Origin of the sequence: Pseudomonas sp. H1h (genome assembly GCF_000633255.1) — a bacterium.
Classification (GTDB): Bacteria; Pseudomonadota; Gammaproteobacteria; order Pseudomonadales; family Pseudomonadaceae; genus Aquipseudomonas.
Genome location: NZ_AYMJ01000031.1, coordinates 172,426 through 403,111, shown reverse-complemented (window position 1 = coordinate 403,111; position 230,686 = coordinate 172,426). Strand labels below are relative to the sequence as shown.

At 60.2% G+C, this 230,686-nt stretch carries 216 protein-coding genes, 11 tRNA genes, 2 pseudogenes and 1 riboswitch (2 of these 230 running past the window's edge); of the genes and pseudogenes, 75 read left to right on the top strand and 154 right to left on the bottom strand.

Features of this window, described 5'->3' with window-relative positions; translation table 11 throughout:
* The 4 genes from U862_RS0125865 to U862_RS0125850 form a co-directional block, all read right to left on the bottom strand.
* Positions 1–147, bottom strand: partial view of a DUF4398 domain-containing protein gene (locus U862_RS0125865; protein ID WP_025113054.1) — the 5' portion only. It extends 210 nt beyond the left edge of the window; the window shows 147 of its 357 coding nt (coding positions 1–147); its start codon is at positions 145–147; its stop codon lies off the left edge, out of view.
* 9 nt (positions 148–156) lie between these two features.
* Positions 157–987, bottom strand: a complete 831-nt coding sequence (locus U862_RS0125860; protein ID WP_025113053.1) for an ABC transporter substrate-binding protein — start codon at positions 985–987, stop codon at positions 157–159.
* A gap of 81 nt (positions 988–1,068) precedes the next feature.
* A complete protein-coding gene (locus U862_RS0125855) occupies positions 1,069–1,998 on the bottom strand; it encodes an electron transfer flavoprotein subunit alpha/FixB family protein (RefSeq protein WP_025113052.1) in 930 nt (309 codons plus the stop codon).
* 2 nt (positions 1,999–2,000) lie between these two features.
* Positions 2,001–2,750 (bottom strand): electron transfer flavoprotein subunit beta/FixA family protein, encoded by a 750-nt coding sequence (locus tag U862_RS0125850; protein ID WP_003226982.1) that lies wholly within the window; start codon positions 2,748–2,750, stop codon positions 2,001–2,003.
* Positions 2,751–3,275: 525 nt separating this feature from the next.
* On the opposite strand from U862_RS0125850, the gene U862_RS0125845 reads away from it, so the two are divergent.
* Positions 3,276–4,940: an electron transfer flavoprotein-ubiquinone oxidoreductase gene (locus U862_RS0125845; RefSeq protein WP_025113051.1), complete on the top strand. Its 1,665-nt coding sequence runs from the start codon at positions 3,276–3,278 to the stop codon at positions 4,938–4,940.
* Between the two features lie 184 nt (positions 4,941–5,124).
* Here U862_RS0125845 and U862_RS0125840 read toward each other — a convergent pair whose 3' ends face one another.
* On the bottom strand, positions 5,125–6,015 hold the full coding sequence (locus U862_RS0125840) for an AraC family transcriptional regulator (RefSeq protein ID WP_025113050.1): 891 nt from the start codon (positions 6,013–6,015) through the stop codon (positions 5,125–5,127).
* A 190-nt stretch (positions 6,016–6,205) separates the two neighbouring features.
* Here U862_RS0125840 and U862_RS0125835 point away from each other — a divergent pair, with 190 nt between their 5' ends.
* On the top strand, positions 6,206–7,258 hold the full coding sequence (locus U862_RS0125835; protein WP_025113049.1) for an NAD(P)-dependent alcohol dehydrogenase: 1,053 nt from the start codon (positions 6,206–6,208) through the stop codon (positions 7,256–7,258).
* Positions 7,259–7,262: 4 nt separating this feature from the next.
* Here U862_RS0125835 and U862_RS0125830 read toward each other — a convergent pair whose 3' ends face one another.
* The 11 genes from U862_RS0125830 to U862_RS0125780 all read right to left on the bottom strand — a co-directional run bounded on the left by U862_RS0125830 (position 7,263) and on the right by U862_RS0125780 (position 16,534).
* Entirely contained in the window at positions 7,263–8,066 is an 804-nt protein-coding gene (locus U862_RS0125830; protein WP_025113048.1) for an IclR family transcriptional regulator, read from the bottom strand.
* 60 nt (positions 8,067–8,126) lie between these two features.
* Positions 8,127–9,437, bottom strand: coding sequence for an MFS transporter (locus tag U862_RS0125825; RefSeq protein WP_025113047.1), 1,311 nt, complete (start codon positions 9,435–9,437; stop codon positions 8,127–8,129).
* Positions 9,438–9,618: 181 nt separating this feature from the next.
* Positions 9,619–10,767 (bottom strand): galactonate dehydratase, encoded by a 1,149-nt coding sequence (gene dgoD / locus U862_RS0125820; protein ID WP_007903915.1) that lies wholly within the window; start codon positions 10,765–10,767, stop codon positions 9,619–9,621.
* A 46-nt stretch (positions 10,768–10,813) separates the two neighbouring features.
* Positions 10,814–11,434, bottom strand: a complete 621-nt coding sequence (locus U862_RS0125815) for a 2-dehydro-3-deoxy-6-phosphogalactonate aldolase (RefSeq protein ID WP_025113046.1) — start codon at positions 11,432–11,434, stop codon at positions 10,814–10,816.
* A gap of 19 nt (positions 11,435–11,453) precedes the next feature.
* Positions 11,454–12,443, bottom strand: a complete 990-nt coding sequence (locus U862_RS0125810) for a 2-dehydro-3-deoxygalactonokinase (RefSeq protein ID WP_025113045.1) — start codon at positions 12,441–12,443, stop codon at positions 11,454–11,456.
* Positions 12,444–12,520: 77 nt separating this feature from the next.
* On the bottom strand, positions 12,521–13,447 hold the full coding sequence (locus tag U862_RS0125805) for a hypothetical protein (RefSeq protein ID WP_025113044.1): 927 nt from the start codon (positions 13,445–13,447) through the stop codon (positions 12,521–12,523).
* Positions 13,448–13,477: 30 nt separating this feature from the next.
* On the bottom strand, positions 13,478–14,011 hold the full coding sequence (locus tag U862_RS0125800) for a hypothetical protein (protein ID WP_025113043.1): 534 nt from the start codon (positions 14,009–14,011) through the stop codon (positions 13,478–13,480).
* The gene (locus U862_RS0125795; RefSeq protein ID WP_025113042.1) at positions 14,008–14,736 is read right to left on the bottom strand and encodes an alpha/beta fold hydrolase; all 729 of its coding nucleotides are present in this window, start codon (positions 14,734–14,736) and stop codon (positions 14,008–14,010) included. Before U862_RS0125795 ends, U862_RS0125800 begins: the two co-directional genes overlap by 4 nt.
* A gap of 5 nt (positions 14,737–14,741) precedes the next feature.
* A complete protein-coding gene (locus U862_RS0125790; RefSeq protein ID WP_025113041.1) occupies positions 14,742–15,236 on the bottom strand; it encodes a PAAR domain-containing protein in 495 nt (164 codons plus the stop codon).
* A complete protein-coding gene (locus U862_RS0125785; protein WP_025113040.1) occupies positions 15,233–15,895 on the bottom strand; it encodes a hypothetical protein in 663 nt (220 codons plus the stop codon). The genes U862_RS0125790 and U862_RS0125785 overlap by 4 nt, the downstream gene beginning before the upstream one ends.
* Positions 15,896–16,054: 159 nt before the next feature.
* Positions 16,055–16,534 (bottom strand): GNAT family N-acetyltransferase, encoded by a 480-nt coding sequence (locus tag U862_RS0125780; RefSeq protein ID WP_025113039.1) that lies wholly within the window; start codon positions 16,532–16,534, stop codon positions 16,055–16,057.
* A gap of 207 nt (positions 16,535–16,741) precedes the next feature.
* Here U862_RS0125780 and U862_RS0125775 point away from each other — a divergent pair, with 207 nt between their 5' ends.
* The 4 genes from U862_RS0125775 (at position 16,742) to U862_RS0125760 (ending at position 19,417) form a co-directional block, all read left to right on the top strand.
* The gene (locus tag U862_RS0125775; RefSeq protein ID WP_025113038.1) at positions 16,742–17,395 is read left to right on the top strand and encodes an HD domain-containing protein; all 654 of its coding nucleotides are present in this window, start codon (positions 16,742–16,744) and stop codon (positions 17,393–17,395) included.
* Between the two features lie 111 nt (positions 17,396–17,506).
* Positions 17,507–18,703: an MFS transporter gene (locus U862_RS0125770; protein WP_025113037.1), complete on the top strand. Its 1,197-nt coding sequence runs from the start codon at positions 17,507–17,509 to the stop codon at positions 18,701–18,703.
* 82 nt (positions 18,704–18,785) lie between these two features.
* The gene (locus U862_RS0125765; RefSeq protein WP_025113036.1) at positions 18,786–19,115 is read left to right on the top strand and encodes a hypothetical protein; all 330 of its coding nucleotides are present in this window, start codon (positions 18,786–18,788) and stop codon (positions 19,113–19,115) included.
* Between the two features lie 44 nt (positions 19,116–19,159).
* Positions 19,160–19,417, top strand: coding sequence for a hypothetical protein (locus U862_RS0125760; protein ID WP_025113035.1), 258 nt, complete (start codon positions 19,160–19,162; stop codon positions 19,415–19,417).
* Positions 19,418–19,556: 139 nt separating this feature from the next.
* Here U862_RS0125760 and U862_RS0125755 read toward each other — a convergent pair whose 3' ends face one another.
* From U862_RS0125755 to U862_RS0125625, 27 genes are all read right to left on the bottom strand, one after another.
* Positions 19,557–20,486 (bottom strand): PfkB family carbohydrate kinase, encoded by a 930-nt coding sequence (locus U862_RS0125755; RefSeq protein WP_025113034.1) that lies wholly within the window; start codon positions 20,484–20,486, stop codon positions 19,557–19,559.
* The gene (locus tag U862_RS0125750; protein ID WP_025113033.1) at positions 20,479–21,945 is read right to left on the bottom strand and encodes a cytosine permease; all 1,467 of its coding nucleotides are present in this window, start codon (positions 21,943–21,945) and stop codon (positions 20,479–20,481) included. Before U862_RS0125750 ends, U862_RS0125755 begins: the two co-directional genes overlap by 8 nt.
* A 189-nt stretch (positions 21,946–22,134) precedes the next feature.
* The gene (locus U862_RS0125745; RefSeq protein ID WP_025113032.1) at positions 22,135–23,133 is read right to left on the bottom strand and encodes an ADP-ribosylglycohydrolase family protein; all 999 of its coding nucleotides are present in this window, start codon (positions 23,131–23,133) and stop codon (positions 22,135–22,137) included.
* Positions 23,130–23,843: a GntR family transcriptional regulator gene (locus tag U862_RS0125740; RefSeq protein ID WP_025113031.1), complete on the bottom strand. Its 714-nt coding sequence runs from the start codon at positions 23,841–23,843 to the stop codon at positions 23,130–23,132. The genes U862_RS0125745 and U862_RS0125740 overlap by 4 nt, the downstream gene beginning before the upstream one ends.
* Positions 23,844–24,030: 187 nt before the next feature.
* Entirely contained in the window at positions 24,031–24,999 is a 969-nt protein-coding gene (gene araH / locus U862_RS0125735) for an L-arabinose ABC transporter permease AraH (protein ID WP_025113030.1), read from the bottom strand.
* A gap of 12 nt (positions 25,000–25,011) precedes the next feature.
* The gene (gene araG, locus U862_RS0125730; protein ID WP_025113029.1) at positions 25,012–26,556 is read right to left on the bottom strand and encodes an L-arabinose ABC transporter ATP-binding protein AraG; all 1,545 of its coding nucleotides are present in this window, start codon (positions 26,554–26,556) and stop codon (positions 25,012–25,014) included.
* Between the two features lie 33 nt (positions 26,557–26,589).
* Positions 26,590–27,594 (bottom strand): substrate-binding domain-containing protein, encoded by a 1,005-nt coding sequence (locus tag U862_RS0125725; protein WP_025113028.1) that lies wholly within the window; start codon positions 27,592–27,594, stop codon positions 26,590–26,592.
* Positions 27,595–27,740: 146 nt separating this feature from the next.
* Positions 27,741–28,559 carry an SDR family oxidoreductase gene (locus U862_RS0125720; RefSeq protein WP_025113027.1) on the bottom strand — a complete coding sequence of 273 codons (819 nt, stop codon included), beginning with the start codon at positions 28,557–28,559 and terminating at the stop codon, positions 27,741–27,743.
* 270 nt (positions 28,560–28,829) lie between these two features.
* On the bottom strand, positions 28,830–29,705 hold the full coding sequence (locus U862_RS0125715; RefSeq protein ID WP_025113026.1) for an SMP-30/gluconolactonase/LRE family protein: 876 nt from the start codon (positions 29,703–29,705) through the stop codon (positions 28,830–28,832).
* Between the two features lie 128 nt (positions 29,706–29,833).
* Entirely contained in the window at positions 29,834–30,550 is a 717-nt protein-coding gene (locus tag U862_RS0125710; protein ID WP_025113025.1) for a FadR/GntR family transcriptional regulator, read from the bottom strand.
* A gap of 191 nt (positions 30,551–30,741) precedes the next feature.
* On the bottom strand, positions 30,742–31,302 hold the full coding sequence (locus U862_RS0125705) for a DUF1285 domain-containing protein (RefSeq protein ID WP_025113024.1): 561 nt from the start codon (positions 31,300–31,302) through the stop codon (positions 30,742–30,744).
* 15 nt (positions 31,303–31,317) lie between these two features.
* Entirely contained in the window at positions 31,318–31,923 is a 606-nt protein-coding gene (locus U862_RS0125700; protein ID WP_025113023.1) for a DUF4823 domain-containing protein, read from the bottom strand.
* 169 nt (positions 31,924–32,092) lie between these two features.
* Positions 32,093–33,061, bottom strand: a complete 969-nt coding sequence (locus U862_RS0125695; protein ID WP_025113022.1) for a GTP 3',8-cyclase MoaA — start codon at positions 33,059–33,061, stop codon at positions 32,093–32,095.
* Positions 33,062–33,198: 137 nt separating this feature from the next.
* A complete protein-coding gene (locus U862_RS0125690) occupies positions 33,199–33,837 on the bottom strand; it encodes a TetR/AcrR family transcriptional regulator (RefSeq protein WP_007950805.1) in 639 nt (212 codons plus the stop codon).
* 387 nt (positions 33,838–34,224) lie between these two features.
* Complete coding sequence (locus tag U862_RS0125685) at positions 34,225–35,013, bottom strand: TatD family hydrolase (RefSeq protein ID WP_025113021.1); 789 nt, start codon at positions 35,011–35,013, stop codon at positions 34,225–34,227.
* Positions 35,014–35,027: 14 nt separating this feature from the next.
* Positions 35,028–35,384: a PilZ domain-containing protein gene (locus tag U862_RS0125680; protein ID WP_025113020.1), complete on the bottom strand. Its 357-nt coding sequence runs from the start codon at positions 35,382–35,384 to the stop codon at positions 35,028–35,030.
* Between the two features lie 57 nt (positions 35,385–35,441).
* Positions 35,442–36,425, bottom strand: coding sequence for a DNA polymerase III subunit delta' (locus U862_RS0125675; RefSeq protein WP_025113019.1), 984 nt, complete (start codon positions 36,423–36,425; stop codon positions 35,442–35,444).
* Complete coding sequence (gene tmk / locus U862_RS0125670; protein ID WP_025113018.1) at positions 36,418–37,050, bottom strand: dTMP kinase; 633 nt, start codon at positions 37,048–37,050, stop codon at positions 36,418–36,420. Before tmk ends, U862_RS0125675 begins: the two co-directional genes overlap by 8 nt.
* 19 nt (positions 37,051–37,069) lie before the next feature.
* Positions 37,070–38,266 carry an endolytic transglycosylase MltG gene (gene mltG, locus U862_RS0125665; RefSeq protein ID WP_025113017.1) on the bottom strand — a complete coding sequence of 399 codons (1,197 nt, stop codon included), beginning with the start codon at positions 38,264–38,266 and terminating at the stop codon, positions 37,070–37,072.
* 3 nt (positions 38,267–38,269) lie between these two features.
* On the bottom strand, positions 38,270–39,085 hold the full coding sequence (gene pabC / locus U862_RS0125660) for an aminodeoxychorismate lyase (RefSeq protein WP_025113016.1): 816 nt from the start codon (positions 39,083–39,085) through the stop codon (positions 38,270–38,272).
* Entirely contained in the window at positions 39,085–40,329 is a 1,245-nt protein-coding gene (gene fabF / locus U862_RS0125655; RefSeq protein WP_025113015.1) for a beta-ketoacyl-ACP synthase II, read from the bottom strand. The genes pabC and fabF overlap by 1 nt, the downstream gene beginning before the upstream one ends.
* Positions 40,330–40,437: 108 nt before the next feature.
* Entirely contained in the window at positions 40,438–40,674 is a 237-nt protein-coding gene (gene acpP, locus U862_RS0125650) for an acyl carrier protein (RefSeq protein ID WP_003175607.1), read from the bottom strand.
* A 196-nt stretch (positions 40,675–40,870) separates the two neighbouring features.
* The gene (fabG, locus tag U862_RS0125645; protein ID WP_025113014.1) at positions 40,871–41,611 is read right to left on the bottom strand and encodes a 3-oxoacyl-ACP reductase FabG; all 741 of its coding nucleotides are present in this window, start codon (positions 41,609–41,611) and stop codon (positions 40,871–40,873) included.
* 16 nt (positions 41,612–41,627) lie between these two features.
* Entirely contained in the window at positions 41,628–42,566 is a 939-nt protein-coding gene (gene fabD / locus U862_RS0125640) for an ACP S-malonyltransferase (RefSeq protein WP_025113013.1), read from the bottom strand.
* Positions 42,567–42,689: 123 nt separating this feature from the next.
* On the bottom strand, positions 42,690–43,700 hold the full coding sequence (gene plsX, locus U862_RS0125635) for a phosphate acyltransferase PlsX (protein WP_081794923.1): 1,011 nt from the start codon (positions 43,698–43,700) through the stop codon (positions 42,690–42,692).
* Positions 43,701–43,704: 4 nt separating this feature from the next.
* Positions 43,705–43,887 carry a 50S ribosomal protein L32 gene (rpmF, locus tag U862_RS0125630; RefSeq protein WP_003179396.1) on the bottom strand — a complete coding sequence of 61 codons (183 nt, stop codon included), beginning with the start codon at positions 43,885–43,887 and terminating at the stop codon, positions 43,705–43,707.
* 13 nt (positions 43,888–43,900) lie between these two features.
* Entirely contained in the window at positions 43,901–44,428 is a 528-nt protein-coding gene (locus tag U862_RS0125625) for a YceD family protein (protein WP_003204262.1), read from the bottom strand.
* A gap of 105 nt (positions 44,429–44,533) precedes the next feature.
* On the opposite strand from U862_RS0125625, the gene U862_RS0125620 reads away from it, so the two are divergent.
* Complete coding sequence (locus tag U862_RS0125620; RefSeq protein WP_025113011.1) at positions 44,534–45,112, top strand: nucleoside triphosphate pyrophosphatase; 579 nt, start codon at positions 44,534–44,536, stop codon at positions 45,110–45,112.
* Positions 45,113–45,160: 48 nt separating this feature from the next.
* On the opposite strand, the gene sppA is transcribed toward U862_RS0125620, so the two are convergent.
* From sppA to rluC, 3 genes are read right to left on the bottom strand one after another with little or no spacing between them, the layout of a single operon-like run.
* Positions 45,161–46,150 (bottom strand): signal peptide peptidase SppA, encoded by a 990-nt coding sequence (gene sppA / locus U862_RS0125615; protein WP_025113010.1) that lies wholly within the window; start codon positions 46,148–46,150, stop codon positions 45,161–45,163.
* Between the two features lie 21 nt (positions 46,151–46,171).
* A complete protein-coding gene (locus U862_RS0125610) occupies positions 46,172–46,837 on the bottom strand; it encodes an HAD-IA family hydrolase (RefSeq protein WP_025113009.1) in 666 nt (221 codons plus the stop codon).
* Positions 46,824–47,786 carry a 23S rRNA pseudouridine(955/2504/2580) synthase RluC gene (rluC, locus tag U862_RS0125605; RefSeq protein ID WP_025113008.1) on the bottom strand — a complete coding sequence of 321 codons (963 nt, stop codon included), beginning with the start codon at positions 47,784–47,786 and terminating at the stop codon, positions 46,824–46,826. The genes U862_RS0125610 and rluC overlap by 14 nt, the downstream gene beginning before the upstream one ends.
* Positions 47,787–48,485: 699 nt before the next feature.
* Here rluC and rne point away from each other — a divergent pair.
* Complete coding sequence (gene rne / locus U862_RS0125595) at positions 48,486–51,707, top strand: ribonuclease E (protein ID WP_025113007.1); 3,222 nt, start codon at positions 48,486–48,488, stop codon at positions 51,705–51,707.
* 175 nt (positions 51,708–51,882) lie between these two features.
* On the opposite strand, the gene U862_RS0125590 is transcribed toward rne, so the two are convergent.
* The 12 genes from U862_RS0125590 to U862_RS0125535 all read right to left on the bottom strand — a co-directional run bounded on the left by U862_RS0125590 (position 51,883) and on the right by U862_RS0125535 (position 63,313).
* Positions 51,883–52,479, bottom strand: a complete 597-nt coding sequence (locus U862_RS0125590; RefSeq protein WP_025113006.1) for a nucleotidyltransferase family protein — start codon at positions 52,477–52,479, stop codon at positions 51,883–51,885.
* A complete protein-coding gene (locus U862_RS0125585; protein ID WP_025113005.1) occupies positions 52,476–53,456 on the bottom strand; it encodes an XdhC family protein in 981 nt (326 codons plus the stop codon). Before U862_RS0125585 ends, U862_RS0125590 begins: the two co-directional genes overlap by 4 nt.
* Positions 53,456–55,777, bottom strand: a complete 2,322-nt coding sequence (locus U862_RS0125580) for a xanthine dehydrogenase family protein molybdopterin-binding subunit (RefSeq protein WP_025113004.1) — start codon at positions 55,775–55,777, stop codon at positions 53,456–53,458. Before U862_RS0125580 ends, U862_RS0125585 begins: the two co-directional genes overlap by 1 nt.
* Positions 55,774–56,244, bottom strand: coding sequence for a (2Fe-2S)-binding protein (locus tag U862_RS0125575; RefSeq protein ID WP_025113003.1), 471 nt, complete (start codon positions 56,242–56,244; stop codon positions 55,774–55,776). The genes U862_RS0125580 and U862_RS0125575 overlap by 4 nt, the downstream gene beginning before the upstream one ends.
* Positions 56,245–56,458: 214 nt before the next feature.
* Positions 56,459–57,478: a UDP-N-acetylmuramate dehydrogenase gene (gene murB / locus U862_RS0125570; RefSeq protein WP_025113002.1), complete on the bottom strand. Its 1,020-nt coding sequence runs from the start codon at positions 57,476–57,478 to the stop codon at positions 56,459–56,461.
* Positions 57,475–57,939 carry a low molecular weight protein-tyrosine-phosphatase gene (locus U862_RS0125565; protein WP_025113001.1) on the bottom strand — a complete coding sequence of 155 codons (465 nt, stop codon included), beginning with the start codon at positions 57,937–57,939 and terminating at the stop codon, positions 57,475–57,477. Before U862_RS0125565 ends, murB begins: the two co-directional genes overlap by 4 nt.
* The gene (kdsB, locus tag U862_RS0125560; protein ID WP_025113000.1) at positions 57,939–58,703 is read right to left on the bottom strand and encodes a 3-deoxy-manno-octulosonate cytidylyltransferase; all 765 of its coding nucleotides are present in this window, start codon (positions 58,701–58,703) and stop codon (positions 57,939–57,941) included. Before kdsB ends, U862_RS0125565 begins: the two co-directional genes overlap by 1 nt.
* Positions 58,700–58,885, bottom strand: a complete 186-nt coding sequence (locus U862_RS0125555) for a Trm112 family protein (protein ID WP_003174668.1) — start codon at positions 58,883–58,885, stop codon at positions 58,700–58,702. The genes kdsB and U862_RS0125555 overlap by 4 nt, the downstream gene beginning before the upstream one ends.
* A 21-nt stretch (positions 58,886–58,906) precedes the next feature.
* On the bottom strand, positions 58,907–59,917 hold the full coding sequence (gene lpxK / locus U862_RS0125550; RefSeq protein WP_025112999.1) for a tetraacyldisaccharide 4'-kinase: 1,011 nt from the start codon (positions 59,915–59,917) through the stop codon (positions 58,907–58,909).
* Positions 59,917–60,345, bottom strand: coding sequence for a biopolymer transporter ExbD (locus U862_RS0125545; protein ID WP_025112998.1), 429 nt, complete (start codon positions 60,343–60,345; stop codon positions 59,917–59,919). The genes lpxK and U862_RS0125545 overlap by 1 nt, the downstream gene beginning before the upstream one ends.
* Positions 60,342–60,977 carry a MotA/TolQ/ExbB proton channel family protein gene (locus U862_RS0125540; protein WP_025112997.1) on the bottom strand — a complete coding sequence of 212 codons (636 nt, stop codon included), beginning with the start codon at positions 60,975–60,977 and terminating at the stop codon, positions 60,342–60,344. The genes U862_RS0125545 and U862_RS0125540 overlap by 4 nt, the downstream gene beginning before the upstream one ends.
* A gap of 101 nt (positions 60,978–61,078) precedes the next feature.
* Positions 61,079–63,313: a DNA internalization-related competence protein ComEC/Rec2 gene (locus U862_RS0125535; protein WP_025112996.1), complete on the bottom strand. Its 2,235-nt coding sequence runs from the start codon at positions 63,311–63,313 to the stop codon at positions 61,079–61,081.
* A 135-nt stretch (positions 63,314–63,448) separates the two neighbouring features.
* Here U862_RS0125535 and U862_RS0125530 point away from each other — a divergent pair, with 135 nt between their 5' ends.
* Positions 63,449–63,967: a DUF2062 domain-containing protein gene (locus U862_RS0125530; RefSeq protein ID WP_025112995.1), complete on the top strand. Its 519-nt coding sequence runs from the start codon at positions 63,449–63,451 to the stop codon at positions 63,965–63,967.
* A gap of 140 nt (positions 63,968–64,107) precedes the next feature.
* Here U862_RS0125530 and U862_RS0125525 read toward each other — a convergent pair whose 3' ends face one another.
* The 4 genes from U862_RS0125525 to U862_RS0125510 form a co-directional block, all read right to left on the bottom strand.
* The gene (locus U862_RS0125525) at positions 64,108–64,887 is read right to left on the bottom strand and encodes an ABC transporter permease (RefSeq protein WP_025112994.1); all 780 of its coding nucleotides are present in this window, start codon (positions 64,885–64,887) and stop codon (positions 64,108–64,110) included.
* Positions 64,884–65,816 (bottom strand): ABC transporter ATP-binding protein, encoded by a 933-nt coding sequence (locus U862_RS0125520; RefSeq protein ID WP_025112993.1) that lies wholly within the window; start codon positions 65,814–65,816, stop codon positions 64,884–64,886. Before U862_RS0125520 ends, U862_RS0125525 begins: the two co-directional genes overlap by 4 nt.
* A 133-nt stretch (positions 65,817–65,949) precedes the next feature.
* Positions 65,950–66,573 (bottom strand): glutathione S-transferase family protein, encoded by a 624-nt coding sequence (locus U862_RS0125515; protein WP_025112992.1) that lies wholly within the window; start codon positions 66,571–66,573, stop codon positions 65,950–65,952.
* 43 nt (positions 66,574–66,616) lie between these two features.
* Positions 66,617–67,276 carry a transglutaminase family protein gene (locus U862_RS0125510; protein WP_025112991.1) on the bottom strand — a complete coding sequence of 220 codons (660 nt, stop codon included), beginning with the start codon at positions 67,274–67,276 and terminating at the stop codon, positions 66,617–66,619.
* A 248-nt stretch (positions 67,277–67,524) separates the two neighbouring features.
* On the opposite strand from U862_RS0125510, the gene U862_RS0125505 reads away from it, so the two are divergent.
* Together U862_RS0125505 and U862_RS0125500 are read left to right on the top strand one after the other, a co-directional pair.
* Complete coding sequence (locus U862_RS0125505; RefSeq protein WP_025112990.1) at positions 67,525–69,972, top strand: acyl-CoA dehydrogenase; 2,448 nt, start codon at positions 67,525–67,527, stop codon at positions 69,970–69,972.
* Positions 69,973–70,046: 74 nt separating this feature from the next.
* The gene (locus U862_RS0125500; RefSeq protein WP_008087850.1) at positions 70,047–70,454 is read left to right on the top strand and encodes a PA2817 family protein; all 408 of its coding nucleotides are present in this window, start codon (positions 70,047–70,049) and stop codon (positions 70,452–70,454) included.
* 64 nt (positions 70,455–70,518) lie between these two features.
* Here U862_RS0125500 and U862_RS0125495 read toward each other — a convergent pair whose 3' ends face one another.
* Positions 70,519–71,517: a LysR family transcriptional regulator gene (locus tag U862_RS0125495; RefSeq protein ID WP_025112989.1), complete on the bottom strand. Its 999-nt coding sequence runs from the start codon at positions 71,515–71,517 to the stop codon at positions 70,519–70,521.
* A 90-nt stretch (positions 71,518–71,607) separates the two neighbouring features.
* Here U862_RS0125495 and U862_RS0125490 point away from each other — a divergent pair, with 90 nt between their 5' ends.
* From U862_RS0125490 to U862_RS0125475, 4 genes are all read left to right on the top strand, one after another.
* Complete coding sequence (locus U862_RS0125490) at positions 71,608–72,234, top strand: serine-tRNA(Ala) deacylase AlaX (RefSeq protein ID WP_025112988.1); 627 nt, start codon at positions 71,608–71,610, stop codon at positions 72,232–72,234.
* Positions 72,235–72,324: 90 nt separating this feature from the next.
* Positions 72,325–73,095: a 2OG-Fe(II) oxygenase gene (locus U862_RS0125485; protein ID WP_025112987.1), complete on the top strand. Its 771-nt coding sequence runs from the start codon at positions 72,325–72,327 to the stop codon at positions 73,093–73,095.
* Position 73,096: 1 nt separating this feature from the next.
* On the top strand, positions 73,097–73,735 hold the full coding sequence (locus U862_RS0125480) for a LysE family translocator (protein WP_025112986.1): 639 nt from the start codon (positions 73,097–73,099) through the stop codon (positions 73,733–73,735).
* Positions 73,736–73,935: 200 nt separating this feature from the next.
* Positions 73,936–75,675: a dipeptidase gene (locus tag U862_RS0125475; protein ID WP_025112985.1), complete on the top strand. Its 1,740-nt coding sequence runs from the start codon at positions 73,936–73,938 to the stop codon at positions 75,673–75,675.
* A 116-nt stretch (positions 75,676–75,791) separates the two neighbouring features.
* Here the strand turns inward: U862_RS0125475 and U862_RS0125470 are convergent, their stop codons facing one another.
* On the bottom strand, positions 75,792–76,541 hold the full coding sequence (locus tag U862_RS0125470) for a hypothetical protein (protein WP_025112984.1): 750 nt from the start codon (positions 76,539–76,541) through the stop codon (positions 75,792–75,794).
* Between the two features lie 92 nt (positions 76,542–76,633).
* On the opposite strand from U862_RS0125470, the gene U862_RS30830 reads away from it, so the two are divergent.
* Positions 76,634–76,807, top strand: a complete 174-nt coding sequence (locus tag U862_RS30830; RefSeq protein ID WP_157836085.1) for a hypothetical protein — start codon at positions 76,634–76,636, stop codon at positions 76,805–76,807.
* A gap of 18 nt (positions 76,808–76,825) precedes the next feature.
* Here U862_RS30830 and U862_RS0125465 read toward each other — a convergent pair.
* The 6 genes from U862_RS0125465 to U862_RS0125440 form a co-directional block, all read right to left on the bottom strand.
* Positions 76,826–76,901, bottom strand: a tRNA-Gly gene (locus U862_RS0125465).
* A gap of 3 nt (positions 76,902–76,904) precedes the next feature.
* Positions 76,905–76,980, bottom strand: a tRNA-Glu gene (locus U862_RS0125460).
* 148 nt (positions 76,981–77,128) lie between these two features.
* Positions 77,129–77,204: transfer RNA gene (locus U862_RS0125455), tRNA-Gly, on the bottom strand.
* A 3-nt stretch (positions 77,205–77,207) separates the two neighbouring features.
* Positions 77,208–77,283: transfer RNA gene (locus U862_RS0125450), tRNA-Glu, on the bottom strand.
* A gap of 104 nt (positions 77,284–77,387) precedes the next feature.
* A tRNA-Gly gene (locus U862_RS0125445) sits at positions 77,388–77,463 on the bottom strand.
* A 2-nt stretch (positions 77,464–77,465) separates the two neighbouring features.
* Positions 77,466–77,541, bottom strand: a tRNA-Glu gene (locus U862_RS0125440).
* 385 nt (positions 77,542–77,926) lie between these two features.
* Between U862_RS0125440 and U862_RS0125435 the strand changes: the two genes are divergently transcribed.
* Positions 77,927–78,685 carry a hypothetical protein gene (locus U862_RS0125435; protein WP_029977851.1) on the top strand — a complete coding sequence of 253 codons (759 nt, stop codon included), beginning with the start codon at positions 77,927–77,929 and terminating at the stop codon, positions 78,683–78,685.
* A 677-nt stretch (positions 78,686–79,362) separates the two neighbouring features.
* On the opposite strand, the gene U862_RS31560 is transcribed toward U862_RS0125435, so the two are convergent.
* From U862_RS31560 to U862_RS0125420, 4 genes and pseudogenes are all read right to left on the bottom strand, one after another.
* Positions 79,363–80,226: a methyl-accepting chemotaxis protein gene (locus tag U862_RS31560; RefSeq protein ID WP_371262589.1), complete on the bottom strand. Its 864-nt coding sequence runs from the start codon at positions 80,224–80,226 to the stop codon at positions 79,363–79,365.
* A pseudogene (locus U862_RS31555) lies at positions 80,224–80,448 on the bottom strand (HAMP domain-containing protein); the annotation flags it as partial. The gene U862_RS31560 and the pseudogene U862_RS31555, both read right to left, overlap by 3 nt.
* 990 nt (positions 80,449–81,438) lie before the next feature.
* Positions 81,439–82,809 carry a PLP-dependent aminotransferase family protein gene (locus U862_RS0125425; RefSeq protein WP_025112981.1) on the bottom strand — a complete coding sequence of 457 codons (1,371 nt, stop codon included), beginning with the start codon at positions 82,807–82,809 and terminating at the stop codon, positions 81,439–81,441.
* 192 nt (positions 82,810–83,001) lie between these two features.
* Positions 83,002–83,763, bottom strand: coding sequence for an SDR family oxidoreductase (locus U862_RS0125420; RefSeq protein WP_025112980.1), 762 nt, complete (start codon positions 83,761–83,763; stop codon positions 83,002–83,004).
* 238 nt (positions 83,764–84,001) lie between these two features.
* On the opposite strand from U862_RS0125420, the gene U862_RS0125415 reads away from it, so the two are divergent.
* A complete protein-coding gene (locus U862_RS0125415; RefSeq protein ID WP_025112979.1) occupies positions 84,002–85,006 on the top strand; it encodes an NADP-dependent oxidoreductase in 1,005 nt (334 codons plus the stop codon).
* Between the two features lie 126 nt (positions 85,007–85,132).
* On the opposite strand, the gene pyrF is transcribed toward U862_RS0125415, so the two are convergent.
* Entirely contained in the window at positions 85,133–85,831 is a 699-nt protein-coding gene (gene pyrF, locus U862_RS0125410) for an orotidine-5'-phosphate decarboxylase (protein WP_007968913.1), read from the bottom strand.
* A gap of 284 nt (positions 85,832–86,115) precedes the next feature.
* Here pyrF and U862_RS0125400 point away from each other — a divergent pair, with 284 nt between their 5' ends.
* The 3 genes from U862_RS0125400 to xopAW all read left to right on the top strand — a co-directional run bounded on the left by U862_RS0125400 (position 86,116) and on the right by xopAW (position 89,008).
* Complete coding sequence (locus U862_RS0125400; RefSeq protein ID WP_115675202.1) at positions 86,116–86,877, top strand: response regulator; 762 nt, start codon at positions 86,116–86,118, stop codon at positions 86,875–86,877.
* A complete protein-coding gene (locus U862_RS0125395; RefSeq protein ID WP_025112977.1) occupies positions 86,877–87,926 on the top strand; it encodes a HAMP domain-containing sensor histidine kinase in 1,050 nt (349 codons plus the stop codon). Before U862_RS0125400 ends, U862_RS0125395 begins: the two co-directional genes overlap by 1 nt.
* Before the next feature lie 230 nt (positions 87,927–88,156).
* Positions 88,157–89,008 (top strand): EF-hand domain-containing protein, encoded by an 852-nt coding sequence (gene xopAW, locus U862_RS0125390; RefSeq protein WP_025112976.1) that lies wholly within the window; start codon positions 88,157–88,159, stop codon positions 89,006–89,008.
* Positions 89,009–89,676: 668 nt separating this feature from the next.
* On the opposite strand, the gene U862_RS0125385 is transcribed toward xopAW, so the two are convergent.
* The 9 genes from U862_RS0125385 to U862_RS0125345 form a co-directional block, all read right to left on the bottom strand.
* Complete coding sequence (locus tag U862_RS0125385) at positions 89,677–90,717, bottom strand: AI-2E family transporter (protein ID WP_025112975.1); 1,041 nt, start codon at positions 90,715–90,717, stop codon at positions 89,677–89,679.
* 69 nt (positions 90,718–90,786) lie between these two features.
* On the bottom strand, positions 90,787–91,593 hold the full coding sequence (locus tag U862_RS0125380; RefSeq protein ID WP_025112974.1) for a DUF4892 domain-containing protein: 807 nt from the start codon (positions 91,591–91,593) through the stop codon (positions 90,787–90,789).
* Between the two features lie 115 nt (positions 91,594–91,708).
* On the bottom strand, positions 91,709–92,563 hold the full coding sequence (locus U862_RS0125375) for an alpha/beta hydrolase (protein WP_025112973.1): 855 nt from the start codon (positions 92,561–92,563) through the stop codon (positions 91,709–91,711).
* Positions 92,560–93,366 carry an alpha/beta fold hydrolase gene (locus U862_RS0125370; protein ID WP_025112972.1) on the bottom strand — a complete coding sequence of 269 codons (807 nt, stop codon included), beginning with the start codon at positions 93,364–93,366 and terminating at the stop codon, positions 92,560–92,562. The genes U862_RS0125375 and U862_RS0125370 overlap by 4 nt, the downstream gene beginning before the upstream one ends.
* 119 nt (positions 93,367–93,485) lie before the next feature.
* The gene (locus U862_RS0125365; protein WP_025112971.1) at positions 93,486–93,929 is read right to left on the bottom strand and encodes a hotdog fold thioesterase; all 444 of its coding nucleotides are present in this window, start codon (positions 93,927–93,929) and stop codon (positions 93,486–93,488) included.
* A gap of 31 nt (positions 93,930–93,960) precedes the next feature.
* Positions 93,961–95,616 carry an AMP-binding protein gene (locus U862_RS0125360; RefSeq protein WP_025112970.1) on the bottom strand — a complete coding sequence of 552 codons (1,656 nt, stop codon included), beginning with the start codon at positions 95,614–95,616 and terminating at the stop codon, positions 93,961–93,963.
* 202 nt (positions 95,617–95,818) lie between these two features.
* Entirely contained in the window at positions 95,819–96,271 is a 453-nt protein-coding gene (gene sixA, locus U862_RS0125355; protein ID WP_025112969.1) for a phosphohistidine phosphatase SixA, read from the bottom strand.
* The gene (locus tag U862_RS0125350) at positions 96,268–96,615 is read right to left on the bottom strand and encodes a DUF4389 domain-containing protein (protein WP_025112968.1); all 348 of its coding nucleotides are present in this window, start codon (positions 96,613–96,615) and stop codon (positions 96,268–96,270) included. The genes sixA and U862_RS0125350 overlap by 4 nt, the downstream gene beginning before the upstream one ends.
* Positions 96,616–96,633: 18 nt before the next feature.
* Complete coding sequence (locus U862_RS0125345; protein WP_007968955.1) at positions 96,634–97,659, bottom strand: NAD(P)H-dependent glycerol-3-phosphate dehydrogenase; 1,026 nt, start codon at positions 97,657–97,659, stop codon at positions 96,634–96,636.
* A gap of 196 nt (positions 97,660–97,855) precedes the next feature.
* On the opposite strand from U862_RS0125345, the gene U862_RS0125340 reads away from it, so the two are divergent.
* The 6 genes from U862_RS0125340 (at position 97,856) to U862_RS0125315 (ending at position 105,390) form a co-directional block, all read left to right on the top strand.
* Positions 97,856–99,979 carry a TonB-dependent siderophore receptor gene (locus U862_RS0125340; RefSeq protein WP_025112967.1) on the top strand — a complete coding sequence of 708 codons (2,124 nt, stop codon included), beginning with the start codon at positions 97,856–97,858 and terminating at the stop codon, positions 99,977–99,979.
* A 1-nt stretch (position 99,980) separates the two neighbouring features.
* Positions 99,981–100,913 carry an ABC transporter substrate-binding protein gene (locus U862_RS0125335; protein WP_025112966.1) on the top strand — a complete coding sequence of 311 codons (933 nt, stop codon included), beginning with the start codon at positions 99,981–99,983 and terminating at the stop codon, positions 100,911–100,913.
* Entirely contained in the window at positions 100,910–102,814 is a 1,905-nt protein-coding gene (locus tag U862_RS0125330) for an ATP-binding protein (protein ID WP_025112965.1), read from the top strand. The genes U862_RS0125335 and U862_RS0125330 overlap by 4 nt, the downstream gene beginning before the upstream one ends.
* Positions 102,815–103,061: 247 nt before the next feature.
* Positions 103,062–103,577, top strand: coding sequence for a 3-hydroxyacyl-[acyl-carrier-protein] dehydratase FabA (gene fabA, locus U862_RS0125325; RefSeq protein WP_003227150.1), 516 nt, complete (start codon positions 103,062–103,064; stop codon positions 103,575–103,577).
* Between the two features lie 11 nt (positions 103,578–103,588).
* Positions 103,589–104,809, top strand: a complete 1,221-nt coding sequence (fabB, locus tag U862_RS0125320; RefSeq protein ID WP_025112964.1) for a beta-ketoacyl-ACP synthase I — start codon at positions 103,589–103,591, stop codon at positions 104,807–104,809.
* Between the two features lie 392 nt (positions 104,810–105,201).
* The gene (locus U862_RS0125315; RefSeq protein WP_025112963.1) at positions 105,202–105,390 is read left to right on the top strand and encodes a hypothetical protein; all 189 of its coding nucleotides are present in this window, start codon (positions 105,202–105,204) and stop codon (positions 105,388–105,390) included.
* A gap of 70 nt (positions 105,391–105,460) precedes the next feature.
* On the opposite strand, the gene U862_RS0125310 is transcribed toward U862_RS0125315, so the two are convergent.
* From U862_RS0125310 to U862_RS0125280, 7 genes are all read right to left on the bottom strand, one after another.
* Positions 105,461–106,003 (bottom strand): DUF2058 domain-containing protein, encoded by a 543-nt coding sequence (locus U862_RS0125310; protein WP_025112962.1) that lies wholly within the window; start codon positions 106,001–106,003, stop codon positions 105,461–105,463.
* A 25-nt stretch (positions 106,004–106,028) separates the two neighbouring features.
* Positions 106,029–106,862, bottom strand: coding sequence for a nucleoside triphosphate pyrophosphohydrolase (gene mazG / locus U862_RS0125305; protein WP_025112961.1), 834 nt, complete (start codon positions 106,860–106,862; stop codon positions 106,029–106,031).
* Positions 106,863–106,996: 134 nt separating this feature from the next.
* The gene (gene relA, locus U862_RS0125300; RefSeq protein WP_025112960.1) at positions 106,997–109,240 is read right to left on the bottom strand and encodes a GTP diphosphokinase; all 2,244 of its coding nucleotides are present in this window, start codon (positions 109,238–109,240) and stop codon (positions 106,997–106,999) included.
* 101 nt (positions 109,241–109,341) lie between these two features.
* Complete coding sequence (gene rlmD / locus U862_RS0125295) at positions 109,342–110,718, bottom strand: 23S rRNA (uracil(1939)-C(5))-methyltransferase RlmD (protein WP_025112959.1); 1,377 nt, start codon at positions 110,716–110,718, stop codon at positions 109,342–109,344.
* A complete protein-coding gene (gene cysM, locus U862_RS0125290; protein WP_025112958.1) occupies positions 110,718–111,620 on the bottom strand; it encodes a cysteine synthase CysM in 903 nt (300 codons plus the stop codon). The genes rlmD and cysM overlap by 1 nt, the downstream gene beginning before the upstream one ends.
* A 468-nt stretch (positions 111,621–112,088) precedes the next feature.
* On the bottom strand, positions 112,089–113,513 hold the full coding sequence (locus tag U862_RS0125285) for a sensor histidine kinase (RefSeq protein ID WP_025112957.1): 1,425 nt from the start codon (positions 113,511–113,513) through the stop codon (positions 112,089–112,091).
* Positions 113,500–114,222: a response regulator transcription factor gene (locus U862_RS0125280; RefSeq protein WP_025112956.1), complete on the bottom strand. Its 723-nt coding sequence runs from the start codon at positions 114,220–114,222 to the stop codon at positions 113,500–113,502. Before U862_RS0125280 ends, U862_RS0125285 begins: the two co-directional genes overlap by 14 nt.
* Before the next feature lie 220 nt (positions 114,223–114,442).
* On the opposite strand from U862_RS0125280, the gene U862_RS0125275 reads away from it, so the two are divergent.
* The gene (locus U862_RS0125275; protein WP_025112955.1) at positions 114,443–117,196 is read left to right on the top strand and encodes a response regulator; all 2,754 of its coding nucleotides are present in this window, start codon (positions 114,443–114,445) and stop codon (positions 117,194–117,196) included.
* A gap of 84 nt (positions 117,197–117,280) precedes the next feature.
* Positions 117,281–118,270, top strand: a complete 990-nt coding sequence (locus tag U862_RS0125270; protein WP_025112954.1) for a 2-hydroxyacid dehydrogenase — start codon at positions 117,281–117,283, stop codon at positions 118,268–118,270.
* Between the two features lie 11 nt (positions 118,271–118,281).
* On the opposite strand, the gene U862_RS0125265 is transcribed toward U862_RS0125270, so the two are convergent.
* The gene (locus U862_RS0125265) at positions 118,282–118,740 is read right to left on the bottom strand and encodes a hypothetical protein (RefSeq protein ID WP_025112953.1); all 459 of its coding nucleotides are present in this window, start codon (positions 118,738–118,740) and stop codon (positions 118,282–118,284) included.
* 133 nt (positions 118,741–118,873) lie between these two features.
* Between U862_RS0125265 and U862_RS0125260 the strand changes: the two genes are divergently transcribed.
* Both U862_RS0125260 and U862_RS0125255 read left to right on the top strand, forming a co-directional pair.
* A complete protein-coding gene (locus U862_RS0125260) occupies positions 118,874–119,308 on the top strand; it encodes a hypothetical protein (protein ID WP_025112952.1) in 435 nt (144 codons plus the stop codon).
* Complete coding sequence (locus tag U862_RS0125255) at positions 119,308–119,712, top strand: META domain-containing protein (RefSeq protein ID WP_007968709.1); 405 nt, start codon at positions 119,308–119,310, stop codon at positions 119,710–119,712. The genes U862_RS0125260 and U862_RS0125255 overlap by 1 nt, the downstream gene beginning before the upstream one ends.
* A gap of 66 nt (positions 119,713–119,778) precedes the next feature.
* Here U862_RS0125255 and U862_RS0125250 read toward each other — a convergent pair whose 3' ends face one another.
* The gene (locus U862_RS0125250; RefSeq protein WP_025112951.1) at positions 119,779–120,246 is read right to left on the bottom strand and encodes a TlpA disulfide reductase family protein; all 468 of its coding nucleotides are present in this window, start codon (positions 120,244–120,246) and stop codon (positions 119,779–119,781) included.
* 114 nt (positions 120,247–120,360) lie between these two features.
* On the opposite strand from U862_RS0125250, the gene arsC reads away from it, so the two are divergent.
* The 3 genes from arsC to U862_RS0125235 are packed head-to-tail and all read left to right on the top strand — an operon-like array spanning position 120,361 to position 121,736.
* Entirely contained in the window at positions 120,361–120,714 is a 354-nt protein-coding gene (gene arsC, locus U862_RS0125245; RefSeq protein WP_025112950.1) for an arsenate reductase (glutaredoxin), read from the top strand.
* The gene (gene wrbA, locus U862_RS0125240; protein WP_025112949.1) at positions 120,711–121,307 is read left to right on the top strand and encodes an NAD(P)H:quinone oxidoreductase; all 597 of its coding nucleotides are present in this window, start codon (positions 120,711–120,713) and stop codon (positions 121,305–121,307) included. Before arsC ends, wrbA begins: the two co-directional genes overlap by 4 nt.
* A gap of 3 nt (positions 121,308–121,310) precedes the next feature.
* Entirely contained in the window at positions 121,311–121,736 is a 426-nt protein-coding gene (locus U862_RS0125235) for a DUF2069 domain-containing protein (protein WP_025112948.1), read from the top strand.
* Between the two features lie 90 nt (positions 121,737–121,826).
* On the opposite strand, the gene U862_RS0125230 is transcribed toward U862_RS0125235, so the two are convergent.
* Together U862_RS0125230 and ttcA are read right to left on the bottom strand one after the other, a co-directional pair.
* Positions 121,827–122,501 carry a DNA-3-methyladenine glycosylase I gene (locus U862_RS0125230; RefSeq protein WP_025112947.1) on the bottom strand — a complete coding sequence of 225 codons (675 nt, stop codon included), beginning with the start codon at positions 122,499–122,501 and terminating at the stop codon, positions 121,827–121,829.
* 134 nt (positions 122,502–122,635) lie between these two features.
* A complete protein-coding gene (ttcA, locus tag U862_RS0125225; RefSeq protein WP_025112946.1) occupies positions 122,636–123,460 on the bottom strand; it encodes a tRNA 2-thiocytidine(32) synthetase TtcA in 825 nt (274 codons plus the stop codon).
* A 324-nt stretch (positions 123,461–123,784) separates the two neighbouring features.
* On the opposite strand from ttcA, the gene U862_RS0125220 reads away from it, so the two are divergent.
* A complete protein-coding gene (locus U862_RS0125220; RefSeq protein ID WP_007917515.1) occupies positions 123,785–124,387 on the top strand; it encodes a Yip1 family protein in 603 nt (200 codons plus the stop codon).
* 148 nt (positions 124,388–124,535) lie between these two features.
* Positions 124,536–125,030: a SprT family zinc-dependent metalloprotease gene (locus tag U862_RS0125215; RefSeq protein WP_025112945.1), complete on the top strand. Its 495-nt coding sequence runs from the start codon at positions 124,536–124,538 to the stop codon at positions 125,028–125,030.
* Positions 125,031–125,137: 107 nt separating this feature from the next.
* Here the strand turns inward: U862_RS0125215 and U862_RS0125210 are convergent, their stop codons facing one another.
* Together U862_RS0125210 and U862_RS0125205 are read right to left on the bottom strand one after the other, a co-directional pair.
* Positions 125,138–126,319, bottom strand: a complete 1,182-nt coding sequence (locus U862_RS0125210; protein WP_025112944.1) for a CaiB/BaiF CoA-transferase family protein — start codon at positions 126,317–126,319, stop codon at positions 125,138–125,140.
* A gap of 144 nt (positions 126,320–126,463) precedes the next feature.
* Positions 126,464–127,798, bottom strand: a complete 1,335-nt coding sequence (locus tag U862_RS0125205; RefSeq protein WP_025112943.1) for a dicarboxylate/amino acid:cation symporter — start codon at positions 127,796–127,798, stop codon at positions 126,464–126,466.
* Between the two features lie 350 nt (positions 127,799–128,148).
* Here U862_RS0125205 and U862_RS0125200 point away from each other — a divergent pair, with 350 nt between their 5' ends.
* The gene (locus tag U862_RS0125200) at positions 128,149–129,147 is read left to right on the top strand and encodes an AraC family transcriptional regulator (protein ID WP_025112942.1); all 999 of its coding nucleotides are present in this window, start codon (positions 128,149–128,151) and stop codon (positions 129,145–129,147) included.
* 120 nt (positions 129,148–129,267) lie between these two features.
* Here U862_RS0125200 and U862_RS0125195 read toward each other — a convergent pair whose 3' ends face one another.
* From U862_RS0125195 to U862_RS0125185, 3 genes are all read right to left on the bottom strand, one after another.
* Complete coding sequence (locus U862_RS0125195) at positions 129,268–130,614, bottom strand: ATP-binding protein (RefSeq protein WP_025112941.1); 1,347 nt, start codon at positions 130,612–130,614, stop codon at positions 129,268–129,270.
* The gene (locus U862_RS0125190) at positions 130,611–131,288 is read right to left on the bottom strand and encodes a response regulator transcription factor (RefSeq protein ID WP_025112940.1); all 678 of its coding nucleotides are present in this window, start codon (positions 131,286–131,288) and stop codon (positions 130,611–130,613) included. Before U862_RS0125190 ends, U862_RS0125195 begins: the two co-directional genes overlap by 4 nt.
* Positions 131,289–131,456: 168 nt before the next feature.
* Positions 131,457–132,062, bottom strand: a complete 606-nt coding sequence (locus U862_RS0125185; RefSeq protein ID WP_025112939.1) for a membrane protein — start codon at positions 132,060–132,062, stop codon at positions 131,457–131,459.
* A gap of 143 nt (positions 132,063–132,205) precedes the next feature.
* On the opposite strand from U862_RS0125185, the gene U862_RS0125180 reads away from it, so the two are divergent.
* Together U862_RS0125180 and U862_RS0125175 are read left to right on the top strand one after the other, a co-directional pair.
* Positions 132,206–132,997 carry a dienelactone hydrolase family protein gene (locus U862_RS0125180; RefSeq protein WP_025112938.1) on the top strand — a complete coding sequence of 264 codons (792 nt, stop codon included), beginning with the start codon at positions 132,206–132,208 and terminating at the stop codon, positions 132,995–132,997.
* Positions 132,998–133,141: 144 nt separating this feature from the next.
* A complete protein-coding gene (locus tag U862_RS0125175; RefSeq protein WP_049828054.1) occupies positions 133,142–133,861 on the top strand; it encodes a 4'-phosphopantetheinyl transferase in 720 nt (239 codons plus the stop codon).
* A gap of 208 nt (positions 133,862–134,069) precedes the next feature.
* Here U862_RS0125175 and U862_RS0125170 read toward each other — a convergent pair whose 3' ends face one another.
* Positions 134,070–135,680: an ATP-binding protein gene (locus U862_RS0125170; RefSeq protein WP_025112936.1), complete on the bottom strand. Its 1,611-nt coding sequence runs from the start codon at positions 135,678–135,680 to the stop codon at positions 134,070–134,072.
* The gene (locus U862_RS0125165; RefSeq protein ID WP_025112935.1) at positions 135,677–136,399 is read right to left on the bottom strand and encodes a response regulator; all 723 of its coding nucleotides are present in this window, start codon (positions 136,397–136,399) and stop codon (positions 135,677–135,679) included. Before U862_RS0125165 ends, U862_RS0125170 begins: the two co-directional genes overlap by 4 nt.
* Before the next feature lie 850 nt (positions 136,400–137,249).
* On the opposite strand from U862_RS0125165, the gene U862_RS0125160 reads away from it, so the two are divergent.
* Complete coding sequence (locus U862_RS0125160; protein ID WP_029977849.1) at positions 137,250–140,144, top strand: ribonucleoside-diphosphate reductase subunit alpha; 2,895 nt, start codon at positions 137,250–137,252, stop codon at positions 140,142–140,144.
* A gap of 158 nt (positions 140,145–140,302) precedes the next feature.
* Here U862_RS0125160 and U862_RS31340 read toward each other — a convergent pair whose 3' ends face one another.
* From U862_RS31340 to U862_RS0125120, 7 genes are all read right to left on the bottom strand, one after another.
* Positions 140,303–144,823: a hypothetical protein gene (locus U862_RS31340; RefSeq protein WP_025112934.1), complete on the bottom strand. Its 4,521-nt coding sequence runs from the start codon at positions 144,821–144,823 to the stop codon at positions 140,303–140,305.
* Positions 144,824–145,424: 601 nt separating this feature from the next.
* Positions 145,425–146,759 carry a flagellar hook protein FlgE gene (flgE, locus tag U862_RS0125145; RefSeq protein ID WP_025112933.1) on the bottom strand — a complete coding sequence of 445 codons (1,335 nt, stop codon included), beginning with the start codon at positions 146,757–146,759 and terminating at the stop codon, positions 145,425–145,427.
* A gap of 30 nt (positions 146,760–146,789) precedes the next feature.
* Positions 146,790–147,518 (bottom strand): flagellar hook assembly protein FlgD, encoded by a 729-nt coding sequence (flgD, locus tag U862_RS0125140; protein WP_025112932.1) that lies wholly within the window; start codon positions 147,516–147,518, stop codon positions 146,790–146,792.
* 15 nt (positions 147,519–147,533) lie between these two features.
* Positions 147,534–147,977 (bottom strand): flagellar basal body rod protein FlgC, encoded by a 444-nt coding sequence (gene flgC, locus U862_RS0125135; protein ID WP_003227217.1) that lies wholly within the window; start codon positions 147,975–147,977, stop codon positions 147,534–147,536.
* A 3-nt stretch (positions 147,978–147,980) separates the two neighbouring features.
* Positions 147,981–148,388: a flagellar basal body rod protein FlgB gene (gene flgB / locus U862_RS0125130; RefSeq protein WP_025112931.1), complete on the bottom strand. Its 408-nt coding sequence runs from the start codon at positions 148,386–148,388 to the stop codon at positions 147,981–147,983.
* A 373-nt stretch (positions 148,389–148,761) separates the two neighbouring features.
* Positions 148,762–149,589, bottom strand: a complete 828-nt coding sequence (gene cheR, locus U862_RS0125125; RefSeq protein WP_025112930.1) for a protein-glutamate O-methyltransferase CheR — start codon at positions 149,587–149,589, stop codon at positions 148,762–148,764.
* A gap of 46 nt (positions 149,590–149,635) precedes the next feature.
* Positions 149,636–150,568 carry a chemotaxis protein CheV gene (locus U862_RS0125120; protein ID WP_025112929.1) on the bottom strand — a complete coding sequence of 311 codons (933 nt, stop codon included), beginning with the start codon at positions 150,566–150,568 and terminating at the stop codon, positions 149,636–149,638.
* An 82-nt stretch (positions 150,569–150,650) separates the two neighbouring features.
* Between U862_RS0125120 and flgA the strand changes: the two genes are divergently transcribed.
* From flgA to U862_RS0125100, 4 genes are all read left to right on the top strand, one after another.
* A complete protein-coding gene (gene flgA / locus U862_RS0125115) occupies positions 150,651–151,412 on the top strand; it encodes a flagellar basal body P-ring formation chaperone FlgA (protein ID WP_025112928.1) in 762 nt (253 codons plus the stop codon).
* A 159-nt stretch (positions 151,413–151,571) separates the two neighbouring features.
* Positions 151,572–151,901, top strand: a complete 330-nt coding sequence (flgM, locus tag U862_RS0125110) for a flagellar biosynthesis anti-sigma factor FlgM (RefSeq protein ID WP_025112927.1) — start codon at positions 151,572–151,574, stop codon at positions 151,899–151,901.
* A 48-nt stretch (positions 151,902–151,949) separates the two neighbouring features.
* Complete coding sequence (locus U862_RS0125105) at positions 151,950–152,417, top strand: flagella synthesis protein FlgN (protein WP_025112926.1); 468 nt, start codon at positions 151,950–151,952, stop codon at positions 152,415–152,417.
* A gap of 92 nt (positions 152,418–152,509) precedes the next feature.
* On the top strand, positions 152,510–153,256 hold the full coding sequence (locus tag U862_RS0125100) for a flagellar brake protein (protein WP_025112925.1): 747 nt from the start codon (positions 152,510–152,512) through the stop codon (positions 153,254–153,256).
* Positions 153,257–153,371: 115 nt separating this feature from the next.
* Here the strand turns inward: U862_RS0125100 and U862_RS0125095 are convergent, their stop codons facing one another.
* From U862_RS0125095 to U862_RS0125080, 4 genes are all read right to left on the bottom strand, one after another.
* Complete coding sequence (locus U862_RS0125095; RefSeq protein WP_025112924.1) at positions 153,372–154,760, bottom strand: MFS transporter; 1,389 nt, start codon at positions 154,758–154,760, stop codon at positions 153,372–153,374.
* 69 nt (positions 154,761–154,829) lie between these two features.
* Complete coding sequence (locus tag U862_RS0125090; protein ID WP_177327374.1) at positions 154,830–156,071, bottom strand: glutamine synthetase family protein; 1,242 nt, start codon at positions 156,069–156,071, stop codon at positions 154,830–154,832.
* 200 nt (positions 156,072–156,271) lie between these two features.
* A complete protein-coding gene (locus U862_RS0125085) occupies positions 156,272–156,964 on the bottom strand; it encodes a sensor histidine kinase KdpD (protein WP_025112922.1) in 693 nt (230 codons plus the stop codon).
* Positions 156,961–158,565: a tetratricopeptide repeat-containing response regulator gene (locus tag U862_RS0125080; RefSeq protein WP_025112921.1), complete on the bottom strand. Its 1,605-nt coding sequence runs from the start codon at positions 158,563–158,565 to the stop codon at positions 156,961–156,963. The genes U862_RS0125085 and U862_RS0125080 overlap by 4 nt, the downstream gene beginning before the upstream one ends.
* 234 nt (positions 158,566–158,799) lie before the next feature.
* Here U862_RS0125080 and U862_RS0125075 point away from each other — a divergent pair, with 234 nt between their 5' ends.
* On the top strand, positions 158,800–160,143 hold the full coding sequence (locus tag U862_RS0125075) for a lysozyme inhibitor LprI family protein (RefSeq protein WP_256214739.1): 1,344 nt from the start codon (positions 158,800–158,802) through the stop codon (positions 160,141–160,143).
* A gap of 83 nt (positions 160,144–160,226) precedes the next feature.
* Here the strand turns inward: U862_RS0125075 and U862_RS0125070 are convergent.
* Positions 160,227–160,303: transfer RNA gene (locus tag U862_RS0125070), tRNA-Arg, on the bottom strand.
* 294 nt (positions 160,304–160,597) lie between these two features.
* Between U862_RS0125070 and U862_RS0125065 the strand changes: the two genes are divergently transcribed.
* Positions 160,598–160,828 (top strand): hypothetical protein, encoded by a 231-nt coding sequence (locus U862_RS0125065; protein ID WP_025112919.1) that lies wholly within the window; start codon positions 160,598–160,600, stop codon positions 160,826–160,828.
* A 20-nt stretch (positions 160,829–160,848) separates the two neighbouring features.
* Positions 160,849–161,028 carry a PA3371 family protein gene (locus U862_RS0125060; protein WP_025112918.1) on the top strand — a complete coding sequence of 60 codons (180 nt, stop codon included), beginning with the start codon at positions 160,849–160,851 and terminating at the stop codon, positions 161,026–161,028.
* Here U862_RS0125060 and phnN read toward each other — a convergent pair.
* Positions 161,003–161,572, bottom strand: coding sequence for a phosphonate metabolism protein/1,5-bisphosphokinase (PRPP-forming) PhnN (gene phnN, locus U862_RS0125055; RefSeq protein ID WP_025112917.1), 570 nt, complete (start codon positions 161,570–161,572; stop codon positions 161,003–161,005). The genes U862_RS0125060 and phnN overlap by 26 nt on opposite strands.
* Before the next feature lie 389 nt (positions 161,573–161,961).
* On the opposite strand from phnN, the gene U862_RS0125050 reads away from it, so the two are divergent.
* On the top strand, positions 161,962–162,288 hold the full coding sequence (locus U862_RS0125050; RefSeq protein ID WP_003178899.1) for an Arc family DNA-binding protein: 327 nt from the start codon (positions 161,962–161,964) through the stop codon (positions 162,286–162,288).
* A gap of 183 nt (positions 162,289–162,471) precedes the next feature.
* On the opposite strand, the gene mgtE is transcribed toward U862_RS0125050, so the two are convergent.
* Positions 162,472–163,914, bottom strand: coding sequence for a magnesium transporter (gene mgtE / locus U862_RS0125045; protein ID WP_025112916.1), 1,443 nt, complete (start codon positions 163,912–163,914; stop codon positions 162,472–162,474).
* 321 nt (positions 163,915–164,235) lie between these two features.
* Between mgtE and U862_RS0125040 the strand changes: the two genes are divergently transcribed.
* Complete coding sequence (locus U862_RS0125040) at positions 164,236–164,754, top strand: hypothetical protein (RefSeq protein WP_025112915.1); 519 nt, start codon at positions 164,236–164,238, stop codon at positions 164,752–164,754.
* Positions 164,755–164,773: 19 nt separating this feature from the next.
* Here the strand turns inward: U862_RS0125040 and U862_RS0125035 are convergent.
* From U862_RS0125035 to ltaE, 8 genes are all read right to left on the bottom strand, one after another.
* Positions 164,774–164,850, bottom strand: a tRNA-Arg gene (locus U862_RS0125035).
* A 72-nt stretch (positions 164,851–164,922) separates the two neighbouring features.
* Positions 164,923–164,999, bottom strand: a tRNA-Arg gene (locus tag U862_RS0125030).
* A 71-nt stretch (positions 165,000–165,070) separates the two neighbouring features.
* Positions 165,071–165,147 (bottom strand) — tRNA-Arg (locus U862_RS0125025).
* Positions 165,148–165,254: 107 nt separating this feature from the next.
* Positions 165,255–165,345, bottom strand: a tRNA-Ser gene (locus tag U862_RS0125020).
* A 62-nt stretch (positions 165,346–165,407) separates the two neighbouring features.
* Positions 165,408–165,596 (bottom strand): carbon storage regulator CsrA, encoded by a 189-nt coding sequence (gene csrA, locus U862_RS0125015; RefSeq protein WP_002554426.1) that lies wholly within the window; start codon positions 165,594–165,596, stop codon positions 165,408–165,410.
* Positions 165,597–165,781: 185 nt separating this feature from the next.
* On the bottom strand, positions 165,782–167,023 hold the full coding sequence (locus tag U862_RS0125010; RefSeq protein ID WP_025112914.1) for an aspartate kinase: 1,242 nt from the start codon (positions 167,021–167,023) through the stop codon (positions 165,782–165,784).
* 90 nt (positions 167,024–167,113) lie between these two features.
* The gene (alaS, locus tag U862_RS0125005; RefSeq protein ID WP_025112913.1) at positions 167,114–169,732 is read right to left on the bottom strand and encodes an alanine--tRNA ligase; all 2,619 of its coding nucleotides are present in this window, start codon (positions 169,730–169,732) and stop codon (positions 167,114–167,116) included.
* 146 nt (positions 169,733–169,878) lie between these two features.
* Positions 169,879–170,883 carry a low-specificity L-threonine aldolase gene (gene ltaE, locus U862_RS0125000; protein WP_025112912.1) on the bottom strand — a complete coding sequence of 335 codons (1,005 nt, stop codon included), beginning with the start codon at positions 170,881–170,883 and terminating at the stop codon, positions 169,879–169,881.
* Positions 170,884–171,159: 276 nt separating this feature from the next.
* Positions 171,160–171,330, top strand: a riboswitch (FMN riboswitch).
* A 99-nt stretch (positions 171,331–171,429) separates the two neighbouring features.
* On the opposite strand from ltaE, the gene U862_RS0124995 reads away from it, so the two are divergent.
* Positions 171,430–171,939 carry a 6,7-dimethyl-8-ribityllumazine synthase gene (locus U862_RS0124995; RefSeq protein WP_025112911.1) on the top strand — a complete coding sequence of 170 codons (510 nt, stop codon included), beginning with the start codon at positions 171,430–171,432 and terminating at the stop codon, positions 171,937–171,939.
* Between the two features lie 151 nt (positions 171,940–172,090).
* Here the strand turns inward: U862_RS0124995 and astE are convergent, their stop codons facing one another.
* The 7 genes from astE to U862_RS0124960 form a co-directional block, all read right to left on the bottom strand.
* A complete protein-coding gene (astE, locus tag U862_RS0124990) occupies positions 172,091–173,101 on the bottom strand; it encodes a succinylglutamate desuccinylase (RefSeq protein ID WP_025112910.1) in 1,011 nt (336 codons plus the stop codon).
* A 12-nt stretch (positions 173,102–173,113) separates the two neighbouring features.
* The gene (locus tag U862_RS0124985) at positions 173,114–173,404 is read right to left on the bottom strand and encodes a hypothetical protein (protein ID WP_025112909.1); all 291 of its coding nucleotides are present in this window, start codon (positions 173,402–173,404) and stop codon (positions 173,114–173,116) included.
* Between the two features lie 62 nt (positions 173,405–173,466).
* Positions 173,467–174,813, bottom strand: a complete 1,347-nt coding sequence (gene astB, locus U862_RS0124980) for an N-succinylarginine dihydrolase (protein WP_025112908.1) — start codon at positions 174,811–174,813, stop codon at positions 173,467–173,469.
* Between the two features lie 139 nt (positions 174,814–174,952).
* The gene (astD, locus tag U862_RS0124975; protein ID WP_177327373.1) at positions 174,953–176,422 is read right to left on the bottom strand and encodes a succinylglutamate-semialdehyde dehydrogenase; all 1,470 of its coding nucleotides are present in this window, start codon (positions 176,420–176,422) and stop codon (positions 174,953–174,955) included.
* Positions 176,419–177,444, bottom strand: a complete 1,026-nt coding sequence (gene astA / locus U862_RS0124970) for an arginine N-succinyltransferase (RefSeq protein WP_025112906.1) — start codon at positions 177,442–177,444, stop codon at positions 176,419–176,421. Before astA ends, astD begins: the two co-directional genes overlap by 4 nt.
* 51 nt (positions 177,445–177,495) lie before the next feature.
* Positions 177,496–178,515, bottom strand: coding sequence for an arginine/ornithine succinyltransferase subunit alpha (gene aruF / locus U862_RS0124965; protein ID WP_025112905.1), 1,020 nt, complete (start codon positions 178,513–178,515; stop codon positions 177,496–177,498).
* Positions 178,516–178,741: 226 nt separating this feature from the next.
* Complete coding sequence (locus U862_RS0124960) at positions 178,742–179,962, bottom strand: aspartate aminotransferase family protein (protein WP_025112904.1); 1,221 nt, start codon at positions 179,960–179,962, stop codon at positions 178,742–178,744.
* 310 nt (positions 179,963–180,272) lie between these two features.
* On the opposite strand from U862_RS0124960, the gene U862_RS0124955 reads away from it, so the two are divergent.
* On the top strand, positions 180,273–185,300 hold the full coding sequence (locus U862_RS0124955; protein WP_025112903.1) for a dermonecrotic toxin domain-containing protein: 5,028 nt from the start codon (positions 180,273–180,275) through the stop codon (positions 185,298–185,300).
* 12 nt (positions 185,301–185,312) lie between these two features.
* Here the strand turns inward: U862_RS0124955 and argR are convergent, their stop codons facing one another.
* The 7 genes from argR to acs all read right to left on the bottom strand — a co-directional run bounded on the left by argR (position 185,313) and on the right by acs (position 193,405).
* Positions 185,313–186,305, bottom strand: coding sequence for a transcriptional regulator ArgR (gene argR, locus U862_RS0124950; RefSeq protein WP_025112902.1), 993 nt, complete (start codon positions 186,303–186,305; stop codon positions 185,313–185,315).
* 257 nt (positions 186,306–186,562) lie between these two features.
* Complete coding sequence (locus U862_RS0124945) at positions 186,563–187,327, bottom strand: ABC transporter ATP-binding protein (protein WP_003227281.1); 765 nt, start codon at positions 187,325–187,327, stop codon at positions 186,563–186,565.
* 31 nt (positions 187,328–187,358) lie between these two features.
* Positions 187,359–188,471: a M14 family metallopeptidase gene (locus tag U862_RS0124940; RefSeq protein WP_025112901.1), complete on the bottom strand. Its 1,113-nt coding sequence runs from the start codon at positions 188,469–188,471 to the stop codon at positions 187,359–187,361.
* 1 nt (position 188,472) lies between these two features.
* On the bottom strand, positions 188,473–189,171 hold the full coding sequence (locus tag U862_RS0124935; RefSeq protein WP_003227285.1) for an ABC transporter permease: 699 nt from the start codon (positions 189,169–189,171) through the stop codon (positions 188,473–188,475).
* Positions 189,168–189,857 (bottom strand): ABC transporter permease, encoded by a 690-nt coding sequence (locus U862_RS0124930; protein WP_003227287.1) that lies wholly within the window; start codon positions 189,855–189,857, stop codon positions 189,168–189,170. Before U862_RS0124930 ends, U862_RS0124935 begins: the two co-directional genes overlap by 4 nt.
* 91 nt (positions 189,858–189,948) lie before the next feature.
* Positions 189,949–190,722 carry an ABC transporter substrate-binding protein gene (locus tag U862_RS0124925; RefSeq protein WP_025112900.1) on the bottom strand — a complete coding sequence of 258 codons (774 nt, stop codon included), beginning with the start codon at positions 190,720–190,722 and terminating at the stop codon, positions 189,949–189,951.
* Positions 190,723–191,449: 727 nt separating this feature from the next.
* Positions 191,450–193,405, bottom strand: a complete 1,956-nt coding sequence (acs, locus tag U862_RS0124920; protein WP_025112899.1) for an acetate--CoA ligase — start codon at positions 193,403–193,405, stop codon at positions 191,450–191,452.
* 464 nt (positions 193,406–193,869) lie between these two features.
* On the opposite strand from acs, the gene U862_RS0124915 reads away from it, so the two are divergent.
* From U862_RS0124915 to U862_RS0124885, 7 genes are all read left to right on the top strand, one after another.
* Positions 193,870–194,130 carry a DUF2790 domain-containing protein gene (locus U862_RS0124915; RefSeq protein ID WP_025112898.1) on the top strand — a complete coding sequence of 87 codons (261 nt, stop codon included), beginning with the start codon at positions 193,870–193,872 and terminating at the stop codon, positions 194,128–194,130.
* 564 nt (positions 194,131–194,694) lie between these two features.
* Positions 194,695–195,945 (top strand): ribonucleotide-diphosphate reductase subunit beta, encoded by a 1,251-nt coding sequence (locus U862_RS0124910; protein WP_025112897.1) that lies wholly within the window; start codon positions 194,695–194,697, stop codon positions 195,943–195,945.
* A 339-nt stretch (positions 195,946–196,284) separates the two neighbouring features.
* The gene (locus U862_RS0124905) at positions 196,285–196,998 is read left to right on the top strand and encodes an HNH endonuclease (protein ID WP_025112896.1); all 714 of its coding nucleotides are present in this window, start codon (positions 196,285–196,287) and stop codon (positions 196,996–196,998) included.
* 177 nt (positions 196,999–197,175) lie between these two features.
* Positions 197,176–198,378: a colicin E3/pyocin S6 family cytotoxin gene (locus U862_RS0124900; protein WP_049828048.1), complete on the top strand. Its 1,203-nt coding sequence runs from the start codon at positions 197,176–197,178 to the stop codon at positions 198,376–198,378.
* The gene (locus U862_RS0124895; RefSeq protein ID WP_025112894.1) at positions 198,375–198,605 is read left to right on the top strand and encodes a hypothetical protein; all 231 of its coding nucleotides are present in this window, start codon (positions 198,375–198,377) and stop codon (positions 198,603–198,605) included. The genes U862_RS0124900 and U862_RS0124895 overlap by 4 nt, the downstream gene beginning before the upstream one ends.
* 61 nt (positions 198,606–198,666) lie before the next feature.
* Complete coding sequence (locus U862_RS0124890; protein ID WP_025112893.1) at positions 198,667–198,900, top strand: hypothetical protein; 234 nt, start codon at positions 198,667–198,669, stop codon at positions 198,898–198,900.
* Positions 198,901–199,079: 179 nt separating this feature from the next.
* Positions 199,080–200,063, top strand: a complete 984-nt coding sequence (locus tag U862_RS0124885; protein WP_025112892.1) for a hypothetical protein — start codon at positions 199,080–199,082, stop codon at positions 200,061–200,063.
* Positions 200,064–200,066: 3 nt separating this feature from the next.
* On the opposite strand, the gene U862_RS0124880 is transcribed toward U862_RS0124885, so the two are convergent.
* The 4 genes from U862_RS0124880 to U862_RS0124865 form a co-directional block, all read right to left on the bottom strand.
* Complete coding sequence (locus U862_RS0124880; RefSeq protein WP_025112891.1) at positions 200,067–201,203, bottom strand: hypothetical protein; 1,137 nt, start codon at positions 201,201–201,203, stop codon at positions 200,067–200,069.
* A 114-nt stretch (positions 201,204–201,317) separates the two neighbouring features.
* Positions 201,318–202,004: a hypothetical protein gene (locus U862_RS0124875; protein WP_025112890.1), complete on the bottom strand. Its 687-nt coding sequence runs from the start codon at positions 202,002–202,004 to the stop codon at positions 201,318–201,320.
* A gap of 33 nt (positions 202,005–202,037) precedes the next feature.
* Complete coding sequence (locus U862_RS0124870; protein ID WP_025112889.1) at positions 202,038–202,403, bottom strand: hypothetical protein; 366 nt, start codon at positions 202,401–202,403, stop codon at positions 202,038–202,040.
* A gap of 42 nt (positions 202,404–202,445) precedes the next feature.
* Positions 202,446–203,261: a sulfite exporter TauE/SafE family protein gene (locus tag U862_RS0124865; RefSeq protein ID WP_025112888.1), complete on the bottom strand. Its 816-nt coding sequence runs from the start codon at positions 203,259–203,261 to the stop codon at positions 202,446–202,448.
* A 112-nt stretch (positions 203,262–203,373) separates the two neighbouring features.
* Here U862_RS0124865 and U862_RS0124860 point away from each other — a divergent pair, with 112 nt between their 5' ends.
* Positions 203,374–204,141: a helix-turn-helix domain-containing protein gene (locus U862_RS0124860; RefSeq protein ID WP_025112887.1), complete on the top strand. Its 768-nt coding sequence runs from the start codon at positions 203,374–203,376 to the stop codon at positions 204,139–204,141.
* Between the two features lie 93 nt (positions 204,142–204,234).
* Complete coding sequence (locus tag U862_RS0124855) at positions 204,235–204,543, top strand: hypothetical protein (RefSeq protein ID WP_029977844.1); 309 nt, start codon at positions 204,235–204,237, stop codon at positions 204,541–204,543.
* Positions 204,544–204,552: 9 nt separating this feature from the next.
* Here U862_RS0124855 and U862_RS0124850 read toward each other — a convergent pair whose 3' ends face one another.
* Together U862_RS0124850 and U862_RS0124845 are read right to left on the bottom strand one after the other, a co-directional pair.
* On the bottom strand, positions 204,553–206,067 hold the full coding sequence (locus U862_RS0124850; protein ID WP_025112886.1) for an amidase family protein: 1,515 nt from the start codon (positions 206,065–206,067) through the stop codon (positions 204,553–204,555).
* A gap of 274 nt (positions 206,068–206,341) precedes the next feature.
* A complete protein-coding gene (locus tag U862_RS0124845) occupies positions 206,342–207,397 on the bottom strand; it encodes an MBL fold metallo-hydrolase (RefSeq protein ID WP_025112885.1) in 1,056 nt (351 codons plus the stop codon).
* Between the two features lie 216 nt (positions 207,398–207,613).
* Here U862_RS0124845 and U862_RS0124840 point away from each other — a divergent pair, with 216 nt between their 5' ends.
* The 5 genes and pseudogenes from U862_RS0124840 to U862_RS0124825 all read left to right on the top strand — a co-directional run bounded on the left by U862_RS0124840 (position 207,614) and on the right by U862_RS0124825 (position 211,650).
* Positions 207,614–208,222 carry a TetR/AcrR family transcriptional regulator gene (locus U862_RS0124840; protein ID WP_025112884.1) on the top strand — a complete coding sequence of 203 codons (609 nt, stop codon included), beginning with the start codon at positions 207,614–207,616 and terminating at the stop codon, positions 208,220–208,222.
* Between the two features lie 134 nt (positions 208,223–208,356).
* Complete coding sequence (locus tag U862_RS0124835) at positions 208,357–209,451, top strand: diguanylate cyclase (protein WP_371262586.1); 1,095 nt, start codon at positions 208,357–208,359, stop codon at positions 209,449–209,451.
* A gap of 184 nt (positions 209,452–209,635) precedes the next feature.
* Positions 209,636–210,409, top strand: a pseudogene (locus tag U862_RS31550) (PAS domain-containing protein); the annotation flags it as partial.
* An 87-nt stretch (positions 210,410–210,496) separates the two neighbouring features.
* The gene (locus U862_RS31545; RefSeq protein WP_371262588.1) at positions 210,497–210,955 is read left to right on the top strand and encodes a methyl-accepting chemotaxis protein; all 459 of its coding nucleotides are present in this window, start codon (positions 210,497–210,499) and stop codon (positions 210,953–210,955) included.
* A 161-nt stretch (positions 210,956–211,116) separates the two neighbouring features.
* A complete protein-coding gene (locus U862_RS0124825; protein ID WP_025112881.1) occupies positions 211,117–211,650 on the top strand; it encodes a DUF1003 domain-containing protein in 534 nt (177 codons plus the stop codon).
* On the opposite strand, the gene U862_RS0124820 is transcribed toward U862_RS0124825, so the two are convergent.
* On the bottom strand, positions 211,651–212,592 hold the full coding sequence (locus U862_RS0124820; protein WP_025112880.1) for a LysR family transcriptional regulator: 942 nt from the start codon (positions 212,590–212,592) through the stop codon (positions 211,651–211,653).
* A gap of 75 nt (positions 212,593–212,667) precedes the next feature.
* Here U862_RS0124820 and U862_RS0124815 point away from each other — a divergent pair, with 75 nt between their 5' ends.
* On the top strand, positions 212,668–213,369 hold the full coding sequence (locus tag U862_RS0124815) for a CTP synthase (protein WP_025112879.1): 702 nt from the start codon (positions 212,668–212,670) through the stop codon (positions 213,367–213,369).
* Positions 213,366–213,680, top strand: coding sequence for an antibiotic biosynthesis monooxygenase (locus U862_RS0124810; protein WP_025112878.1), 315 nt, complete (start codon positions 213,366–213,368; stop codon positions 213,678–213,680). The genes U862_RS0124815 and U862_RS0124810 overlap by 4 nt, the downstream gene beginning before the upstream one ends.
* 252 nt (positions 213,681–213,932) lie before the next feature.
* On the opposite strand, the gene U862_RS0124805 is transcribed toward U862_RS0124810, so the two are convergent.
* The gene (locus U862_RS0124805) at positions 213,933–214,259 is read right to left on the bottom strand and encodes a DUF2025 family protein (protein ID WP_025112877.1); all 327 of its coding nucleotides are present in this window, start codon (positions 214,257–214,259) and stop codon (positions 213,933–213,935) included.
* A gap of 222 nt (positions 214,260–214,481) precedes the next feature.
* Between U862_RS0124805 and U862_RS0124800 the strand changes: the two genes are divergently transcribed.
* The 3 genes from U862_RS0124800 to U862_RS0124790 all read left to right on the top strand — a co-directional run bounded on the left by U862_RS0124800 (position 214,482) and on the right by U862_RS0124790 (position 217,389).
* The gene (locus tag U862_RS0124800) at positions 214,482–215,609 is read left to right on the top strand and encodes a glycerophosphodiester phosphodiesterase (protein WP_025112876.1); all 1,128 of its coding nucleotides are present in this window, start codon (positions 214,482–214,484) and stop codon (positions 215,607–215,609) included.
* Positions 215,610–215,747: 138 nt separating this feature from the next.
* A complete protein-coding gene (locus tag U862_RS0124795) occupies positions 215,748–216,053 on the top strand; it encodes a PepSY domain-containing protein (RefSeq protein ID WP_025112875.1) in 306 nt (101 codons plus the stop codon).
* A 160-nt stretch (positions 216,054–216,213) separates the two neighbouring features.
* Positions 216,214–217,389, top strand: coding sequence for a GAF domain-containing sensor histidine kinase (locus U862_RS0124790; protein ID WP_025112874.1), 1,176 nt, complete (start codon positions 216,214–216,216; stop codon positions 217,387–217,389).
* Between the two features lie 50 nt (positions 217,390–217,439).
* On the opposite strand, the gene U862_RS0124785 is transcribed toward U862_RS0124790, so the two are convergent.
* Positions 217,440–217,889, bottom strand: a complete 450-nt coding sequence (locus U862_RS0124785; protein WP_025112873.1) for a hypothetical protein — start codon at positions 217,887–217,889, stop codon at positions 217,440–217,442.
* A 109-nt stretch (positions 217,890–217,998) separates the two neighbouring features.
* Positions 217,999–219,621: a methyl-accepting chemotaxis protein gene (locus U862_RS0124780; RefSeq protein WP_025112872.1), complete on the bottom strand. Its 1,623-nt coding sequence runs from the start codon at positions 219,619–219,621 to the stop codon at positions 217,999–218,001.
* 276 nt (positions 219,622–219,897) lie between these two features.
* Here U862_RS0124780 and U862_RS0124775 point away from each other — a divergent pair, with 276 nt between their 5' ends.
* A complete protein-coding gene (locus U862_RS0124775; protein WP_025112871.1) occupies positions 219,898–220,920 on the top strand; it encodes a transporter in 1,023 nt (340 codons plus the stop codon).
* Positions 220,921–221,167: 247 nt separating this feature from the next.
* Positions 221,168–222,781, top strand: coding sequence for an inorganic phosphate transporter (locus U862_RS0124770; RefSeq protein ID WP_025112870.1), 1,614 nt, complete (start codon positions 221,168–221,170; stop codon positions 222,779–222,781).
* A gap of 825 nt (positions 222,782–223,606) precedes the next feature.
* On the opposite strand, the gene U862_RS0124765 is transcribed toward U862_RS0124770, so the two are convergent.
* Positions 223,607–224,503 (bottom strand): LysR family transcriptional regulator, encoded by an 897-nt coding sequence (locus U862_RS0124765; RefSeq protein WP_025112869.1) that lies wholly within the window; start codon positions 224,501–224,503, stop codon positions 223,607–223,609.
* Positions 224,504–224,624: 121 nt separating this feature from the next.
* On the opposite strand from U862_RS0124765, the gene U862_RS0124760 reads away from it, so the two are divergent.
* Complete coding sequence (locus tag U862_RS0124760; RefSeq protein WP_025112868.1) at positions 224,625–225,383, top strand: SDR family NAD(P)-dependent oxidoreductase; 759 nt, start codon at positions 224,625–224,627, stop codon at positions 225,381–225,383.
* Positions 225,384–225,425: 42 nt separating this feature from the next.
* Here the strand turns inward: U862_RS0124760 and U862_RS0124755 are convergent, their stop codons facing one another.
* On the bottom strand, positions 225,426–225,863 hold the full coding sequence (locus U862_RS0124755; protein ID WP_025112867.1) for a multidrug/biocide efflux PACE transporter: 438 nt from the start codon (positions 225,861–225,863) through the stop codon (positions 225,426–225,428).
* An 89-nt stretch (positions 225,864–225,952) separates the two neighbouring features.
* Between U862_RS0124755 and U862_RS0124750 the strand changes: the two genes are divergently transcribed.
* Positions 225,953–226,807: a LysR family transcriptional regulator gene (locus U862_RS0124750; protein ID WP_025112866.1), complete on the top strand. Its 855-nt coding sequence runs from the start codon at positions 225,953–225,955 to the stop codon at positions 226,805–226,807.
* A 94-nt stretch (positions 226,808–226,901) separates the two neighbouring features.
* On the opposite strand, the gene U862_RS0124745 is transcribed toward U862_RS0124750, so the two are convergent.
* Complete coding sequence (locus tag U862_RS0124745) at positions 226,902–227,738, bottom strand: LysR family transcriptional regulator (protein ID WP_025112865.1); 837 nt, start codon at positions 227,736–227,738, stop codon at positions 226,902–226,904.
* A 111-nt stretch (positions 227,739–227,849) separates the two neighbouring features.
* Between U862_RS0124745 and U862_RS0124740 the strand changes: the two genes are divergently transcribed.
* Entirely contained in the window at positions 227,850–228,575 is a 726-nt protein-coding gene (locus tag U862_RS0124740; protein ID WP_025112864.1) for an SDR family oxidoreductase, read from the top strand.
* A 122-nt stretch (positions 228,576–228,697) separates the two neighbouring features.
* Here U862_RS0124740 and U862_RS0124735 read toward each other — a convergent pair whose 3' ends face one another.
* The 3 genes in view from U862_RS0124735 to U862_RS0124725 are tightly spaced (at most 40 nt apart) and all read right to left on the bottom strand, a layout consistent with a single transcriptional unit that may run on beyond the window.
* Positions 228,698–229,927, bottom strand: coding sequence for an RNA polymerase sigma factor (locus U862_RS0124735; RefSeq protein ID WP_025112863.1), 1,230 nt, complete (start codon positions 229,925–229,927; stop codon positions 228,698–228,700).
* Entirely contained in the window at positions 229,920–230,264 is a 345-nt protein-coding gene (locus U862_RS0124730; RefSeq protein ID WP_025112862.1) for a YciI family protein, read from the bottom strand. The genes U862_RS0124735 and U862_RS0124730 overlap by 8 nt, the downstream gene beginning before the upstream one ends.
* A 40-nt stretch (positions 230,265–230,304) precedes the next feature.
* A protein-coding gene (locus U862_RS0124725) for a nuclear transport factor 2 family protein (RefSeq protein ID WP_025112861.1) crosses the window boundary here: on the bottom strand, positions 230,305–230,686 show its 3' portion. The gene runs 44 nt beyond the window's last position; the window shows 382 of its 426 coding nt (coding positions 45–426); the start codon falls outside the window, past its right edge — the gene reads right to left on this strand; it ends in the stop codon at positions 230,305–230,307.

Below are 230,686 nucleotides of genomic sequence, written 5' to 3'. Positions count from 1 at the left end.
CGGCATTTCATCGGCGGTCGCACCCACGGCCTTGGCCTGGGCGATGGCCTGCTCGGTCAGACGCATTTGCTCATTGGGTGCCGGGTCGTTGGCGCAGCCGGCCAGGGCCAGAACGGCCATGGCCGCGAAAAGAGGTCGAATACTCACTAAGAATCCCTACTGTTTTGGGGCACTGACAGATGGCTGCGGCTGTTGTTGCTGCGCTTTCCAGCGCTCGATGTTGCGTTGCAGTGCGGCTTCGGTCAGTCCGGACGCGGGCAATTCTGTCATCTTTTTAGCGAGCTGTCCGCGCAACCACGGATCGTTGCAGGCGGAGTTGTGCGAAACCGCGAGGAACAGCCCCGGTCGGTCGATCGGTTGCTCGAAGGCGAGCAGATCATTGGCCATGCCCAACGCCTGCGCGGCAGCCATCCCCGAGTAACGCCCGGCGAGTACATATTCCACCTCACCCAAGAGCAATTTCTGAAAGGCCTGAGTGATGTTTGCCGTCCGCGTCAGGGTCAGATTCTGCTCGGCGAAAGTGCCAAACTCCTGGGTCATTCGAGACTTTTCCGACAACCCGCCGGTGTGCCCGTGCAAGTCTTTGGCTTCGCCGTAGGCCAGCGTCGAGCCTTTGCGCGTCCACACCAAATAGTCGTTTTCCAGCAATGGCGGATAGATGTAGTCGAGGTTTTCCAGCTCGTTGAACATCAGTGGCGTGTCGGCCAGCATGTCCATGCGCCCGCTGCGCACCTCATCGAGAGCCTGCGCGCGTTTGCCGGCGTAAAGCAGTTCGACCTTGATGCCGAGATCCTTGGCCACTTGCTGCAGCAGGTCGGCACTGGCGCCGATCAGCTGTTTGGGGTTATGCGGGTCTTGCCACAGGTACGGCGGCGCGTCCGGGCTACCGGTGACGACGAGTCGCTCGCATTTGCCGGCGGCCAAGGACAGTCCCGGCAACAGGGCCAGGCTCAACAACGAGCAATGCAACCGGCGGCGCAGATCCATGGCAAAACACTCCCCACTCAAATCCCAAACAAAAAAAAGCCCGACCATAAGGCCGGGCTCTTTATAAGTGAAGCCGCCGGATTAGACCAGCTTCTCCAGCTCAGGGACTGCTTCGAACAGATCCGCCACCAGGCCGTAATCGGCCACCTGGAAGATCGGCGCTTCTTCGTCCTTGTTGATCGCAACGATCACTTTGGAATCTTTCATGCCGGCCAGGTGCTGGATCGCGCCGGAGATACCGACGGCGATGTACAGCTGTGGTGCAACGATCTTGCCGGTCTGACCGACCTGCATGTCGTTCGGTACAAAACCGGCGTCGACCGCGGCGCGCGAAGCACCGACGGCCGCGCCCAGCTTGTCGGCCAGGGCGTACAGGTGTTTGAAGTTGTCGCCGTTCTGCATGCCGCGGCCGCCGGAAACGACGATCTTGGCAGCGGTCAGCTCAGGACGATCGGACTTGGCCAGCTCTTCGCTGACGAAGCTCGAGGTGCCGGCGTTGTGCGCAGCAGCAACGACTTCAACAGCAGCCGAACCACCTTCAGCGGCAACCGGATCGAAACCGGTGGCACGTACGGTGATCACTTTGATTGGAGCGGTCGACTGCACGGTAGCAATGGCGTTACCGGCGTAGATCGGGCGCTTGAAGGTGTCAGCGCTTTCTACCGAGATGATCTCGGAGATCTGGTCAACGTCCAGTGCAGCGGCTACACGCGGCAGGATGTTTTTGCCGTTGGAAGTGGCGGCAGCCAGGATGTGGCTGTAACCCTTGCCCAGCTCAGCAACCAGCGGAGCGACGTTTTCCGGCAACTGATGCGCGTAAGCGGCATTGTCAGCGTTCAGGACTTTGCTCACACCAGCGATTTTCGCAGCGGCCTCAGCCACGGCGCCAGCGCCTTGGCCGGCAACCAGCACGTGAATGTCGCCGCCGATTTTGGCAGCAGCAGCCACGGTGTTCAGTGTGGCCGGGGCCAGCACTTTGTTGTCGTGTTCAGCGATTACCAAGATAGTCATGATTAGATTACCTTCGCTTCGTTTTTCAGTTTCTCGACCAGTTCAGCCACCGACTTGACCTTGATGCCAGCGCTGCGTGCAGCCGGCGCTTCTACTTTCAGGGTTTTGTTGGTGGAGGCGGTGGAAACGCCCAAAGCGTCCGGAGTCAGCACTTCGAGAGGCTTCTTCTTGGCTTTCATGATGTTTGGCAGGGACGCGTAGCGCGGCTCGTTCAAACGCAGGTCGGTGGTGACGATGGCCGGCAGTTTCAGCGAAACGGTCTGCGCGCCGCCGTCGATTTCGCGGGTCACGGCAACGCTGTCGCCGGAGACTTCGACTTTCGAGGCGAAAGTGCCCTGACCGTAGCCGCTCAGTGCAGCGAGCATCTGGCCGGTCTGGTTGTTGTCGCTGTCGATGGCCTGTTTGCCCAGGATCACCAACTGAGGTTGTTCCTTGTCGACCACAGCCTTGAGCAGCTTGGCCACGGCCAGCGAAGTCAGGTCTTCCGCGGATTCGACGAGGATGGCGCGGTCGGCACCCAGAGCCAGTGCAGTACGCAGCTGTTCCTGAGCGGTGGACGGGCCGATGGAGACGACGACGATTTCAGTCGCAACACCTTTCTCTTTCAGGCGTACGGCTTCTTCCACTGCGATTTCGCAGAACGGGTTCATCGACATCTTGACGTTGGCGAGATCGACGCCGGAATTGTCCGCCTTGACGCGAACCTTGACGTTGTAATCCACAACGCGTTTGACAGCTACAAGAACCTTCATGGATTCCTCGTTACTCTCCGGTGAAAAGAAAGTCGCCTAGGCGAACCTGGCGGTTGATGCTCATCGGGCACAAGGGCACCTCTAAAAACGCCGGCTGGGGGCGATGACCGTTCGTCAGTGGTGACCAACAAGTCATTGCTCTGCACGGTGTGTAAACTGCGCGCCGGACCTGCGCTGCGCATCACCTTCAACTGCCTGTGCCCTGTCTTTAGAGGTGCTCTTGAAACCGCCAGTCTGCCTACGGCGAGCGCAAAACCGACCGTATCTTGACCGGAACGCCTATTCCGGTCAATACGGCAAAATGGTCGTTCATAAGCCTTGCTTCTTTGATTTCTCTGGGCTGGAGCCGATTCAAACAAACGTTTGTATTGGACGCTCAGAGTGGTGTAGATATAATGCGCCGCCTAGAGAGAAAGGTGGTTTGTCCATTATTACCCTTGACGTTAACGTAAAGGCAATAACGGATACGACACCAAACCTCCAAATTAGAAAAAAAACTGTTGAGCCTTGAGTAGGAGATAGCCTGTGGAACGCGAATACATGGAATTCGACGTGGTCATCGTCGGTGCCGGCCCCGCTGGCTTGTCCGCCGCCTGCCGTTTGAAGCAGAAGGCCGCCGAAGCCGGTAAGGAAATCAGCGTCTGCGTGGTCGAAAAAGGCTCCGAAGTCGGCGCACACATCCTTTCCGGTGCCGTGTTCGAACCACGTGCTCTGAACGAACTGTTCCCGGACTGGAAGGAACTCGGCGCCCCGCTGAACACTCCTGTCACCCGCGACGATATTTTCGTGCTGAAAAACGCCGAAAGCGCGCAGAAAATCCCTGACTTCTTTGTGCCCAAGACCATGCACAACGAAGGCAACTACATTATTTCCCTGGGCAACCTGTGCCGCTGGCTGGCGCAGCAGGCCGAGAACCTGGGCGTGGAAATCTACCCGGGCTTCGCTGCTCAGGAGGCCTTGATCGACGAAAACGGCATCGTGCGCGGGATCATCACCGGTGATCTGGGCGTCGACCGTGAAGGCAATCCGAAGGAAGGCCTGTACACCCCGGGCATGGAACTGCGTGGCAAGTACACGCTGTTCGCCGAAGGCTGCCGTGGCCACATCGGCAAGCAACTGATCAAGCGCTACAACCTCGACAGCGAGGCCGACGCCCAGCATTACGGCATCGGCCTGAAAGAAATCTGGGAAATCGACCCGGCCAAACACCAGCCTGGCCTGGTGGTGCACACCGCCGGCTGGCCGCTGGACATCATGGGCACCGAGAACACTGGCGGCTCGTTCCTCTATCACCTGGAAAACAACCAGGTGGTGGTTGGCCTGATCGTCGATCTGTCCTACAGCAACACCTACCTGTCGCCGTTCGACGAGTTCCAGCGCCTCAAGCACCACCCGGTGCTGGCTCAGTACCTGGAAGGCGGCAAGCGCGTCAGCTATGGCGCCCGCGCGATCTGCAAAGGTGGCCTGAACTCGCTGCCGAAGATGGTTTTCAAAGGTGGCGCGCTGATCGGTTGCGACCTCGGCACCCTGAACTTCGCCAAGATCAAGGGCAGCCACACCGCGATGAAGTCGGGCATGCTCGCCGCTGAATCGGTGGCCGACGCTCTGTTCGCCGAGAAGGATGGCACTGAAGAACTGACCACTTACGTCGACGCGTTCAAGAAGAGCTGGCTCTACGACGAACTGTTCGCCAGCCGCAATTTCGGCCCGGCGATCCACAAGTTCGGCGCCATTGTCGGCGGTGGTTTCAACTGGCTGGACCAGAACATCTTCGGCGGCAAACTGCCATTCACCCTGCACGACACCAAGCCGGACTACGCTTGCCTGAAGCTGGCGGCTGACTGCAAGAAGATCGACTATCCGAAGCCGGACGGCAAACTCAGCTTCGACAAACTGAGCTCGGTGTTCATCTCCGGTACCAACCACGAAGAAGAACAGCCGTGCCACCTGAAGCTGACCGACCCGAGCATCCCGATCAGCAAGAACCTGCCGCTGTACGACGAACCGGCGCAGCGCTACTGCCCGGCCGGTGTCTACGAAGTGATTACCAAGGAAGACGGCGAGAAGCGATTCCAGATCAACGCCCAGAACTGCGTGCACTGCAAGACCTGTGACATCAAGGACCCTTCGCAGAACATCACCTGGGTCACGCCGGAAGGCGCCGGTGGCCCGACTTACCCGAATATGTAAGTCGTATTGCTGAACAACAAGGCTCCCATATTGGGGGCCTTTTTGTTGCCCACGATTCAAGCCACACCAAAAATCCCTTGTGGGAGCGAGCCTGCTCGCGAATGCGATAGATCATCCAGAATAGATGTCGACTGATACACCGCATTCGCGAGCAGGCTCGCTCCCACGAGAACCTATTGCCAATTCAGGCCGCGCGTTCATCTCCGGGGCTACGCTCGAAGTAGCGTTTGTACTCGCGACTGAACTGCGACGTGCTCTGATACCCCACCCGATGCGCCACCTGCGCCACACCCAACCCCTCGGCGATCAGCAAGGTCTGCGCCTTGAGCAGGCGCAGGCGCTTCAGGTACTGCACCGGCGACAGCAACGTGCTGCGTTTGAAGTGCTCATGAAAGGTCGACACACTCATGTTCGCGCAACTGGCCAGGGTCTCGACGTTCAGCGGCTCGGTGTAATGCGCATGCAGATGACTGATCGACGCTGCAACGCGCGCGAACTGCCCCTGCTGCTCCACCAGCGCTCGCAACACATCGGCCTGCGGCCCGCGCAGCGCGGTGAACAACAATTCGCGCACCCGCGAAGGCCCGAGAATCTGACACTCCAGCGGATCGCGCAGGCAGCTCAGCAAGCGTTCGACACAGCCGCGCATGTCATCGTCGAGCACCACCGAAGTCATCGACTCCGGGGTCTGCGCCGGAATGTGTCGCCCCGGCGCCAGCCCCATGGCCAGCACCAGCTCACCGAGCAGCACCCGGTCGATCGCCACCGACACCCCCAGCAATGGTGCGTCCGGCAAGGCAAAGGTTTCGCACTCGAACGGCACCGGCAGCGCCTGAATCAGGTAGTGCCCGGCGCCATACTCCATGGTGCGCGGACCGAGGAACGCCAGTTTGCTGCCCTGGGCGATGATCATCAGGCTTGGCTCATAGATGTGCGGGCCACGCGCCACGTCGCAACTGGCGCGCAACACCTGCACGCCGGGCAGCCCGGTCTGGCTGTAACCGTCGCGGAGCGCCAGCGGTTCGATCAGCGAAACCAGCGTGGCATTGGCATCAAGATGGCGGGTCAACTGCATCGGAGGGGTCTTCAAAAAATTCACGGAAAAAGGCATGCAAGCATCATCGCAGATCCTTTTGCCAATGCGCTCGCCCAGACCCGCATGCCGGAGGATTAGGCATGAGACCCGGAGGAATCGTCATGGCCGGACCGGTGAACGGCGCCCAGAATGCGCCACCTCACCCGTCACTGCTTCTGCGAGGTTCATCATGTACACCGCTATCGGTTATGCCGCTCAATCGGCCACCACTCCCCTCGCCCCGATGAAATTCGAACGCCGCAGCCCTCGCGCTGACGACGTGGCGATCGAAATCCTGTACTGCGGCGTCTGCCACTCCGACATCCATCAGGCGCGCAACGAATGGGGTATCGCCGTCTATCCGCTGATGCCCGGCCACGAGATCGTCGGAAAAGTCACCGCCATCGGTGCGAACGTCACCCAACATAAAGTAGGCGATCTGGTCGGCGTTGGCTGCATGGTCGACTCCTGCCGCACCTGCGCCGCCTGCCAGCAAAACCTTGAGCAATACTGCCTCGAAGGCCCGACCATGACCTACGCCACCCCGGATCGGGTCGATGGCAGCAACACCATGGGCGGCTACTCGGACAGCATCGTCGTCAGCGAGCACTTCGTGGTGCGCATCCCGGAGAAACTCGACCTGGCCAGCGCCGCGCCGATCCTCTGCGCCGGCATCACCACCTACTCGCCGCTCAAGCACTACGGGGTCAAGGCCGGCGACAAGGTCGGGATTCTCGGCATGGGCGGCCTCGGCCACATGGGCATCAAGTTCGCCAAGGCGATGGGCGCAGAAGTCACGCTGTTCACCCGTTCGGCGAGCAAGGCCGAGGAAGGCCGTCGTCAGGGCGCCGATCATGTGATCGTCTCCACCGATGCCGAACAGATGGCCGCCGCCGCGGGCCGGTTCGACTTCCTGCTCGACACCATTCCGGTGCAGCACGACCTCAACCCGTACCTGCAAACCCTGCGCTTTGATGGCGTGCATATTCTGGTGGGACTGATCGAGCCGATCGACCCGCCGATGCATGCCGCCAACCTGGTGCTGGGCCGCCGCGTACTGGCCGGCTCGTTGATCGGAGGCATCGCCGAAACGCAGGAAGTGCTGGATTTCTGCGCCGAGCACAGCATCACCTGCGACATCGAAATGCTCGACATCCGCCAGATCAACGAGGCTTACGCGCGCATGATCGCCGGTGACGTGAAATACCGCTTCGTGATCGACATGGCGACGCTCAAGGTTTAAGGCTTCAGACCTTCAAGCCAAGCTCCGCCGACAGCCGGGCTGTGACCCCTTTGATCAGGGGGATCAGCTCGGCCATTTTTTCCAGCGGCATGTACGGCACGGTGCTGGCGATGCTGATCGCCGCCACAATGCGCTTGCTCGCATCGCGAATCGGCGCCGCCACGCAGCGGATCGACGGTTCGTTGTCTTCCAGATCGAAGGCGTAGCCACCGGCCACGTACTCGGTCATGCGCTGCTCAAGCTGTTTCCACGACTGTTGGGGATGCTGCGGCCAGAACTGACTTTTCCCACCCGCCGGCAGACTGATGTCGTACAGCCGCTGCCAATCCTGCGGCGCATCGTCGAGCATCAAGGCCTTGCCGATCCCGGTGCGCGCCAACGGCATCCGATGGCCGACCCGCGAGCGCATTTCCGGGCCATTGCGCCCCGGATTTTTCAGCAGGTACAAAACCTCGTCGCCTTCACGAATACCCAGATGCACGGTGTCACCGGTCAGCGCCGACAACTCGTCCAGATACGGCCCGGCCAGGCTCACCAGCGGTAACTCTTCGCGCGCCTGAAACCCCAGCTCAATCAACTTTGGCCCGAGCAGATAGCCGATTTGCGGCACCACGCGCAGGTAACGCTCATCCACCAGGCAACTGGCCAGACGATGGGTGGTGCTGCGCGTGGTGCCGATCAGCCGGGCGATCTCTTTCAGATCGCGCGCGCCACTGGCCACCGCCTGCACCACACCCAGTCCGCGAAGCAGCGTCTGGGTGCCGGTGGGTGCGGCGTCCTTGGTTTTTTCCGGGGCGTCTTCCTGCATATCCAGCCTTTACCGTTGAGCGAGGGAACGGGCGGCATTATGGTCGCCCGACGCGGACCACTACAACTCGATACGTTCGACCTTGCCCACCAACAGCACGTAGGACAACGCGCCGATCAAGGCCAGCACGGCGATATAGGTGATCGCCGGGGCAAACGAATCGCCGCTGGCGAGGAATCCGATGACGATCGGCGTGGCAATCGCCGACAGGTTGCCGATGAAGTTGAACACCCCGCCGGTCAGGCCCAGCAAGCGCGCTGGCGCCAGCGTCGAGACCAGCGACCAGGTGATCGACGCCAGCCCGTTGCCGAAAAACGCCAGCGCCAGGAAGGCGATCACCAGCGGCGTCGACTCAACGAAGTTGGCGCCGATGATCGAGGTGGAAATCAGCAACCCGCCGATAATCGGCAACTTGCGTGCAAAGCCCACGCTGCAGCCACGCCGAATCAGCAAGTCGGAGAAGAACCCCGAACACAGCACGCCAATGAACGCGGCAAGGAATGGCAGCGACGCCAGCAGGCCGGACTTGATGAAGTCCATGCCACGATATTTCACCAGGTAGGTCGGGAACCACGTGAGGAAGAACCACAGCGTCGAGTTCAGGCAGAACTGGCCGAGGTAGATGCCCCACAACTTGCGCCTGGTCAGGACGATACCCAGATCAGTCCAGCTGAATCTGGCTTTGACCTTGGCGGTGTCGGCCTGGATATCCACCAATCCGCCGCCCTCGCGGATCAGCTCGATTTCACCTTCGTTGGCGCCCTTGAAATCTCGCGGTTCGCGATACACCGCGTACCAGATCGCCGCCCAGACAATCCCGGCCGCACCGGTGGCAACAAACACCATGTGCCAGCCGAACTCATGTTGCAGCCACGCCAGCACCGGGGTCAGAAACGCCAGTCCGACAAATTGCCCGGAGGTGTAGAAACCAATCGCCGTCGCTCGTTCACGCTCGGGAAACCAGGTGGTGACCACACGGCTGTTGATCGGATAAGCCGGGGCTTCCAGCGCGCCGACCGCCATGCGCAACACGAACAGCGCAATGAAGCTCGCGGCAAAGCCGAGCATCACCGTGGCCAGCGACCACAGCAACAACGCAACGCTATAGAGGATGCGCGGTGGCACGCGATCGACCAGCCAGCCGCCGGGGATCTGCATCGCGGCGTAGGTCCAGCCGAACGCGGAGAAAATCAGCCCGACGTGAACCGGATCGATCCCCAGTTCACTGGTCAGCGCGGGGGCGGCAATCGACAGGTTGCTGCGGTCGAGGTAGTTGATGACCACGGTGATGAACAGCAACACCATGATGAAAAACCGCTTGCGGCTGGGCGTGACTAAAGACGCCTGCCCGGTGAGGGTGTGCGGTGGCATGGAGAGTGCCTCTTCTTATGATTATTTGAGGTCATTGACGCAAATCTCCCGTCCATGGAGATCAAAACTGTGGGAGCGAGCCTGCTCGCGAAGGCGTCGGATCAGTCACATTGATGTCGGATGTGACATAGCATTCGCGAGCAGACTCGCTCCCACAGGGGAATACAGGTGATTCAGGGACTCACCACTCGGCAAAGCTGCCATCGGCATGGCGCCAGATCGGGTTGCGCCAACGGTGACCGACGGCGGCCCGTTCGATCACGTATTCCTCATTGATCTCGATGCCCAGCCCCGGCCCGTTCGGAATCTTCACGAAGCCTTTGTCGTAATCGAACACCCGGGGGTCCTTCACGTAGTCGAGCAAGTCGTTGCTCTCGTTGTAATGAATGCCCAGGCTCTGCTCCTGGATAAACGCGTTGTAACAAACCGCGTCGAGTTGCAGGCACGCCGCCAGCGCAATCGGCCCCAGCGGGCAATGCAGCGCCAGTGCCACGTCGTAGGCTTCGGCCATGTTGGCGATCTTGCGGGTTTCGGTGATGCCGCCGGCGTGGGAAGCATCCGGCTGGATGATGTCGACGTAACCTTCGCTCAATACGCGCTTAAAGTCCCAACGCGAGAACAGCCGCTCACCGAGCGCAATCGGCGTGCTGGTCAGCGGCGCCAGTTCCTTCAGTGCCTCATAGTTTTCGCTGAGCACTGGCTCTTCGATGAACATCAGTTTGTACGGGTCGAGTTCCTTCATCAGCACCTTGGCCATCGGCTTGTGCACCCGACCATGGAAGTCCACGCCGATGCCGACGTTCGGCCCGACCGCGTCACGCACAGCGGCGACGTTGGCCAGTGCAAGGTCGACTTTCTCGAAAGAATCGAGGAACTGCAGCTCTTCAGTGCCGTTCATTTTCACCGCGGTAAAACCACGGCTCACCGCCTCTTTCGCCGCCCGCGCGGTGTCGGCCGGACGGTCGCCGCCGATCCACGAATACACGCGGATCTTGTCACGCACCTGACCGCCGAGCAGATCGCTGACCGACACGCCGAGGGCCTTGCCCTTGATGTCCCACAACGCCTGGTCGATACCGGCCAGCGCACTCATGTGAATCGCACCGCCACGGTAGAAGCCGCCGCGGTACAGGACGGTCCAGATGTCTTCGATGTTGCGTGGGTCTTTGCCGATCAGGTAGTCGGACAATTCCTCGACGGCAGCAGCGACGGTGTGGGCGCGACCTTCGACCACGGGTTCGCCCCAACCGGTCACGCCCTCGTCGGTTTCAACTTTGAGGAAGCACCAGCGCGGCGGCACGATGAAGGTGGTGAGTTTGGTGATTTTCATCTTTTTGTCTCTCTTATAGATGCAGCGCACGCGGCGCCAAAAAGTCTTAGCGAAGCGCTTTCCAGGCGGCCACGTAGGCCTTGGCGTTTTCCGCCACTTGCTGCGGCGTCATGCCCGGTTTGAACAGGCCGGAACCCAGCCCGAAACCTTTGACCCCGGCATCGATGAATGCCTGCATGTTGTCCGGCGTGATCCCGCCAACCGGTGCCAGCACCGTCCCCGAGGGCAACACCGCGAGCCAGGCCTTGACCACCGCCGGCCCCATCTGCTCGGCCGGGAACAGCTTGAGAATGTCCGCGCCCTCCTCCAGCGCCGCGAAGGCTTCGGTCGGCGTAGCGACACCGGGCGACAGGTACAGCCCAGCCGCTTTCGCCGCGCGCAGCACCTTGGCGTCGCTGTGCGGCATGACGATCACCTGGCCGCCAGCGGCTTTCACCTGCTCGACCTGTTCTGCGGTCAGCACCGTGCCGGCACCGATCAGGCAATCGGCGGGCAAGGTCTGACGCAAGATGCGGATACTTTCATACGGCGAAGGGGAATTGAGCGGTACTTCGATGACGCGAAATCCGGCCACATACAGGACTTCTCCGACAGCGGCAGCTTCCTGCGGATGCAGGCCACGCAGAATCGCGATCAGACCGTTTTGTGCCAGTGCTTGCTTGAGCATGTCAGGCCTCCAGTCAGGGTTAACGGGATGAGGAATCGAGCAGTCCGGCGGCGAGCGCCAATTGCCACAGGCCACGCTCGGTGGCTTGTTCGGCGAGGGTCACGCGGTCGAAACCGCAGGCGTCGAGCGCACGGCTGTAGCGGGCGCAGAGTTGCGCGTTGCCAATGAGGATGATCGAGGGAAGATCGGGATTGTTACGGCGACGGCGTTGCGCGTCAGCCAGTGCCGCCAGTTCATGGCCGATCATCAGCCCGGAAAGGTAATCCGCTTGCGCCGTCGGGGCCAGTTCGCCGGTCAGGCCCAGGGTGCGCGCACTGAACAGCGTGGAAAGCACACCCAGTTCGCCGTCCGCCGACAGCGCCACCTGCACGCCACGGTCAAACGCCAGACCATCGAACGTCGCCCCCTGTTGCTGGGTACGCCCGAGAATGCTGTGCTCACTGAGCACAGCGAACACTTCGCCGGTCATGAAGGTATCGAAATGCGTGATGCAGCCATCGACCACTTCCACCCACTTGGAATGGCTGCCCGGCAGGCCGATCAACAGATCACCGCCCGCCTCGGCCGGCAGGTTCTGCAACACGCCGAGGACCTGGGTTTCTTCACCGCGCATCACGTTCGGCAGACGCGAACGCTGGATCACGCCCGGCACGATATGCACCCGCGTGCCACGCAGACTGACCAGTGTCTGTAGGGAATTTCCGAGATTGGCAACATTCGCCGGTGTTTCGCAGTAAGCCGCTTCGCGCCAGCCTTGGGCGCTGCCGACCATGCCGCAGGCGATTACCGGGAGCTCCGGCTGCGCCTCGAGCCAGTCGCCACACGCGTCTTCGAAGGCCAGTTCAAAACCGTCGGCGCATTCACGACCGTTGATGACTCGCGGCGTCTTGGGCAACTGCATGATCCCGGACGACAGCGCACGCTGCTCCAGCACCACACCGCCCGCCGCGAGTTTGTAAGCACGTAATGAGGTCGTCCCCCAATCGAGCGCGATCAATTGCGCCTGCATCGCTTCACCTGTTTTGTTTTTGGCAGTGAGTGCGACGGACTATAGACCTCTCAGACTTAAAATCTCAATATGTAATTTTACATCCCATATTGTGGGACTGTATCGGCCCATTTTGTCCAGCGCTGAACGACATCCAGATTGTTGTTGATCAGGATCCTCACTGTTTCGTACTCGCTGAATCCCACCTCATGTGTACGGCCCTTGTCGTCAGTTACTCCGGGCTCCCGGCGTCCGTCAGCGCGAATAATGGTGTACGCCGCGAAGGGCGCCGGGTTTTCCTCTGAACCTGAAACAACCTTCAGTTTCGTGTTGTTCGGCGCAAACGAGGCCAGCATGCCGGCATAGGGCACGTCACTACAGAGTCCAAGGCTGTCGATCTGGTCATATCCCAGCGCCAGGTCATAACGCCAGCGCACGATGCACACTGAGGCAAAAGGCAGCAACGACTTTGGTTGGTCGGGCTGTTTGAGCGAAATACGCGCAGGTGCCACGCGCGGATGTTCTATTGCGGCAATGAACCGCAATGTGGGCATGTACATGACTTTCGAGTAATACGCCACGAACGGGAACGCGGTTATGACCACCTTGCACGGAATGTATTCCTGCGGTTTGAGGATCTGCACCAACTCAACCGGTCGGATGTGGTTACGTCCGTCATTGACGGCGTGATTCTCGACACTGATGTTCGCGAACATCTCATAGCGACGATCGCCCTCGATCAAGCGCATGCCGCTGACGATTCCCGAGGCTTCCAGGACGATTTTATGTTCGATGGAAAAATCCGGATCGCCATTCAACGAACAATGGATCCAAGTACCAATCTGCCCTCGTCGCCCATGATCCTCATACAGGTCAATGAGGTTTCGGTCTGAGGTGAAACGCAGGTCGTAAGAGGAAGATATCTCGTGATTGATCGAGACAAATTCAAGCCTCGCAGGGGGCACATCCAAGTGCATGCAGGAGGAACACAACGCAAACAAACAAATCAAAAGCAACCTTGCCATTACCACTCCAAAAGCCAACTGCTGGGCGCGTCATCGAAAACTGTCGTAGTCCGACAAGGCAGAAAAAACATCTGCAACGGGGATGAACAGTGATTTGGTGTAATACGCTTCATAACCCGTTGCCGTAACCACCACTTTGCACGGAATCATTTGTTTATCTTTCAACAAGCCTTTTATGGCGTCACGACTCAAGTAATGTGAGGTCCTTTTCTTTTCACCAACGTCCTTGAAAGCAATGCTCGCGGTGTATCCGAATCCGGCTGTATGCAAACGCTGCTTATTTTCCCTGACCAAACCCATTGCTGCTTTCGATATCGTATGTTCAATGGAAAAGTCAGTGTCATCACCCAGGGCGCAAATGAATACCTGGTCAAAGCTGTTCGCTTTCTTTTCCCGCCAGAAAATCTCCAGCAGTTCCACATCCGAATTGAAATTGACCTCAAAAAAAACGCTTTTCGAGCGCGGTGTGATCGATTCATAGCCCAAAGTCGCGGGCGTGATGTCATGAGACTTTGCGCAGGCAGCGCAAAATAAAGAAACAGCGATCAGCAGTACCCATCTCATGCACCTTCCCTCAAATAACCAGCAATTGAATTCGCCGACAAATCCAATGCCGACTGCCCGCACTCCAGGCGGGACTCATACAATCTCAACGCCGAGTAATGGTTGAATTTGACGATCCCCATGACATCGGGGCCCGGTTCAATATCCCACTTGCCCCCTACCCAAGCGACAACGTCAGTTCGATCCATCTCGTCAGGCTCGGCTCGAACGTTGATCCAGGTCTGCGCCTTGGGGGTTGGCTCCGACCAGTAAATATCGGAAATCAACGCCACCATCACACCTTCTCCCACAGGATCCAGAGTGACTAGCATTTTCACGATATAACCTTTATCGGTCAGAATCTGCGACAAATGTGCGCCGTTCCACCCGCCCAGACTATGACCAACGATGTAGACATGCGCAGACTTGTGAGGCAGCTTCGAGAATACAAACTCCTCCAGATCGGCATCCCCTTTTACATCGTTGTATCCCATGTAATAGGGTTGGAATTTTCCGCCATAGCTCGTACCCAAACGACTCTGCAAAGCTTCCATGGCCCGCAACGTGTAGTTGCTCGGCCCGTCTCCGTAGTAACTTTCCGAATCGCCAGCACCGCCAATGAAAAAGGCTACAACCTCTCTGGCAAGCGTCACGGGTTTGACCGTCTTATCCTCTTTTGTCGTCAACTCATGACTGGCGACCAGTCTCCCGATGCATCCTTGAACGGCTCCGGATTGAGCACCCATCGGTATTACTCCACGTACAGTTTGATAGTTTCTTTGAGGTGCGAACTGACGGTGTGGGTATGCCCCCCGGCATCAGTGACGCCTCGTTCCAGCGATCCATCCGCCCGCTCGATGACGTAGGCAATATAGGAGAGTGGTTCACCGCTGTTTTCATCAACAATCTGCATTCGATCATTGAAATGCACAGGCATCGGCAACAACCCGCTAAACGCCGCCCCACCGCCGCTCTGCCCAATAATCACCGTCCCCGAGCCACCGACCACGACATTGCCGTGGCCTCCGGTGCTATCGAGCGTGGCCGCGTTCAGGCCGTTGATGAATACCGTGCCGGAAACGGCGCCGGTGATCGGGCTACCACATGCCGATTTATCGGTCATTCGCGCAGCGGCGAGGCCGTCGAAGAAAACGTCGGAGGAGCCGGAAACAATCGGGTTGGAGCCATGGCCTGGCAGTGGGCAGGCGGTCGGGTCGGTGACGCGTGCAGCGGGTTTACCACTCAATTCAAAGCTCCTTGCTTCAGGGGTTCCGGGGACGGTTGGTGGAGATCGACGTCGGTCGCGGCGAAGCGCCAGCGGTTGTCGACGGGGTCGAACAGGGCGTGGCAATGCTCACGGCTGTCGGGGGATGCGGCGGTTTGCAAGTGTCGCCAGGCTTCGTCGGTGTGCCAGGCCAGTTCGGCCGGCGAGGCGTCGTCGAGTTCGTTGAGCCAGGCGTTGTAGTGCCGCAGGTGATTGCGCTCGTAGGTCGATTGCAGCAGATCGGCCATTTGCACGCCGAGGTCCAGATGATGCTCGGCAGTCCACTGGCCGATCTCGGAATAGACGTACCAGCCCATCGGCACCAGCGCGTCGTCCTTGAGCAACGAGTCGCCGGCCGGGGCGACGAAACCGCAGCAGATGTGCAACGTCAGCCAGCCCTGATGCGCGTCGATAAACGCATGCGGCTCAAACTGGCGCAACGGGATCACTCGGTAGTCATCAAGGTCGGCACTGCGTGCCATGAGTTCGGCATCGAGCCGCGACACAAACGCGCGAATGGCTTTGCCACCCGTGCGGTTGACGATGCACAGAATGTCTACCGGTTGACGCTGAGGGTTGTCAGAGCAGCCTGAGTTTTTCACCAGGCCATACAGACGCATTGACGCCCGCAGTCCGCTCATCGCCGGTCACTCATTGACGCAGCGAAGGCTCCACGGGCGTGGAGAAATTGTGCCAGAGGCATTGCAGATGTCGTCCGTGAGCGCGCAAAAATGGCGCGTAGAATGCCGGACTAGAGCGGTGACGGCAATCGATTCAACATTGGATTGCCATCATTTACCTCAGCCCTCGGCAAACTCGCGCAACACCTTGCCATCCATGCGATAGCGCACCCACTCTTCCTGCGGTTGCGCCCCCAGGGATTTGTAGAATTCGATGGCCGGGGTGTTCCAGTCCAGCACGCTCCATTCGAAGCGCCCGCAATCATTGTCGCAGGCGATTTTCGCCAGATGCCGAAGCAGGGTTTTGCCGGCACCGCCGCCGCGTTGTTCGGGGGTGATGTAGAGGTCTTCGAGGTACAGGCAGTTGCTGCCGAGCCACGTCGAATAGCTGAAGAAGAACACCGCAAAACCGATCGGCACAGCGTCGCGCAGGCAGATCAGGCCGTGCGCCGTGGCGCCTTCGCTGAACAGGCTGCGTTCGATGTCGGTGACGCTGGCGATGACTTCGTGGCGGGCCTTTTCGAAATCTGCCAGTTCGGTGATGAAGGCGAGGATTTGCGGAGCGTCGCTGGGGGTCGCCGGGCGGATTTCGATCGTCATGGACGGGCCTTGTCGGAAAAGGGAAAGCGCCATACTAAGGCCGGACGCGGCGCTCGTCACATGCCAATACACAACCTGTCTAGTACAGTGGCGAGGGGATTTATCCCCGATGGGGCGCGAAGCGGCCCTGACCAAGGGACTGCTGCGCAGTCCATTGGAGATAAATCGCCTCGCCACAGAAGCGCAACTCAACTTGAAAGGACACTTATGTCTGCCAGCGTTTTTGCCCCTCTGATCACCCTCGCCAGCGAACTGCTGCCCCACGCCCTCGAACCCTCCGACGACGGCGCCCACGACCTCGCTCACCTGCAACGGGTCTGGCACAACGTGCGCACCTTGCAGGCCGAGGAAGGTGGTGACGTTGAAGTGCTGCTCGCCGCGGTGTTGCTGCACGACTGCGTGGCTGTCGAGAAGAACTCGCCGCTGCGCTCGCAGGCTTCGCGTCTCGCCGCCGAGAAAGCCGCAAAGGTGCTGGCTGAACTGGATTGGCCCAAAAGCAAAATCGCCGCCGTCGTCCACGCCATCGAAGCCCACAGTTTCTCCGCCGACATCACCCCGCTCACCCTTGAGGCGAAGCTCGTCCAGGACGCTGACCGGCTCGATTCATTAGGCATGCTTGGCGTCGCCCGTACCTTCTACATCGCCGGGCGCATGGGCAGTGCGCTGTACGACCCGCTCGACCCCGAAGCCAAAGCACGCGACTACGACGACAAACGTTTTTGTCTCGATCATTTCCAGACCAAACTGCTGCACCTCGCCAAGGGTTTCCAGACCAGAGCCGGTCAGCGGCTGGCACAGATCCGTCATCAGCGTCTGCAGGGTTTCATGGAGCAGCTCAAGGAAGAAATCGGCATCGTCTGAGGCGGTTACTCCGGTGCGCAGTGATCCTGACTTCAGCAAGCTCGGACCTAACCCGCGCACCTGCCGTGATAGATAGAGGAGGCTCAATTCTCCCGGTCAAGGAACCGCGTCATGCCTCAAGCGACACCCCAGGTCTCGGGCCGACTGTTCGGCCTGTTCTGCCTCGCCAGTTATCTGTTGTCGCTGTCTTACGGCTCGACGTTTCTGCTGTCGTTGCTGATCGGCTCGCGCGGTGGCAACGAGCACGATGCCGGCAGCGTGATCAGTGCAGCGATGCTCAGTACATTCGTCGCGGTGCTGGTGTCCGGGCACTTGTCCGATCTGCTCGGAGCGGCGCGTTCGATTGCCTTGTTCGGCCTGTTGCTGGTAGCGGCGAGTCTGGGTTTTGCGCTGACGCCGGGGTTCGGTGATCTGCTGCTGTTTTTCGGTTTGCTGCTGGGGTTGGGCTGGGGTGTTTTCTATACGCTGGGGCCGATCATCGTCGCCAGTCTGGTGAGTCCAGCGCAGCGGGCGAAATACTTTGCCTTGCTGTCCGGCAGCATGATGACCGGCATCGGCAGCGGCCCGTTGCTCGGGCGAGCAGCCAGTGCGTTGGGGCTGCCGCTGACTTCGGCGTTTTATCTGGCCGCGCTGGCGAGCCTGATCGGCGTGCTGTTGTTCTGGCAACTCGGCGCAAAGCTGAAAAGCGCGCAGACCACAACGGCTGCAAAAATCACCTGGCAAGCGACCATTCAAGTGCTCGGATCGCGCGCCCTGTTTCCGATCATCATGGTCGGTTTGGGCGGCTGCGTGTTCGGCGGGCTGTCGAGCTTCCAGACCAGCTACGCCGCCGCCCACTCACTGGATTACTCGTTGTTCTTTGTTGGCTTCATGAGCGCGGCGATCGGCAGCCGAATGTTGATCGCAGGCTTTGTGGTCAAACGTGATCCGCTGTGGGCCTCGTGCCTGCTGTCGGGGCTGATGCCGGGTTCGATCATGCTGTTCGCATTCGGCGTGCACAGCGGCTTCAGCTACCTGCTGGCGGCGGTGCTGCTGGGTGTCGGTTATGGCCTGACGTATTCGGTGATCAATGGCCTCGCCGCCAACGAGGCACCCCACGGCACCACGTCCCAGGCCCTGCTGCTGTTCAGTCTGTCGTACTTCATTGGGGTGTTCGGTTTCCCGTTATTGGCCGGGAAAATCATCGTCGACCAAGGCATGTCGACGCTGTTGCTCACCGTGCTTGGCGTGGCGCTGACGAACTGGCTGATCACGGTTGGCCGTTTGCTCTGGCGGCGCCCCCCTTTCAACTCTGTACGGGCAAGCTAGACCGTTCGTCGTTCATCAGGCACCAATACAGTTCAAGGGCAGACCAACGACAGGTAAGGATTCCAATCACTGGAGATGCCCTATGATCCCGTCAAGGTTGACTGCCCTCGTTTTCACCGTCCTGCTCTGCCCCGCGGCCTTCGCCGCCACCGCAGCAGGCACCGGCCCGACCGATCCGGTCGAACGGCCCAAAGCCCCCGCCATTCAAAGTGCCCCCGGTATGAACACCGACGGTTCGGGTGTCGAGAACGCCCTGCCACCGGCTACCGGCACCGACCCACGTACCCAGGGCAACGACCCGGGACGTCAGGGCGGCACCTCCGGCAACCCTGTTCCACCTGACAATTCAGGTGCCGGCATGGGCTCGAAAACCACCACCGGTGGTTCGGGCTCCGAAGGCACCGGTCAGTAGTTCGCCGACGCGAGCGTCCTATTCACATCCATGAAGAGGTAACCATGAACGTCGATAAAAACCTGGAAAAAGAAGTCCTCACCCGCCTGCTGCACGCCCATCCGAGCGGACTGGGCAAAGAGGTGCTGGACAACTATCGCGGTGAGAAAGTCGTGGCCAGCGCCCTCGCCGCCCTGCAGGATCGCGGGCTGATTCACCATGGTCTTGTGACCTGCAACGAGGCCGGCGAACACTCGTTGAACCTGCCGATCAAGCTTAGCGCCGCCGGTGTAGAAGCGGCGCGCAAACTGGATCTGCAGTAACGTTCCGGCCGTTCGCTGCCTGCGCGGTGAACGGCCATATCTGCCAGCAGAAATTCCATGCAGCATAGAATCTCCCACAGGCGATTTGCGTCGTTCACACACCCCATGTGGGAGCGAGCCTGCTCGCGAAAGCGCTGGATCAATCGCCGCAGGACTCGCGGATAAACACATCCACTTCGCCAGCCCCTGGCGCAGTCGCCGGCCCCCAGCGCGTCACTGCCAAAGCCGCCGCCGCATTCGCCCTTCGCGCCGCCTCAGGCGCCGTCAATCCCTGCGCCAATCCGGCGACGAACACCCCGGCATGCGCGTCACCCGCGCCGTTGCTGTCCAGTGCTTTCACCGCAAACCCCGGTACATGTTGACGCTCGCCACGCTGATGGATCCAGCAACCCTGCGGCCCGTCGCGCACCACCATCAGCACGTCGTCGGGCAGGTGTTCGGCAAGGCGATCCAGGGCATCACTGATGTCCGCAGCGCCGGTAAAGCGCAGCGCCTCGACACTGTTGCTGGTCCACACATCAATGCGCGGCAACAACGCCTGCATCAGCGGCGAATCCGGCGATTCCACCAACGGCCCCGGATCGAACACCACATGGATTGTCGCCGGCAGCGCCAGCGTCCAGTCCAGCAGCGGCTGCGCCTTGCCCTCATGCAGCAAGCTGTAACCGCTGAGATAAACATAATCGCCCGCCTCGGCCGCGACGCTGTTCAAGTCCTCTTGCGTGACCTCGCCTTCGGCGCCGATATAGGAAATGAAACTGCGCTCGGCCGATGCATCGGTCAGCGCCACGCACAGGCCAGTGTCGCGCTGCGCCGGCTGTTCGATGCCGATGTGAATGCCTTCAGCGTTCATCGCCTGGCGCGCCAGATCGCCGAAGCGCCCGCTGCCGTGGCGACCGAGATAGACCACTGGCAAGCCATTGCGCACGGCAGCGGCCATGACGTTGAAACCGCCGCCGGCCTCGAAAGCGGCCGATTGCGCGAGCACATCACCGCCGACTTGCGGCAGCTGATCCACGGCCATGACCAGGTCGATGATGACCTGGCCGGTGTGCAACATCTTAGGCATGAGCATTCTCGACTTGCGCAGCGCGACGGTCCTTTGCACCGCCGAGGACCCAGTAAATGCCACCGGCAACCACGAAGGTCACGATCCAGCCCAGACCGTTGTGGCCCAGCCACGAGTCGGACAAAAAGCCCTTGAACCAGACGTTCTCGGCGGTGGTGCCGATGGTGGTGAAACTGAAGCCAAGTACGATGGCAATCGCCCACGCACCGAATGCGCGCCACTCGATGCCGCCGTGATACCAGTAGGCGCTGCTCGGGCTGACGTCGAGCAGGTCTTTGGGGCTGTAGTAGTGGCGGTGAATCAGGTCGACCACAAAGATCCCGACCCACGCAGTGATCGGCACCGCCAGCAGGGATATGAAGGTGATGAACGGGCCGTAGAAGCTGTCGGCGATGAGCATGAAGTAGATCGAACCGGCGAAGATCGCGACGATATCCACCACCACCGCGTAAACGCGTTTGACCTTCAGGCCGAGGGTCAGCGTGGTCAGGCCAGCGGAGTACACCGAGAGGTTGTTCGACAGCAGCAGCCCGCCGAATGCGGTGATCAGGTAGGGCACCGCCATCCACGTCGGCAGCATGTCGCGGATCGCCACGATCGGGTCAGTCGCCGACGCCAGGTCATTGTTGCCCACCGACAGCAGGCCGCCGAGGGTGATCAGCAGCACCAGCGGAATCCCCGCACCGAACGCGGCGGACGCCACCAGGCGCACGGCTTTGACGCTGCGGTGCTGATAGCGCGACATGTCGGCACCGGCGTTGGCCCAGCCGATCCCGGTGCCGGCGGCCATGGTGCCGATGCCGATGATCATGGCGCTCATCGGCGCTGGCGTGGCGTTGAACACCGCGCTCCAGTCGATGGTGGCGCAGAGGAAGCCGCCGACCAGAAGATTCAGCGCGCCGAACACGTACGTCGCCCACTTCTGGATCACCAGCAAAGTTGCGTGGCCGAGGCCGGAAACCGACAGGGTCAGCAGGACGAAAATCGCAATGAAGATCAGCGTCAGCACCGGCGCACTCTTCGCCTCAACCGGTGAGCCGAACAGGATCGAGCACAGCGACAGCAACACGAACGCTGCCGTGGTGGTGTTGACGGTTTCCCAGCCCAGACGCGACATCAGCGAGACCAGCGTCGGGCCGATATTGCCACGTACGCCGAAGATCGCGCGCGACAACGTCAGGCTCGGCGCACGGCCACGACGGCCGGCAATCGAGATGATCCCCACCACCGCGAATGAACCGGCAGCACCGATGATCGCGACGATGATTGCCTGCCAGATCGCCAGCCCGCGAAACGCGACCAGCGTTGCGCCCAGCGGCAGACCGAGAATGGAAATATTGGCGGCGAACCAGACCCAGAACAGTTGCAGCGGATGACCGTTGCACTCGGCTTCCGGCACCGGTTCGATACCCCGGGTTTCCAGTTGCCCGGCGCTTTGCCCGGCGTTTGATGAACTCATGAACAGTGCTCCTGTTTGCCTTTATTGTGGTTGTGGCAATGACGCAAAACGACAAGACATCCCGGCCGTCCTGGGCCTGTCTGTGCGATCCATTGCGGGTGAATATTCAAGATGTGCAGTGCGGCCTTCGCGAGCAGGCTCGCTCCCACACCTGTGGGAGCGGGCTTGCTCGCGAAGGCGTCAGCCCGATCAACGCAGGGCCAACAGCCCCTGCACCAACGGCTCAAGCTCCAGATGATTGACCGCCTTGACCGTGGCGATCATCGGCGCCGGCCAGCTCTCAAGGCCCAGGCAGGCCCCCAGCATGGCGCCGAGAATCGCCGCGATGGTGTCGGTGTCACCGCCCAGGCTTGCCGCCATGCACAGCGCATCGAACGCGCTCATCTCGCCCACCGCCACTTGCTGTGCCAAGGCGAACGAGACCACCACCGATTCCTGCGACGCCACCGACGTGCCGATTACGTCGTACAGCAAGTCCGCCAACAGCGCCTTGTCGCTGTCGACGCTGATGCTGCGCGCCCAACTGATGCGCGAAGCGATGCGCCCACCGGCGACCCAGTGCCCGTGCGCTTCTGCCTGTTGCGCAATCTGCTGGCCGAGGTTCAGCGCCTCGCCCAGATCCATGCCGTTGATCCCGGCCGAGACCACTGCCGCGACAGCCGCCGCGCTGGAAATCCCCAGCGTGGTGTTGTGGGTGACCTGACAGGCCTGCACCACAGCCGCGATGAAACGCTGTGGATCGGCCACATCCGCCGCGATGCCCACCGGGGTGATGCGCATCGCCGCGCCGTTGGTGGTGCCGTAACGCCCGGCCTCCTCCGGCGAGTGGCCGGCGAGGATCATTTCAATGGCGCGTTTGGTCGATGGGCCAAGCAGGTCCTGCGAACCCTTGGCCTGCATCTCGGCCTCCCACTCGATCAGCCGTTGGGCGAGCACTGCCGGCTCGATCCGACCTTTGCCTTCAAGCAGCAACTGGCCGACCAGGATCGCCTGTTCGGTGTCGTCAGTGATCGAGCCTTTGGGCATGTTGGCGGCGATCGGTTGCAGGGGACCGGCGTCCTGCAGATCGGTGATGCGGCCGAAGCGGGTCTTGATCGTTTCGCGGTTCAGCGATTGCGTCGGCATGCCCAGCGCATCACCGAGGGCCAGGCCATAGAACGCACCGAGGGCACGGTTGAGCGCGGTCATTTCGATTCTCCAAATTGCAGGTGCAGGCGAAAATGCACCGGGTCGAGCAGGCTTTCGACCTGCTCCATGAACCGGTTCTGCCGGTCGTAAGTGGTGCGCAGGGCCTTGAGGAACACCGTGCCTTGCGGGCGTCCGAGCAGTTCGGCATCTTCGGCATTCAGCGGCTCGGCGCCGATCCACTGATCGCCGCGCTCGCCGATGTAGCCGTAGGCGGCCAGGGTGATGGTCAGCGAGTTGTCGATCAGACCGACGCGCGGCAGGCTCTCCAGGCCGCCGCTGGCCGGCATCAACGAGCGTTCGAGAGAGACCAGCGTGCCGTCGTTGGAGCGCCGGCGGCGGTCGAGGGTGATGAATCGCTCGGTACCCAAGCGCGAGAGCAGGTCGGGCCGGGTCACGGCTTCCAGACGCAGCACTTCAGTGTTGATCAACGCCCCGCTGTCGGCCAGCGCCTGCGCCCAGCCGCTGCGCTGGTCGAGCACCACGCCGTCGAACGTGACAATCGAGCCGACACCGCTTTGCGTGGCGATGTAGTTGCGCCGCTTCAGTTCGGCCAGCGCTTCGCGCAACGTGCCACGGCTGACGTTGAATTCCTGAGCCAACTGATGCTCGCCGGGCAACAGAAAGCCGTCCTCCATGAGGCCGCTTTCGATGCGCCGGACGAGTTCGTCGACCACCCGTTGTTTCTTGTCAAATCGTACCTGTCTAATCATGTACAAAGTGATAACCGAAACGGACGCGGTCGAGCAAGGAATATTTGGGGAAGGTGACCAGAGGCGGGAGACTGCGCGATCTCCTGTGGGAGCGGGCTTGCTCGCGAATGCGGTGTGTCAGTCGGCGAAGATGTTGTCTGACACAGCGCTTTCGCGAGCAAGCCCGCTCCCACAGGGGGAATAGTGTTTACCGTTGTTTGAGACGGTCGATGACCACGGCCAACAGCAGAATCGAACCGCGAATCACATACTGGTAAAACGTGTCGATGTTCTTCAGGTTCATCGCATTCTCGATAATCGCCAGTATCAGCACCCCGGCAATCACGTGCCGGATCATGCCGATCCCGCCACTTAGCGACACCCCGCCCAGCACACACGCCGAGATCACGGTCAGCTCGAAACCCTGGCCGATCATCGGCTGCCCGGAGGTCATGCGCGATGCCAGGATCACCCCGGCCAGCGCACCGATCACGCCGTGCACGGCGAAGATGATGATCTTGGTGCGGTCAACGTTCACGCCGGCAAGCAACGCCGCTTCCTGGTTGCCGCCGATGGCCATGGTGTTGCGTCCGTAGGTGGTGAAGTTCAGCAACCAGCCAAAAAACAGGAAGCAGACGATGGTGATGAGGATCGGCACCGGCACGCCGAACAATTGGCCGTTGCCAAAGACGAAGAACGATTCCTGCGACACGCCTACCGCTTTGCCGTTGGCAAAGATGTAGGCCAGACCACGGACAATCTGCATCGTCGCCAGCGTGGTGATCAGCGCATTGACCCGCAGCTTGGCAATCACGATGCCGTTGATCAGCCCGACAATCAGGCCCATCACCAGCGCCGCGCTGACGCCGAGGAATACGCTGTTGGTGTCGCGCATTACCACCGCCGCGACCACCCCGGCGCAGGCGATCACCGAGCCCACCGACAAGTCGAAATGCCCCGACGCCAGGCAGTACAACATGGTGCACGCGGCGATGCCGGTGGTGGAAATCGCCAGGCCCAGCCCGCGCATGTTCAGTGGCGAAAGGAAGTTGTCGATCAGCAGAGTGCAGGCGAGGAAGATGCCGATGGCCGCCAGCAGCATCACCCAGTCGTCGAGGAAGCGCCGCAGGTCCAGCGGTTTGCGGGGAGTCGGCAGCGCCTTGTTTTGGATGGTCATCATGTTCACCTCTCAGTTCGCCACGCCGTCAGCGCGATGGCGCGGCAAAGCCAGTTGCAGCAGGTTGGATTCATTGGCCTGGTCGCGGCTGACTTCGCCGCGCAACGCGCCTTCACAGAGCACCAGAATGCGATCGGAAATGCCCATCACTTCCATGAGGTCGCTGGACACCACAATCACCGAAATACCGTCGGCGGCCAGGTTATGGATGATCTGGTAGATCTCGGCCTTGGCGCCGATGTCGATGCCGCGCGTGGGTTCGTCGAGCAGCAGGACTTTCATCGGCATCGACAGCCAGCGGCCAAGAATGGCTTTCTGCTGATTGCCGCCGGACAGGAATTTGATCTGCTGGCCGGCATGCGGTGTTTTGACTTTCAGCGCCTTGATCTGTTTGTCGGCGTTGCCCTTCTCCCACAGCCCGCGCAGCAGACAGCCGAGGCTGGCATTGGCACCGCGAGCACTGATGTTGATGTTCTCGGCGACGCTGGCCAGCGGGATGATCCCCTCTTTTTTGCGGTCCTCGGGGCACAGCAGGATCCCGGCGGCGATTGCATCACGCGGTGACCGCAACTTCAGTTCATGGCCGCGCAATTGGAGGCGTCCAGCCGTGTTGCGCTCAAGCCCGCTGAGCAGCCGGAACAGTTCGGTGCGCCCCGCTCCGACCAGGCCGAACAAGCCGAGAATCTCGCCCTTGTGCGCCTCGAAACTCACCGGCTCGCGCAGCCCCGGGCCGAGCAGACCGTCGACCTTCAGCGCCACCGCGCCACGCGGGCGGCTGCGGTAATCGTAGATGTCCTGAATGTCGCGCCCGACCATGCAGGTGACCAGTTGATCGTGGGTCAGCAGGCCCATGTCGTCGAAGGTGCGCACATAACGGCCGTCCTTGAACACCGTCACCGCGTCGCAGATGCGAAACACCTCTTCCATGCGATGCGAGACGTAGAGCACCACTTTGCCCTCGTCGCGCAAACGGCTGATGATCGCCATCAAGCGATCGATCTCGCGGGCCGAGAGGCTGCTGGTCGGTTCGTCGAAAGCGATCACATGCGCGCCACGGGACAACGCCTTGGCAATTTCCACCAGTTGCCGCTGGCCGAGCGACAGGCGCCCGACCTTGGTCTGCGGGTCGATTTCATCGGCCAGGCCCTTGAGGCAGGCCAGGGCGTTCTGGCGCAGGGCGCCACGATTGATCAGGCCGAAACTGGCCGGCAGATGGCCGAGAAACAGGTTCTCGGCCACGGTCATTTCCGGCACCAGATGCAGCTCCTGGTGAATCACCGCGACGCCGCTGCCGATGCTGTCGGCCGTCGACTTGAAGGCCATCGTCTGCTCGCCGATCTGCAACTCGCCGCTGCTGGGGATGTAGGCCCCGCCGAGGATTTTCAGCAGGGTCGATTTGCCGGCGCCGTTCTCGCCCATCAAGGCGTGGACCTGCCCCGGATGGGCGACGAAGCTGATGGCGTCCAGCGCCTTCACCCCGGGAAAGGTCTTGCCGATCCCGTTGAAGCGCAGGCTGCCGCCGGCGCTGCTTGCATGTGTCTGTACTTGCGCGTGCATCTGAGTCACCTCTTCACACCGATCGAGCAGCCATCAATTCCACAGGCCGATTTTTTCCAGCTCTTGCTTGAAGTTCTCGCGGGTGATCAGGGTGACGTCGTCCATTGCCGTGTATTTCGGCGGCTCTTTGCCGGTGGTGACCCACTCGTACATCATCTCGGCAGTCTTGTAGCCTTCGATATGCGGACTCGGCAGCATCGAACCAAAGAAGCCGCTGTTGGGCTTTTTCAGTTCGCCGATAGCGTCGGTGCCGTTGATGCCGATCCCGATCACGTTGGCCGCAGCGAACCCGGCAGCTTCGGTGGCGCGCACCCCGCCGAGCACAGTGTTGTCGTTCATACCGCCGATGATCAGGTTCTTCGCCGCACTCGGCAGCTTGACCAGCGCCGAGTTGGTGGCGTCCATGCTACCCGGCACATCAAGGGTCTTGAGCGCCGCGAACAGGATATGATCCTTCGGCAGGCCGGCGTCTTCGAGGGATTTTACCGAGCCGTCGGTGCGCTTCTTGCCAGTGTCGAGTTCGTTGTAGGTGTTGACCACCGCGTAGGTGTCTTTCCAGTCCCAGTTGCGTTTCTTCGCTTCGGCAACCATCGCGTTACCCTGCTTCTGGCCGACCTCGAACGCGGCCATGCCGAGGTATGGCACGTCTTCCATGAACTTGCCGTTGGCGTCGACAAAACGGTCGTCCACGGCAATCACTTTGAGGTCATTGAGCTTGGCCTTGGCCATGATCGCCGGGCCGAGCGACACATCCGGCGGGCAGATCACAAAGCCCTTGGCACCGTTGGCGGCGAGGCTGTCGATGGCCGAGAGGGTTTTCTCCCCGTCCGGCACGGCGATCTTGATCAGCTCGAAGCCTTTATCCTTGGCAGCCTTTTCCGCGAAAGCCCATTCGGTCTGGAACCACGGCTCTTCAGCCTGTTTGACCAGGAAACCGATTTTCACGGTGTCGGCAGCCAGCAGCGAACTGCTCAGGCTGAACGCGGTGACCGCCAGCGCGGCACTGCACAGGGTACGAATCCCGAAACGACGTTTCATAAGCTGACTCCTTGTTATTTTTCTTGAGCGTTATTTGAAAAGCGTGGTGTGGCGTTATCGCGTTTCCCTGCAAAGCATTTCGAAAATAGTCATATCGTATGATGATTGGATTTCAAGCGGATTTATCCGCCACTCACCCGATCAGGTCAGTCGTGGTACATCACCGAGCGCCCACCATCGATGGTGATACACGAGGCGTTGATGAACGGTGCTTCGTCACTGGCCAGAAACACCGCCGTCATCGCCACTTCGATGGGCTGGCCGATGCGTTTTGGTGGGTGCAGGTCAAATGCGCGCTGACGCTCGGCGTGGGGGTCGGCAAAGCCGTTCCAGTAATCGACGTTCAGTTGCGTCTCGATGTAGCCCGGAGCGATGGCGTTGACCCGAATGCCCTTCGGCGCGTACTCGATGCCCAGCGCCCGGGTCAGCCCGAGCAGGCCGTGCTTGGCCACCGGATACGGGAAGCAGCCAGGAATGATGTGGGTGGAATGGGTGGAGGCGATGTTGATGATACTGCCGACGCCTTGCTCGATCATCTGCGGCAGCACGGCTTTGCAGCCGTACCAGGCGCCATCCAGGTCGATCGCGAAGCAGCGATGCCAGTCTTCTTCAGTCATTTGCAACGGGTCGCGGAACACGTTGACCCCGGCGCAGTTGACCAGCACGTCGATGCGGCCGTACAGCTCGATCGCCAGTTTGGCCATCGCGTGCAAGTCCTGTTGGCGCGACACGTCGGCCTTGATCGCCTGCACCTCGGCACCCTGCTCGCGCCAGTGGGCGGCGACTTTCTCGACTTTCTCCGCCTGAATATCGCTGATCACCAATTTGGCCTGCTGCGAGGCGAAGGTGGCGACAATCGCTTCGCCGATACCCTGGGCCGCGCCGGTCAGTAGCACCACTTTGTTTTTCAGACGCTCGCCCTTCGGCGGTGCGGGCACTGGCGGCAAGGAAAGAGGTTCAGCCATGGATCAGGACTCCTGTTCGTAAGCACAAAAAAACCGGGCATCTGACGATGTCCGGTCTGAAAGACTGTGAAAACAAAACAGGCAGGCGCGGCGGGCGACGCCGGGCCGTTGCGAGACGCTGACTCCGCTGGGGAGTGCGATAGAGATTCGCTGCATCACTTCACCTGTTTTGTTCTTTTTAAGTGTGAGTGCGTGTTACTGCTGGAGCCGACTATAAACCCGACCGCCGAATAATCTCAATATATAATTTTGCATCCCATATTTTGGGATTTATCCCGCAAACCGCGTACAGGGTTTGCCCGGCACATCGACCCGCATCGACAACACCGCGCCATCCAGTGAATGGTTTTGCGGACTCTGGGCGCTGGTGATGTACAGGGTTTTCAGGTCTTCACCACCGAACACACAACTGGTCGGGCGGCTGACCGGCAGTTCGATCTTGCGCTCGACCTCGCCTTGCGGCGTCAGGCGCAGCAGGCAACTGCCATCCCAACGGGCGTTCCACACGTAGCCTTCGGCATCCATCGCCGAACCGTCGGGGCCGCCCTGCCCGTCTGAACCGTACCAGACATCAGGGCTGCCGAGATTGCCGTCGGTGTGTATGAAATAGCGGTTGAGCGTCCCGTCGAAGCTGTCGCCGAACAGCAGCGTGGTGCCGTCGTCGCTCCACAACAGCGTGTTGGGAATCCCCAGACCGCGCAGCAGTGGCGTGACACGCTGGTCTGGATCAATGCGGAACAAGCCACCGGAGCGGCGCACGATCGGCAGATCTTCGCCCTGTTCGCCGATGTTGTTCTGCATGGTGCCAAGCCACAGCCGACCCTGAGCGTCGCAGCGCGCTTCGTTGGGCCGATTGCCCGGTTGCGGGTCGGCAATGCAGAACAAAGTCAGGCGTGGTTCAAGGCCCGGGGAATCAAGGTCCAGTCGGTACACGCCGCTGCTCAGGGTCACCAGTGCATCGCCACTGACGCAGGGAATGAACGCGGAAACGTGCTCGGGCATCTGCCAGATCTGCACGTTGTTGCCGATCAGCCGCAGCGCCTGCCGGCCGGCGATATCGACCCAGTACAGCGCCTGGGTGGGGGCGTCCCAGAACGGGCCTTCTCCGAGTTTGGCGCGGTGTTGGGTTACGGCGGTCCACGACATGGCAACTCCTTGAGTCTTGTTTTTACTGTAGGAGTGAGCCTGCTCGCGATGGCGGTGGCTCAGTGAGGTTGATTGCGACTGATACACCGCTTCGCGAGCAGGCTCACTCCTACAGGGGATCTGTGTTTTCAACTGGCTCTCTTGTCGGCCATCACCTTTGGGTAAAAGCGTTTGATCGTCAGGTCGGCGTTATCGATCAGGGTCATACAGGCCCACACCCCGCGTGCAGAATCGCGCGCGGCGATGGCGTCGGCCATGTCTTTGTGGATCGGCAAGGTGCGGCGCAATTCGTCGGGGTCGGCGGCGGAGACTTCAAACGACACGGCGAGCAAGGCGCCAAGGGCCGGGACCATTTGCTCAATGAATTGATTGTGACTGGCCGCCAGAATGCATTCGTGGAAGACCTGATCGGCACGGTTGTAATCGACGCCGCTGTCGACAGCCCGCTCCAGCGCGTTGTACGCCAGTTGCACGGCCTGAATCTGCTCCAGACTGGCACGCTCGCAGGCCCAGCGCACGGCCATCGGTTCGATGGTGCGCCGCAGGTCGAGCAGGTCGTCGACGAAATTTTCAGGCAGGCCATTGCGCGACAGCCAACCGACGACTTGCGGATCGAACAGGTTCCAGCGCCGCACCGGCAGTACCCGGGTGCCGACTTTCGGCCCGACTTCGAGCATGCCTTTGGCGACGAGGGTCTTGATCGCTTCGCGGATCACCGTGCGGCTGACACCCAGTTGCAGACCCAGATCCGCCTCGACCTTGATCGCCTGCCCCGGTTTGACCTGGCCGGCGGCGATCCAGCCGCCCAGCCAATCAACCGTTGATGCATGAAAGCTGCTGGACATGGAAACCTCAAAGCGGTTCGCGATGGGTGTTCACGCTAATGATCATATGATTGAGAGTCAAATCAGATTTTGAAGTTGCCCATAAATCAATGTGGGAGGGGGCTTGCTCCCGAAGCCGTGCATCAGTCAATATGTAGGGTGACTGTTACACCGCCTTCGGGAGCAAGCCCCCTCCCACAGTTGGATGTGTATTACGGTTCGAGGCCGATGCGGAAGAACTCGCCGCCACTCCACACACCCAGCCAGCGCTGCCCGTCGATTTCGCGGCTGACCGCCAGTTCCACCAGTTGGTAGAACACGTTGCGGTGAATCAGCGCTTCAAGGTTAGTGCGCACATGCACGTAAGGCGCGGGTTCCTGGGTCGCCGGGTCGATCTCGACGCGGATCGGGTGCTCAGGCCCGGCCTCGGCCGTTTCCTCGACATTGGTGGTGAAACGCAGCAACTGCGCTTCGCCCTCGCCTTCGACTTCCACGGCAATCGCCACGAACGGCGCGTCGTCGACCTTGATCCCGACCTTTTCGACCGGCGTAATCAGGAAATAATCATCGCCGTCGCGGCGAATAATGGTGGAGAACAGCTTGACCATCGGCTTGCGCCCGATCGGCGTGCCCAGGTAATACCAGGTGCCGTCGCGGGCGATGCGCATGTCGATGTCGCCGCAGAAGTCCGGGTTCCACAAGTGCACCGGCGGCAGGCCTTTGGTTTTGGGGATCTGTCCCAACAGGTCATTGGCTTTTTGCGGGCCACTCATGGCGTACTCCTTGGTTTATTGGTCGCCGATCCCCAGCAGGCTGCGCGCGTATTGCGCCAGTGGCGGGCCGATCAGGTCTTCAGGCTTGTTGTCGTGGAACGTCAGTAAACCGCCACGACTCTTGATCCGTGCAGTATCAATCAAATACTGGGTGCTGGTCTCGATCAACATGATCTGAATCACCCCGCCGTCGATACCCAGACGATCCACGGCTTCCTGATCGAGCCACTCATCGGAGTTGCCGATGCGGTCATCAGCCTTGGCAAAACGGGTGTACAGCAGATAGTGGGCGCCCGCGTCACGAGCTTCGCCCATCGCCTGATCGAGGCCTTCAGGAGCCCGGGCGCGACGAACCATCGGGAAATACTCGACGAAACCTTTGAAGGCTTCTTCGGCGACCACGTTCGGGCGCGGGTAGGAACCACCCGGCGGCGCGAACGCACCCTGGGCGATGTAGATGAACGAGTCCGGCTGAATGCGGAAGTTGTTCACGCGACGGCTGTCGCTGTGATCCAGCAGCCCCGCGTCGCTCATCTGATAGCGAGTGCCTTCGGCCATATCGCTGACAGTCATACAGCCGCCAAGCGCCAAAACGGCCAGCAGCAAAACCAGGCTACGCATCCTCATCCTCCAGAAGCCGGTGACGGAAAACCGGCGAATGGCCGTTGGATGCAGCTTTTGCGCCAGCTCTGATTCTTCGTTGATTTATACAATGCATGCGCGAGCAGGCTCGCTCCCACAGGAGAACGCATTCCAAGGTGGGAGCGAGCCTGCTCGCGAAAGTGGCTGATCAGCCGCCGATGATTTTCATGATGGTTGCGCCGCCGGAGAACGCCACTTCCTGCTTGTCGCCCAACGCCTTGACCAGCAAACGCTGCAACGCCGGCAATGCCTGATGGCGCGGTTTGTCGAGCAGGTCGCCGACATAGTGGCGGTTGCTCGACGACAGGCAGCCATGCAGCCAGCCGGTCGACGACAGGCGCAAACGCGAGCAGGTTCTGCAGAACGGCACGCTTTCGTTGGCGATCACGCCGAAATGACCAACGCCCGGGATCGCATAACGCACGGCCGTGGCGTCCACCGGCGCATCTGCCTGAGCGTATTCGTAGCGCTCGCCAATCAGGCTCAGCAATTGCTGCAGGCTGACGAACTGTTGCAGGAAGGCATTGGAGTCGGTCGCCAGATGGCCCATGCGCATCAACTCGATGAAGCGCAACTCGTAACCACGCTCAAGGCAGTAATCGAGCAGCGGCATTACCTGATCCAGGTTCTGCCCGCGCAATGGCACCATGTTGACCTTGATCTTCAGCCCCGCCGCCTTCGCCTGGTCCATGCCATCGAGCACGGTCGCCAGATCGCCGCCACGGGCGATGCTGCGGAACGCACCGGCGTCGAGGGTATCGAGGGACACATTGATCCGGCGCAGACCGGCGTCCACCAGCAGCGGCAGCTTCTTCGCCAGAAGTTGACCGTTGGTGGTCAGGCTGATGTCTTCCAGGCCCATCTTGCCGACGGCGCTCATGAAAGACTCGAGTTTGGGGCTGACCAGCGGCTCACCGCCGGTGATGCGCAAGCGCTCGATACCGGCAGCTTCGATCAGATAGGCTACGCCGCGTGCCATGGCCTCGGCCGACAGTTCGTCCTGCGCAGCCACCAGCCGCTTGCCGTTGGGCACGCAGTAGGTACAGGCGTAATTGCAGGCTGAAGTCAGGCTGATGCGCAAATTGCGAAAACGCCTGCCTTGACGGTCAACGATCATGATCACTCCGGCGATAGAATTTCGAGCCGCTAAAACTTGACTCACAAATCAAGTTTTAGCAAGCCCTATGCCTGAGTATATTCCTGCGGTACTGCGTCATGTAGCGAAATCATGGCGCAATAAGGCAGCTGAATGGTTCAGCTGCTTGGGGTTTCCGGATCACGCTTGCGCTTGTTGCCCATGCGCACGCCGATGTCCATCAGGAACTGGAAGAAACCTTCCTGATCTTCCAGCACATTGCTCCAGAACGGCGAGTGATACAGCGCCACCGCGCCGTGCACCAGCGCCCAGGACGCGCAGTAGTGGAAGTACGGCGGCACGTCTTCGAGCTTGCCTTCGCTGATCCGGCCCTTGATGAGCAAGGTCAGGCGTTCGAAGTTCGAAGCACGGATCTTGTGCAGCTCTTCGACCATTTCCGGCACCTGATTGCCTTTTACGACCTTCTCTTCGAGGCGGTCGAACAGGCGATAGCGCTGTGGGTCGCGCATGCGGAATTCGAAGTAGGCACGGGACAGCGCTTCCTTGTCCTTGTCGACATCGGCCGAATGCAGCAGCTCATTCAAATCGCGCTCGTAATCGAGCATCAGGCGCAGATAGATCTCGGCCTTGGATTTGAAGTGCTTGTAGATCGTGCCTTTGCCGATACCCACGGCATCAGCAATCATCTCGACGGTGACACTGTCTTCACCTTGTTCGAGGAACAGCTTGAGCGCGGTATCGAGAATTTCTTGCTCGCGGCGACGAAACTCACGGACCTTACGAGGTTCTTTGTGCATAAGAAAAGGTCTGAAGGGTCAAAATTCGAAGCCGCGTATTATGCCTAACTTGCGCAAAAATGCACGGATCATCCGACCATATCTGTGTTTCTTGTTCATTTTGCGAACGCCGGGGGTGCAATGAGAACTCAACTGAAGCGCACGTATTCCAAATTTGTTTAAAAACCCCGACCGCTCAACTGGACTCAACGCCAGACTGATCAATACTTGAACTGTCGGTCGGCATCTCCCCCAAGTGCCGTGCCGATAAAGGTACCAAGGGACCGCGTGCCTTTGTTTTACTCCTAATGGTCTTAACCCGGATTCACCCCCCAGAACCCGGGTTTTTTTTGCCTGCGATTTGGTTTTCCTGCGGCAATGAGCCTGCCCGCAATGGCCATTTCGCACTCAAGCAGATTTAACACTCGCCAGCGGGAACAACCGCTTGAAGTTCTCGGTGGTCTGCTCGGTAAATCGCTCGTAGTTTTCCCCGCGCAACATCGCCAGAAACTCCGCCACTTCACGTACATACTGCGGCAGGTTCGGCTTGCCGCGATAAGGGATCGGCGCCAGGTATGGCGAATCGGTCTCCACCAGCAACCGGTCGGCCGGGACTTTGCTTGCCACATCGCGCAAGGCATCGGCATTGCGGAAAGTCACGATACCCGACAGGGAAATGTAATAGCCCATGTCCAGCGCGGCCTTGGCCATGTCCCAGTCTTCGGTAAAGCAATGCAGCACACCGGCCTGAGGCAACGCGGCATCGCGCAGCAATTCAAGGGTGTCGGCGCGAGCGCCACGGGTATGGATGATCACCGGTTTGCCGGTATGCTGCGCCGCTTGCAGGTGCAGACGGAAGGATTCCTGCTGCAATTCGGCGGCTTCCGGCTCGTAATGGTAATCCAGACCGGTTTCGCCGATCGCCACCACTTTCGGGTGATTGAGTTCGTGCAGCAGCCAGTCCAGTGCAGGCGCGGCGCCCGGTTGCACATCCAGCGGATGCACGCCGACCGAGCAATCGACGTCGGCATAGCGTTCGGCAAGGGCTTTGACGTCGGCGGCGTTGTCGGCACTGACGCCGATGCACAGGAAGTGCCCTACCCCACGCTGGCGGGCCGCATCGAGTGCGGCATCCAGTGAGCCTTCATGGGCGGCAAGGTCGAGGCGATCAAGGTGACAATGGGAATCTACGAGCATAAAAGGACTGCAACTTACATCGTATGAGTGGGACGGTCGGACTTCAGGGCTCCGGCCAGATGGGTTTCGATGCGACTGCGGGCGGTGTTGTCGCCTTCATTGAATTGCACGCCGACACCGGCGGCACGATTGCCCTGGGCGCCTTTGGGGGTAATCCAGGCGACCTTGCCGGCCACCGGAATCTTCTCCGCCTCGTCCATCAGGTTGAGCAGCATGAACACCTCATCGCCCAACTTGTAGCTCTTGTTGGTCGGGATGAACAGGCCACCGTTCTTGATGAACGGCATGTAGGCGGCGTACAGCACCGACTTGTCCTTGATGGTCAGGGACAGGATGCCGTTGCGCGGCCCCGGGCTCATGGGTTCATTCATGTTGACCTCCACTACTGATGTTCAGAGTCTAGGCGCACACAGTCGTTTTGGGGGCGATTACCGGTGACCCGGCAAACTCACCCACTGCACCAACAAGGCTTCCAGCAGCAACGCTGGATTGAGGTTGGCTTTGCTCAGGACCTTCTGCCGCTGGGCGAGAATCCAGTCCTGAATGTCGAGGACTTTGCCCTGCGCGCTTTTCTGCGCCAGATACTGCACCACTTTGCGCATGTCGGTCAGACCGAGGCCGTTTTCATCCTGGGTCAATTGATAACGCAGGATCAGGCTCGACCAGTCGCAGAACCAGTCGAACAGACGCAGCATCGGAATGTTTTTCCATTCTTCGGCCAGTTGTGTCGGCGACTGCTGTTGCTTGAGCAACTTCTTCACGCCTTCGACCACCTGCGCGCGCTGTTCCCGCACGCCCTGGGCCTGCAGGCTGACCGCCGCCAGTGGCGAACCGGCCGCCAGCGTCAGCAATTCGACGCGCTCCTCGGTAGAACACTCCGGCAGCGCCTGTGCCAGCCACTGCAGGCTTGCGGCCTCACTCGGCAATGGACACGCCTGCTGCACGCAACGACTCTTGATCGTCGGCAGCAACCGGCTCGGCTGGTGGCTGACCAGTAACAGCACCGTATTGCCGGATGGCTCTTCAAGGCTTTTGAGCAAGGCGTTGGCGGCGTTGATATTCATCGACTCCACCGGTTCAATCAGCACCACCTTGCGCCCGCCCAATTGCGCGGTCTGCACCACGAAACTGACCAGATCACGGACTTGATCGACCTTGATCGCCTTGTCGGCTTCTTCCGGCTCAAGGATGTAGTTGTCCGGGTGACTGCCGGCCTTGAGCAGCAGGCAGGACTTGCACTCGCCGCAAGCCTCGGGCGTCGGACGCTGACACAGCAGGCTGGCCATCAGCCGCTCGGCCAGCGCGCGCTTGCCGATCCCGGCCGGGCCGTGCAGCAGATACGCGTGAGCATGCTGACTACGCCCGGCCAACTGCTGCCAGAGGCTGTCTTGCCATGGATAGGCGTCAGCCACGGGTCAGCTCCAGCAGACGCGGCAACAGCGTGTCCAGCGAGCGCTGAACGTCTGCCAGCGGCTGACCGGCATCGATCCGCACATAACGCGCAGGTTCGGCTTCGGCACGCTTGAGAAACGCACTGCGCACCGCTTCGAAGAACGCCCGGCCTTCCAGTTCGAAACGATCCAGGCGCCCGCGAGCGCTGGCGCGGGCCAGGCCGATTTCCACCGGCAGATCGAAAATCAGCGTCAGGTCCGGGCGCAGGTCGCCCTGAACAAACGTCTCCAGTGCCGCAATACGCTCCAGCGACAAACCGCGACCACCGCCCTGATAGGCGTACGTCGAGTCAGTAAACCGATCGCACAGCACCACGGCGCCACGGACCAGTGCCGGACGAATGACCTCGGCCAGATGCTGGGCACGGGCGGCGAACACCAGCAACAGCTCGGTGTCGGGGTTCATGACTTCATCGGCCGGGGCCAGCAGCACATCGCGAATGCGTTCGGCCAGCGGCGTGCCGCCGGGTTCGCGGGTCAGCACCACTTCAATACCTTGCGTGCGCAGACGCTCGGCGAGGTACTCGCGGTTGGTGCTCTTGCCGGCGCCTTCCGGGCCTTCCAGGGTAATAAACAAGCCAGTCACAGGCAGTCCTTAATCAAAGTCATTGCGCGTTTTGCGGTGCTGCCGCGCCGGGCTCGGCAGCAGGTGCCGGGGCTGGCGCAGGCGCTTGAGGAGGAACCTGCGGCAGCGACTCCGGAGCGGTATCGGGGGACGCTGCGGGGATCGTCTCTTCGGTGGCCGTGGCCGGAGCGGCTGGCGCATTCGCCGGGGCCGGGCTGGAGCGGTAATCGGCACGACGCTTGAGCTGGAACTCGCGCACCGCACTGTTGTGTGCGTCCAGATCATCGGAGAACACATGGCTACCGTCGCCACGGGCGACGAAATACAGGCTGTTGCCTTCCACCGGATTGAGCGCGGCATGAATCGCCTCACGGCCGACCATGGCGATCGGCGTCGGCGGTAATCCGGGAATCACATACGTGTTGTACGGCGTTGGCTCCTTGAGATGAGCGCGGGTCAACTTGCCGGTGTAGCGCTCGCCCAGGCCGTAGATCACGGTCGGGTCAGTTTGCAGCTGCATGCCCAGCGCCATACGGCGCACGAACACGCCGGCAATCTGCCCGCGTTCCTGTGGCACGCCGGTTTCCTTCTCCACCAGCGAAGCCATGATCAGCGCCTGATAAGGCTCGCTGTACGGCGCGTCGGCCGAGCGGTTTTCCCACTCCTTGGCCAACACTTCGTCCAGGCGATCAAAGGCTTTCTTCAGCAATTCGACGTCGGAGACTCCGCGCACGAAGCGGTAGGTGTCCGGAAAGAAACGACCTTCCGGGAACAGTCCGCGATGGCCAATTTTCTCCATCACTTCGCTGTCGCTCAGGCCCTTGAGGGTCTGTTCGATTTTTTCATCTTTTGCCAGTGCCGCCCGGACCTGGTGGAAATTCCAGCCCTCGACCAGCGTCAGGTTGTACTGCACCACTTCGCCACGCTTCCACAGGTCGATCAGACCGTTGACGGTCATGCCCGGCTGCATGCGGTATTCGCCGCTATGGATCGGCGTACCGGTCAGATTGAAACGCCAATAGATGCGCAACCAGAAGGCGTCCTTGATGACGCCATCGGTTTCGAGTCCAAGAAAGGTACGGGTAGGCGTCGAGCCTTTTGGCACATCCAGCAGTTCTTCCTGCGTGATGTTCAGGGGCTGTTCCAGCGCCGAATGAATTTTCCAGGCGCTGGCGCCCAACAGCAGCCCTGCCAGAACCAGTCCGGTTTCCAGCAGCAGCAAGAGTTTATGTCTCACGAATCAGGCATCCAGTAGCGCGCGGGCAATGGCTTGCAGTTTACGGGTGAGCGGGCCAACCGGCCAGCTCAGTGCAGCGTAGGCACGTACCGGCCAGACACCATATACGCTGTTGCAAATGAAGACTTCATCAGCCCATTGCAGTTGTTCGAGGTTGATGTCGGTGATTTGGGTGGGGATAGCCAATGATTCGGCCTGAAACAAGATTTCTGCACGCATCACACCGGCCACGCCGCAGCGCTTCAGATCCGGGGTGATCAATACGCCGTCGCGCACCAGAAACAGGTTGCTGAAGACGCCCTCAACGACCCGTCCGGCCTGATCGAGCATCAAGCCCTCGGCATGTTCGCTGTCGTGCCATTCGGCACGGGCGAGCACTTGCTCCAGGCGGTTCAGATGTTTGAGCCCAGCCAGCAATGGCTGGTTCGACAGCCGAGTGACACAGGGAAACAAGCGTACACCTTGCTCACCATGCACGGCAGGATAAGCAGCAGGAGGATTGCCTTGCAGAATACGTCGGCCCGGCGCCGCAGGATCAGGCGCATAGCCACGCAAGCCGTCGCCCCGGGTGAGAATGAGCTTGAGCACCCCCTCGCCCATCGCTGCCGCATAGCTCAGCAGCTCCTGGCGCACCCGCTCGATATCAGTCGCGATGGCCAGACGCGCGCAGCCATCGGCCAAACGCGCCAGGTGTCGGTCCAGCAGCACAGGCTCGCCGCCTTGCACGGCGATGGTCTCGAACAGACCATCGCCGTAAGCCAGGCCGCGATCTTTCAGCGACAGAGCGTCAGCCGGCTGACCGTCGACCCAGCTGTCCATCAGCCGGCGAACCGACGGAACGCCAACGTGCCGTTGGTGCCGCCAAAACCGAAGGAGTTGGACAATACGACGTCGATGTCCATGTTGCGCGCAGTGTGCGGCACGAAATCGAGATCGCAGCCTTCATCCGGTTCGTCGAGGTTGATGGTTGGCGGTGCCACCTGGCTGTTGATCGCCAGCACACTGAAGATCGCCTCGACCGCCCCCGCCGCACCCAGCAGGTGACCGGTCATGGACTTGGTCGAGCTGACCGCCAGCTTGTAGGCGTGATCGCCGAACACGCTCTTGAGCGCGTTGGCTTCGGCGAGGTCGCCGGCCGGCGTCGAGGTGCCGTGGGCGTTGATGTATTGCACCTGGTCGATATTGATTTTCGCATCGCGCAGGGCATTGGTGATGCAGCGGGCTGCACCGGCGCCATCAGCAGGTGGCGAGGTCATGTGGAACGCATCGCCACTGGTGCCGAAGCCGATCAGCTCGGCATAGATGGTCGCACCGCGAGCCTTGGCGTGCTCGAGTTCTTCGAGTACCAGCGCACCGGCACCGTCGGACAGCACGAAGCCGTCACGGCCCTTGTCCCATGGACGGCTGGCGCGGGTCGGCTCATCGTTGCGGGTCGACAGTGCACGGGACGCGCCGAAGCCACCCATGCCCAGGCCGCACGCGGCCATTTCGGCGCCGCCGGCAATCATCACGTCGGCTTCGTCGTACATGATGTTGCGCGCCGCCATGCCAATGCAGTGCGTACCGGTCGTACAGGCTGTGGCAATGGCGTAGTTAGGCCCCTGTGCACCCAGGTGGATGGACAGAAAACCGGAAATCATATTGATGATCGAGCCTGGCACGAAGAATGGCGAGATTCGACGCGGGCCCGTCTCATGCAGAGTACGGCTGGTTTCTTCGATGTTGGTCAGGCCGCCGATCCCCGAACCCATGGCCACGCCAATGCGCTCACGGTTGGCGTCGGTGACTTCCAGACCTGCGTTGCGAACAGCCTGAAAACCCGCGGCCAGACCGTACTGAATGAACAGGTCGAGCTTGCGTGCTTCCTTGACCGACAGGTATTCCTCGACATTGAAGCCCTTTACCGAGCCGCCAAAACGGGTGGAATAGGCAGAAAGGTCGGTGTGTTCGATCAGACCAATGCCACTGCGGCCAGCCAGAATGCCCTGCCAACTGCTCGGCACATCCGTGCCCAGTGGCGACAACATACCCATACCGGTGACTACGACGCGTCTACGCGACACAGCACTCTCCTTTTTCAAATGACGACTTTGCATCAGGCCTAAAGAAAAAACCGCACGCCATGATGGCAGTGCGGTTTTTCCATGACAGCAAACAACGATTACAAACTATTACGCCTGGTGGCTAGTAACGTAGTCGATTGCAGCTTGTACAGTAGTGATCTTCTCAGCTTCTTCGTCAGGGATTTCGGTCTCGAATTCCTCTTCCAGAGCCATCACCAGCTCAACGGTGTCAAGGGAGTCGGCACCCAGGTCTTCTACGAAGGAAGCGGTGTTTACCACTTCTTCTTCTTTAACACCCAGTTGCTCGGCAACGATTTTCTTGACGCGCTCTTCGATGGTGCTCATACCTTGTTTTCACTCCTAATGGACAAATTCAGGCAGCTGGCCAGTGGGTAAGTGTATAGAAAGACTTTTCAGCTTTTCAACTGAAAGCTTCACTCCTCAAACCCTGCGGCCCTCTGCCTATAAATAGATTGCAGCTTTATAACGGATTTTAGACAGCTCGTATGACATTTTTTTGAAGCAATCCGTCACATTTTACTTACATGTACATCCCACCGTTCACCGGGATTGTAGCCCCAGTGACGTATGCCGCACCGTCGGATGCAAGAAAAGCGACCACGGATGCGATCTCTTGAGCTTGTCCCAGACGACCCAGCGGAATCTGCGTCTGCAAGGCTTCACGCTGTGCTTCAGGCAGCTCGCGGGTCATATCGGTGTCGATAAACCCTGGGGTTACCGAGTTGACCGTAATCGAACGCGAACCGACTTCACGCGCCATCGCACGGCTGAAACCTTCCAGACCGGCCTTGGCGGCTGCATAGTTTACTTGGCCTGCGTTGCCCATGGCACCCACCACCGAGCCAATACTGATAATTCGGCCCCAGCGCGCCTTGGTCATACCGCGCAAAACGCCCTTGGACAGGCGATACAGACTGTTCAGATTGGTATCGATCACGTCGTACCATTCATCGTCTTTCATGCGCATCATCAGGTTATCGCGGGTGATACCGGCATTATTGACCAGAATCGCCGGCGCACCGAACTGCTCCTGAATGCTCGCAATCACTTTGCTGACCGACTCGTCGCTGGTGACGTTCAGTTCCAGACCAGTGCCCTGAATACCGTGTTCTTTCAGAGTGGCGGCAATCGCTTCGGCGCCCTTGGCGGAGGTCGCGGTGCCAACAACGATGGCGCCCTGACGACCCAGTTCCAGAGCGATGGCCTGGCCGATACCGCGGCTTGCACCGGTAACCAGTGCAACTTTACCTTGCAGACTCATGCAAGTTTCTCCTGATTCAGGCTTGCGCTGCACGGGCGGCAGCGAAAGCATCTGGGGTATTGAGGTTGGAAGTCGAAACGCCTTCGGCGCAACGTTTGTTCAGACCCGCCAGCACCTTGCCCGGGCCGCACTCGACCAGATTGGTCGCGCCTTTGGCGGCCAGGGTCTGGACCGACTCAACCCAGCGAACTGGCTTGTACAGCTGTTCAAGCAGATCACGCTTGAGGGTTTCCAGATCGGCTGGCACTTGCGCGCTGACGTTCTGTACCACCGGGATCTGCGGCGCCTGCCAGTCGATGGCGGCAATGGATTCGGCAAAACGCTCGGCGGCCGGACGCATCAGTTCGCAGTGCGACGGCACGCTCACCGGCAGCGGCATGGCACGCTTGGCACCACGGGCCTTGCAACCTTCGATGGCGCGCTCAACAGCAGCCTTGGCACCAGCGATGACCACCTGGCCTGGCGAGTTGAAGTTTACCGCGCTGACCACCTCGCCCTGCGCCGCTTCTGCACAGGCAGCCAGTACGTCAGCGTCTTCCAGACCGAGGATGGCAGCCATACCGCCCTGCCCGGCCGGAACGGCTTCCTGCATCAGCTGACCACGGCGCTCAACGAGCTTTACCGCATCCGCCAGTGTCAGGCTGCCAGCAGCGACGAGTGCGCTGTATTCACCCAGGCTGTGACCGGCAACGAATGCCGGACGCGCACCGCCTTCAGCCAGCCACAGACGCCACAGGGCGATCGAGGCGGTCAGAATGGCCGGTTGGGTTTTGTCGGTTTGATTGAGCAGCTCTTCCGGACCCTGCTGGGTCAGCGCCCACAGGTCATAGCCCAGAGCAGCGGAGGCTTCTTTGAATGTTTCGAGGATCAGCGGATATTCCGCGCCCAGCTCGGCCAGCATGCCGAGGGACTGCGAACCCTGTCCTGGAAAGACGAATGCGAGGGAAGCAGACATGTAACAAGCCCCTAATGATCTTGTCGTCGAAAAATGACACCCCACCGGGGGATGCCAGAAACTGACAGTTGGATGGCCCTTTGAACCGGGCGGTCACATTTAAGCATTGTCCGACGAAAACGCCTAAGACAACAAATCCTCCAGACGACCATGAAGACGCTCGGGCAGATTCTCCTGAATCTCGATCAGCGCACGCTGAATCGCACTCTGAAAGCCCTGAACCCCGGCCGAACCGTGACTTTTCACCACAATGCCCTGCAAACCGAGGAAGCTTGCGCCGTTATGTCGCGCCGGTGCCAGATCGGCCTGCAAACGCTTCATTAACGGCAGCGCCAAGGCACCGACAGCACGGCTCGCCATGTTCTTTTTGAACAAGGCCTCGATGCGCGCTGCAATCATCGTCGCCAGGCCTTCGCTGGACTTGAGCAGGATATTGCCGACAAATCCGTCACAGACCACCACGTCAGCCTCGCCGCGATACAGGCCATCGCCCTCGACGAAACCGATGTAGTTGATGCCTCGGGCCGCCTGCAACAAGGACGCCGCCAGCTTGACCTGCTGATTGCCCTTGATGTCTTCGGTGCCGATGTTGAGCAGCGCTACCCGTGGCCGGGCAATACCCAGCGTCTGCGCCGCCACCGAGCCCATCACCGCGAACTGCAACAGATGCTCGGCACTGCAGTCGACGTTGGCGCCCAGGTCGAGCAACTGGCAATAACCTGTCTGTGTCGGAATCGCGGCAACCATTGCCGGACGGTCGATGCCCGGCAACGTCTTCAAGACAAATCGCGACAGCGCCATCAACGCTCCGGTATTGCCGGCGCTGACACAGGCCTGAGCCTTGCCGTCACGCACCAGTTCAAGGGCGACACGCATCGACGAATCCGGCTTGCCACGCAAGGCCTGGGTCGGCTTTTCATCCATGGTGATGACTTCAGACGCCGGGACAATCGTCAGGCGCGAGCGATCCGCAGCCGATTGGCCATTGATCAATTCTTCAAGAAGGGAGGGTTGACCGACAAGGGTCAGGTGCAGCGAGGGCGTAGCAGAAAGGCAAGCAAGGCTGGCCTGAACAATGCTGCGGGGACCGAAGTCCCCGCCCATTGCGTCAATCGCGATGACTTGAGCGGACAAGTGATTACTCGTCAGCGCCCTTGTCGATCACTTTACGGCCACGGTATACGCCTTCTGGCGATACGTGGTGACGCAGGTGAACTTCACCGGTGGTTTTTTCTACAGACAGGGTGCTAGCCTCGAGAGCGTCGTGCGAACGGCGCATGTCACGGGCAGAGCGGGATTTTTTGTTCTGCTGAACAGCCATAATTGATTAACTCCTAAACGTTTGGGTCACGCTTTAACTGCGCCAATACACTGAACGGGTTGGACCGCGTTACCTCGTCCTCGCTCGGTTCGGGTTCATCTGCTCCCGCCGGCTGCTGGCATTCTTCCGGATGATGAGCAGGCACAATGGGCAAGGCGAGCAGAAGCTCCTCCTCGATCAGTGACTGCAGATCCAATGGATCTTCGCCCAGTTCCAGCACGTCATAACCTTTCGGTAACGACTGGGTATTCGCACCCTCCTTCACCACAGCGTAACTGCATTCGCTATGGATCGGCAGGGTGACCAGCTCAAGACAACGCTGGCAAACCATTTTGACCTCGGTGTCGATAAAGCTGTGGATCACCACAGATTTACGTTCATCTCGTTCAAAAACGAATTTGGCCTGCACCGTACCGACATCGTCGGAAAGCGGGTCGCAGAGTCTCTTCAAATCGGCCAGCAGCAGTTCACCTTGAAGGGTGGTGCCACGATCAGCCAATTTGCGCGGGTCAACGTGAGGTGGAATCGGGTCATTCAACATAGGCGCAGCATTATAGGGATGCCCCCACCCATGTCAAAGGAAATTGTGCCCTGTCCGTCACTTGCGTGCCTCCGCTAGAATTCGCGCCTGCCTCAGGAGACGTCAATGTTGCCTTTATTACTCGCTTCAAGCTCGACTTATCGTCGGGAATTGCTCGCCCGCCTGCACCTGCCGTTCGTCTGCAGCTCGCCGGATATCGACGAAAGCCACCAGCCGGGCGAATCAGCCATCGAACTGGTCAAGCGCCTCGCCGAACAGAAAGCCCGGGCACTGGCTGCCAGCCACCCCGCTCATCTGATTATCGGCTCGGACCAGGTAGCCGTGCTGGGCGAACGCATCATTGGCAAGCCGCACACCTTCGACAAGGCCCGAGAGCAACTGCTGGCCGCCAGCGGCGCCAGCGTGACCTTCCTCACCGGCCTGGCCCTGCTCAACAGCCAGACCGGCCACTGTCAGGTCGACTGTGTGCCGTTCACCGTGCACATGCGCCAACTCGACGAAGCACGCATCGAGCGCTACCTGCGCCTGGAGCAGCCCTACGACTGTGCCGGCAGCTTCAAGGCCGAAGGACTAGGCGTGAGCCTCTTCAAATCCACCGAAGGCCCGGACGCCACCAGCCTGATCGGTCTGCCACTCATCCGTCTGATCGACATGCTGCTGGCAGAGGGCGTACAAATCCCCTGAAGCACAAAAAACCGGCCATCAAGACCGGTTTTTTTACACACTGATTGCTCAGCGCAACGAAGGCCCGTGGAAACCCATCCACATCGCCAACTGCTCGGCGACACTGGCGCCGAGCTTTTTCGAGAAGCGATCGAACGGCGACTCCTGAACAGTGAAATCCACGAGTTCTTTCTCGCCAATCACATCACGCGCCACCGAACTGGCATTACCCAGACCGTCGATAAGCCCCAGCGGCAGCGCCTGCTCGCCAGACCAGACCAGCCCGGAGAACAATTCCGGATGCTCTTTGTCTTTCAGACGATCACCACGCCCCTGCTTGACGCTGTTGATGAACTGCTTGTGCGTGGTGTCCAGCACGGTCTGCCAGAACGCGGTTTCGTCAGGCTTTTGTGGCTGGAACGGATCCAGAAACGACTTATGTTCACCCGAGGTATAGGTGCGACGCTCGACACCCAGCTTGTCCATGGTGCCAACAAAACCGTAACCCGCCGCCGTCACACCAATGGAACCGACCAGACTCGCCTTGTCGGCATAGATCTGATCCGCCGCACTGGCGATGTAATAGGCACCGGACGCGCCGAGATCAGAAATGACCGCGTACACCTTGGTATCCGGATGCAGACCACGCAGGCGCTTGATCTCGTCATACACGTAACCCGACTGCACCGGACTGCCGCCCGGGCTGTTGATCCGCAGGATCACGCCCTTGACCTTCTTGTCCTCGAAGGCCGCACGCAGACTTCCGACAATATTGTCGGCACTGGCCGGCTCCTTGTCGGCAATCATGCCGGTGACATCGATCAGCGCAGTGTAGTTCGGACCACGGGTGGCGCTCTTTTCCATGTCCATCAGTGGAGTGAACAGGATCAGCGCAACAAACAGATAAACAAACGTCAGCAGCTTGAAGAAAATCCCCCACCGCCGCGAGCGACGCTGCTCCTGCACACTGGCCAGCAGGGTCGTTTCCAACAGCTTCCAGCTCTTTGCGTCACCGTCGTCGGCACTTGCCTTGGCCGGTGCTTTCCATTCGTCGGTCATCCAGTCCACCCCAGAAAAAACTTATTTGGCCTGCTGCCCCAGCCAGGCGTGCAACTCACTAAAATGGTCGATCGACAGGCGCGGCTCGAACTGCTGCAGCGATTCGATCGATTGCGCGCCATAACTGACCGCCACCGAATCCATCCCCGCGTTACGCGCCATCAGCAGATCGAAGGAAGAGTCCCCGACCATCAGCGCCTGCTCCGCACGCACACCGCAATGGGCCAATATCTGCTCCAGCATCAGCGGATGCGGCTTGCTCGCTGTTTCATCGGCAGCGCGAGTGATGTCGAAATAATCTTCCCAGCCATTGGCCTTGAGCACCCGATCCAACCCGCGACGATTCTTGCCAGTCGCGACTGCCAGGTGATAACCCTGCTCGCGAAAAGACGCCATCGACTCGACTACGCCTTCGAACAACGGCGAAGGCACGGCTTCCGCGGCGATGTAGTGATCCGCGTAATACTCGCGAAACAAGGTCATTTCGGCATCGCTGATGTCCGGATACAAGGTGCGGATCGCCTCTGGCAAGCCCAGACCGATGATGCCTTTTACGGCAAAATCATCACGCAACTCGAAACCTGAACGCCCGGATGCCGAGTGCATTGCCTCGACAATCCGATGAATGGAATCGGCCAGCGTGCCGTCCCAATCAAAAATCAGCAGCTTGTAATCAGATGGGCGCACTCAATCGCTCCACAGTCTTGGCCCACATTTCATCGACCGGTGCCTGCAACTTGAGTTCACCGCCATCGGGCAGCGGCACGGTCAGCATGTAGGCATGCAGGAACAGACGCTTGCCGCCCAGATCACGGATTTCCTTGCTGAAACTGTCATCGCCGTACTTGGTGTCGCCAGCGATGCAGTGCCCGGCGTGCAACGTGTGGACGCGGATCTGGTGCGTGCGCCCCGTGATCGGCTTGGCTTCGATCAGAGTGGCAAAATCACCAAAGCGACGCAGGACCTTGAACACGGTCACAGACTCCTTGCCCTCCTCCTCGTCGACCTCGACCATGCGCTCGCCGGAGCGCAGATTGCTCTTGCCGAGCGCCGCACGGACTTGCTTTATCGAGGTCGCCCAGTTGCCGCGAACCAGTGCCATGTAGCGCTTATCGACACCGTCACCGCGCAACGCGGCATGCAAGTGACGCAACATGCTGCGCTTCTTGGCGATCATCAGCAGGCCCGAGGTATCACGGTCGAGACGGTGAACCAGCTCGAGCTCCTTGGCATCGGGGCGCAACTGACGAAAGGCTTCGATGACGCCGTAATTCAAGCCGCTGCCACCGTGAACCGCAATGCCGGCGGGCTTGTTGATCACGATCAGGGCTTTGTCTTCGTAGACAATCGAGGCTTCCAGGCGCTGCAACAGGCCTTGGGCCAAAGGCACCGGCTCGTCACGCTCAGGCACGCGAACCGGCGGTACACGCACGATATCGCCGGCCTGCAGCTTGTATTCAGGCTTGATCCGCCCCTTGTTCACGCGCACTTCGCCTTTACGCAAAATGCGGTAAATCAAGGTCTTGGGCACGCCTTTGAGCCGGGCAAGGAGGAAATTGTCGATTCGTTGGCCGGCATACTCCGGCGAGACTTCAAGCAGTTGAACGCCTGGAGTCGAAGGGGCAGTAGTTGTCATGCCGCGGATGATAACAATTTTTATGGAATTGAAGCACTTAATCATTGCTGCTATAGTCGCGAACGCCGCCAAAAGCGGCCTGGACAGCGGAACCACGGTCAAAAACCGGCCCTGACCAACGCAATTCACCAGGACGCGAGGCCGTCCTACGGGGCTTTCGCTACGTAACGGTGGAGTTTGCAGTTGTAACAAGCGCAGGTGACATGAGGCCTGAATTACACCGTCGAGCAGAGTTTTCACTCGCCTGACAGGCAAATATTCGAGGCCAGTTCACAAAGTGCAGTCAGCTGCTGATGACCCCGAGCGAGCGCTTCGGAAACACCGCCTGAATTAGCCATGATGCGTGACCTCCCCTTTCGGAGCTCACGGTAAATGCCAACCCGCTGCGGATTCTGCGCGCGGCAGCACCCGAATTATCAGGGATACGTGTAGGGTGGAGATGCACAACCGCTGGACTGTGTAGCAATAGGCTTTATCAAGACGCTTCATCTCGTCCACAGCCGCTGGTTGATTCCTCCTCCTGACTGAGTGCTTAAGTAGCCACAGCAAGCAGGACGCGTACGTCGCGATATCGGCCCAATTGGCCTGACATCGCTGGACACGGGAATGGCCAACCACTCCCGACGCACCTGACACCGACCGTGAGAAGTCGTGTGTGCCGAACGCCGTTTCCGGCAGCCCGGAAACCGACGGTACTACATGAAAAGAATGCTGATTAACGCAACTCAACCCGAAGAGTTGCGTGTTGCACTGGTAGATGGCCAACGCCTCTACGACCTGGACATCGAATCCGGTGCACGCGAGCAGAAAAAGGCCAACATCTACAAAGGCCGTATCACTCGCATCGAACCAAGCCTTGAGGCTGCCTTTGTCGATTTCGGCTCCGAGCGCCACGGCTTCCTGCCCCTCAAAGAAATCTCCCGCGAATACTTCAAGAAAGCTCCTGAAGGCCGCGTCAACATCAAGGACGTCCTGAGCGAAGGCCAGGAAGTCATCGTTCAGGTCGAAAAAGAAGAACGTGGCAACAAGGGCGCTGCCCTGACCACCTTCATCAGCCTGGCCGGTCGTTACCTTGTGCTGATGCCGAACAACCCGCGTGCCGGCGGCATTTCCCGTCGCATCGAAGGCGAAGAGCGCAATGAACTGCGTGAAGCGCTGAACGGCCTGGTTGCACCGGCCGACATGGGTCTGATCGTGCGCACTGCAGGCCTGGGCCGCAGCAGCGAAGAAATGCAGTGGGACCTCGACTACCTGCTGCAACTGTGGACCGCCATCAAAGAAGCCTCGCTGGATCGCTCCGCGCCATTCCTGATCTACCAGGAAAGCAACGTGATCATCCGCGCCATCCGCGACTACCTGCGCCAGGACATCGGCGAAGTGCTGATCGACAGCGTTGAAGCCCAGGACGAAGCCCTGACCTTCATTCGCCAGGTGATGCCGCAGTACGCCAGCAAGATCAAGCTGTACGAAGACAGCGTTCCGCTGTTCAACCGTTTCCAGATCGAAAGCCAGATCGAGACCGCTTTCCAGCGCGTCGTTGAACTGCCTTCCGGTGGCTCCATCGTCATCGATCCGACCGAAGCCCTGGTGTCCATCGACATCAACTCGGCGCGCGCCACCAAAGGCAGCGACATCGAAGAAACCGCCCTGCAGACCAACCTTGAAGCCGCCGAAGAAATCGCCCGTCAGTTGCGCCTGCGCGACATCGGCGGCCTGATCGTCATCGACTTCATCGACATGACGCCTGCCAAGAACCAGCGCGCCGTGGAAGAGAAAGTCCGCGAATGCCTGGAAGCCGACCGCGCCCGCGTGCAGATCGGCCGCATCTCGCGCTTCGGCCTGCTGGAAATGTCCCGTCAGCGCCTGCGTCCATCGCTGGGCGAAAGCAGCGGCATCGTCTGCCCGCGTTGCAACGGTACCGGCATCATCCGCGACGTTGAATCGCTGTCGCTGGCGATCCTGCGCCTGATCGAAGAAGAAGCCCTGAAAGACCGCACTGCCGAAGTGCGCGCCCAGGTGCCGATCCCGGTCGCTGCGTTCCTGCTCAACGAAAAACGCAACTCGATCACCAAGATCGAACTGCGCACCCGTGCCCGTATCGTCATTCTGCCGAACGATCACCTCGAAACTCCGCACTTCGAAGTCCAGCGCCTGCGTGACGACAGCCCGGAAGCCGCGACCAACCAGTCCAGCTACGAAATCGCTGCGGCCGCTGCCGAAGTCGAAGAAGTCCAGCCAGCCGCTGCGACCCGCACCCTGGTTCGCCAGGAAGCTGCGGTCAAGACTGCTCCTGCTCGCGCCAACGCTCCGGTTCCGACCGAAGCGGCCGCGCCTGCTGCTCCGGCACCGGCTCCAGTGGCCGCGCCAGAGCCAAGCCTGTTCAAAGGTCTGGTGAAATCGCTGGTCAGCCTGTTCGCTACCAAAGAAGAGCCAGCCGCTCCGGTCGTGGTTGAAAAACCAGCCACCGAACGTCCGGCCCGTAATGAAGAGCGTCGCAACGGTCGTCAGCAGAGCCGCAACCGTAACGGTCGCCGCGATGAAGAACGCAAGCCGCGCGAAGAGCGTGCACCGCGTGAAGAACGCGCCCCGCGCGAGCCGCGTGAAGAGCGTCAGCCACGTGAGACCCGTGAAGTCCGCGAGCCACGCGAAGCCCGCACCGAAGCGCCAGTCGCCCGCGAAGAGCGCGCACCACGCGCCCCGCGTGAAGAACGCGCACCTCGTGCGCCACGCGAAGACCGCAAGCCACGTGGCGAGCGCGAAGAGCGTGTACGTGAACTGCGCGAGCCACTGGATGCTACCCCGGCCGCTCCAGCCGCTGCCGTTGCCGCGGTAGTTGCCGAAGAGCGTCCGGCTCGTCAGCCACGCGAAGAGCGCGCACCGCGTCCGCCGCGTGAAGAGCGTCAACCGCGCGCCGAACAAGCCGCCGCTGCCGTCGCTGAAGAAGAAGTGATCAGCAACGAAGAGCAACTGCCGGAAGACGGTCAGGACAACGCCGAAGGCGATCGTCCACGTCGTCGTTCCCGTGGTCAGCGTCGTCGCAGCAACCGTCGCGAGCGTCAGCGTGATGCCAACGGCAACGTGATCGAAGGTTCGGAAGAATCCGAGTCCGGCGAAAACGCTGAAGGCCCAAGCACTGCCGAACTGGCTGCCGGCCTGGCCGTGACCGCCGCTGTTGCCAGCAGCGTGATCAGCGCTCCTGCCGAAGCACAAGCGCACGAGCAAGCTGAACGCGCCACTGCTGCTGTTCAGGAAACCGCTCCAGTGGAAGCGCCGGTTGTTGAAGCCAGCACTCCGGTAGAAGTGGTTGCTGCTCCGGAAGTCGAAGTGGCCCCGGTTCAAGAAACCCTGCCTCAGGTAGAACCAGCGCCAGTCGTGGTTGCCGAGCCGGTTGTTGAAACCGTGACCGAAACCGTGCGTGAAGTTCGCGAAGAGCAGACCGCTTTCAACTGGGTTGCCGAACCGGCAGTGACCGAAGCACCAGCTCCTGTGGCTGAAGCTGAAGTTGTGCAGGCAATGGTCTCCGAGCCAGTGGTTGCTGCTGCCGAACCAGCTCCAGCGCCAGTGGTTGAGACGCCTGCGGTTGAAGCACCGGCTGTCGAAGCACCCGTCGTTGCCGAAGTGCCAGCGCCGGTAGTTGAGGCACCGGCTCCGGTCAGCGCTCTGACGCCAAGCGGCCGCGCGCCAAACGATCCACGTGAAGTGCGTCGTCGCAAGCGTGAAGAAGAGCGTCTGCAGAAGGAAGCCGAACTGGCTGCCGCTGCTGCTCCGGCAGTTGAAGTGGTCGAAGTTGCTGCTGCATCCGTTACTGAAGAAGCCGTGGTTGAGTCGGTGATCGCCGAAGCACCGCGCTCCGTTCAGGACGCGGTCGAGCATCACCAAGAGGCCGAGGAAAAAGAACACGAGCCTAAACCGCTCGTCTGATTCCGAAAGCCAATAAAAAGCCCCGCCTGAGCAATCAGGCGGGGCTTTTTTATGCCTCCACTATCCCCTGTAGGAGCGAGCCTGCTCGCGATAGCGGTGGTTCAGATAAATGTGTATCCACTGACACACCGCTATCGCGAGCAGGCTCACTCCTACAGGGAGATCTGAGCAGGGCTCAGGCTTGGGTGAAGGCCAACGCTTCGGGTACATCGATATCCCACAACACCCCGGGATCATCCACCGTCACTTCCACCACTCGCCCCTGCTTGAATAACGGCCTGGCACCGCGATCACCGCTCAACGCCTGCAACCCCGGCCCGAACGAACGTCCAAACCCCACCGGATGCCCAAACTCACCCTCCTGCACTGGCACGCTCACGGTGTCCTCGGCAATCGCCGCCGCTACCCGCTCAATACTCGATGGCAAGATAAACGGCATGTCCCCCAGCACAATCAACCAGCCATCCGCCTCGGGGCAGGCAGCGACGCCCGCAGCAATGCTGTCACCCATCCCGGTCGATTCAATCGAGACCACGTCACAGCCATAAGCCTGCGCCATGCGCATCGCCTGCGGTCGCGCCTCGGTGGTCACCAACATCCGCTTGCCGAGACTGGCTGGCAGATTCACCAATACCTGCTCGATCACCGAACGCACCGCGCCATCGCGCCCGGTGCAATCGGCCAGCAGCTTGTCTTTATCGGCACCGGCAACCTGGCGAAAGCGACTGCCCTCGCCCGCCGCCAGCACAATCACTGCGATGGATCGACTCATGCACCCTCCGCGGCTTTCTTCTGTTTCAACTCGACGCCGTTTTTGATCGCGACGATTTCCGCCAACAATGACAGGGCAATCTCCGCCGGTGAATGACTGCCGATGTGCAAGCCAATCGGCCCGTGCAAGCGGTTGATCGCCTCTGGTGACAAGCCTAGCTGAGCCAGATTGTCCCGGCGCTTCTGGCTGTTGACCCGCGAACCGAGCGCCCCGACATAGAAGGCCGGCGAATCGAGCGCGGTGAGCAACGCCATGTCGTCCAGACGGGGATCGTGGGTCAGCGCGACGATGGCCGTGCGCTCATCTGTCTGAATACTCAACACCGCCTCATCCGGCATGCCCGGGACAAAACGACCGTGGTGCTCTTCCCAACCGTAGACGAATTCGGTGCGCGGATCGCAGATCAGCACTTCGAAATCCAGCAGTCGCGCCATGTCCGCCACGTAACGCGACAACTGCCCTGCGCCGATCAACAGCAGACGCCAGCGCGGGCCATAAATGGCGCGCAAGGTCTTGCCGTCGAATGCCAGGACATCGGATTTGCTCGCCGCCGACAGCAGCACTTCACCGGTCTCGATGTTCAACTCGCGAGCAACAATCTCATGCGCTTCACAACGCGCGAGCAACTCGGCCACCCACGCCGGATCAGCGACCCGCTCTTCAGTCAGGCGCAACGTGCCGCCACAGGGCAAGCCGAACCGCGCGGCCTCCTCCCGGGTGACACCGTAGGTGATCAATTGCACCGGTGGCCCGTCGCTCGCGATGCGCCCGTCGTGCAGGCGGGCGATCAAGTCATCCTCGACACAGCCGCCCGACACCGAACCGATCACCACGCCATCCTCGCGCAACGCCAGCATCGCCCCCGGCGCCCGGGGCGCAGTGCCCCAAGTCTGCACCACGCTGAACAGCACCACCCGCTGCCCGGCGCGGCGCCATTCGAGCACGCTGCGCAGAACGTTGAGATCAGCGCTGTCCATTACGCTTGCGCCTTCTGCCAGCCCTGCAACTGATAACGCACCGGCAAGTTGCGGATACGCTGGCCGGTGGCGGCGAAGATCGCGTTGCACAGTGCCGGGGCAATCGGCGGCACGCCCGGTTCACCGACGCCGCCCAACGGCACGTCGCCCGGCGGCGTCACCAGATGCACGGCGACGTCCTTGGGCGCCAACGACATGCGCGCCACTTCGTACATATGGAAGTTGTCCTGCTGGACCTTGCCATCCTTGAAGCTGATTTCACCCAGCACCGCGTTACCCAGGCCCATCACGCAGGCGCCTTCGAACTGCGAGCGAATGCGCTCGGGGTTGATCTGCGGCCCGCAATCGACGGCGATGTCAGCCTTGTGCACGATCAGCGTGCCGTCGTCCTTGACCTCGACTTCGATCACCGCCGCGACGTAGGTGACGAAGCTGTAGTGCACCGCCAGCCCCAGCCCTCGGCCCTTAGGCAGTTTGCGGCCCCAACCGGCAGCCTTGGCCGCAGTTTCCAGCACCGTGCGCATACGCCCGGTGTCGATCGGATAGCGCTCGGGGGACTCGCCGTAGTTCCACTCCTCGCTCAGCGTGCGCGGGTCGATCTGCCGATCGGGGCCGAGCAACCTGATCTGATACTTCAGCGGATCCACACCGGCCTTGTGCGCCAGTTCATCGACGAAGCTCTGGATCGCGAAGCCATGGGGGATGTTCGACACCGAGCGATACCAGCCGACCCGGGTGTGCACCGTGGCTTCGGGGTTTTCCAGGCGCACGTTGGGTATCGCGTAGGCCATGTTGGTGAAGCCCATGCCCAGCTCGAATGCCGCCTCATGGTTCATGCCCGGGGCGAACAGCGCGGTAATGCTCGGTGCCACCGTGCGGTGCAGCCAGCCGGACGGCATGCCGTCCTTGCCGACAGCGGCCTTCAGGTACTCGGCGGACACGGTGTGGAAATACGAGTTGTGGATGTCGTCTTCGCGCGTCCATTGCACCCGCACCGCTTTGCCCGGGAACTCCTTGGCGAGGATTGCCGCTTCGACGACGAAATCCGGTTTCGATTTGCGGCCGAAACCGCCACCCAGCAGCGTGACGTTGAAGGTGACGTTATCGAACGGCAGTCCCAGGCGCTCGGCGATGCGCTCGCGAGTCACTTGCGGCGCCTGACTCGGCGCCCACGCCTCACACACGCCATTGTTGTAGCGGGCGATGGCAACCATCGGCTCCATCGGCGCCTGGGCCAGATGCGGCAAATAGTAGGACGCTTCGAGGCTGCTGGCGGCGCCGCTCAGGGCCTTGTCGATATCGCCGGTGTTGCGCACCACTTTGCCGGGCTTGCGCGACGCAGCTTCCAGCTCCTGACGATAGGCAATCGAATCGTAGCTGGCATTGGGCCCGTCATCCCATTCGATTTTCAGCGCTGCGCGGCCCTTGATCGCTGCCCAGGTATTACTGGCCACCACCGCCACACCACCCAGCGGCTGGAACTCCGAAGGCAGCGGGCGGCTTTCGATCTGCAGCACTTTAAGCACGCCGGGGACTTTCAGCGCCGCGCTGTCATCCAGCGACTTGATCTTGCCACCGTACACCGCCGGACGGGCGATGGTGGCGTACAGCATGCCGTCAAAATGCACGTCGGCACCGTACACCGCGCGACCGTTGACGATGTCGGCACCGTCGATGGCCTTGGTGCCTTCCTTGCCGATGTAGCGGAATTCCGACGGCTGCTTGAGGCGCAGGCTGTCACTTGCCGGCACCGCCAGCGCACTGGCGGCGGCGGCGAGTTCGCCATAACCCAGTTGGCGGCCGGACGGTTGATGAATGACCTTGTGCAACTGCGCATGGCACTCGCCGGCCGGTACCTGCCACTGCGCGGCGGCGGCCTGTTCCAGCATGGTCCGGGCCGCTGCGCCGCAACGGCGCATGGGTTCATACCAGTGGCGCATGCTGCGCGAACCGTCGGTGTCCTGGTTGCCGAACCGTACTTCATCGCCCGGCGCCTGCTGCACTTTGACTTTGGCCCAATCGGCGTCCAGTTCATCGGCGACCACCATGGTCAAACTGGTGCGCACACCCTGACCCATTTCCGAACGGTTGCAGACCACGGTGACCGTGCCATCCGCTGCAATGCTGACGTAGACCTTCGGATCGTCGATCCAGCCGTTGGGCATGCCGTCAGCGCCGAACTTCTTCGGTGCGTCTTCGGCCAATGCGTCCTGCCAGCCCCAACTCGCGGCCAGTACCAACGCACCGGTGGCACCGACGCCTTTGAGAAAGCCGCGACGGCTGAGATTGCTCAGGGCGAAATCATTCGGCAAGCGGCTCATGCCTTGGCCTCCTTCAAGTGAGTGGAGGCCTGGCGGATCGCGGTCTTGATCCGGTTGTAGGTGCCGCAACGGCAAATGTTGCCGACCATCGCCTCTTCAATCTGCTCGTCGCTCGGATTGGGGTTGGTCTTGAGCAACGCGGTGGCAGACATGATCTGCCCGCCCTGACAGAACCCGCACTGCGCCACGGCGCTGTCGAGCCAGGCCTGCTGTACCACCTGACCAACCGGGTCTGCGTGCAGGTTGTCGATGGTGCTGACGCTCTGCCCGATCACCGAGCCGATCGGCGTGATGCAACTGCGGGCGGGCAAGCCGTCGATATGAATGGTGCAGGCGCCGCACAGGCCCATGCCGCAGCCGAATTTGGTGCCGTTGTAACCGGCGACATCACGAATAGCCCACAACAGCGGCATGTCTTCGGTGACGTCCAGTTGATGGTCCTGGCCGTTGAGTTTCAGGGTAATCATGGGCACGCCCGCATATTCTTGATGGTTATGGGGTCGAGCAATCTGCCGCCAGAGACTGGCGGTGGTTCACGCAGATCGACTCAGGCAAAAAAGCCCTGCTGAGACAGGGCTTTTCAGTTGCAAGCTTCTAGCTACAAGCTTCAAGTAAAAGCAGTCGCTCACTCACGATCTGAAATTGTAGCCTGCAGCTCGAAGCTCAAAGCCCGAAACTGCTTCAATAGCGGTTGGGCTCCATTTCCAGCTCGACATTGAAACGTTCGGCAATATCTTTCTGGATGCGTTGCGCCAGTTCCAGCAATTGCAGGCCGGTGGCCGCGCCGTAGTTGACCAGCACCAGCGCCTGCAACTTATGCACGCCGGCATCGGCCTCGCGAAAACCCTTCCACCCTGCCCGCTCGATCAACCAGCCGGCGGCCAGTTTCATCTGCCCGTCCGGTTGCGCGTAAGCCACCAGATCCGGGTGCTGCGTCTTGATCTGCGCCACCAGCGCCGCCGGTACCAGCGGGTTCTTGAAGAAGCTGCCGGCGTTGCCGAGCACTGCCGGGTCCGGCAGTTTTTCGCTGCGAATGCTGCAGATCGCACGGCTGACATCGCTTGGCGTTGGTTGCTCGATGCCCTGTTCGGTCAGGCGCTGACGCACCGGGCCGTACTCCAGATGCAGATGCGCGACGCGATCGAGCCTGAAGCGCACACGCAGGATCAACCAACGCCCCGGCTGCTGCTTGAACAGGCTGTCACGGTAGGCGAAGTTGCATTCATCCAGGCTGAAGTCGCGCAGCTCGCCCGTCTGGCGATCCAGCGCGGTGAGGCCGGCGAACACATCCTTGATCTCGACGCCGTAGGCACCGATGTTCTGCATTGGCGCAGCGCCCACAGTACCGGGAATCAGGCTGAGGTTTTCCAGGCCCGACAGGCCCTGCGCCAGCGTGTGCTGCACAAACGGATGCCATGGCTCGCCGGCTTCGGCCTCGATCACCACGCGATTACCGTCATCGCTGATCAGCCGAATGCCGCGGGTGGCCATGCGCAGCACCAGCGCCGGGATATCAGCGGTCAGCAGCAGGTTGCTGCCACCACCGATCACCAATAGCGGCACGTCATGGGCAGTCGCATAGGCCAGCGCTTCGCGTACATCGGCGTCGCTGTGGGCCTCGGCAAACAACTGCGCGCGAACGTCCACGCCAAAACTGTTGAACGGCTTCAGCGAAACCTGGGGTTGCAACTGCAAACTCATAACCGGCCCTTCACTTCGATCAACAGTTGGTCGCAGGCTGCCTCAATCAGATCCAGCACCTGCTCGAAGCCCTGATCGCCGTCGTAATACGGATCCGGCACTTCATCGACCACGCCGGCATAACGACGCAGGAACAGGTCCAGCTCGGCCTTGCCGGTAGACGGTTGCAACGCCTTGAGGTTGCGCAGGTTGCTGTTGTCCATCGCCAGAATCAGGTCATAACTGGCGAAATCGGCGCGGCTGACCTGCTGCGCGCGTTGCGCCGACAGGTCATAACCGCGCACTTTGGCCGCCGCCTGGCTGCGCTTGTCCGGCGGGTTGCCGACGTGCCAGTCACCAGTACCGGCCGAAGCCACTTCAACCTGATCCGCCAGCCCGGCATCGCGCAGCTTGTGACGCAACACGCCCTCAGCGGTGGGCGAGCGGCAGATGTTGCCCAGGCACACGAACAGAACGCGCATCAGGCCCCCAGCAGGCGACGAACGCGCTCGAGGTCTTCAACGGTATCGACGCCGGTCGGCGGCGCGATCAACGCGTCAGCCACATGAATCCGCACCCCGTGCCACAGGGCACGCAGTTGTTCGAGGGATTCGGTGTTTTCCAGCCAGCACGGGCCCCAGCTCACGAAGTCCTGGAGGAACCCGGCGCGATAGGCATAAATGCCGATGTGACGACGGTACGGCACGCCTTCAGGCAATTGCTCGCGGCTCTTGGCGAAGGCATCGCGCGCCCATGGCAAGGTCGCACGGCTGAAAGTCAGTGCCAGACCGTTGAGGTCGCTGACGACCTTGACCACGTTCGGGTTGAACAGGGTCTCCACGTCTTCGATCGGCTCGGCCAGTGTGGCCATGCGCGCTTCGGTGTGGGCCGCAAGGTTGGCAGCGACCTGATCGATCACGCTCGGCGGGATCAACGGCTCATCGCCTTGCACGTTGACTACGATCGCGTCAGGCGCAAGACCCAGTTTCGCCGCAACTTCGGCCAGACGATCAGTCCCGGAATTATGGTCTTCACGGGTCAGCACCACTTCAGCGCCGAAACCCTTGCACGCCTCGACAATGCGCGCATCGTCAGTCGCCACCACCACACGGCTGGCGCTGCTTTTGCGCGCCTGCTCCCAGACGTGCTGGATCATCGGCTTGCCGGCGATGTCCAGCAGCGGTTTGCCCGGCAGGCGGGTCGAGGCGTAGCGCGACGGGATGACAACGGTGAAGGCAGTGGTCATTTATCCAGACGCTCGTCGGTGGTCAGGGTGCGCGCTTCGCTTTCGAGCATCACCGGGATGCCGTCGCGGATCGGATAGGCCAGACCTGCGCCCTTGCTGATCAGTTCGGTCTTGTCGGCGCTGAGCTTGAGCGGGCCTTTGCAGATCGGGCACGCGAGGATGTCGAGCAATTTGGTGTCCATGAACATTCCCTGGATAAAGAGTTAAGGCAAAAGACGATCAGGCAACAGGCGCATCAACTGGGTGTCGAACCAGGCCACGAAGGCCGGTGACGGCACGGCGTCGACCGCCAGATACCACCAGTCGTCAGCAGCAAAGGCAAGGCACTTCACCGCGTCCTTTTCGGTCATCACCAATGGCAATGACGGTGTGAAATTCAACGCCTGCACGCTGTATTCGGCGTGGTCGGCAAACGCATGGGGGATTGCCCGCCAGTCTAGCGCTTCGAGGGTCTTGAAGAAACGTTGCGGATTGCCGATCCCGGCGACCGCGTGCACAGCTTGACCAGGCGCAAAATGATCGAGCGACTTGCGCTCGCCGCTGCGCAGGTTGACCAGCGCGGTCGGTTGCAAGCGAAATGCGAAGCCGTCATCGCGGTCTGCCGTGGCGCCGTTGAACAGCACACCGTCGACGCTTTGCAGGCGCTCGATGGGCTCGCGCAATGGCCCGGCAGGCAGGCAGCGTTTGTTACCGAGGCCACGGGCGGCATCGATCAGCACCAGTTCCAGATCCCGGGCCAGACGGTAATGCTGCATACCATCGTCGGAGAGGATCAGGTCCAGCGGTTCACTGGCAAGCAGGGCTCTGACGGCGGCGCTGCGATCAGGATCGATCATCAACGGCACGCCGGTGCGCTGCACGATCAGTAGCGGCTCGTCGCCAGCGATGTCGGCGCCTTGATCGGCCTCGACCCGCCACGGCCATTGCGGCGGTTTGGCACCGTAGCCACGGCTGACCACACCAACGCGCAAGCCGCTGCGCCGGCAGTGCTCGATCAGCCACAGAATCATCGGCGTCTTGCCGGTGCCGCCGACGGTGATGTTGCCGACCACGATCAGCGGCACCGGCGGCTGATAGATCTGGCCTTCGCCGTCGAGAAAGCGCTGGCGCTTGTTGACCACCACACGGCGGTAGAGCATTTCCAGCGGCCGCAGCAGCGTCAGGGCCGGGTGCCCCTGATACCACGCGGCGAGCAAACGATCGGACAGGCTCATCAGGATTTGGGCGCCGCCTCGACCGTGGTCATGCGCAGATGGCTGAAACCGAGCTTGCCGGCCGCGTCCATGGCAGTGATCACCGATTGGTGCTGAGTCTTGCCATCGGCGCTGATCGACAACGGCATGTTGGTGTCACCGTTGGCTTCTTTCTGCATGGCTTCCATCAGCGTCGCCAGATCGTTCTTCGGCAGAATCCTGTTGTTCACCGAAAACACACCTTCGGCGCTGATCGCGACATCCAGCTGCTTGAGCTGCTGGTCTTCGGCGGGCGAACCGCTGACCGATTCCGGCAGATCGACGCGCAACTGGGTCTCGCGAGTGAAGGTGGTGGTCACCACGAAAAACAGCAGCAGGATGAACACCACGTCAATCAACGACGCGAGGTTGATGTCTATCGTTTCCCGGGGTTTGCGACGGAATTTCACGCTTTTTCCCCGGCCAGATCGACGTCACGGTCGCCCTGCACCACTTCGACCAGTTTGATCGCTTCCTGCTCCATGCCCACCACAAGCTCATCGATGCGGCGCTGTAGGAAACGGTGGAAGAACACCGACGGAATACCGACCATCAGGCCCGCTGCGGTGGTGATCAACGCCTTGGAAATACCGCCGGCCAATACCGACGCGTTGGTGGTCATGCCGGAACCGGTGAAGGCGCTGAAAATATCGATCATGCCCAGTACCGTACCCAACAGCCCCAGCAACGGCGACATGGCGGCGATGGTGCCCAGCGCGTTGACGTAGCGTTCGAGCTCGTGGATCACCCGCGCGGCGGCTTCTTCGATGCATTCCTTCATGATCTCGCGACCATGCTTGGAGTTGGCCAGGCCCGCCGCGAGGATTTCACCCAGCGGCGAATTGGCGCGCAATTCCTTGAGTTTCTCTTTGTTGAGCTGCTTGTCCTTGATCCAGACCCAGACCTGGCCCAGCAGATGCTCGGGGGTGACGCGACTGGCGCGCAGGGTCCACAGGCGCTCGGCGACAATCGCCATGGCCGCGATGGAACTCAGAATGATCGGCAACATCATCCAGCCGCCGGATTTGACCAATTCCCACACAGTGACAGTCCCCTCGAAAAAGTGCGCCACTTTACCATACCGGTTCGCGATTAAGACCCGCTGCCCCGACGACCGTGATGCCGCAAGCGTGCCTGCGCCGATCAACGGGGCAACGCGGGCGGGTCGCGCCAGAAGCGCCGCTGCTGACGCATTGTCCATGGCGCGCTGAAGCTCCCCAGTTGCAGATGAATGGCGCCATGTTCGGCGCTGTCATAAACGCGCAGTTGCTGCTTGCGATAACGCGCGAGCACGGTGGGATGCGGGTGGCCGAACGAATTGCCCTGCCCCCGGGAGATCAGCACCGCTTCAGGTTGCAGGGTTTTGAGCAACGCCATGGACGACGAACTGCGGCTGCCATGATGCGGTGCCTGCAGCCATTGCGTGGGGACGGCTAACGGGCTGTCGAGCAGGACGCGTTCGGCGTGGGCATCAATATCGCCGGTGAGCAGCAGACGCTCGCCATTGGCCTCGATCTGCAACACACAGGAACGCTGGTTGCTGTCGTGGGCGGCCGACCATTGCCAAAGCTGAAAGCGCACGCCGTCCCACTGCCATTGCCGGCCACTGTCGCACGCAGCGGCGTTCAGCTCGACAGGCAAGCCTGGCGGATCGCCACTGATCACCTGAATGACCGGCAACCGGCGCGCCACCGCCAAAGCGCCGCCGGCATGATCAGCATCGGCATGGCTGAGCAACATCATGTCCAGATGTTCGACGCCAAGCTTGCGCAGTGCCGGCAACACCACTCGTTCACCGATATCGAAATCGCCGAAACGCGGCCCGGCGTCGTACAGCACGGCGTGATGACGGGTGCGGATCAGAATCGCCAGGCCTTGGCCGACATCAAGCTGCCAGATATCGGCCACGCCCTCGGGCAAACGCTCACGCGGCGGCACCACCAGCATCAAGAGTAACGGCCAGCCCAGCGGCCGCATCGGCACCCCGCGCGGCAACAGCAACAACAGCGTGCCGAGGCTGCCCAGCGCCCAGACCCACCACGATACAGCGGCTGGAACCCACGCTGGCCATTGCCCGGCAATCAGCGCTAGGCCGCGAAACAGCGCATCAAGCAGACCGCCCGCCAGCCACAACAGGCCTTCGCCGACATAGGGCACCGGCAGCAGCGCAGTACCGAGCAGTGCTGGCGGCAACACGACGAAACTGACCCACGGCACCGCCAGCAAGTTCGCCAACGGCCCGCTGAGGCTGATCGGCAGGTTCAGCGCCAGCAACACCGGGCACAGGCCGATCGCAATCAGCCATTGTGCGCGGGTCCAGGTCTGCCACCAGCGCCACGCGCCGAGGCGGCTGCCGAAAGTGAAGATCAGCACCGCCACCGCCGCAAAAGATAACCAGAAACCCGGGCGCAGGCTGGCCAACGGATCAAGCAACAGCACCGCATTGAATGCCAGCAACAGCGGCCACCACGTGCCGAGATGGCGAAAACGCAGACGCCATAGCAATACCAGGCCGACCATCACACAGGCCCGTTGCACCGGCACCTCAAACCCGGCCAGCAATCCGTAACCCAATGCCGCCGCAAACGCCAGACCACAGGCCCAGGGCAGCCATGGCCAGCGCAGCGGCCACACCCCATAACGCGCGAGCCCCGCGACCAGCAGATACATCACCGCCGCCAGCAATCCGATGTGCTGGCCGGAAATCACCAGCAAATGCACGGTGCCGGTGTCCTGCAGGATCTGCCAATCCTCGCGGCTGAGCCCGGAACCGTCGCCGAGCACCAGCGCCGCCAATGCACCGGCCCGACCCTGAGCGTCTACCTCAAGCAAGCGTTGACGAATGCTGTCGCGCCACGCCCCACTGGCCTCGGCAAGGCGCTGACCGTCCTTGATCGTACCGGTTGCGCCGATGCGTTGCGCCAGCAGCCAGGCCTCGTAATCGAAGGCGTCAGGATTGAGCAAACCGCCGGGGCGCTTGAGCTTCACCGCCAGACGCCAGCGCTCGCCGCTGTTGACCGGCGGCCCGGCGTACCACGCCAGACGCATCAACGACGGCAGCGTCTCGCGCCGCGAGCGGGCCTCGGCCAACTCGAAACGCACCACACCGTCGCCGGACTGTGGCAACCCCACCACCCGCCCTTCGATCCAGCGTGTTTCGCCATCGAGCGGTTGCGGCAACCGATCATTCAGCGCCCACTGCGCGCTGACACAGGCCCAAGTGAAACCGAACAGAAAAAATGCCAACGGATAGCTGCGAAACGGCAGCAACATCAGCCCCACCACGGGCAACAACATCAGCAACCCGACCGGCGGTAAAACCGGTAAAAAAACCACCACCAGCAGACCGGCTGCCAGCGCCATCATCCCTGTGCGCATACGCCCGTCCTTGAGAGTTACTCCTTAGGCGTAGCCGGTGCGAAGCCTGCTCGTCGTCAACAATTGTCACAAAGTCTGAATGGGCGCTTCGTAGAATCCAGACATACTTGACGCCTTAACCGACCGAGAAGCCTTATGCCCCGGCGCTTATTCAAACGTTACATGCCCGATCCGACGAGCATCAGGGAACACAAATCCTTACGCTTTCTCGGCAAGTTGCTGCATGACCCGAACCTCTGGCACCTCAATCGTCACTCGGTGGCCCGGGCGATGGCCGTTGGCTTGTTCGCCGCGTTCCTGCCGATTCCGGCGCAAATGCTGGTGGCGGCCGCACTGGCGATTACCGTGCGCGGCAACATGCCGATTGCCGTGAGCCTGGTGTGGCTGACCAACCCGATCACCATGCCGGCGGTGTTTTTCTGCACGTATCAGGCCGGGGCCTGGTTGATGGACGTGCCCGCCCGCACCCTGCCCGACTCGTTGACCTGGGAATGGATCAGCGGCGAACTGTCGACGTTGTGGCAACCGTTTTTGCTGGGGTCGGTGGTGTGTGGCCTGGTCCTTGGCGCCCTCGCCTACTTTGCAGTGATGCTGTACTGGCGCTGGTGGGTGGCCCGGCAATGGGCGCGGCGCAAGAAAAACCGCAAGGCATGAATGCAAAACGGCCTCCGCAAGGGAGGCCGTTTTATTGGGGTGTCTGGATGGGTCCCATCGCGAGCAGGCTCACTCCAGCAGAGGAACGCATTCCAATGCAGGAGTGAGCCTGCTCGCGATGGCAGTAATGCGGTCTGGAATCAGGTCCGCATCCCGCGCCCGCTCACCAGCAACCGCGCACAACCGAGATATAGCACGACAGTCGCCACCAGCATGAAGGTGATCGCGATGCCGATCTTGATATCCGACACGCCAAGAATGCCGTAACGGAATGCGTTGACCATGTGCAGCACCGGGTTGGCCAGCGACACGGTCTGCCAGAACGGCGGCAGCAAGGTAATCGAGTAGAACACCCCACCGAGGTAGGTCAGCGGCGTCAGCACAAACGTCGGGATGATCGAAATATCATCGAAGTTGCGCGCAAACACCGCGTTGATGAAGCCCAGCAGCGAGAAGATCGTCGCAGTCAGAATCACCACCAGCAAGGTCACGCCGAGATGGTGTACCTGCAGGTGCGTGAAGAACAGCGACAAAATGGTCACGATGACCCCGACCATCAAGCCGCGCAGCACGCCGCCGATGGTGTAGCCGATCAGGATCGTGTGCGGTGACACCGGCGAAACCATCAGCTCTTCGATGGAGCGCTGGAACTTGCTGCCGAAGAAGCTCGACACCACGTTGCCGTAGGAGTTGGTGATCACCGACATCATGATCAGCCCCGGCACGATGTACTCCATGTAGGTGAAACCACCCATGTCGCCGATCTGTCGGCCGATCAGGTTACCGAAGATCACGAAATACAGAACCATGGTGATCGCCGGCGGCAGCAGGGTCTGCGGCCAGATCCGGGTAAAGCGCCGGACTTCGCGGTAAACGATGGTATTGAGGGCGACCAGGTTGGGCCGGAACTCGGAACTCATACCGCCACCTTCGACAGATTTTTCTCCACCAGGGACACGAACAGCTCCTCGAGGCGATTGGTTTTGTTGCGCAGGCTCAGCACTTCGATGTGCTGCTGCGCCAACTGGGTGAACAACGCGGTGATGCCCATGGATTTGTCGACCTGGACTTCCAGGGTATGGCTGTCGAGCAAGCGAGCCGGATAGCCGAGCAATTGTGGCGCGGCGTTCAAGTCGTTTTTCAGGTCCAGCAGGAAGGTTTCGACGTGCAGTTGGCCCAGCAGTTGTTTCATGCTGGTGTTCTCGACGATGGTGCCATGGTCGATGATGCCGATGTTGCGGCACAACTGCTCAGCCTCTTCCAGATAGTGCGTGGTGAGGATGATGGTGATGCCTTTCTGGTTCAGCTCGGTGAGGAACGTCCACATCGAGCGACGCAGTTCGATGTCGACCCCGGCGGTCGGTTCATCGAGGATCAACAGGCGCGGCTCATGCACCAGCGCGCGGGCAATCATCAGGCGCCGCTTCATGCCGCCGGACAGCGACCGCGACGGCACGTCGCGCTTGTCCCACAAGCCGAGCTGGGTCAGGTACTGCTCGGCGCGCTCCTTGGCGATCTTCGCCGGGATGCCGTAGTAACCCGCCTGGGTCACGACGATGTCGAAGGTTTTTTCGAACTGGTTGAAGTTGAATTCCTGAGGCACGACGCCGATCGAGCGCTTGAGCGCCGCCGGGTTCTTGTCCAGGTCATGGCCGAAGATATTCACCGTGCCACTGGTCTTGTTGACCAGGGTCGAAAGAATGCCGATGGTCGTGGATTTGCCGGCACCGTTGGGGCCGAGCAAGGCGAAGAAGTCACCCTCGGCGACGTCCAGATCGATACCACTCAAGGCCTGGAACCCGTTGCCGTAGGTTTTGGTTAGCTGCCGGATGGACAGAGCGGAACTCATATCTGATTTTCGCACCAAGAAGGGAAGAAAAGGAAAGGTCAGGCCGGGCGGCGAACAAAACAACCACGGCGCATGAGCGCAATGGTGCTTGCCGCCGCCACACAAGTACAGTCAAGTGTGTCGATAGTTATTATCAAGTCAACGCGGTCATGACCGCTTTCTGATAGGCCGCACGCTGCTTCAAACGTGCGTACCAGGCCTCCAGGTGCGGCTGCGAGGCGCGCTCGATCGGCATCTCGAACCAGGCATAAATGAAACTGCCGAGGGGGATATCGCCCATGCCGATTTCGTTTCCGGACAAATACGACTGGCCGGCAAGGGCTTGATCGGCCATGGCCAACAGCGCCGTGCACTCCTTGATCGCAGCGTTGATTGCCGGCCAGTCCTGCTGGTCTGCCGGCGTACGCAGCACGCCCCAGAACACGGTGCGGAACGGCCCGGCGAAACTCGAGGTGGTCCAGTCCATCCATTTGTCAGCGATCGCCCGGGCTTGTGGATCTGCCGGGTACCACGCGCTGTTCGGCGCATGCCTGGCCAGCAGGTAACGCACGATGGCGTTGGATTCCCACAGCACGAAACCGTCATCTTCGATCACCGGCACTCGGCCGTTCGGATTCATCGCCCGATATTCAGGCGTATCAACCACCCCGAAGGCGCCACCGGCATCAATCGCCTCGTAGGCCAGGCCAAGTTCCTCGGCGGCCCACAGTGGCTTCCTGACATTCGATGAGTTTTTCCGTCCCCAGATCTTCAGCATGACCGCCTCTTTTCAAATGCGTGGGCGAGCAGCATACGCCGGATCAGACACGGCTCAAATCACTCTGCATATCGCCCAGGGTCTTGGCCTGTTGTTCGCCGAACAGATGCGGGTAGCACTTTTCCAAGTGTTCGAAGAAGAAGGTTTCCGGCACATCGCTGAACTGCCCGTGATCAACCAGATACTCCATCAAATGCGCGCCATCGCGGTTGTACGGGTGAAAAACGCTGTCGTTGATCCCATCGAACTCCAGCGGCGCGACGTTGAACAATTCGCACAGTTGCTGGTTGAAGGCCGGCGTGGCCTTGACCCAGCGATCGTTAAGGAACAGCTCGGTGTAGCCGTGCATGGCGAACACGTCACTGCGCAGCAATTGCAGCAGACGCGGGGTCGACAGGTGATTCCTGACATCAGCCAGACCGATTCGCGCGGGAATGCCGCAATGCCGCGCGCACCCGGCCAGCAACGTGGCCTTGGGCACGCAATAGCTCTCCCCGGTTGCCAAGGCGTAGCTGCCACACAGGGTTTGCGGGTCGAGGCTGAAGGTATACGGGTTGTAGCGCACCGCTTCGCGCACGGCGTAATAAAGACTGATCGCCTGCGCGAGCGGGTCGCGGCTGACCCCACGGTGCTGTTCGGCGAACTCCACCACCGCCGGGTGGTCACTATCGATGAAGCGGCCGGGGCTCAGATACTCGCGCATGACGATTTTCTCCTGGGTGAGCCCCGAGTCTAGCGACAGCTCAAGCACACAGATAACGACGTTTCGGCCAAACATGCACGCAAAGACGCGGGAATAGCGAACGATTTCCCACGGGTGTTGCCCACCGAACCTACAAAAGTCATCCAGGGTTTCCCACGAGTTCAATCACCTTGTTCTGACCACCCCGTTTTACAGATGCCGTCTAAGCTCTGGAGGGTCGGTTTGCCTTGGTTCACGGAGGATTACATATGCTGTTGTTGTGGATACTGGTTCTGATCGTCGGTGTGGCGTACCTCGCCCATCGCCGCATCGCCCCGCTGCCCGCGTTGGGTATCGTCGCCATTTACCTTCTGGCGATGGGCATTTTCAGCCGCGCCCCGGGCTGGTTGCTGCTGGTGTTCTGGGTCGTGCTTGCGCTGGTTGCGGCGCCGTTGCTGTTGCCTGACCTGCGCCGCAAACACTTCACTGCGCCGCTGTTCAACTGGTTCCAGAAAACCCTGCCGCCGATGTCGCAGACCGAACGCGACGCCATTGATGCCGGCACGGTGTGGTGGGACGGTGAACTGTTCAGCGGCCGTCCGGACTGGGACAAGCTGCTGTCTTATCCCAAGGCGCAGTTGAGCGAGGAAGAACAGGCGTTCATCGACGGCCCGACCGAAGAGCTCTGCGCGATGGTCACCGACTGGCATATCGGTCAGTCGATGGACCTGCCGCCCGAAGCCTGGAGCCACATCAAGGAGCACGGCTTCTTCGCCCTGATCATTCCCAAGGAATTCGGCGGCAAGGGCTTTTCCGCCTATGCCCACTCGCAAGTGGCGATGAAGCTCGCCACCCGCAGCGGCGACCTCGCCTCGACGGTGATGGTACCGAACTCCCTCGGCCCGGCCGAACTGCTGCTGCATTACGGCACCGATGAACAACGCAATCACTACCTGCCGCGACTGGCCCGTGGCGACGACATTCCGTGCTTCGCCCTCACCGGCCCGCTGGCCGGCTCCGACGCCGGCGCGATGCCCGACACCGGGATCATCTGCAAGGGCGAATGGGAAGGTCAGGAAGTCCTCGGCCTTCGCCTGAACTGGGAAAAACGCTATATCACCCTGGGTCCGGTGGCCACCCTGCTCGGACTCGCCTTCAAGGCTTATGATCCGGATCACCTGCTGGGCGACAAGGACGACCTGGGGATCAGTCTGGCGCTGATCCCCACCGACACGCCGGGCGTGGAGATCGGCCGCCGTCACCTGCCGCTGGGCGCCGCGTTCATGAACGGCCCGAACTCGGGTAAAGACGTATTCATCCCGCTGGACTTCCTCATCGGTGGCCAGGAAATGCTCGGCAAGGGCTGGATGATGCTGATGAATTGCCTGTCGGTCGGGCGCTCGATTTCGCTGCCGGCCGTCGGCACCGGCGCGGCCAAGTTCACCAGTCTGGTGACCGGTCAGTACGCGCAGATTCGTGAACAGTTCAACGTACCGCTGTCGGCCTTCGAAGGCATTCAGGAGGCCATGGCGCGCATCGGCGGCAACGCCTGGATGATGGACGCGGCGCGCATGCTCACCGCCAACGCCGTGGATCTGGGCGAAAAACCGTCAGTACTGTCGGCGATCCTCAAGTACCACCTGACCGAACGCGGCCGCGAATGCATCAGCCACGCCATGGACGTGCACGGCGGCAAGGCCATCATCATGGGCCCGAACAACTATCTGGGGCGTAGCTGGAACGGTGCTCCGATCTTCATCACCGTGGAAGGCGCGAACATCCTCTCGCGCAACCTGATGATCTTCGGTCAGGGCGCCATTCGCTGCCATCCGTTCGTCCTCAAGGAAATGGCCCTCGCCGGGCGCGAGGACAAGGAACAGGCACTGAAAGAGTTCGACGGCCTGCTGCTCAAGCACATCGGTTTCGCCGTGGGCAACGCCGCCAGCACCCTGGTGCTGAACCTGGGTTTCGGCCACTTCGAGCATGCACCCGGGGACAAGATCAGTCAGGGCTACTTCCGCGCGCTCAACCGCCAGGCGGCGGCATTCGCCATGCTGGCCGACTTCAGCATGATGTTGCTGGGCGGCGAGCTGAAACGCCGTGAACGCTTGTCGGCGCGTCTGGGCGATGTGTTGAGCAACCTGTATCTGGCCTCCGCCGCGCTCAAGCGTTATCACGATCTGGATTCGCCGGCGCACATGGAACCGCTGTTCCGCTGGGCCATGGAAGAAAGCCTCGGCCAGTCGGAGCGAGCACTGGACGAGTTGCTGAGCAACTTCCCGAACCGGGTGTTCGGCGGTCTGTTGCGAGTGATCGTGTTCCCGTTCGGTCGCCGCCACAAAGGGCCGTCGGACAAGCTCGGCGCCGAAGTGGCCGCGGTGATCGGCCGGGCCAAAGGCGATCCAACCCTTGAAGAGCTGCTCGCCGGCTGCTATCGCCCGCAGTCCGCCGACGATGCCGTCGGTGCCCTGCAACATGCCAGCGATCTGCTGAACGCCGCCCAACCGCTGCACAAGAAACTGCACACTTCGCTCAAGAGTGGTCAGGTCAAACCGGTGGCGGGCGAACACGCGATCGATGCCGCGCTGGAGGCCGGGGTGTTGCAAGCGGTGGAAGCGCAGACCCTGCGCGATGCCGAAGCGGCACGACGCAAGGTGATCGACGTCGATGACTTCGACAAGGAGGAGTTGAAACAGGCAGAGGGCAAAGTCCGCTGATCCTGACAACCATGTCCAAGCGAGCGCAGGAGCTTTATACTCCCGCGCCCGTTTTGCTCTTGAGGACTTATCTCGTGTCCAACGTCGTTGCCGATCATCTTGTGTTACTCGACCACCTGCGCAGTATTCTGGTCGCCGTAGGTGAGGCCGAACAGGTTCCCGAAGAAAGCCATGCCTTGTTTCTGGAGCGCTTCGATGAATTGCTGGCGTCCCTGCCGATCGATCCGATCGAAAGCCAGTATCTGGGCCAGGACATCCTGACCCAGGTGATTACCCGTTATCCGCAAATCGCCCATCTGATCCCACGGGACCTGCTGTGGTTCTTCGCGGGTGACTGCCTGCACTACCTGTCCGATGAAGAAATCGACATGTATCAGGCACTGGAAGAACGTCGCTACGAAGCCGAACAGAATGACGAACCGTTCGACTGGAACCAGGAAAAACAGCTGCTGGCGATGTCTGCACAAGACAGCAAGCACTGATTTTCTCCCGGCAATGAAAAGGCCCGCATGGAGATCCATGCGGGCCTTTTTTATTGTGCGGCGATTACAACAATCCTTCACTTTCAGGCAGCTCGTATGCCATCGCCAGGTTGTTCGGCGCACCCGCCTTGCCCGGCTTGCTCAACGTCGGTTCCTTCTCCAGGCACTCCACCAGATAGTCGATGAACACCCGCAATTTCGGTGGCAGATAGCGCGTGGGTGAGTGCAGCAACCACAGTCCACCGTGGTACGAAGCCAGGAACGTCCACTCCGGCAACACCTGCACAATCAATTTCTGCTCGAGCGCGTAACGCGCAGTGAAGTACGGCAGGCTGCCGATACCGATGTGCTGCAACACCGCGCCCAATCGCACGCCGGTATGGTTGGCGGCATAGCGGCCACGCACGCCGACGGTCACGGCCTTGCTGCCCTTCTTGAATTTCCAGCGCGCATCGCTGGGAGTTTCCCCCAGATAGATGCAGCTGTGATTGAGCAGGTCATGCGGGTGCGTCGGCGTGCCATGTTCGGCCAGGTATTGCGGGGTGGCGCAGAGCAAATGGTCGATGGTCAGCAACTGACGCCCGACCAGTCCGGCAGGCGGACGGTCAGTGATACGAATCGCCAGATCAACATGATCGTCGATCAGATCAACCTGGCGATCCTCCAACAGCAACTCGACATCGACCTTGGGATAACGCCGCAAAAACTCCGGCATGTGCGGATGAATCACGAAACGCCCGACTGCTTTCGGCACGCTGACCCGCACCAGCCCTTCCGCCTCATGGGTGAACTGACCGCTGATCTCCATCACTGACTTGGCGGCGCTGACCATTTCCTGACAGCGTTTGAACACTTCTTCGCCACCGTCACTCAAGCGCAGTTTACGCGTGGTGCGCTGCAGCAAACGCGTGGCCAAGGCCTTTTCCAGGCGGGAAATGCTGCGACTGATGGCCGAGGGCGAAGAACCCAGTTGGCGAGCCGCCTCGGAGAAGCTGCCGGTCTCCACGACCTTGACGAAGATCGCCATTTCACCGAGCAGTGGCAGCGGGAGATTGATGCTCACAGCGCACAAGTCCTTTGATGTTTGAACGGATTATCACGTTATTGCACGATTCATATAATAAAAAAAGAAACTTTAATAAGGGCATGGAATATGACGCTTCGCCTCTTTTTCCATAGTGATGACCTCAAGGCTAATGTGGAAGTCCTCGACTGCACGCCCCACGAGAACGAATTTGCCGTGGTGCTGCGCGCCACCCTGTTTCATCCGCAGGGCGGTGGTCAGCCATGCGATACCGGCATGATCGGCGAAAGCCAGGTGTTACGCGTGGTGCAGGAACCGGATCGGATCGTCCATTACGTCGATCGCCCGGTAAAACTCGGCATGACCTGCATCCACGTCGATGAACAACGTCGCCGCTACAACACCCGCATGCATTCGGCCGGGCACTTGATCGGGCACTTCGTTCAGGCCATGGGCTGGACGCCGATCAAGGCGCACCACTGGCCAGACGAGGGCCGGGTGCAGTTCAAACCGGGCGATGCCGCACAGGAAGTCGACGCACCCACCGTTCAATACGGTATCAGTCAGTGGATAGAGCACGATCTGCCACGCCTGACTTCGCTGCGTGAAGGCGCGCGGGAAATCGGCTTTGGCGAACTGCCCGCCTATGGCTGCGGTGGCACCCATGTACGAAGCCTGAAGGATTTGGGCACAGTCACGATCGCCTCCCTTTCGCAGAAGAAAGGCACGTTATCCGTCCACTACAGCGTGGATTGAGCATTTCGGACGCTGCATCGCGCAGCGTCCGACGCCGGGGGAACCGCACTCGCAGGTTCCGTTGACTATCGATAGATGGACCTAAAAACAATGATGCTAGACGTCGAGCGTCTCGATGAGACGTGCATAAAAAAACTGGCCAACGAAGAAGTCCTCGCTATCCGCGTCAAAGGCTTTTTGCCCGAGCCGCTGGCGATCCAGATTGGCGACAAGATTCTTGCTCCGGGATTCGAGGGCTACATCAACGCGCCAAGCATCGGTCGGATCGGCATGGCGTTCTACGAAGCGGAAAACCAGCCGTTGCTGATCGAGGATTACTTCGAGCGTGCTACCAGCAACATCGCCGAACTGCGCGAGCGTTGTGCGCCTTACTCCTCGCCGGTCGACACCCTGCGCTGCATGCTCGACGAATCATGGCCGGCCGGTGCGCATCTGGAAAACCTCTATGGCCGCAAGATGTATGTCGGCCTGTCGCGCGTGGTCAAACCCGGCGTGTGCTTCCTCGCCCATCACGACATTTTCGCCAAGGATGCCCCAGACAGCTTTCAGGCCCGCAGCCTGGAGGCGCAGTTCGCCTGCAACGTGTACCTGAACATGCCGACCGAGGGTGGTGCGCTGCAGATGTGGGACGACGACATCACCCCGGATCAGTTCGACGAGATGCGTGGCGACAGCTACGGCATCGACCCGGCGTTGCTCGGCCCGCCAACCCTTGAAGTACGACCCGAGCCGGGCGATTTCATCATGTTCAATTCGCGCTGCATGCACTCGGTGACCCCGGGCGTGGCGGATCCGCGACTGAGCCTTTCCTTCTTTGTCGGCTATCGCGGCAATGCTTCACCCCTGACCTTCTGGAGCTGAGATGTTATCGAACTACCTGGGCGAGTTTCTGGCGCTGGCCACCATTCACTTTCTGGCCGTGGTTGCTCCCGGCCCGGATTTCGCCGTGACCATTCGCCAGAGCGTACGCTTCGGCCGACTGGTGGGCATCTGCACGGCACTGGGCATCGGTGCGGGCATTTCCGTGCATGTTCTCTACACATTGCTCGGCGTTGGCGCCCTGATGCACACCACGCCCTGGTTGCTGACGGTGGCCAAGGTCGTCGGCGGCGCCTACATCTTCTACCTCGGCATCAGCCTGATTCGCAGCAAGCCGAAAACCACGCTTGAGGGCGAGAAAAACACCGACGAACCGCTGGTCGAGCAGCCGCTGTTCAAGGCCTTCAGCACCGGGTTTCTGACCAATGCCACGAACCCCAAGGCCACACTGTTTTTCCTGGCGATCTTCACCACTATCATCAGTGCCAGCACGCCGCTGAACATCCAGGCGCTGTACGGGGTGTGGATGTGCTTCGTCAACGCGCTGTGGTTCGTGATCGTCGCGCTGTTTTTCTCCAGCAGCCGGGTGCGCAACCTGTTCATGCGCATGGGCCACTGGTTCGAACGCAGCATGGGCGTGATCCTAATTCTGTTCGCTGGCAGGCTCGTGCTGTCGATGTAAACGCTGCGCTCAAACAAAAGGCCCGATCAGTTGAACACCGGTCGGGCCTTTTTCGTTTGTGCGCCGCTTTTGCATTTCTGTGCGACGGATCCCACTTTCAGGACTCCCCTTCAACACCTTCGTGGTGTTAGTTTGGAAAAGATTTGTTTCAACTTTCAAACACTTCCCTCTCAACTGCCTGCAAAGGAATGCCCATCACAATGAATTTTTCTCTCAAGCGCCTGGCCGCTACCAGCCTGATCCTGGCCAGCTTTTCTGCGTTCACCCTGCCCGCACAAGCCAATATCACCCCGCAACAGAGTGCGGCCATTCTCAAGAGCTTCGATGATGCCAGCGTCACCGACTTCCGCCAGTTCCTGGGCGCCGTCGGCAAGAGCGACCTGGGTAAAACCGACAACCTTGGCCCGGCGATCAATGCCTTTCTCGACAACAAGACGCCGAGCGCTGAACAGCAGAACGAGATCTACCGCCTGCTGGGCATCTACACCCGCGTGAAGTACGGCAAGGCTGCGCTGGAAACCCTGCGTGAACTGGTGGAAATCCCGACCTTCCAGAAAGAAGGCGTGGCCCAGCACGACAATCCCGAGTTCATCAAGATCGCCGAAAAGATCAAGAACCTGGCCGACTCGTTCAACCTGAAGTTCCGCAACGTCGACAACCGCGTCTATGAAATCTCCCTTGATGGCAGCGGCGACGAAGTCGTGGGTATCCACGCGCATGCCGACGTAGTGCCGGTCACCCCGGAAAACTGGGTACTGAAAGACGGCACCAAACTCGATCCATTCAAAGTCACGCTGATCGGCGACCGCATGTACGGTCGCGGCACCGAAGACGACAAGAACGGTATCGTCGTTGCCATGTACGCGATGAAAGTCATCAAGGAAGAGAAGCTGCCACTGGCGCGCAACTTCAAACTGCTGGTGGACACCACCGAAGAAACCACCGGCGATGCGATCCCGTACTACTTCGAACACAACCCGACGCCGAACTACAACATGGCGCTGGACGGCGGCTACCCGGTGGTCATCGCCGAAAAAGGCTACGGCACAGTCATGGCCAACTTCCCGCTGCGCAAGGCTGAAGGCAGTGGCGCAGAAATCATCTCGATGACTGGCGGCCTGGCCACCAACCAGATTCCATCGGTGTCGGTTGCCACCCTCGTCACCGACAAGCCTGAGCAACTGGCCGCGAGCCTGCAGAAAGCCGGCAGCGAATACGCGAAAAAACACGGCGGCGACTTCGAAGTGGCGGCCAAAGTTGACGGCAAAGACGTCAAACTGACCGTCACCGGTGTGTCTGCGCACTCCTCCGAGCCCGAGTCCGGCGTCAACCCGGTCGCACGGATGCTCGACTTCATCAACAGCCTCGACGGCAAGGTGGCGTTCAAGCACAACCAGATCACCGATGCTGCTCGCTATGCGTCCACCAACTGGGGCCTGGATTACCTGGGCAAAAAACTCGGTGTCGGCTTCTCCGATTCGTTCATGGGCCCGTTGACCTCTTCGCTGACTTACGTGGGCGTAGACGACAAGGCCTTCAAACTGGCGGTCAACCTGCGTGTGCCGAAGGGTAAGTCCCCGGAAGTGCTGAAGAAGGAAATCGCTGACAAGCTCGCGGCCTGGAGCAAGAAATCCCACGTTGCCGTGAACTTCACCTACTCGATCGCCGAACCTATGTACCGCAATCCGGAAGGCGAATGGGTGAAAGCATTACTGGCGGTGGCCAGTGAGAACCTGGGCATGAAGCACGAGTTCGGCACTTCGGCCGGCGCGACCTCGGTGCACGAACTGCCGAACGGCGTGCAATTCGGCCTGGCCCGACCTGAAGTCAAATACACCGGTCACACCGACGGCGAGTTCAAGACGGTTGACCAGTTTTTGCTGGACCTGCAGATCGTCACTGAAATGATGGGGCGTGTCGGGCAACTGCCGAAGCTCTGAAGCGGTATGTGCCCGCTGATCCAGCGGGCCTGTCACTCAATGGCGCGAAAACAGAAAAGGACCCGAGGGTCCTTTTTTTGCATCGATCGTTGCGATACGCAAGTCTTCAACTGACCTCAACTAGCCGCTGTGTCCGCCTGACTTCTGCCATCGGATAAAACCATAAAGAGTACAACGACCGCAAAAATCAGGAGCATCGCCAGTAAAATCAGAAGAGTTAACAACTCAGCGCTGTATTTCGCCACCTCAGCCTCAAGACCCGAGAACTCCTCAAATACCTCTATTTTTGCCACGCCATCGCTGTAGCCAATTCGCACTCCCTCTTTCTTGAGCGCCTTGAGGTCTCCATCAAAATAGACCCAGACCCTGTAGATGCCGTTCTGAACAAGCGATGGGATGATCACGCGACTGGTCGGCTCTTCCATTACCGTTTCGTTGCCTGAGTCATCCCTGATGCGGACCAGCCCCTTGGCAGGCAGCTTGATATGCACATCTTTAACCACCTTCTCACCGGTATTCGTCAGATAGATGTAGAGACCCGCCGGATAAACGTCTGGCCCTTTTTTGAAAGGACCATCGAAAATATGGAGATAAGGCGCCTGGCTCAGACTCACTATCTTGTCGATCTGTTCATGAGTGAGCGCATCGCTGGCGACACCCTTGATACCATCATAGAGGTAGCCGTAATCGAGCTTGTCACTCGCTTTGTTTACGCGCTCGGAAAATTGACGGGGATAGGATTGATAATCGTAGCTGAGATAGGCCTCAAGCTTGGTGTCGTCCTTGAGCACCGCGTAGATAGCCACAATTGATCCAATGCAGCTAATCAAGGTCACCAGCGTTTTCCCGACTTTTTCCCAACTCAACGTCTTGCTTCCTTTTTATGTGGTTATGGCGATGCATGTTGTGCACTGCGCTGCGCACTTTGCCCTCACCCATCTGCCCAACGAATTCATCCATGCTCCGTGAAGCTGGCAATGTCCTGACGGATTCTGATCCCGACAGGCAAACGAGACAATGGCACCATGGGCAACTAACGGCTCCAGATGAAATACCCTACAAAAAAGGACCCGAAGGTCCTTTTTTGTTGCGCGACAAATACTGCAAAAACAAAAACGCCGATCATCACTGATCGGCGTTTTTGTGAAATTGGAGCGGGAAACGAGACTCGAACTCGCGACCCCGACCTTGGCAAGGTCGTGCTCTACCAACTGAGCTATTCCCGCAAATGGCGTCCCCTAGGGGACTCGAACCCCTGTTACCGCCGTGAAAGGGCGGTGTCCTAGGCCACTAGACGAAGGGGACACGCTGCCCGGAACACATGGTGTGTGTTTCGGTGCCCAGATCCGCGTCCGAAGACTGGGTTCTGGTTTCACTCAGCACCGCCCGAAAGCAGCGCTGTGAAGCCGGAAACAAAACGCCGCTCATCACTGAGCGGCGTTTTATTTGAATTTGGAGCGGGAAACGAGACTCGAACTCGCGACCCCGACCTTGGCAAGGTCGTGCTCTACCAACTGAGCTATTCCCGCAAATGGCGTCCCCTAGGGGACTCGAACCCCTGTTACCGCCGTGAAAGGGCGGTGTCCTAGGCCACTAGACGAAGGGGACACGCTACCCGGAACACATGGTGTGTGTTTCGGTGTCCAGATCCGCATCCGAAGACAGGGTTCTGGTTTCACTCAGCCCCGCCCGAAAGCAGTGCTGTTTAAAATTGGAGCGGGAAACGAGACTCGAACTCGCGACCCCGACCTTGGCAAGGTCGTGCTCTACCAACTGAGCTATTCCCGCATTGGCGTCCCCTAGGGGACTCGAACCCCTGTTACCGCCGTGAAAGGGCGGTGTCCTAGGCCACTAGACGAAGGGGACACACTACAACATTCACTCCCTGCCGCGCTTCGCTGTGTGCTTTACGCTGCAAGTGGCGCGCATTCTATGGATGGATTGAGAGGTCGTCAACCCCCTGATATAAATTTATTTAAATCAATGACTTCGACCTGCTTTGTGGAAGCAATCGGGGTTTTCCGTCGCCCGACGATTGACGCCTATATTCCGCCACTCGCCAAGACGTTATAGTCCGCAACACAGTGATGGCAATCTGCACATCAAGCGCCAGCATTCATGTAAGCCACATGCGGCCGATACAGATTGCACCTGCCGATCCAACTCGTCGAGCGGCGCTAGGCGCATAAATGCCCCAGCCACTACACTCGCATGCGAACCCTATAAAGAGGTCTTACCGGTGACACCACTCATGATCACCCTGCTAGTCATAGCCGGGATCGCAATTCTGATCGCCATTGGCTACATGAACCATGTGGTGGAAAACAACAAACTGGAGAAGGCCCGCACCAAAGTCGAACTCAACGACCGCTTGCGTCGCTGCGGCGAACTGACCGAGACCTTTCCGGGCCAGTTCATGACGCCAGCGCTCAAGCTGCTGCTGACCCGCCTGGAACTGAACGTCTGCCAGCGTCTGCTGAACCTGGAAAAAACCAGCGCCACGACCAAGGCACGCATCACCGAACTGAGCGCACTGGTCGCCCAGGGCGAATCAATCCCGGTCAACAACCCGCCGGCGCCGATCCTGACCGAAGCCAAGGCCAAAGACGTACGCTTCCTGCTCGAAGCCCTGCACGGCCAGATCACCCGCGCCGCCCATGACGGCTTCCTGCCACCGAACGAAGCCAAACACTGGATCAAAGAAGTCCGCCATATTCTGGTGCTGCTACACATCGAGTTCTTCAACAACCTCGGCCAACAATCCCTGCAACAAAACCAGCCCGGCCAGGCTCGCCTTGCGTTCGAACGCGGCGTGCAATACCTGCGCAAACAGCAGGATCCGAAGATGTATTCGGAACAGCTGCAATATCTGGAAAAGCTCCTGGCCCGCGCCAACGCCCAGGTCATGGACAAGATTGCACCGGTCGAAGGCGAAGTGAACCAGTTGACCGAAGGCCTCAAGGAAGTCGAAGCCGATGCGGACTGGAAAAAGAAGGTGATCTACGACTGATGGTCGATAGGTAGAGAGAAGCCACCGAGAGGTGGCTTTTTTGTTGGTGGTTGGCTCCCACAGCAAGGCATTGGGTGCATTCAGTCAGAAATTGATCGGCTGTCAGGCCGCCTTCGTGAGCAGGCTCACTCCCACAACTGGATCGGGTGTAGTCGGTTAGATTCTGGTCGGCTCGTAGGCCGCCATCGCGAGCAGGCTCACTCCCACAAATGGATTGGGTGTAGTCGGTTAGATTCTGCTCGGCTCGTAGGCCGCCATCGCGAGCAGGCTCGCTCCTACAGAAAGAAAAAGCACACCGCATCCGCTTCTCACCACTCAACAGGATGAGCGTTAGCTCGGCTGCAGCTCTTGATCTGCTGGCCCCTTCGGCAGGCTGAGTGGAGGGATTCATCCGGGGGTGGGCGCGTAGCGCCGTTTGGCAAAGCCAAACACATCGAGAGGAGGTGCAGCGAAGCAAACCGTAGGCGATGCCCCCGGATGGATCCCGAAGCGAAGGAACCCGAGCCTAAGCGAGGGCCGAACGCCGGGGCTGAGCCTTTTGGTTACTTTTTGGCGTCTGAAAAAGTGACTCGCCGTAAGGGCGAAACCGCCATCAGCAGCACCCCAAGCAACGGATATTCACCCCAAACCCAAGAACCTGGTCGGCCCACAGGCCGCCAAGGCTCAAGGCTCAAGGCTCAAAGCCGAAAGTGCCCAACCATTCCTTTAAGCTCACTCCCCAACCGCGCCAGCTCAATACTCGAAACCGCATTCCCCCGCATCGCAATCGAAGACTGATCAGCACTCGCACGAATACTCGTCACACTGCGATTAATCTCCTCAGCCACCGAACTCTGCTCCTCGGCCGCCGCCGCAATCTGCTGGTTCATCTGCTGAATCAACGACACCGCCGCCGCAATACTCCCCAACGCACTCTCCGTCTGCAGCGCATCACTGACAGCAAGCTTCACCAGTTCACCACTGCTCTGAATCTGCTGCACCGACGAATGCGCCGCCGCCCGCAACGCACTGACCAACCGCTCGATTTCCTCGGTCGATTGCTGGGTACGCCGCGCCAACGCGCGAACCTCATCGGCCACCACCGCAAATCCCCTGCCCTGTTCCCCGGCCCGCGCCGCCTCGATCGCCGCGTTGAGCGCCAGCAGATTGGTCTGCTCGGCAACGCTCTTGATCACCTCAAGCACCGTGCCGATATTCTGAATCTCGGCACTGAGGCTTTCGATACTGGAACTCGCCGAAGTCGCCGAATCCGCCAACTGCTCGATCCGCGCCATGCTCTGGCGCACCACCTGCTGTCCGCTCTCGACCTTGCCATCCGCGGTTTGTGCGGCCAGCGCGGCCTCTTCGGCATTACGTGCCACGTCGTGCACAGTGGCCGTCATCTGGTTCATGGCCGTGGCCACTTGCTCGGTTTCTTCCTTCTGGCTGCTGACTTCCAGATTGGTCTGCTCGGTCACCGCCGACAGCGATTGCGCAGAACTGGCAAGCTGTTCGATTCCTGCCTGCAAACCACTGACGATCGTGCTCAGCCCGGAACCCATCTGCTGCATCGCCAGCATCAGCTGGCCGATTTCATCTCGGCGGGTGACTTCAACCCGCGCACTCAAATCTCCGGCGGCAATCTGCTGCGCAACCCGCATCACACTGCGCAGCGGCGCGACAATCAACCGGGTGATGACCCACGCGGCAATCAGCCCGACCAGCAATGCCAGCGCCGAAGAGCCGATGATCAACACCGAGTTTTTCTTCAATTCCGCCTGCATCGCGCCGTCCTCGGCGACATACGCCTGATCGACGCGCTCCATCACCTGCGCCGCACGTTGGTGCAACTGTTCGTAGACGGTTTTCTCCTGGGCCAGCAGCCCGGTGTACTCGGCCAGTTTGTCGTTGAACCCGGCGATGTGCCCGGAGACTTCATTGAGGACCGTCAGATAGCCCTCATCCTTGACCGTGGTCTTCAACTGCTCGGCCTGAGCCTGGGCCTGAGCCGCCTGCTCAATGTTGCCCTTGCCGGCACTGTCGGCATCGCCCTTGCGGCTCTGGTCCAGACGCACCCGCGCCTCGTTCATCGCCTGCAGCATCAACCGCGACACCTGACTGACCTGACCGGCCTGCTCGATGAACTGCGCACCATCCTTGCCTTCGGTGTCCTTCAAGGTATACGCGCCATCATCGGCCAGCCCGGCTTGCAGCACATCCAGGTTGTTGGCCACGCTGGACACCGACCAACTGGCCATTTCCAGCGCCAGATCCTTGGCCTGGGTCAGCGAAACGAACTCGTCGAATGCCTTGCGATAGGCACCCAGTGACTGCTCGACATCGCCCATCACCACCACATTCGCCGGTGACTGCGCCTTGAGTTGCCCGACCTGGGCCAGCAAGCCGTCCACGCCCTCGTGCAAGGCATCGACGGTTTTCGGGTTGCTGTGCAGCGCGTAGTCCTGCTCCAGCAGCCGTACCTTGAGCAAGGCGCTGTTAAGCGCCGACATCTGTTTCAGCCCGTCGAAACGCTGACTGATGGTCTGCAGGGACCAGACCCCGATGGCGGCCACCAACGCAGTCAACAGCAGCACCAGTACAAACCCGACACCCAGTTTTTTCGCCATACCGAGGTTGGCAAAACGTCCTTGCACGGCCGAAATCATTGCGCGTAGTCCCCTGCCAAAGTCTGTTGACGAAGATTCGCAACGGCCTTGGACCAGCACAAGTCTCTGGCGTCGGAATAATGGCAAAAAGCTACGCACGCGTCGTTTTCAGAACGCTTGAGGTCGATTCGCGCGAGTACTGTGAAAAAACCGCCGCGCCCGCGGATCACAGGCATAGGCCACATTGATCCGCTGCCACTCACCCGCTTCGCCATTCGGACTGAAAGCCCCCGCAGAGCAAAGGTGCACGCCACAGCTCTGGGCCTGATGCTGCAATCGGGCCAAATCGCGCAGTGGTGAACGAGCCCAGATGAACAGCCCGCCACAGGGTTTGCCAAACACTTCCCAGTCAGCGTCTTCCAGCGCCTGCAACGCGGCAGCCCGATCGGTATTGAGCCGCTGACGCTGGCGCTGAACCATTTTTCGATACGCGCCACTGGCCAGAAGGTTGGCCAGCACCGCCTCATTGAAACCTGACGCGCCCCTGCTGCTGATCATCTTGACCCGGGCCAGACGCGCAATCAGTGCAGGCCCGGCGCAGATGAAGCCGACGCGCAACGAACTGCTCAGCGTCTTGGAAAAGCTGCCGACGTAGATCACCCGCTCATCGAGTGCTGCCAAACGAATACCGTTGCCATTGTGCAGGTCGGCGTAGACATCGTCTTCGATCAGTTGAACATCGTTAGCGGTGCACAACTGCAGGATCTGTTGCGCCACGCCCGGGGTCAGGCAGGAACCGGTGGGATTGTGATGGTGACTGTTGATGAACATCGCGGCCGGCCGAAACTGCCGTAACAACGCCTCCAGCGCCTGGGGATCCGGGCCGCTCGGTGTACGGCGCACTTCAAGCAACTGCACACCGTGCAGGCGCAGCAGTTCGAACAGCGGCGCATAACCCGGATTCTCCACCACCACACAATCGCCAGCCTTGAGCAGCGTGCGCACCAGCAGATCCAGCGCGTGGCTGGCACCGGCTGTGGTCAGCAGTTGCTCATCAGCGGCGCGGATGTCGAGCAACCTGAGGCGTTTGCCGATCTGCTCGCGCAGCGCCGGCAGCCCCAGCGGGCTGCTGTAATTGAACAGACTTGCCATGTCGGCACGGGCGACCTGACGGATCGCGTAGCTCAAGTCATCGGACTCACGCCAGCTCTGCGGCAGGCCGCCCTCGCCGAGTTGCAATCCATTCTCCACCTGCCCGCCGTCAATGGCCGCCGATCCCCTGCTGCACCCGGCGTTTGGCCGCGCCGCAGCCACCGTAAACCCCGCCCCCTGACGTGCGGACAGCAGGCCTTGCGCGACAAGCCGCTCACAGGCCTCGACCACACACGACTGGCTGAGCAGATTGGAGCGCGCAATTTGCCTGACGGAGGGCATGCGTGTGCCTGGTGCTACGCCACTTCGCAAGATCCAGTCGGTCATTCCATCAACAATCTGCTGTACGACCGGCACCATTGCCTGTCGGTCAATTCTCAATTCCATGAGCAAGCAAACTCCTGTCCGTTTTGCTGGCGGCAGTAAATCACAGCCACGCCGTACAGACTGTGCGACAACGCCGTCAAAAGCGGCCGTTCTAACCCTTTGATACACATTGTTTAGCGGATTCACGGAACTGACAGCCCGCCATGAAAAAACCCGCACGAAGGCGGGTTTCTCATGCCATGCGATAGGGCGTCAGAAAGCGGTGACGCCGCCATCCACGGCCAGCGAGTGACCGGTAGTGAACGCCGCGCCATCGCTGCACAGATACAGCACAGCGCTGGCGATTTCCTCGACCTTGCCGATACGCCCCACCGGGTGCATCGCGTTGGCAAACTCGGCTTTTTTCGGGTCAGCTTCGTACGCGCGGCGGAACATGTCGGTGTCGATCACCGCCGGGCACACCGCGTTGACGCGAATTTTCTTCTTCGCGTATTCGATCGCCGCCGATTTGGTCAGGCCGATCACCGCGTGCTTGGACGCCGCATAGATGCTCATCTTCGGCGCCGCCCCAAGCCCCGCCACCGAGGCGGTATTGACGATCGCCCCGCCGCCCTGAGCCAGCAACAGTGGCAACTGGTACTTCATGCACAGCCAGACGCCTTTGACGTTGACGCCCATGATCGCGTCGAACTCATCCATCGAGCCGTCGGCCAGCTTGCCTTGCTCGATTTCGATCCCGGCATTGTTGAAGGCGTAATCGAGACGACCGTAGGTATTGATCACCTCGTCCATCAGATTTTTCACTTCGCTTTCAACGGTAACGTTGCAGCGCACGAAGGTCGCTTCGCCACCGGCTGTACGAATCAGCGCCACCGTACCCTCGCCCCCCGCCGCGTCCAGATCGGCCACCACCACTTTCAGGCCTTCGGCGGCGAACGCCTGGGCGGTCGCACGGCCAATGCCGTTGGCCGCGCCAGTGACTACGGCAACCTGACCGGAAAACGTCATGCTCATTGTTATGTCCTCGAAGGAGAGATGCAGGAGGGATTTGCAGAGTCGCAGCATAGCCACCGGGGCCCGCCCCGCGTCAGCACTATCAGAAGGCTGTTTATGCCTTCATCCGTCGCAGTGATAAAACCCGCCGGGGGACTATCACTGCACTGGATCATTGCGCATTCGCCGCATCAGCCAACCTTGCAGCATTGGCTTCGAGGGTCTATCAACAAGGCTTCATTCAGTTCGAGTGCCTGCCATGACCACCCAGACCAATCGCCAGTTCCTGCTCGCCAAACGCCCGGTGGGCGCCGCCACCCGTGAGACCTTCACCTACCAGGAAGTACCGGTCGGCGAACCTGCGACAGGGCAGATCCTGGTCAAGAACGAGTACTTATCTCTCGACCCGGCCATGCGCGGCTGGATGAACGAGGGCAAGTCCTACATCCCGCCGGTAGAAATCGGTGAAGTCATGCGCGCCTTGGGCGTCGGCAAAGTCATCGCCTCGAACAACCCGGGTTTTGCCGTCGGCGACTACGTCAACGGCGCCTTGGGTGTGCAGGATTATTTCCTCGGTGAGCCCCGAGGTTTCTACAAGGTCGATCCGAAACTGGCGCCGCTGCCGGTGTACCTGTCCGCGCTGGGCATGACCGGCATGACGGCTTACTTCGCCTTGCTCGACGTGGGCGCGCCGAAGGCTGGCGACACCGTGGTTCTTTCAGGAGCTGCCGGTGCGGTGGGCAGCATCGCCGGGCAGATCGCCAAAATCAAAGGCTGCCGGGTCGTCGGCATCGCCGGCGGTGCCGACAAGTGCAAATACCTGATCGATGAATTGGGCTTCGACGGCGCCATCGACTACAAGCACGAAGACGTGCTGGCCGGCCTCAAGCGTGAGTGCCCGAAAGGCGTCGACGTGTACTTCGACAACGTCGGCGGCGACATCCTCGACGCGGTACTCAGCCGTCTGGCGCCGAAAGCCCGGGTGGTGATCTGCGGCGCCATCAGCCAGTACAACAACAAGGAGGCGGTCAAAGGCCCGGCCAACTACCTGTCACTGCTGGTCAACCGTGCACGCATGGAAGGTTTTGTGGTGATGGACTACGCCGCCCAGTACGCCAGTGCGGCGCAGGAAATGGCCGGATGGATGGCCAAGGCACAGCTCAAGAGCAAGGAAGACATCGTCGAAGGCCTAGAGACCTTTCCGGAGACGCTGATGAAATTGTTCAGCGGGGAGAATTTCGGCAAGTTGGTGCTGAAAATCTAAAACCACTCAGAAACCAATGTGGGAGCGAGCCTGCTCGCGAAAGCGGTGGATCAGTCGGCAATGATTTCGACTGACACGCCCTATTCGCGAGCGGGCTCGCCCCCACATTTGAATCTTCAGTGTTACTTAGGCGATTTCGGCTACAACCGACGCCAGTGCCTTGGCCGGATCCGCCGCCTGGCTGATCGGACGGCCGATCACCAGATAATCGGAACCGGCATCCAGCGCCTGACGCGGGGTCAGGATACGGCGTTGATCGTCCTGCGCACTGCCCGCCGGGCGAATCCCCGGGGTCACCAGTTGCAGCGACGGGTGCGCCGACTTCAGTGCGGTGGCTTCCAGCGCCGAGCACACCAGACCGTCCATCCCGGCCTTCTCGGCCAGCGCGGCCAGACGGAGCACCTGCTCCTGCGGCTCGATGTCCAGACCGATACCGGCCAGATCCTCGCGCTCCATGCTGGTCAGCACGGTCACACCAATCAGCAACGGCTGCGGGCCGCTGCGCTTGGAAAGCTCTTCACGGCAGGCCGCCATCATGCGCAGGCCACCGGAGCAATGCACGTTGACCATCCACACACCCATCTCGGCAGCAGCTTTCACGGCCATCGCGGTGGTGTTGGGAATGTCATGGAATTTCAGGTCGAGGAACACCTCGAAGCCTTTGTCACGCAGGGTGCCGACGATTTCCGCGGCGCAACTGGTGAACAGTTCCTTGCCCACTTTCACCCGGCACAGTTTCGGGTCCAACTGGTCGGCCAGCTTCAGTGCGGCGTCACGGGTGGGAAAATCCAGGGCGACGATGATAGGAGTCTGGCAGGCGGACATGGATGGGCTCTCAGGCAAGTCGAAATCGGCGCGCATTGTAGCGGAAGCGACGGCGGCGCGGCACCCGATGATCGGTAAAATCGTCGCCGCAAACGTGATCAGCATAGCGCTCGCTGCTATTGTGTCGAACCCGATACACAACCGACACGCCGCCAACAAGCGCCCACGCTAGCCTCGCCAGCCGCAACACGTCCTTACCTCAGCACTTCCCGCCTCACGGCAGGACGCCTATGCTGAAACCACCACCTCGCAGCCCATCTTTGTGGTTGGCGGCCTACTGGCAGATGAACAGCCTCATGCACAACACCCAAACGACCGTGACTGATGAGCATAAAGACGACAAGCGCTGGAGCATCCGCGCGCTGATCGTCGACGATGACGTGCCGATCCGCGAGCTGATGATCGACTATCTGGCCCGCTTCAACATCCACGCCAGCGGCGTCACCGACGGCGCGGCCATGCGTCAGGCGCTGCAGGCCGAGCATTTCGACGTGGTGGTCCTTGACCTGATGCTGCCCGGTGAAGACGGCCTGTCCCTGTGCCGCTGGCTGCGCGCCGAATCGGACATCCCGATCCTGATGCTCACCGCCCGCTGCGAACCGACCGACCGCATCATCGGCCTCGAACTGGGCGCCGACGACTACATGGCCAAACCGTTCGAGCCACGGGAACTGGTGGCGCGGATCCAGACCATTCTGCGCCGGGTGCGCGATGACCGTACCGAACAGCGCGCCAACATTCGCTTCGACAACTGGCGCCTGAACAGTGTCCTGCGCCAATTGATTGCCGACGATGGCCTGGTGGTGCCGTTGTCCAACGCCGAATTCCGCCTGCTCTGGGTCTTCATCGAACGCCCGCGCCGGGTGCTCAGCCGCGAACAACTGCTGGACGCCGCACGCGGCCGTTCTATCGAAGCCTTCGACCGCAGCATCGACTTGCTGGTGTCGCGCCTGCGACAAAAACTCGGTGACGACCCGAAAGCCCCGCAGTTGATCAAAACCGTGCGCGGCGAAGGTTACCTGTTCGACGCCCGAGACATCGGCTGATGCGAGCGCGCTTCGACACGCTGTTCGGCCGCCTGTTTGGCATGCTGTTCGTGGCGATCGTCCTGGCGCACTTGCTGGCCTTTGCCTGGTTTCACCACTACGGCCCGCCTCCACCGCCGCCCCCGCCGGAGTTTGCCGAGGGCATCGACGGCCAACGGCCACCGCCGGACCCTCGCTTTGCCCATCGTCCGCCACGGCCCTGGTTCGGCGGACCGCTGGTGCCGCTGACCTTCCAGTTCATCTCGCTGATGATCGCCGCCTGGTACGGCGCCAAACTGCTCAGCCGGCCGATCCAGCGCCTGAGCGACGCGGCAGAACGCCTGAGCGAAAACCTCGACAGCCCGCCACTGGACGAATCCGGCCCGCGTGAAGCGCGGCAGGCAGCGCACACTTTCAACCTGATGCAACAACGCATTCGCGAGCAGGTACAGCAACGGGCGCGCATGCTTGGCGCCGTCTCCCACGACCTGCGCACCCCGCTGTCGCGATTGAAACTGCGGCTGGAACAGATCGACGACGACAAACTGCAAGGCCAGATGCGCCAAGACCTCAACGACATGATCGGCATGCTCGACGCCACCCTCACCTACCTGCACGAACAGCGCACTAGCGAAGTCCTGCAGTTGATGGACGTGCAGGCGCTGGTCGAATCGTTGTGCGAGAACGCTCAGGATCAAGGCGCGGACGTCCAGGTCAGCGGCCATTGCGCGCCGTTGCAGGTACAGCCTATGGCGCTGCGCTCCTGCATCAACAACCTGATGGACAACGCCCTGCGCTATGCCGGGCAAGCACGCATCGAACTGCAGGATCAACGCGAGCAACTGCTGATCCGCGTCATCGACCACGGCCCTGGCATTGCCGAGGACAAGCGTGAAGCGGTGTTTGAACCGTTCTATCGCCTGGAAGGCTCGCGCAATCGCAACTCCGGCGGTGTCGGCCTGGGCATGACCATTGCCCGCGAGGCGGCGCAGCGGCTGGGCGGATACCTGAACCTGGAAGAAACACCCGGCGGCGGCCTGACCGCCGTCATCCGCCTGCCCCGCACCTGAGAAGAACACCGATCTTTGTAGGAGTGAGCCTGCTCGCGATTAGGCCAGGTCAGTCAGCATCAATGTTGCCTGATACACCGCCATCGCGAGCAGGCTCACTCCTACAAGGTTTGCCTGTGCTGCCAATCTGTGTACCCACCGGTACAAAGCCAAAATACCCAGGACAACTTGCCCCGTGAGTCTGCACAAGCCGGTACGCCCACCGGTTTTACAGTCCAAGGAGTGAGCCCATGATCGGTAGCGTCAGCAACTACACGAGCTATACCAGCACCAGCAGCACCTCAACCCAGAACGCCCGCAGCCAGCAACTGCAAAAGGAACTGTTCGCCAAACTCGACAGCAACGGCGACGGCGCGGTGGATCAGGACGAACTGAAAAGCGCCCTGTCGCAAAAGTCCGATGATGGCCTGCTGGTCAACCTGAGCAAGCAATTCGGTGACCTGGACAGCGACGACAGCGGCAGCCTCAGCGCCGAAGAAATGACTGCCATGGCGCCCCCACCGCCACCACCACAGGATCAGGCCCCGAACACCGACCTGGCCGACGCCCTGATCAGCGCCCTCGACGCCAATGGTGACGGCGCCATCAGCAGCGACGAACTCAGCAACGGCCTGACCAGCGCCGGCAGCAGCGCCGACAGCAACCAAATCTTCTCGGCCCTGGACAAGAACAAGGACGGCACCGTCAGCCAGGACGAACTCACCGCCAGCCTGACTCCACCGCCACCACCGCCGCAAACCTCCAGTGATGAACTGTTCAGCCAACTGGATGCAGACGGCGACGGCAGCATCAGCGCCACCGAACTGAGCAGCGCGCTACAGACCAGCGACAACACCTCAACGAACAGCACCGACACCAGCGCTGCACTGCTCAAAGTGCTGGACAGCGACAGCAGCGGCGGCGTGAGCAGCGACGAACTGAAAGCGGCGTTGCAAGCCGGACGGGAACGCCCACCTGAGGAAAAGACCGCCAGTACTCAGAGCACCACCGAGGCGCTGAACCGGATGATCGCCAACTTGAGCAAACAGTACTCACTCGACAATGCCGCCCCGGTGGGCAAATACCTGAATGTGGCGACTTGAGTTGATGTGGTGAAGGGTGATCGTTTCCATGGGGTGGTGTGGGAACGGTCATTTGAATGCATTCGCGAGAGAGTGGTTGGCTGAGAGGGCCTCTTCGCCAGCAGGCTGGCTCCCACAGTTGGATTTTTGGAGAGGCAGTTGGGATTGGTCGGCTGTTAGGCCGTCTTCGCGAGCAAGCCCGCTCCCACAGTTGGATTTTGGGGATTCAGTTGGAGGGTGGTCGGCTCGTAGGCCGCCATCGCGAGCAGGCTCGCTCCTACAGGAAAGCAAAGCGGTGACGCCGCCGTGCTCTTCACCACTCAAATGGCCGAGTGTCAGCTCGCCGAAAGCTCTTGATCCACCGGCCCCGTCGGCAGGCTGAGTGGAGGGATTTATCCGGGGGTGGGAGCGCAGCGACCGTTCGACGCAGTCGAACACATCGAGAGGAGGTGCAGCGAAGCAAACCGGAGGCGATGCCCCCGGATGAATCCCGTAACGAAGGAACCCGAGCCACGGCGAGGGCCGAACGCCGGGGCAAGCCCTTTTGGTTCCTTTTGAGGCGCTTGTCAAAAGGGACTCGCCGTAAGGGCGAAACTATAAGCAGCCATTACCGCAGCAACGGATATGCCCACAAAACCCAAGAACCTGGTCGGCCCAAAGGCCGCCAAGTCAAAGCATCCCAGCCAAACCTAAACCCGAGCCTGACTCTTGCTCCAATCCGTCAACAAACTATAAGCCACCGCCAACAAAGTAGGCCCAATAAACAACCCGATAAACCCAAAGGCAATCAACCCCCCAAACACCCCAAGCAACACAATCACCAACGGCAGATTCCCGCCACGGCTGATCAGATAAGGCTTCAACACGTTATCCACGCCACTGATGATGAACGTCCCCCAGATCCCGAGAAACACCGCCATCCCATACTCACCCTTCCACGCCAGCCAGGCCGTGGCCGGAATCCACACCAACGGCGGCCCCATCGGAATCAGACTGAGCAGGAACGTCACGATCCCCAGCACCAGCGCCCCCGGCACCCCGGCAATCAGAAACCCGATCAACGCCAGAATCGCCTGCGCTGCCGCCGTACCGATCACCCCGTTGACCACCCGTTGCACGGTGCCGGCCACCAGCTCGATGTAATACCCGGCCCGCTCACCGATCAGCCGTTCCAGCAGACTGTGCACAAACGCCGCCAGCCGCGGCCCGTCACGGTAGAAAAAGAACACGAAAACAATACTCAGGGTCAGCTCGAGAATCCCGCCGCCAATCTGCGCACTGCGCGCCAGCAGCCAGTTACCGACCTGCCCCAGATACGGCTTGATCGACACCATCAACGCCGCGCCTTGCTGATCGATGCTGTTCCAGACCCCGACCAGCCGTTCACCCACCAGCGGCACGGTGCCGAGCCAGACCGGCGCCTCCGGCAGACCGTCGACCTGCACGTCCTTGATGAACGCCGTGGCATCACGCACGTGATCCGCCAGGTTGAACCCCAGCCACACCAGCGGCGCCGCCACCAGCAACATCCAGCCCAGGGTCAAGATAGCTGCAGCGAGTGACTCGCGGCCATTCAGCCAACGGGTCAGCAGGCGCATCAGCGGCCAACTGGCGAACGCCAGCACCGCGCCCCAGAACAGCGCCGACCAGAACGGCGCCATCACCCAGAAACTGGCACCAAACAGCACCAGCAGGAGGATTTGCACCAACAGCCGATCGTTATTGAGCATGTAGAGTCTCGAAAAATTCAGTCAGTCAAAGAGTAGGCGAACACGCCACGCGTGCTCGCCCGATACAGCTTATCGCAACAGATCGATGCGCAGGCCCGCGCTGTCGGCACTCCCCGCCTCCATCCGCGCCGCACGCACACCCTGACTGATCAGCGCCTGACGCCAGGCCTCGGCCTTCGGCCCGGAAATCGTCACGCGCTGAGTGGTGTCGAGGTTCAAACCACGGGAAATCAGGCGCAGCCAGGTGTCATCCGGGTCGCCCACCAGTTTGGGCAGGTTCAGCTCGCCCGTGCTCTTGAGCTGGCGCAACAGCGTGGCTGAGGTCGGCAGCAACTCGCCCAGTGGCGCGCTCGCCTCGAACTGCTCGACATGCAGGTAGGCTTTGCGATTGCCGCGGGTGATGCTGTAGAGCGCCACCAGGGTGTTGTCCTTCGGGGCTGCCAGGCGCAACAGCAGATAAGCCTGTTGCTCGTCCGCGCCGTACAGTTTGGAATTGCCGAACACCTCGTTGGCCCACAGGCTGCTTTCGCCGCAGTCGCGGGCCTGACACCAGAACAGCAACTCGGCGCCCTGCTTTTGCAGGGCTTCGCGGGCAGCGGTGAAGGCTTCGGTGGCGGCGTGTTCCGGTGGCAACTCGTAGGTCACCGAAGTGGTCTGGCCGCGTGCGGTGACCTGGCCGTCGAAGCGCAACTGGCCGCTGATCTTGCGGATCGACCCCAGCGGGTAGATCCGCTCGAGTTCCACAGGAGGGCGATAGTCGACGATCTGCGCATCGGCCAGACGCGGCACGATCTGCAGATCCTGGCTGCCAGGCACATCGGCAGCGAATAGAAAGGGACTGAAACAGCACAGCGCCAACAGACTGAGTGACCGCATAGTCAGGCTCATCGGATCGGCATGGCTTGGCGGGTCGGGGTCGCAGCAGTATAGAAATCCATCGTGTTTGTCTCCCATTTCAACCCGCCCAGCCTCGACAGTTGCCCGGTGCAAGTCAAGGAATGGCGAAGAAGCGATTGAAACAGTCTGCGACAAGGTCGGCACCGGCCTCATCGTTGAGGTGCAAATGGTGCCCGCCCGCCAGCTGTTCCTGACTAAAGGGTAGACGTTCCAGCAACTCGGGATGTTTGGCCAACATGCCGTCGGCGGCGACCACCAGTTGTGCCGGGCAGGTGATGCGCTGGACGAAGGCCATGGCCTGTTCCTGCGTCAGGCGCAGCGGCGATGGCAGGGTCAGGCGATTGTCGGTGCGCCAGGTATAACCGCCGGGTACCGGCATCAAGCCGCGTTGCGCCAGCAGTTCGGCGGCTTCGCGACTGACCGCCACCAGGCCTTTCATCCGCGCTTCGATGGCGCGGTCGAGGGTGTTGTAGACCGGTTTGCGTTTCTCGCGCAGGTCCAGTTGCGCCTGCAGGGCCATGCCCATGCGCTCGGCCGCGTTTTCGCCTTTGTCCGTAGGCGGAATCACTCCGTCAATCAACGCCAGATGGCTGATGCGTTCCGGTAACGAGCCCGCCAGCACCAGCGAAACGATAGCGCCCATCGAGTGCCCGAGCAGGCCGAAGCGCTTCCAGCCCAGTTGTTCGGCGACCTGCAACACGTCATGGGCATAGTCCCACAAGGCATAGCCGGCGCCGTTCGGGCGATGCCCGGAGTGACCGTGCCCGGCCATGTCCAGCGCGATGATGCGCAGGCCTTTGAGTTTGGGCGCCAGCCGCGCAAAGCTGTTGGCGTTATCGAGCCAGCCATGCAGGGCAATCACCGGCAGGCCGTCCTCGGGACCGAACAAATGCGCCGCCAGTTCGATATGCGGCAGGCTCAGGCGCACTTCTTCGAAGGACGGGTTCATGCGCAGTCCTTGTCCTGACGACCTTCCCAGCGATTGAACAGATTCTTCAGCAGTCGTGCGGTGTCCTGCGGACGTTCCAGCGGAAACATATGCCCGCCGGGCATGCTCAGCAACTCACCCTGCGGCAGGCGCGAAACGAAACTGCCGTGATGACGCATCACCACGCGACTCTTATGCCCGCGTACCACCGCCAGCGGCACTTTCAGTTGCCGGGTGCGGCCCGGACTGGTGTGCGGCACGCCGCGATAGATGCTGATTTCGGTGGCCGGATCGAAGCGCAGGCGCAACTTGTCGCCGACCTGGTGCAAACCGTGTTGCAGGTAGGCATCGAAGCACTCCGGATCGAAACCGCGGAACAGGGTTTTACCCGCAAAGTAGCTGCGCGCACTGGCGAGGTCGGCAAACTCTTCGCGGCGGCCAAGTGTGCGGCCGGCGGGGGTCAGTTTGTCGATGAAACCGAAGCGCTTGGCGGCGCGGATCACCCATTGGTCGGTGCGGGTCAGCACCGGCGAATCGAGCATCACCACGCCCCGATACAGCTCAGGGCAACGCAGCGCCGCGTGCAGGTGCAACACGCCGCCAAAGGAATGACCGACGCCCCACACCGGTTGATCCTGTTGCTGCAAATGGTGGATCAGTTCGTCAACCAGGTTGTACCAGTTGTCGTCCGCCGGGAAACGCGGGTCATGAGCATGCAGTTCCAGATGCGCGACCCGATACTCGGGCGCCAGCGCCGCGAACAACTTGCCATAGGTGCCCGAGGGAAACCCGTTGGCGTGGGTGAAAAAGATCGGCTGCGACATGCTGGTAAATCCATGAGCGGAAACATGCCGCTGATTGTCCGCAAGAGCGCGCCCCTGAGCAATGACCGTAACTGCCAGGAATGATGACAGTCCGGTCATGGCTATGGATGCATCGGACTTCAACGTGCCGGCGGCTGCTCGCCCAGCGGCACCACCGCCATGGTCAGGCGCGAGACACAGCTGGCCTTGCCTTCATCGCTGGTCAGGCGGATGTCCCAGACATGCGTGGTGCGGCCGATATGAATCGGCCTGGCCACCGCCGTCACTCGCCCACTGCGCAAGCCGCGCAAGTGGTTGGCGTTGATCTCCAGGCCCACGCAATAGAACTTGCTGGCATCGATGCACAGGTAACTGGCCATCGAGCCAACGGTTTCCGCCAGCACCACCGAGGCGCCGCCATGCAGCAGACCGTAAGGCTGGTGAGTGCGATGGTCGATGACCATGCTCGCCGTCAGCGATTCTTCGTCGAAAGACTCGAAGCGGATATCCAGCACTTCGCCGATGGTGTTTTTCTGGATTGCGTTCAACTGCTCGATGTTCGGAGTGGTGCGCCACAAGGTCATCGCAGGCTTCCTTTGTTGTTTTGATCGTTACTCAATCCTGCCACAGCACCGCCTCGCTGCGCTCGCTCCATTCTGCAAACTGCGCACCGTAGGTGTCTTCGATGACATTGCGCTTGATCTTCAACGTCGGCGTGAGAAAGCCGTTTTCCACCGCCCAGCTGTCCTTGACCACCACCAGTCGCCGCAGCCGCTCATGCTTGTCGAGCACGGCGTTGACCTCCTCCAGCAGTTTCTCCAGGCTCGAATGCAGACTCGCACGGCCCTCTTCCTGATGAACCGTCGAGAGCACGCACAAGCCCAGCGGCGCACTCAGACCATCGCCCACCACGCAGACCTGCTCGATTCGCGAGTGCACCGCCAGACGGTTCTCAATCGGCGCCGGGGCCACGTATTTGCCTTTGCTGGTCTTGAAGATCTCCTTGAGCCGCCCGGTCAGGCGCAGGCGCCCCTCGGCGTCCTGCTCGCCCTTGTCACCAGTACGCAGGAAGCCGTCCTCGGTGAGGGTTTCGGCGGTTTTCTGCGGCTCCTTGAAATAACCGAGCATGTTCGCCTGACTGCGCACCTGCACCTCGCCGGACTCGTCGATACGCACTTCGACCTCCGGACACGGCCTGCCAATCCAGCCTTGTTTGTATTGGCCCGGCAGGCAGATATGCGAGTAGCCGCAACTCTCGGTCATGCCATAGACCTCCAGCACATCAAGGCCAAGCTTCTGATACCAGGTGAGCAAGGTCTGTGGCACCGGCGCCGCACCGGACAAGGCGACGCGTAATGCGTCGAGCCCCAACCCGGCCAACACCTTGTGCCCTACCCGCTTGCCAATCAATGGCAGGCCCAGCAGGAAATCCAGGCGTTTGGCCGGGATCTTGCCGTACACGCCCATCTGGAACTTGGTCCAGATCCGCGGCACGCCGAACATTGCCGTCGGCCGCGCCCGCTGCAGATCGGTGATAAAGGTGTCGAGGCTTTCAGCAAAAAACACGGTTTGCCCGGTGTAGATCGAGGCCAGTTCGACGAACATCCGTTCGGCAACATGGCACAGCGGCAGGTATGACAGCAGCCGGTCGTTCTCGTTGAGGCCGAACAACTGCGTGCCACGAGTGGTGGCAAACCCCAGATTGGCAAAACTGTGCATCACGCCCTTGGGCAGCCCGGTGGTGCCGGAGGTATAGATGATGGTTGCCAGTTGGTCGGCCGCCGGGCGCGGATCGTCCTGGATCGGCGAGCGCTTCAGCAGCTCGTCCCAACTGAAATCGAACGTGCCGGGCGGATGCAGCGGCAGGCTGATGGTTGGCAGCCCCGACGCAATCCCTTTGGACATCCCGGGCCAGTCATCGAGTTTGCCGATGAACGCCAGCACACACTCCGAATGCGTGAGGACCTGAGCCACGGAGTCTGCTGTGAGGTTGGGATACAGCGGCACCGAGACGTGCCCGGCCATCCAGATCGCCAGATCGGCAATGATCCAGTGCGCGCAGTTTTTCGAGATCAGCGCGATGTGGCTGCCTTGCGGCAATTCCCGGGCGCGCAGCCAGTGCGCGGCGCAGCGGGCCTGATGGCCGACATCGGCCCAGGTCAGGGTCTCGACCTGCCCGCCGCCGATGGGCTGCACGAGAAAACGCTGGCGCGGGTGCCGGGCCTCACGTTCGTAAAACACGTCCAGCGGCAAACGGAATGCGGCAGACATGCGACTCGCTCCTGTTTTTAGGTCTGGAGCAAGCGTAGTCAACCAAGCAAGTGCTTGGTTGGAAAATTCAAACAAATAATTTCAACTGACTATGAGGTGACCTGAGGGAGCGGGCTTGCTCGCGAATGCGCTGCGTCAGCCACTGTACATGTCACTGATACACCGCATTCGCGAGCAAGCCCACTCCCACAAGGGATCAGCGTCAGGGGTGCTTGAGGCTGTTAAGCGTCATCGAGCCGATCAGCAGTTCAGGGCTTTCCAGCTCAGCCAGGCCAGCGGTGCTGACCTTCTCTGGCGGATACCCGGCGCCATGCTGCAGATAGCTGAGCAGATTGCCCACCAGCGGGTTGTGGCTGACCAGCAGCACATTGCTCACCGAGACCAGTTGATCGGTGACCTTGTCCGGGTCGGTCTCCGGCGTCAGCCACTCGACAGTGCGAATCTCCGGCTCGAAACCCAGCGCCTCGCGGACAATCTGCGCGGTCTGCTGCGCACGCAGATAAGGGCTGGCGTAGATCGCGGTCAGCGGCTGGCCGATCAACCGGGCCGCACTGCTCAAGGCTTCCTTGCGACCGTGCTCGGTAAGCTCCCGCTCGGAGTCGGGTCGCGAGCCATAAGGCTCGGCCTCACCGTGACGCAATACCCAGAGTTTCATAGCTTGGGTTCCTCATCTCGGGCCGGATGCGGTGCTGGCGGCACGGCGTGCGGCGCTTCACCTTCCGGGGCGCGCGGGGTTGGCCAGTCGGCGAACGGCCATGGTTTCTGGTCGCTGTGAAAGCTGCCGAAGCGGCCGATCTGCGCCAGAAACTGGCTCAGGCTGTCGCCAAAATTCATCAGGCCGGCGCTCGGCGCGCCATAAATCAAACGATAGATCAGTTGCACCAGCACCACCGCGCCGAGGATGAACTGCGCCACTTGCCAGACCAGCACGTAGACGATCATCCATAGCACCCGCAGGAGGATGGATTCGTACTTGGCTTCGGTTTTCGGATCGTTCATGGCTCGCTTCCTGTTGAATCAGTTGAAACCGCTGGTGGAAATAAAGTCGACGTCGGTTTTGGGCTCGGCACGCATCAGTAGACCGATCACCTGTTCCAGCGTGCGTCCTTCAAACAGGATCGCATGCAGCCCGGCGACCAGCGGCATGTACACGCCAACTTCTTGGGACTTGGCCTTGAGCACTTTCAGGGTGTTCACGCCTTCGGCGACTTCGCCCAGACGCGACACCGCTTCATCAAGGCTCAAGCCCTGACCGAGGGCAAACCCGACCTGATAGTTACGGCTCTTGGGCGACGAGCAGGTGACGATCAAGTCACCGACCCCGGCCAGCCCGAGGAAGGTCATCGGGTTCGCGCCCTGATTCACCGCAAACCGGGTCATCTCGGCCAAGGCGCGAGTGATCAGCATGCTCTTGGTGTTCTCGCCCATCTCCAGCGCTACCGCCATGCCGGCGATGATTGCATAGACGTTTTTCAACGCGCCGCCCAGTTCAACACCGAAGCGGTCGGCACTGGCGTAAACGCGGAAAGTGCGACCATGCAGCGCGGCCTGCACTTGTTTGCACAGTTCCTCGTCTTCACTGGCGACCACGGTGGCGGTCAGCGCGTGCTCGGCGATCTCACGCGCCAGGTTCGGTCCGGACAACACGCCGATACGCGCCTGTGGGGCGATCTCTTCGAGGATCTGGCTCATCAGTTTGAATGTGTGGGCTTCGATGCCCTTGGTCAGGCTGACCAGCATCTTGCCGCTCAAGCGCTCGGCATGGGCGGCCAGCACCGTGCGCAGCGCGCTTGATGGCAGCGCGACGAAGCACAGTTCGCAGGCGTCGAGGGTTGCCTGCAGGTCAGTGACGGCGGTCACTCCCGGCAGAATCTTGATGCCTTTGAGGTAACGCGGGTTTTCGCGATTGACCCGGATGGCCTCGGCCTGCTCGGGGTCACGCATCCACTGCCGGACTTGATGGCCGTTCTCGGCCAAAAGATTGGCCACGGCGGTACCAAAACTTCCGCCTCCCAGGACCGCAATCGGGCGCTGTTCAGTCATATGTAATCCGTTAATCCATACCAGTGGCGATGCCGGCATTATACGGGGCGACCGGGTCGCGGCCAGCCCCTGCGTCAATTACCGGCACTTGTAGGAAGAAGACCAATAAAACCGAGGAAAATGCCCGCATCGTGACTGGAAAACTCGCTGCCCTCGGTTAACATGCGCGCCAATTCATTGTGATCAAGGCTGTGTCGTGTCTTTTGGCTCTCACCCTTCGCGTTCGTCCCTGTTACTGGCGCTGTTGTTCAGCCCGGTATTGCAGGCGGACGACCTGTTTGTCGACAGCGAAACGCTGCCGCAGGTGCTGACGGCCACGCGCCTGAAACAGACGCCAGCGGAAGTGCCGGGGAGCATGACCGTCATCGACAGTGAATTGATCAACGCCAGCGGCGCCCGCGACATCAGCGAACTGCTGCGCCTGGTGCCGGGGATGATGGTCGGCAACATCAGCGGCAATCAGGCGGCGGTCAATTATCACGGAACCAATGCCAGTGAAGCGCGACGCATGCAGGTGTTGATCGATGGCCGCTCGGTGTACCGCGCGGGCCTCGCCACGGTGGACTGGAGCGACATTCCGGTGGCCATGGAAGACATCGAGCGCATCGAGGTTTTCCGTGGGCCGAACACCGTCAGCTATGGCGCCAACGCGCTGATGGCGGTGGTCAACATCATCACCCGCAACCCGGCGGACAGCCACGGCACGCGACTGAAGTACACCCGTGGCCAGCGCGGCATCAACGATTTCTATGCCAGCCAGGGCACCGGCTGGAATGGCGGCGATCTGCGTCTGTCGCTGTCCGGCCAGGAAGACGACGGCTTCGACAGCGACCGCACTGGCGCCGATTATCGTGACAGCCGTCGCTTGAACCGCTTCAGCCTCGCCGTCAGCCATACCCTGAGCGACAACCAGAGCCTCGACTGGCAGGTCAACGCGAAGGATGGCACCAATCAGCGACCTTACACCTACCGCCCGGTGTTCTCGGGGATTACCGCTGCCGGGAACAATTCTGACGTGGTGGCCAAGGATTACGCCGGCTCGGTGCGCTGGAATCTCGACATCAATCCGCAACACAGCCTTTATATACAAGGTTCGGCCCAGCACTGGGATCGCCAGCAAGTGTGGCGCGCCTGCGATGCCGAAGTGTCGTTCAGTCCGCAGTTGACGCAGTTGTGGCAGCTGAACCCGAACTACACCGAACGCCTGGCGCGCAACATCACCCGCTTCACCGGCCCCGGCCCGGAGGCTGGCACCCCACAGGAAATGGCCCTGGCCAATCAAGTGCTGGATCAGTGGCGCAACGGTGCCAGCCAGACCCTGTGCGGCGACATCGACCAAAGCGCCCGCGAGTCGCGCTACGACCTCGAATTGCAGGACACCCTCAGCCTGTCCGACAGTCTGCGACTGGTCAGCGGCATGAACTATCGTTACGACCGGGCCGATTCCGAGACCTACTTCAACGGCACGCTGGACGACACCACTTGGCGTGCGTTCGGCCAACTGGAATGGCGCGCCAGCGAACACTGGCTGTTGCAGGGCGGCGCAATGTTCGAAAACACCCAACTGATCGGCAGTTCGCTGACGCCCCGGTTCGCGGTCAATTACCTGATCAACCCGCGCCATGGCCTGCGCGCGGTGTACTCGGAGGCGATCCGCTCGCCGGACATGTTCGAGAACAACGTCAACTGGAGCTATCAGGTGAGCAACCTGCGGCCCTCGGCCTACGGTCAGTCTTCGGCCCGCTACTTCGTCAAGACCCGCGGTCCGGGGGATCTCGATCAGGAGCACATGCGCTCGCGCGAGCTGGGCTACAACGGCTATTTCGCCGAGCTGGGGCTGGCGGTCGATGTGAAGCTGTTCTACGACGAAATCACCGGGATGATCAGCGAGCCGCTGCGCAACAACCAGTACATCGCCAGCAACGCCAACAGCTCACGTTTTCGCGGCACTGAAACCCAGCTCGACTGGCGCCTGAGCATGATCGATCGCCTGCGCTTCACGTACGCTTTCGTCGATGCCGAGGCAAGCAATCCACTGGATCAGCAATTCACCTCACGCAACAGCGGCTCCGCCGGTTGGTTGCGCGATTGGGGGCACGGCTGGAACAGCGCCCTCTTCTATTACGGCGACAACGCGCTCAACGGCTACCGCTTCGAGCGAGTCGACACGCGCATCGCCAAACGCATCGCTTTGGGCAAGGCTCAATTGCAACTGGCCGGCGTCCTGCAACAGCGGCTCGATAACGAGCCGACCACCTTCGTCGACAACAATTACGACGAGCGCCGGGTGATGTATTTCAGCGCCGAGCTGGAGTTCTAAGGTGCGCTACGGCACGGCAAACAAGACGCCAACCCTTGGCCACTGGCTGGCCGGTGCCTGTCTGTTTTTGACCGCGTGGCTGCACGGCGTGGCGGTGCAAGCGGCCGATATTCTGCTGACCGGCGCCGAAGAAAGTCCTGGCGTGCAGGCCTTCGTCCAGGCCTTGAGCGAGCTGCGCCCCACCGATAACGTGCGGTTCCAGCCATTGGCCAGCCTGCCGGCGCCGGGCAAGTTGCCGAACAACCTGCGGATGATTCTGCTCGACCTGCCCAGCCTCGATTGGCGCCTTAAAGAGCCTCAGGGACCGGCGACGCTGGTGTTGCGCATCAGCCGCCTGCAAGCCCGGCAGCGCTTGGGGGGCGCGCAACCGGCGCACTTGAGCCTGCTGTGGAGCGATCCACCGCTGGGCCGGCAACTGCAATTGATCCAGCGGATACTGCCGCAGGCGCGGCGGGTCGGCGTGCTGTTCGACCAACACAGCGAATTCCTGCTCAAGGAGCTGCGCCAGGCCGCCGTTCCGCTCAATCTGCAGATCGTCAGCCAGCGCTGGAACAACACTCAGGACAGCCGCCCGTTGCAGACAGTGCTGAAAAACAGTGACGTGCTGCTGGGCCTCGACGACCCGGACCTGTACAACCCGAAAACCGCGAAAAACCTGCTGCTCAGCAGCTACTCGCGACAAATCGCCCTGGTTGGGCCAAACGCGTCGTTTGTCCGTGCCGGCAGCCTGGCCAGCACGTACAGCGATCAGCCCGATTGGCTGGCGATCCTCGACGAGTTGCTCGACCGCCCTCCGGCCACGTGGCCGCGAACCCTGTATCCGCAACGTTTTAAAGTTTCAAGTAATGCGCAGGTCGCTCGTTCCCTGGGTATCGAGCCAATCGATGAAGCGTCTGTTGCCCGCCAGTTGGCTGAAGGAGAAAGCCACCCATGAATCTGCGTCGCCGCTGGGACATCAACACCCGCACGCAACTGATCAGCCTGGGCCCTGCGCTGCTGCTCACGCTGTTGCTGATCAGTTTCTTTACCTTCGTGCGCATCCAGGATTTGCGTCAGGAGCTCAATCACACCGGGCAACTGATCGCCAATCAACTGGCCCCCGCCACCGAGTACGGGGTGATTTCCGGCAACAACGAAGTGCTGGAAAGCCTGCTCAAGGCGACACTGGCTACACCGAACGTTCGCTTCATCGAGGTGCAGGACAGCGCCAACCGGATTCTGGCCTACGTTGAACAAGCCTCTGACACACACAACCGACCGCATCAGGTCGAAGTGTTCCAGGCACCGGTGCGTCTGCAACGGATCGCCTTGAACAGCGATTTTTTCCACGACGCCAAAGCCAGCATCAACGTGACCAGCGAGGATTATCTGGGCCGGGTGATCGTCGGCCTGTCCAACGATGCCTTCAGTCAGCGCCAACAGGAAATCCTGCTCAAGGCCGGGATACTGGCGTTGTTCGCCCTGCTCTTCACTTTTGTTCTGGCGCGGCGTCTGGCCGGCAGCCTGTCGGCGCCGATTCGCGATATCGGCAACGCGGTCAAGGCGATTCAACAGGGTGACTACAAAACCCCGCTGCCGATTGTCGATGACACCGAACTCGGCGCTTTGTCGCAGCACATCAACAACCTCGCCCAGGCACTGGAGCAGGCCAGCCGCGAACAGCATCAGGCGATGGCGCAACTGATCCAGACCCGCGAAGAAGCGGAAAAAGCCAACAACGCCAAATCCGATTTCCTGGCGATGATGAGCCACGAACTGCGCACACCCATGAATGGGGTGCTGGGCATGTTGCAGTTGCTGGAAACCACGGACATGACCGAGGAGCAGATCGAGTATGCAGCGCTCGCTTCGGAGTCCACCGAGCATCTGCTGAAAGTCATCAACGACATTCTCGACTTCTCGCGGATCGAACGCTCGGAGCTGGAGCTTGAGCACATCCCGTTCAACCTCGCCGACCTGATCGGCGCTTGCGCCCAGTCGTTCCAGCACAGCGCAGCCCAGCGGGGCCTGGACCTGAACCTGCGGATTCCCGAGGACATGCGCGACTTGCAGGTGCAGGGTGACCCGACGCGGATCCGGCAGATTCTGGTCAATCTGGTGGGCAACGCCTTGAAGTTCACCGAGCGCGGCCGGGTCAGCATCGAGGCGCAGTGGCAGTCGCTGGATCACGAACTGCTGTGGTTCACCTGTTCGGTGCGCGACAGCGGCATCGGGATCTCCTCGCAAAGCCTGGAGTTGATGTTCGACGCGTTCCAGCAAGCCGACAGTTCGATTTCGCGGCGTTATGGCGGTACCGGACTCGGCTTGCCGATCGCCCGCACCCTGGCCGAACGCATGGGTGGAACGTTGCGTGCGCAAAGTGAAGAAGGCCGGGGCTCGGTGTTCACCCTGGAAATCCCGCTGGCCTTATATAAGCAGACGTTGCCGCAACTGGCGGCACCGCGTGCGGCCAATGGCAACGGGCACGGTGAAGGGCGCAATGTGTTGCTGGTGGAGGACAATCCGGTCAACCAGACCGTCATCGAGGCAATGTTGCGCAGCCTGGGCTTTACTGTGAGCGTCGCCACCGACGGCGCGCAGGCGGTACGCAGCGCCGAAGGCAATGATTTTGAAGTGATTCTGATGGATTGCCGTCTGCCGATCATCGACGGGTATGAGGCTACCCGGCAGATCCGTCTGCTGCCCGGACGCAGTGACGTGCCCATCATCGCGCTGACCGCCAACGCGTTGCAGGGGGATCGCGAAACCTGCCTGTCGGCGGGCATGAACGATTATCTGGCGAAGCCGTTCAAACGCAATGACCTACAACAGATTCTGCAGCGCTGGGTGCAGTAGTGACGGTTTTTCGACCATCTGCGACTGGCGTGAAAAGCGAAAGTGCGGCAGTCTTAGGCACCCGAACGAGCCTCAAAAGAGGCTTGAATAAAAATTTCAGTGCACAAGTGTACATTCATGTCCTTGGTGCTGTGACTTTCACCACAACGCAATAGTCTATGAGTAGGCTGCCGGTACGAGGCATGAACGCGTCGATCGGCCGGGAAGATTTGCCCCACCTGCCGCATGGGATTATTGAGGAGCTCGCATGACCAAACAAAACGCCTTTACTCGGGAAGATCTGCTGCGCTGCAGTCGCGGTGAGCTGTTCGGCCCGGGTAACGCGCAACTGCCCGCCCCGAACATGCTGATGGTGGATCGCATCACCCTGATCAGCGAAGAAGGCGGCAAGTACGGCAAAGGTGAATTGGTCGCCGAGCTGGATATCAACCCTGACCTGTGGTTCTTCGCGTGCCACTTCGAAGGCGATCCGGTGATGCCGGGCTGCCTGGGTCTGGACGCCATGTGGCAACTGGTCGGCTTCTTCCTGGGCTGGCAAGGCCTGCCGGGCCGCGGCCGTGCGCTGGGTTCGGGCGAAGTGAAATTCTTCGGCCAGGTGCTGCCGACCGCCAAGAAAGTCACCTACAACATTCATATCAAACGCGTCCTCAAGGGCAAGCTGAACCTGGCCATCGCCGATGGTTCGGTGACTGTCGACGGTCGCGAAATCTACACCGCCGAAGGCCTTCGCGTCGGCGTGTTCACCTCCACTGACAACTTCTAAGGGTTATTCGCATGCGCCGCGTCGTTATCACTGGTCTGGGCATTGTTTCGTGCCTGGGCAATGACAAAGAGACCGTCTCCGCTAACCTGCGTGCAAGCCGCCCTGGCATCCGGTTCAACCCGGAATATGCTGAAATGGGTCTGCGTAGCCAGGTTTCCGGCTCCATCGACCTCAACCTTGAAGAACTGATCGATCGCAAGATCTATCGTTTCGTCGGCCACGCAGCGGCTTATGCCTACCTGGCCATGAAAGACGCCATCGCTGACTCCGGCCTGACCGAAGAGCAAGTGTCCAACCCGCGTACCGGCCTGATCGCCGGCTCCGGCGGCGCGTCGACCCTGAACCAGATGGAAGCGCTGGACATCCTGCGCGAAAAAGGCGTGAAACGCGTTGGCCCATACCGTGTAACGCGGACCATGAGCAGCACCGTTTCCGCGTGCCTGGCCACACCGTTCAAGATCAAGGGCCTGAACTATTCCATCGCATCTGCCTGCGCCACCAGTGCTCACTGCATCGGTACCGCCATGGAACAGATCCAGATGGGCAAGCAGGACATCGTCTTCGCCGGTGGCGGTGAAGAAGAGCACTGGAGCCAGTCGTTCCTGTTCGACGCCATGGGCGCCCTGTCCAGCAAGCGCAACGACACCCCGCAACAGGCTTCCCGTGCCTACGACGCCGACCGTGACGGTTTCGTCATCGCTGGCGGTGGCGGTATGGTCGTGGTTGAAGAGCTGGAACACGCTCTGGCCCGTGGCGCCAAGATCTACGCTGAAATCGTTGGCTACGGTGCAACGTCCGACGGCTACGACATGGTTGCCCCAAGTGGCGAAGGCGCGATCCGCTGCATGCAGATGGCAATGTCCACCGTCGACACCCCGATCGACTACCTGAACACCCACGGCACCTCGACTCCGGTCGGTGACGTCGCGGAAATGAAAGGTGTGCGTGAAGTGTTCGGCGACAAGGCTCCAGCGATCAGCTCGACCAAGAGCCTGTCCGGTCACTCCCTGGGCGCCGCCGGCGTTCACGAAGCGATCTACTGCATGCTGATGATGGAAGGCAACTTCATTGCCGGTTCCGCCAACATCGACGAGCTGGACCCTGAAGTGGCCGATCTGCCGGTGCTGACCAAGACCCGCGAAAACGCCACCATCAACACCGTGATGAGCAACAGCTTCGGCTTCGGCGGCACCAACGCCACGCTGGTACTGAAGCGCTGGGAAGGCAAGTAATTCCTCCCGCTTGAGCCACACATGAAAACGCCCCGACTGGTTCGGGGCGTTTTTTTTGGCCTGCAGAAAGTAGCAGGCACACCGCAATACCCTTTGGGAGCGGGCTTGCTCGCGAATGCGTTTTTTCAGTAAACATCTTCACTCCTGATCCACCGCATTCGCGAGCAAGCCCGCTCCCACAGGGGATTTTTAGTGCGTCTGGAGATGAAACTTCTGTCATGAAACCTTGCCGCATGCGACCGAATGTCGCGGATTTAGCGGGCCGTAGCACTGTTGCGGTTTTCGCAAGAATACATTGCACAAATCAGCCGTTTACTTAGCAAGCTAACAAATCATATAAAAGAGTCCTGCACACGCCTTGCTGCAGATAACTTGAGATTTGGAGCTAGCAGATGACTGTAAAAGTAACTGAACGCGACGATTCACACATGTCCCATGAAGGCGTAGCCGCCGGCGTACGAATCTGGGATGTGCATCAACAAGACTTGCTGGTCGGCATGTTCCACAACGAGATCGATGCCCACAACTACAAGGCCGAACTGGAAGTGCTGGAGCAACAACGCGAAGCCCGCTCCTCCTGAATCAACCACAGCATTGAAAACGACAAACCCCGCCATGAGCGGGGTTTGTCGTTGTTACAGCTTTATCGATTTACCACATCAGGTCATCAGGGATCTGATAGGCCGCGTACGGATCGTCCTCGGCATTGACCTCTTCGGTCTGCACGTTGAGCTGCACGATGCGCTGCGGGTCGCGCTCCTGGATCTTCAGGGCCGCTTCACGGGGGATCACTTCGTAGCCACCGGCATGGTGCACGATTGCCAGCGAGCCGCTGCTGAGCTTGTTGCGCATCAGCGTATTGACCGAGATGCGCTTGACCTTCTTGTCATCGACAAAGTTGTAGTAGTCCTCGGTGGTCAGCTTCGGCAGACGCGAGACTTCGATCAACTGCTTGACCTGCGCGGCACGGGCCTTGGCCTCGGCTTTCTCTTGCTGCTGACGGTTCAGCTCCTGGTCGCGCTTGACCTTCTCGGCCATGGCTTCCTGGGCGGCGCGTTGCTGCGAATCATCCAGCTCGGCCTGCCCCTTGTGGGCCAGACGCTGTTGCTTCTGCTTGTCTTTGCTGACCTGCTTGGCCTGCTTTTGGTTGACCAGGCCTGCTTTGAGCAACTGGTCGCGAAGGGAAATACTCATGGGGCTTACTCACTTGGGCAGTTGCTCAGCCGCAGCTGGGCGCATTCTTTTCCTGACGTTTGGCTTCACCCCACAGGGCGTCCAACTCTTCGAGGGTGCAATCTTCCATGGGACGATGGGTGTCGCGCAATGCCTGTTCGATAAATCGGAAACGTCTTTCGAACTTGCCGTTGGCGCCCCGCAGCGCGGTTTCCGGATCGACCTTCAGATGCCGGGCCAGGTTGACCACGGAAAACAGCAGGTCGCCGATCTCGTCAGCCACGGCGACGGGATCGTTTTCGGACATGGCTTCGAGGACCTCATCGAGTTCTTCACGCACCTTGTCCAGCACCGGCAGCGCATCCGGCCAATCGAAACCGACCTGCTCGGCGCGCTTTTGCAACTTGGCCGAACGGGACAGCGCCGGCAACGTTGCAGGCACGTCATCAAGCAGTGACAGTTGCTCGGGCGCGGCGGATTTCTCGGCGCGCTCTTCGGCCTTGATCTCTTCCCAACGCTGCTTGACCTGCTCCTCGCTCAGACGCGGCACGTCCAGCGGCGCATACAGATCGCCGGTCGGGAATACATGCGGATGACGACGGATCAGCTTGCGGGTGATGCTGTCGACCACCCCGGCAAATTCGAAGCGCCCTTCTTCCCGGGCCAACTGACTGTAATAGACGACCTGAAACAGCAGATCGCCCAACTCGCCCTGCAAGTGATCGAAGTCGCCACGCTCGATGGCATCGGCCACTTCGTAGGCTTCTTCAAGGGTGTGCGGGACGATGGTCGCGTAGGTCTGCTTGATGTCCCACGGGCAACCGAACTGCGGGTCGCGCAGACGGTTCATCAGGTGGAGCAGGTCTTCAAGGCTGTAGATCATTTTTCTGTCTCACCACAAAACCATTGTGGGAGCGAACCTGCTCGCGAAAGCGCTGTGCCTGCAACAATGATGTCGACTGACACACCCTCTTCGCGAGCAAGCCCGCTCCCACAGTTGAACGGCGCCGGTCTTCAAGGGGTACGGTTACGCCGTGTCTCGATGATGTTCGGCAACTGCGAAATCCGCCCCAGCAAGCGTCCCAGCGCATCCAGTCCGGGAATCTCGATGGTCAGGGACATCAGCGCCGTGTTGTCTTCCTTGTTCGAGCGGGTGTTGACCGCCAGCACGTTGATGCGCTCGTTGAGCAGCACCTGCGAGACGTCACGCAGCAGACCGGAACGATCGTAAGCACGGATGACGATGTCCACCGGATAGGTGAGCACCGGCACCGGGCCCCAACTGACCTGAATGATCCGCTCCGGCTCACGCCCGGCCAGTTGCAGCACCGAGGCGCAGTCCTGACGGTGAATGCTCACACCACGGCCCTGGGTGATGTAGCCGACGATCGCGTCGCCCGGTAGCGGCTGGCAGCAGCCGGCCATCTGCGTCATCAGGTTGCCGACGCCCTGGATCTGAATGTCGCCGCGCTTGCCCGGTTTGTAGCCGGTGGCTTTGCGCGGAATCAGCTCCAGCTGTTCGTTGCCGCGCTCCGGCTCGACCAGTTGCTGCGCCAGATTGACCAGTTGCGCCAGGCGCAAGTCGCCAGCGCCGAGGGCGGCGAACATGTCTTCGGCGGTTTTCATGTTGGCCTTGTCGGCCAGCTTGTCGAAATCCACCGCCGGCAGGCCGAGACGCGTCAGTTCGCGTTCGATCAGGGTTTTACCGGCCGCAACGTTCTGATCGCGAGCCTGCAACTTGAACCAGTGAACGATCTTCGCCCGCGCCCGCGAGGTGGTGACGTACCCGAGGTTGGAGTTCAGCCAGTCGCGGCTCGGCGTACCGTGCTTGCTGGTGATGATCTCGACCTGCTCACCGGTCTGCAGGCTGTAGTTGAGCGGCACGATGCGCCCGTTGATCTTCGCACCACGGCAGTTGTGGCCGATTTCGGTGTGCACACGGTAGGCGAAGTCCAGCGGCGTCGCGCCCTTCGGCAAATCGATGGCGTGACCGTCGGGGGTGAAGATGTAGACCCGATCCGGTTCGATGTCGACCCGCAGCTGTTCGGCCAGACCACCGATGTCGCCCAGTTCTTCGTGCCACTCGAGGACCTGACGCAGCCAGGAGATTTTCTCTTCGTAGTGGTTGGAGCCGGATTTGACGTCGGTGCCCTTGTAGCGCCAGTGCGCGCACACACCAAGTTCGGCCTCTTCGTGCATCGAGTGCGTACGGATCTGCACTTCAAGCACTTTACCCTCAGGGCCGATCACTGCGGTGTGCAGCGAGCGGTAGCCGTTCTCTTTCGGGTTGGCGATGTAGTCGTCGAACTCTTTCGGGATGTGCCGCCACAGGGTGTGGACGATACCGAGCGCGGTGTAGCAGTCACGCATTTCCGGCACCAGCACGCGCACTGCACGCACGTCGTAGATCTGGCTGAACTCCAGACCCTTGCGCTGCATTTTGCGCCAGATCGAATAGATGTGTTTGGCCCGGCCGCTGATGTCGGCGTCGACGCCGGTGGCCTGCAATTCGTCCTTGAGCTGGGTCATCACGTCGGCGATGAAACGCTCACGATCCAGCCGCCGCTCGTGGAGCAACTTGGCGATCTGTTTGTATTGATCCGGTTCCAGGTAGCGGAAGGACAAGTCCTCCAATTCCCATTTGATATGACCGATGCCGAGGCGGTGCGCGAGCGGCGCATAGATGTCGAAGACTTCCCGAGCGACCCGGTTGCGTTTTTCGTCGTCGGCGGTTTTCACCGCGCGGATCGCACAAGTGCGCTCGGCGAGCTTGATCAGTGCGACGCGCACGTCGTCGACCATTGCCACCAGCATCTTGCGCAGGTTTTCCACCTGGCCCTGGGTACCCATCACCATCGACTGGCGCGGGCTGAGGCTGGCACTGATCGCTGCCATGCGCTGCACGCCGTCGATCAGCTTGGCCACCACCGGGCCGAAGCGCTGGCTGACCGCCGCAAGTTCGATCTGGCCTTCACGGACGCCACGGTACAGCACCGCCGCAACCAGCGAGTCCTGATCGAGCTTGAGGTCGGCGAGAATCTCGGCGATCTCAAGACCGGTGCTGAAACTGCCGCTGCCCTCGGCCCACAGATTCTTTGCGGCGTTGGACTGCTGCTCGGCCTCGCGAGCGAACTCGCAGGCCTCTTTCAAGGCTTCGCGATCCAGTGCCATGTCGACACTGACCGCGTGATCGAGCCAAGCCTCGAGATTGATACTGCCGTCGGTGTTGATCGGCTGGTGTGCTCTCACCTGTACCATCTTGCTTTACCTTCCCTACGACGCAGATTCAATGCGTCAAATCGCTGATCCTCATTGTCCGTTTGCGCTCGCGGGGCCAAAGCGAGCGCTGCGCGGACAGATCAGACAGATTCAGACGAGCCATCCTGGCTCGCTTCAAATAACGCCATGGCCTCGACATGCGCCGTCTGAGGAAACATATCGAGAATCCCGGCACGTTTTAACCGGTAGCCCTGCTTGATCAATTCGACCGTATCGCGCGCCAGAGTTGCAGGGTTGCACGACACATACACCAACCGCTCGGCACCCAGGGTCGCGAGCTTGCGCACCACCTCGAAAGCACCGTCACGCGGTGGGTCCAAGAGTACCGCAGAAAAGCCGTTTCCGATCCACTGGGCATCGGTCAAAGGCTGGGATAAATCGGCTTGAAAAAACTTTGTGTTATGCAAATTGTTGCTAGCGGCGTTCGCGGCGGCGCGGTCGACCATGGTCTGCACGCCTTCCACCGCCACCACTTCGCGCACGCTTCTGGCCAGCGGCAAGGCGAAATTGCCCAGACCGCAGAACAGGTCCAGCACGCGCTCGTCGCCGCGTGGTTTCAGCCAGTCCAGCGCCTGCGCCACCATCGCCTCGTTGACTCCGGCGTTGACCTGGATAAAGTCTCCCGGCCGCCAGGCCAGGTCCAGATCCCACTGTTCCAGACGATAGCCCAGCGACTGGGTGGCATCGACCGGTTGCGGCTCGCCCTCACCATGCAGCCACAACTGCGCTTCATGGAACTGGCAGAATTCCTTGAGAATCGTCAGATCCGCTTCGGACAACGGCGCCATGTGCCGCAGCAGCACGGCTAGCGATGAACCACTGAACAACTCGACATGCCCCAATGCTTGCGGCTTGCTCAAACGACGGAGCATCTGTGGCAAACGGGTCATGATCGGTTGCAAGGGCTGTACCAGCACCGGGCACTCGCTGATCGCGACGATGTCCTGGCTGCCGGCGGCGCGAAAACCGACTTCGAGTTGCTTCGCCTTCATGTCCCAACGCACGGCTATCCGCGCGCGACGACGATAGCCGAACTCCGGGCCACTCAATGGCGCGGCCCATTCTTCAGGCGCGACGCCGGCGACTTTCGACAACTGCTCGGCGAGCATGCGCTGTTTCAGGGCAAGCTGTTCGTCGTGGGGCAAGTGTTGAACACTGCAACCGCCGCAGCGGCCGGCGTGCTGACAAGCGGCCGGACGGCGCAATTCGCTGGCCTTGAACACGCGTTCGGTACGCGCTTCGACCACTTTGCCGTGGGCGCCAAGCACCCGCGCTTCGACTTCTTCACCCGCCAGGGCGCCAAGAACGAACCAGGTGCGGCCTTCGAAAAACGCGATACCCCGACCGTCATTGGCCAGGCGCTCGATAGTCAATCGCTGTTTTTTGCCGGTCGGAATTTGCGGGGCCTTGCTGCCACCGGTGGGCTGAAAGCGCAGGCCTCTCTCGTGCTTGGCCATCAGTTGGGCGCGTCGAAAATGCCGGTCGACAGGTAACGGTCGCCACGGTCACAGATGATCGCGACGATCACCGCGTTTTCAACTTCTTTGGACAGGCGCAGCATCGCTGCCACCGCACCACCCGAGGACACGCCACAGAAGATGCCTTCTTCGCGGGCCAGACGCCGGGTGACGTCCTCGGCTTCGCTTTGCGCCATGTCGACGATGCGGTCGACACGATCAGCCTGGTAGATCTTCGGCAGGTATTCCTGCGGCCAGCGACGGATGCCGGGAATGGCCGAGCCTTCCATCGGTTGCAGACCCACGATCTGCACGCTGTCGCTCTGCTCTTTGAGGTAGCGCGAGACGCCCATGATGGTCCCGGTGGTGCCCATCGAGCTGACGAAATGGGTAATGGTGCCCTGAGTCTGGCGCCAGATTTCCGGGCCGGTGGTGGTGTAGTGGGCTTCAGGATTATCGCCATTGGCGAACTGGTCCAGCACTTTGCCACGACCCTCGGCTTCCATCCGCTGAGCGAGATCGCGAGCGCCTTCCATGCCCTCTTCCTGGCTGACCAGGATCAGCTCGGCGCCATAGGCAGTCATGGCGGCCTTGCGCTCGGCGCTGGAGTTGTCCGGCATGATCAGGATCATTTTGTAACCCTTGATCGCAGCGGCCATGGCCAGTGCAATGCCGGTGTTGCCCGAGGTCGCCTCGATCAGCGTGTCGCCGACGTGGATCTGCCCGCGCAGTTCGGCACGGGTGATCATCGACAGCGCCGGACGGTCCTTGACCGAACCCGCCGGGTTGTTCCCTTCGAGCTTGAGCAATAGGGTGTTGCTGGTGGCACCGGGCAGGCGCTGCAAACGCACCAGCGGAGTGTTGCCGACGCAATCGGCGATGGTTGGGTACTGCAGGGTCATGGCGTATTCGCAATCCAGACGTGCGGGGGCGCCTATCATACCGGCAAACCCGCGCAGGCCATATCACGCAAAGTGCGGTGCTTATGGTTTATGGGAATAAGCAGAGTCCAGCGGTGAATCGAAGGGCCTCTTCGCGAGCAAGCCCGCTCCCACAGGGGGCCGGGGCCTTCACACAATCTGCGGACGACACGCATCCACTGTAGGAGCGGGCTTGCTCGCGAAGGCGTCAGTGCCGACAACACTGCTATCTCACAGGGGGCCGCGGCCTTCACGCAATCTGCGGACGACACGCATCCACTGTGGGAGCGGGCTTGCTCGCGAAGGCGTCAGTGCCGACAACACTGCTATCTCACAGGGGGCCGGGGCCTTCACACAATCTGCGGACGACACGCATCCACTGTGGGAGCGGGCTTGCTCGCGAAGGCGTCAGTGCCGACAACACTGCTATCTCACAGGGGGCCGCGGCCTTCACGCAATCTGCGGACGACACGCATCCACTGTGGGAGCGGGCTTGCTCGCGAAGGCGTCAGAGCTGATGACACTGGTATCAGCCACCAGCCGCAGATTCAGACGCAACCCGGATCCGGCATTCTGCGCCCACAACATCCCGCCCTGCCTCTGCACCGCGTTCCTCGCAATGCTCAACCCCAGACCAAACCCGCCATCCCCCGGGCGCGAGCCGTCAAGGCGGGTGAAGGGCGAGAAGATCCGCTGCAGATCACCCTCGGCCACGCCACCGCCCTGATCCTCCAGCCACAAATGCCAGTAGTCACCCTCACGCCGCCCCTCCAGCCGGACGATGCCGCCCTCCGGCGAATGACGAATGGCATTGCGCAGAATGTTCTCCAGCGCCTGCGCCAAAGTGTTGAGGTGGCCGCGCACCCAGCACGACGACGGCACCGCGCACTGCAATTGCAGGCTCGGCCAGCCGCTTTCGTAACAGGCGTTGTCGGTGAGCATCTCCCACAGCGCCTGAATCTGGATCGCTTCGTCAGGCAGGGGCGCACGTTCGGTGTCGAGCCAGGCCAATTGCAGGGTGTCCTCGACCAGCCGCTGCATGCCATCGACTTCACGGCCAATGCGTTCGCGCAGTTGCAGCAGATCCTGTTCGCTCTCGCTGGCCACCCGCAGCCGGCTCAGCGGCGTGCGCAGTTCATGGGACAAGTCGCGCAGCAACTGCTGTTGCAGGGTGACGGTGGATTGCAGGCGTTCGGACATCGAGTCGAAGGCCCGCGCCAGTTCGCCGAGCTCGTCCGGGCGCTGGGTGATGCCGCTCGACAGGCGCACATTCAATTGATCGGCGCGCCAGGCGTTGGCCTGCTCGCGCAAGTTGTTCAGCGGCACCACCAGCAAGCGGTACAGGCCGATACACAGCAACAAGGTGAACAGCCCGGGAATCACCCCGTTGGTGATCACCCGCCAGAACACCCGGTACTTCCCCGGCAGGAAACGCTCGGGCAACTCGATCACCAGACTGCCGGCGGACGGGTCCTTGGGAAACGGCACGCGCAGCCACGGCCGCCCCTGTTTGTGGATCGGCCAATCGAGCCCGCGCAAGAAGGTCAGGTGCTGGATTTCCTGTTCATTCAGCGGATCGCTGCTCAACGACTGCAGATTGCGGTCGATCACCCCGACCCAGCCCGCCTCGCGCAACTCCATGCTCTGCAACCAGTTATCGATTGCGTCACGCTCGCCGCGCTGCCACGCCCCTTCCGCCTCGGCGGCATATCGGCTCAGCGTGCCGCGAGCCTCGTCGGAGAGGAACTGGTTGCGCTCCTCCATGTAACGGCCCCAGGACCAGCTCAACCAGATCATCAGCAGACAGAACGCCACCAGCAGACACGCCAGTTTCCAGAACAGCGAATGCCGCCCCGGCAGATCAGAGACTTTCATCGGACGCACTCAGCACATAGCCCTTGCCCCACACCGTACGCACTTCCCGCTCGGTGTAGCCGATGGCCTTGAGTTTGCGGCGGATCTGGCTGATGTGCATGTCGAGGCTGCGGTCGTGGGCCGCATAGCCGCGCTGCAACACATGCTGATAGAGGAAAGCCTTGCTCAGCACCTCTTCATCGTTGCGATTGAGGGTTTCCAGCAACCGGTATTCGCTGCGGGTCAGGCCGGCTGCCTGTTCGTTATGGAAGACTTCGCACTGTTCATCGTCGAAACGCAGCGCGCCGCTGACCGTGGCTGGCGCAATGGCTGCCGGGCGCCGATCGAGTGCCACCCGCCGCAAGATCGCCTCGATCCGCACATGCAGCTCGGCCATGCTGAACGGCTTGGGCAGGTAATCGTCGGCCCCCAGACGAAAACCGCTGATGCGATCGGCCTCGGCGCCCAGGGCCGACATCAGCAGCACCGGCGTGGAATGGCTCTGGCGCAATTGTGTGAGCACCTTCAAACCATCGAGTCCCGGCAGCAGAATGTCCATCAGCACCACATCGAACGGCTGGTGGCGGGCGATGTTCAGGCCGTCCTGACCGTTCTGGCACCAGGTCACCGCAAAGCCGCTGCGGCCCAGATGTTCGTGGACATAGGCACCGAGCACCGGATCGTCTTCGATGGAAAGAATGCGTGGCTGGCCAGTGGAAACAGGAGTCATGAGTATCTGCAAGTAATTCTCAGTTGAGAGTGATTATTCAAGATTGCCGGCCATCGGGCAACCCAAGCTTGACCGGCCGGACAAACGCGCCTGTCTCGGGCCGACCGATGCCGAGATGATTTTTCCGAAGATTGCCTGCCTGCAAATCGCTACACTGCGCCCATGCCGCGTGCCGGACGCACGTGCGAGTCAACAGTTCAGCGGGATGCAGGAGATGGGTGTGCTCAAGAAACTGGGAATCAAAGGTCGCGTATTGTTGCTGACCCTGTTGCCAACCAGCCTGATGGCGTTGGTGCTCGGTGGCTATTTCACCTGGATGCAACAGTCCGACCTGCAGACCCAACTGATGCAGCGCGGCGAGATGATCGCCGAACAACTGGCCCCGCTGGTCGCGCCCGCCATGGGTCACGGCAACACCGATCTGCTGGAACGCATCGCCACGCAGTCCCTCGAGCAGCCCGACGTGCGCGCCGTCACCTTCCTCGCCCCCGACCGCACACCGCTGGCGCACGCCGGCCCGACCATGCTCAATCAGGCGCCCAGCGGTGACAGTGCACAACTGCAACGGCGCAGTGGCAATGACGCCACGCGTTACCTGATGCCGGTGTTCGGCAAGCATCGCAACCTTGCCGGCGACCTGATCCCGGAAGAATCCGAGCGCCTGCTCGGCTGGGTCGAACTGGAGTTGTCGCACAACAGCATGCTGTTGCGCGGTTACCGCAGCCTGTTTGCCAGCCTGCTGCTGATTGCCGCTGGCCTTGCCGGCGCAGCCCTGCTCGCGTTGCGCATGGGCCGCACCATCAACCGCCCGCTGAGCCAGATCAAACACGCGGTCGCCCAGCTCAAGGACGGTCATCTGGAAACCCGTCTGCCGCCGCTCGGCAGTCAGGAGCTGGACGAGCTGGCCTCGGGCATCAACCGCATGGCCGGGACCCTGCAGAATGCTCGCGAAGAGCTGCAGCACAGCGTCGATCAGGCCACCGAAGACGTGCGCCAGAACCTGGAAACCATCGAGATCCAGAACATCGAACTGGACCTGGCGCGCAAAGAGGCGCTGGAGGCAAGCCGGATCAAATCCGAGTTCCTCGCCAACATGAGCCACGAGATCCGCACGCCGCTCAACGGCATTCTCGGTTTCACTCATCTGTTGCAGAAAAGCGAACTGACCCCGCGCCAGCTCGACTATCTGGGCACCATCGAAAAGTCCGCCGACAGCCTGCTCGGGATCATCAACGAGATCCTCGATTTCTCGAAGATCGAGGCCGGCAAACTGGTGCTCGACCATATTCCGTTCAACTTGCGTGACCTGTTGCAGGACACCCTGACGATTCTTGCGCCGGCAGCCCACGCCAAACAGCTTGAACTGGTCAGTCTGGTGTACCGCGACACGCCGCTGTCGCTGGTCGGCGATCCGCTGCGCCTGAAGCAGATCCTTACCAACCTGGTCAGCAACGCAATCAAGTTCACTCGCGAAGGCACCATCGTCGCCCGCGCCATGCTCGAAGAAGAGCATGAAGACAGCGTGCAACTGCGCATCAGCATTCAGGACACCGGCATCGGCCTGTCGAGTCAGGACGTGCGCGCGTTGTTCCAGGCCTTCAGCCAGGCCGACAACTCGTTGTCGCGCCAGCCCGGTGGCACCGGCCTTGGCCTGGTGATTTCCAAGCGCCTGATCGAACAGATGGGCGGCGAAATCGGCGTCGACAGCACCCCGGGTGAAGGCTCGGAATTCTGGATCAGCCTGAGCCTGCCAAAAACCCGCGACGACACCGACGATCTTCCCGCCCCGCCGCTGCTCGGGCGCCGGGTGGCAGTGCTGGAAAATCACGAACTGGCGCGTCAGGCCCTGCAGCATCAACTGGAAGACTGTGGCCTCGACGTCACGCCATTCAACACCCTGGAAAGCTTGACCAATGGCGTCACCGGCGCTCATCAGACCGATCAGGCGATCGACCTCGCCGTGCTCGGCATCACCAGCAACGACATGCTCCCGGAGCGCCTGAACCAGCACATCTGGGATCTCGAACACCTGGGATGCAAAGTGCTGGTGCTGTGCCCGACCACCGAGCAGACGCTGTTCCACCTGTCGGTGCCCAACCCGCACAGTCAACTGCAGGCCAAGCCGGCCTGCACGCGCAAACTGCGCCGGGCGCTGGCGGATCTGGCCAACCCGCGCCAGCCGCGCAACGAACCGGGCGAACCGCTGTCGAGCCGTGCGCCGAAAGTGCTGTGCGTCGACGATAACCCGGCCAACCTGTTGCTGGTGCAGACCCTGCTCGAAGACATGGGGGCCAAAGTGCTCGCCGTCGAAAGCGGTTACGCCGCCGTCAAAGCCGTGCAAACCGAATCCTTTGATCTGGTGCTGATGGACGTGCAGATGCCGGGCATGGACGGGCGTCAGACCACTGAAACCATCCGCCAGTGGGAAAGCGAACGGCATTGCACGCCGCTGCCGATCGTCGCCCTCACTGCCCATGCCATGGCCAACGAGAAGCGCGCCTTGCTGCAAAGCGGCATGGACGATTACCTGACCAAACCCATCAGCGAGCGGCAACTGGCGCAAGTGGTGCTGAAGTGGACCGGTCTGGCCTTGCGCAATCAAGGACCGGAGCGGGTCAGCGACAGTGCAGCAGGCAGCCACGAACTGCCGGTGCTCGACCACGAGGAAGGCCTGCGCCTGGCCGCTGGCAAGGCCGATCTGGCCGCAGACATGCTGGCGATGCTGCTCGCTTCTCTGGAAGCCGACCGTGAAGCGATTCGCGCCGCCAGCGAAGCCCGTGACCAGAACGCGCTGATCGAACGCGTGCATCGCCTGCACGGTGCAACCCGGTATTGCGGCGTACCGCAGTTGCGCGCGGCCTGTCAGCGCAGTGAAACCCTGCTCAAACAGGGCGACCCCAAAGCCGTGGCGGCGCTGGAAGAACTGGAGCGGGCGATCAATCGCCTCGCGGCGCAAGCCAGGATCAGCGCCTGATCCACGGCAATGTCGCCCGCGCTATCACACGCTAAAGTGAGAGCGAGTCAACGCTGACTCGCCACCCCGCTCCAGGAGGAATGCATGCGCACGATCGTTTTCAGCAGCCAGACCTACGACCGCGACAGTTTCCTCGCTGCTGACTGCCCGGCCGGTATCGAGCTGCAGTTTCAGCCGGCCCGGCTCAGTCTCGACACGGCAGCCCTGGCCGAGCAGCACGCCGTGGTCTGCGCCTTTATCAATGATGACCTCAGTGCACCGGTGTTGGAGCGCCTGGCTGCCGGCGGCACACGGCTGATCGCCCTGCGCTCGGCGGGCTACAACCATGTCGATCTGGTCGCGGCGAAACGCCTCGGGCTGGCCGTGGTGCGGGTGCCGGCCTACTCGCCGCATGCGGTGGCCGAACATGCCGTGGCGCTGATTCTGGCGCTCAACCGGCGCCTGCACCGCGCCTACAACCGCACCCGCGAAGGTGATTTCAGCCTGCATGGCCTGACCGGTTTCGATCTGGTGGGCAAGACCGTCGGGATTGTCGGCACCGGGCAGATCGGCGCCACGTTCGCGAAAATCATGCACGGTTTCGGTTGTGAGTTGCTGGCCTATGACCCGTACCCCAACTCTGAGGTTGTGGCATTGGGCGCGCGTTATCTGAGCCTGCCGGAACTGCTGGCGCAGTCGCGGATCATCAGCCTGCACTGCCCGCTCAACGCGCAGAGCAAACACCTGATCAACCGCGAGTCACTGGCGCACCTGCAACCCGGAGCGATGCTGATCAACACCGGGCGCGGCGGCCTGGTCGACACACCCGCGCTGATCGACGCCTTGAAGGACGGCCAACTGGGCTATCTGGGACTGGATGTCTATGAAGAAGAGGCGCAGCTGTTTTTCGAGGATCGCTCCGACCTGCCGTTGCAGGACGATGTGCTGGCGCGGTTGCTGACGTTTCCGAACGTGATCATCACCGCGCATCAGGCGTTTCTGACCCATGAAGCTCTGGGCGCGATTGCCGAGACCACTCTGCACAACATCGCGACCTGGGCCGCAGGCGCGCCGCAGAACCAGGTCGAAGGCTGAAGGCTTGTCGACTATTTGGGCGACAGCGACGAGGCCAGGATCAGCAGCGCCAGCCAGCCAAAGCCGAAAAAGCGCTGCTTCATCGAGTGACCGTTACGCAGCAGGAACCAGACAAAGACCATCGGCAGCAGAAACACCATGATCTTCAACCAGCCTTCCACCGGACGCGAACCGTCGGCGTTGGCCTGAAGTTGAGGGACTGGTGCTGATTCCGATTGCCGACGGCGGCGACCGACCGCAGCGGGTGTCGCTCTCGGCGCGGGCTCGGGGGCTGGCGGCGGGACAAACGCCTCGGGCACGGATTTATTGCGCGGCAGGCTGCCAAATGAAATGGTCGCTGTTGCGGCGGCTGCCGCTGTTTGCGCCGGAGTGCGCTCGTGCTGCTGCGCCCTCGGAGCACCACAATGAATGCACGCCTTCGCTTCAGAGCTGATACTCCGCTTGCATTCATAACATTCGATCAGCGCCATGTTCCGTTCCCTCAGAGTGAAGGGCGGCAGTTTGCCATGAGCGTCAACCAATTTGAACCGGATCGAAGGTCGCACGCGTACGCCATCCTGCAATCAAGCCCGTGCTAGCATGTCGCGCATATTTGGAGGACCCATGGTCGAACACGATTTCCGCTACACCCTGATGAACCCGCAACACACCCTCACCGAATGCCGCGCCCTCGTACCGGGCCGCTATCAGGTCACCGGCAATGGTGGCTCGATCCGCAACGGTGACGTCCTGTTGGTCACCCTCAAAGGCAGCAAGGACTTGTCCATGCGCCTGACCGTCGACACCGTGCGCCACCTGATCAATCCGCCGGGTCAATGGACCGCGATGACCACCGGCCCGGTATTCGGCGAACTGGCGATCCACACCTGGCAGGTCAACTGCGACAGCTGCGCCAAAGAGCTGAACTTCGAGTTCGCGGTCGACGCCAAGCTGGGCAAGACCGCCGAGAAACCGGCCGCCACCGCGCGCATCGCCGAGCTGGGCTGGAAAGCCGTCGGCGACAAGCACCTCTGCCCGAAATGCCAGGAGCCTGCGTGATGAAACGCCTTGCCCTGCCCTTGCTGGTCGGTGCCGCTCTGGTGGGCTGTGCCGCAGAGCCTGTGCAATTGCAGCAGAACCGCAGCTACATTCTGGAATGGATTGGCGAGCGGCCATTGATGGATTACAGCCATCTGACCGTGACCCTCGGCGACGATGGCCGCGCGTATGGCAACGGCGGCTGCAACCACTGGTTCGCGCCGTACACCCTCGATGGCGACAAGCTGAGCTTCGGCCCGATCGGCAAGACCCGCAAACTCTGCGCGCCAGCGCTGATGGAGCAGGAACAACGCTTCCTGCAGGCCCTGCAAGGTGTCGAGCGCTGGGACATCTCGCCGATCGAACAGATGCGCTTCTGGCCGGCTGAAGGCAAGCCGTTGCGCTGGTGGCTGGAAGAGGGTTAATCCTCAGCTGCCGAGACTACCCTGTGGCGAGGGGATTTATCCCCTCACCACAAAACCTCACGTGTTCTACTTGGCAGCCTGCAACGCCTCCAGCTTGGCCAAAACTCCCGCCGCCGTCTGTTCCCCCATCAACTGCTCACGCACCTTGCCCTTGTTGTCGATGATGTAAGTCACCGGCAAGGCCTCGCTGCGCGGCAGGTCGAACAGGTCCGCCGGATCCTGCGCCAGCACGGTGAACTTGATGCCCAGCTTCTCGCTGGCAGACTTCAGATCCTCGCCTTGCACGTTGTCGAAGTTGACCCCGAACACGCCGATGTTCTTGCCCTTCAACTCGTCTGCCAAATGATTGAGTTCGGGAATTTCCGTGCGGCACGGGCCGCACCATTCGGCCCAGTAATTGAGCACGACCCATTGCTTGTCCAGACGTTCTGACGCCACCTTCTGTCCATTCTGGTCTGTGCCGTAGTCGTTCCCGCAGCCCCCCAGCATCAACGCCCCGATCATCGTCAATGCCGCTGCCAATCGCCGTGTCATGTCGTGTTCCCTGGTCAAAAATTGAATGCGCCTGCGACCCATCGCCTCTGAAGGTTCTGGATTGCGCGCTGCACAGTTAGAATAGCCGCCACTTTACGCCAGAAGCGACCCGCCATGACCGATCTGACGCTTTATCACAATCCGCGCTGCTCGAAATCCCGCGGTGCGCTGGAACTTCTTGAGGCCCGTGGCCTGGCCCCGAACGTGGTGCGCTACCTGGAAACCCCGCTGGACGCTGCGCAAATCAAGGCCTTGCTCGGCAAGCTGAACATCAGCGCGCGGCAACTGCTGCGCACTGGAGAAGATGAATACAAAATGCTACAGCTGGCCGACGCCAGCCTCAGCGAGGCGCAATTGATCGCCGCCATCGCCGCGCACCCGAAACTGATGGAACGGCCGATTCTCGAAGTCGGCGACAAGGCCGTGATCGGCCGTCCGCCGGAGCAGATTCTGGAGTTGCTGCCGTGAGCGCGCCGTACATTCTGGTGCTGTATTACAGCCGCAGCGGCTCGACCAACGAGATGGCCCGGCAGATTGCCCGCGGCGTCGAACAGGCCGGCCTCGAAGCACGCCTGCGTACCGTGCCGGCGATTTCCACCGAGTGTGAAGCGGTGGCCCCGGACATCCCCGAGGAAGGCGCGCTCTACGCTACCCTCGATGACCTGAAGAACTGTGCCGGCCTCGCCCTTGGCAGCCCGACCCGCTTCGGCAACATGGCCGCCCCGCTCAAGTACTTCCTCGACGGCACCAGCAACCTGTGGCTGACCGGCGCCCTGGTCGGCAAACCGGCCGGCGTGTTCACCTCCACTGCCAGCCTGCACGGCGGCCAGGAAACCACCCTGCTGTCGATGATGCTGCCGCTGTTGCACCACGGCATGCTGATCACCGGCCTGCCGTACAGTGAGTCGGCGCTGCTGGAAACCCAGGGCGGTGGCACGCCGTATGGCGCCAGCCATCATGCCGGGGCTGACGGTAAAAGCGGCCTGGATGCCCACGAGGTGGCGCTGTGTCGCGCACTGGGTCTGCGTCTGGCCAAGACCGCGCAAAAACTGGAGGGCTGAGGGGTGGCGAAGAAGCCGAAAATCCTGCCCTCCATCGAGTGGCTCGAACCCCGCGTCAAGGCGATGCGGCTCATCAGCCTGCTGTGCTTCTTCGGCCTCGCCGGGCTGCTTGCCGCTTACTATCTGGTGTTCGCCGACCTGCACGGCGCGCGGCCGTGGGTGATATTGCTGGTCGAACTGATCCCGTGGATCGTCCTTGCGCCCGCGATGATCATGGGCAGCGCACGTGGGCATTCGTGGATGTGCTTTGTGGTGAATCTGTATTTCATCAAGGGCGCGTTGGCGGCCTATGACCCGAGCCGACAGCTGTTCGGGGTGCTGGAGATGGTCGCGAGCCTGGCGCTGTTCTGCTCGGCGCTGCTGTATGTGCGGTGGCGGTATCAGTTGAATCGCAAGTTGGCTGGCGAAGGCGAAATCAGCGTCGCCTGAGCGGACGCCTTCGCGAGCAAGCTCGCTCCCACAGGGGAATGCACTCCAAAATGTGGGAGCGAGCCTGCTCGCGAATGGGACAATGCGGTATCAATGGTTGACGGTGTAGGCCAGCATCATCGAAATCTGGCTCATCGGCCGTCCGCCACTCTCTTCATGCCACTGGTTGAACGCATTCTGCACAATCGCCAGATCACGCAAACTGGTCGGCACCTTGTCGACGATCTTCTGCGCATTCAGCGCCGCGACCACGTCATAACTCGGCACGAACGTGTCCTTGCCCACCATGCGCAGGAAGCGCGGCGCGGACAAGCCACCCAGTTGATGACCGTGCTTTTTCAGGTAAGTCCACAGACCGACGATATCGGTCACCGACCAGTCGGCGATCAACGCACCAAAACTACCCTTCTCTTTCTCGACATCGAGGATGAACTGCGCATTGCGTGGCACGCTCTTGAGCTTGCCCAGGTGACGGATGATCCGCGCGTCCTGCATCAGGCGCTCGAGATGCTCGGCGCTCATCAGCACGACTTTTTCCGGGTCGAACCTGAAGAACACTTCTTCGAAGGCCGGCCACTTGGCGTCCACCAGACTGTGCTTGAGCCCGGCGCGGAATACGCGCAGGGCCATGGTCGAGAGGTAGCGGTCGTCGCTGATCTTGCGCAATTGCGCCGGGGTCTTGGGAACGGGCAGATGGGCTTCCAGTTCAGCCGCCGAACCGAAGCGGTTCAGACAGTATTCGTGCAGCCACTTGTAATCGCGCATGCCCTCTCCTGTTGAATGAAACAAAGAACCCTATGTGGGAGCGAGCCTGCTCGCGAAGTGGGAGTATCAGTCAACACATCAGTTGAATGACGCACCGCTTTCGCGAGCAGGCTCGCTCCCACATTTGAAGGTGTTTACAAGTTAACGACGTTAACGAAGCGCGAAGCCGCCGTCTCGTCAATCTTCAGGCTGGTGAAGTCGAACAGATTGCGGTCGGCCAGTTGCGACGGCACCACGTTCTGCAGGCTGCGGAAGATGCTTTCGGTGCGACCCGGGGTCTTGCGATCCCAGTCCTGGAGCATTTCCTTGACCACCTGACGCTGCAGGTTTTCCTGCGAACCGCAGAGGTTGCACGGGATGATCGGGAATTCCTTGAGGTCCGAGTAGGCCTGGATGTCTTTCTCGTTGCAGTAGGCCAGCGGACGGATCACCACGTTGCGCCCGTCATCGGCGCGCAGTTTCGGCGGCATCGCCTTGAGGGTGCCGTTGAAGAACATGTTGAGGAAGAACGTCTCGACGATGTCATCGCGATGGTGACCCAGGGCCATTTTGGTCGCGCCGATTTCGTCGGCGAAGGTGTACAGCGTGCCGCGACGCAGGCGCGAGCACAGCGAGCAGGTGGTCTTGCCTTCCGGGATCAGTTCCTTGACCACCGAATAGGTGTCCTTCTCGACGATGTGGTACTCGACGCCCAGCTCTTTCAGGTAGGCCGGCAGCACGTGCTCGGGGAAGCCCGGCTGCTTCTGGTCCATGTTCACGGCGACGATCTCGAATTTGATCGGCGCAACCTTCTGCAGGTGCAGCAGCACGTCGAGCATGGTGTAGCTGTCCTTGCCCCCGGACAGGCAGACCATGACCTTGTCGCCGTCTTCAATCATGTTGAAATCGGCGACCGCTTCGCCGGCCAGGCGGCGCAGGCGCTTTTGCAGTTTGTTCTGGTTGACCGTAAGAGTGCCCATGACGCGAAATCCGTGAGGTGTGACGAAAGGCCGGCATTTTACGCAAAAACGCCGTGGGGGCGAAGGGCCGCGGTCGCATTGGCTGTCTGCCGCTGTTGCGAGGGAGCCCTAGTAATCCTGCACCACATGATCGCAAGAGCCTGCGGCGATTAAGCCCTGTGTTTACAGCGCGATTTGCTCTAAGCCCCTAGTCCCTGTGCGGTTAAGTCCTTTCTATACTGCGACATAAGGTCGCACACATCTGAAGACCTGTATTTGCTCGGCCACCTTGGCCCGTAGGCGCTCCGCTGGGGGGCGATGGCAATAACAAGAGGAGTGACTGGCATGATCCATCACGTAGTGGGACTTTTTACCCACCCCGATCAGGAATGGAAGGAAATCCGTGGCGACCAAGAGGAAAGCATCAGCCACATGTACCTGACGCACACGCTGATCCTGGCGGCGATCCCCGCCGTTTCGGCGTTTATCGGCACCACTCAGGTCGGCTGGGTGATCGGCAACCGCGCCCCGGTGATGCTCACCGTGGAGAGCGCCATCTGGATGACAGTGATGTCGTACCTGGCGATGCTCGGCGGGGTCGCGGTCATGGGCGCTTTCGTACACTGGATGGCCCGCACCTATGACGCCAACCCGAGCCTGGCGCGTTGCGTGGCGTTCGCCACTTACACCGCGACGCCGCTGTTCGTCGGCGGGCTGGCGGCGTTGTATCCGCACATGTGGCTGGGGATGATCGTCGGCACGGCGGCCATCTGCTACACGGTGTATCTGTTGTACGTCGGGCTGCCGACGTTCATGAACATTCCGTCGGACGAAGGTTTTCTGTTCTCCAGCTCAGTGCTGGCGGTGGGTCTGGTGGTGCTGGTGGCCATCATGGCGTTCACCGTGATTGTCTGGGGCCTCGGCGTGGGGCCGGTGTATACCAACTGACATGATTCACCCCCGAGAAAAACAAGATCTGCCAATACAGGCCGCCGCAAGGCGGCCTTCTCGTTTGGCGGATGACCATTCGGCAGGTCAGCGATTCGCAAGTCCTGGAGGTTGCGGCATACTCGACGCCTCTGGAGATCCATCAAGCATGCCCGAGCAACTCAATACCCGCGTCGAAGACTGTTACCAACTCGCTGAATCCTTTTTCAAACGCCATTTCCAACGCCCCGTCGTCAGCCTCAAGCTGCGCGGGCAAAAAGCCGGTGTCGCGCATCTGCACGAGAACCTGCTGCGCTTCAACCCGCAGCTGTACCGGGAAAACACCGAACATTTCCTCAAACAGACCGTGGCCCATGAAGTCGCGCACTTGATCGCCCATCAACTGTTCGGCGACCGCATCCAGCCCCACGGCGAGGAGTGGCAACTGATCATGCGCGGAGTCTACGAGCTGCCGCCGGACCGCTGCCACACCTATGCAATCAAGCGCCGCAGCGTGACGCGCTACATCTATAAATGCCCGTGCGCCGACAGTGATTTTCCGTTTTCGGCGCAGCGTCATAGCCTGGTCAGGCAGGGGCGACGGTATTTGTGCCGGCGCTGCCGCAACACCTTGGTGTTCAGTGGTGAGATGCGCGTCGAATAGACAGTTTTGTGTTGTCGCTGCCGACGCCTTCGCGAGCAAGCCCGCTCCCACATTTGGAACGTTCCCCTGTGGGAGCGGGCTTGCTCGCGAAAGGGCCGGCACAGACGCTAAAGAATGACCTTGGCACGCCGTAACTCGGCAATCCGCTCAGATCCAAAGCCCAACTCCCCCAACACCTGCTCCGTATGCTGCCCCAGCACCGCGCCAACATGTCGCGGCGCCGGCAGCGCCTCGGCAAACTTCAACGGACAGGCGATCTGCGCCTGGCTGGAACCATCGCCACGCGGCACCTGTGTCACCAGCTCGCGCGCCTGTAACTGCGGATGCTGCACCGCCTCGCTCAGGTTCAAAACCGGTTCGACACAGGCATCGACCCCGGCGAACAATTCACACAGTTGGGCAAAGTCATGTTTTTCGAATTCGACTTTCAGCGCGTCCTTCAATAACGTTTGCTGCTCGGGTTTCGGTGACAAGCCCTGCGCCGCCAACTCCGGCCGGCCCAACGCCGTGCACAGTTGCTGCATGAACCCCGGTTCCAGGCTGCCCACCGACAGCCAGCGGCCATCGCGAGTGCGGTAGTAGTCATAGAAGCTGCCACCATTGAGCATCTGATCCTCCCAATGCGGTTCTTCGCCACAAGCGAGGTAAGCGGCCCCGGCCATGGCATGCAGGCTGAAAGCGCAATCGGTCATGCTCACGTCCAGGTGAGTGCCCTGCCCGGTTTGCTGCCGGGCGATCACCGCTGCCAGCAGACCGATGACCCCGTGCAGCGAACCGCCCGCCACATCCGCCACCTGCATGCCCAGCGGCAGCGGGCCGCTGTCGGCACGCCCGGTGTAACTGGCAAGCCCGGCCAGGGCGAGGTAGTTGATATCGTGCCCGGCGCGATCCTTGTACGGCCCGGTCTGGCCGTAACCGGTGATCGACACGTAAATCAGCTTCGGGTTGATCGCCTTCAGCGCCTCATAGCCCAGGCCCAGCCGCTCCATCACACCGGGACGGAACTGTTCGAGCACGATGTCGTATTCGGTCAGCAACTGCCTGACCACCTCCAGCGCCTCAGGCTGCTTGAGATCCAGCGCCAGGCTGCGCTTGTTGCGGTTCAGGTAAGCATGGCTGGCCGACATCCCCCGATCGTGCGGCGGCAACACCCGCAACAGGTCCAGGCGAGTCGGCGATTCAATGCGCAGCACCTCGGCGCCCATGTCGGCAAGCAACAGCGAGGCGAACGGCCCTGGCAGCAGGGTCGAGAAATCCAGAATCTTCAGCGAAGCCAACGGCGCGGACATGGGCGATCTCCTTGAGCGATGCTTCCAGCCTAGGCAGCGAAGCCACGTACAGCAATCACCGGATACGTCAGCGGCAGTGACCGTAATGCTCAAATCGCAGGCCATAAAAAACCTGCCGAAGCAGGTTTTTTATTCAAGCGATGCTTACTTCACATTGCTCGGGGTTGGGCCTTCAGCCACACCCAGATCATCTTCAGGACGGGTATCGGCGATACCGCGACCGCCCGAGGCCAGCTCGGATTGCAGCACATCGGTGTCCAGCTCCTTGACCCACTTGGCGACAACGATGGTCGCCACGGCGTTACCGACCAGGTTGGTCAGGGCACGGGCTTCGGACATGAAGCGGTCGATACCGAGGATCAGCGCCAGACCCGCCACCGGCAGGTGACCGACCGCCGACAGAGTGGCTGCCAGCACGATGAAGCCCGAACCGGTCACACCGGCGGCGCCTTTGGAGGACAGCAGCAACACCACCAGCAGCGTGATCTGGTGCGTGATGTCCATGTGCGTGTCGGTGGCCTGAGCGATGAACACAGCGGCCATGGTCAGGTAGATCGCGGTGCCGTCGAGGTTGAACGAGTAACCGGTCGGGATCACCAGACCCACTACCGATTTCTTCGCGCCCAGACGCTCCATCTTGATCAGCATGCGTGGCAGTACCGATTCCGACGAGGAAGTACCCAGGACGATCAGCAGCTCTTCACGGATGTAGCGGATCATCTTCAGCACGCTGAAGCCGTGCATGCGGGCGATAGCGCCGAGCACGATCAGGATGAACAGCACGCAAGTGATGTAGAAGCAGGCCATCAGTTGACCCAGCTGCACCAGCGAGCCGACACCGTAGGCACCGATGGTGAACGCCATGGCACCGAAGGCACCGATTGGCGCGAGCTTCATGATCATGTTGATGATGTTGAACATCACGTGGGCGAAGCGATCGATGAAGTCGAGGATCGGACGGCCATAGTCACCCAGGCGATGCAGGGCGAAACCGAAGATCACCGAGAACATCAGCACTTGCAGGATGTCGCCTGTGGCGAACGCGCCGACGATGGTGGTCGGGATTACGTTGAGCAGGAAGCCGACAACGCTCTGATCAGCACCCTGGGCCACATAGGTGGCGACTTTCGAAGCGTCGAGTGTGCTGACATCGATGTGCATGCCGTTGCCCGGCTGCACGATGTTGACCACGATCAGACCGACCAGCAAAGCGATGGTCGAAACGATTTCGAAGTACAGCAGTGCGTAACCACCGGTCTTGCCGACCGACTTCATGCTTTGCATGCCAGCGATACCGCTGACCACGGTGCAGAAGATGATCGGGGCGATGATCATTTTGATCAGTTTGATGAACCCGTCACCCAGCGGCTTTACCGCGACACCGAACTGCGGGTAGTAGTGACCAAGGGCAATACCGATGATGATCGCGACGATCACCTGGAAATACAGGGATTTGTACAGTGGCTGACGAGTCGTCATTGCAAGCTTCCTCAAGCGTCCCGCGACCAACATCCGTCTGTTGACCGCAAAACCTGAATTGCGAACCCTCCTGCACTGGAGGGATTTGTTGTGTCGAGCGGCGCTTTACCCACGGGATAAACGCACACTTCTGTCGCTCTTATCGCAAACCTCGTGCCACTTTGGTGCAATTACCTGCAAGCCTTTTGATATCAGGGCATGCAGGCGGTTTTTTGTCACTGGCTGGTGACGTCAGTGTGGCGGATTTCCGCCAACTCGCCGGATCTCGTCCTACAATTTGGCGGAAATCCGCCTTGTTGACGATGCTGCCCCCGGCTACCATCCGGCGCCTGAGGAAGGATCTGCCGCTTATGCGCGAACGTACCATCGCCAGTCATTTCGCCCGTGCCGCCCTCGGTGGCGCACGCCGTTCGGGGTTCGATTATTTGCCGCTGCTGCAACAGCTGGGCATCAGCCCGCAGTTGCTGGATGAGCCGCGAGCACGCATCGCCCCCGAGCAATTCACCGAACTGTTGCAGAACCTGTGGCTGGCCCTGGATGACGAATACCTGGGCTTTGGCAACGCACCGAGCAAACCCGGCAGCTTCGCGATGATGTGCCACGCCCTGATCCACTGCCGCAATCTGGAGAAGGCGCTGCAACGCGGTTTATTGTTTTATAGCCTATTCCCCGAGGCCCCGCGCCTGAGCCTGCAGCGCGAAGACGAATGGGTGCGGCTGAGCCTCGATGATTCGCAGTTATGGGACCCGGATCACTTTCTCAGCGAGAGCCTGCTGGTGATCTGGCATCGCCTCGGCAGTTGGCTGATCGGCCAGCGGATTCGTCTGGAGCAGGCCACGTTCAGCTATCCGAAACCGGCGCACGGAGCCGAATACGACCTGCTGTTCCCCTGCCCGCTGGTGTTTTCTGCCGAGCAAAGCAGTCTGCTGTTCCACAGCCGCTATCTGCACATGCCACTGTTGCAGGACGAACGCACCCTCAAACACTTTCTCGAACGCTCACCCGCCGACCTGTTGTCGCGACCGGATGACGGCGACAGCCTGAGCAGCCGCCTGCGCCGCTTGCTCAGCCGCGACAGCGCGCACTGGCCGGACCTGGAAGCGGTGGCCGCACACCTGCACATCAGCCCGCAGACCCTGCGCCGGCATTTGCGCGAGGAAGGCACCAGTTTTCAGGAGTTGAAGGATCAGTTGCGGCGAGATATCGCCATTTATCATTTGGGCCGGGCGGATCTGTCGTTGCAACAGATTGCCGAGCAACTGGGCTTTTCCGAGCCGTCGGCGTTTCATCGGGCGTTCAAGAAGTGGACGGGGCTGACACCGGGGGCTTATCGGGCGCAGGAGCAGTGAGTGCCGCGATGAACCGACTGGCGCCTTCGCGAGCAGGCTCGCTCCCACAAGGGGCTGTGAACACCGCCGATCCAGTGTGGGAAGCGAGCCTGCTCGCGAAGAGGCCGGCAAGACCTGCGACTAGACCGCAGGAAAATGAATCCTGAACGCCGCCCCGCCCATCGGCGAATCGCCCAGCGCCAGCTTGGCGTTGTAACTCTCGATGATGTCCTTGACCACCGCCAGCCCGATCCCCTGCCCCGGGTGCTGACGATCCAGGCGTTCGCCACGTTCCAGAATCCGCGCCCGCTGGTTCGGTGGCACGCCGGGGCCGTCGTCCTCGATGCACAACTCGATGCCGGCCAGGGTCTCGCGCACGCTGATACGCACTTCGCCCAGACACAGGCGATAGGCGTTTTCCAGCAGGTTGCCCATCATCTCCAGCAGCGCGCCCTGCTCAATCGGCACATAGCATTGATCCGGCAGATCGAAGGCCACCCGCACGCGCTTGTCGCGGTAGACCTTGTCCAGCGTGTCGCACAGGCTTTTGAGCACCGGTTGCAGGCGCACCTGATGGCGCACCAGACCGCTTTTGCGCAGGCTGGCCCGTTGCAGTTGATAGCTGATCTGCTGGCTCATGCGCTCGATCTGGGTTTGCAGCACCCAGGCCTGATCGCGATCTTCGGGACGCTGGGCCATGTCTTCACTGACCCCTTGCAACACCGCCAGCGGGGTTTTCAGACTGTGCGCCAGGTCATCGAGTGAGTCACGGTAGCGGCTGCGCTGCTGACGCTCGCTGTGCAGCAAACGGTTGAGCGAACCGGTCAGGCGCAGCAGTTCGCGCGGGTGCTCTTCGGTGAGACTTTCGCGGGTGCCGCTTTCGATCTCGTCGAGCTCCTGACTGAGCCGGCGCAACGCCTTGAGGCCCCAGGTCAGGCCGATCCACAACAGCGCCAGCAGCACCAGCAACGCAGCGCCGAAGCCCAGGTAGAGATTGTCGCGCAGGCCTTCGAGGGTGTTTTCGTATTCGCGCACCGGTTGCAGGGCAACGATACTGAACGCTGCACTTTTGCCGCCCAGCAGTTTGACCTCGACGTCGTAGACGAAGAATTCCTGACCGTTGCTTTCGCGGATCCGCGCGAACTCGTTACCCATGCCGTCGTAGCGCGGCTTGTAGTTGATCTGCTCTTCCTGCGTGCCTTTCGACCGCCAGACCAGTTTGCCTTCGCGGTCGTAGATGTAGCCAAGCAAACGGTTGTCGGTCAGATTGAAACGCTCATCCGGCAATTGCGCCGGCATCATCAGGCGGCCGTTCTCGATGCGCGCTGCGGAGATCAGCGTAGTGACATCCGAGGCCAGCCGCTGCTCGATCGAATCCTGCAGCGCCAGGCTGAACGCCCCCTGCATGGCCGGCAGCAAGCCGAGCATGAACAACACCGCCAACGTGGTGGCGGCGAGCATCAAGCGAACACGAAGCGAACGAATCAAGTGCAGCGCTCATTGAACAGGTAGCCGAGACCGCGCACGGTGTCGATCGGCTTGAACCCGGCCGGGCCTTCCAGCTTGCGACGCAGGCGACCGACCAGCACTTCGATCACGTTCGGATCGCGCTCGTCGTCGTCGGGGTAGAGCTGCTCCATCAGGCGATCCTTGGGCACCACTTGCTGATGGTGGCGCATCAGGTATTCGAGGATGCGGTATTCGTAGGCCGTCAGTGCCAACGGTTCTTCATCCAGCGACGCCTGTTTGCGATTGAGGTCCAGCAGCAACGGGCCGGCAACGATGGTCGACTGGGTGAAACCGCTGGAACGGCGCAGCAAGGCGTTGAGTCGCGCATCGAGTTCTTCGAACTGGAACGGCTTGACCACGTAGTCGTCGGCACCGGCGGCGAGGCCTTCGACCTTGTCCTGCCAGTTGCCGCGCGCGGTGAGGATCAGGATCGGAAACGTCTTGCCGCTCGAGCGCAACTGCCGGATCAGATCCAGACCGCCCATGCCCGGCAGGCCGAGATCGATCACCGCCAGATCGAAGTTGAACTGGCCGGTCTGGTACAACGCCTCTTCGGCATTGGCCACGGACTCGACCACGTGACCGCTCTCCGTCAGGCGGGTTTGCAGGTGATGGCGCAGCAGCGCTTCATCTTCGACGACCAACAGTTTCATAACGCTCTCCCGGGTAAATCGATAACGCCAACAACACAACTGTGGGAGCGAGCCTGCTCGCGAAAGCGGTGGTTCAGTCAACGTAGATGTCGACTGAACCATCACCTTCGCGAGCAAGCCCGCTCCCACCCTGATTTCGCCTGGCACTTGCCCTAGCGAATCGCTTTTCTAGAAAGCGTAGTTGGCCGACAGGTAAGTCTGGGCGCTGCTGGTCAAATCCAGCGAGCCTTGTTTGCTGCCGCCGCGTTCTTTCATTTCAGTGCTGGCGTTGCTCATCAGGTAACGGTAACCGAGTTCGACCGAAACGTTTTGCGCCACTTGCTGCAGCACACCGAGTTGACCGCCGACGGCGTAACCGATGTCGCTGTCACGGCTGTAGCCTGGCGACTCCTGAGTCAATTTGGTCAAACCGGCCGTTGCGCCCCCGAACAGTCTGGTGCTGCCGCCCACTGGGTAGAACAGATCGTAGCTGCCCAGCAGGTTTTCCTGGCGCAGTTTAATGCCATTGTGCGAACCGGACACGTTGTCGTAGGTGGCGTAGTAGCGACCTTGCGAATTTTGCTGCCCCAGGCGCACGCCGTAGGTGTTGTTGCCATCGATCGCGCCACTGGCGTCCGGGTGGCCGAGGTTGTCGTTCAGCGCATGGGATTTTTTGACCTTGTCACTGGTCTGGCCGAACGTCAGGCCGGCGAAGTTGGTGGTGTCATCGGCATGTGCCGCAATGCTGGAGCCCAACAAGGTGAAAGCCAGCAGCAGTTTGTTCAGACGAGTCATCGAGTTTCCTCTTTCTCAGTGCTGTTTGGGTATGGCGCAAGGTTACTGACCTGCCCCTGTACCTCCCCTGAACACTCTCTGAACCTGCGCTGAATCAAATCGACTAGGCTGTCCTGACCACTTTTCAAACAAGGAGACCGACCATGCGCCTGTTCCTCGCCCTTGCCCTGCTCGCTGCCAGCAGTCTGGCCAACGCTGCGATCAAGACTCAGGAGATTCCCTACCAGAGCGCCGACGGCACAAAACTGATCGGCTACTACGCCTACGACGACGCGATCAAGGGCCAGCGCCCGGGCGTGGTGGTGGTGCACGAGTGGTGGGGCCTGAACGATTACGCCAAGCGTCGCGCCCGCGACCTCGCCGAACTGGGCTACAGCGCGCTGGCGATCGACATGTACGGCGAAGGCAAGAACACCGAGCACCCGAAAGATGCGATGGCGTTCATGCAGGCTGCGACCAAGGATGCCGCCGCGTCGAGCAAGCGCTTCGAGGCCGGGCTGAACCTGCTGAAAAAACAGCCGCAGACCGACGTGAATAAAATCGCAGCCATCGGCTACTGCTTCGGCGGTGGCGTGGTGCTCAACGCGGCGCGTCAAGGCGAGCCGCTGGCGGGCGTGGTCAGTTTCCATGGCGCACTGGCGACCACCACCCCGGCCACCCCCGGCAGTGTGAAGGCGAAGATTCTGGTCGAGCACGGCGCACTGGACAGCATGGTCACCGCTGACAATGTCACCGCGTTCAAGAGTGAAATGGACAAGGCCGGCGCCGACTACAAATTCGTCAGCCTCGACGGCGCCAAGCACGGCTTCACCAATCCCGACGCCGATCGCTTGAGCCACGGCGATCACGGTGGCCCGGATATCGGTTACAACAAGGCCGCCGATGAAAAATCCTGGGCAGACATGAAGGCGTTCTTCCAGAAGATCTTTGGCTGATGGATTGCGGCGCGGCCTTCGCGGGCAGGCTCGCTCCCACAAGGGATTTGTGATCGGCGCAGATTCAATGTGGGAGCGAGCCTGTTTGCGAAAGCCGCACCGCCGATCTCGACCTTGCCCCTGTGAACCGGCAAAATGCCCGCCATGAACTCCACCCTCCCCACCTGCTGCACCCCCCTCGATGCCCACTGGCCGTTGCCAAACGCGCTGCCCGACACAGTCCTGCTAAGCACCCGTTTCGACCCGAAACAACTGCTAGGCGATGATTTCCAGCGCAGCGCCATCGAGCCGCCGCCGAGCATTCAGCGCTCGGTGGCCAAGCGTCAGGCCGAGTTTCTCGCCGGGCGGATCTGCGCCCGGGCCGCGCTGCAGCAGCTCGAAGGCTCGAGCGTGATCCCGGCAATTGGCGAAGACCGCGCGCCGGTCTGGCCGGCGCACATCTGCGGCTCGATCACCCACAGCACCGGGCGCGCGGCGGCGATTGTCGCCAACAAACAGCACTGGCGCGGCCTGGGCATGGACCTGGAAAACCTGCTCGACAGCGACCGCGCCGAACGCCTGGCCGGAGAGATCCTGACCCCCGCGGAACTGCAGCGCATGGCCGACGGTTCGCGCGAGCTTCTGGGGTTGTGGGTGACGCTGACGTTTTCGGTGAAAGAGAGCCTGTTCAAGGCGCTGTATCCGATCGTGCAAAAGCGCTTCTACTTCGAGCACGCCGAGGTACTGGAGTGGACGCAGCAGGGTCAGGTGCGTTTGCGGCTGTTGACCGATCTGTCCGGTGAGTGGCGCCATGGCACCGAACTGGAGGCGCAATTTGGTGTGCAGGACGGGCAGTTGTTGAGTCTGGTGAGCATTCCTGCCTGAAGATTTGCGGTGCCTGAGAGGGCCCCTTCGCGAGCAAGCCCGCTCCCACACTTTGAAATGCACTCCCCTGTGGGAGCGAGCCTGCTCGCGAAGGCGTAATCGGTGTCCGGGATTACTTGACCAGTTCAGCTTGCTCCCACACGTTGAAATGCACCCCCCTGTGGGAGCGAGCCTGCTCGCGAAGGCGCCAGACCTGCTCACACAAAGCTCAGCGGCGTTCCTGATTCCTCGGCCAGCTCAAGCTGAAGCAAGCCCCACCCAGACTCTTGCTCTTGTTGATCAGCGCCCGGCCGTCATGCCAGTGAATGATCCGCCGCACAATCGACAGCCCCAGACCATGCCCGCCCGACGCCCGCGTGCGGCTGTCATCCAGACGCAGAAACGGGGTGAAGATACGCTCCCACGCCGACTCCGGCACACCCGGCCCGTCATCCTCGACGTCGACCCGGCAGCGCAACTGCCCGACCTGATAGCTCACCGTGACCTTCGAGCGCGCATGGCGCATCGCGTTGCTCACCAGGTTCTGCAACGCCCGATGCAGGAAGCGCGGTTCGGCCTCGACCCAGGCGCCGTCGTTGTCCGCCGCAGACAGACACAACCCACGCTGCACCGTGACCTCGGCGCGCAACGGCGCCAGCTCTTCGATCACCTGATTGACCAGTGCATCAAGATCGATGCGTTGAAAGGTCAGCGCCGGGGAACCCTGCTCCAGTCGCGCGTAGGTCAACATCTCGTCGACCAGTTTATCGAGGTCCTCGATGTCGTGGTCCATGCCCTCACGGTACTTTTCCAGCGCCTGCGCAGTGGTCGCCGAGCCGATCATCTCCAGCCCGAAACGCAGGCGCGCCACTGGCGTACGCAGTTCATGGGACACCGCACGCACCAATTCACGCTGGATGGCCAGCAACTGCTGCAAGTGCTCGGCCATGCCGTTGAATGCTGACGCCAGGCGCCCCACCGAGTCCGCGCCGCGGGCCGGCACGCGGGTTTCCAGGCTGCCCTTGGCAATGCGCGTGGCCGCTGCTTCAAGGCCGCGCAAACGCCGTTCGAGCTGACGCACCAGCAGATAAACGATCAGACCGATCAGGCTCAGGCCGAGGGCGGCGATCAGTACCAGCCATTGCGGCGGGTAGGGATTCATCTGATACAGCGGGCCGATCTCCAGCACCCACGGTGTACCGACCATGCCGGCAAACACCCGGATCGAGTCCCCCCCCTTGCCCAGCGCCATCACCGTATCGCCCTCGGACACCCGACGGCTCTGGTCTTCGTCCATGTCGGCCTCGTCCACCGTGACCAGGCGCAGGTCGAAACCGAAACCCTTCTCTTCCTTTAACTGCGCCAGCCGCCTGGGCTGTTCGCCGACCGGCACGCGCACCAGCTCATCGGCCAGCAGGTAAATAGTCGCCCGCGCCAATTGCTCGCTGATCTGCTGCACGTCACCGGTGAGCACCAATTGTTCTTTATCGCTGACCAGCCGATAGACCCGCGCCGCGTGCGGACCGGTCTGCTCCACCAGTGCCTGGCCGCGCTGCACACGGGTGCGCTGGGACAGATCGAGACCGGTCTCGGAAAACGTCTTCAGTGCCAGTGGAATCCCCAGCAGACGCTCCCACACCAGCAGCGCCCGATGACGTTCGGTTTCGTTCATCGGTTGCAGATTGTCGGCCATCAGCGAGAACGTGCCGTGGGCCAGGCGCTCGCGGTACTGCTCGCTGCGCACCTGATTGAGCAGGTGCAGCGCCAGCACACCGAGCACCGCCACCAGAATCAGCGCCGCGCACATGCCGCCGTAGATGCGCAGGAAGATCGAGTTCAAAGGGCAAGATCCACGCAGGCTTCAGGAACGAACAGGTAGCCTTTGCTGCGGATGGTCTTGATCAGTCGCGGGTGGTCGGGGTCGTCGCCGATTTTCGGGCGGATCCGCGAGATGCGTACATCGATCGAACGGTCCTGGCCGTCGTAGCCAATGCCGCGCAACGCGGTGAAGATCTCTTCGCGAGACAGGATCCGCCCGGCATTCGATACCAGCAGCCAGAGCAGGTCGAACTCGGCGCTGGTCAGTTCGATACCGCTGTCGCTGAGCCAGGCTTCGCGCAAGGCGTTGTCCACCACCAGCGGGCCGAACTGCAGACGACGGCTTTTTTCCGCAAGGGGTTCGGCTGTGTCACTGCGTCGCAGCAAGGCCTGAATCCGCGCCAACAGCAGCCGTGGACGCACCGGTTTGCACACGTAATCGTCGGCGCCGAGGTCCAGCCCCTGGATCTGGTCGGCATCGTCAGTGCGTGCGGTGAGCATCAGGATGGGCCCGTCGTAACGGTCGCGGACCCTGCGGCAAATACTCAGACCGTCTTCACCGGGCAGCATCAGGTCGAGGATCACCAGGTCCGGCTGTTCCTTGATGATCCGCGCCGCCGCCAGCGCGCCGTTGCCCTCGATCTCCACGCGCAATCCATTGGCTTGCAGGTATTCGCGGGTGAGTTCGGCCAGACGCTGGTCGTCCTCGACTATCAATACCTGCCACGCTTCTTGCTCCACCGGTGACCTCTGCTTGCTGTTTTTATTAATAAGGAAGAACGCTCGGCCTGACTCGATTCCCGTGTGGGAGCGGTCTTGCTCGCGAAGACGGCGGCATGTTCAACATCGATGCTGCCTGACACAACGCATTCGCGAGCAAGCCCGCTCCCACAATCCTCCCGTCTTTTTGTCATCTTTTGGGAGGATAAGAATGGCGAGACACCGCTCGATTGTATAAACGGCGTACAGCCAGAACACAAGTCGCCAAATGCGTTCGGACAAGGCGGTTTTTTGTGGTAGGGTTCGCGCCCTTAAAAATCCGCTGAAGCGTTTTTCCCGAGTGAAAAACAGTGACAAACGGTCTAGCTCAGCAGGTTCGCGGCCTACACGCCAATTCCCCGTTTCACACACAATTTACGCACAGGTTTATCCACAGGTAGTACGTTGCAATCCCCCACCAAAACGCATTATCTTGTAGCCCGGGCGTAAAAAAACCCTACATGTAGGGTTTGACCCTAAAAAACCAAACACAAACCGGACAGTGAATTCAAGGCTTTTTATTGCCATTGTCGGGTTGAACCAAACGTATTTTCAGAAGCCCAAACCGCGCCTGCGGATGGCTACCGTTTTTCAGTCGACCACGACGATAACGGTACGGGTGTTGCAGTGACGAACCTGCCCCCGAAAGGAATGCGGTTTCACGCGTATCGCGCGAACCGAAGACTTCGGCATGGAAGCGGCGCCCACAAGGCCCCCTTCCTGAACTGTCCCGAAGTCGTTATGCCCGGCGCGTGCCGGTTGTAGTGCTTCAGGACGGAACGGTGGGCACCTTGATGGTGCCCAAACAAACATAGAGAACGTGGAGACACCCATGCAAACCGACACAACTCGCGAGAACCCGCAGGGCACCTTGCCGCAGGCCGCCGATTCGAATTCGGATCTGGCCGCCACCGCGCCTGGTCAACTGCGCGTGATCAAGCGTAATGGCACTGTCGTTCCTTACACCGATGACAAGATCACCGTCGCTATCACCAAAGCGTTTCTCGCAGTTGAGGGCGGCACTGCTGCCGCTTCGTCGCGAATCCACGACACCGTTGCCCGCCTGACCGAACAAGTCACCGCGACCTTCAAGCGTCGCATGCCTTCGGGCGGCACCATCCACATCGAAGAAATCCAGGACCAGGTCGAACTGGCCCTGATGCGTGCCGGCGAGCAGAAAGTTGCCCGCGACTACGTGATCTACCGCGACGGTCGTTCGAAAGAACGTGCTGCCCACGCCCCGGTCGAAGAAGCAGTCAACGCGCACCCGTCGATCCGCATCACCCGTGCCGACGGCAGCCTCGCGCCGCTGGACATGGGCCGCCTGAACACCATCGTCACCGAAGCCTGCGAAGGCCTGGCTGAAGTCGACGGCGACCTGATCCAGCGCGAAACCCTGAAAAACCTGTACGACGGCGTGGCCCTGACCGACGTCAACACCGCGCTGGTGATGACCGCTCGCACTCTGGTTGAACGTGAGCCGAACTACTCGTTCGTCACCGCCCGCCTGCTGATGGACACCCTGCGCGCCGAAGGCCTGGGCTTCCTCGAAGTGGCCGAAAGCGCCACTCACCACGAAATGGCCGACCTGTACGCCAAGGCACTGCCGGCCTACGTCGCCAAAGGTATCGAGTTCGAACTGCTGAACCCTGTGCTGGCCACCTTTGACCTGGAAAAACTGGGCAAGGCGATCAACCACGAGCGCGATCAGCAATTCACCTACCTGGGCCTGCAAACCCTGTACGACCGTTACTTCATCCACAAGGATGGCGTGCGTTTCGAACTGCCGCAGATCTTCTTCATGCGCGTGGCCATGGGCCTGGCGATCGAAGAGAAGAACAAGGAAGAGCGTGCGATCGAGTTCTACAACCTGTTGTCGTCCTTCGACTACATGGCGTCGACTCCGACCCTGTTCAACGCCGGCACCCTGCGTCCACAACTGTCGAGCTGCTACCTGACCACCGTTCCGGATGACCTGTCGGGCATCTACCACGCGATCCACGACAACGCCATGTTGTCCAAATTCGCTGGCGGCCTGGGCAACGACTGGACGCCTGTGCGTGCTCTGGGCTCGTACATCAAGGGCACCAACGGCAAATCCCAAGGCGTGGTTCCGTTCCTCAAAGTAGTGAACGACACCGCTGTAGCCGTTAACCAGGGTGGCAAGCGCAAGGGCGCTGTGTGTGCCTATCTGGAAACCTGGCACATGGACATCGAAGAGTTCATCGAGCTGCGCAAGAACACCGGTGATGATCGTCGTCGTACCCACGACATGAACACCGCCAACTGGATCCCTGACCTGTTCATGAAGCGCGTCTTCGATGACGGCAAGTGGACCCTGTTCTCGCCATCCGAAGTACCGGACCTGCACGACCTGACCGGTAAAGCCTTCGAAGAGCGCTACGAGTACTACGAAGCCCTGACCGAATACCCGGGCAAGGTCAAGCTGTTCAAGACCATCCAGGCCAAAGACCTGTGGCGCAAAATGCTCTCCATGCTGTTTGAAACCGGCCACCCATGGCTGACTTTCAAAGACCCGTGCAACCTGCGCAGCCCGCAGCAGCACGTCGGCGTGGTTCACAGCTCGAACCTGTGCACCGAGATCACCTTGAACACCAACAAGGACGAGATCGCCGTTTGCAACCTGGGCTCGATCAACCTGCCGAACCACATCGTCGACGGCAAGCTGGACACCGCCAAGCTGCAACGCACCGTGAACACCGCCGTGCGCATGCTCGATAACGTGATCGACATCAACTACTACTCGGTGCCGCAAGCGAAGAACTCCAACTTCAAGCACCGTCCGGTCGGTCTGGGCATCATGGGCTTCCAGGACGCCTTGTACCTGCAGCACATTCCTTACGGTTCCGACGCTGCCGTCGAGTTCGCCGACAAGTCGATGGAAGCGGTCAGCTACTATGCGATCCAGGCTTCCTGCGACCTGGCTGACGAGCGCGGCGCGTACGAGACATTCAAAGGCTCGCTGTGGTCCAAAGGCATTCTGCCGCTGGATTCGCAACAGATCCTGATCGAGGCTCGTGGCCAGAAGTACATCGACGTTGACCTGAACGAAACCCTGGACTGGGCACCGGTTCGCGCCCGTGTACAGAAAGGCATTCGTAACTCCAACATCATGGCCATCGCTCCGACCGCCACCATCGCCAACATCACTGGCGTCTCGCAGTCGATCGAACCGACCTACCAGAACCTGTATGTGAAATCGAACCTGTCGGGCGAATTCACCGTGATCAACCCGTACCTGGTTCGCGACCTCAAGGCTCGCGGCCTGTGGGACTCGGTCATGATCAACGACCTGAAGTACTACGACGGTTCGGTTCAACAGATCGAGCGCATCCCGCAAGAACTCAAAGAGCTCTACGCGACCGCGTTCGAAGTGGACACCAAGTGGATCGTTGACGCCGCCAGCCGCCGTCAGAAGTGGATCGACCAGGCCCAGTCGCTGAACCTGTACATCGCCGGCGCATCGGGCAAGAAGCTCGACGTGACCTACCGCATGGCCTGGTACCGTGGCCTGAAAACCACTTACTACCTCCGTGCCCTGGCCGCGACCAGCACCGAGAAATCGACCATCAACACCGGCAAGCTGAACGCTGTTTCCAGCGGCGGCAACCACGGCGACGATTCGGTTCTGGCAGCGCCTGCCGGTCCGGCGCCAGTGCCAAAGGCTTGCGCGATCGACGAGCCGGATTGCGAAGCTTGCCAATAAGCTGAGCTGAATCAGGCGTTGCGAGACGCCTGATACATTCCAGGCAAAAGAAAACCCCCGACAGACTTCTGGTTTGTCGGGGGTTTTTCTTTTGCTCCGTCAAAAAACAGCGAAACCCGGTGACAGGCTTCGCCGTTAATTATTAAGGCAAGCTAACTTCAGACCATAAACGACCCGGCCATTGCCTGCCCCACAACCGGAATGGTGAACGTCTCACCATTGGCTGTCGCAAAGGTTTCGATGGTGTTTGAACCCGCATACCAGTCAGCAAGAATCACTGCGTTGTTCTGCTTGCCCGCATTCCACTCCACGGCGTTGAAGATGTAGGCATTGGTACCGTCGGTCTTGATGATCACATCCGCATACGACTTGATATTCGTCAGCTCGACTTTATCGCCACCCTGAAGGCCATCATCCTTGATCATCACATTGGTCGAGGAATACACCTTGTAGGTATCGCTGCCTTCACCCCCGTAGGCGAAACCACCGCCGAGCATAATCAACGTGTCGGAACCGGCGCCGCCAAACAGCTGATACTCAGGCCCCGTACCTACCAGCGAATCACTGCCGTCATCACCGTATGCGGTACCGGCGTACACGGTGATGTCGTCGTTACCGGCATCGCCATGCAGAATACTGCCGACATCGTTGTTCGCGCTGAACATGCTGTCGTTGCCATTGCCGCCAAACAGCTGATCCGCCTCGGCCGGGCCGCTGCGATCCGGACCATTGATGGCATAGGGCTCGTAGTTGCCGCCGTAAATCGAGTCGTTGCCATCTCCGCCATAGACCAGGTCATTACCTTGGCCGCCATAGAGAACGTTCCAGCCGGCGTTACCGGTCAGCGTGTCATTGAATGACGAGCCGTGCAGCCCTTCGATATTGACCAGTACATCACCGCTCGCATCGCCTCCAGTGACCGTATTGGCCAGCAGGTTGATTTGCACCGCCGCCGAGCTGCCGATGTACCAGGCTTCGTCGGAAACACCCGCACCGCCATCGATAAAATCAGCGCCCTTGCCACCAATGAACGTCTCGGAGCCGGCACCGCCGATCAACGTATCGTTGAACGCAGTACCTTCCCAGTTTTCGATGTTGGTGTAAGTGTCGCCCGCTGCGGCACCGGTCAGTGGCTGAGTGAGATCGAGGGTGATGGCCGAGCTTTCAAAGGCAAAGCTGACCGTGTCGCGCCCAAATGCTCCGTCGAAATTGTTGACCTGATCGTTACCGATGAACGTGTCGTCGCGTCCCGAGCCGACGAACTTCTCGATGCTCTGGAAGGTATCGCCCTTGGCAATCGCGGTGTGCTCACCCGTCTTGAGATTGATGACCACCCCCACCGGTCCAATGTCGTTATAGCTGACAGTATCGAAACCCTCGCCACCGATGAACGTGTCGCCGCCATCGCCGCCCATCAATATGTCATCCCCGGCACCGCCCGTGATGACGTTATCCAGCGCATTGCCTCGCGCCTGGAACATCCCGGTACCGGTAAAGGTCAAGCGCTCGATCCCGGCATTCATGAGGTAGTAGGACTGATTGGTGCGCACTTCATCATTGCCGCCGCCAGCCAGTTCGATGATCGCGCCATAGTTTGCATTGTTGAGGACGTAAACATCGTCGCCCATGCCGCCTTGCACGGTGAAACCGGTCGAGTTGGCATTGGCGATGAAGACGTCGTTGTAGGCCGAGCCGATGATGTTCTCGATACCATAAAAGCTGTCGCCCTCGGCATCGCCACCAGTGCCCGTGCCAGAGCCGACACCGGAAGCCCCCAACGTCAGTGTCACGGCCTGGGCGGATTGCGAGTAATCCGCCACATCAACGCCAGTACCACCATCGAACTTGTCCGCGCCAGCGCCGGCGATAAACGTATCGGCGTACTGCGTGCCGCGAATCAGTTCGATATCGGTGTAGGTATCACCTGCCGCGATGCCGCTGTATACGCCCGTCTTGAAATTGAGCGTAACCGCCACAGTGCTGTCGTCATAACTGACGGTGTCAGTTCCGGCACCACCGAAAAAGCTGTCCGCGCCTGCGCCGCCCATCAAAGTATCGTTGCCCACGCCACCGGTAATGATGTTGTCGCTGGCATTGCCGCGACCGGTGAAGTTGCCAGTACCGGTGTAAGTCAGACGCTCGACGTTGTTGTGCAGCCCCATGCTGAGCTGGTTGGTACGCACTTCGTCGTCGCCGCCACCCTGCGCTTCGACAATCACCGCCGATGCACCGGTGTTGACGATGTAGACGTCGTTGCCCGCGCCTCCCTGCAAGGTGAAGGAGCCGGACGTCGAGGAGTTGAACACATCGTCATACGCCGAACCGATCACCTTCTCGATACCCGAGAACGAATCGCCTTCGGCATCACCACCGGCTCCGGTGCCGCTTCCGGAGACCAGCGTGAGGTTGATGGCAGTGCCAGATTGCGAGTAGTCGACGACGTCCATGTTGTCCGCCCCCGTTGTACCGCCATCGAACTTGTCGACACCAACACCGGCCAGGAACGTGTCACTGTATTTGGAGCCGCGAATGACTTCGATGCCATCAAAGGTATCGCCCGCGGCAATGCCCGTGTGAACACCGGTTTTCTGGTTGATGGTCACGCCCACAGTGGAATCGTCGTAGGAGACAGTATCGATCCCCGCACCACCAATGAAGACATCGGCACCCGCCCCTCCCATCAACAGGTCATTGCCAATGCCACCGGTGATGATGTTGTTGCCAGCATTGCCTGTACCGGTGAAGTTGCCGGTGCCGGTATAGGTCAGGCGTTCGACTTCGGCACTCAAGGTCATGGTAGTCAGCGAGGTGCGAATTTCGTCATCACCACCCCCCGCCAGTTCGATTATCGACTGATTGGGCGAGCCGTTGATGATGTACAGATCGTTCCCCGCCCCGCCCTCGAACAGGGAAGCTGCGGAGCCAGTGGTGAATACATCGTTCTGGGCCGAACCGACGATTTTCTCGATGTTGGTAAACGTATCGCCCTGCGCGTCACCACCCTGACCGCTGCCAGTGCCGAGCGTGGTAAGGGTGATGTTCACCGCCTGCGTCGACAACGAATAATCGACGGTATCGACACCACCTGTCGTGCCGCCATCAAAGATGTTGGCCTCCGTGCCACTGAAGAACGTGTCACCGTTCTTGCTGCCACGAATGATTTCGATACCGGAGAAGGTATCGCCTGCGGCGAAGCCGGTGTGCACACCGGTTTTCAGGTTGACCGTGACACCCGCTGCGAGGCTGTCCTCATAGCTGGCAGTGTCGATGCCGGCGCCACCAATCAATTGGTCGGCACCTGCACCGCCGCTCAGCACATCGTTGCCAGCGCCGCCAGTGATGATGTTGTTGCCCGCGTTGCCAGTTCCGGTGAAGTTGCCGGTACCGGTATACGTCAGGCGCTCGACTTCGCCGCTCATCCCCATGCTGGTCTGATTGGTACGGATTTCATCGTCGCCGCCACCAACGGCTTCACCGATGCCACCTGCCCAAGGGCCATTGATGATATAGACGTCGTTGCCGGCACCACCAATGACGCTGGTGCTGCCAGAGTTCAGGGTAAAGACATCATCGAATGCCGTACCGGTGACCAGGTCCATGTTGCTGAATGTGTCACCCTGCGCATCGCCGCCCAGACCGGTGCCGTTGGCGCCCGTCAATGTCAGGTTGATTGCCTGCTCGGAGCTGGCGTAACTCAAGGTGTCGTAGCCAATCACACCATCAAACGAGTTGGCCGAGGCATCGGCGACAAAGCTGTCGGTGTAGCTGGTACCACGAAACGCCTCGATACCGACGAACGTATCGCCCGCCGCCAGACCAGTGTGAACCCCGGTTTTCAGGTTGATCGTCACGCCGATGCCTTGGTTGGCGTCTTCGTAGCTGGCCGTGTCAAAACCTGCGCCGCCAATCAACTGGTCAGCACCTGCACCACCGATCAGCACATCGTTGCCAGCGCCGCCAGTGATGATGTTGTTGCCCGCGTTGCCAGTACCGCTGAAGTTACCGGTTCCGGTATACGTCAGGCGCTCGATTTCGCCAGGCATGGACACTTTGGGCTGGTTGGTACGGATTTCATCGTCACCGCCACCAACGGCTTCACCGATGCCACCTGCCCAGGGGCCATTGAGGATATAGACGTCGTTGCCGGCGCCACCACTGACGCTGGTGCTGCCAGAGTTCAGGGTAAAGACATCATCGAATGCCGTACCGGTGACCAGGTCCATGTTGCTGAATGTATCACCCTGCGCATCGCCGCCCAGACCGGTGCCGTTGGCGCCCGTCAATGTCAGGTTGATTGCCTGCTCGGAGGTGGCGTAACTCAAGGTGTCGTAGCCGATCACACCATCAAACGAGTTGGCCGAGGCATCGGCGACAAAGTTGTCGGTGTAGCTGGTACCACGAAACGCCTCGATACCGATAAACGTATCGCCCGCCGCCAGACCGGTGTGAACCCCGGTTTTCAGGTTGATCGTCACGCCGATGCCCTGGTTGGCGTCTTCGTAGCTGGCCGTGTCAAAACCTGCACCGCCATTGAGCTGATCAGCCCCTTCGCCGCCGATGAGAAGGTCGTTGCCATCCCCACCATTCAACACATCATCACCTGCCAAACCACGTATCTGGTCATCGCCGGCGGTACCTGCCAGCGTATCTGCACCATTGGACCCGTAAATTACCGCCATTACATCTTCCTTGTGTGAGTGTGTTTGTGTTGGAAACTGCGTTGAATTGCCCGGTGCTACGGGGGGTCACCCTCTCTTGTGCACGCAAGGCCTGGTTGCGAAAAGGCTTGAGCATCGCGAGAAATCCGACGGATTTGTGCTGGGTCGGTCATGCGCGACACGGTCAGGGAAATCACCGCGCACGACGGCGGCGCCATGGTTGCGGCGTGCAGCCGGCAACAGGAGAAATGGTTTCAATTGGCTTGAATGAGGCATCACCGACAGGAAAATCAGCGATGTCCGGACAGTGCGGGGGTATAGAGCCAGACCGGCGACGTAAGGTATTGGCACCGCGGCGGGCGCACTGACGGCTTTATGATTGTTCAACGTGTCGCATCCCTGATGACTACTGACGGCTTCCAAGCCACCGAACCCTGAGCCCGGCTTGAAGATATGCGCTGCGAATGAAAGTTTGACGCGCGCCACCACTGCTCCGCGAGGGTGCAAGTTCCGCACCACAGCGACCGACGAACGGTAGAAAACTGAACACACGTCCCAAATAACGCGCATAAAAAAACCGACGCCTTGGGGCGTCGGTTTTCGGTGCTGCGATCAGATCACATCAGGTCATCTGAATGATGGTCTGCATGATGGTGCTCTGAGTGGAGATTGTCTTGGCGTTTGCCTGATAGTTGCTCTGGCCCTTGATCAGGTCTACCAGCTCATTGGTCAGGTTAACGTTGGACTCTTCCAGCGAGTTGGACGAGATCGAACCCAAAGTACCGGTTTCCGGCGCATCGTAACCTGGAATACCCGACGCGAACGTCTCTTTCCAGCTGGTACCACCGATAGCCTGCAGGCCTTGTTCGTTGGTGAAGCTGGCCAGCGCAACCTGGCCGATGGCCTTGTTCTGATTGTTGCTGAAGTTGGCGAACAAGGTACCGGTACCGTCGATGCTCAGGTTGGTGATCTGGCCAGTGGCATAACCGTCCTGAGTCGGGATGGTGCGCGTGGTATCAGCATTGTATTGAGTGGTCAGGGCCATGGAAATGGTCACACCATTGGTGTTTGCCGATGCGCCGTTAGGCGTAAAGACACCGTTGGTCACTGTGCCTGGCTTCCAGTTTTTCAGGGTCAGGTCACTGCTGATCGTCGGGGTGCCCGGAGTCGCCGGATTAGGTGTGCTGATCTGAGTCAGTTTGCCCGCAGAGTCAAAGGTCATGGTGGACGCCACCGGCGGGGTGGTTTTCGGATCGCTACCGGTAGCATCCGGGTTGCGCCCGTCTACCAGGGTGTAAACCTTCCAGGTGTTTTGACCCGTCTTTACAAAGTACTGATCCATGACGTGCGAGTTGCCCTGAGTGTCATAGATCGGGGTGCTGAACGACTTGGTGTAAGTTGCCAGCGTGTTTGGATCGAATACCACGGCGTTGGCGCCGGTATCGTTGATCACCGGGGCCGACGAGTTGAGGTTGATGCTCGACGTCACCGTCGAACTCGACTTCGGTGCCAGGTTCGAGGTATCGATCTTCAGGTCAGTCAGCACGCCGTTGATGATCTTGCCGTTGGCATCCACACCGTAACCCTGCAGACGCGAGGTGTAGTCGGTGTTGGTGATGAAACCTTTATCGTCGACCTTGAACGTACCGGCACGGGTGTAGGAGATCGAGCCATTGTTGCTCATGGTGAAGAAGCCGGAACCGTTGATGCCCATGTCCAGCACGTTACCGGTGTTGCTGATGTCACCCTGGGTGAATTGCTGCGAAACGTTGGCCAGGCGCACGCCATTGCCGATCACTTTGCTGCCAGTACCCAAGCGAGTTGCCGAATAAACGTCTTCGAATTCCGCACGGGACGATTTGAAACCGGCGGTCGCGACGTTGGCGATGTTGTTACCGGTCACGTCCAGTTGTTTGTTGGCTGCATAGAGACCGCTAAGGCCGATATTGAAAGACATATTCCACTCCTTTGTGCCGGTTAGTCGGCTCTATATACCAATGGTTTGTACTTTGGACAGGGCGACAGAGCCCTTGCCGGACAGGTTGAGCATCAGCTCGCCACCGGTCTGGCTGATGGTCACGCTGTTGACGGTGGCCGGCAGATAGGTGGCCAGATCCGTCGCGGTGCCGTTGATCGGCGCGTTGGCCTTGAAGGTGTAAGTACCCACGGGCACCAGATTGCCGGACGAGTCCTTGCCGTCCCAAGTGAAGCTGGCGCTGCCGGCTGCGCGGCTGCCCAGATCAATGGTGCGCACAGTTGCGCCGGTGCTGTCGGTGATCGTCACGGTGCCGCCGGCAATCGACGAAGGCACGGTCGCCGAACCGGTCAGGCCTTTGCTCGGGTCGTCGAGCTGCGCGGTATTGGTCTGCACGATCACGTTGCGACCCACCAGCGACGACGCCTGCAACGCCTGCGACGAGTTGTAGTTGCCGGCCAGCGAGCTGACCGTGCTGTTGAGGGTGGTGATGCCCTCAAGGCTGCTGAACTGCGCCAACTGCGCAACGAATGCGCTGTTGTCCTGCGGATCGAGCGGGTTCTGGTTTTTCAGCTGGGTCACCAGCAATTGCAAGAACGCATCCTTGCCCAGAGCCTGGCCGCCGGTGGAACTGTTAGTCGCTGAAGCAATGCCATCCACTGTTGATCCACTGGTCTTTTTCGACGAGTTGGACAGCAGATCCTTCATGCTTATGGTGTTGCTGGTATCGGAAACACTCATCGCAGTCGTCCCTTATTACTGACCGAGGGTCAGTACCTTCTGCATCATGGTCTTGGCGGTGTTCATCATTTCGGCGTTGGTCTGGAACGACCGGCTCGCGGAAATCATGTCAGCCATTTCTTCCACCACGTTGACGTTCGGGTAGTAGACGTAGCCTTTGGCGTCAGCGGCCGGATGGTTCGGCTCGTAGCGCGCTTCAAGGTTGCTCTGGTCTTCGACCACGCCGAGCACCTGTACGCCCTGGCCCGCGGCGTCCTGGCTCTGGAACAGCGAGTTGCTGCCGCTGTTCTGACCGCCCTGGAACATGGTGGCGAACACCGGGTGACGGGCGCGATAGGTCTGGTCGATGCTCGAGGAGACGGTTTCGGCGTTGGCGATGTTCGAAGCCACGGTGTTCAGACGCGTGGTTTGTGCGCTCATGCCGCTGCCGGCAATGTTGAAAACGCTGGACAGGGACATGGATTACTCTCCGCGCAGGGCTGACACCAGCCCTTTGAATTTGCTGTTGAGCAGGGTGAAGCTGGCCTGGAAGCCGACGGCGTTTTCCGCGTAGTTGGACTGTTCCAGCTGAGCGTCCACGGTGTTCTGGTCGATCGAAGGCTGCATCGGCGTGCGATACATCAGCGACTCGTCGCCATTGCCCAGGCCTTCAGCTTCGATGTGACGGCTGTTGGTCATGTTCAGGGCGATGGTGCCGTTGGCGTTCTTCTGGCTCTGTGCTTCGAGCACTTTGGAGAAGTCCAGATCCCGAGCCTTGTAGTTCGGGGTATCGGCGTTGGCGATGTTGTTGGCCAGGACTTCAGCACGCTGGGCGCGGAAGCCCAGTGCTTTTTCGTGAATGCCGAGCGCTTTATCGAAGCTGATGCTCATGTCGGGAACCTTCGGGTGACCGGTTTTTCGTATCTGAGCTTTAGCAAGCGCCGTGCCAAACAGAAAAACCCCCATAAACCGGGGCTTTGCGAGCAATCGGCAACGCGGCAATGCCAGAAAAGCGGCAACCGGTTTCCGCTGGCTGCCGCTTTTCTGCCGCTTGCCCTCCCCTCTCACCCACACCACAGCCCCACTGTGGGAGCGGGCTTGCTCGCGAAAGCGTCGAGTCAGTCGATATCTGTTTTTCTGACACACCGCATTCGCGAGCAGGCTCGCTCCCACAGGGGCTTGTGGTGATTTGAGATTAAACGCCGGGCACAAAAAAACGGGAGGCCTTTGAGGGCCTCCCGTTTTTTTGTATTGCCGCCGCCAATCACTTGGCCTGGTAAATGATCCCCGGGCTGCACTGGACCATCTGGTAATGATCCGGCAAACCGTTCAGCGCTTCGGAGGCGCCAAGGAACAGATACCCGCCAGGCTTGAGCGTGCCGTGAATGCGCAACAGGATGTCTTTCTTCACCTCGGCGGAGAAGTAGATCAGCACGTTGCGGCAGAACACGATGTCGAACTTGCCCAGCGCTGCATAGCTGTCGAGCAAGTTGAACGAACGGAATTCCACCCGGTTCTTGATCGGCGCCTTGATCACCCAGCGCCCCGGCCCTTTCGGGTCGAAGTAACGCTGCAGTCGATCAGCGGACAAACCGCGACCGATTGCCAGGCTGTCGTACTCGCCGGTCTTGCAGTTGGTCAGCATGCTGCCGGACAAGTCCGTGGCAACGATCTGCACGCCCATCTTCAACTGGCCGAGGTTGCTCCGCTCGAACTCATCGATCGACATCGACAGCGAATACGGTTCCTGCCCCGACGAGCATGCCGCCGACCAGATCCGCAGACGCTGGTTGGGACTGGCCTTGATCGCTTCAGGCAGCACCTTGTTCTTCAAGACTTCAAACGGATAGGTGTCACGAAACCACAGGGTTTCGTTGGTCGTCATGGCATCGACCACCTGCTCGCGCAAACCGCTGCGCGGCTGGGTCTGGATGCGCTGTACCAGCTCACCCAGGGACTTGATGCCTTGCTGCTCCATCAGTTTGTTGAGACGGCTCGAGACCAGGTACTGCTTGTTTTCACCGAGCAAAATGCCACAGGCTTTTTCCAGGAAGACCCGGAACTGTTCGAAATCCAAATTACCCGTAGACAATGATGCCGCCTCTTAAATCGTGTTGACCGCCAGGGGCAGAAGGCCCCTAGCTGATATCTGCTGCTTTGATCCGGTCGACTACCCGGGATGCCAGGTCATCAGGACGGAATTTGGCCAGGAAGTCATCGGCACCGACTTTCTTGACCATCGCCTGATTGAATACCCCCGACAACGAAGTATGCAGGATGATATGAAGCTTTTGCATGCGCGGGTCGTTGCGGATTTCCGCCGTCAGGGTGTACCCGTCCATCTCCGGCATCTCGATGTCGGAAATCATCATCAGGAACTCGTCTTCCGGTTTCTTGCCCTCATCGACCAGCTTGCGCAGGTAATCCAGCGCCTGCTTGCCGTCGTTCAGCGCCACCACTTCGACACCGACCGTCTGCAGGCAACGCGTGACCTGCTTGCGTGCCACCGACGAGTCATCGACCGTCAGCACCCGCAGCGACAGCGCCTTGCTCTGGGTCTCGACATCGACCACGCCGACCGAAATCGCTTCCGGCGTCGGCGCAACTTCCGCCAGCACCTTCTCGACGTCGATGATTTCGACTAACTGATTGTCGACCCGAGTCACAGCCGTCAGGTAGTGATCGCGACCCGTGCCCTTGGGCGGCGGATGGATCTCCTCCCAGTTCATGTTGACGATGCGCTCCACCGAGCGGACCAGGAAACCCTGGGTCTTGGTGTTGTACTCCGTGATGATCACGAACGGGTTGTTCTTGTCTTTCAACGCACCCGAGCCGGTCGCCATTGCCAGATCAAGGATCGGAATGGTCGCCCCCCGGATATTCGCCACCCCGCACACGACAGGACTGGACTTGGGCATCAACGTCAGCGACGGGCATTGCAGCACTTCCCGCACCTTGAACACGTTGATTCCGTAGAGCTGCTGACCGTCAAGACGGAACAACAACAGCTCCAGGCGATTCTGCCCCACCAGTTGCGTGCGCTGGTTCACCGAATCCATTACACCAGCCATGCCCAGACTCCTACACCAACGCCAAGTGTTGTTGCGACGCACATTCATTGCTAAACGGCACGGCGCTTGCTTTTTAACTCGTATGAACGCTCAAACGACATTTTTTCGACGCCTGACCTCCCGCACCCGCAAAGCGCTGTGCGCGGTGTCCGCCGTCTGCTTCTTTTTCGCTGGCAGCCCTGCCGGTGCTGATACGGTTACCTTGCCTGACATGCTTATCGGCGTCACTCAGGGCTTTCTTGAGTTCACCGTAGAAGACTATCTGGCCACCAGTCAAACGGAAGGCCGCTACGAAATCGAGGTCAACCAGCTCGACCCGCGTATGCGCATGCCTATGTGCGACAAGGAATTGACAGCGTCACTGGAGAGTCCGGCACGTCCGCTGGGCCGGGTAACGGTCAAGGTTCGCTGCGAGGGAAGCTCGCCGTGGACGGTGTTCGTGCCCGCTCAAGTCCGCCTGTTTCGCGAGATTGTCACCACTACCCGACCACTCAAACGTGCCGGGATTATCGAACCGCAGGACGTGACCTTGCGTGAACGCGACGTGAGTCAGATCAATCAAGGTTTTTTGACGTCGGTGGATGAAGCCATCGGACAGAAATTGACCCGACCAACGGTCGCCGATCAGGTCATTACGCTGGTGCACCTGGAACAGGCAGAAGTGGTGCGCAAGGGTGATCAAGTGGTCATCATCGCCCGCAGCGGTACGCTCGCCGTGCGCATGCCCGGCGAGGCCCTGGCCAATGGCGGCCTGAAAGAACAGATTCGAGTGAAAAACCTCAACTCCAACCGGGTGATCAAGGCGCAAGTCATCGCGCCGGGCCAGGTGGAAGTGGCCATGTAAAACGCTCACGCAGAAAACTGGCGCCAGCCCCGTTGCTTCCCTAAACTGTGCCGCAGCAGGGCACGCTTCGGCGCAGACAGCTCATTGCAAATGAGCCTAAAGTTTTCCAGGGAATGGCCGAAAACATGGCAAGCGTCCAAATTCCCAGAGGTTTTTAACATGGTCATCGATTTCAGCCGTTTGAACAGCTCCTCGTCACTTACAGGCAGTACGCGTACCAGCGCGCCAAAGGAAAACGCCGAAACCGGCACCTCTGCACCGCTGAATACCCAGGCCGAAACGGCCAGTACCGCAACAAAAAGCGGGGAATCGGTACACCTCAGCAATGAGGCTCAACAGTTGCAGAAGGTCACTGACAAGCTGCGTGATCAGCCTGCCGTCGACAAAGCCCGTGTGGCCGAGTTGAAAGCAGCGATTGCCGATGGCAGCTACAAAGTCGACAGCAACCGTGTAGCCAGCAAACTGCTCAACTTCGAAGCCCAGCGCTAGGCTTTTGCCGGCGCCAGGCTTTTGGACGCTTAGAACCCAAGGCCAGCCATGCACGACACTAATTTATTGCAACTGATCACCGACGACTTTGCTCCAGCTCAACAATTGCTGGAGTTACTGCAAACCGAGTCCCTCGCCTTGCACGGTCGCGACATGCCCTTGCTCGAAGATATTCTGGCGCGCAAACAGGCATTGATCATTCTGCTTGAACAGCATGGCCGCAAGCGCAGTGAAATCCTTGCCAGCCTCAACCTGCCGCTCGACCGCCAGGGTCTGGAGCAACTGGCCAGCCAATCGAGCATTGGCGATCAGTTGCTGTCCCAGAGCGATGTGCTCACCGACCTGATTGCCCAGTGCCAGGCCGCCAACGTCAAGAACGGCCAGTCGATCCAGATTCAGCAGGCCACCACGGCCAATCAGCTGAAAATCCTCACCGGGGGCGAGCCACCGGCGCTGTATGACGCCACTGGCACTTTCGCCAAACCCACCAAGCCGCGTACGCTCAGCCAGGCGTGAGCCATTCGATGTGCCTGCACTATCAACCCGCGAAACATGCTGGCAAAATGCTGGCTAGTCGTAGTCAAATTTTGTCTGGAGATTGAGAAAACGTGCCAAACGCCCTAAGCGCGGATGATACTCCGCAGCCACCAAAGGTGCTGACCACGCCCCTGGAAATCTCCAGCAACCTGCGCCAGCTGCAAGAAAGCCACGACCCGCTGATCATCACCTTCCATGAGCGCAGTCAGCGTTTCCAGAGCTACCTGATCAAGGTCGACCGCGAAACCGCAACCATCGCCCTGGACGAAATGATCCCGCGCGATGGCGAGCGCTTTCTGCTGGCGGGTGAACCCTTCAGGGTCGAAGGCTTCCACGAAGGCGTGCGCATTGCCTGGGAATGCACCGGCACGTTGAACATCGAAGAATCCGAAGGTGATCGCTTCTACACCGGCGAGTTGCCGACCGAAGTGGTTTACCACCAGCGCCGCAACGCCTTTCGTGCAGCGCTGAAGCTGACCGATCTGGTCAGCGTCGAACTCGGCGGCGAAAAACTCAAGGCGCCGATCAACGGCAAACTGCTGGATATTTCCGCCACCGGTTGCAAGCTGCGCTTTGAAGGCGACATCACCGACCGCCTGCAACTTGGCCAGGTCTATGACCGCCTGATCGCCGCCCCGTTGTTCGGCAATCAGCCGACCTCGGTCGAACTGCGTTATCTGCACTTCGAAGAAAAGCTCAACATTACCTTCGCCGGTCTGCGCTTCCACAACATCAGTGGACAGGCAGCGCGCAACGTCGAGCGTTTTGTCTATCAGTTGCAGCGTGAAGCACGCCGATTCGATAAAGACGATCTCTGATTCGAACGCAAAAAAGAAAGGGCAGTCCTTGGCGGGACTGCCCTTTTTTATTTCCAACCCGAATAGCAGCTTCTGTCATGGACACCTGTGGCGAGTGGAACGCCATCGGCGCCCGTTAAGGTCTGGCGCCACTGATATCCGGCGTGGGTCTGTCACCCTCATCATCAGGGCTTGTTGCCGGCTCAGACTCAGGTCCTTTCCCAAGCCCGGAATCAGGTTGCGGCTCTGGCTCCGGCGTGACCGTGGTCTGCATCTGCTCCTGCACCACCTGTTCATCCACGCGCGGGTCGAGGGCCGCCACCAGCGGCGAGCTGGACATGCTGTCGGGCATCGCCACGTGATGCAGCGGCGCGTCGTCGACCTGATGCAGATTGGTCACCGCTTTCGGCCGAATGCGCCACACCAGCACCAGCGCAAAGAAGCTGAAGAACGCGTAAAGGCTCTGGCTGCCGAACAGCTTCATCAGCACACCCGCCAGCAGCGGCCCGATACTCGCGCCAACCCCGTAGGTCACCAGCAGCATCGCCGTCAGCGACACTCGACGATCGCCTTCGACGTGATCGTTGGAGAACGCCACTGCCAGCGGATACAGACAGAACTGCACCAGTGAGCACATGAACCCGACAACAAACAAAACCTCCAGCGGCACCTGCGGCAAGATTGCCAATGGCAACGCCGCCACCGCCAGGAACCCGGCAAAGCAGCGGATCAGCAGCGCCCGGTCATAACGGTCAGACAACCAGCCCAACGGCCACTGCACCAGCAAGCCTGCAAAAATGCAGCTACCCATGAACAGACCGACCTGCTCGGTCGACAGTCCCTGCTGCGAGGCATACAGCGGCGCCAGACCGTAAAACGAGCCGATGATCAGACCGGCACCCAGCACCGTACTCAACGACTGCGGCACCCGTTTGATGAAAAAACGCGGCTCCATCGGTGCCGGATGCAGCGGCGCCGGGTGAATCCGCCGAGTCAGCGCCACCGGCACCAGACACAGCGCGAAACACAGGGCGACCAGCATCAGCAATTCGAGGCCGAGGCCAGGGTGCATGACCAGTATCAACTGACCGAGCACCAGCCCCAGATACGAAGCGATCATGTAACCACTGAACACCAGACCGCGCTGGTTGGCGTCGGCCTGCTCGTTGAGCCAGCTCTCGATCACCATGTACTGGCACATCATGCCCAGGCCAACGATGGTCCGCAGCACCAGCCATGCCGGCAGCCAGTCGACCAGGCCATGCCCGAGCACCGCTGCCCCGACGATCCCGGCGCAGGCTGAATACGCCCGGATATGTCCGACCCGGGCAATCAATCGGTGACCGATCTTGCCGCCCAGCACCAGGCCGAAATAGTTGGCCGCCATCAGCGCACCGACCCACAGTCCGTCGACATGGTCAGCGGCCAGGCGCAATGCCAGATAAGTAGATAGAAGGCCCGAGCCGATCAACATCATCAGCGAGGCGAAATACAGCGCTCGAAAGGATTTCCAGATTTGGCGCATCGGCGTTCCGAGCGGCTCCTTGCAGTGAGTATCGGGCTATTCAAACGATAGCCCGATGACGACGGTTCGTCAGGCCTGGGCTGCTAGAACACGCCGTTCCCAGGGAGTGATTTCATCAAAGAAGCTGGTCAACTCCATGGTCTTCGAAGCGATGTAGCCTTCGATGAACTCCTGTCCGAACAGTTCCCTGGCCAATTGACTACGTTTCAGACGTTCGAGCGCGGCATGCAAGGTACACGGCAGCGAAAGATTGTCCGGCACGTCGAATTCGCCCTGAATCGCCGCAGTCGGTTCCAGCTCATGCTCGATCCCATGCAAGCCGGCGGCCAGGCTCGCGGCAATCGCCAGGTACGGATTGGCGTCGGCGCCGGGCAACCGGTTTTCCACTCGACGAGCCACTGGTGAACTGGCCGGAATCCGCAAGCCCGCCGCACGGTTGTCGTGCGACCAGCAGGCATTGTTCGGCGACGCATACGGATGGCACAGACGCTGATAGGAGTTCACGTTCGGCGCAAACAGCGCGGTGAAATCCGCCATGCCCGCCTGCTGTCCGCCAATGAAGTGGCGGAACATCGCCGTCGGCTGGCCGTTCTCGTCGCTGAACACATTGTTGCCGGTCGCGATCTCGACGATGCTCTGGTGAATGTGCATCGAGCTGCCCGGCGTGTGCGCCAGCGGCTTGGCCATGCACACCACAGTCAGGCCGTGCTTGAGCGCAACTTCCTTGAGCAGGTGCTTGAACAGGAAGGTCTGGTCGGCCAGCAACAGCGGATCACCGTGCAGCAGGTTGATCTCGAACTGGCTGACGCCCATTTCATGCATGAAGGTATCGCGCGGCAAGCCGAGGGCTGCCATGCATTTATAGACTTCGCTGAAAAACGGCCGCAGGCCATTGTTGGAACTGACGCTGAACGCCGATTGGCCATCCTCTCGACGCCCATCAAGGCCTACCGGCGGACGGAACGGCTGGGTCGGATCGGTGTTCGGGGCGAAGACAAAGAACTCCAGCTCGGTCGCCACCACCGGCGCCAGGCCACGCGCCGCGTAACGGGCAATGACCTTCTTGAGCTGACCACGGGTCGACAGATTGGAGCTTTCACCGGTGAATTCATCGGCATCACAAATCGCCAGGGCGCGTGGCTCGTCGCTCCATGGCAGTGGATGGATCATCGAGGGCTCGGCGACCAGCGCCAGATCGCCGTCATCGCTGCCGTAAAAGCGCGCCGCCGGATACCCCCCCATGATGCATTGCAGCAGCACCCCCCGCGCCATCTGCAGACGCCGCCCTTCGAGGAAACCCTCGGCGGTCATCACCTTGCCTCGCGGCACGCCGTTCAAATCCGGCGTGACACATTCAATCTCATCAATGCCGGTCAGTCGCTGCGCGAGTGAACGCTGGCCATCGGTTGTCATGACGCAATCCTTGTTATTGTGCGAGCCGCGAACGGCGACCCGTACAAAATAGGCTCCGGCTGTTCGGAATATCAAGCAGCGTCAAACAAAAACCCGGGTCACGGCAGATAAAGGCTGAACACCCCGCCGCCCAGTGGTCCGCCGTTGCGTATTTCGGTATGCCCGACCACGCCATTGCGCTGATGCAACGCCGCGATGCGGTTGGCGAAATACAGGCCCAACCCCGTGCTGCCACTGCTGTGATTGATGCCCTGCACGTAATCGGCCTGACGCTCGAGCATCTCGGCCGGGTAGCCGTCGCCGTCATCGTTGATGCTCAACACCAACTGCCCGGCCTCGTCACTGACCGTGATCAGCAGCGACTCGCGGGCATAACGAATCGCATTGTTGATGCAGTTGCCCAGCACCGACGCTATCAACTCGCGATCAAAGATACCCAGCGGGCTCAGCGGATCGACCTCATAGGTGGCGATGATCCCGCGACTGGCGAACACCTCCTGATGCGCCGCCAATTGCGCCTCGATGAAATCATCGAGCTCGTGATACGCCGGTTGCAGCGGCATCTGGTTGACGCCGAGTTTGTACAGCCCGAGCAACTGCACCAGCATGCCGTTGAGGTGGGCGAACTCGAAGTCGATCACACCCTGCTCCGCCCCGCCGCGCTGCTCTTGAGGCAAACGCGCCAGCCACTGGCTGTGAGCCTGCATCAGCATCGCCAATGAGTTCTTCATGTCGTGAACGGTGGAGGCAATCACCGTGGAGAAGTCCAGAGCCGGATCAAAGTGGTTCATTCGCCAAACGCCTTGCTTTTCAGCTTCTGATAACGCGCAAAACGCGCGTCGGTGTCGGGCATCAGGCCAACCAGTTTCAGGCAGGCCCGACATTCTTCCAGCTCCGCCGACGGCACGTTGGTGTCGGTGCCGTGCAGCAGTGACTGGGCCATGTTCAGCGCAATACTGATGTTCTTCGGTTGCATCTTCAGCGCCTTGCGGAATACCTCACGGGCCTCCACCAGGTTGCCGGTCTTGTACACGCGCACGCCTTGGCGATTGAGGTCGGCAGCGGCGTTGCTCGAATTGAGGATAGTCGGGTCGTCGGTAAGCTTGGCGATGTCTTTCATCACCGCCGGGTCATCACCGTAGATCTCCGCGCAGCTCTTGAGCATCGAAGTGCCCGCCTCGGCCTGACCGAGCATCTGCAATTGCTTGGCGACCAGCAACGCCGCCTCGGGACTCATGAACTGCTCCATGCCGTCGAGGCGCAGCAGCGCTTGCTCGGTGAGCTTGTCGGCGGTTTCGGCATCGTTGAGTAACAGACTGGTGGCCTTCATCAGGCGCGCGCGAATCTGCAGGCCGGGGTCGCTCGGGTTTTCTTTCGCCACAGCGCTGAGGGTGGTGTTGATCTCCAGCCGCGTGCGGGTGTCGAGACCGCGCTCACTGCCCTTACTGATCAAGGCATGGGCCAGACCGAGGTTGCTTTCCGGGTCCTTGAAGCGCGACTGCGCGCCCTGCGCCACCGCCTGACGATAGGCCCGGGACGCGGTGTCGAAGTCTTCGTTGGCCATCGCCAGTTTGCCGAGCAGCGCTTGTCGGCGCACCGCCAGCGGCGACAAACGAATCGCCTCCTCCAGTACCCGCTGCGCGCCTTTGGTATCGCCCTCGGCGACCAGCACATCGGCCATGCCGTCATACAGCGCCGGCATCATCGGAAACACCTTGAGCGCTTTTTCGTAGACGCCTTTGGCCTGCGCCACTTGCCCACGCTTGAACAGCAATTTGCCCAGCCCGGCAAACGCCCACGGCAACGGCCGGTCAGCAATGATGCTGTCGTATAGACGTTCGAGCGCCTCGTTCTGGTTCATGTCGCGCAGCGCATCGGCACGATAGCGCAGGCACAACGGCGAATAGCGGATGTCCTGCTTGCACAGCGCAATACAGGCGTTGAGCACCTCGACCGGTTTGCCCCGATCAAGGGCTTGCAGAATCGGTTTGAGCAACGTCTTGCGCTGCTCCAGACGCTCCAGGCGCTGGGCCAGGCCGGAGCGGTTGAACGGCTTGGTCAGGTACGCATCCGGCTCGTGCTCCAGGGCACTGAGCACCATCGCCTGACTGGTCTCGGCCGTCACCATGACAAACACCGCTTCATGGCTGATGAGCTTTTCCGACATCAGGTCTTCAAGCACCTGCTGGCCGTTCTTCTTGCCGTCGCCAAGGTGGAAATCCTGCAGGATGAAATCGTAGGACTTCTGCGCACACATCTTCAGCGCCTGCTCGCCGGTGTCGGCGGTGTCCACATCCTTGACCCCGAGCTCGCGCAGCATCGAACGCACGGAACTGCGGAAATCCGAGAAATCATCGACGATCAGAAAACTCTTTTGGTGATACGACAGCATCGAGGATTTCCAGGCAATTGAAGTGAGGGCAATTTCAGGCGCGCAGATGATAGTTGCCGGCCAAATGCTATCAAGCGATTTCGCGCGACTTTTAAGTCACCGAGTGGGTTATCGGCCACAAGTGACGTTCCCTGAAGCGGGCACTTCAAGATTCCTTGCACAGCGATTACCCTGCGCGACTTCCTACCTTTCCACTACAAGGTTTATCTCGTGTACATCAAAGGACGTTGCATCGTGTCCGCCTGTGCGCTGCTGTTTTTCCAGCAGGCGATGGCGGCTGGAATGGATTGTGCGAAAGCGGCAAGTGCGGTGGAGAAGGCTGTTTGTGCGGACAAAGGGTTGTATGAGCAGGATGCGCAAATGGGTGCGCTTTATCGGGAACTGATGAAGATCACCGGTGAAAGGCAACCTGAACTCAAACGCACACAACGGTTGTGGCTCAAGACACGTAATCAGTGCGAAGCGGACGTTGCTTGCCTTGAGCAAAGTTATCGCGACCGACTGAAGTTATTACAGGCGCAACAGATGGATGCCGTGGCGCACAGACCTACCGGCATCGACAAACAGGTACTGGAAGATCTGCAACGCAGCATTCAGGCAGCCAGCGAGGGCGGCAATCGAGAGGTGGCGGTTGAACGAGTGCTGGCTTCACTGGTGATCAATTCTGGAGAGACATCGTTTTCAGGCGACTCTGACAAAGACAACCCCAGCGAGCAAACGCACTTTCCATCGACGATCCCCAAAGACGTTACACCGGATGAATGGAAGGCATTGACCGCCAGCGACATCGACGCGGCAGCAGAAACCGGGCAAACCTCCTACTCGTTGCTGGACATGGACGGCGACGGGCAGCGAGACCTGATCGTCCAGACCTACGCTGGTGGCACCGGCATGTTTACCTACGTGGAAACCTGGCGCCGAGACGGTGACCGGTTTATCAAAAGGTCCTCCGAGCCTGAAAGCGCGCTGTTCTACACCAATGATCGTGGTGCCAACCAATCGGCGTACTGGATCAAGGCTCGCGGCAACATCTACGTTGCCTACCGCAACGGGGCCTACGGCACTGATCACATCTACTTGCTCAATCCGCTGAAGATCAATCGTGAAGTACCCACCGTGACGGTGCGATACAGCTACTCCCTGAATGTGCCCACCACTCAACACAAGGATGACGGCACCAGTACCTTCGAATTGGAGCCTGATCTGCGGCTTACGCTCAATCGGGCAATCACCAAAGCGAACGAGGCGCAGGCCGGTAGCGTGGACACTCAGCGCACGCCTCTTTGCCCGATTCCTGCAACCGGCGCAGGCGAGAACGATTACTACAGCTACGGCCCGGTGCATTACTCAGTGGAAGACGTTTTCGACCTGCCGGTGATTATCGGTAGCGACTGCTACATCGGAAAACTGGTTGACTGGTTTGGCAGCTACGACGAAAAACATGGTTTGTTTGCACAATTGGCACTGCGCAAACCGGACGCTGATGCAGACGGGCGCAGTTACGAGGTCAACGGGCGGCGACATGTGACTGAGGTCAGCACCTCGATTGGCAAGGCTGACGATGGCGCAGCGAACTGAGCCATTGATACGAGCATGAAAAAGCCCCGGCAGGTCATCCTGCACGGGGCTTTTTTTGCGAGCTGTTGCAAGGCTCTGAATGATGGTGTCCCAGGGCAGGTTCGAACTGCCAACCTTCCCCTTAGGAGGGGGATGCTCTATCCAATTGAGCTACTGAGACACTGAGTTGTCACGGCCGGACACGGAGCGACGGACGGCGTGCATGTTAACGGCCAGCCCTTGATTTGTCATGTCGTCCTTGGGCTTTTTAAGTGTAGGCAGGCGCCTTGCATGGCTGCGGGAACATTTACCGTGCATTTTGCACTACCCCAAAAAGCCATCATTGCAGATTGCAACCTGCACCTGCTGAAAAACCCTTCCAAATGCTTGTTTTTAAAGGACTTCACAGCGGTTAGACTGTTGGCATGACGGCTGCTTTGTCTGTTCGTATAACAGAACAATCGGAGTCGGACTCATGAACAGCGCTCTCTTGCTTGCAAACGCAATCGCTCTGGCAGTGTTGGTGGGCTTTCATTTCGTCCCCGAAGGTGCTGAACCGGTAGCCCAGCGCATGCCGCATTACTTGCAGGTGCAGAAAGCGCCGCAGTGGGCGGTGCTGAGCGATCACGGCGACTTCGCAGCACAGGCGGTCAGTACGCCCGAGCAGTCACTGCCGACGCGCGCTACCGAACGTCTGGTTTTTTGAAATATCTTCAGGAGTACAGCATGTCCAGATCAGCCGCGGGATTTCTGATCCTCGCCTTATTGAGTGGCGTTGTGCATTTTTCGCTGTTCGAGGAAACCGAAGTCACCCTGCCCCTGATTGGCTGCGGCGTGTTTGCGGTGATGTTTGTGCTGGCGCTGGTGGCTGGGCGCAAGATCAAGTTCGATCCGGTATTGCGCTGAGCCGGATCAACGCGAGCAGTTGGTCGACGGCGTCAGCCAACGCACCCGAATTGTCGATCAGGTGCACAGGCAAGTCGCTTGACCGTCTGTCCTTGAATAACGCATTGCGCGCCAGCCTGGCGTCGATCTGCTCAGGCGTCTCTCGACCACGGCTGAGCAGGCGCTCACGCAAGACCTCATCCTTGACCGTCAATAGCACTGGCAGCAGCGTCGGGTAGCGTTCAAACGCCTGACGCAGATTGGCGCGCGAACCGTTCACCAGCACATGGCGTCCGGCGTTCAACCATTCGTCGATTTCTATCGGAATACCATAGGCCAGACCATTGGCGTGCCAGGCCAAGGCAAAATCGCCTGCGCGCTGACGTCGATCGAACTCTTCGGGCGTCACGCCGACGGCGTCTTCACCGACCGATTCCGCTGATCGGGTAATCACCCGACGGATGATTTCGCAGCTCATCGCCCGCAATGGCTCACGCGCAGCCTCGATCAGGCTGTCCTTGCCTGAACCGGAAGGCCCCATCAGATAAATAAGCCTGCCATCCATCCTGAAAACGCCCTCCAACGGGTGTTTGCCCCTAGTAAATCGGCAAATTGCCACTATCCTGTACAGGCAAGGAACAAGGATTGAAAGCCGCATAGCATGCACGTTCTGAGGTCTCACGACATCAACAGATGTGCACCAGGAAGCGGGCAGTGATACGGGCAGAGGCAAAGTTTTCAAACCAGTCCGCATTTCTGATAATTGGTGCTGGCATTACGCCTTTACCCAGCTCAATATTTGTCACAGAATTGACGCCAATGATCTGGCAATTTTGAGGCATGATGCGGGCCTCTTAACAATTCAGGTTGAACCATTTGGCGCGGATGCTTGTCCTACCACACATCCTGCGGCCAATCCCGAGAACCGCTCCCCTGAACTAACCGGTTAAATATATGCGCCCATTGAAACAGGCAATTTATTCCAGCCGTACGGCTGACAAGTTCGTCGTACGTCTGCCAGACGGAATGCGTGAACGCATTGCCGAGGTGGCTCGCAATCATCATCGCAGCATGAACTCCGAGATCATTGCGCGCCTTGAGCAGAGTCTTATTCAGGAAGGTGCACTGGGCGAAGAGTTGAGCATGCGCCTGGACAGTCCGGAGCTGTCATTGCACGAGCGCGAGCTGCTGCAACGCTTCCGTCAGCTGTCTCACCGCCAACAGAACGCTCTGGTCTCGCTGATCGCTCACGACGCCGAGATGGCCGCAGACGCGTCCTGAGCCACACCGAACATCTCAAGCCAGCATGATTGCTGGCTTTTTTTTGCCCGTGATTTGACCCGTTAGCCGCCTGGCAATGCATTCATGGCGAGGGGACTTATCCCCTCGCCACCGGTTACTGATCAGGCATGGAACAGGCACAAAAAAGCCCGCCATATTGGCGGGCTTTTTGTTTGCGGCCGGTTAGAGCAGGAAGATTGTCGCCAACCCCAGGAAGATGAAGAAGCCGCCGCTGTCGGTCATGGCCGTAATCATCACACTGGCACCCATCGCCGGGTCGCGACCCATCTTGGCCAGCGTCATCGGGATCAACACCCCCATCAGCGCCGCAAGCAACAGATTGAGGGTCATCGCCGCCGTCATCACCACTCCCAGTGACCAGCTGCCGTAAAGCAAATAGGCGACCACGCCGATCACCCCACCCCAAACCAGACCGTTGATCAACGCTACCGCCAGCTCTTTGCGCATCAGGCGCGAAGTGTTGCCAGTGCTGACCTGGTCGAGCGCCATGGCGCGCACGATCATGGTGATCGTCTGATTACCGGAGTTACCGCCGATACCCGCCACAATCGGCATCAGCGCCGCGAGCGCCACCAGCTTCTCGATCGAACCTTCGAACAGGCCAATCACCCGCGACGCGACAAACGCGGTGATCAGGTTGATTGCCAGCCACGCCCAACGGTTGCGCAGGGATTTCCACACCGAGGCGAAGATGTCTTCCTCTTCGCGCAGACCGGCCATGTTAAGGACTTCGCTTTCGCTCTCCTCACGAATCAGGTCGACCATTTCATCGATGGTCAGACGACCGATCAGTTTGCCGTTCTTGTCGACCACCGGGGCCGAGATCAAGTCGTAACGTTCGAACGCTTGAGCAGCGTCATAGGCGTCTTCGTCCGGGTGAAAACTCACTGGATCGCTGGCCATGACTTCAGCCACCTGCTTCTCCGGGTCATTGACCAGCAGACGCTTGATCGGCAGCACGCCCTTGAGCACGCCGTCGTAATCGACCACAAACAGTTTGTCGGTATGGCCCGGCAGCTCTTTGAGACGACGCAGGTACCGCAGAACCACTTCGAGGCTGACATCCTCACGGATGGTCACCATCTCGAAGTCCATCAGCGCACCGACCTGCTCCTCGTCATAGGACAGGGCCGAACGCACGCGCTCGCGTTGCTGCTGGTCGAGCGTCTCCATCAGCTCATGGACGACGTCTCGCGGCAGCTCGGAAGCCAGGTCAGCAAGTTCGTCGGCGTCCATGTCCTTGGCGGCAGCCAGGAGTTCGTGATCGTCCATGTCGGCGATCAGCGTTTCACGAACGGAATCGGATACTTCGAGAAGAATGTCGCCGTCGCGATCAGCCTTGACCAGTTGCCAGAGCGTCAGACGATCGTCCAGCGGCAGGGCTTCAAGGATGTAGGCAACGTCGGCGGAGTGCAGATCATCGAGTTTGCGTTGCAGCTCGACAAGGTTCTGCCGGTGAACCAGGTTCTCGACCCGGTCTTGGTGCGCGCCTTCCTGGCGATGAGTCAGGTCTTCGACGACCTTCTGGCGCTGCAGCAGCTCAACGACCTGAGCCAGGCGATCCTGCAGGCTTTCCTGTGTTTTCTTTACTTCGATTTCGGACATAGGCGAACTCCACTCCCAGCAGCGGGGCACGCCGGAAGGATCAATCAGTCAATTCATGATTGGTAAAACGGGCTACTGAATAACTACTGGGTAAGTCCATGGAGGTTTTCCACAAGCCCCGGCGGGGCTGACGGGCGCAATGATACACCGCCTGACGGTTTTAAACGTTAAAAAATCGCGGCCGAAACAAGCGCTTGCGAAACAAACCTGAGCGCTGTCCTGATCCTTGCAAATGCGACGACTCATCCTGAAAAGAAAACACACCGCCACTGAAAAATGTAGCGACTACCCTTGAGCGTAGACCGTCAAGGAGGACGTCGAATGCACTCTACAACAACCGGCTTTTTACTCATCACCCTGCTCTGCCTGCCGCCCGCCGGGGCCGCCACCACCCTGCATCGATGCGAGGCACCCGGTGGCCGCATCACCTTCACCAGTCTGAGTTGCGCGAGCGATGAACAGCTTTCGGTACAGCAAGTTCACCCCTACTCGCCCGGATCTGTCGTGGCGATCATGCCGGAGCACGACCACGAAGAAACATCCGGTATGAAAACCAGGGGCCGAGAGCCAGGCATAGTTGGTCGCATGCAGGACAAATGCGGCAACCTGATCGATGCCCGGCAACGCCGTGAAGCAATCATCAATCAACGCGTCATTGCCGGCATGAGCCAACAGGATGTCGAAAGCGCGCTCGGCAAACCAGACAAGGTGAATATTCGGACATCGACAACGAGCTATCGATACGACCTGAAACGAGGCCGCAGTGCTCAAGTCGATTTTGACGAGAAGGGATGCGTGAAAGGAAAAGCCAAATCGCAGACAGCAAAAAGCCCGCGTTAAACGCGGGCTTTTTGGTATATGGTGCACTCGACAGGATTCGAACCTGTGACCGCTCGGTTCGTAGCCGAGTACTCTATCCAGCTGAGCTACGAGTGCATTTTGTGTTTTTAGACCAGACCACAACTGGCTGAAGCCAAGTTCTTTATATCGCTATAAACAACTCTAAAATGGTGCACTCGACAGGATTCGAACCTGTGACCGCTCGGTTCGTAGCCGAGTACTCTATCCAGCTGAGCTACGAGTGCATTTGTGTTTTTAAACCAGACCACAACTGGCTGAAGCCGAGTTCTTTATATTGCTATAAACAACTCTTAAATGGTGCACTCGACAGGATTCGAACCTGTGACCGCTCGGTTCGTAGCCGAGTACTCTATCCAGCTGAGCTACGAGTGCATTTGTTGCGCCGCATTATAGCCCGTCTAATCTCTATTCCAACCACTTTTTCTAATAAATTCAACAACTTACAGAAAAAGCCAGATTACAACGTACTAAGCAAATAATGGCGGAGAACGGGGGATTCGAACCCCCGACACCCTTTTGAGGTGTACTCCCTTAGCAGGGGAGCGCCTTCGGCCACTCGGCCAGCTCTCCGCAACACGGGGCGTATCTTAACCAACCTTTTCCCCGTTTGCAAACATAAAAATCGATAAAAATTAATGGCTTGGTTCTTCGTCCTTCTCTTTCTTTATACGCAGGTAAATTTCCTCACGGTGCACGGCAACCTCTTTCGGGGCGTTGACGCCGATACGCACTTGATTTCCTTTAACGCCGAGCACGGTCACGGTGATTTCGCCATCACCGATAATCAGGCTTTCTGCGCACCGACGAGTCAGAATCAGCATACCTTTCTCCTCACGCAATTCTTCAGGGACAACAGTCTGCAAAAAAAAGGCACCCGACCTACAACCGGAGCGATCGTAGCCCTACATGCCTGAGTATTGACCAGCGCGAGCAAAAGAACAGTTCAGGGCTCGCGCCATTCAAAAAATAAAGGGCGCGGTCAGACCGCGCCCTTCAGGTGACCGGATTACTCGCCCTGACGGGCGGGAGCGTCCAGTTCGAAAGCCGTGTGCAGGGCGCGCACGGCCAGTTCCAGGTACTTCTCTTCGATCACCACGGAAACCTTGATTTCCGAAGTCGAGATCATCTGGATGTTGATGCTTTCCTTGGCCAGGGATTCGAACATGCGGCTGGCCACGCCTGCGTGGGAACGCATGCCGACGCCGACGATCGAGACCTTGGCAATCTTGGTATCGCCTACGACTTCACGGGCACCGATCTCGCGAGCGGTGTTTTCCAGCACGGTCTGTGCGGCCTGGTAGTCGTTGCGGTGCACGGTGAAGGTGAAGTCAGTGGTGTTATCGTGCGCAACGTTCTGCACGATCATGTCGACTTCGATGTTCGCGGCACTGATCGGGCCGAGAATCTTGAACGCCACGCCCGGGGTGTCTGGCACGCCACGGATGGTCAGCTTGGCTTCATCGCGGTTGAAAGCGATGCCGGAGATGATCGGCTGTTCCATGGTTTCCTCTTCATCAATAGTAATGAGGGTGCCCGGACCCTCCTTGAAGCTGTGCAGTACGCGCAGCGGAACGTTGTACTTGCCGGCGAATTCCACCGCGCGGATCTGCAGCACCTTGGAACCGAGGCTGGCCATTTCCAGCATCTCTTCGAAGGTGATCTTGTCCAGACGCTGAGCGACCGGCACCACACGCGGGTCAGTGGTGTACACACCATCGACGTCGGTGTAGATCTGGCATTCATCAGCCTTCAATGCAGCCGCCAGTGCCACGCCCGTGGTGTCGGAACCGCCACGGCCGAGGGTGGTGATGTTGCCGTGCTCGTCGACGCCCTGGAAACCGGCGACAACCACCACGCGACCTGCTTTCAGATCACCGCGAATCTTCTGGTCATCAATCTGCAAGATACGCGCTTTATTGTGCGCACTGTCCGTCAGGATCCGCACCTGATTACCGGTATACGACACCGCCGGCACACCGCGCTTGATCAGCGCCATGGCCAACAGGGCAATCGTCACCTGCTCACCAGTGGAAACGATCACGTCCAGTTCACGCGGAACCGGCTGCACGTCACCACTGATTTGCTTGGCCAGATCGATCAGACGGTTGGTTTCGCCGCTCATTGCAGACAGCACAACCACCAGGTCATCGCCGGCATCGCGGAATTTCTTAACCTTGTCGGCGACCTGCTCGATTCTCTCGACAGTACCGACCGAGGTGCCTCCAAATTTCTGTACGATCAAAGCCATTTCAAAGCCGCCTCTGCCCATGAAGGGCGCCCAATAATCACTCGAACAGCCGCCGGGCCCGCCACTAGACTGCGGGCCCGACGGGCCGTCTTATAAACCCTGCTCGACGAATGGAACGGTCAGCGCCAGTGCGCCATCCAGTGCGCCGGCGTCGACACCGCCGCCCTGCGCCATGTCCGGACGACCACCGCCCTTCCCGCCCACTGCCGCAGCAGCCTGTTTCATCAAATCACCGGCTTTGAGTTGGCCAGTCAGGTCCTTGGTTACACCTGCAACCAGTACGACCTTTTCCTCATGGACACTGCCGAGCAGGATCACTGCGCGGCCGAGTTTGTTTTTCAGCTGATCGACCAGCGCCAGCAGCGCCTTGCCGTCCTGCCCCTCCAGACGTGCAGCCAGAACCTTCACGCCTTTGACGTCCACTGCCGAGTTCGACAGATCGTCGCCCGCGGCGCTGGCAGCCTTGGCTTGCAACTGCTCGAGTTGCTTTTCCAGCGCGCGGTTGCGCTCCAGCACTGCCGACAGCTTGTCGATCAGGTTGTCGCGGCTGCCCTTGACCAGGCTGGCCGCTTCCTTGAGTTGTTCTTCTGCGGCGTTCAAGTAGGCCAGTGCCGCAGCACCGGTGACTGCCTCGATACGACGCACGCCCGATGCCACACCGCCTTCGCTGATGATTTTCAGCAGGCCGATGTCGCCGGTACGGTTGGCGTGGATACCGCCACACAGCTCGACGGAGAAATCGCCGCCCATGCTCAGCACGCGCACGTTGTCGCCGTACTTCTCGCCGAACAGCGCCATCGCGCCTTTCTGCTTGGCGGTCTCGATATCGGTTTCTTCGGTTTCAACCGCCGAGTTCTTACGGATCTCGGCGTTGACGATGTCTTCCAGTGCCTTGATTTGCTCAGGCTTGATCGCTTCAAAGTGGCTGAAGTCGAATCGCAGACGCTGGCTGTCCACCAACGAACCTTTCTGCTGAACGTGCTCACCCAGGACCTGACGCAGGGCAGCGTGCAGCAAGTGAGTAGCAGAGTGGTTCAACGAAGTCGCATGACGCACGTCGGCATCGACGTGGGTTTCCACCGGAGCGCCGATGGTCAGGCTGCCCGAGTCCAGCACACCGTGGTGCAGGAATGCGCCGCCGGTCTTGGTGGTGTCGCGAACGTCGAAACGTGCATTGCCCGCCTTCAGATAACCGCAGTCGCCGATCTGGCCGCCGGATTCAGCGTAGAACGGCGTCTGATTCAGAACGATCACCGCCTCTTCGCCTTCATTCAAGACGTCGACCGACTGGCCATCTTTATAGATAGCGACAATTTTCGCCGAACCGCTGGTGTCGGTGTAACCGGTGAACTCGGTGGCCACATCCACCTTGACCAGGGTGTTGTAGTCCAGACCGAACGAACTGGCCGAACGCGCACGAACGCGCTGGGCTTCCATTTCACGCTCGAAACCGACTTCATCGACAGTCAGGCCGCGCTCACGAGCGATGTCAGCGGTCAGGTCCATCGGGAAACCGTAGGTGTCGTAGAGTTTGAACACCACGTCGCCAGGCACCACGGTGCCTTTGAGTTCCAGCAGATCCTGCTCGAGAATTTTCAGGCCGTGCTCCAGGGTCTTGGAGAACTGCTCTTCTTCGGCCTTGAGAACGCGCTCGATGTTGCTCTGCTGCTTCTTCAGTTCCGGGAAGGCTTCGCCCATCTCGGCGACCAGCGCGGCAACGATCTTGTAGAAGAAGCTGCCGGTGGCGCCCAGTTTGTTGCCATGACGGCAGGCGCGACGAATGATCCGGCGCAGCACATAGCCGCGACCTTCGTTGGATGGCAGTACGCCATCGGCGATCAGGAAGCCGCACGAACGGATGTGGTCGGAAACCACTTTCAGCGAAGACTGATCGCCATTTTCGCAACCGATGGCTTCGGCCGATGCCTTCAGCAGGTTCTTGAACAGGTCGATGTCATAGTTGGAATTGACGTGCTGCATCACCGCACTGATCCGCTCCAGGCCCATGCCGGTGTCGACCGACGGCGCTGGCAACGGATGCAACACGCCATCGGCGGTGCGGTTGAACTGCATGAACACGTTGTTCCAGATCTCGATGTAACGGTCGCCGTCTTCTTCCGGCGAACCCGGTGGGCCGCCCCAGATGTGGTCGCCGTGATCGTAGAAAATCTCGGTGCATGGGCCGCACGGGCCGGTATCACCCATGGTCCAGAAGTTGTCGGACGCGTAAGGCGCGCCTTTGTTGTCGCCGATGCGGATCATGCGCTCGACCGGCACGCCGATTTGCTGGGTCCAGATGTCATACGCTTCGTCGTCAGAGGCGTACACGGTGACCCAGAGTTTTTCCTTCGGCAGCTTCAACACGCCGGTCAGGAAGGTCCAGGCGAAGGTAATCGCATCGTGCTTGAAATAGTCGCCGAAGCTGAAGTTACCGAGCATTTCGAAGAATGTGTGGTGACGAGCGGTATAGCCGACGTTTTCCAGGTCGCTGTTCTTGCCACCGGCACGCACGCACTTCTGGCTGCTGGTTGCGCGGGTGTACGCGCGCTTTTCCTGGCCCAGGAAGCAGTCCTTGAACTGGTTCATCCCCGCGTTGGTGAACAGCAGGGTTGGGTCGTTGCCCGGAATCAAAGAGCTGGAGGCTACACGGGTGTGGCCTTGCTCTTCGAAGAAGCGAAGGAAGGCTTCACGGATTTCTGCGCTTTTCATTAGGTTCTTCCACGGAGGCTGCGGCCAAAGGCCTGTACGAAACGTCAACAGACGAAACGACGGCAAAGGGCCGCATTATATCGGCCCTTCGCGCGGGGTACAGCGTGTTTATACGATAGTAACGGTCAATTGGACGGCTAACGCTGTCACTTGCGCGAAAACTCGACGAATGTCGCGATCACCTGCTCGATTTGCGAGCGATTGACGTCCATGTGCGTAACCATGCGCAGACGCGCAGCAGCGCTCAACTTGATCCCGCGCTCGGCGGCAAACGTCTTGAGTGCTTCGGCCTGGTCGCCCATTTGCACGTAAACCATGTTGGTCTGCACCGGTTCAACGCTGTACCCGGCTTCGCGCAAGCCTTCGGCCAGCAATTGCGCATTGGCGTGATCGTCCGCCAGGCGCTGAACGTTGTGCTCCAGCGCATACAGCCCCGCCGCCGCCAGCAATCCGGCCTGCCGCATGCCACCGCCGACCATCTTGCGCAGACGACGAGCCTTGCCGATCAACTCGGCTGAACCGCACAGCACCGAGCCCACCGGCGCACCGAGGCCTTTGGACAGGCACACCGACACCGAATCGAAATGCCGGGTGATCTCCCGGGCATCCACGCCCAGCTTGACCGCCGCGTTGTACAGGCGCGCGCCGTCCAGGTGCAGCGCCAGGCCACGGTCCTGAGTGAACTGACGCGCCCGGGCCAGATACTCCAGCGGCAGCACCTTGCCTTGCATGGTGTTTTCCAGCGCCAGCAGACGCGTGCGGGCGAAATGGAAGTCGTCCGGCTTGATCGCTGCGGCCACCTGCTCAAGATCCAGCGAACCATCGGCCTGCAACTCCAGCGGCTGCGGCTGGATCGAACCGAGCACCGCCGCGCCACCACCCTCGTACTTATAGGTGTGCGCCTGTTGGCCGACGATGTATTCGTCACCGCGCTCGCAATGGGCCATCAGGCCCAGCAGGTTGCTCATGGTGCCGGTGGGCACGAACAGCGCGGCGGCGAAACCCAGGCGCTTCGCCAGTTCCGCTTCCAGACGATTGACCGTCGGATCTTCGCCGTACACGTCATCACCGGTGGCGGCGGCAGTCATCGCCTCGAGCATGGCGGGAGTCGGTTGGGTGACGGTGTCGCTGCGAAGATCGATAACGCTCATGAACCTGGCCTCAGAGTCAGCAGGGGAAATCCCTTTACGAAGGTCAATTACTGCGGTTCTCGCACCGATTAATCAACCCTTCAGCGCAAAAAGGTCAGGTTACTTCTTGTGAACGCGACATCCATGTGGGAGCGAGCCTGCTCACGAAAGCGGTTTGTCAGTGACACATCTGCTGACTGACACATTGCTTTCGCGAGCAGGCTCGCTCCCACAGGTTCTGTGCAAGCCCTGAAAATATGTGATAAAAACGCTGCGCCGCCCGAGAAAGGGCGGCCAAAACGTTCTCAGGGCGGGGTGCAATTCCCCACCGGCGGTAATTGCGCGCAATGCGCATAGCCCGCGAGCGCTTGGCGACGACACGGCATTTGCGGTGCACGGCGGCAAGGTCAGCAGACCCGGTGTGATTCCGGGGCCGACGGTCATAGTCCGGATGAAGAGAGAACGGGATTAACGCCAAAGGGCCGTCCGCGCGATGTTGCGCGCGCGCACCCTTGAATCCCTTTCGATTCATAACGCCCTGTTTTTCACACAAACAGGAGTCAGAACATGCAACCCACCGCTATCGACAGCAAATCCAAACACCCTCACGGCGAGCGCATCGCGTTCATCCAGGCCTGCTGGCACAAGGAAATCGTCGACCAGAGCCGTAAAGGCTTCGTCGCCGAAATGATTGCCTTGGGCTATCAGGAATCGGACATCGACATCTTCGAAGTCGGCGGCGCCTTTGAAATGCCTCTGCACGCCAAGTTGCTGGCCAAGACCGGTCGTTATGCCGGTATTGTCGCGGCAGCCCTGGTCGTGGACGGCGGCATCTACCGTCACGAGTTCGTCGCCCAGTCAGTGGTCAGTGGCCTGATGCAGGTGCAACTGGAAACCGAAGTGCCGGTGTTCTCGGTATCCCTGACCCCGCATCACTTCCATGCCGGTGACGAGCATCAGAAGTTCTTCTTCGAGCACTTTGTGCACAAGGGTCAGGAAGCGGCCAGAACCTGCGCCGATACGCTGCACAAGGTCCGCGCGCTGCGTCGCAGTGAGCCACGGGCTGTAGCGGTCTGACCCTATACGGATCGAGTGAGGCCCCAAACCTCACTCAAATCCAAATGTGGGAGCGGGCTTGCTCGCGAAAGCCGTGTGTCAGTAAACAGATTCGTCACTGAAACACCGCTTTCGCGAGCAAGCCCGCTCCCACATCGGGTCTGAGACGTTCTCAGGATAAGTGTTCGTCAGTGCTCGGCACGATCAGGATGCCGGCGCGCAGGCCGTTCTTGACCTTCGGATTAGGAAAGATGATCCGCGCGCCCTCTTCCTCGATGACCCAGCGGGTATTGGCCAGATCTTCGGCCAGCAGATAACCCACATCCAATTCAGAAAAGTTCTCGATATCCTGCGGCAGGTTCAGGCGGAAGGCATCGCTGTGCTTGATGATTTCCCGCGCGACGCTGAACAGCTGCAAGCCGTCCAGGCCTTGTTCAGCCATATCAGGCTCAGTGCCTTCGATGATCTGCTTCAGACGGGTTTCCAGCCGCGACACATCCACACCTTCGTTCTGCCCGAACGGCCGCGCCTTGCCCAACTCCAGAGTGAAGGCCTCGGCCCCCAGCTTGTCGTAGGTGTAGGCGCTGAACACGATCGAAGGTTTGTTCTGCAGCAGCACCGCTTCCATGCCGGCGGCACGCAAGCGCGCCAGTTCGCGGCGCGAATGCTGGCGACCTTCCTTCCACGGATACAAAGCGAACTGCTCGATCTTCGAGCCGCGAATCGCCGTGTGCAGGTCGTAGTGCAGACGCTGACGATCCGGCAGGTTGAAGAAGCTCGCTGCCAGGCGTTCCAGCTCACAGGCACGTATGGCTTCGGAACCGCTGGTTTGTTCATGACGGCCGTTGAACAGCCGATTGACGTCCTGCTCGACGAAGCGTTCGCCCTTGCGAATCGCCTCCGGATTGCCGAACAGGAACAGAATGCGTGCACGCGGTTTCAGATCGCCGCGAGCGATGTCATGCAGCAGTCGATCGAGCAATTCGATCGGCGCTGTTTCATTGCCGTGGATGCCTGCCGACAGCAGCAGATCCAGGCCATTGTCACGCGCTTCGGGTGGCCGGACTTCCAGCGCACCCTCGCTCAACCAGCGCATGCGCACGCCTTCGACAGTCAGTTGAGTCTTCTCCGCCGGTTCGCGGCCGGCGAGGGTCAGTTCAAGCAGTTTGCCGAGGGCGAGCATAGAGCGGTTTCCTTAGTGGTCGTGGTTGCAATCCGGGCCGTGCACGTGGTCTTCGTCGTCGCCGACGTCAGCCGGTTCCATTTCCAGTTGCAGACTTACCAGATTAGTTGCCAATGGGCGCAGCAGCAGGTTGGCGTACTCTTCGTCACCCTCTTCGACGTCCACGCCGATCAGCAACTGGCCGCGACCGTCCTGCTGGATCCACAGTTCTTTGCCTTGCCACATGACCGCGACGCGGGTGCAGGAAGTTTCCAGTTGCTTGCCGTCGGTGTCTTCAAGGATCAGCCGCAGGGAATCGCTCATGTCTTTTTTACGCTCTGTCAGGGAGAAAAGCCGCGCGTCGCGTTCAGGCGACGCGCCGGCCATCAATTGATCTGGAATGGATAAACCGAGCCCAGTTTAAGGATTTGCGTCAGTTCATCCAGTGCCGTCCGGCATTCAAGCAGCAATTGCGGGTCCGCCAGATCGGTTTCGCTCAGGCGGTCGCGGTAGTGCTTTTCAACCCATGCGGTCAATGAACCGTACAACGGTGCGGTCATGATAACCCCTGGGTTGACTGCCGCCAGCTCGGTTTCGTTGAGCGCGACGCGCAGTCGCAGGCATGCCGGGCCACCGCCGTTCTGCATGCTCTGCTTGAGGTCGAAGACTTTCACTTCACGGATCAGGCCGCCGGAGCTGGTCAGGCTTTGCAGGTAAGCCCACACGCGCTCGTTGGCCTGGCACTCTTGCGGCACGATCAGCAACATCGAGCCATCAGGGCGCGACAGCAACTGGCTGTTGAACAGGTAGGAGCGCACCGCGTCATCCACGGTGACCGCCGAACGCGGCACGCAGATCGACTGGAAGTTGCCGCCAACCTTGGCGAGCTTGCCTTGCAGCTCTGCCAGCATCTGTTCGGTGTCGAGGAACGCGTCCTCGTGATAGAACAGCGCCTCGCCGTTACCCACGGCGATCACGTCATTGTGGAACACGCCCTGATCGATCACGTTCGGATTCTGCTGGGCGTACACCACGCCGTCGTCACGCAGACCATGCAGACGCGCAACAGCTTGCGAGGCTTCCAGAGTCTGGCGTGCCGGGTACTTTTGCGGTGCCGGGTAACGGGTGTCGAACGCACTGCGACCGAACACGAAGAACTCGACACCGGCTTCGCCGTATTCACGGCAGAAACGCGTGTGGTTGGCCGCGCCTTCGTCGCCGAACTGCGCCACCGCCGGCAATGCGGCGTGATGGGCGAAGTGCTGTTGATTGGCGAACATCGCGCCGAGCACGCGACTGGTCGTCGGATGCTCGATGCTGCGGTGATATTTGCAATTGAGGTTGGCGGCGGTGAAATGCACGCGACCGTCAGCGGTGTCGGCACTCGGGCTGACCGTGGCGGCGTTGGCCACCCACATGCTCGACGCCGAGCAACTGGCAACCAACAACGGCATGGCTTCTTTCGCAGCCCGCTCGATCACTTGCGCGTCGGTGCCACTGAAACCCAGACGGCGCAACGCGGCCACGTCCGGACGTTCCTGCGGCGCCAGTACGCCTTGCTGAAAGCCCATGTCCATCAGCGCTTTCATTTTCGCCAGGCCTTGCAGCGCCGCTTCCTTCGGGTTTGAGGATTGCTGGCTGTTGCTCTGGGACGCAACGTTGCCGTAGGACAGACCACCGTAGTTATGGGTCGGCCCCACTAGACCGTCAAAATTGACTTCATAGGATTTCATCAGCGAGGCTCCACGAGAATCTGTTGTTATAGGCTTCAAGTAACAATTCAGTCAGACCGAGGCGCGGCCTTCGCGAGCAGGCTCGCTCCCACAGGGAAATGCATTCCAGTGTGGGAGCGAGCCTGCTCGCGAATGGGCATCACGCCATCTTTACGCCAGGCGTCAGGGCGGCAGGCAACACCAGGTTCGGGGTTTCCAGCGACGCCACCGGGTACGCGCAGTAATCCGCCGCGTAGTAGGCGCTGGCGCGATGGTTGCCCGAACCCCCGACACCGCCGAACGGCGCGCTGCTCGCAGCACCGGTCAGCTGCTTGTTCCAGTTGACGATCCCGGCACGGCTTTCCAGCCAGAATTGCTGATAACGCGCCTCGGAATCGGACAGCAAACCAGCCGCCAGGCCATAAGCCGTGTCGTTGGCCTCACTGATCGCTGCGGCAAAATCGGCGTAGCGGATCACTTGCAGCAATGGACCGAACAATTCTTCGTCCGCACGCTCGGCCACTGCGGTCACATCGACAATGCCCGGGGTCAGCAAGGCCGATTGCGCTTGCGGCTGAGTCATTTCCAGCAACGACACGGCGCCGTTGGCCAACAGATGTTCTTGAGCATCCATCAGCGCTTTCGCCGCGCCGAGGGAAATCACCGACCCCATGAACGGCGCCGGCTGCTGATCGAACGCACCGACCTCAATCGTCGAACTGACTTCAACCAGTCGCTTGAGCAGGCTGTCGCCCCATGCGCCTTGCGGCACCAACAGACGACGGGCGCAGGTGCAACGTTGGCCGGCGGAGATGAAGGCCGACTGAATGATCGTGTACACCGCCGCGTCCAGATCAGCGACCTGATCGACTACCAGCGGGTTGTTGCCGCCCATTTCCAACGCAAGAATCTTGTCCGGACGCCCGGCGAACTGCTGATGCAGGTGATTGCCGGTACGGCTCGAACCGGTGAAGAACAGGCCGTCGATGCCCGGGTTCGCCGCCAGTGCGATACCGGTTTCGCGAGCGCCTTGCAGCAGGTTCAGAACGCCTGCCGGCAGACCGGCTTCGATCCAGCACTTGACCGTCAGTTCGGCGACTTTCGGGGTCAGTTCGCTTGGCTTGAACAGCACGCTGTTACCGGCCAGCAACGCCGGGACGATGTGCCCGTTCGGCAGGTGACCGGGGAAATTGTAAGGGCCGAACACCGCGACCACGCCGTGTGGCTTGTGGCGCAGCACGGCGGTGGCGTCGCCCAATGGGCCGCTCTTCTCGCCGGTACGTTCGCGGTAGCTCTGCACCGAGATCGCAATCTTGTTGACCATGCTGGTGACTTCGGTCGCGGCCTCCCACAGTGGCTTGCCGGTTTCCTCACCGATGGTGCGAGCCAGTTCGTCGCTGTGGTTTTTCAGCGCAGCGGCGAAGGCTTCAAGGACGCTGATGCGCTCGTCCAGCGAACGCCGCGCCCACCCCGGGAATGCCTGACGTGCAGCCTGCACGGCGGACTCGACCTGAGCAGCGGTAGCGCCCTCCCCCGACCACAGCACTTTCTGGGTTACCGGGTTCAGCGACTGAAAGGCTTCGCCTTGACCGGCCAGCCATTCACCTGCGATGTATAGCGAATTCATTATTTCGACTCCCGAGCAGCAGACAACGCCACGGCGCGTACTTGATCGCCAGCGTTGAGTTGAAGACGTTTGGCGGTCAGCGGATCGACCACCAGTGTGCCGGCGGCCAGACGGGCCGGCGCAGCCGTGATGCGGCAGTCTTCGCGCTTGCGGTTATGAATGATGAACGGCGTGGCGTCATCGCCCGGCGTACCGATGGCCAGCACCAGCGCTTCGCTGTCACGCACCGCACGGATCTTGCTGGTTTCGCATTCAATGGCAGGACCGGCGTCGAAGATGTCGACGTAGCCCTGATAGCTGAAACCTTCGCTCTTGAGCATCGCCAGCGCCGGCTCGGTGTCCGGGTGAACCTGGCCGATCACGTTGCGCGCGTCTTCCGAAAGGAAGCAGGTGTACAGCGGGAATTTCGGCATCAGTTCGGCGATGAACGCCTTGTTGCCAACCCCGGTCAGGTAGTCGGCCTGGCTGAATTCCATCTTGAAGAAATGCCGCCCCAGACTTTCCCAGAACGGCGAACGTCCAGCTTCGTCGGACACGCCGCGCATCTCGGCGATGATCTTGTTGCCGAACAGCTCAGGGAACTCGGCGATGAACAGCATGCGCGCCTTGGACAGCATGCGGCCATTGAGCCCCGTGCGGTAATCGGCATGCAGGAACAACGAGCACAGCTCGGAGTTGCCGGTCAGGTCGTTGGCGAGGAACAGCGTCGGGATCTCGCGATAGATGTTCAGCTCCTGCGAGGCGCTGACGGTCAGGCCGACGCGAAAGTTGTACCACGGCTCACGCAGACCGACGGCACCGGCGATGGCGGAAATCCCCACCACACGGCCGTTGTCGTCTTCGAGCACGAACAGGTAGTCCGCATCGCCACGGCCGGCTTCGCCGCGAAAGGTCTTCTCGGCCCAGCCGACCCGATGGGTCAGGCGTTCTTCGTTGGCCGGCAAAGTGGTCAGGCCGGTGCCGGTGCTGCGGGCCAGGTCGATCAGCGCGGATAAATCGCTGCTGCGTACGGGACGAACAATCATGCTATCTCCTCAAACGGGCCGCCTTCGCCACCCGTGAAACTCGCTAAGGCGTTAAACCGCCACCAGGCGCACGCTGGCACCTTCACCGACGCCCAGGGCTTCGGCTGCTTCCAGATCAAGGGTCACCGGTTTACCCGGCGCGTAGTCCAGCTCCAGCAACACCGCGCGGTAATCCTGCAACTGCGCGTTGGCCACCAGGTACTGGCGCCCGGCGCCTTTGACCGGCTCGCCGATCTTCACCGGCACGACACGGCTCTGGGCGATCGAACGGATCCCCGAAACGCGTGCGTGCAGGGTCGGGCCACCGTCGAAAATATCGATGTAGTGATCGGTCTCGAAGCCTTCGCGCATCAGAATGTCGAAGGTGATCTGCGCACGCGGGTGTACCTGGCCCATCGCTTCCTGAGCGGAGTCCGGCAGCAGCGGCACGTAGATCGGGTAATGCGGCATCAGTTCGGCGAGAAACGTGCGGCTCTTCAGGCCACACAGGCGCTCGGCCTCGGCGTAGTTGAGGTCGAAGAAGTTGCGGCCGATCGCATCCCAGAATGGCGAGTCGCCGTTCTCGTCGCTGTAGCCGACGATCTCGGTCACCACCGAATCAGCGAAACGCTCCGGGTGACTGGCGACGAACAGCAAGCGACCACGGGAATTGAGCTCGGCCCAAGGCGACCCCACCAGCTCGCGCTGCACGTAGAAACTGGTCAGCAAACTGTTGCCGGTCAGGTCGTGGCACTGCGAGAGCACGTGGATCTTGTTGTGAATCTTCAACTCGCGGGAGGCGTGAACGAAGGTCTCGTTGCGGAAACTGTAAAACGGCTCCGAGTAGCCGGCCGAGGCGACAATGGCCGAGCAGCCCACCAGCTTGCCGGTGGCAGTGTCTTCAAGGACGAAGAAGTAGCTCTCTTCACCGTTGAAGCTCACTTCGGCGGCAAACGAGGCTTCGCTCGCGGCGATCTTGTCGCTCAGACGTTCCACGTCATCCGGCAAGGAAGTGACACCAATCGGACTGTCCGCAGCCAGACGCTGTACCTCGCCCAGATCAGCCATTTGCGCAGGGCGCATCACCAGCATGGTGTCACTCCTTTCTCTTATAAAAATTTACTGAAGAAATAGCCGGGCTCGCGCTGCTTGAACAGAGATCAGTGTGGGAGCGGGCTTGCTCGCGAAAGCGCTGTATCAGTCAACATTTCCGCTGTCTGACCCACCGCTTTCGCGAGCAAGCCCGCTCCCACATTTAATCCAGCCCGGCATTAAAATTTTGATCGACGCCCGAAATCCTCAGGCGTCGAAAGGTCTATCAGGCTTGCGTCAGTTTTGCTGCAGCGCGTTCGAAGCGGTCCAGACCAGCATCGATATCGGCGTCTTCCACCACCAGGCTCGGGGCGAAACGGATCACGTCCGGGCCAGCCTGCAGAATCATCAGGCCTTCTTTTTCAGCGGCGTTGAAGATGTCCTTGGCCTTGCCTTTCCAGGCGTCGCTCAGCACGCAACCGATCAACAGACCGAGGCCACGCACCTGAGTGAACAGGCCGTACTTCTCGCCAATCTGCTGCAGGCGGGTCTTGAACTTGTCGTGCTTGGCGTTGACGCCGTTCAGCACCTCAGGGGTGTTGATCACGTCGATCACCGCTTCGGCTACTGCGCACGCCAGCGGGTTGCCGCCGTAAGTGGTGCCGTGGGTGCCGACGACCAGATGCTTGGCCAGCGCTTCGGTGGTCAGCATTGCGGCGATCGGGAAACCACCGCCCAGGCTCTTGGCGCTGGTCAGGATGTCCGGGGTCACACCGTAATGCTGGTAGGCGAACAGATTGCCGGTACGGCCCATGCCGGTTTGCACTTCGTCGAACACCAGCAGCGCGTTGTGCGCGTCGCACAGTTCACGGGCACCTTGCAGGTAAGCCAGTTCGGCCGGCAGCACACCGCCCTCACCCTGGATCGGTTCCAGCACGACCGCGCAGGTTTTGTCGGAAACGGCAGCTTTCAGCGCAGCCAGGTCGTTGTAAGGCACGTGGGTGATGCCGGTGATTTTCGGGCCGAAACCGTCGGAGTACTTCGACTGGCCACCGACGTTGACAGTGAACAGGGTCCGGCCGTGGAAGCTGTTGAGCGCGGCGATGATTTCGTACTTCTCGCTGCCGAAACGATCAAACGCCACGCGACGGGCCAGCTTGAAAGCGGCCTCGTTGGCTTCGGCGCCGGAGTTGCAGAAGAACACGCGCTCGGCGAACGTGGCGTCGATCAGCTTGTGTGCCAGACGCAGGGCCGGCTCGTTGGTGAACACGTTGGAGACGTGCCACAGCTTGTTCGCTTGCTCGGTCAGCGCACCGACCAGCGCCGGATGCGCGTGGCCCAATACGTTGACGGCGATGCCGCCGGCGAAGTCGATCAGCTCGCGGCCGGCCTGGTCCCAGACGCGGGAACCGGCGCCACGCACCGGAATGAAAGCGGCAGGCGCGTAGTTGGGAACCATTACCTGGTCGAAATCGGCGCGTTGTACCGCAGCGTGCTCAACGGACATCGGAGTCTCCTGATGAGGGCCACCCGCCTGAAACTGGCGAGCGATGGGGGGATTGTAAGGACAGTTTTCAGCCCGGCCTTGCCGCCAAGCGACAACTTCTTATAGCGCAAACCCCGGATTTTCCCGGGTTTACGGCAATGCGACATATAGCGTCGCAAAGGCGCAGTTTAACTGGCGGCAAGGGATTGCGGCAGACCTGTTCCTTTGTAACTCATGTCGATTTACGGGGTGCGGTATATATGTACCGCACTTCGTCGTTGATCGCGGGTTCTGCTAGAGGCCTTTCAAACACGACGACAAATTTGTACGCATGAATACCGAACCGACTACCACAGACATCCCCGACGTTTTCCGGCCGGATAGCCATTATCAGCATTTGCACAGTGCGATTGCGCCCTGGCTTCGCCAAGCCCTTCCCCACCGACGCGCCGAACTGAGCAAGGTGACGCCAACATTGCCGGCGACACTCAGGCATGCCCCACCCCATCAACTCGCGGCGCTGAACACCCTTGTCACAGCGCATGCCTTGAGCCAGAACCGAACGGATCGACTCCTGGCAAACCTGCGCAATCCTGCCGACTTCGCCGAGCCACTGCTGCAAGCCTTGATAAAAACGCGCTGCGGCCTGGAACTGGACGTTCGCCAAACCTGCCTGCGCCTCTATCTGCCTGATCATGTCCCCTGGTTGCGAATGAAATCGGGGGCGGCGCGCATCTGGACCCTCTCGCTGCTGGACGCAGCGCTGCACAACTTTGAAAACAGCGAAACCGAACAGGATGCGTTCGAACCCGCCTCGACCTACACCACCCCCGCCTCCCCCACCGGACAGTTCGATACGCTGCCGCAGATCCTGCAGAAAATGCCCATTGCGACATTCACCCGCCTGTGCCGGGAACTGGACATTGGCCAGCGCTATAAAGAGTATCTGGAAGACAATCTGGGCATCAGCAATCCGGTGACGGCAGCCCTCCTGCAGCCTGCCCTCAAAGACAGCCAGCGAGCTGCGCTGACGGCAGCGTTGCACATGGCGCACATGCAGAATTTGTTGGCCGGCGATGCCCACCAACTGATTCTCGGCCTGCTCGACAATCTGCCGCATCTGCGTTTGCGCGGGCAAAACTGGGGCTGTCGTGAGCTGACCCTCATGAATGCCCGCCTGACCGGCATCCTGATGTTTGCACCGGAGCCGGAACAGGTCCGAGAGGTCGTCAGTGTGGTGGTCTACCTGCCTGACGACCCGGCACACCCGATCAAACAATACCCCTCGTCTGCCGCTTTCGCCGAGGAGCTTGGCCGACGATTGCACGATCCTGACTATCAGGCTTTTTTCAGCCGCTTCATTGACCATCAGGAGCGCGGCCACTTCTTTGCCCAGTTGAATGATCAGCTCGCGCCCATCACCTGGCAGCCCGTGCAGCGAGGTGATCCCCGTCCGACCTGGCGAGAACAACCCAATCGGCGACCCGGCCTGCATTTGAGGTCGGCGGCCATCACTGGCGAGTTATGGACACACCTCTATCAAAGCAAGCTGAACAAGATCCTCAACGATGCGCGGGTGATCGCTGTGCCCACCGCCACGGTCGACCAGCGAGCCCGTTGGTCACTTTGGGACTCGTTCAGCGAAATCGCCTCCACACTCCTGAACATCGCCGCGTTCATCGCCCTGCCGTTCGTGCCCTTTCTGGGGGAATTGATGCTGGGTTACATGGCCTACCAACTGCTCGATGAAACCTTCGAAGGCATCATTGACTGGGCGGAGGGGGAGGCCAAAACGGCCTTCGGACATTTCATGGAAGTGGTTCAATCGGCGGTGCAACTGGGCACCTTCGCAGCAGGCGGGGTCATTGCGGCGGGTGAGTTTCGCGCACTGCTGCCTCGGGAAATCGTTCAGTTCATTGACCGCTTCAATCGGGTGAAGCGACCGAGTGGCAAAACCCGTTACTGGAAACCCGACCTGAGCCCCTACTCCGTTCTCGAACGCCCCGGCGAGTCAAAGCCCGACACACTCGGCCTGCACTCACACCAAGGCAAAACCCTGCTGGTACTGGACAACAAGTGCTATGTCGTCAGCAAAGATACCGTCACCAGCCAGCACCGTATTGATCATCCCAGCCGACCCGATGCGTACAAACCACTGCTCGAAACCAACGGCGCCGGGGCCTGGCTAACCGAACTCGACCAGCCGCTGAGCTGGGATCAAGCCACCGCGCTGCGCCGTATGGGGCCGGACATGGAGCGTTTTTCGGCCAGTGAACGCGAGCGCATGCTCACCATCAGCGGCTGTGACGCCAACGCTCTGCGCAAAATGCATGTGAACGCCGAGCAGGTACCACCGCTACTGGCCGACACACTCAAGCGCTTCAAGATCGACCGCGACATTCAGACCTTCATTGAGCAGATCGGCAGCGAAATGACGGATGACTACCTGAAAGCCGACCCGGTCCTGCAACTCCAGATACTCAAGGAAAACGGCTATTGGCCGGAAAACAAAAACCTGCAGTTGACCGACGGCAAGGCGCACATCCTTTGGCAAAGTCATCTACGCGACGCACCGGGCATACGGCTCGACACCACTCAACTGCACCAGGGCGACCTGCTCAAAACCTTTCTTCTGGCACTCTCGGACCCTGAAATCAGAGCGATGTCCGGCGAAGCGTTCGGCCATCCCTCTCTCGCGCTTGAAACCCGAACCCGCACCCTGCGTCGCACACTGGCAGAGCTTGCCGAGCGCAAGAGAGCGTCATTATTCGATGAGCGCTATCGCAAATTCGAACGTGGCGCCGACTCGCTGGTACGAGAAATCATGGGCGGCGATCGCAGCCTTCCGATCAGCGTCGCCGAAGCGATCCTCGACTCGACCAGCGCTCAGGAGCGGCAACAACTGCAACGCTCCAAGCCGTCCAGACGCCTGGCCGAAATGATCCAGGAAGCCAGAATGCAAGTGCGCATGGCCCGCGCCTATGAAGGACTGGAGCTGCAGTCGAGCGCCGGCAACCGCGACACGGAACGGCTGGCTCTGCACTCACTACCACGATTGCCCGGCTGGCCGGAACATCTGCGACTGGAGATCCGGCATTACGCCCATGAAGGACCACTACTCGACAGCATCGGCCCGAAAAATGCCCCGACCTGCAAGGTATTGGTCCTGACCGAGCTGGGTGAATATCAGGCGTTCGACCATGCAGGGCAGGAGCTCAGCAGTGCGGGCGGGCTTTACCCCAGCCTTCTACGGGCACTGCCGGACGCCGAGCGGCAGGCCTTGAACATGCGCATAGGCGAAGAACAGACACTCAAGCAGCGGATTCGCGACCACGCCTTGAACCGCGACGACCTGCGTTCGTTGCTGGCGCAACATCCAAACCTCAAACCTGCTTACGACCCCACCTTCATGCGCTTGCTGGGCGGCACCGATGGCTATCGCCATATCCCCGTGAACACGCCTCAATTGCAGTTTCATGCGCAACGGCTGTTCCCCCAGCTGTCCGCTGAAGAACTGCTCGCCTTTGTCGAAAAACTGCAACGCCATCCGGACGGACCACGGGCAGAACTGAGCCGACTGTTTGCCGAGCACGACCAGCTCGGCAGCATTTTGAATCCCTGGACTGACGATATTCCAGAGATCGACCCCAATACCCTTATCAGACTTACCACCGAACAGTTCGCGATCCAGAGACAAAATCGTCGGTATCTGCGCCGGGAGATATACGATTGCTGGAGGCAGCAAGCAACCTATCCGGACAACCCTGAAAACACGATCGAGTTCAGGTTCTGGCGACCGATACTCGGCGAATTACCCCGACTGAGCATCAACTTCACCCGGGTGGACTCCCTGATGATGGGTGGCCATAGCGAAACGCGAGGCGTGCATGAGTTCTTGAAGCACTTTTCTGGTCTGCGCCACCTCGATTTGCGTACCTTCAACCTGGGTTTCTTGCCCGAAGCCATCGACCAGTCACCACGACTCAGCGAACTGATTCTGAGCGACTGCGCAATCACCCTCACCGCCGAAAGCCTGATGAAACTGTCTGCACTAGATCAACTGACGACGCTGGACCTGTACAAGAATCCGCTCGGTTTGATGCCGCGACTCGAACGCATGCCGCGGCTCGATTACGTCGACGTCTCGGCAACGGGGATTTCCGAATTCCCGAGCGGCTTGCTGAATCACCCTCGCATTCGAACGGCGCTGCTCAATGACAACCGCTTCGAGGTACTCCCCCCCACACTGTTCGAACTTCCCGGCAGCATCACCGAGGGCATTGATCTGGGGGGCAATCCGATTACCGCATCAGACCACGAACGGATCAAAAGCCATTTCGCCCGGACTCGTCATGATTTTGGAGTTCTGGCCGACCAGGATGACCTCCTTCGCGTGCAAACGCTCTACACACAAATGGATCGAGAGCAGGCCAGTGAGTTCGTTTATCTGTTACCCGGGACATTGGCCGACGGCAAGGTTGAAATCACCCGCCTGGAAAACGAATACAGCGCCCTCAGAGACAGCCTTGCAGCCTGGACCGCGGATGTTCCCGCCATACATCCGATTAGCGGCCAGCCCTTTACCCCGCACCAACTGTCGAACGAACATTTGATCCGGGATGAATTTAGAAACCGTCTGGAACAGTGCTGGCGCCGGGAAAGCGATCCCGAAGATATCGATCCGCCGCAGCCGCCCATCTACGAGTTGAATCTGTCGGCAGGCATTACAGGCGAGTTGCCCGAATTGCCTGCCGACTTTGCTCATGTCACGCATCTGTACATGAGGAGCCGACGAGGCCGGACCACGGGAGCCACGAGATTTCTGGAGCGCTTCCCCAACCTCAGGCACCTGACGATTTACGAATACCGGCTCGACGACATACCCGAAGCGATTTTCCGAATGGCTGACCTGACACACCTGGCACTTTCAGACTGCCACATCACCCTGACCGAGCAAACCGCCCTCGAACTCGCGCAAATGGAGCGCCTCGACCTGCTGGATTTGAGCGACAACCCGCTGGGGCGAACGCCGGACGTCAGCCAAATGACCGATCTCACCGTGCTGCTGCTGGACAGCACCGACATCAGTGAACTGCCCCACGGCCTGCTACAGCTCAAAAATCTGAGAGTCGCTAACCTGAACGACAATGCCATTGCCCATATCCCCAGCGACATTCTGGAATTGCCTCTAGAGTTCGCCGGAAAAATCAATCTGCGGGACAATCCGCTTGACGAGGAAAGCGTGCAGCGGCTGATCGCCTACTTCCGGCGGACCAATATCGACTTTGGTGTGATTGCGGTGATCGATAGTGCAGAAATGGAGGTGTCGACTTCCGAGGACTCTGAAGTCGACGAGTGATTCGCGTCAGGCTCAGCCGCGCTCGGGAGGGACAGAGGACAACTCGAACGGGCTGCTGCTGCGCCGCTGATTGCGATCTTCGCGCGGCGTGGCGCCGAAGAAGTTGCGGTAGGCGCTGGAGAAATGCGGCCCCGAAGAGAAACCGCAGGACAGGCCGATCTGGATGATCGACTTGCTGGTTTGCATCAACATCTGCCGGGCCTTGTTCAGGCGCAGTTCCAGGTAGTACTGGCTCGGCACACGGTTGAGGTATTGCTTGAAGATCCGCTCCAGCTGGCGACGGGACACGCACACGTGCTGGGCGATTTCGTCGGTGGTCAGCGGCTCTTCGATGTTGGCTTCCATCAGCAACACCGCCTGGGTGAGCTTCGGATGGCTGGAGCCGAGGCGGTTCTGCAGCGGAATGCGCTGACGCTCGCCCCCCTCGCGAATGCGCTCGACCACCAGTTCTTCGGAGACTGCACCGGCCAGTTCCGCGCCGTGATCACGGGCCAGCACCGCCAGCAGCAGGTCGAGGACCGACATGCCGCCACACGCGGTCAGGCGATCGCGATCCCAGTCGAACAGATGGCTGGTGGCAATGACTTTCGGGAAACGTTCGGCGAAATCGTCCTGCCAGCGCCAGTGCACGGCAGCGCGATAGCCATCGAGCAAACCGAGTTGCGCCAGCGGATAGACACCGGCCGACAAACCACCGATCACGCAACCGGCACGCACCAGTTGCTTGAGCGCGCTGCTGAGCGCCGGGGCCAGGGTGGTCGGCGGCTCGTCAGCGAGCAGGAACAGTTTCTGGAAGTTTTCCAGCTTGCCGGCCCAGGCCTCGCCGGGCAGTTGCCAGGCACCTGCGGCCGCCGTTTCTGTCACGGCTTCGGCCTGCAGAAACGACAGTTCGTAAACCACCTCCGGGTGTACCCGCTGAGCAACGCGCAAGGCCTCCTCCGCCAGCGCCAGCGTCAGAGCTTTAGTGCTGGGCCAAATCAGGAAACCAATTCGATGGGCAGTCATGGGCGGGCAATCCGAAACGAAGAACGGTGATGAAGGCATGGGCCAATGCTAGCCCGGAAATGGACACAAATCTTGAAACCAACCTAGATCCAGCAGAGATCTAAATGTGGGAGCGAGCCTGCTCGCGAAGGCTGTGTGTCAGTCAACATTACTGCTATCTGAACCACCGCTTTCGCGAGCAGGCTCGCTCCCACAGGGGATATCAGCCAGTTTCCAGGTCGCGAAGCATGACCTAATTTGGTGCACAACGGCAGTATTTACTTAAGGCTGCCCGACAGGAACTGCTGCAAACGCTCCGATTGCGGATTGACCAGCACTTCGCGCGGGTTGCCGCTTTCTTCCACGACACCTTTGTGCAGGAACACCAACTGGTTCGACACTTCACGGGCGAAGCCCATTTCGTGCGTCACCACCACCATGGTGCGACCTTCCTGAGCCAGCGCTTGCATCACTTTAAGCACGTCGCCGACCAGTTCCGGATCGAGGGCCGAAGTCGGTTCGTCGAACAGCATCACTTCCGGCTCCATCGCCAGCGCACGGGCAATCGCCACACGCTGCTGCTCGCCACCGGACATGTGCCCCGGGAACGCGTCTTTGCGATGCGCCACGCCGACCTTGTTCAGGTAGTGCTCGGCCTTCTCGCGCGCTTCGGCCTTGGACACGCCGAGTACGTGGACCGGCGCTTCCATGATGTTTTCCAGCGCAGTCATGTGCGACCACAGGTTGAAGTGCTGGAACACCATCGACAGGCGCGAACGCATGCGTTGCAGCTGCTTCGGATCAGCAGCTTTCAGCGCGCCGTCCTTGTTCGCCACCAGTTTCAGCTCTTCGTTGTTGAGCAGGATCTTGCCCGCGTGCGGCTGCTCGAGCAGGTTGATGCAGCGCAGGAAAGTACTTTTGCCGGAGCCACTGGAGCCGATGATGCTGATCACATCGCCGGCTGCCGCTTTCAGGGACACGCCCTTGAGCACTTCGTGACTGCCATAGCGTTTATGCAGGTCTTGGACTTCAAGTTTGTACATGCGGTCGGTTCTCACAAAAACAGTCAGTCAGTCAGTCGTTGAGCAAGCGCCCGTGACGCAGCGCTTCGCGCCCCGCCACCTTGGCCAGCCAGAAACCGGGTTGGGCATAGCGCAGCCGTTCAATGGCAAACAGCACCCCGGAGGTACCAGCACACACCGTGCTGACCCGATCGGACACAGGATCGATCACTTCGAAAATCTCATCACCGGCTTCGACCCACTCGCCGGGTTTACGCAAAAAGCTCACCACACCGGGGTGCGGAGCCAACAGCAATTGAGTGCCCTCGAACGGCATGCCTTCACAGGCTTCATGTGCCGGTTTCGGCCACTCGCCAGTGATCAGGCCCTGCTCGGCAAGGAACGCCAGAATGCCTTCGGCCCACGCCACCGCGTCCGCGCGGTCGGTATTGGCCTGACCGCCCAGCTCGATGGTGGTCGCCAGGCACGCCAGCGGAATCTGCGCGTCCGGGAACTGCCGCGACAGGCGCAGCCACGGCAACGAGCACGCTTCATCGAAGGAGCTGCCACCGGAATCTTCCGCCAGCAAACCGACCTTCACGTTCAGGTGCGCGGCCAGCGAACGCCACTGCGGCCAGTGCTGCGGCAGCGCGTACATGTGCAGCGCAGCCTCGGCGTCGCAATGCAGATCGAGCACCACGTCAGCGGTGCAGGCGTGACTCAGCAGCACGCGCTGCATGCCTTGCAACTGGCTGCTCGCCTCGGGCAATGCCGTCAGGTGATCAGCCATCGCCTGACGGATCAGGCGAATATTGGCGTGCGGATCGTCACCGAGGCTGTCGGCCAATGCCGCCGCAACCGGCGCGCTCAGCTCGACGAAATCGCGGTTGAAATTCTTGCCGCTGCCCGCCTCGAAACGCCCCTGATGATTGCCTTGCAGCAATTGGCCGAGGCCCAGCGGGTTGGCAACCGGCACCAGCTCGATCACCCCGTTGAGCAGGCCTTGGGCTTCGAGTTCGCCAAGACGCTTCTTCAGCTCCCAGGCGGTGCGCATGCCGGGCAATTCGTCAGCGTGCAGGCTGGCTTGAATGTAAGCCTTGCGCTCGCCGCTACCGAACCGAAACACCGAGATCTTGCGCTCGCTGCCCAAGTGGCTCCACGGCAATACGTGGTCGATGCGTTCCATATCAGTGCTTCCGCGGGGCCAGGTAGCTCAGCCAGCGACGCTCGGCCAGCTTGAACAGCTTCACCAGAATGAAGGTCAGGCACAGGTAGAACACGCCGGCGGTGATGTACGCCTCGAACGGCAGGTAATACTGCGCGTTGACGGTGCGGGCCGCGCCGGTAATGTCGATCAGGGTCACGATGGACGCCAGACTGGTGGTCTGCAGCATCATGATCACTTCGTTGCTGTACTGCGGCAGTGCACGGCGCAGGGCCGATGGCAGCAGGATGCGCTTGTACAGTTTGAAGCGCGACATGCCCATGGCCTTGGCCGCTTCGATCTCGCCGTTTGGCGTGGCCTTGAGGCTACCGGCGATGATTTCGGCGGTGTAGGCGCTGGTGTTGATCGCGAATGCCAGGCACGCACAGAACGTTGCGCTGGACAGCCACGGCCACAAGAAGCTTTCACGTACCGCTTCGAACTGGGCCAGACCGTAGTAGATCAAAAACAGCTGCACCAGCATTGGCGTGCCGCGGATCACGTAGGTGTAGAGCCAGGCGGCGCCGTTGACGATCGGGTTCTTGGAGACGCGCATCAGGCCCAGCGGCAGTGCCGCCAGCAGACCGAACAACAGCGACAGCGCGAGCAGTTTGAGGGTGGTCAGCAGCCCGCCGAGGTACAGCGGCATGGCCTCCCAAATGACGTTGTAGTCGAAGATCATAGATCAGCCGCCCTTACGCCTACCGAGTAGCGCTTCTCAAGGTGACGCAGCGCCAGCAACGAGACGCTGGTGATCACCAGGTACATCGCCGCCACTGCGAGGAAGAAGGTGAAAGGCTCGCGAGTGGCATCCGCCGCCTGCTTGGCCTTGAACATCATGTCTTGCAGACCGACCACCGAAATCAACGCGGTGGCCTTGGTCAGCACCAGCCAGTTGTTGGTGAAGCCGGGAATCGCCAGGCGAATCATCTGCGGCACCATCACCCGGAAGAACACCTGAAAACTGCTCATGCCGTACGCCATGCCGGCTTCGGCCTGACCTTTAGGAATCGCCATGAAGGCGCCACGGAAGGTTTCCGACAGGTACGCACCGAAGATGAAACCGAGGGTGCCGATACCGGCGGCCAGCGGGTTCAGGTCGATGTAGTCGTCATAGCCGAGCATCGGGGCAACACGGTTGAGCAAGTCCTGACCGCCGTAGAAGATCAGCAGGATCAACACCAGGTCGGGAATCCCGCGGATCACCGTGGAGTACAGATCGCCCAGCCACGCCAGCCAACGAATCGGCGACAGGCGCAACGCGACCCCGATCAGCCCGAGAACGATGGCCAGGGCCATGGACGACAAGGCGAGCTGAAGCGTCAGCCATGCGCCATCGAGGATGACAGCCCCGTAGCCTTTCAACATGATTCAGGTCCTCGAAAGTTGGGATGAAAAAATGGCGCAAACCGCAGAGATCCTGTTGCTTGCGCCATTTCTGACTTGTCGCAGAGACGTGTTACTTGCCGTAGATATCGAAGGCGAAGTATTTGTCCTGGATAGCTTTGTATTTGCCGTTTTCGCGGATGGCCGCGATGGCGGAGTTGATCTTGTCTTTCAGCGCGTCGCCTTTGCGCACAGCGATGCCTACGCCGTCGCCGAAGTATTTGACGTCGGTGAACTGCGGACCCACGAAGGCGAAGCCTTTGCCGGAATCAGTGTTCAGGAAGCCGTCCTGCAGCAGGGTGGCGTCAGCCACGGTACCGTCGAGGCGACCGGCGGCCACGTCGAGGTAGATTTCGTTCTGCGAGCCGTACGGCTTGATCTCGGCACCCAGCGGGGCCAGGACTTCGCGGGCGAAGCGCTCGTGGATCGAACCACGTTGCACGCCGATGTTCTTGCCCTTGAGCTCAGACAGGTTGTCGCTGACAACAGTGCCTTGCTTCATGACCAGACGGGCCGGGGTGTTGTAGTACTTGTTGGTGAAGTCCACGGACTTCTTGCGGTCTTCAGTGATCGACATGGACGACAGGATCGCGTCGATCTTGCGCACTTTGAGTGCCGGGATCAGACCATCGAACTCTTGCTCGACCCACACGCACTTGACCTGCATCTGCTCGCACAGGGCGTTGCCGATGTCGTAGTCGAAACCGACGATGCTGCCATCCGGCGCTTTGGAAGCGAACGGAGGGTAAGCCGCTTCGATACCGATCTTCAGAGGTTTTTCATCAGCGAAGGAATTCAGCGACAGCACGGACAGTGCCAGGGCGCCAAGCAGCACAAGTTTCTTCATCTTGGGACTCCATCGGTAAAGGGCAAAAACGGCAGAGTGAGCGACAGCCCAATATGCGAATGGGTGAATCGGGAAAGCGGCGCAGCATCGGTGGGAAATTTCCCATTGAAACCACCAGGGGTTTCAACGTCAGCCACGATGAGCGAGTGATCGGCATTCTAACGACAGGCCCGAAGCCGATATTTCTTCAATGCGACAACTAATTACAGATGCACAGAGAAACCCGCTTGAGCACATTGACAGCCTTGCAAATTCATGCAAGAGCGAAAGACAGTGAACCGATCTATGCTGCAAATTGCGGGCCTATTATTCGCAAACCCTTCTAATCCGGCAAGCGCAGCGTTGTGTCTTATTTTTCACCGGGGGTTTTGAGGCTCTAAAACGGGGCGTTGCGTTTCCCTTCGCCCCGCCGCGGGGCGGGCGGTTACACATTTGGTTACTCGGATGAGGGCGGGTAACAGCGGGAAAGGCCTTGCGCGAGAAATCGATAATTATTGGTTGGGTCGGTTTGGATTCCGACAGCGGACTGCACCGGCGCCTGACAGATCGCCTTCGCGAGCAAGCCCGCTCCCACAGGGGTCTGCATTTTGTCTGAAGGTACTCAGTCAAACTGTGGGAGCGGGCTTGCTCGCGAAGAGGCCAGCCCAGCCACCACAAAAACTCCAGATACAAAAAAGCCCCACCCGGCATACACCGGACGGGGCTTTCTTCTTTTCAGACGCTCTACTCAAGCCACATTCATCGTCTTGTGCGTATCAATCAAATGCTGCACCACACCCGGATCCGCCAGGGTGGAGATATCGCCCAACCCCTCATATTCAGCGGTAGCAATCTTGCGCAGAATCCGGCGCATGATCTTGCCCGAACGGGTCTTCGGCAATCCCGGCGCCCACTGAATCACGTCCGGCGAAGCAATCGGGCCGATCTCTTTGCGCACCCAGTTCTTCAGCTCCAGGCGCAGTTGCTCGCTCGGCTCTTCGCCGTTTTTCAGAGTGACGTAGACATAAATGCCCTGCCCCTTGATGTCGTGCGGCACACCGACCACCGCCGCTTCGGCGACTTTCGGGTGGGCGACCATCGCGCTTTCGATCTCGGCGGTCCCCATACGGTGGCCGGAGACGTTGAGCACGTCGTCCACGCGCCCGGTGATCCAGTAGTAACCATCAGCGTCACGACGCGCACCGTCACCGGTGAAGTACATGCCGCGGAAGGTCTTGAAGTAGGTATCGACGAAGCGGTCGTGGTCGCCATACAGCGTACGCGCCTGCCCTGGCCACGAATCGAGAATCACCAGATTGCCTTCAGCCTCGCCCTCGATGATGTTGCCGAGGTTGTCGACCAGCGCCGGCACCACACCAAAGAACGGGCGCGCTGCCGAACCGGGCTTGAGCGCGTGAGCACCCGGCAACGGGCTCATCATGTTGCCGCCGGTCTCGGTCTGCCACCAGGTGTCGACGATCGGGCAACGCGATTTGCCGACATTTTTGTAGTACCAGTCCCAGGCTTCCGGATTGATCGGCTCACCCACCGAACCGAGCAGACGCAGGCTGCTGCCATCGGCACCCTCAACGGCGGCTTGCCCCGAGGCCATCATCGCGCGGATTGCGGTCGGTGCGGTGTAGAGAATGTTGACCTTGTGCTTGTCGACAATCTTCGCCACCCGGGTGATGTCCGGATAGTTCGGCACGCCTTCGAACAGCACGGTGGTCGCACCGTTGGCCAGCGGGCCGTAGACGATGTAGCTGTGGCCGGTGACCCAGCCGACGTCGGCGGTGCACCAGTAGATTTCGCCCGGGCGGTAGTCGAACACGCGCTCGTGGGTCATCGCCGCATACAGCAGATAACCGCCGGTGGTGTGCTGCACGCCCTTCGGCTTGCCGGTAGAGCCGGAGGTATAGAGGATGAACAACGCTTCTTCAGCGCCCATCTCTTTCGGTGCACACACGGTGCCCGCCACTTTCATCAGGTCTTCGTACCAGATGTCGCGATGCTGGTTCCACTTGATGTCGCCGCCGGTGCGTTTGCACACGATGACTTTCTGAATGCTGCTGGTTTCCGGGTTGGTCAGCGCGTCGTCGACGTTGGCCTTCAGCGGGATCTTCTTGCCGGCGCGCACGCCTTCGTCAGCGGTGATCACCACTTTCGATTTGCAGTCGATGATCCGACCCGCCAAGGCTTCCGGCGAGAAGCCGCCGAACACCACCGAGTGAATCGCGCCGATCCGGGTGCAGGCCAGCATGGCGACCACGGCTTCGGGGATCATCGGCATATAGATAGTCACCACATCGCCACGGTGCACATCCTGGCCACGCAAGGCGTTGGCCAGTTTGCAGACTTGTTCGTGCAGTTCGCGGTAGGTGATGTTGCGGCTGTCAGCCGGGTCGTCGCCTTCCCAGATGATCGCGACTTGATCGCCGCGCTCGGCCAGATGACGGTCGAGGCAGTTGTAGGAAACGTTCAGAGTGCCGTCGGCGAACCATTTGATGTCGACATGGTGATCGTCGAAGGAAGTCTGCTTCACCGTGGTGAAAGGCTTGATCCAGTCGAGGCGCTTGGCTTGCTCGCGCCAGAAGCCGTCAGGGTTGACAACCGACTGCTGGTACATGGCTTTGTAGGTCGCCTCGTCAGTCAGCGTATTGGCCAGAACCTCGGGACGAACGGGATACAGAGAAGCCGCACTCATCTTTCTTACCTCGGTGGAATAGTTGTTTTTGTATGACCCCGTTGTAGCCGGGCCGGCCCCATAGAACCATTCGACGATGGTAGTAACAAGCCCCTACAAAATATCCACCTACCCCGCACCCAGGCCTTAAGCCGATCCCCCAAACACCACAGACCCCCTGTGGGAGCTTGCCTGCAAGCGATTCAGACAACTCGGCCCCACAGACAAAACACCCGGTTATCAATCTCCATCTCAAGGGATTGTTACCAAATCTGCCAAAGGTGTTTATCAAAACCCGCTCTGTTTACCCCCACCCCACCTCCCTAAAATCCGCATCGCCGACAAGGCAAACCGATTAACAACGTTACAGCCCCCACGAAGGCCGTTAATCCAGCTCTCAAGTAATAACTGCAAACGAAGAAGTTCCACACGCAACCCTAAAAAGGTTGCGTGACCCCACTCGACCTCAAAAAGGTAAATTTGAAATGAAAGCTTTATTGGTTCTGGCCCTCAGCAGTCTGTGCGTAACCGCCATGGCAGACGAGGTCCCGACTGATGTCGCACAGCAACAACCGGCTATCGAGGAATACACTTACTCGACCCACCTGGACATCGCCAACGTCGTTTCCATGAGCGAAGTTCCAAACGTCTGCGAAGTTGTTCCGATGAAAATGGAATACGACGATTCCAAGGGTCAGCGCCACATCCTGCGTTACAGCGTCATGGGTAACGGCTGCACTAATTGATGATTGAGACTGCACCGAATCGGATCACTCAGCGCCTCATTTGAGGGTCGATTCCAGCCCGGCTTCGGTCGGGCTCAGTTGTGTCTTGAGTCGCTCAAAAGGGTTGCAAAACACAAGATATAGTGAAAAACCCGGTTTTTTGCTCATTTCTTGAGCAACCAAAGCCTCGCAAAAAAATTAATGAAAAAAAATTCTCGCGGGCCAACCCCAGCGAAAGCCCTGTAAACCCTCGCTCCGATCGAAATCACCCGGCCGATCGAACGCCCTGCGGTGTTTCGCCCTCCCCCACGCCCGTGTTTTTTTCCCTATAATGCCGCCCTAATCGGGTCAGCAATATTCCCTTACAGGGATCAAAGCCATTCTGAAGCCCCGCAGCAGCGTCAACGCTGATCTGCGCCCGTCAGAGGCTCTCGGAAACCCGTACAAAATTCTGTTTTATTGCCTGCCTTAGCTGCTGCAAAAAACGATTCCTTAAGATCCAACGCGGTCTGTACGACCGTGTGAAAAACCATCCAATCAGGTTTCACACGGGGCGACAGGCCCTCACGCAGGAGACGACACGTCATGCTGAGCTGGGACGAATTCGACAAAGAAGACAGTGAAGTAGCAGCAGTGAAAGGCGCCAACGCCGGCCACGCTACTGAAGCCAACATGGACCGCCTGGACAACGCCGGCGGCGCCGCAGCGCTGGAAGCCCGCGCCGTCACCGCATCTGACTCGGCCGCCGTGGCCCGCGCCAAGGCTGCACTGAACACTCTCGACGTCGCCGAAGGCCTCGCCGAACTCGAAGGCGCCTCCGCCCGTGTCGCCGTTGACGAAAAGCGCATGATCAACTGCCGCGCCGACCTCAACCAACTCGTGCCATTCAAGTACGACTGGGCCTGGCAGAAGTATCTGGACGGTTGCGCAAACCACTGGATGCCGCAAGAAGTCAACATGACCGCCGACATCGCCCTCTGGAAAGACCCGGAAGGCCTGACCGACGACGAGCGCCGCATCGTCATGCGCAACCTCGGCTTCTTCTCCACCGCCGACTCCCTGGTTGCCAACAACCTGGTCCTGGCCGTGTACCGCCTGATCACCAACCCGGAATGCCGCCAGTACATCCTGCGCCAGGCCTTCGAAGAGGCGATCCACACCCACGCCTACCAATACTGCATCGAATCGCTGGCCATGGATGAAGGCGAAATCTTCAACATGTACCACGAGATCCCATCGGTCGCGAAAAAAGCCACCTGGGGCCTGAAATACACCCGCTCGATCTCCGATCCGAAGTTCGAAACCGGCACCGTCGAAACCGACAAAGAACTGCTGCGCAACCTGATCGCCTACTACTGCGTTCTGGAAGGCATCTTCTTCTACTGCGGCTTCACCCAGATCCTCTCCATGGGCCGTCGCAACAAAATGACCGGCGTCGCCGAGCAGTTCCAATACATCCTGCGCGACGAATCCATGCACCTGAACTTCGGCATCGACGTGATCAACCAGATCAAAATCGAAAACCCACACTTGTGGGATGCCGAGATGAAGGAAGAAGCGACCCAGATGATCCTGCAGGGTACGCAGCTGGAGATTGAATACGCGCGTGACACCATGCCTCGTGGGGTATTGGGCATGAACGCGGCGATGATGGAGGACTACCTGAAGTTCATCGCTAACCGTCGTCTGAGCCAGATCGGTTTGAAGGAAGAGTATCCAGGGACGACTAACCCGTTCCCTTGGATGAGCGAGATTATGGACTTGAAGAAAGAGAAGAATTTCTTTGAGACGCGGGTTATTGAGTATCAGACTGGTGGTGCGTTGAGCTGGGACTAATAGTCTCGCTCACAACGATTTGACGATTGCTACCTGAGTCGGCGAATCGAGAAAGTAAAAAGCCCCGATTTTATCGGGGCTTTTTTATGATCGATTGGTAACCCTTTTTACGTCACGTCACAGCGTTCAATCCTCTTCAGCACTTACAGCCGCTTCCATTGAAGCCTGCTACGAGCCTACTAAGCTCTATTGCAGGTGCCTAATAAACGCCCAACATAGAAAGCTTGGTCAGGTTTGTAGGAGCGCGCGAGATTAGTCGCTTCTTTCTGTAGGAATTTTCGTAGACAGCAGTAATGGCCACTCAGTATCGTCCGAGGGTTTTCAACTCTCGGCGACTGTATGGATACCTCGAAAGAAAAGACTGGCTGGAGCGATGAGGAGCTAGAGGCTTCGGTAGACGCTTATCTGAAGATGTTGGCTCTGGAGCAGCAAAATCAGCCATTCAAAAAGGCAGACGAAAACCGTCTTTTGCGTGAAGGTCCACTCAGCAGACGCAGTGCCTCCTCCGTCGAGTACCGCATGCAGAACATCTCTGCGGTGATGGAGCAATTGGGGCTGCAGCGAATTACTGGCTACGTTTCGGCAAAGAACCTTGGCTCTGGCGTTAGTAAACGAATCAAGGAAATCCTCGCGAAGAAGGGCATCGAGGCATTACGACAAGGCGAACAGCGGGGCATTACATTTACTCCGCTTCAGTTGGTCGAGGTCACTGCACCTCAGCAATATAAAGCGCCCGTGGGTGTTCTAAACCCTCAAGAGACGACCTCCACTGTCGTGAGACTTGCCCGCGCCCAGAGCGTAAAAAAATGGGTACTCAAGCACTCCCAAGGCATTTGTGAAGGCTGCGGCCAAACCGCACCATTCACTAGCGCAAACGGCCGTCCCTTTCTCGAAGTCCATCACGTTAAGCACCTTATTGATGGCGGAACCGACCGCATATGCAACACGGTTGCGCTGTGTCCGAACTGCCATCGCCGTTGCCATCATTCCAGCGACAAAAAAGAGTTCACCGCTGAGTTTTATAAAAGAGTCGAGCGGTTGAGGCCTGAATAGTGGATTGCATCAAACACGTGCCGAGAAAGCTCGCCGTCCAATAGACTCTGCACTGACACCCAAATCAAACAGCGAAAACTCCTAACCTTATCCAAGACCCGTCCTATAGCCTCAATGCATCACGTTCGTTAACGTCGCCCGGCTTCTTTCCGGTGCGACCGAAAAATGAACGAAAGGATGATCAGTGGCTGGCAAACGGATATTCCCCGGGTCAGGAACCCACCTTCAGGCGACGGGCATCACGTTACCTACCGATTCATGAACACGACCGAACTGGCCGAGCGCGAAGCCAGGCAAAGCGCTTATGAGGCCATGCTGGCCCGGCAGGATGCGTTTGAGCGCAGCCGGCAGATCGCTGTCATAAAAGACGAGGCGGTTCGGGCCGGATGCGTGTTCGCGAAGTCTTGCAAGCTGCCGGACGCGATCATTGATTACTCGAATCCCTCCGGGATGGTGCCGACCGACAGCCTGAGGGATTACGGCGAATTCGCTTTGCTCGGTACCCGTGAGATCGATGACGCCGGGCTGCGGAACCTGCAAACCATCAGCGGCAATACCGTTTCACTCGGCCTCGGGCGCCTTGCTCTTCGAAGCCCGACACTCGTCACGCCAACACTAGGTCTAGGTGCCACCATCGGCGCTACCGGTGCCGCACTCATGACCGGCATGGTCGCTTTGCTCTGGACGCCCAGCCTGGGTGACAGCGCTCTCTACACCGAGGAACAATTGCGCGCCCTCAAGCAAGCCCGCACCCGTGTTCGCCTGCGTATCGAGCAACAAACCGACGGTGCTCTCAAAGGTTATGCCTTCTACACCGGCAAGCATCGCGACTGGGAAATGGTCGATGTCGTGAAACTGGAAGCCCGCGACAGCCAGTACGTCGCGAATCTGGGTGAAGGCGTCGAGCTGATCTGGACACCCGCCGTAGACGGCTCCGACATTCTCGGCATTCCTGCTCTCGAAGCCGCCCCGCGGGCACCACATATCTGGGTTTACCCACCAACGAAAGCGGCGAACGACATCCTTGTGAATCCGGTTTATCCGCCGGAGTACAAGGATTTCATCCTGGTGTTTCCGGAGAGTTCGGGGGTAAGGCCGGTTTATATTGTGGTGAGTGTTTCTGATCACAAATATCATCCGGCACCGACCGGACTTGCAGCGTTCCCGGATGCGCTCAAGACAGATCGTAAGACTTCCGTTAAAGGAGGCGGCGGGCTTAGAAAGCGGTGGAAAACCAGTAAAGGAGTGATTTTTGAATGGGACTCACAACACGGGACTGTCGAGATGTATGACAAACGAGGTCGCCATCTCGGCGAGTATGACCCAGGAACTGGTGCGCAAACCAAACCAGCGGACGGCACGAGGACAGTAGAACCATGATCTATCTAATCGAGGCATTTGATAAAGAAAGTGGTTTCCTGGCTTTTGAAGAGGAACTCCCAAGTGCCTCAGATCAGGCTATAAAAACCATCATGGGATGGACGGTGGAGCAGGAAGGTTGGGAGGGATACGATCTCTCACACGAACAGCTTGGAGCCCTGGAAAAACTACTGGGGAAAGAAATTTATAACCCTGCATATAAATTCCAGCTCAGCTGCAATGTGTAAAGGATGGTTCTTACACCGGTGAGCAGAACAAACCGGCCTCTCCAAAGAGAAGGATAGAACCATGACTCATGTGATTTATGCGTTTGATCGATCAACCCAATCTCTGGTTTTCGAGGTGCCTATCTCGGCAGAGGATATCGAGCAGCTGCAAGTCATCATGAAATGGAATGACGCAGAAGACGAACTCTACGGTTACGATCTTGATTATCAGCAGCTAGCACAATTGGAAACGTTAACCGGAAGATCCTTCTACGACCCTCAATACGATTACCAACTGGCTAGCTACGGAAATTGAAATGTAGTCATCTATACCGTCATGCGAGGTTGCTGCCGGGATCAACGATTGAGTTGACGCCACCAATCGCCAGCAGGCTGGCTCCTACAGGTTTTGCATCATCCTGAAAACAATCAGTGCAACCCGCCCCGCCTCCCGCTATTAATACCCCTCCCCCACTCAAGGATCCGAGCCCCACCATGAAATTCGATCTCGCCTACTGCCTCAGCCTCGACGACAAGTTGTCGATCTATGACGTTCGCGATCTCAATTTCGATGAGACGGTGGCCTTCGACTCTGCGAAGGAACACTTCCAGTGCCCCAACGATGCCTGTCGCTCAGCGTTCGAAGCTTCCAATGAGTTGGGCACGTTCAACGCCAAGAATGTGAATTACGTGCGCACGCCGCACTTCAAGAACTTGCCCGGTACGCAACATGTGGCGGGTTGTCCATATGTGAGTTTGAAGACTTCCGCGTCAGGGATTGAGGCGGCGGAGGGTGAGGTGGATGACGGGCGGGAGGAGCATTTCCCGTCAGAGTTGTTGCTGGCGCGGCGTGAGTATGTGCGCAAGCCTGCTGCGCCTGCGGGGGCGGCGGATGTGTTGCGGGATGATCCGGTGCGGGTGGCGCAGGTGAGTTCCAAGGAGTCGCCGGGGCGTGAGACGGCGCCGGACAAGACCAGTGTGTTTGCGCATCCGGTGGAGTGTTTTGTGTCGAACTTCGCCGACAAGGAGTTGCTCAAGCGTATGCCGCTGAAGATCGGCGAGCACACGGCGCCTTATGGTTCGTTCTTCAAGAAGATCGAGTATCTGACGGACAACAAGGGGCTGATTTACTGGGGCAAGATCAAGGAGATCAAGGATTACACCCAGAGTTTTCGCATTGATTTCGAGCAGAAGGTCTGGTTCAAGCAGGCGGATGAGGCGAAGAAGAAGCCGTATTCGGTGAACGTTTACTTGAGCAAGAAGTTGATCGACAACTACCGCAAGCGCAAAGCGTTTCTGGAAGAGATCAAGCACGCGATCGACAGTGACAAGGAGTTGTTCTGTTTCTTCTATGGCGTGACGCCGGAGTTGAAGCAGGTGCCGAGCAAGAAGAACCCCGAACAGACGTTCGGGGTGTTCAGTGCCAACATCGAGAACCTGGATCACTTCATTGTGCGGGAAGCGCCGGGGTTGGCGTGACGCTTAGCCTTTGGGCAATTGCAGTTTCGCTTCTCCACGGTGCTGGTTGACCAGCGAATACGGCAGCACCGACCAATCGGGGTCGTCGCAGTTGCGTTGGTAACGGGCGAAGTAAGCCCCCAGGTAAATGCCCTTCGGCGTGAAGTGCCAGTTGGAATAACCCCAGACGCTTTCATCGGTGTAATCGCAACTGCCGTCGTCTTCGGCGGGCTTCTTCATTTCTTCGGGGTACAGCGTGGTGAACTGTTTGACCAGCCACGGCGCCATGACTTTCATCTGATCGTATTCGGTGGCCGCGCTATTGGGTTCACCAATCCACAGTACATCCTTTAGTTTCAACAACTCGCCAGTGTGGACATCCAGGTTGATCGGCGAGCTGCCGAAGTCCGGATGGGCACCGCCGCAGCTGTAACCGGTGGAGATGTCCAGGCTGACCACGTCGGGCGAGAGAAACTCAGGGGCGGCACCTTGATCGAACTCGGCGTATTCCCCACCATCCATCATGCAGCGGTGATAGTCGATAACCTCCGTCCAGAGTCGTCCGAGCAAGTGGTTGTTGATGCGCCGCTGCTCTTCTTTCGTGTAGCCGGACTCGACACTGAACAGCGAAATCTTCGACTCAGGCTCCGTCCACCATTGCAGGTCGTAGCCCATGAAGTTTTCTTTCTTCTCCGGTTTTAACTTGAGCCCCTGTAAGCGCAAATACTCGTAGGGATCGTCCTTCGGCAAAGTGGCAATAAAGGGCAGCGTCGTTGCGGTCGGTGCAGGAAGTTTCGCCTCGGTCAGCTGGACCGGCAGCTTCTTGCCCTTGGGGTTTTGCCATTCGCCCTGCCAACCGTTGGCAGTGGACTTAAGCTTCAAAGTCGGCAGCGGCTTGTCATCGCCATAACGGTTGTTACCTTCAACAAGGTTCAACGTGCTGTCTTGCCGCGAGCCGCTGAGTTCCAGGTCGCGGTGATACTTCTCATAGAAGTAGCGGCCGGTGACTTCGTCCTGCTGCGTGGTGTTGAGCTCCAGCACAATCGGCATCGTGCCCAACGTACCGGTGAACACGCGCCGGCCATCTTCGGCATGGGCGGTGGAAATCAGTGTAAACAGCGCCGCAGCGTATGGCGCCAGGCGCAGCAGTCCCTTGAGCATGGATCGATCCCTGAGTGAGTCGGAGGTTGCGCCGTTATGTATAGATCGGCGCAGGTCAGTTTCGCGGCGGATTATGGCGGGGACTTTCTCAGGAATCGAGTGCGACCAAAAATTTCAGCGCTGCAGCGATTCTTCAAAAGCACTAATCTCCTGTTTCGCCTTTCTGCGCCGTTTTAAAGCGGCGCGAATGTCTGCTTCATCCACTGAGCAATACTGACGCAACCAGTGAGCAATCATTTCTTTATCCGGCCAGAAACACTCTTTTTGGCCTTTACTTCTGGGCGTGTCGTTCATCTGCGCATCGAAGCCAATGGCGGCCCGTTCGCCCTGCGGTAAACACCCCCACTCCGCTGCACAATCCTGAAAAAACCAGGCAATCTCATCGATGTGTTTTTGCGCACTGCGATGGCTACGTCGATAAAACCTGTGTTCGCGACGGGCCTCCTCCACTCGCTGCGGCATGATGCCGGCATCGACCCAGTTCATGAGGTCGTGATTGATCGCATCGCGCATTAATCCTTCACGCCAACGGTCAGCAAACCAGGCAACAAAACCTTCAGTGTCAGCCTTCTTGGCATCGGCAAAGATCATGCAATAACGAGTTTCCACGTGGATGACGAACAGTACATGCTTACGCTGCACGGTTATGGCGTGTACCAGCCACTGCTCGACGAAAGGGGCGTGCTCATCATCCTCAATAACTGATGACGGTGGTTCAGGATCCACCGGCGTGAGCTTTTTGCCTTTATGCACATGGCTAAAGAACTTACTGGCGGCCTCGGTACAATTGAAGACCAACATCTGGGTTCTCTGCTAAATACGGGTCAATGACACTCAGAAGTCATATTTGCTTTCTTCGGCCCATTCAATTTCATAAGGCTGGCGAACGGCGCCTGAAATACGCTCCCGCATATCTTCACTGAGCGCTGACAATTCCGCGTCGGTCAGCAAGTCATGCGCGACCATCAACATCAGAGGCAGCATTACGTTTGAGCGACTCATCCGACCATCGAATACCGCTGCCATATCCTTGTCTCGACTTCGAATCATGCGATAGAGCGTCAGGTAGCGGGCGTGCGCTGACAGCGTACTGTTTTGAGCGACGATCTGGGTCTCCGCCAGTACGCCTTGGCAAAATCGATCCAGCGCCAACTTGCGCAGCTCCTTGAATGTCTTCCAGTCACTTTCCAAGATCGCCATATTTCCTCCGCGAAGCAATTTTCAGTGGAGCCGGGGAAGGCCTCATCTTATAGACATGCCCAGCAAAACAAGAATCAGCAATCCAATATAGACCCAAGCATGCACCCGATCCGGTATCCGCCCGATCCACGGCGTGGCCAATCGAATCCCGACCAACGACCCCAACGTCAGCACCGCAAATGCCAGCAAATCCACATACCCGACAAACCACGCCCCCAGATCCGTCTCGCTGAAACCGGCCAGCGCCATGTAGGTCAGTGTCCCGGCCACTGCCACCGGCACGCTCAACGGGTTCGCCATGGATGTGGCCTGGGACATGCTCAGTCCGCAGCGACGCAAGAGCGGCACGGTCATGACGCTTCCTCCTACGCCGAGGAACGTGGCGATGGCGCCGATGCCTACACCGCCGCCAGACGTTTCTGTATTTCCGAGTCGACGTGGGATGACGCCTTCCGTGCGTGTGAGGAATCCGCGTCTGATCAAGCAATCGATGATGGTCACGCCGAGGTAGGCGATGAAGGCGTAGCGAATGATATCGCCGCTGACCCACACCGCCGCCATCGCGCCGATGATCGCGCCCAGGGCGATGAAGCCTCCTAACGGCCACAGATAATGGCGGATCAGGTTGCCGGCACGGCGGTGTTTGTCGGTGGCGATCAGGGCGTTGACGATCATCACGCACGTCGAGGTGGCGACGGCAATGTGCATCGCTGATTGGCTGATGGGGTCGTCGGCGCCGTGGCTGGCGGTGAGCATGCGATAAAGCAGCGGCACGACGACAAAGCCGCCGCCGAAACCGAAGAGCACGGCGGTAATGCCGGTCAGGCAGCCGAAGAGAGTCAGCAGGAGGTAGAGCATGGCGCGTTTTCCGGTGGTGGGAAGCTATCGACGATAGAGCGACATGGCTTGGCCTGCTTCAGCAACTCAGCCAATAATGTTCGCGTTCACGCCAATGACCGGGAAACGCTCGATGCGCAATGTCTCAATCAATCTGCTGGATGACACGCCGCGCCCGGTGGTGGCGATCGGTACGGATTATTCCCACGGCCATCTGTTGCCATTTCATACGCATCGACGGGCGCAATTGCTATACGGCGCGACCGGGGTGATGCAGGTTCGCACCCATGACGGTAATTGGGTGGTGCCGCCGCAGCGGGCGGTATGGATTCCGCCGGGGGTGGCGCATGAGGTGTTGATGCTGGGGGTGAGCACGCGCAGCTTGTACATCGAGCCAGGGGCGGTGGACTTGGGGCAGCGTTGCCAGGTGATCAGCGTTTCGCCGTTGATGCGGCACTTGTTGATGGAAGCGGTAGAAGTGCCGCTGACCTATGAACTCGCCGGGCGCGACGGCGTGCTGATCGACTTGCTGCTGCATGAACTGGCGCGCAGTGCGCCCCTGCCCTTGCACATTCCGCTGCCGACTGACGGAAAGCTCCTGTCTTTGTGTCAGACCTTTCTGCATCAACCGAACGCCCATCAATCGCCGCAACACTGGGCCGATCAGTTGCACATAAGCTTGCGCACCTTCAACAGACTGTTTCGGCAACAGACCGGGCTGAGCTTCAGCCAATGGCGGCAGCAGGCCTGCGTGGTGTTGGCACTGGCACGTCTGGCAGCCGGTGAAGCGGTGACGCGGATCGCCCTGGACTTCGGTTATGAGAGCCCTGCGGCGTTCTCGACGATGTTTCGGCGCATCCTCGGGCAGGCACCGTCCGTCTGGTTGGAGGCGGCGAACTAGGGCAAATCAAAAAATGCGTTTGATCCCGGCCGAAAACAACTGTACAAAAACACAGTACATTTTCAATCAGCACTCTTGAGCCCGGAGCACACCATGGCCTCTCTTGCGATGAACCACATCCTCGAACGCATTGCCCTTTTCCAGTTCACCCCGACGCACTGCGTCCAGGCCCGAGCGATGCTGGGCTGGAGCGTGGAACAGCTGTCGCGCGAGGCCGAGGTTTCGGCGGAAGACATTCAGCGGTTTGAAGCGCAACAGGACGTTTCGGATGCGGCGCGGTTGGCGCTGGCTTATCGGTTTGAGGCGCAGGGGCTGGTGTTCTTTCCCGGGTTTGCGCCGGGTCGTAAATTGAATCCTCAGGCTATGCAGCAGAACGTTGTAGAGCGTGGGGATTTCGCTTAGGTGGAATGATTACTTGAACGTAGGGTGTCGTAACTCGGCCGAGGCTTGTTCATAGCTGTAGGCCATGGCGAATAATTGCGGCTCGCTCCATGGTTTGCCAAAAAAGAACACGGAGGTCGGCAACCCGTCATCGTTCATGCCCGACGGCAAGCTGATCGCGGGGTAGCCGGCGACAGCGGCGGAGAACTGCGAGTAACCATCGGCTTCGGCAACCATTGCATCGAGGTTGTGCTCGTGCAGTTTCTCGTCAATGGCGACTTTGAATTTTTCGCTGATGGCTGCAAGCGAAGCGCTTGCCTGATCATGCGTCATGCTCAGATCGTTGATCGCTTCAAGCATGGCCTGTCCGTGACCTTCTTTGCCGGGATTGGTTTTGTTGAAGTCGATCAACGCTTGCAGCGACTGGATCGGTAGACCGGGACGACTGGCAAAATATTCCGGCAATTCGTATTTCATTCCGCCCATCAAACCGGGGATGTAGCCATCGATATCCGGCAAACGAACAGTCACAGGCACGATCGTAGCGCCTTGCTCCTGCAGTCTGACCATGGCCATCAGAAATTCAATGCCGGGGGTCAGAGGCATACCATTGGTGCCGACATATGCAACGGGATAACCGATGCGTTTGCCTTGCAGGGCATCGTTGGACAACTGCGCGGTGTAATCGATACCTGTCGGTGCGCCCGAAGTGGCGGAGTCTGCAACATCGACACCTTGCAGGACATTGAACATCAGCGCCGCATCGCGAACGGTACGACTGAGGGTACCCGGAGTGTCTTGCAGACGAGTGATCGGCACGATCCCGGATCGGCTTAACAGACCCCGGGTTGGTTTCACACCCACCACACCGTTGGCCGATGCCGGGCAAGAGATCGAACCATTGGTTTCAGTGCCCAGGGACAGCGGCGCAAAACCTGCTGCCACAGCAGAGGCGGAACCGGAACTGGAGCCGCAGGTGCTTTCACTCGACAGGTGTGGGTTTTTCCCTTGGCCACCGCGGCCACTCCAGCCATGCGGCAGAGCCATGTCTCGCGCGTAAGCCCACTCACTCATGTTGGTTTTACCCAACACAATCGCGCCGGCATCCCTCAATTGTTTAACCACAAAAGCATCATCGGCAGCCGGCTGACCGACCATCGCTAAAGAACCCGCGCTGGTTTGCAGGTTGTCGGCGGTATCGAAGTTGTCTTTGAGCAGCACAGGAATCCCATGCAGCGCCCCCCGCGCCCGACCTTCTGCACGTTCTTTGTCCAGCGCCTTGGCAATGTCGAGGGCTTGCGGGTTGAGCTCGATGACGGAGTGAAGGGCCGGGCCCTGTTTGTCCAGGTCAGCAATCCGCTGCGTGAGGTGCTCAACCAGTGCAACGGAGGTCAGTTCATTGTTCGCCATCAGGCTACTGAGTTCAGTGACGCTGGCGTATTCGAGCGCGGAACTCGCCGTGGCGCTGGCAATGGTTGTGGCTGTCAGCGAAATCAGGATGGCTTGCGCCAGCGTGTTCATACGGCGTTTGAAGAGGTGTTTCATATGGATCGTCCTTGTATGAAAAAAAGCGAGTGAGTCGTTCACTCGCGACACAGCCTACCAACACCGTCAGAAAGAGCTGTCAGCAACAAGGACAATCATAAGTAGGAAAAGTCAGCCTGACTTGTAGCCGCTACACGGAACGGAGGCTTTTTCTGACACATTTTCTTCCAGATTCAACCACTACTGAGCCCGCCAGTGAATGTGCTGAAGCCCAGCCCCTCGATCAAGGACAGAGGGGCGTATTGAGGCGGTGTTCCCTTGACGCGGCAAGCCGTCAGGCGCCCTGCACCACCGCTTCAGTCTCCCCTTCAACCGCCAACCACCACGCTCCACCACGTTGCGGCTGCATCAGGTTGAACGCCTCCCCCATCTGCGGCGTAGTAATCGAAACACTGCGCTCCCACGCCAGCGACAGAATCCGGTCAAACGGTTCATGCCAGGCGTGCATCGCCAGGTCGAAGGTGCCGTTGTGGATCGGGAATAGCCAGCGGCCCTTGAGGTCGATGTGGGCTTGCAGGGTTTCTTCCGGTTGCATGTGCACGTGTGGCCATTCGACGTTGTACGCGCCGGTTTCCATCAAGGTCAGGTCGAACGGGCCGTACTGTTCGCCAATACGCTTGAAGCCGTCGAAGTAACCGCTGTCGCCGCTGAAGAAGATCCGCGTTTCACCGTCGATCATCACCCACGAGGCCCACAGGGTGCTGTTGCCGTCGAACAGGCCACGACCGGAGAAGTGCTGCGACGGCGTGGCGACGAAGCGGATGCCGGCGATTTCGGTACCCTGCCACCAGTCGTACTGGCGGACTTTGCTGGCGTCGATGCCCCATTTGATCAAGGTGTCGCCGACGCCCAGAGGGGTCAGGAAGTAGTTGGTCTTGGCGGCCAGTTTCAGCACCGCTTCATAATCGAGGTGGTCGTAGTGATTGTGCGACAGGATCACCGCTTCAATCGGCGGTAGCTGGTCGATGCTGATCGGCGGCTGGTGGAAGCGTTTCGGGCCGGCCCATTGCACCGGCGAAGCGCGCTCGGCGAAGACCGGATCGGTGATCCAGAACTTGTCGCGCATCTTCAGCAGCAAGGTCGAGTGCCCGAGGCGGTAGACGCTGTGATTCGGCGCTGCCAGCAGGTCTTCACGCGTCAACGGTTGCACCGGGATCGCGGCGGCCGGTCGGGTATTGCGCGGCTTGTGGAAGATCATGTTCCACATGATCCTCAGCATCTTGCGAAAACCTTCGCGCTGCACCGGGGCATGGTTACGGAATAGCCCTTGATCCTGGCGAGAGGCTTCAGGCGTGGAAGTTTGATCCGCAGAGAACACTGGATTGGCCATGACTGAATGACTCCAGAAAAACCGCGCAATTCACGGTTTTTCACGGTGGGACGATAAATGGCCAAGGCACGCACGCATCAGCCGAACTTTCTGGTTTTTAGGTTGCGAGGATTAACGCAACATTACACTGGTCGGTGTAGTTTCTAGGTTGCATCAAACGCGGCGACAAGTAAACTGCCAAGTGTAATTTCACCTTTTTTCTGCCGAAGCGTACTTATGACAGCTCCAAAGCGCCTTACCGACCGCAAACGCGAAGCCATCATCCAGGCGGCGATTGCCGAATTCCGTGCCAACGGTTTCGAGATCACCAGCATGGACAAGATCGCGGCCACCGCCGGGGTGTCGAAGCGCACGGTGTATAACCATTTCCCGAGCAAGGAAGAGCTGTTCGCCGAAATTCTCAACCAACTCTGGGCACGCATCACCGCCGAGCAGGCCGTGACCTATCGCGCGGATCAGCCGCTGCGCGAGCAACTGCAGCAGATGCTGTTGGCTAAATTGCAGATGATGGCCGATGACAATTTCCTCGGTCTGGCCCGGGTGGCAATTGCCGCCACCATCCATTCCCCGGAGCGCGCGCAGGACATGGTGGCGCGCATGGGCGAACGGGAAGAAGGCCTGACGGTGTGGATTCGCGCTGCTCAGGCGGATGGCCGGCTGAAAGCCGTGGACGCGGAGTTCGCCGCACAGCAGTTGCAAGGACTGCTGAAGTCGTTCGGTTTCTGGCCACAGATTTCCATGGGCCAGCCGCCACTGGATGCGGCAACCCGGAAAGCCGTGGCCGAGTCGGCACTGGAGATGTTTCTGGCGCGATACCAGCGCTAAACCGCCTATCTCCTGCGCCCGCCACGATTAAATGGCTCGAAAGGACACTGATCATTCCTGCTGGAATAAATGACAATGTGCGCAATTGACCGACGGACGGTCGACCTGAAATAAATACTGCAAAGTATTTCAGGATGAATCTGGCGCAGGACATCATGGAAAACCAACGCGGCAAAGGCTTGTCATTCGCCAGACGCATCTATCTGCCAAGGGCCATCGGTCTGGGCGTCGGCTTTTTCAGCGTAGCGGCAGCGCTGTATCCGCTGCACATGCCGTCCTGGCTCTGGGCGCTGCTGGTGTTCAACGGTTTTGTCTGGCCACATCTGGCTTATCAGGTGTCAACGCACTCGACCTTCCCCTACCACGCCGAACGTCGCAACCTGTTGTACGACTCGTTGTGCGGTGGCTTCTGGACTGCATGTTTTCAGTTCAACCCGCTGACCACCGTGACCATTCTGTCGATGATGACCATGAACAACGTCGCCGCCGGTGGACGACGACTGTTCCTGTTCGGCGCCCTCGCCCAACTCGCCGGCGTACTGCTGGGCTGGGCAGTCTTCGGGTTCAAGTTCAGCCTGACCATGACGCAGATCCAGGTCTGGGCCTGCCTGCCGATGCTCACCCTGTATCCACTGGCGCTGGGTCTGGTCTCTTATCAACTGGCGATCAAACTTGCCCAGCACAAACGTGCGTTGAGCGCCCTCAGCCGTACCGACAGCCTCACCGGCCTGCTCAACCATGGCGCGTGGAAAGATCTGCTGCACAGCAAGTTCGAGCACTGCCAGCAGCACAACACCCTGGATATTCTGGCGCTGATCGACATTGATCACTTCAAGTCAATCAACGACAACTACGGACACATCATCGGCGACGCGGTGCTGCGGCATCTGTCCCGCGAGCTCAAGCAACTGGCCGAAGGTGAACCGGCGGGCCGCTATGGGGGGGACGAGTTCTGCGTGATCCTGCCCGATCAGCCCCTGCACAAGGCCGAGGCACGGATGGAGCAACTGCGTCTGGCGTTGCATCAGTACCGTCATCCCGATGTGCCGGAACTGCGGGTCAGCCTGAGTATTGGCCTGGCGCGTTTTCAGCCGGCCTACAGCGATGCCGTCGCCTGGCTGGATGACGCCGACAAGGCGCTCTATACCGCCAAACACACGGGGCGCAACACGATCAGCGTGGCGCTGGGCCGTCCGAGCTCAAACGACGCCAGCCAATTCAGCCTTTGAAAAAACTGTAAACATGTTGGCTCGCACTTTCTTGTACAAGAAGAATTAGTTTGTATAAGATCTGCTCGCCAGCCTGGATGCTGGCATTTTGAAGTCAACGGCCAATGCCTACCCTGCATTGGCTCTGGCAGCGCGGAAACAGGGACACAAACCTCGTCTTTCCCTACTTCCAGGTACTGCTCACATGTTTTTCAATCGCCACCAGTCCGCCCTCAATGACCTTCAACACACCATCACCCAACAGAACGGCTTGCTTGAAGCCATCAACCGCTCCATGGCGGTGATCGAGTTCGATCTGGACGGCGTGGTACTAATTGCCAATGACAATTTCCTCAGGACCACCGGCTACCGCGCCGAACAGGTGATTGGCCAGCCTCACCGGTGTTTCTGCACCCCGGCATTTGGCCGCAGCGCGCAATACACCGAGCTGTGGTCGCGCCTGAAAAATGGCCAGTTCCAGTCCGGGACCTTCGAGCGGGTCAACAGTCAAGGCCAGCCGATCTGGCTGGAAGCCAGCTATAACCCGATCAAGGATGCATCGGGGCGGGTGGTCAAAGTGGTCAAGTACGCCATGGACGTGACGATCAAGGTGCAGCAGGAAAGCGAAGCCAACGCCAAGCTTCAGGCGATCGATCGGGCGATGGCGGTGATCGAATTCAACCTCGACGGCAGTATTCTCACGGCCAACCAGAATTTTCTGACGCGCATGGGTTACACCCTTGCTGAATTGAAGGGTAAACATCACCGGTTGTTCTGCCGCCCGGAACTGGTCAACAGCAGCGCCTACGAGGATTTCTGGCGGCGGTTGAATCAGGGGGAGCTGTTTCAAGGCCAGTTCGAACGCGTCGACAAACGCGGCCAGACCGTGTGGCTGGAGGCCAACTACAACCCGGTGTACGACGCCTCCGGACGCCTGTGCAAAGTGGTGAAATTCGCCACGGACGTCAGCGCCCGTGTCGAGCAGCATGAACAGGATGCACGCAGCGCCAGCGCGGCTTATCACATCTCCGTCGAGACCCGGAAAGTCGCCGAGCAAGGCACCCAGGTGATCCAGCAAGCGGCCAGCGAAATGCGTGAAATCGCTGACGACATCGCCCAGTCTTCTACGTTGATCGCGCAGCTCGGCGAACGCTCGGAGCAGATCACGGCGATCGTCAACACGATCCGCGCGATTGCCGACCAGACTAACCTGTTGGCGCTCAACGCGGCGATCGAGGCGGCGCGCGCCGGCGATCAGGGGCGCGGGTTTGCGGTGGTGGCGGACGAGGTGCGGCAGCTGGCGGCGCGTACCAGCGGCTCGACGGCAGAGATTTCCAGCATGATCGGTCTGATCCAGAGCGAAACCCGCCAGGCGATCAAGAGCATGGAAGGCACCCGTGGCCGGGCGGCACAAGGCGTTGAACTGGCGGATCAGGCCGGCAGTGTGATTCTGCAGATCCGCGATGGCGCCAGCGAAGCGGTGCAGGCGGTGAGCATGTTTGCCAATGAGCGTGCACCTGGGTGATCGCTGTGTCGGGGTGTTAGACCGCGTCGCGGCCTTCGCGAGCAAGCCCGCTCACACAGGGCAACGCACTCCAATGTAGGCGCGGGCTTGTTCGCGAAGGGGCCGCCAGCCTCGGCACAGGGCTATAGTGATCAATAGCCCTGAAGCCTGCCGAGTCCATCATGACCACAGAAAAACCCGAAACACCCGCCACTGCCCCCGTCGATCACCTGCGCTTCCATCGCCCCCACGCTCACCTGAACACCACGTTCGGCGACGACAAGTTCGCCCTGCGCGCCGAGGCATTCGCGCGATTCTTCGGCACGCCGACGTTTCTTGGCGCGCAAACCCTGATCGTACTGTTGTGGGTTTTACTCAACGTGACGGGCATCACCACGTTCGACGTGTACCCGTTCATTCTGCTGAACCTCGCGTTCAGCCTGCAATCGGCCTACGCCGCGCCGTTGATCCTGCTGGCACAAACTCGCCAGGCCGCGCGGGACAAGGCGCAAGCGGACGCCGACGCGCAACACCGTGAAGCGCTGGCGACGGCCAACAGCGAGCGCCAGGCGCAAGCGGCGAAGAACACCACGCAACTGCTTGAACTGTTGGAGCAGAACACCCGCCTCACCGAAATGACCAAGAGCCTGACCGAACGCATCGAGGGTTTGACGCGCGAGTTGCACGAGCACATGTGCCAGACCCGACAGCCCTGATCAGGGCAAACGCAGCGCCCGCCCCAGCTCGTCGAACAGCGTGACCACCGAGCGCAACGCCCGGCAGTCCGGGCGGGTCAGCAACCACAGCGCGGTGTCGTAGCCATGCAGCGGTTCGCTGAGGGCCTGCACCCCCTCGGTGATCAGAAAGTCCGGCAACGCCGCCACGCCGAGTCCGCCGCGCACCAGCTCGGTAACCGAGAGCATGCTGTTGCAGCGATAAGCCGGGATCACGCCGGGCAACTGCTGCCGGCGCCAGGCGACGGTCGGGTGATCCGGCAGAAACTCGTCCGGGGCGATCCAGGTCAGCGCCGCCAGATCCGTCGCATCAACGCTTTGCAGATAACGCGCACTGGCACAGACCCGATAGGAAATCTTCGCCAGTTGGCGTCCGACCAGATGCTCGGGCGGCGTGCGCGTCAGGCGCAGGGCGATGTCGGCATCGCGTCGGCTGAGGTTGGCGAAATCGTTGGAGGTGCTGAGTTCGATGGTCAGCGCCGGGTAGTTCGGCATGAACTGCGCCAGCGCCGGTAACAGCAGCCCTTGCAGCACCGAGTCGGTACAAGTCAGGCGCACCGTGCCGCTGACCACTTCCCCGCCCTGCTCGACACCGATCCGCGCCGCTTCCAGTGCCTGCTCGGCGCACTCGGCCTGCTCGGCCAGCGACTGCGCGAGCGTGGTCGGCAGGTAGCCGGTGCGGCTCTTTTCGAACAACTGCTGACCCAGCGCCGACTCCAGACGCCGCACCGCGCGAAACACCGTCGACACGTCTACCCTGAGCAACTGCGAAGCCCGGGCCAGAGAGCCGCCGCGCACCAGAGCGAGAATCAGCGTCAGATCCGGGTAGTCGAGTCGATAGTGCGTCGCTGCATTGATCACTTGGGGAAACGCCAATATTGAGTGCGTGAACGCCAATCTATAGTGAGCCCCATCAATCAACAACAGGCAATCACTGTGGCGAAGGAGCTGCCTCCCTCGCCACAAAAACACGCCGTATTATTCAATAAAGGAAATCCCATGGACGCCATTTCCATCGCCCTGATCGGCGATTACGACCCGCAAGTCACCGCCCACCAGGCGATCCCCGTCGCACTCGGGATGATCGCCGAGCAGACTGGCCGCGATGTGCAATTCCAATGGTTGCCCACCGAACACATCCACGCCGACACCGCGCTGGATCACTTCGACGGTTTCTGGTGTGTCCCGGCCAGTCCCTACAAAAGCGAAGCAGGCGCCTTGCGCGCGATTCGTTTTGCCCGCGAACAACAGCGCCCGTTCCTCGGCACCTGCGGTGGCTTTCAGCATGCGGTGCTGGAGTTTTCGCGCAATGTGCTGGGCTGGGCCGATGCCGAACATGGCGAGACGTCACCCGATTCGGAGCGAGCGGTGCTCACGCCGCTGACCTGTTCACTGGTGGAAGCGGTGGACAGTATTCATCTGATCGCAGGTTCGTTGATCGCCAAAGCGTACGAAGCGTCCGAGATTCATGAAGGCTATCACTGCCGGTTTGGCGTGAATCCGCAGTTTCAACAAGCGTTGCTGACCCATCGGCTACGCGCTGTCGGCCACGACTCGGCGGGCGACTTGCGCGCAATCGAATTGACCGACCATGTGTTTTTTGTCGCCACGTTGTTCCAGCCGGAACGTGCGGCGCTCAAGGGTCAGGTGCCGCCGCTGGTGCGGGCGTTCGTCGAAGCCTGCGTGGAGCCGCGCCAATGAGACCGGACCCGACCTGTTTTGCGGTGATTTTCACCTCGACCCGCACCGAGGGTGACAACGGCTACGCGGCGGCGTCGGAGCGCATGATGGAGCTGGTCAGCCAGCAACCGGGGTTTCTCGCAATTGATTCGATTCGCGGGGAAGACGGAGTCGGGATCACCATTTCGTATTGGGAGAGCGAAGCGGCGATTCTGGCCTGGCGCGAGCATCCCGAGCACCGGGTGATTCAGGCGCGTGGGCGGGCCGAGTGGTATTCGAAGTTTCAGACGCGGGTGTGTCGGGTGGAGCGGGAGTATCGGTTCGGGCAGTGATGACTGCGGCGTACCGACTGGCCTCTTCGCGAGCAAGCCCGCTCCCACAGGTACGGCGTTTGGGCTGTGAGTCTGGTGGGACTTGCACTGGCCTCTTCGCGAGCAGGCTCGCTCCCACAGGTACGGCGTTTGGGCTGTGAGTCTGGTGGGGTTGGCACTGGCCTCTCGCGAGTTGGCTCGCTCGCACAGGTTGAGCACAATTTGTGGGAGCGGGCTTGCTCGCGAAGGGGCCGCAGCAGCCACTACATAACTTCAGCCCTTCACCAGACTGCGCACCGCCACAATCTCCGGCACCTCCACCTTGCTCATGTACACCCGCAGCGGCTCGCTGATGTTGATCCGGTCATCGATGTTCTGATCCAGCAGCAGCTGAATCAGCTCGCGCTTCAAGGTCATGGTCGTCTCAGAGGCCGCAGCCCAGACAAACTCGCTGGTGGGAATGATGCCGTCATCGGCCACGTCCATGCCGAACGAATCTTCGCTGAAACGCACGATGTACTGACCGGTCTTGCGGTTGAGGCCGACAAAGCCCTTGAGGTCGTCGGCCGCCTGGCAGATGAGTTGGGAAGTGATGCGCATGGTAAACCTCACGAAAAATCATCGATGGTTTACACGCAGGGCAAAACAATCGGCGCGCCCTCTGCCGGGGCGTCTGCCAGAGGCAAGCGTACTGCAAACAGCGCCACAAAAGTGCAGGAAAAATCGCTTTTAATACGTTTATGTCGGTCTGGCGATAGCACGCAATCGATTCAGTTGTTAAAAGGTACGTCTTTGAAAATGCCCTGCGAAAGGAACTCGAACATGCCCGCCACTTTCACCAAAAGCGCCCTCATGCTGAGCCTGATGCTCGGTCTCGGCCAGGCCCACGCCGCCGCCCAGACCAACATCGATGCGCTGGCCGCCGCTCACGGCATCCCGCATCCGGCGGTGATCGCCCACCGTGGCGCGTCCTTCGATGCACCGGAATCCACCGCCGCCTCCTACAAACTGGCCCGCGACCTCGGCGCCGATTACCTGGAAATGGACTTGCAGCGCAGCAAGGACGGTGTGCTGTTCGCCCTGCACGATAACAATCTGCAACGCACCACCGACGTCGCGACCAAATTCCCGGAGCGCAAGGACAGCCCGGCCACGGCCTTCACCATGGCCGAGCTGAAAACCCTCGACGCCGGCAGCTGGTACAACAAGGCTTACCCGGATCGCGCGCGTCCGACCTACGCCGGGCTGAAAATCCTGACCCTGGACGAAATCATCGACATCGCCCAGGCCAACCCGAAACACAAGCCGGGCCTGTACATCGAAACCAAAGAACCGCAGCTGTTCCCCGGGATCGAGCACGACCTGAAAGAGAAGCTGCAGGATCGCGGCTGGCTGAGCCCGGCCGGTTCGAAACTGGCGAAGAGTGAGCTGGGCGTCGGCCAGGGCAAAGGCAAGGTGATCCTGCAGACCTTCGAGAAGAACAGCCTCGTACTGCTGCAAAAGGAAATGCCGCAGGTGCCGAAGATCCTGCTGCTGTGGGTCGGCGAAGGCAGCATCGAGCCGAAATCGGCAGTGACCTTTGCCGAGTCCGGCGAAAAAGACAAGAACGTGTTCTACGGCAAGCAGGAGCCGAAGTCCGAAGCCGAGTTCAAACAGTGGGTTGATTTCGCCAAGGCTCAGGGTGCCATCGGCACCGGCCCTTCGGCCAGGCTGACCAAGGGCGGCGACCAGAGCTATTCGGATCTGGTACAGCCGTGGATGAACCAGTACACCCACGATCAGGGCATGCTGGTGCACGTGTATACCGTCGATGAGCCGGTGGACTTCGAGAAAGTCATGGCGGCGGGTGTCGATGGCATCTTCACCAACCGCGCCAGCGAACTGTTGAAGTTCTACAAGCGCCCGGCCAGTGCCAGTGTTGATCAGGTGTTGAAGAACAACGGGTTCTGATCGGTCAACCGGGTGGTCCGCATCGCGAGCAGGCTCACTCCTACAAGAGCCCTGCACGCGATGCGGGGTTTTAAGGGTGAATTAAGTTGCAGTGGTTAACCTGAGCCCACTTCAACGAACAACCCAAGGAATGACCCGATGAAAAATTTGACTGCCCTGTTTACCGCCGCTGCCCTGACACTGACCGCCGGCCTGGCCCAGGCTGACGTCCGCGTCGACCAGATCCCGCAACTGGTGAAGGAAGGCAAGATCAAGTCGCTGGAGTCGATGAACGCCGAGGCGCTGAAACTGCACCCGGGTGCGACCATCACCGACACCGATCTGGACAACCACTTCAACGGTTACGAGTACGAAGTCGAGCTGAAAACCGCCGATGGCAAAGAGTTCGACGTGGACTTCGATGCCACCACCGGCAAGGTCCTGAGCAACAAGCAAGACACCTGATACACCGCCGAAAAAGCCGCACGATCGAAGGATCGTGCGGCTTTTTTGCGTCTGGCCTCAGGCTGATCGCTTCAGCCGCGTAATCAATGCGCGCCAAGCCCCCGGCAGCCCGCTAGTATGGGCGCAGGTCGATCAACGACAGCAGACGAGAGCGATGGGCATGGGGCAGACAGCGGCAGCAGACATCGCGACAATCGGCCGGATCAGCGCGGTTCCGGCGATCCTTCAGGTGATCCGCGAACTGACGGGCCTGCGTTTTGCCGCGGTGGCGCGGGTTACCGAGGATTCGTGGACCACCTGCGCGGTGCTCGATCAATTGGCGTTCGGCTTGCAGGTCGGCGGTGAACTGGACGTGGTCACCACGCTGTGCCACGAAATCCGTCAGTCGCATGTTTCGGTGGTGATCGACAAGGCCAGCGAAGACCCGCTCTACCGCGAGCATCACACCCCGCGCCTGTACAAATTCGAGAGCTACATTTCGGTCCCGGTGTTTCGCACCGACGGACGTTTCTTCGGCACCATCTGCGCCCTCGACCCGATTCCTGCGCAACTGAAATCCAGCACGATTCAAAGCACCATGGAGTCTTTCGCGCGGATGCTCGCGCTGCAGATCGAAGCCGAAGAAAACCTGCAACGCACCGAAACCGAGTTGCAGGCCGAACGGGAAAACAGTGAGCTGCGCGAACAGTTCATCGCCGTGCTCGGCCACGATTTGCGCAACCCGCTGTTCGCCATCAGTGCCGGTGCCGAAATGCTCTTGCGCAAGCACCCGGACCCGGCCATCGACGTGCGCGTGCGCAACATTCTTGGCAGTGCGCAACGGGCGACGCGGCTGGTGGATGACGTGCTCGATTTCGCTCGCGGACGGTTGGGCAATGGCATTCCGGTGGATATCCAGCGCTGCGCGGACCTGACCGAAGCGGTGCAGCAGGTGGTGACGGAGATCCGCAACGTGCACCCGGAACGCACGATCAGCGCGTCCATTGGCGACTTGCAGGGTGTGCATTGTGACCGTGCCCGGATTGCCCAACTGCTGTCGAACTTGCTGGCCAATGCCGTGGCCCATGGCGACCCGGCGGGCGACATCGAAGTCATCGCTCAAGTCGAGCACGGTGCGTTGATGCTGGCGGTGAAAAACCAAGGGCATATTCCCGAAGCGATCCTGCCGCATCTGTTCCAGCCCTATTCACGCCCGGCCGGCAGCACGCCCCAGGCCGGCCTCGGTCTAGGTCTGTATATCGCCAGCCAGATTGCCCAGTCCCACGGCGGGCGCCTGCATGTCGCGTCCACCGCTCAGAGCGGCACGCTGTTCACCTTCAGCCTGCCCACCCCCTGAGACACACCACAGTTCCCAGCAAGCTCACTCCTACAAGGGGAACGTGATGTTCAGGCCGAAGTGCTGACCAGCGAGCCCGAGCTGCTCGAACCCGACTGCTGCAACGCCTGCAACAACGCCGCCGTCGCCGTCTGCAACGAAGCCGACGTGCTGGATATCTGCGACTCGGCGGACGCCACATCAGCTACCTTGGCATCAGCGTCTTCCTGCTTGGCCTGGGCCGCCTGCAAAGCCTGTTGCTGTTCCTGCAGTTGCTTTTGCAGCTCGGCAATCTGCTTGCGCAGTTCTTTCACCGAATCCGATTCATCGCTGCTGTCGGAACTGCTGTCGCCCGCCGGCGCAGCGCCCCCACCGGCAGCGACTTTGCCGGTATCCGCGCTGACGCCGTTGCTGGCCGTGGCGGTGGTGCTGGAGGCGTCCTCGGTAGCGTCGCTGATTTTGGTTTTGCTGGTGGCGGTGCTGAGGGTCTGGTTGATTGAAACAGAGGTGATGCTGACCATGGGAAGGCTCCGATGCCGGTTATGAATAATCGGCCATCGGCGGCGCTCGCCCTGATTTGAGATCGACTGTGTACCGACTCGGTAACCGAATCGGTACACCCAGGCTCGATCAGGCGCTCAGGCGCGCGGTGACCTCATTGAGTTGCCCGGACAGACCATGCAGGTTCTGGCTGGCGCTTTCGGTGCGCTGCACGCTGTTGAGGTTGGTGCTGGCAATCGAGGTGATCTCGGTCAGGTTGCGCGAGATGTCTTCGGCCACCGAGGTCTGCTCTTCGGCAGCGGTGGCGATCTGGCGGTTCATGTCGCGGATCGCTTCCACCGCATGGGTGATGCGCTCAAGCATGGCGCCGGCCTGGGTCACTTGCTCGACGCTTTCATCGCTGCGCGCCTGACCGCTTTCAATCGCGTGGGCAGCGTCCACCGCGCCGGTCTGCACGCTCTGAATGATCTGGTTGATCTCGATGATCGACTCCGCCGTGCGCTGCGCGAGGTTGCGCACCTCGTCGGCAACCACGGCAAAACCGCGTCCGGCCTCACCGGCCCGCGCCGCTTCAATCGCCGCATTGAGCGCCAGCAGGTTGGTCTGCTCGGCGATGCCGCGAATCACTTCCAGCACCTTGCCGATACGCCCGCTGTCGGCTTCCAGACGACGGATGACCGTGGCGGTGTTGGCGATTTCGCTGCGCATCTGGGTGATGGTGTGGATGGTGCTCTGCATGACCGTTTCACCCTGTTGGGCGGACTGGTCGGCATCGTCGGCCGCGCGCGCCGCGTCCGCTGCGTGACGGGCGACCTCTTGGGCGGTGGCGGACATTTCGTTCATCGCCGTCGCCACCTGGTCTGTGCGGTTGAACTGCTCGTTGGTGCCGCCGGCCATGGTCGTGGCAATGGCGTTCAGCTCGCCGCTGGCGCTGTCCAGATCACTGGCGCTGCGTTGCAGGTGGGTGAATGTTTCGGCAAGGAAGTCACGCAGGGTATTGGCGGCGGCCGCAAGGTTGCCCAACTCGTCCTGGCGGTTGTTGGCAACACGTTCGGCGAGGCGCCCACGACTCAACTGGGTGACGTAATCGATCAGCTTGCGGATCGGTTCGATCAGGTTGCGGTTGACCAGCCACAGGCTCAAGAGACCGATCAGAAGCCCCGAGCCCAGCATCACCAGAATGCCCAGCAATACGGTGCTGTCGGCACTGGCGCTGATCTGCGCCGACTGTTCGTTGCCGTGCTTGCGCAGCTCGGCCACCAGTTCGCTCATCTGATCGCTGGTGGCACGGTCTACACCTTTGACAGCGGTGTCGCCAGCGGTTGGATCGCCACCGGCCGCCACGTAGGCATCACGGCCTTTCTGGTAGGCGCTGCCCAGTTGACGGTGCTCGTCACGCAGGCGTTCGATGCGGTTTTTCAGCGCCGGCTCGATGCCTTTCTGGCCGGCCAGTTCACCGAGGATGTTCTGCACATCGCGCTGGCGATCTTCGAACTGGCTCCAGTATTTGGCCAGGTCCGCCGGTTGCTTGCCGCGCAGCAGGACGTTCTTCCATTCCTGTACCTGCACCTTGAATTGCAGGTTGGCCTCGTCGATCAACTGCGAGGTGTGCAAGGGACCTGCGATCAACTGGCTGTAGTTCTGCACGCCGTTGGACAGGAAATGAAAACAGGCCAGCGCGATCAACAACATCGCCAGCAGGCTGCCGCTCAGCAGGGCGAGAATTTGCGCTCTCAGGGATTTTTGCAGCATCGCAAGATACTCAGGACAGGGATGAGGCACGCCCGGTGAGGCGTGGAATTTTGCCGGACATCCGTGTCGGCGAGCCTTGGCTCATGGCCAAGCGCGCGCAACGTAACCTAAGCGTGATCGGCGCACCAGAGCGCTTCTTGAAGAAAATCCGACCGCCGGTAAGACATTGATCTGGCGTCATTTAGTCGTCACACAAGTGTCATATGCGCTTGCGATGATGCGGCTCAGTGAACCTGCCATTCCGCGACCGACGCGCCCTCCTCGCAGCGAGCCTCCATGAACCACAGCCTCGATATCAGTCATCGCGACCCTGACTTGTTCGGCCTGCTTTACGGTTTCCGTTTCCGCCCGGGCGAACGTGGCCGCGAAGTCGATTCGGCGACCGCCCTGCGCTGCCTGCAAGACGACAGCGACGGTGATGAATTTCTCTGGTTGCACCTGAACCTGGCCCACGCAGCGTGCGAACGCTGGATGAAAAGCCACCTGCAATTGCCCGAAGAATTTTTTGAAGCGTTGCACGAAGGTTCGCGTTCAACGCGCATCGAACACGTTGACTCGGCCTTGCTGGCGGTGGTCAACGACGTGGTGTTCAACCTCAGCAGCATGGTCTCCTCCGACGTGTCGACGCTGTGGGTCTGCGTGCGCAGCAAGTTGATCGTCAGCGCGCGCCTGCAACCGCTGCACTCGGTGGACAAACTGCGCTCGTCGGTGAAGGCCGGCGAATGCTTTCGCTCGCCGTCGGAACTGCTCGTGCACCTGTTGCGCGATCAGGGCGAAGTGCTGACGCAAATCGTGCGCAAGACCAGCATGAGCGTCGACCAGGTGGAAGATGAATTGCTCTCCTCACGCCTGTCGACCAACCGCGCCGAACTCGGCGCCAATCGCCGGGTGCTGGTGCGCCTGCAACGGCTGCTGGCGCTGGAGCCGGGGTCGTTGCTGCGCCTGCTCAACCGCCCGCCCCCGTGGCTGCAGAAGGAGGACGTCAAGGAGCTGCGCAAATCCACCGAGGAGTTCGCGCTGATCATCAACGACCTCACTGCCCTCGGTGAGCGGATCAAGTTGCTTCAGGAAGAGATCGCCGCCAACCTCAACGAACAGAGCAACCGCACGCTGTTTACCCTGACGGTGGTGACGGTGCTGGCGCTGCCGATCAACATCATTGCCGGTTTCTTCGGCATGAACGTCGGCGGCGTACCGCTGGCGACGGATCCGGAGGGGTTCTGGATTCTGGTGGCGCTGGTGGTGACGTTTACCGTGATTGCCGGGCGCTGGGCATTTCGCAAGCGCGGGGATTATTGAGCCCCCATTCGTTGCCAACACATTCCCCCTGTGGGAGCGAGCCTGCTCGCGAAAGCGGTGTCCCATTCAACAAGGATGGTGTCTGACACTCCGTCTTCGCGAGCAGGCTCGCTCCCACAGGGTTGTTCATTGTCCTTCGGATCAGTGGTGGGGCTAAAAGCCCAAACACTGACCTGCCGCAGTCTCTCTGTAATATTTAGCAACGATCATGACCGGCACTCCTTCCCTCGCTCAGGATTGTCCGCTCATGGCTACTCCCTCCCTGACCGCCCACCAGGCGTCCGCCCCCAGCGGCCGGCCGGCCCTCGACAAGAAAACCAGCCCGTTCACCTACGTGATCTTTTTCGCGGTGCTCGCGATGGGGATGCTGTTCACCGCCTACAGCCTGATGCACGACATGCACGAACTCGGCACGGTGGTCACCACCTGGACCCCGTTCCTGCTGCTCGGTGTGGCGTTGCTGATTGCGCTGGGCTTCGAGTTCGTCAACGGTTTCCACGACACCGCCAACGCCGTGGCGACGGTGATCTACACCCACTCGTTGCCGCCGAATGTCGCGGTGGTCTGGTCGGGGTTCTTCAACTTCCTCGGGGTGCTGCTGTCCAGCGGCGCCGTGGCGTTCGGCATCATCGCCCTGCTACCGGTGGAGTTGATTCTGCAGGTCGGTTCGTCCGCCGGTTTCGCGATGATCTTCGCCCTGCTGATCGCGGCGATCCTGTGGAACCTCGGCACCTGGTGGCTAGGTCTGCCGGCGTCGTCATCGCACACGTTGATCGGCTCGATCATCGGCGTAGGCGTCGCCAATGCCCTGATGCATGGGCGCGACGGCACCAGCGGCGTGGACTGGGCGCAAGCGACCAAGATCGGTTACGCCTTACTGCTGTCGCCGCTGGTAGGTTTCGGTTGTGCGGCGCTGTTGCTGCTGGCCCTGCGTGCGTTTGTGAAGAATCGCTCGCTGTACAAGGCACCGGAAGGCAACACCCCGCCACCGTGGTGGATTCGCGGCTTGCTGATCCTCACCTGCACCGGTGTGTCCTTCGCCCACGGCTCCAATGACGGCCAAAAAGGCATGGGCCTGATCATGTTGATTCTGGTCGGTACGCTGCCGATGGCGTACGCCTTGAACCGCACCATGCCCGAAGAACAATCGCTGCAGTTCGCCGCCGTCGCGCAAGTGACCCAGCAAGCGCTGGTGAAAAGTGCGCCGCTGCCGGCACCCGCCGACCCACGCGCAGTGCTCTCCGATTACGTACGCAGCAAGGAAGCCACGCCGCAGTTGATCCCCGCCCTCGCCTCCCTCACCGGGCACATCGGCGAAGAAGTCAAAGGCTACGGCTCGTTGGCCAAAGTCCCGGCGCAAGCCATGGGCAACGTGCGTAACGACATGTACCTGGCCAGCGAAAGCATTCGCCTGATGGACAAGAACAAGGTCGGCAACTTCGACGCTGACACCACCGGCAAGCTGCAACTGTTCAAGCAGCAGATCGACAACGCCACGCGGTTCATTCCGCTGTGGGTCAAGATCGCCGTGGCCATCGCTCTGGGGCTGGGCACCATGGTCGGCTGGAAGCGGATTGTGGTGACGGTGGGTGAGAAGATCGGCAAGACCCACCTGACCTACGCCCAAGGCGCCTCGGCAGAAACCGTAGCGATGCTGACCATCGGCGCGGCGGACATGTTCGGCTTGCCAGTGTCGACCACCCACGTGCTGTCCTCGGGCGTGGCCGGGACCATGGTTGCCAATGGCGGCGGCTTGCAGATGAAGACCATCCGCAATCTGCTGATGGCGTGGGTGCTGACATTGCCGGCGGCGATTCTACTGTCGGGCAGCCTGTATTGGCTGTTCACCCAGATCTTTTGAACAACACGCCCCCTGTGGGAGCGAGCCTGCTCGCGAAGGCGTCTAACCAGTCAGCTCAGTGTTGCCTGACACGCCCTCTTCGTGAGCAAGCCCACTCCCACCCTTAATACCGGCCAGCCCGGATACTTCATCCACCACCAACCCCCTGTGGGAGCGGGCTTGCTCGCGAAGGCGTCTAAACAGTCAGCTCAGTGTTGCCTGACACGCCCTCTTCGTGAGCAAGCCCACTCCCACCCTGGATAACGGCCAGCTCCGGATATTTCATCCACCACCCATCCCCTGTGGGAGCGAGCCTGCTCGCGAAGGCGTCAGATCAGTCAGCTCAGTATCGCCTGACACGCCCTCTTCGTGAGCAAGCCCACTCCCACCCTGAATATCGGCCAGCCCGGATATTTCATCCACCACCAACCCCCTGTGGGAGCGGGCTTGCTCGCGAAGGCGTCTAACCAGTCAGCTCAGTGTTGCCTGACAGGCCCTCTTCGTGAGCAAGCCCACTCCCACCCTGGATAACGGCCAGCCCGGATACTTCATCCACCACCAACCCCCTGTGGGAGCGAGCCTGCTCGCGAAGGCGTCAGATCAGCCAGCTCAGTGTTGCCTGACACGCCCTCTTCGTGAGCAAGCCCACTCCCACCCTTAATAGCGGCCAGCCCGGATACTTCATCCACCACCAACCCCCTGTGGGAGCGAGCCTGCTCGCGAAGGCGTCTAACCAGTCAGCTCAGTGTTGCCTGACACGCCCTCTTCGTGAGCAAGCCCACTCCCACCCTGGATACCGGCCAGCCCGAATACTTCACCACCACCCACACTGGATCTCCATGGATTTTAGAGCTCCGAACGGATCAAATCGCCCAGCCAATCCATGAACACCCGCACCCGCAGTGGCAAGTGCCGTTGCCGCGCATACAGGATTGAAATCCCCATCGCCGGCGCGGTGTACTGCGGCAGCACGCTGACGATCTCGCCGCTGTCCAGATCGGCATTCATCCCGGTGCGTGGCACCTGAATCAGACCAAAACCGCCCAGGCACGCCAATTTGTAAGCATCGGTGCTGTTGACCGTCACGCTGCCGGCCATCGGCAATCGGTGAACCTGCCCGTCCTGCTCATACACAAACCCTTCCGAGCGCGAACCCAGTACGCCGACGTAATGCACCAGCCGATGTTGCGCCAGGTCTTCCAGTGTTTGCGGCACACCGTAACGCTCCAGATAAGCCGCACTCGCGCAGTTGATCATGGGCAGGTCGCCCAAGTGTCGCGCCACCACCGTTTGATCGGGTTGTGCGCCAATGCGCACCACGCAATCGAAGCCTTCGCTCAGCAGGTCGACGCGGCGGTCGGTGCTGCTGATCTCCAGCTCCAGGTTGGGATGGCGATCCATGAACTCGGGCATCCTCGGCATGATCAACCGCCGCGACAGAATGCTTGGCATGTCGACACGAATGCGCCCGGTCAGCGACGCCTCATCCTGACGAAACAAGCCTTCTATTTCGTCCATGTGCGAAAGCAGATCCTTGCTGCGTTCGTACAACACCAGGCCGTCCTGCGTCACTTGCACCTTGCGCGTGGTGCGTTGCAGCAGGCGCGTGCCAAGCAGAGTTTCCAGCGCCTGCACATGCTCGGACACCGTGGAGCGCGGCAGGCCGAGGTTTTCCCCGGCGAGGGTGAAACTCGATAACTCGCTGACCCGGACGAAGGTGCGCAGCAATTCCAGTTTGTTCATGAGCCACTCGCTGATTGTTCGACTGATCCGACCAGTGATTCCGGTTTTGCTCTGTTTATCACCTCAGGGCGGATAAATAAACTTCGTTCCATCACCACTCACCACCCATCGAGGACATCACATGAACCGCAAAATCGCATTGATCACCGGCGCCAGCCGTGGCTTGGGCAAGAACGCCGCCCTGCACCTCGCCGCTCAGGGCGTAGACATCATCGGCACTTACAACAGCCGTGCCGACGAAGCGCAGGCACTGGTGGTTGAACTGGAACAACTCGGCGCCAAAGCCGTGATGCTGCAACTGGATGTTGGCCGCAGTGAAACCTTCGCCGCGTTCGGCACGCAGGTCGAACAGGCGCTGCAACACACCTTCGAGCGCGAGCATTTCGATTTTCTGGTCAACAACGCCGGGTTCGGTCTGCATGCCAGTTTCGCCGAGACCACCGTTGAGCAATTCGACATGCTGATGAACGTGCACTTCAAAGGGCCGTTCTTCCTCACTCAGCAACTGCTGCCGCTGATGAACGACGGCGGGCGGATCATCAACATCTCCAGCGGGCTCGCGCGTTTCAGCATCCCGGGCGCCAGTGCTTATGCGGCGATGAAAGGTGCGATTGAAGTCCTGACCCGTTATCAGGCCAAAGAGTTGGGCGCACGGCAGATCACCGTGAATACCTTGGCGCCAGGTGCGATCGAAACCGACTTCGGCGGCGGCACCGTGCGCGACAATGCGGCTGTGAACGCGATGGTTGCCGAAAACACCGCGCTGGGCCGTGCCGGCAAGCCGGATGACATTGGTGGAGCCCTGTCGTTGCTGCTGTCGCCGGGGGCGCAGTGGATCAATGGTCAACGGGTTGAAGCGTCCGGCGGAATGTTCCTCTGAACGATCCTGTGGAGCTGCCGCCGGCAGCTCCACAGGGATGGGTCAGTTCGGGCAGGTGTGGCGGGTCATGAACCGCGCACGCACCACGTCATACCCCCAGTGATACACGTAGGTGTACGGCAGGAAAAACAGCAGCACGCCGATGTCGAGCAAGAACGCCTGCCACAGGCTGACCGACAGCCACCAGGCAATCAGTGGTACGCCCATCACGATCAACCCACCTTCAAACAGCAGCGCATGGACCACCCGCGTCCAGGCGTTATGGCCGATATTCAGGCGCTTGAGCGTCCGGTCGAAGAAACCGTTGAACACTACGTTCCAGGCCAGCGCCAGCATGGCGATCAACACCGTCACCGCGCCCATGTCGAGCAGCGGTTTGTCCATGATCCACGCCAGCAGCGGCGTGCAAATAAGGATCGCCAGAAACTCGAAACCAATGGCCTGAAAAATACGTTCAACAATGGATTTGTTAGCAGTCATCGCCTGACTCCTTGAGTGAAGATGGTTGCCATGATCCACTCTCGAACCGATACTTCGTAACCAATAACCATCGATCAAGGCGATAGTTCATGGCTTCGCAGGAAGTGCTGCTGGCATTCGTTCAAGCAGCGACGCAGGGTTCGTTCTCGGCGGCGGCGCGCAAACTGGGGCGCAGCCAGTCGACCATCAGTGCGGCGGTGGCCAGCCTGGAGATCGACCTCGACCTGATCCTGTTCGACCGCAGCAGTCGCAAGCCGACACTGACCCCGGCCGGCCACGTGATGCTGCAACGGGCCGAGGCGATTCTGGCGGCCACCAGTCGTCTGGAAATAACCGCCCGGCAGCTGAGCCAAGGCGTCGAACCGAAGCTCACCGTGGCGATTTCCGATACCTACCAATCGGCGCGCTTCGAAGCGGCACTGGTCGACTTCGAGCAGCGTTATCCGGACCTGGAACTGGAATGTCTGATCGCCGAGTGCGACGACCTGATCGAACTGGTCCAGCGTGGCCGCGCGCACCTGGCCTTCGCCGAAATGCGCGACAACTATCCACCGGATCTGGTGACTTCGACGGTCGCCGAACGCACCGACATCGCGCTGTTCGTCAAACGTGATCATGTGCTGACCGGCGTCAAACATGTCGACCAGCCAGTGCTGGAGCAGCATCGGGAATTGCGCCTGGCGACCATCGTCAATCCGTACGACAGTCGTGCAAAGGGCCGCGTGTGGTCGGCGCCGAGTTACCTGATGCTGATGGAAATGGCGGAAATGGGTTTCGGCTGGGCGGCGCTGCCACGCTGGCTGGTGGGACGTTTCGGCAACGATACGCTGGTGGAATTGACGGTGCGCGGCTGGCCGCGGCCGGTGTATGTCGATGCGTTGTGGTCACGGATTTACCCGCCGGGGCCGGCGGGGAGCTGGTTGCTGAGCAAGATGCTGGAATAGCGGTGCGCCTCTTCGCGAGCAGGCTCGCTCCCACATTGGATCTGCGTCGTTCACCAAACCCTGTGGGAGCGAGCCTGCTCGCGAAGGCGGCCAATCAGGCCGCCGCGATCTCCACTGGCCGATTCTCCTGGAAATACGCCTGCAGCCCGCGCATCGCCGGCAACTCCAGCGCCTGCGCCGCATAGCACAATCCGACCCGACGAGTCGGTGCCGGCAAGTGCAACGTGCGCACCACTACTCGTGCATGCCCGGTCACCAGCGACTGCGGCAACATCGCCACCCCCACGCCCGCCGCGACCATATGCAACGCCTGCTGTAACGACCCGGCATACCCCGCCACCGCTGCCGGCGAACGCCCATACAACGCCATCAAACGCTGATGCGACGGATGTTGCGGGCAGGTGATCCAGTCTTCAATCGGCGCCCAGCCCGCCTGCGCTGCCGCCATCGGATGCGCCAGCGGCAGCGCCATCACATAGGGTTCCTCCCACAGCGGCAGGAACAGTTCGTCCTCGCAGCACATTTCCTCAACCGCCAGGCGACCGTCACCGTGACAGCCCTCCTCCAGCGTCAACAGCAGATTGGGCAAGGCCTGATGAGCCATGCGCACGAAGGCTTCGGTATGGCTGGCGGCGATGTCGCCTTCGATGCCCAAGGACAGCGCCATGCGGTTTTCGCCGCCGCGAAACATCCGGCTCAGCGCTTCGGACTCAGCCACCATGCGCCGCGCCTGCGGGTACAGCAGCCGCGCCTCTTGACTGACCTCGACACCGCGCGGCTGGCGCACGAACAGGCTGACACCCAGCGTTTCTTCAAGCTGTTTGATCGTCACCGACAGCGTCGGTTGGCTGATGAACAGGCGTTGCGCTGCCACAGTGATGTTGCGTTCCTCGAACACCGCGAGGAAGGCTTTGAGATGACGGATATCCATAGATGATTCCGATAACAGACAGAGGAATAAGGCATTTTTCAGCCGCTGACAGGCTAAATATACTGCGCCCAGCATTCAGTCATTTGATTTTCTTATTTCAGGAGTTCAACCATGGGCAAGCCATTGATCATCATCACCGGAGCCAGTTCGGGCATTGGCGAAGCCGCCGCCCGCCGTTTGAGCGCTGCCGGCCATCCACTGTTACTACTGGCACGCCGGGTTGAACGCCTTCAAGCACTGGAGCTGCCGAACAGCCTCAGCCGTCAGGTCGACATCACTGATCGCGCAGCGTTGCTCGCGGCAGTTGCCGAAGCCGAAGCCCGATTCGGCCCGGCCGATGCGCTGATCAATAACGCCGGCGTGATGCTGCTGGGCGCGATGAGCGAGCAGGATCCGGCGCAGTGGGAGCAGATGCTCGACGTCAACGTCAAAGGCCTGCTCAACGGTGTGCACGCCGTCGTTGCCGGCATGGTCGAGCGCAAGCACGGCACCATCATCAACGTCAGCTCGGTGGCCGGACGCAAGACCTTTCCCAACCACGTGGCGTACGTCGGCACCAAGTTCGCGGTACACGGCTTGTCGGAAAATCTGCGTGAAGAACTGGCGCCGCACAACGTGCGCGTGACCACCATTGCCCCGGGTGCGGTGGAGACCGAGTTGTTGAGTCACACCACCGATGAAGCGATCAAGACCGGGTATCAGGCGTGGAAACAGGAGATGGGCGGCACGGTGTTGAGCGCCGAGGACGTGGCGACGGCGATTGCTTATGCATATGAGCAGCCGCAGGGCGTGTGCATTCGAGAGATCGTTTTGGCAGCGACCCGGCAACAGGCCTGATGATTTGAGGTTGGCTGAACGGGCCCCTTCGCGAGCAAGCCCGCTCCCACAGGTTCTACAGCGGTCACTGTGGGAGCGGGCTTGCTCGCGAAGAGGCCGACACTGCCACCGATTCTCTCGGATCAGCCCAACGCCGCTAATCGCGCCTCGATAAACCGCCGCTCCGGCTCCTGCCGTGTCAGCTCCAACGCGCGCCGATACGCCGCCCGCGCCTGTTCCACCCGCCCTAACTGCCGAGAGAATTCCGCCCGCGCCGAATGCGCCAGGTGGTAATCCTGCAACTCGCCGCGATCCAGAATCCCCTCGATCAGTATCAACCCGGCCAACGCGCCATCGCGCTTGGCCACCGCCACCGCGCGATTCAACTCAATCACCGGCGACGGCACCGCCCGCAGCAGCACGTCGTACAGCCCGACGATCTGCTGCCAATCCGTTTGCGCCGCTGACGGCGCTTCGGCATGCACCGCGGCAATCGCCGCTTGCAGGCAATACGGACCGAACCGCCGTGTGGTCAGCGCGCGCTCCACCAGCGCACAGCCTTCGGCAATCAGCTCGACATCCCACTGCGTACGATCCTGATCGTCCAGCAGCACCAGTTCACCACTGGGCGAAGTCCGCGCTGGCCGTCTCGATTCGTGCAACAGCATCAGCGCCAGCAACCCGATTACCTCCGGTTCCGGCAGCAACTCCATCAGCAACCGCCCGAGCCGGATCGCTTCACGCGTCAGATCCTCGCGGGTCAACTCAGCGCCGACCGACGCCGAATAACCCTCGTTGAACACCAGATAAATCACCCGCAACACACTGTCGAGGCGTTCGGGCAATTCGTTCAGGCTCGGTACTTGATAGGGGATTTTCGCGTCACGAATCTTCGCTTTCGCCCGCACGATGCGCTGGGCAATCGCCGCCGGTGCCGAAAGAAAAGCCCGGGCGATTTCCTCAGTGGTCAGGTCGCAGACTTCACGCAGGGTCAGCGGTACTTGCGCATCTGCCGCCAATGCCGGGTGACAGCAGGTGAAAATCAGCCGCAAGCGGTCGTCTTCCACGTCTTCGCCACTCCAGTCGGCCTGTTCCAGCTCTTCGAGTTGCGCCAGCAACAGCGGCTGCGAGGCCTTGAAGCGTGCCCGCCGCCGCAACACATCAATCGCCTTGAAGCGCCCGGTGGACACCAGCCAGGTGCGCGGGTTGTCGGGCACGCCGTCGCGCTGCCAGCGCTCGACCGCGACAAAGAACGCCTCGTGCAAGGCCTCTTCGGCGAGGTCGAAATCACCGAGCAGGCGAATCAGCGTCGCAAGGATCCGCCGCGAGTCTTCGCGATAGACCTGCTCGACCCGCGCCCGAACTTCAGACATTCAGCTGCCGTACCGGGCGCACTTCAACGCTGCCGACCCGGGCCGCCGGAATGTTGCCGGCGACCTGAATCGCTTCGTTGAGATCCTTGGCATCGATCAGGTAGAACCCGGCCAACTGCTCCTTGGTTTCAGCAAACGGGCCATCGGTGATCGACAACTTGCCGTTGCGCATGCGCACCGTAGTGGCGGTCTGCACCGACTCCAGCGCCTGCGCCGCGACCATCCGCCCGCTGCCCTGAATCGACTCGGCGTAGGCCCAGCACTCGGCGTCTTCCGGGCTGTCGGGCGAGCTATGCAGCAGGCGCTCATCGCTGTAGACCAAGCATAGATACTTCATGGTTTTCTCCTGATTCGATCGGATCAACTATGGCTGAAGATCAGGGCTGTACATCGAACAGCGTCGCGCCGCTCATCGGATCGAACGGGGCCGACCAGTGCTCGTGGACGATTTTCCACGTGCCGCCGACCTGCCGATAGCACGCAGTGGCGCGCATCCAGCAGCTCTGGGTTTCGCCCTTGTCGTTGGTGCCGCCACAATGCGCCACCCAATGAGCGAAGGCGAGGTTGTCGGCGGTTTCGATGGCGATCTCGTGGAACTCGAAAATGTGCGGGCCGGAACACATCTCCATGCAGGCTTCCCAGTGTGCGCGGTACGCCACTTTGCCCTTGAATTGCAGGGCCTTGATCGCATCGAAAGAGACGATGTCGTCGGCGTACAACGCCATGACTTTCTCGACGTTCTTGGTCATGACCGCTTCG

Coding starts and splice junctions, on each gene's coding strand:
- sppA (WP_025113010.1), bottom strand. CDS start 46,150: ATGACCGACGAATGGAAAGCACCGGCCAAGGCAAGTGCCGACGACGGT.
- U862_RS0125385 (WP_025112975.1), bottom strand. CDS start 90,717: ATGCTCAATAACGATCGGCTGTTGGTGCAAATCCTCCTGCTGGTGCTG.
- pyrF (WP_007968913.1), bottom strand. CDS start 85,831: ATGTCCGCCTGCCAGACTCCTATCATCGTCGCCCTGGATTTTCCCACC.
- acs (WP_025112899.1), bottom strand. CDS start 193,405: ATGAGTGCGGCTTCTCTGTATCCCGTTCGTCCCGAGGTTCTGGCCAAT.
- U862_RS0125800 (WP_025113043.1), bottom strand. CDS start 14,011: ATGAGATGGGTACTGCTGATCGCTGTTTCTTTATTTTGCGCTGCCTGC.
- U862_RS0125330 (WP_025112965.1), top strand. CDS start 100,910: ATGAATCTGCGTCGCCGCTGGGACATCAACACCCGCACGCAACTGATC.
- U862_RS0125310 (WP_025112962.1), bottom strand. CDS start 106,003: ATGAGTATTTCCCTTCGCGACCAGTTGCTCAAAGCAGGCCTGGTCAAC.
- U862_RS0125425 (WP_025112981.1), bottom strand. CDS start 82,809: ATGGAATTGAGAATTGACCGACAGGCAATGGTGCCGGTCGTACAGCAG.
- flgE (WP_025112933.1), bottom strand. CDS start 146,759: ATGTCTTTCAATATCGGCCTTAGCGGTCTCTATGCAGCCAACAAACAA.
- U862_RS0125720 (WP_025113027.1), bottom strand. CDS start 28,559: ATGGCTGAACCTCTTTCCTTGCCGCCAGTGCCCGCACCGCCGAAGGGC.
- U862_RS0125435 (WP_029977851.1), top strand. CDS start 77,927: ATGATCACCCTGCTAGTCATAGCCGGGATCGCAATTCTGATCGCCATT.
- U862_RS0125855 (WP_025113052.1), bottom strand. CDS start 1,998: ATGACTATCTTGGTAATCGCTGAACACGACAACAAAGTGCTGGCCCCG.
- rne (WP_025113007.1), top strand. CDS start 48,486: ATGAAAAGAATGCTGATTAACGCAACTCAACCCGAAGAGTTGCGTGTT.
- U862_RS0125705 (WP_025113024.1), bottom strand. CDS start 31,302: ATGAGTGGCCCGCAAAAAGCCAATGACCTGTTGGGACAGATCCCCAAA.
- U862_RS0125795 (WP_025113042.1), bottom strand. CDS start 14,736: ATGGGTGCTCAATCCGGAGCCGTTCAAGGATGCATCGGGAGACTGGTC.
- U862_RS0125220 (WP_007917515.1), top strand. CDS start 123,785: ATGATCCATCACGTAGTGGGACTTTTTACCCACCCCGATCAGGAATGG.
- U862_RS0124845 (WP_025112885.1), bottom strand. CDS start 207,397: ATGGCCAATCCAGTGTTCTCTGCGGATCAAACTTCCACGCCTGAAGCC.
- U862_RS0124860 (WP_025112887.1), top strand. CDS start 203,374: ATGCGCAATGTCTCAATCAATCTGCTGGATGACACGCCGCGCCCGGTG.
- lpxK (WP_025112999.1), bottom strand. CDS start 59,917: ATGAGCCTGTCCGATCGTTTGCTCGCCGCGTGGTATCAGGGGCACCCG.
- flgB (WP_025112931.1), bottom strand. CDS start 148,388: ATGAGCATCAGCTTCGATAAAGCGCTCGGCATTCACGAAAAAGCACTG.
- U862_RS0125285 (WP_025112957.1), bottom strand. CDS start 113,513: ATGAAAGTCTCTGATCTGCCGGGGCGGCATTCGCTGTTCTGGAAACTG.
- U862_RS0125685 (WP_025113021.1), bottom strand. CDS start 35,013: ATGCTCGTAGATTCCCATTGTCACCTTGATCGCCTCGACCTTGCCGCC.
- U862_RS0125215 (WP_025112945.1), top strand. CDS start 124,536: ATGCCCGAGCAACTCAATACCCGCGTCGAAGACTGTTACCAACTCGCT.
- xopAW (WP_025112976.1), top strand. CDS start 88,157: ATGATCGGTAGCGTCAGCAACTACACGAGCTATACCAGCACCAGCAGC.
- U862_RS0125060 (WP_025112918.1), top strand. CDS start 160,849: ATGTCCAGATCAGCCGCGGGATTTCTGATCCTCGCCTTATTGAGTGGC.
- U862_RS0125760 (WP_025113035.1), top strand. CDS start 19,160: ATGAACGTCGATAAAAACCTGGAAAAAGAAGTCCTCACCCGCCTGCTG.
- U862_RS0125350 (WP_025112968.1), bottom strand. CDS start 96,615: ATGAACGATCCGAAAACCGAAGCCAAGTACGAATCCATCCTCCTGCGG.
- relA (WP_025112960.1), bottom strand. CDS start 109,240: ATGGTACAGGTGAGAGCACACCAGCCGATCAACACCGACGGCAGTATC.
- cysM (WP_025112958.1), bottom strand. CDS start 111,620: ATGACCCTGCAGTACCCAACCATCGCCGATTGCGTCGGCAACACTCCG.
- U862_RS0125590 (WP_025113006.1), bottom strand. CDS start 52,479: ATGAGTCGATCCATCGCAGTGATTGTGCTGGCGGCGGGCGAGGGCAGT.
- murB (WP_025113002.1), bottom strand. CDS start 57,478: ATGAGTTTGCAGTTGCAACCCCAGGTTTCGCTGAAGCCGTTCAACAGT.
- phnN (WP_025112917.1), bottom strand. CDS start 161,572: ATGGATGGCAGGCTTATTTATCTGATGGGGCCTTCCGGTTCAGGCAAG.
- U862_RS0124800 (WP_025112876.1), top strand. CDS start 214,482: ATGCCCGCCACTTTCACCAAAAGCGCCCTCATGCTGAGCCTGATGCTC.
- U862_RS0124770 (WP_025112870.1), top strand. CDS start 221,168: ATGGCTACTCCCTCCCTGACCGCCCACCAGGCGTCCGCCCCCAGCGGC.
- U862_RS0124735 (WP_025112863.1), bottom strand. CDS start 229,927: ATGTCTGAAGTTCGGGCGCGGGTCGAGCAGGTCTATCGCGAAGACTCG.
- U862_RS0125010 (WP_025112914.1), bottom strand. CDS start 167,023: ATGGCTTTGATCGTACAGAAATTTGGAGGCACCTCGGTCGGTACTGTC.
- U862_RS0124905 (WP_025112896.1), top strand. CDS start 196,285: ATGGATACCTCGAAAGAAAAGACTGGCTGGAGCGATGAGGAGCTAGAG.
- U862_RS0125775 (WP_025113038.1), top strand. CDS start 16,742: ATGTCTGCCAGCGTTTTTGCCCCTCTGATCACCCTCGCCAGCGAACTG.
- U862_RS0124870 (WP_025112889.1), bottom strand. CDS start 202,403: ATGGCGATCTTGGAAAGTGACTGGAAGACATTCAAGGAGCTGCGCAAG.
- U862_RS0125740 (WP_025113031.1), bottom strand. CDS start 23,843: ATGATTAGACAGGTACGATTTGACAAGAAACAACGGGTGGTCGACGAA.
- U862_RS0125050 (WP_003178899.1), top strand. CDS start 161,962: ATGCGCCCATTGAAACAGGCAATTTATTCCAGCCGTACGGCTGACAAG.
- U862_RS0124915 (WP_025112898.1), top strand. CDS start 193,870: ATGAAAGCTTTATTGGTTCTGGCCCTCAGCAGTCTGTGCGTAACCGCC.
- U862_RS0124935 (WP_003227285.1), bottom strand. CDS start 189,171: ATGATCTTCGACTACAACGTCATTTGGGAGGCCATGCCGCTGTACCTC.
- U862_RS0125380 (WP_025112974.1), bottom strand. CDS start 91,593: ATGCGGTCACTCAGTCTGTTGGCGCTGTGCTGTTTCAGTCCCTTTCTA.
- U862_RS0125420 (WP_025112980.1), bottom strand. CDS start 83,763: ATGAGCATGACGTTTTCCGGTCAGGTTGCCGTAGTCACTGGCGCGGCC.
- U862_RS0124805 (WP_025112877.1), bottom strand. CDS start 214,259: ATGCGCATCACTTCCCAACTCATCTGCCAGGCGGCCGACGACCTCAAG.
- U862_RS0125265 (WP_025112953.1), bottom strand. CDS start 118,740: ATGGCGCTGATCGAATGTTATGAATGCAAGCGGAGTATCAGCTCTGAA.
- astE (WP_025112910.1), bottom strand. CDS start 173,101: ATGCTCGCCCTCGGCAAACTGCTTGAACTGACCCTCGCCGGCCGCGAA.
- U862_RS0125835 (WP_025113049.1), top strand. CDS start 6,206: ATGTACACCGCTATCGGTTATGCCGCTCAATCGGCCACCACTCCCCTC.
- U862_RS0125415 (WP_025112979.1), top strand. CDS start 84,002: ATGACCACCCAGACCAATCGCCAGTTCCTGCTCGCCAAACGCCCGGTG.
- U862_RS0125745 (WP_025113032.1), bottom strand. CDS start 23,133: ATGACCGCGCTCAACCGTGCCCTCGGTGCGTTCTATGGCCTGGCCCTC.
- arsC (WP_025112950.1), top strand. CDS start 120,361: ATGACCGATCTGACGCTTTATCACAATCCGCGCTGCTCGAAATCCCGC.
- U862_RS0125255 (WP_007968709.1), top strand. CDS start 119,308: ATGAAACGCCTTGCCCTGCCCTTGCTGGTCGGTGCCGCTCTGGTGGGC.
- U862_RS0125850 (WP_003226982.1), bottom strand. CDS start 2,750: ATGAAGGTTCTTGTAGCTGTCAAACGCGTTGTGGATTACAACGTCAAG.
- U862_RS0124940 (WP_025112901.1), bottom strand. CDS start 188,471: ATGGAACGCATCGACCACGTATTGCCGTGGAGCCACTTGGGCAGCGAG.
- U862_RS0124760 (WP_025112868.1), top strand. CDS start 224,625: ATGAACCGCAAAATCGCATTGATCACCGGCGCCAGCCGTGGCTTGGGC.
- U862_RS0125105 (WP_025112926.1), top strand. CDS start 151,950: ATGCACGACACTAATTTATTGCAACTGATCACCGACGACTTTGCTCCA.
- U862_RS0125090 (WP_177327374.1), bottom strand. CDS start 156,071: ATGACCGCCGAGGGTTTCCTCGAAGGGCGGCGTCTGCAGATGGCGCGG.
- U862_RS0125815 (WP_025113046.1), bottom strand. CDS start 11,434: ATGCTCAAGCAAGCACTGGCACAAAACGGTCTGATCGCGATTCTGCGT.
- U862_RS0124825 (WP_025112881.1), top strand. CDS start 211,117: ATGACCACAGAAAAACCCGAAACACCCGCCACTGCCCCCGTCGATCAC.
- U862_RS0125765 (WP_025113036.1), top strand. CDS start 18,786: ATGATCCCGTCAAGGTTGACTGCCCTCGTTTTCACCGTCCTGCTCTGC.
- U862_RS0125270 (WP_025112954.1), top strand. CDS start 117,281: ATGCGCACGATCGTTTTCAGCAGCCAGACCTACGACCGCGACAGTTTC.
- U862_RS0125780 (WP_025113039.1), bottom strand. CDS start 16,534: ATGACGATCGAAATCCGCCCGGCGACCCCCAGCGACGCTCCGCAAATC.
- U862_RS0124960 (WP_025112904.1), bottom strand. CDS start 179,962: ATGTCCGTTGAGCACGCTGCGGTACAACGCGCCGATTTCGACCAGGTA.
- flgC (WP_003227217.1), bottom strand. CDS start 147,977: ATGTCCCTGTCCAGCGTTTTCAACATTGCCGGCAGCGGCATGAGCGCA.
- U862_RS0125530 (WP_025112995.1), top strand. CDS start 63,449: ATGCCCCGGCGCTTATTCAAACGTTACATGCCCGATCCGACGAGCATC.
- fabD (WP_025113013.1), bottom strand. CDS start 42,566: ATGTCTGCTTCCCTCGCATTCGTCTTTCCAGGACAGGGTTCGCAGTCC.
- U862_RS0124865 (WP_025112888.1), bottom strand. CDS start 203,261: ATGCTCTACCTCCTGCTGACTCTCTTCGGCTGCCTGACCGGCATTACC.
- U862_RS0124755 (WP_025112867.1), bottom strand. CDS start 225,863: ATGACTGCTAACAAATCCATTGTTGAACGTATTTTTCAGGCCATTGGT.
- U862_RS0124810 (WP_025112878.1), top strand. CDS start 213,366: ATGAGACCGGACCCGACCTGTTTTGCGGTGATTTTCACCTCGACCCGC.
- U862_RS31340 (WP_025112934.1), bottom strand. CDS start 144,823: ATGGCGGTAATTTACGGGTCCAATGGTGCAGATACGCTGGCAGGTACC.
- dgoD (WP_007903915.1), bottom strand. CDS start 10,767: ATGAAAATCACCAAACTCACCACCTTCATCGTGCCGCCGCGCTGGTGC.
- sixA (WP_025112969.1), bottom strand. CDS start 96,271: ATGAAACTCTGGGTATTGCGTCACGGTGAGGCCGAGCCTTATGGCTCG.
- U862_RS0124900 (WP_049828048.1), top strand. CDS start 197,176: ATGATCAGTGGCTGGCAAACGGATATTCCCCGGGTCAGGAACCCACCT.
- U862_RS0125785 (WP_025113040.1), bottom strand. CDS start 15,895: ATGAGCGGACTGCGGGCGTCAATGCGTCTGTATGGCCTGGTGAAAAAC.
- U862_RS0125700 (WP_025113023.1), bottom strand. CDS start 31,923: ATGCGTAGCCTGGTTTTGCTGCTGGCCGTTTTGGCGCTTGGCGGCTGT.
- flgD (WP_025112932.1), bottom strand. CDS start 147,518: ATGAGTGTTTCCGATACCAGCAACACCATAAGCATGAAGGATCTGCTG.
- alaS (WP_025112913.1), bottom strand. CDS start 169,732: ATGAAAAGCGCAGAAATCCGTGAAGCCTTCCTTCGCTTCTTCGAAGAG.
- U862_RS0125625 (WP_003204262.1), bottom strand. CDS start 44,428: ATGTTGAATGACCCGATTCCACCTCACGTTGACCCGCGCAAATTGGCT.
- U862_RS0125345 (WP_007968955.1), bottom strand. CDS start 97,659: ATGACTGAACAGCGCCCGATTGCGGTCCTGGGAGGCGGAAGTTTTGGT.
- U862_RS0124795 (WP_025112875.1), top strand. CDS start 215,748: ATGAAAAATTTGACTGCCCTGTTTACCGCCGCTGCCCTGACACTGACC.
- U862_RS0125040 (WP_025112915.1), top strand. CDS start 164,236: ATGCACTCTACAACAACCGGCTTTTTACTCATCACCCTGCTCTGCCTG.
- U862_RS0124780 (WP_025112872.1), bottom strand. CDS start 219,621: ATGCTGCAAAAATCCCTGAGAGCGCAAATTCTCGCCCTGCTGAGCGGC.
- U862_RS0125825 (WP_025113047.1), bottom strand. CDS start 9,437: ATGCCACCGCACACCCTCACCGGGCAGGCGTCTTTAGTCACGCCCAGC.
- U862_RS0125375 (WP_025112973.1), bottom strand. CDS start 92,563: ATGAACCCGTCCTTCGAAGAAGTGCGCCTGAGCCTGCCGCATATCGAA.
- U862_RS0125555 (WP_003174668.1), bottom strand. CDS start 58,885: ATGGACACCAAATTGCTCGACATCCTCGCGTGCCCGATCTGCAAAGGC.
- U862_RS0125805 (WP_025113044.1), bottom strand. CDS start 13,447: ATGGCAAGGTTGCTTTTGATTTGTTTGTTTGCGTTGTGTTCCTCCTGC.
- U862_RS0125160 (WP_029977849.1), top strand. CDS start 137,250: ATGCAAACCGACACAACTCGCGAGAACCCGCAGGGCACCTTGCCGCAG.
- U862_RS0124765 (WP_025112869.1), bottom strand. CDS start 224,503: ATGAACAAACTGGAATTGCTGCGCACCTTCGTCCGGGTCAGCGAGTTA.
- flgA (WP_025112928.1), top strand. CDS start 150,651: ATGAACGCTCAAACGACATTTTTTCGACGCCTGACCTCCCGCACCCGC.
- U862_RS0125360 (WP_025112970.1), bottom strand. CDS start 95,616: ATGTCTGCCGCATTCCGTTTGCCGCTGGACGTGTTTTACGAACGTGAG.
- mgtE (WP_025112916.1), bottom strand. CDS start 163,914: ATGTCCGAAATCGAAGTAAAGAAAACACAGGAAAGCCTGCAGGATCGC.
- U862_RS0125770 (WP_025113037.1), top strand. CDS start 17,507: ATGCCTCAAGCGACACCCCAGGTCTCGGGCCGACTGTTCGGCCTGTTC.
- U862_RS31560 (WP_371262589.1), bottom strand. CDS start 80,226: ATGGGTTCCGGGCTGAGCACGATCGTCAGTGGTTTGCAGGCAGGAATC.
- U862_RS0125260 (WP_025112952.1), top strand. CDS start 118,874: ATGGTCGAACACGATTTCCGCTACACCCTGATGAACCCGCAACACACC.
- U862_RS0125365 (WP_025112971.1), bottom strand. CDS start 93,929: ATGACCTTGTGGCGCACCACTCCGAACATCGAGCAGTTGAACGCAATC.
- U862_RS0125085 (WP_025112922.1), bottom strand. CDS start 156,964: ATGAACCACTTTGATCCGGCTCTGGACTTCTCCACGGTGATTGCCTCC.
- U862_RS0124910 (WP_025112897.1), top strand. CDS start 194,695: ATGCTGAGCTGGGACGAATTCGACAAAGAAGACAGTGAAGTAGCAGCA.
- araH (WP_025113030.1), bottom strand. CDS start 24,999: ATGACCATCCAAAACAAGGCGCTGCCGACTCCCCGCAAACCGCTGGAC.
- U862_RS0125505 (WP_025112990.1), top strand. CDS start 67,525: ATGCTGTTGTTGTGGATACTGGTTCTGATCGTCGGTGTGGCGTACCTC.
- U862_RS0124855 (WP_029977844.1), top strand. CDS start 204,235: ATGGCCTCTCTTGCGATGAACCACATCCTCGAACGCATTGCCCTTTTC.
- flgM (WP_025112927.1), top strand. CDS start 151,572: ATGGTCATCGATTTCAGCCGTTTGAACAGCTCCTCGTCACTTACAGGC.
- U862_RS0124750 (WP_025112866.1), top strand. CDS start 225,953: ATGGCTTCGCAGGAAGTGCTGCTGGCATTCGTTCAAGCAGCGACGCAG.
- U862_RS0124740 (WP_025112864.1), top strand. CDS start 227,850: ATGGGCAAGCCATTGATCATCATCACCGGAGCCAGTTCGGGCATTGGC.
- U862_RS0124885 (WP_025112892.1), top strand. CDS start 199,080: ATGAAATTCGATCTCGCCTACTGCCTCAGCCTCGACGACAAGTTGTCG.
- U862_RS0125810 (WP_025113045.1), bottom strand. CDS start 12,443: ATGCAGGCGCAATTGATCGCGCTCGATTGGGGGACGACCTCATTACGT.
- U862_RS0124955 (WP_025112903.1), top strand. CDS start 180,273: ATGAATACCGAACCGACTACCACAGACATCCCCGACGTTTTCCGGCCG.
- U862_RS0124745 (WP_025112865.1), bottom strand. CDS start 227,738: ATGGATATCCGTCATCTCAAAGCCTTCCTCGCGGTGTTCGAGGAACGC.
- U862_RS0124890 (WP_025112893.1), top strand. CDS start 198,667: ATGACTCATGTGATTTATGCGTTTGATCGATCAACCCAATCTCTGGTT.
- rpmF (WP_003179396.1), bottom strand. CDS start 43,887: ATGGCTGTTCAGCAGAACAAAAAATCCCGCTCTGCCCGTGACATGCGC.
- U862_RS0125475 (WP_025112985.1), top strand. CDS start 73,936: ATGAATTTTTCTCTCAAGCGCCTGGCCGCTACCAGCCTGATCCTGGCC.
- U862_RS0125830 (WP_025113048.1), bottom strand. CDS start 8,066: ATGCAGGAAGACGCCCCGGAAAAAACCAAGGACGCCGCACCCACCGGC.
- U862_RS0124730 (WP_025112862.1), bottom strand. CDS start 230,264: ATGAAGTATCTATGCTTGGTCTACAGCGATGAGCGCCTGCTGCATAGC.
- U862_RS0125510 (WP_025112991.1), bottom strand. CDS start 67,276: ATGCGCGAGTATCTGAGCCCCGGCCGCTTCATCGATAGTGACCACCCG.
- ttcA (WP_025112946.1), bottom strand. CDS start 123,460: ATGGGCACTCTTACGGTCAACCAGAACAAACTGCAAAAGCGCCTGCGC.
- U862_RS0124985 (WP_025112909.1), bottom strand. CDS start 173,404: ATGAGCGATTCCCTGCGGCTGATCCTTGAAGACACCGACGGCAAGCAA.
- U862_RS0125065 (WP_025112919.1), top strand. CDS start 160,598: ATGAACAGCGCTCTCTTGCTTGCAAACGCAATCGCTCTGGCAGTGTTG.
- U862_RS0125725 (WP_025113028.1), bottom strand. CDS start 27,594: ATGAAACGTCGTTTCGGGATTCGTACCCTGTGCAGTGCCGCGCTGGCG.
- U862_RS0124775 (WP_025112871.1), top strand. CDS start 219,898: ATGAACCACAGCCTCGATATCAGTCATCGCGACCCTGACTTGTTCGGC.
- U862_RS0125695 (WP_025113022.1), bottom strand. CDS start 33,061: ATGATCGTTGACCGTCAAGGCAGGCGTTTTCGCAATTTGCGCATCAGC.
- U862_RS0124880 (WP_025112891.1), bottom strand. CDS start 201,203: ATGCTCAAGGGACTGCTGCGCCTGGCGCCATACGCTGCGGCGCTGTTT.
- U862_RS0124945 (WP_003227281.1), bottom strand. CDS start 187,327: ATGTACAAACTTGAAGTCCAAGACCTGCATAAACGCTATGGCAGTCAC.
- U862_RS0125230 (WP_025112947.1), bottom strand. CDS start 122,501: ATGCGCGATTACAAGTGGCTGCACGAATACTGTCTGAACCGCTTCGGT.
- rluC (WP_025113008.1), bottom strand. CDS start 47,786: ATGACAACTACTGCCCCTTCGACTCCAGGCGTTCAACTGCTTGAAGTC.
- U862_RS0125680 (WP_025113020.1), bottom strand. CDS start 35,384: ATGAATGAACCCATGAGCCCGGGGCCGCGCAACGGCATCCTGTCCCTG.
- acpP (WP_003175607.1), bottom strand. CDS start 40,674: ATGAGCACCATCGAAGAGCGCGTCAAGAAAATCGTTGCCGAGCAACTG.
- U862_RS0125210 (WP_025112944.1), bottom strand. CDS start 126,319: ATGTCCGCGCCGTTGGCTTCGCTGAAGATTCTGGATTTCTCGACCCTG.
- U862_RS0125315 (WP_025112963.1), top strand. CDS start 105,202: ATGACTGTAAAAGTAACTGAACGCGACGATTCACACATGTCCCATGAA.
- U862_RS0125585 (WP_025113005.1), bottom strand. CDS start 53,456: ATGGACAGCGCTGATCTCAACGTTCTGCGCAGCGTGCTCGAATGGCGC.
- argR (WP_025112902.1), bottom strand. CDS start 186,305: ATGACTGCCCATCGAATTGGTTTCCTGATTTGGCCCAGCACTAAAGCT.
- U862_RS0125395 (WP_025112977.1), top strand. CDS start 86,877: ATGCGAGCGCGCTTCGACACGCTGTTCGGCCGCCTGTTTGGCATGCTG.
- fabG (WP_025113014.1), bottom strand. CDS start 41,611: ATGAGTCTGCAAGGTAAAGTTGCACTGGTTACCGGTGCAAGCCGCGGT.
- csrA (WP_002554426.1), bottom strand. CDS start 165,596: ATGCTGATTCTGACTCGTCGGTGCGCAGAAAGCCTGATTATCGGTGAT.
- fabB (WP_025112964.1), top strand. CDS start 103,589: ATGCGCCGCGTCGTTATCACTGGTCTGGGCATTGTTTCGTGCCTGGGC.
- U862_RS0125520 (WP_025112993.1), bottom strand. CDS start 65,816: ATGAGTTCCGCTCTGTCCATCCGGCAGCTAACCAAAACCTACGGCAAC.
- U862_RS0125715 (WP_025113026.1), bottom strand. CDS start 29,705: ATGTCGTGGACCGCCGTAACCCAACACCGCGCCAAACTCGGAGAAGGC.
- U862_RS0125750 (WP_025113033.1), bottom strand. CDS start 21,945: ATGAGTTCATCAAACGCCGGGCAAAGCGCCGGGCAACTGGAAACCCGG.
- U862_RS0125860 (WP_025113053.1), bottom strand. CDS start 987: ATGGATCTGCGCCGCCGGTTGCATTGCTCGTTGTTGAGCCTGGCCCTG.
- U862_RS0124875 (WP_025112890.1), bottom strand. CDS start 202,004: ATGTTGGTCTTCAATTGTACCGAGGCCGCCAGTAAGTTCTTTAGCCAT.
- U862_RS0125200 (WP_025112942.1), top strand. CDS start 128,149: ATGCGCGAACGTACCATCGCCAGTCATTTCGCCCGTGCCGCCCTCGGT.
- U862_RS0125485 (WP_025112987.1), top strand. CDS start 72,325: ATGATGCTAGACGTCGAGCGTCTCGATGAGACGTGCATAAAAAAACTG.
- U862_RS0125755 (WP_025113034.1), bottom strand. CDS start 20,486: ATGCCTAAGATGTTGCACACCGGCCAGGTCATCATCGACCTGGTCATG.
- U862_RS0125400 (WP_115675202.1), top strand. CDS start 86,116: ATGAACAGCCTCATGCACAACACCCAAACGACCGTGACTGATGAGCAT.
- U862_RS0124895 (WP_025112894.1), top strand. CDS start 198,375: ATGATCTATCTAATCGAGGCATTTGATAAAGAAAGTGGTTTCCTGGCT.
- U862_RS0125565 (WP_025113001.1), bottom strand. CDS start 57,939: ATGCGCGTTCTGTTCGTGTGCCTGGGCAACATCTGCCGCTCGCCCACC.
- U862_RS0125190 (WP_025112940.1), bottom strand. CDS start 131,288: ATGAAACTGTTGGTCGTCGAAGATGAAGCGCTGCTGCGCCATCACCTG.
- U862_RS0125180 (WP_025112938.1), top strand. CDS start 132,206: ATGCGCCTGTTCCTCGCCCTTGCCCTGCTCGCTGCCAGCAGTCTGGCC.
- U862_RS0125080 (WP_025112921.1), bottom strand. CDS start 158,565: ATGCTGTCGTATCACCAAAAGAGTTTTCTGATCGTCGATGATTTCTCG.
- U862_RS0125535 (WP_025112996.1), bottom strand. CDS start 63,313: ATGCGCACAGGGATGATGGCGCTGGCAGCCGGTCTGCTGGTGGTGGTT.
- ltaE (WP_025112912.1), bottom strand. CDS start 170,883: ATGAGCGTTATCGATCTTCGCAGCGACACCGTCACCCAACCGACTCCC.
- kdsB (WP_025113000.1), bottom strand. CDS start 58,703: ATGACCACTGCCTTCACCGTTGTCATCCCGTCGCGCTACGCCTCGACC.
- U862_RS0124840 (WP_025112884.1), top strand. CDS start 207,614: ATGACAGCTCCAAAGCGCCTTACCGACCGCAAACGCGAAGCCATCATC.
- araG (WP_025113029.1), bottom strand. CDS start 26,556: ATGCACGCGCAAGTACAGACACATGCAAGCAGCGCCGGCGGCAGCCTG.
- U862_RS0125205 (WP_025112943.1), bottom strand. CDS start 127,798: ATGACGACTCGTCAGCCACTGTACAAATCCCTGTATTTCCAGGTGATC.
- U862_RS0125370 (WP_025112972.1), bottom strand. CDS start 93,366: ATGTCGCAGCCGATCTTTTTCACCCACGCCAACGGGTTTCCCTCGGGC.
- U862_RS0124835 (WP_371262586.1), top strand. CDS start 208,357: ATGAATCTGGCGCAGGACATCATGGAAAACCAACGCGGCAAAGGCTTG.
- U862_RS0125490 (WP_025112988.1), top strand. CDS start 71,608: ATGACGCTTCGCCTCTTTTTCCATAGTGATGACCTCAAGGCTAATGTG.
- U862_RS0125175 (WP_049828054.1), top strand. CDS start 133,142: ATGAACTCCACCCTCCCCACCTGCTGCACCCCCCTCGATGCCCACTGG.
- U862_RS0124850 (WP_025112886.1), bottom strand. CDS start 206,067: ATGAAACACCTCTTCAAACGCCGTATGAACACGCTGGCGCAAGCCATC.
- astA (WP_025112906.1), bottom strand. CDS start 177,444: ATGATTGTTCGTCCCGTACGCAGCAGCGATTTATCCGCGCTGATCGAC.
- fabA (WP_003227150.1), top strand. CDS start 103,062: ATGACCAAACAAAACGCCTTTACTCGGGAAGATCTGCTGCGCTGCAGT.
- aruF (WP_025112905.1), bottom strand. CDS start 178,515: ATGCTGGTGATGCGCCCTGCGCAAATGGCTGATCTGGGCGAGGTACAG.
- pabC (WP_025113016.1), bottom strand. CDS start 39,085: ATGGACAGCTGGGTCGACGGTCAGCCGGCTGACGCTCTGTCGCTGAAA.
- U862_RS0125095 (WP_025112924.1), bottom strand. CDS start 154,760: ATGCGCCAAATCTGGAAATCCTTTCGAGCGCTGTATTTCGCCTCGCTG.
- U862_RS0124925 (WP_025112900.1), bottom strand. CDS start 190,722: ATGAAGAAACTTGTGCTGCTTGGCGCCCTGGCACTGTCCGTGCTGTCG.
- U862_RS0125250 (WP_025112951.1), bottom strand. CDS start 120,246: ATGACACGGCGATTGGCAGCGGCATTGACGATGATCGGGGCGTTGATG.
- U862_RS0125185 (WP_025112939.1), bottom strand. CDS start 132,062: ATGACTCGTCTGAACAAACTGCTGCTGGCTTTCACCTTGTTGGGCTCC.
- U862_RS0124785 (WP_025112873.1), bottom strand. CDS start 217,889: ATGGTCAGCATCACCTCTGTTTCAATCAACCAGACCCTCAGCACCGCC.
- U862_RS0124815 (WP_025112879.1), top strand. CDS start 212,668: ATGGACGCCATTTCCATCGCCCTGATCGGCGATTACGACCCGCAAGTC.
- U862_RS0125525 (WP_025112994.1), bottom strand. CDS start 64,887: ATGAGTTCCGAGTTCCGGCCCAACCTGGTCGCCCTCAATACCATCGTT.
- U862_RS0125515 (WP_025112992.1), bottom strand. CDS start 66,573: ATGCTGAAGATCTGGGGACGGAAAAACTCATCGAATGTCAGGAAGCCA.
- U862_RS0125690 (WP_007950805.1), bottom strand. CDS start 33,837: ATGCACAAAGAACCTCGTAAGGTCCGTGAGTTTCGTCGCCGCGAGCAA.
- U862_RS0125840 (WP_025113050.1), bottom strand. CDS start 6,015: ATGCAGTTGACCCGCCATCTTGATGCCAATGCCACGCTGGTTTCGCTG.
- rlmD (WP_025112959.1), bottom strand. CDS start 110,718: ATGGCCAAGCACGAGAGAGGCCTGCGCTTTCAGCCCACCGGTGGCAGC.
- U862_RS0125120 (WP_025112929.1), bottom strand. CDS start 150,568: ATGGCTGGTGTAATGGATTCGGTGAACCAGCGCACGCAACTGGTGGGG.
- U862_RS0124995 (WP_025112911.1), top strand. CDS start 171,430: ATGCAACCCACCGCTATCGACAGCAAATCCAAACACCCTCACGGCGAG.
- U862_RS0125280 (WP_025112956.1), bottom strand. CDS start 114,222: ATGACTCCTGTTTCCACTGGCCAGCCACGCATTCTTTCCATCGAAGAC.
- U862_RS0125575 (WP_025113003.1), bottom strand. CDS start 56,244: ATGATTACCCTGAAACTCAACGGCCAGGACCATCAACTGGACGTCACC.
- astB (WP_025112908.1), bottom strand. CDS start 174,813: ATGAAATCCTATGAAGTCAATTTTGACGGTCTAGTGGGGCCGACCCAT.
- U862_RS0124930 (WP_003227287.1), bottom strand. CDS start 189,857: ATGTTGAAAGGCTACGGGGCTGTCATCCTCGATGGCGCATGGCTGACG.
- U862_RS0124790 (WP_025112874.1), top strand. CDS start 216,214: ATGGGGCAGACAGCGGCAGCAGACATCGCGACAATCGGCCGGATCAGC.
- U862_RS0125580 (WP_025113004.1), bottom strand. CDS start 55,777: ATGAGCCGCTTGCCGAATGATTTCGCCCTGAGCAATCTCAGCCGTCGC.
- U862_RS30830 (WP_157836085.1), top strand. CDS start 76,634: ATGCTCCGTGAAGCTGGCAATGTCCTGACGGATTCTGATCCCGACAGG.
- U862_RS0125480 (WP_025112986.1), top strand. CDS start 73,097: ATGTTATCGAACTACCTGGGCGAGTTTCTGGCGCTGGCCACCATTCAC.
- U862_RS0125710 (WP_025113025.1), bottom strand. CDS start 30,550: ATGTCCAGCAGCTTTCATGCATCAACGGTTGATTGGCTGGGCGGCTGG.
- U862_RS0125620 (WP_025113011.1), top strand. CDS start 44,534: ATGTTGCCTTTATTACTCGCTTCAAGCTCGACTTATCGTCGGGAATTG.